The organism is Vitreimonas flagellata (assembly GCF_004634425.1).
Lineage (GTDB): Bacteria > Pseudomonadota > Alphaproteobacteria > Caulobacterales > Aquidulcibacteraceae > Vitreimonas > Vitreimonas flagellata.
Genome location: NZ_SBJL01000002.1, coordinates 57,672 through 284,140, shown reverse-complemented (window position 1 = coordinate 284,140; position 226,469 = coordinate 57,672). Strand labels below are relative to the sequence as shown.

Annotated in this window: 217 protein-coding genes, 1 tRNA gene and 1 pseudogene (2 of these 219 cut by a window edge); 123 read left to right on the top strand and 96 right to left on the bottom strand. The window is 62.9% G+C overall.

Annotation, left to right across the window (positions count from 1 at the left end; translation table 11 throughout):
• The 4 genes from EPJ54_RS09400 to EPJ54_RS09385 form a co-directional block, all read left to right on the top strand.
• A protein-coding gene (locus tag EPJ54_RS09400) for an alpha-2-macroglobulin family protein (RefSeq protein WP_135211460.1) crosses the window boundary here: on the top strand, positions 1–1,278 show its final stretch. 3,753 nt of this gene lie to the left of the window's left edge; 1,278 of the gene's 5,031 nt are visible here — the last part of the coding sequence; the start codon falls outside the window, past its left edge; it ends in the stop codon at positions 1,276–1,278.
• A gap of 32 nt (positions 1,279–1,310) precedes the next feature.
• A complete protein-coding gene (gene pbpC / locus EPJ54_RS09395; protein ID WP_239590843.1) occupies positions 1,311–3,377 on the top strand; it encodes a penicillin-binding protein 1C in 2,067 nt (688 codons plus the stop codon).
• A gap of 1,634 nt (positions 3,378–5,011) precedes the next feature.
• Positions 5,012–6,001, top strand: coding sequence for an IS1595 family transposase (locus EPJ54_RS09390; protein WP_135211458.1), 990 nt, complete (start codon positions 5,012–5,014; stop codon positions 5,999–6,001).
• Positions 6,002–6,162: 161 nt separating this feature from the next.
• Complete coding sequence (locus tag EPJ54_RS09385; protein ID WP_135211457.1) at positions 6,163–7,044, top strand: hypothetical protein; 882 nt, start codon at positions 6,163–6,165, stop codon at positions 7,042–7,044.
• A gap of 108 nt (positions 7,045–7,152) precedes the next feature.
• On the opposite strand, the gene EPJ54_RS09380 is transcribed toward EPJ54_RS09385, so the two are convergent.
• Positions 7,153–8,061, bottom strand: coding sequence for a hypothetical protein (locus EPJ54_RS09380; protein ID WP_135211456.1), 909 nt, complete (start codon positions 8,059–8,061; stop codon positions 7,153–7,155).
• Positions 8,062–8,199: 138 nt separating this feature from the next.
• Positions 8,200–9,105 (bottom strand): hypothetical protein, encoded by a 906-nt coding sequence (locus tag EPJ54_RS09375; protein WP_135211455.1) that lies wholly within the window; start codon positions 9,103–9,105, stop codon positions 8,200–8,202.
• Positions 9,106–9,287: 182 nt separating this feature from the next.
• On the opposite strand from EPJ54_RS09375, the gene EPJ54_RS09370 reads away from it, so the two are divergent.
• The 4 genes from EPJ54_RS09370 (at position 9,288) to EPJ54_RS09355 (ending at position 13,975) form a co-directional block, all read left to right on the top strand.
• Positions 9,288–9,998 carry a response regulator gene (locus EPJ54_RS09370; protein WP_135211454.1) on the top strand — a complete coding sequence of 237 codons (711 nt, stop codon included), beginning with the start codon at positions 9,288–9,290 and terminating at the stop codon, positions 9,996–9,998.
• Positions 9,998–11,878: an ATP-binding protein gene (locus EPJ54_RS09365; protein ID WP_135211453.1), complete on the top strand. Its 1,881-nt coding sequence runs from the start codon at positions 9,998–10,000 to the stop codon at positions 11,876–11,878. The genes EPJ54_RS09370 and EPJ54_RS09365 overlap by 1 nt, the downstream gene beginning before the upstream one ends.
• 38 nt (positions 11,879–11,916) lie before the next feature.
• On the top strand, positions 11,917–13,056 hold the full coding sequence (locus EPJ54_RS09360; protein ID WP_135212085.1) for an NAD(P)H-dependent flavin oxidoreductase: 1,140 nt from the start codon (positions 11,917–11,919) through the stop codon (positions 13,054–13,056).
• Between the two features lie 586 nt (positions 13,057–13,642).
• Positions 13,643–13,975 (top strand): GFA family protein, encoded by a 333-nt coding sequence (locus EPJ54_RS09355; RefSeq protein ID WP_135211452.1) that lies wholly within the window; start codon positions 13,643–13,645, stop codon positions 13,973–13,975.
• 23 nt (positions 13,976–13,998) lie between these two features.
• Here the strand turns inward: EPJ54_RS09355 and EPJ54_RS09350 are convergent, their stop codons facing one another.
• On the bottom strand, positions 13,999–14,691 hold the full coding sequence (locus tag EPJ54_RS09350) for a hypothetical protein (protein ID WP_135211451.1): 693 nt from the start codon (positions 14,689–14,691) through the stop codon (positions 13,999–14,001).
• 99 nt (positions 14,692–14,790) lie between these two features.
• Between EPJ54_RS09350 and EPJ54_RS09345 the strand changes: the two genes are divergently transcribed.
• From EPJ54_RS09345 to EPJ54_RS09335, 3 genes are read left to right on the top strand one after another with little or no spacing between them, the layout of a single operon-like run.
• On the top strand, positions 14,791–16,851 hold the full coding sequence (locus EPJ54_RS09345; RefSeq protein ID WP_135211450.1) for a S8 family serine peptidase: 2,061 nt from the start codon (positions 14,791–14,793) through the stop codon (positions 16,849–16,851).
• The gene (locus EPJ54_RS09340; protein ID WP_135211449.1) at positions 16,848–17,309 is read left to right on the top strand and encodes a hypothetical protein; all 462 of its coding nucleotides are present in this window, start codon (positions 16,848–16,850) and stop codon (positions 17,307–17,309) included. Before EPJ54_RS09345 ends, EPJ54_RS09340 begins: the two co-directional genes overlap by 4 nt.
• A 12-nt stretch (positions 17,310–17,321) precedes the next feature.
• Complete coding sequence (locus EPJ54_RS09335; RefSeq protein WP_135211448.1) at positions 17,322–18,221, top strand: alpha/beta fold hydrolase; 900 nt, start codon at positions 17,322–17,324, stop codon at positions 18,219–18,221.
• Between the two features lie 4 nt (positions 18,222–18,225).
• Here EPJ54_RS09335 and EPJ54_RS09330 read toward each other — a convergent pair whose 3' ends face one another.
• The 3 genes from EPJ54_RS09330 to EPJ54_RS09320 all read right to left on the bottom strand — a co-directional run bounded on the left by EPJ54_RS09330 (position 18,226) and on the right by EPJ54_RS09320 (position 20,496).
• Positions 18,226–18,990, bottom strand: coding sequence for a DUF2189 domain-containing protein (locus tag EPJ54_RS09330; protein WP_135211447.1), 765 nt, complete (start codon positions 18,988–18,990; stop codon positions 18,226–18,228).
• 94 nt (positions 18,991–19,084) lie between these two features.
• On the bottom strand, positions 19,085–19,369 hold the full coding sequence (locus tag EPJ54_RS09325) for a hypothetical protein (RefSeq protein ID WP_135211446.1): 285 nt from the start codon (positions 19,367–19,369) through the stop codon (positions 19,085–19,087).
• A 2-nt stretch (positions 19,370–19,371) separates the two neighbouring features.
• Positions 19,372–20,496, bottom strand: a complete 1,125-nt coding sequence (locus EPJ54_RS09320) for an iron-containing alcohol dehydrogenase (RefSeq protein WP_135211445.1) — start codon at positions 20,494–20,496, stop codon at positions 19,372–19,374.
• Between the two features lie 102 nt (positions 20,497–20,598).
• On the opposite strand from EPJ54_RS09320, the gene EPJ54_RS09315 reads away from it, so the two are divergent.
• Together EPJ54_RS09315 and EPJ54_RS09310 are read left to right on the top strand one after the other, a co-directional pair.
• Positions 20,599–22,410: an ABC transporter ATP-binding protein gene (locus EPJ54_RS09315; RefSeq protein WP_135211444.1), complete on the top strand. Its 1,812-nt coding sequence runs from the start codon at positions 20,599–20,601 to the stop codon at positions 22,408–22,410.
• Positions 22,411–22,483: 73 nt separating this feature from the next.
• A complete protein-coding gene (locus EPJ54_RS09310) occupies positions 22,484–24,406 on the top strand; it encodes a S9 family peptidase (RefSeq protein ID WP_135211443.1) in 1,923 nt (640 codons plus the stop codon).
• On the opposite strand, the gene EPJ54_RS09305 is transcribed toward EPJ54_RS09310, so the two are convergent.
• The 3 genes from EPJ54_RS09305 to EPJ54_RS09295 all read right to left on the bottom strand — a co-directional run bounded on the left by EPJ54_RS09305 (position 24,403) and on the right by EPJ54_RS09295 (position 27,494).
• A complete protein-coding gene (locus EPJ54_RS09305) occupies positions 24,403–24,849 on the bottom strand; it encodes a host attachment protein (RefSeq protein WP_135211442.1) in 447 nt (148 codons plus the stop codon). The two genes, EPJ54_RS09310 and EPJ54_RS09305, sit on opposite strands and share 4 nt — an antisense overlap.
• A gap of 76 nt (positions 24,850–24,925) precedes the next feature.
• Complete coding sequence (locus EPJ54_RS09300) at positions 24,926–26,152, bottom strand: threonine ammonia-lyase (protein ID WP_135211441.1); 1,227 nt, start codon at positions 26,150–26,152, stop codon at positions 24,926–24,928.
• Positions 26,153–26,225: 73 nt separating this feature from the next.
• On the bottom strand, positions 26,226–27,494 hold the full coding sequence (locus tag EPJ54_RS09295) for a trypsin-like serine peptidase (protein WP_135211440.1): 1,269 nt from the start codon (positions 27,492–27,494) through the stop codon (positions 26,226–26,228).
• A gap of 105 nt (positions 27,495–27,599) precedes the next feature.
• Between EPJ54_RS09295 and EPJ54_RS09290 the strand changes: the two genes are divergently transcribed.
• The 3 genes from EPJ54_RS09290 to argE are packed head-to-tail and all read left to right on the top strand — an operon-like array spanning position 27,600 to position 29,960.
• The gene (locus tag EPJ54_RS09290; protein ID WP_135211439.1) at positions 27,600–28,265 is read left to right on the top strand and encodes a glutathione S-transferase family protein; all 666 of its coding nucleotides are present in this window, start codon (positions 27,600–27,602) and stop codon (positions 28,263–28,265) included.
• The gene (locus tag EPJ54_RS09285; protein WP_135211438.1) at positions 28,262–28,810 is read left to right on the top strand and encodes an FKBP-type peptidyl-prolyl cis-trans isomerase; all 549 of its coding nucleotides are present in this window, start codon (positions 28,262–28,264) and stop codon (positions 28,808–28,810) included. Before EPJ54_RS09290 ends, EPJ54_RS09285 begins: the two co-directional genes overlap by 4 nt.
• A gap of 4 nt (positions 28,811–28,814) precedes the next feature.
• A complete protein-coding gene (gene argE / locus EPJ54_RS09280) occupies positions 28,815–29,960 on the top strand; it encodes an acetylornithine deacetylase (RefSeq protein ID WP_135211437.1) in 1,146 nt (381 codons plus the stop codon).
• Here the strand turns inward: argE and EPJ54_RS09275 are convergent.
• The 6 genes from EPJ54_RS09275 to EPJ54_RS09250 form a co-directional block, all read right to left on the bottom strand.
• Positions 29,950–30,762, bottom strand: coding sequence for a 3'(2'),5'-bisphosphate nucleotidase CysQ family protein (locus EPJ54_RS09275; RefSeq protein ID WP_135211436.1), 813 nt, complete (start codon positions 30,760–30,762; stop codon positions 29,950–29,952). The genes argE and EPJ54_RS09275 overlap by 11 nt on opposite strands.
• Before the next feature lie 27 nt (positions 30,763–30,789).
• Positions 30,790–32,802, bottom strand: a complete 2,013-nt coding sequence (locus tag EPJ54_RS09270) for an NAD(+) synthase (RefSeq protein WP_135211435.1) — start codon at positions 32,800–32,802, stop codon at positions 30,790–30,792.
• A 55-nt stretch (positions 32,803–32,857) separates the two neighbouring features.
• Positions 32,858–33,091, bottom strand: a complete 234-nt coding sequence (locus EPJ54_RS09265) for a hypothetical protein (RefSeq protein ID WP_135211434.1) — start codon at positions 33,089–33,091, stop codon at positions 32,858–32,860.
• A gap of 60 nt (positions 33,092–33,151) precedes the next feature.
• Positions 33,152–33,544: a YdbL family probable chaperone protein gene (locus EPJ54_RS09260; protein WP_135211433.1), complete on the bottom strand. Its 393-nt coding sequence runs from the start codon at positions 33,542–33,544 to the stop codon at positions 33,152–33,154.
• Positions 33,541–33,753 (bottom strand): YnbE family lipoprotein, encoded by a 213-nt coding sequence (locus tag EPJ54_RS09255; protein WP_135211432.1) that lies wholly within the window; start codon positions 33,751–33,753, stop codon positions 33,541–33,543. The genes EPJ54_RS09260 and EPJ54_RS09255 overlap by 4 nt, the downstream gene beginning before the upstream one ends.
• Before the next feature lie 61 nt (positions 33,754–33,814).
• Complete coding sequence (locus EPJ54_RS09250; protein WP_167755661.1) at positions 33,815–37,135, bottom strand: intermembrane phospholipid transport protein YdbH family protein; 3,321 nt, start codon at positions 37,133–37,135, stop codon at positions 33,815–33,817.
• Positions 37,136–37,445: 310 nt separating this feature from the next.
• Between EPJ54_RS09250 and EPJ54_RS09245 the strand changes: the two genes are divergently transcribed.
• Positions 37,446–38,789: a M23 family metallopeptidase gene (locus EPJ54_RS09245; protein WP_135211430.1), complete on the top strand. Its 1,344-nt coding sequence runs from the start codon at positions 37,446–37,448 to the stop codon at positions 38,787–38,789.
• Between the two features lie 120 nt (positions 38,790–38,909).
• Complete coding sequence (locus EPJ54_RS09240) at positions 38,910–39,560, top strand: response regulator (protein WP_135211429.1); 651 nt, start codon at positions 38,910–38,912, stop codon at positions 39,558–39,560.
• Here EPJ54_RS09240 and EPJ54_RS09235 read toward each other — a convergent pair.
• Genes EPJ54_RS09235 through EPJ54_RS09225 form a run of 3 tightly spaced genes read right to left on the bottom strand, consistent with a single transcriptional unit; the run spans position 39,557 to position 43,449 of the window.
• Entirely contained in the window at positions 39,557–41,293 is a 1,737-nt protein-coding gene (locus tag EPJ54_RS09235; protein ID WP_135211428.1) for an ATP-binding response regulator, read from the bottom strand. The genes EPJ54_RS09240 and EPJ54_RS09235 overlap by 4 nt on opposite strands.
• Entirely contained in the window at positions 41,283–43,040 is a 1,758-nt protein-coding gene (locus EPJ54_RS09230) for an ATP-binding protein (protein WP_167755660.1), read from the bottom strand. The genes EPJ54_RS09235 and EPJ54_RS09230 overlap by 11 nt, the downstream gene beginning before the upstream one ends.
• Positions 43,041–43,077: 37 nt before the next feature.
• On the bottom strand, positions 43,078–43,449 hold the full coding sequence (locus EPJ54_RS09225; RefSeq protein ID WP_135211426.1) for a response regulator: 372 nt from the start codon (positions 43,447–43,449) through the stop codon (positions 43,078–43,080).
• Positions 43,450–43,660: 211 nt separating this feature from the next.
• Here EPJ54_RS09225 and EPJ54_RS20045 point away from each other — a divergent pair, with 211 nt between their 5' ends.
• From EPJ54_RS20045 to EPJ54_RS09200, 5 genes are all read left to right on the top strand, one after another.
• Positions 43,661–43,999 (top strand): hypothetical protein, encoded by a 339-nt coding sequence (locus EPJ54_RS20045; RefSeq protein WP_239590841.1) that lies wholly within the window; start codon positions 43,661–43,663, stop codon positions 43,997–43,999.
• Positions 44,000–44,032: 33 nt separating this feature from the next.
• A complete protein-coding gene (locus EPJ54_RS09215; protein ID WP_135211425.1) occupies positions 44,033–44,503 on the top strand; it encodes a PaaI family thioesterase in 471 nt (156 codons plus the stop codon).
• A 169-nt stretch (positions 44,504–44,672) separates the two neighbouring features.
• Positions 44,673–46,040 carry an outer membrane beta-barrel protein gene (locus tag EPJ54_RS09210; protein WP_135211424.1) on the top strand — a complete coding sequence of 456 codons (1,368 nt, stop codon included), beginning with the start codon at positions 44,673–44,675 and terminating at the stop codon, positions 46,038–46,040.
• A gap of 145 nt (positions 46,041–46,185) precedes the next feature.
• Positions 46,186–46,527 (top strand): hypothetical protein, encoded by a 342-nt coding sequence (locus EPJ54_RS09205; protein WP_135211423.1) that lies wholly within the window; start codon positions 46,186–46,188, stop codon positions 46,525–46,527.
• Positions 46,524–47,900: an acetate and sugar kinases/Hsc70/actin family protein gene (locus EPJ54_RS09200; RefSeq protein WP_135211422.1), complete on the top strand. Its 1,377-nt coding sequence runs from the start codon at positions 46,524–46,526 to the stop codon at positions 47,898–47,900. Before EPJ54_RS09205 ends, EPJ54_RS09200 begins: the two co-directional genes overlap by 4 nt.
• On the opposite strand, the gene EPJ54_RS09195 is transcribed toward EPJ54_RS09200, so the two are convergent.
• Positions 47,863–48,804 carry a CpsD/CapB family tyrosine-protein kinase gene (locus EPJ54_RS09195; RefSeq protein WP_135211421.1) on the bottom strand — a complete coding sequence of 314 codons (942 nt, stop codon included), beginning with the start codon at positions 48,802–48,804 and terminating at the stop codon, positions 47,863–47,865. The genes EPJ54_RS09200 and EPJ54_RS09195 overlap by 38 nt on opposite strands.
• A 352-nt stretch (positions 48,805–49,156) precedes the next feature.
• Here EPJ54_RS09195 and EPJ54_RS09190 point away from each other — a divergent pair, with 352 nt between their 5' ends.
• Positions 49,157–50,002, top strand: coding sequence for a formyltetrahydrofolate deformylase (locus tag EPJ54_RS09190; RefSeq protein WP_135211420.1), 846 nt, complete (start codon positions 49,157–49,159; stop codon positions 50,000–50,002).
• Here EPJ54_RS09190 and EPJ54_RS09185 read toward each other — a convergent pair.
• The 3 genes from EPJ54_RS09185 to EPJ54_RS09175 form a co-directional block, all read right to left on the bottom strand.
• A complete protein-coding gene (locus EPJ54_RS09185; RefSeq protein ID WP_135211419.1) occupies positions 49,999–51,111 on the bottom strand; it encodes a glycosyltransferase in 1,113 nt (370 codons plus the stop codon). The two genes, EPJ54_RS09190 and EPJ54_RS09185, sit on opposite strands and share 4 nt — an antisense overlap.
• The gene (locus tag EPJ54_RS09180) at positions 51,108–52,385 is read right to left on the bottom strand and encodes a VpsF family polysaccharide biosynthesis protein (protein WP_135211418.1); all 1,278 of its coding nucleotides are present in this window, start codon (positions 52,383–52,385) and stop codon (positions 51,108–51,110) included. Before EPJ54_RS09180 ends, EPJ54_RS09185 begins: the two co-directional genes overlap by 4 nt.
• Before the next feature lie 81 nt (positions 52,386–52,466).
• Complete coding sequence (locus EPJ54_RS09175; RefSeq protein ID WP_135211417.1) at positions 52,467–53,177, bottom strand: hypothetical protein; 711 nt, start codon at positions 53,175–53,177, stop codon at positions 52,467–52,469.
• Between the two features lie 238 nt (positions 53,178–53,415).
• Here EPJ54_RS09175 and EPJ54_RS09170 point away from each other — a divergent pair, with 238 nt between their 5' ends.
• Together EPJ54_RS09170 and EPJ54_RS09165 are read left to right on the top strand one after the other, a co-directional pair.
• Positions 53,416–54,873 carry a glucosamine inositolphosphorylceramide transferase family protein gene (locus tag EPJ54_RS09170; protein WP_135211416.1) on the top strand — a complete coding sequence of 486 codons (1,458 nt, stop codon included), beginning with the start codon at positions 53,416–53,418 and terminating at the stop codon, positions 54,871–54,873.
• A complete protein-coding gene (locus EPJ54_RS09165) occupies positions 54,863–55,987 on the top strand; it encodes a glycosyltransferase family 4 protein (protein ID WP_135211415.1) in 1,125 nt (374 codons plus the stop codon). Before EPJ54_RS09170 ends, EPJ54_RS09165 begins: the two co-directional genes overlap by 11 nt.
• Here the strand turns inward: EPJ54_RS09165 and EPJ54_RS09160 are convergent.
• A complete protein-coding gene (locus EPJ54_RS09160) occupies positions 55,921–57,162 on the bottom strand; it encodes a glycosyltransferase family 4 protein (protein ID WP_239590840.1) in 1,242 nt (413 codons plus the stop codon). The two genes, EPJ54_RS09165 and EPJ54_RS09160, sit on opposite strands and share 67 nt — an antisense overlap.
• Positions 57,159–57,332 carry a hypothetical protein gene (locus tag EPJ54_RS20040; protein ID WP_239590839.1) on the bottom strand — a complete coding sequence of 58 codons (174 nt, stop codon included), beginning with the start codon at positions 57,330–57,332 and terminating at the stop codon, positions 57,159–57,161. Before EPJ54_RS20040 ends, EPJ54_RS09160 begins: the two co-directional genes overlap by 4 nt.
• Positions 57,333–57,588: 256 nt before the next feature.
• Here EPJ54_RS20040 and EPJ54_RS09155 point away from each other — a divergent pair, with 256 nt between their 5' ends.
• A complete protein-coding gene (locus EPJ54_RS09155; protein ID WP_239590838.1) occupies positions 57,589–58,263 on the top strand; it encodes a 4'-phosphopantetheinyl transferase family protein in 675 nt (224 codons plus the stop codon).
• Here the strand turns inward: EPJ54_RS09155 and EPJ54_RS09150 are convergent.
• On the bottom strand, positions 58,200–59,444 hold the full coding sequence (locus tag EPJ54_RS09150) for an alpha/beta hydrolase (RefSeq protein WP_135211412.1): 1,245 nt from the start codon (positions 59,442–59,444) through the stop codon (positions 58,200–58,202). The genes EPJ54_RS09155 and EPJ54_RS09150 overlap by 64 nt on opposite strands.
• Entirely contained in the window at positions 59,441–59,731 is a 291-nt protein-coding gene (locus tag EPJ54_RS09145) for an AMP-binding protein (RefSeq protein ID WP_167755659.1), read from the bottom strand. The genes EPJ54_RS09150 and EPJ54_RS09145 overlap by 4 nt, the downstream gene beginning before the upstream one ends.
• A gap of 429 nt (positions 59,732–60,160) precedes the next feature.
• On the opposite strand from EPJ54_RS09145, the gene EPJ54_RS09140 reads away from it, so the two are divergent.
• Both EPJ54_RS09140 and EPJ54_RS09135 read left to right on the top strand, forming a co-directional pair.
• Positions 60,161–61,477: a nucleotide sugar dehydrogenase gene (locus EPJ54_RS09140; protein ID WP_135211410.1), complete on the top strand. Its 1,317-nt coding sequence runs from the start codon at positions 60,161–60,163 to the stop codon at positions 61,475–61,477.
• A gap of 22 nt (positions 61,478–61,499) precedes the next feature.
• On the top strand, positions 61,500–62,750 hold the full coding sequence (locus tag EPJ54_RS09135; protein ID WP_135211409.1) for a glycoside hydrolase family 5 protein: 1,251 nt from the start codon (positions 61,500–61,502) through the stop codon (positions 62,748–62,750).
• Here EPJ54_RS09135 and EPJ54_RS09130 read toward each other — a convergent pair.
• The 3 genes from EPJ54_RS09130 to EPJ54_RS09120 are packed head-to-tail and all read right to left on the bottom strand — an operon-like array spanning position 62,747 to position 66,781.
• Positions 62,747–64,681, bottom strand: a complete 1,935-nt coding sequence (locus EPJ54_RS09130) for a heparinase II/III family protein (RefSeq protein WP_135211408.1) — start codon at positions 64,679–64,681, stop codon at positions 62,747–62,749. The genes EPJ54_RS09135 and EPJ54_RS09130 overlap by 4 nt on opposite strands.
• On the bottom strand, positions 64,678–65,961 hold the full coding sequence (locus tag EPJ54_RS09125; RefSeq protein WP_135211407.1) for an AMP-binding protein: 1,284 nt from the start codon (positions 65,959–65,961) through the stop codon (positions 64,678–64,680). The genes EPJ54_RS09130 and EPJ54_RS09125 overlap by 4 nt, the downstream gene beginning before the upstream one ends.
• A gap of 4 nt (positions 65,962–65,965) precedes the next feature.
• On the bottom strand, positions 65,966–66,781 hold the full coding sequence (locus tag EPJ54_RS09120) for a hypothetical protein (RefSeq protein ID WP_135211406.1): 816 nt from the start codon (positions 66,779–66,781) through the stop codon (positions 65,966–65,968).
• Between the two features lie 101 nt (positions 66,782–66,882).
• Between EPJ54_RS09120 and EPJ54_RS19825 the strand changes: the two genes are divergently transcribed.
• Entirely contained in the window at positions 66,883–67,050 is a 168-nt protein-coding gene (locus tag EPJ54_RS19825) for a hypothetical protein (RefSeq protein ID WP_167755658.1), read from the top strand.
• On the opposite strand, the gene EPJ54_RS09115 is transcribed toward EPJ54_RS19825, so the two are convergent.
• A complete protein-coding gene (locus tag EPJ54_RS09115; RefSeq protein WP_135211405.1) occupies positions 67,030–68,403 on the bottom strand; it encodes an O-antigen ligase family protein in 1,374 nt (457 codons plus the stop codon). The genes EPJ54_RS19825 and EPJ54_RS09115 overlap by 21 nt on opposite strands.
• A 159-nt stretch (positions 68,404–68,562) precedes the next feature.
• Here EPJ54_RS09115 and EPJ54_RS09110 point away from each other — a divergent pair, with 159 nt between their 5' ends.
• The 14 genes from EPJ54_RS09110 (at position 68,563) to EPJ54_RS09045 (ending at position 79,762) form a co-directional block, all read left to right on the top strand.
• A complete protein-coding gene (locus EPJ54_RS09110) occupies positions 68,563–69,126 on the top strand; it encodes a polysaccharide biosynthesis/export family protein (RefSeq protein ID WP_135211404.1) in 564 nt (187 codons plus the stop codon).
• A 72-nt stretch (positions 69,127–69,198) separates the two neighbouring features.
• A complete protein-coding gene (locus tag EPJ54_RS09105) occupies positions 69,199–69,702 on the top strand; it encodes a hypothetical protein (RefSeq protein WP_135211403.1) in 504 nt (167 codons plus the stop codon).
• A 255-nt stretch (positions 69,703–69,957) separates the two neighbouring features.
• Positions 69,958–72,117 (top strand): GumC family protein, encoded by a 2,160-nt coding sequence (locus EPJ54_RS09100; RefSeq protein ID WP_135211402.1) that lies wholly within the window; start codon positions 69,958–69,960, stop codon positions 72,115–72,117.
• A gap of 261 nt (positions 72,118–72,378) precedes the next feature.
• Positions 72,379–73,143 carry a sugar transferase gene (locus EPJ54_RS09095; RefSeq protein WP_167755657.1) on the top strand — a complete coding sequence of 255 codons (765 nt, stop codon included), beginning with the start codon at positions 72,379–72,381 and terminating at the stop codon, positions 73,141–73,143.
• A gap of 43 nt (positions 73,144–73,186) precedes the next feature.
• On the top strand, positions 73,187–73,960 hold the full coding sequence (locus EPJ54_RS09090; protein WP_135211400.1) for a metallophosphoesterase: 774 nt from the start codon (positions 73,187–73,189) through the stop codon (positions 73,958–73,960).
• Positions 73,961–74,044: 84 nt separating this feature from the next.
• Positions 74,045–74,350 carry an aa3-type cytochrome c oxidase subunit IV gene (locus EPJ54_RS09085; RefSeq protein WP_167755656.1) on the top strand — a complete coding sequence of 102 codons (306 nt, stop codon included), beginning with the start codon at positions 74,045–74,047 and terminating at the stop codon, positions 74,348–74,350.
• 4 nt (positions 74,351–74,354) lie between these two features.
• The gene (locus tag EPJ54_RS09080) at positions 74,355–75,491 is read left to right on the top strand and encodes a Re/Si-specific NAD(P)(+) transhydrogenase subunit alpha (protein ID WP_135211398.1); all 1,137 of its coding nucleotides are present in this window, start codon (positions 74,355–74,357) and stop codon (positions 75,489–75,491) included.
• Positions 75,488–75,838, top strand: coding sequence for a nuclear transport factor 2 family protein (locus EPJ54_RS09075; protein WP_135211397.1), 351 nt, complete (start codon positions 75,488–75,490; stop codon positions 75,836–75,838). Before EPJ54_RS09080 ends, EPJ54_RS09075 begins: the two co-directional genes overlap by 4 nt.
• Positions 75,839–75,862: 24 nt before the next feature.
• Positions 75,863–76,216, top strand: a complete 354-nt coding sequence (locus EPJ54_RS09070) for a hypothetical protein (RefSeq protein WP_135211396.1) — start codon at positions 75,863–75,865, stop codon at positions 76,214–76,216.
• Positions 76,217–76,218: 2 nt separating this feature from the next.
• A complete protein-coding gene (locus EPJ54_RS09065) occupies positions 76,219–76,521 on the top strand; it encodes a proton-translocating transhydrogenase family protein (RefSeq protein WP_135211395.1) in 303 nt (100 codons plus the stop codon).
• The gene (locus tag EPJ54_RS09060) at positions 76,521–77,297 is read left to right on the top strand and encodes a hypothetical protein (RefSeq protein ID WP_135211394.1); all 777 of its coding nucleotides are present in this window, start codon (positions 76,521–76,523) and stop codon (positions 77,295–77,297) included. Before EPJ54_RS09065 ends, EPJ54_RS09060 begins: the two co-directional genes overlap by 1 nt.
• Positions 77,294–77,908 (top strand): anti-sigma factor, encoded by a 615-nt coding sequence (locus EPJ54_RS09055; protein ID WP_135211393.1) that lies wholly within the window; start codon positions 77,294–77,296, stop codon positions 77,906–77,908. The genes EPJ54_RS09060 and EPJ54_RS09055 overlap by 4 nt, the downstream gene beginning before the upstream one ends.
• Before the next feature lie 12 nt (positions 77,909–77,920).
• Positions 77,921–79,324, top strand: coding sequence for an NAD(P)(+) transhydrogenase (Re/Si-specific) subunit beta (locus EPJ54_RS09050; protein ID WP_135211392.1), 1,404 nt, complete (start codon positions 77,921–77,923; stop codon positions 79,322–79,324).
• A gap of 3 nt (positions 79,325–79,327) precedes the next feature.
• Positions 79,328–79,762, top strand: coding sequence for a hypothetical protein (locus EPJ54_RS09045; RefSeq protein ID WP_135211391.1), 435 nt, complete (start codon positions 79,328–79,330; stop codon positions 79,760–79,762).
• A 131-nt stretch (positions 79,763–79,893) separates the two neighbouring features.
• On the opposite strand, the gene EPJ54_RS19820 is transcribed toward EPJ54_RS09045, so the two are convergent.
• Together EPJ54_RS19820 and EPJ54_RS09040 are read right to left on the bottom strand one after the other, a co-directional pair.
• Complete coding sequence (locus EPJ54_RS19820; RefSeq protein ID WP_167755655.1) at positions 79,894–80,049, bottom strand: hypothetical protein; 156 nt, start codon at positions 80,047–80,049, stop codon at positions 79,894–79,896.
• A pseudogene (locus EPJ54_RS09040) lies at positions 80,049–80,338 on the bottom strand (transposase); the annotation flags it as partial. The gene EPJ54_RS19820 and the pseudogene EPJ54_RS09040, both read right to left, overlap by 1 nt.
• 151 nt (positions 80,339–80,489) lie before the next feature.
• Here EPJ54_RS09040 and EPJ54_RS09035 point away from each other — a divergent pair.
• From EPJ54_RS09035 to EPJ54_RS09000, 8 genes are all read left to right on the top strand, one after another.
• Positions 80,490–81,491 (top strand): endonuclease/exonuclease/phosphatase family protein, encoded by a 1,002-nt coding sequence (locus tag EPJ54_RS09035; protein WP_135211390.1) that lies wholly within the window; start codon positions 80,490–80,492, stop codon positions 81,489–81,491.
• A 279-nt stretch (positions 81,492–81,770) separates the two neighbouring features.
• A complete protein-coding gene (locus tag EPJ54_RS09030) occupies positions 81,771–82,616 on the top strand; it encodes a CheR family methyltransferase (protein ID WP_167755654.1) in 846 nt (281 codons plus the stop codon).
• 3 nt (positions 82,617–82,619) lie between these two features.
• Complete coding sequence (locus tag EPJ54_RS09025) at positions 82,620–88,457, top strand: non-ribosomal peptide synthetase (RefSeq protein WP_135211388.1); 5,838 nt, start codon at positions 82,620–82,622, stop codon at positions 88,455–88,457.
• Between the two features lie 457 nt (positions 88,458–88,914).
• A complete protein-coding gene (locus EPJ54_RS09020; protein WP_135211387.1) occupies positions 88,915–89,715 on the top strand; it encodes a carboxylesterase family protein in 801 nt (266 codons plus the stop codon).
• Positions 89,716–89,796: 81 nt separating this feature from the next.
• Entirely contained in the window at positions 89,797–91,401 is a 1,605-nt protein-coding gene (locus EPJ54_RS09015; protein ID WP_135211386.1) for a lipopolysaccharide biosynthesis protein, read from the top strand.
• Between the two features lie 318 nt (positions 91,402–91,719).
• Entirely contained in the window at positions 91,720–92,508 is a 789-nt protein-coding gene (locus tag EPJ54_RS09010; protein ID WP_135211385.1) for an alpha/beta hydrolase, read from the top strand.
• Positions 92,509–92,573: 65 nt separating this feature from the next.
• Positions 92,574–93,305 (top strand): toll/interleukin-1 receptor domain-containing protein, encoded by a 732-nt coding sequence (locus EPJ54_RS09005; protein WP_135211384.1) that lies wholly within the window; start codon positions 92,574–92,576, stop codon positions 93,303–93,305.
• 1 nt (position 93,306) lies between these two features.
• Entirely contained in the window at positions 93,307–93,720 is a 414-nt protein-coding gene (locus EPJ54_RS09000) for a DUF1801 domain-containing protein (RefSeq protein WP_135211383.1), read from the top strand.
• A 55-nt stretch (positions 93,721–93,775) separates the two neighbouring features.
• Here EPJ54_RS09000 and EPJ54_RS08995 read toward each other — a convergent pair whose 3' ends face one another.
• From EPJ54_RS08995 to EPJ54_RS08980, 4 genes are read right to left on the bottom strand one after another with little or no spacing between them, the layout of a single operon-like run.
• Complete coding sequence (locus tag EPJ54_RS08995; protein WP_239590837.1) at positions 93,776–95,839, bottom strand: M13 family metallopeptidase; 2,064 nt, start codon at positions 95,837–95,839, stop codon at positions 93,776–93,778.
• A 24-nt stretch (positions 95,840–95,863) separates the two neighbouring features.
• On the bottom strand, positions 95,864–99,304 hold the full coding sequence (locus EPJ54_RS08990) for an efflux RND transporter permease subunit (RefSeq protein WP_135211382.1): 3,441 nt from the start codon (positions 99,302–99,304) through the stop codon (positions 95,864–95,866).
• Between the two features lie 51 nt (positions 99,305–99,355).
• The gene (locus EPJ54_RS08985) at positions 99,356–100,645 is read right to left on the bottom strand and encodes an efflux RND transporter periplasmic adaptor subunit (RefSeq protein ID WP_135211381.1); all 1,290 of its coding nucleotides are present in this window, start codon (positions 100,643–100,645) and stop codon (positions 99,356–99,358) included.
• Positions 100,642–102,066, bottom strand: coding sequence for an efflux transporter outer membrane subunit (locus EPJ54_RS08980; RefSeq protein WP_135211380.1), 1,425 nt, complete (start codon positions 102,064–102,066; stop codon positions 100,642–100,644). Before EPJ54_RS08980 ends, EPJ54_RS08985 begins: the two co-directional genes overlap by 4 nt.
• A 294-nt stretch (positions 102,067–102,360) precedes the next feature.
• Here EPJ54_RS08980 and EPJ54_RS08975 point away from each other — a divergent pair, with 294 nt between their 5' ends.
• From EPJ54_RS08975 to phoB, 4 genes are all read left to right on the top strand, one after another.
• Complete coding sequence (locus tag EPJ54_RS08975) at positions 102,361–103,695, top strand: ATP-binding protein (RefSeq protein ID WP_167755653.1); 1,335 nt, start codon at positions 102,361–102,363, stop codon at positions 103,693–103,695.
• 159 nt (positions 103,696–103,854) lie between these two features.
• On the top strand, positions 103,855–104,661 hold the full coding sequence (pstB, locus tag EPJ54_RS08970) for a phosphate ABC transporter ATP-binding protein PstB (protein WP_167755712.1): 807 nt from the start codon (positions 103,855–103,857) through the stop codon (positions 104,659–104,661).
• A gap of 71 nt (positions 104,662–104,732) precedes the next feature.
• Positions 104,733–105,425 (top strand): phosphate signaling complex protein PhoU, encoded by a 693-nt coding sequence (gene phoU, locus EPJ54_RS08965; RefSeq protein ID WP_135211378.1) that lies wholly within the window; start codon positions 104,733–104,735, stop codon positions 105,423–105,425.
• A 10-nt stretch (positions 105,426–105,435) separates the two neighbouring features.
• On the top strand, positions 105,436–106,134 hold the full coding sequence (gene phoB, locus EPJ54_RS08960) for a phosphate regulon transcriptional regulator PhoB (protein ID WP_135211377.1): 699 nt from the start codon (positions 105,436–105,438) through the stop codon (positions 106,132–106,134).
• On the opposite strand, the gene EPJ54_RS08955 is transcribed toward phoB, so the two are convergent.
• Genes EPJ54_RS08955 through EPJ54_RS08945 form a run of 3 tightly spaced genes read right to left on the bottom strand, consistent with a single transcriptional unit; the run spans position 106,131 to position 109,200 of the window.
• Positions 106,131–107,033, bottom strand: a complete 903-nt coding sequence (locus EPJ54_RS08955; RefSeq protein WP_135211376.1) for an Hsp33 family molecular chaperone HslO — start codon at positions 107,031–107,033, stop codon at positions 106,131–106,133. The genes phoB and EPJ54_RS08955 overlap by 4 nt on opposite strands.
• A 44-nt stretch (positions 107,034–107,077) precedes the next feature.
• Positions 107,078–108,010, bottom strand: coding sequence for an ornithine carbamoyltransferase (argF, locus tag EPJ54_RS08950; RefSeq protein WP_135211375.1), 933 nt, complete (start codon positions 108,008–108,010; stop codon positions 107,078–107,080).
• Positions 108,007–109,200: an aspartate aminotransferase family protein gene (locus EPJ54_RS08945; RefSeq protein WP_135211374.1), complete on the bottom strand. Its 1,194-nt coding sequence runs from the start codon at positions 109,198–109,200 to the stop codon at positions 108,007–108,009. The genes argF and EPJ54_RS08945 overlap by 4 nt, the downstream gene beginning before the upstream one ends.
• A gap of 81 nt (positions 109,201–109,281) precedes the next feature.
• Between EPJ54_RS08945 and EPJ54_RS08940 the strand changes: the two genes are divergently transcribed.
• Positions 109,282–110,292, top strand: coding sequence for an alpha/beta hydrolase-fold protein (locus EPJ54_RS08940; RefSeq protein WP_135211373.1), 1,011 nt, complete (start codon positions 109,282–109,284; stop codon positions 110,290–110,292).
• Here EPJ54_RS08940 and EPJ54_RS08935 read toward each other — a convergent pair.
• Positions 110,289–110,552, bottom strand: coding sequence for a hypothetical protein (locus tag EPJ54_RS08935; protein WP_135211372.1), 264 nt, complete (start codon positions 110,550–110,552; stop codon positions 110,289–110,291). The two genes, EPJ54_RS08940 and EPJ54_RS08935, sit on opposite strands and share 4 nt — an antisense overlap.
• 3 nt (positions 110,553–110,555) lie before the next feature.
• A complete protein-coding gene (locus EPJ54_RS08930) occupies positions 110,556–111,317 on the bottom strand; it encodes an ABC transporter permease (protein WP_239590836.1) in 762 nt (253 codons plus the stop codon).
• A 326-nt stretch (positions 111,318–111,643) separates the two neighbouring features.
• Here EPJ54_RS08930 and EPJ54_RS08925 point away from each other — a divergent pair, with 326 nt between their 5' ends.
• From EPJ54_RS08925 to arsB, 7 genes are all read left to right on the top strand, one after another.
• Positions 111,644–112,153 carry a GcrA family cell cycle regulator gene (locus EPJ54_RS08925; RefSeq protein WP_135211370.1) on the top strand — a complete coding sequence of 170 codons (510 nt, stop codon included), beginning with the start codon at positions 111,644–111,646 and terminating at the stop codon, positions 112,151–112,153.
• Between the two features lie 90 nt (positions 112,154–112,243).
• Positions 112,244–112,909 (top strand): spermine/spermidine synthase domain-containing protein, encoded by a 666-nt coding sequence (locus EPJ54_RS08920; RefSeq protein WP_135211369.1) that lies wholly within the window; start codon positions 112,244–112,246, stop codon positions 112,907–112,909.
• Positions 112,910–112,961: 52 nt separating this feature from the next.
• Positions 112,962–113,255: a putative quinol monooxygenase gene (locus tag EPJ54_RS08915; protein WP_135211368.1), complete on the top strand. Its 294-nt coding sequence runs from the start codon at positions 112,962–112,964 to the stop codon at positions 113,253–113,255.
• Between the two features lie 96 nt (positions 113,256–113,351).
• On the top strand, positions 113,352–113,687 hold the full coding sequence (locus EPJ54_RS08910) for an ArsR/SmtB family transcription factor (protein ID WP_135211367.1): 336 nt from the start codon (positions 113,352–113,354) through the stop codon (positions 113,685–113,687).
• Complete coding sequence (locus tag EPJ54_RS08905; RefSeq protein WP_135211366.1) at positions 113,684–114,148, top strand: ArsI/CadI family heavy metal resistance metalloenzyme; 465 nt, start codon at positions 113,684–113,686, stop codon at positions 114,146–114,148. The genes EPJ54_RS08910 and EPJ54_RS08905 overlap by 4 nt, the downstream gene beginning before the upstream one ends.
• The gene (locus EPJ54_RS08900) at positions 114,145–114,660 is read left to right on the top strand and encodes an arsenate reductase ArsC (protein ID WP_135211365.1); all 516 of its coding nucleotides are present in this window, start codon (positions 114,145–114,147) and stop codon (positions 114,658–114,660) included. Before EPJ54_RS08905 ends, EPJ54_RS08900 begins: the two co-directional genes overlap by 4 nt.
• Positions 114,661–114,665: 5 nt before the next feature.
• Positions 114,666–115,733: an ACR3 family arsenite efflux transporter gene (arsB, locus tag EPJ54_RS08895; RefSeq protein ID WP_135211364.1), complete on the top strand. Its 1,068-nt coding sequence runs from the start codon at positions 114,666–114,668 to the stop codon at positions 115,731–115,733.
• On the opposite strand, the gene EPJ54_RS08890 is transcribed toward arsB, so the two are convergent.
• Genes EPJ54_RS08890 through carB form a run of 3 tightly spaced genes read right to left on the bottom strand, consistent with a single transcriptional unit; the run spans position 115,696 to position 120,554 of the window.
• The gene (locus EPJ54_RS08890) at positions 115,696–116,703 is read right to left on the bottom strand and encodes a mitochondrial fission ELM1 family protein (RefSeq protein ID WP_135211363.1); all 1,008 of its coding nucleotides are present in this window, start codon (positions 116,701–116,703) and stop codon (positions 115,696–115,698) included. The two genes, arsB and EPJ54_RS08890, sit on opposite strands and share 38 nt — an antisense overlap.
• A 25-nt stretch (positions 116,704–116,728) precedes the next feature.
• On the bottom strand, positions 116,729–117,202 hold the full coding sequence (greA, locus tag EPJ54_RS08885; protein ID WP_135211362.1) for a transcription elongation factor GreA: 474 nt from the start codon (positions 117,200–117,202) through the stop codon (positions 116,729–116,731).
• A 58-nt stretch (positions 117,203–117,260) separates the two neighbouring features.
• Entirely contained in the window at positions 117,261–120,554 is a 3,294-nt protein-coding gene (carB, locus tag EPJ54_RS08880) for a carbamoyl-phosphate synthase large subunit (protein ID WP_135211361.1), read from the bottom strand.
• 171 nt (positions 120,555–120,725) lie between these two features.
• On the opposite strand from carB, the gene EPJ54_RS08875 reads away from it, so the two are divergent.
• Positions 120,726–121,703 carry a DUF805 domain-containing protein gene (locus EPJ54_RS08875; protein WP_135211360.1) on the top strand — a complete coding sequence of 326 codons (978 nt, stop codon included), beginning with the start codon at positions 120,726–120,728 and terminating at the stop codon, positions 121,701–121,703.
• 10 nt (positions 121,704–121,713) lie between these two features.
• Here EPJ54_RS08875 and EPJ54_RS08870 read toward each other — a convergent pair whose 3' ends face one another.
• Positions 121,714–121,896 (bottom strand): type II toxin-antitoxin system antitoxin, encoded by a 183-nt coding sequence (locus EPJ54_RS08870; protein ID WP_135211359.1) that lies wholly within the window; start codon positions 121,894–121,896, stop codon positions 121,714–121,716.
• 52 nt (positions 121,897–121,948) lie between these two features.
• On the bottom strand, positions 121,949–122,839 hold the full coding sequence (locus EPJ54_RS08865) for an SPFH domain-containing protein (RefSeq protein ID WP_135211358.1): 891 nt from the start codon (positions 122,837–122,839) through the stop codon (positions 121,949–121,951).
• Between the two features lie 156 nt (positions 122,840–122,995).
• On the opposite strand from EPJ54_RS08865, the gene EPJ54_RS08860 reads away from it, so the two are divergent.
• The gene (locus EPJ54_RS08860) at positions 122,996–124,807 is read left to right on the top strand and encodes a pilus assembly protein TadG-related protein (RefSeq protein ID WP_135211357.1); all 1,812 of its coding nucleotides are present in this window, start codon (positions 122,996–122,998) and stop codon (positions 124,805–124,807) included.
• Between the two features lie 9 nt (positions 124,808–124,816).
• On the opposite strand, the gene panD is transcribed toward EPJ54_RS08860, so the two are convergent.
• The 3 genes from panD to EPJ54_RS08845 form a co-directional block, all read right to left on the bottom strand.
• Positions 124,817–125,167, bottom strand: coding sequence for an aspartate 1-decarboxylase (gene panD, locus EPJ54_RS08855; protein WP_135211356.1), 351 nt, complete (start codon positions 125,165–125,167; stop codon positions 124,817–124,819).
• Positions 125,168–126,814 carry an energy transducer TonB gene (locus tag EPJ54_RS08850; protein ID WP_135211355.1) on the bottom strand — a complete coding sequence of 549 codons (1,647 nt, stop codon included), beginning with the start codon at positions 126,812–126,814 and terminating at the stop codon, positions 125,168–125,170.
• 94 nt (positions 126,815–126,908) lie between these two features.
• Complete coding sequence (locus tag EPJ54_RS08845; RefSeq protein WP_135211354.1) at positions 126,909–127,523, bottom strand: carbonic anhydrase; 615 nt, start codon at positions 127,521–127,523, stop codon at positions 126,909–126,911.
• 113 nt (positions 127,524–127,636) lie between these two features.
• On the opposite strand from EPJ54_RS08845, the gene EPJ54_RS08840 reads away from it, so the two are divergent.
• Together EPJ54_RS08840 and EPJ54_RS08835 are read left to right on the top strand one after the other, a co-directional pair.
• Entirely contained in the window at positions 127,637–128,812 is a 1,176-nt protein-coding gene (locus EPJ54_RS08840) for a hypothetical protein (RefSeq protein ID WP_135211353.1), read from the top strand.
• A gap of 54 nt (positions 128,813–128,866) precedes the next feature.
• A complete protein-coding gene (locus tag EPJ54_RS08835) occupies positions 128,867–129,355 on the top strand; it encodes a hypothetical protein (protein WP_135211352.1) in 489 nt (162 codons plus the stop codon).
• 4 nt (positions 129,356–129,359) lie between these two features.
• Here the strand turns inward: EPJ54_RS08835 and EPJ54_RS08830 are convergent, their stop codons facing one another.
• Entirely contained in the window at positions 129,360–129,989 is a 630-nt protein-coding gene (locus tag EPJ54_RS08830; protein ID WP_135211351.1) for a VOC family protein, read from the bottom strand.
• A 79-nt stretch (positions 129,990–130,068) separates the two neighbouring features.
• On the opposite strand from EPJ54_RS08830, the gene EPJ54_RS08825 reads away from it, so the two are divergent.
• Complete coding sequence (locus tag EPJ54_RS08825; RefSeq protein ID WP_135211350.1) at positions 130,069–130,533, top strand: DUF1203 domain-containing protein; 465 nt, start codon at positions 130,069–130,071, stop codon at positions 130,531–130,533.
• Here EPJ54_RS08825 and EPJ54_RS08820 read toward each other — a convergent pair.
• Positions 130,530–131,114: a TetR/AcrR family transcriptional regulator gene (locus EPJ54_RS08820; protein WP_135211349.1), complete on the bottom strand. Its 585-nt coding sequence runs from the start codon at positions 131,112–131,114 to the stop codon at positions 130,530–130,532. The genes EPJ54_RS08825 and EPJ54_RS08820 overlap by 4 nt on opposite strands.
• 106 nt (positions 131,115–131,220) lie before the next feature.
• On the opposite strand from EPJ54_RS08820, the gene EPJ54_RS08815 reads away from it, so the two are divergent.
• From EPJ54_RS08815 to EPJ54_RS08805, 3 genes are all read left to right on the top strand, one after another.
• Positions 131,221–131,529, top strand: coding sequence for a hypothetical protein (locus EPJ54_RS08815; RefSeq protein ID WP_135211348.1), 309 nt, complete (start codon positions 131,221–131,223; stop codon positions 131,527–131,529).
• A 130-nt stretch (positions 131,530–131,659) separates the two neighbouring features.
• Positions 131,660–132,271 (top strand): TIGR02466 family protein, encoded by a 612-nt coding sequence (locus EPJ54_RS08810; RefSeq protein WP_135211347.1) that lies wholly within the window; start codon positions 131,660–131,662, stop codon positions 132,269–132,271.
• A gap of 96 nt (positions 132,272–132,367) precedes the next feature.
• Entirely contained in the window at positions 132,368–132,781 is a 414-nt protein-coding gene (locus tag EPJ54_RS08805; RefSeq protein WP_135211346.1) for a hypothetical protein, read from the top strand.
• A 41-nt stretch (positions 132,782–132,822) separates the two neighbouring features.
• Here the strand turns inward: EPJ54_RS08805 and EPJ54_RS20235 are convergent, their stop codons facing one another.
• From EPJ54_RS20235 to dnaG, 3 genes are read right to left on the bottom strand one after another with little or no spacing between them, the layout of a single operon-like run.
• Positions 132,823–132,954: a hypothetical protein gene (locus tag EPJ54_RS20235; RefSeq protein ID WP_275574752.1), complete on the bottom strand. Its 132-nt coding sequence runs from the start codon at positions 132,952–132,954 to the stop codon at positions 132,823–132,825.
• Positions 132,955–132,962: 8 nt separating this feature from the next.
• Positions 132,963–135,020: an RNA polymerase sigma factor RpoD gene (gene rpoD / locus EPJ54_RS08800; RefSeq protein ID WP_135211345.1), complete on the bottom strand. Its 2,058-nt coding sequence runs from the start codon at positions 135,018–135,020 to the stop codon at positions 132,963–132,965.
• Positions 135,021–135,060: 40 nt separating this feature from the next.
• Complete coding sequence (gene dnaG / locus EPJ54_RS08795) at positions 135,061–137,010, bottom strand: DNA primase (protein WP_135211344.1); 1,950 nt, start codon at positions 137,008–137,010, stop codon at positions 135,061–135,063.
• A gap of 145 nt (positions 137,011–137,155) precedes the next feature.
• Between dnaG and EPJ54_RS08790 the strand changes: the two genes are divergently transcribed.
• Positions 137,156–137,410, top strand: coding sequence for a ribbon-helix-helix domain-containing protein (locus EPJ54_RS08790; RefSeq protein WP_135211343.1), 255 nt, complete (start codon positions 137,156–137,158; stop codon positions 137,408–137,410).
• Between the two features lie 4 nt (positions 137,411–137,414).
• A complete protein-coding gene (locus tag EPJ54_RS08785) occupies positions 137,415–137,735 on the top strand; it encodes a type II toxin-antitoxin system RelE/ParE family toxin (protein ID WP_135211342.1) in 321 nt (106 codons plus the stop codon).
• A 7-nt stretch (positions 137,736–137,742) separates the two neighbouring features.
• Here the strand turns inward: EPJ54_RS08785 and EPJ54_RS19815 are convergent, their stop codons facing one another.
• Positions 137,743–137,913: a hypothetical protein gene (locus EPJ54_RS19815; protein WP_167755633.1), complete on the bottom strand. Its 171-nt coding sequence runs from the start codon at positions 137,911–137,913 to the stop codon at positions 137,743–137,745.
• 150 nt (positions 137,914–138,063) lie between these two features.
• On the opposite strand from EPJ54_RS19815, the gene EPJ54_RS08780 reads away from it, so the two are divergent.
• Positions 138,064–138,792, top strand: coding sequence for an SIMPL domain-containing protein (locus EPJ54_RS08780; RefSeq protein ID WP_135211341.1), 729 nt, complete (start codon positions 138,064–138,066; stop codon positions 138,790–138,792).
• Positions 138,793–138,845: 53 nt separating this feature from the next.
• Here EPJ54_RS08780 and EPJ54_RS08775 read toward each other — a convergent pair whose 3' ends face one another.
• Complete coding sequence (locus tag EPJ54_RS08775; RefSeq protein ID WP_135211340.1) at positions 138,846–139,097, bottom strand: hypothetical protein; 252 nt, start codon at positions 139,095–139,097, stop codon at positions 138,846–138,848.
• Positions 139,098–139,283: 186 nt separating this feature from the next.
• Between EPJ54_RS08775 and EPJ54_RS08770 the strand changes: the two genes are divergently transcribed.
• Positions 139,284–139,748, top strand: a complete 465-nt coding sequence (locus EPJ54_RS08770) for an aminoacyl-tRNA deacylase (RefSeq protein WP_135212082.1) — start codon at positions 139,284–139,286, stop codon at positions 139,746–139,748.
• A gap of 91 nt (positions 139,749–139,839) precedes the next feature.
• On the top strand, positions 139,840–140,877 hold the full coding sequence (cysK, locus tag EPJ54_RS08765) for a cysteine synthase A (protein ID WP_135211339.1): 1,038 nt from the start codon (positions 139,840–139,842) through the stop codon (positions 140,875–140,877).
• A 38-nt stretch (positions 140,878–140,915) separates the two neighbouring features.
• On the opposite strand, the gene EPJ54_RS08760 is transcribed toward cysK, so the two are convergent.
• The 3 genes from EPJ54_RS08760 to carA all read right to left on the bottom strand — a co-directional run bounded on the left by EPJ54_RS08760 (position 140,916) and on the right by carA (position 144,292).
• Positions 140,916–141,827 (bottom strand): 2-hydroxyacid dehydrogenase, encoded by a 912-nt coding sequence (locus EPJ54_RS08760; protein ID WP_135211338.1) that lies wholly within the window; start codon positions 141,825–141,827, stop codon positions 140,916–140,918.
• 73 nt (positions 141,828–141,900) lie between these two features.
• On the bottom strand, positions 141,901–142,890 hold the full coding sequence (gene dusB, locus EPJ54_RS08755) for a tRNA dihydrouridine synthase DusB (RefSeq protein ID WP_420823037.1): 990 nt from the start codon (positions 142,888–142,890) through the stop codon (positions 141,901–141,903).
• Between the two features lie 220 nt (positions 142,891–143,110).
• Complete coding sequence (gene carA, locus EPJ54_RS08750; RefSeq protein ID WP_135211336.1) at positions 143,111–144,292, bottom strand: glutamine-hydrolyzing carbamoyl-phosphate synthase small subunit; 1,182 nt, start codon at positions 144,290–144,292, stop codon at positions 143,111–143,113.
• Positions 144,293–144,509: 217 nt separating this feature from the next.
• Here carA and EPJ54_RS08745 point away from each other — a divergent pair, with 217 nt between their 5' ends.
• Positions 144,510–146,621 (top strand): S9 family peptidase, encoded by a 2,112-nt coding sequence (locus tag EPJ54_RS08745; protein ID WP_167755652.1) that lies wholly within the window; start codon positions 144,510–144,512, stop codon positions 146,619–146,621.
• Between the two features lie 9 nt (positions 146,622–146,630).
• Here EPJ54_RS08745 and glpX read toward each other — a convergent pair whose 3' ends face one another.
• From glpX to EPJ54_RS19810, 3 genes are all read right to left on the bottom strand, one after another.
• The gene (gene glpX / locus EPJ54_RS08740) at positions 146,631–147,584 is read right to left on the bottom strand and encodes a class II fructose-bisphosphatase (protein ID WP_239590834.1); all 954 of its coding nucleotides are present in this window, start codon (positions 147,582–147,584) and stop codon (positions 146,631–146,633) included.
• A 68-nt stretch (positions 147,585–147,652) separates the two neighbouring features.
• Positions 147,653–148,153 (bottom strand): GAF domain-containing protein, encoded by a 501-nt coding sequence (locus tag EPJ54_RS08735; RefSeq protein WP_135211333.1) that lies wholly within the window; start codon positions 148,151–148,153, stop codon positions 147,653–147,655.
• Positions 148,153–148,317 carry a hypothetical protein gene (locus EPJ54_RS19810; protein WP_167755651.1) on the bottom strand — a complete coding sequence of 55 codons (165 nt, stop codon included), beginning with the start codon at positions 148,315–148,317 and terminating at the stop codon, positions 148,153–148,155. Before EPJ54_RS19810 ends, EPJ54_RS08735 begins: the two co-directional genes overlap by 1 nt.
• A 114-nt stretch (positions 148,318–148,431) precedes the next feature.
• On the opposite strand from EPJ54_RS19810, the gene EPJ54_RS08730 reads away from it, so the two are divergent.
• Both EPJ54_RS08730 and EPJ54_RS08725 read left to right on the top strand, forming a co-directional pair.
• Complete coding sequence (locus EPJ54_RS08730; RefSeq protein ID WP_135211332.1) at positions 148,432–149,451, top strand: DUF2804 domain-containing protein; 1,020 nt, start codon at positions 148,432–148,434, stop codon at positions 149,449–149,451.
• A gap of 346 nt (positions 149,452–149,797) precedes the next feature.
• Entirely contained in the window at positions 149,798–150,151 is a 354-nt protein-coding gene (locus EPJ54_RS08725; protein ID WP_135211331.1) for a hypothetical protein, read from the top strand.
• Here EPJ54_RS08725 and hutU read toward each other — a convergent pair.
• From hutU to hutI, 4 genes are read right to left on the bottom strand one after another with little or no spacing between them, the layout of a single operon-like run.
• A complete protein-coding gene (hutU, locus tag EPJ54_RS08720; RefSeq protein ID WP_135211330.1) occupies positions 150,141–151,808 on the bottom strand; it encodes a urocanate hydratase in 1,668 nt (555 codons plus the stop codon). The genes EPJ54_RS08725 and hutU overlap by 11 nt on opposite strands.
• A complete protein-coding gene (gene hutG / locus EPJ54_RS08715; RefSeq protein WP_135211329.1) occupies positions 151,805–152,629 on the bottom strand; it encodes an N-formylglutamate deformylase in 825 nt (274 codons plus the stop codon). The genes hutU and hutG overlap by 4 nt, the downstream gene beginning before the upstream one ends.
• Positions 152,626–154,170 carry a histidine ammonia-lyase gene (gene hutH, locus EPJ54_RS08710; RefSeq protein WP_135211328.1) on the bottom strand — a complete coding sequence of 515 codons (1,545 nt, stop codon included), beginning with the start codon at positions 154,168–154,170 and terminating at the stop codon, positions 152,626–152,628. The genes hutG and hutH overlap by 4 nt, the downstream gene beginning before the upstream one ends.
• A complete protein-coding gene (hutI, locus tag EPJ54_RS08705) occupies positions 154,155–155,354 on the bottom strand; it encodes an imidazolonepropionase (protein WP_135211327.1) in 1,200 nt (399 codons plus the stop codon). Before hutI ends, hutH begins: the two co-directional genes overlap by 16 nt.
• Positions 155,355–155,414: 60 nt before the next feature.
• On the opposite strand from hutI, the gene EPJ54_RS08700 reads away from it, so the two are divergent.
• On the top strand, positions 155,415–156,779 hold the full coding sequence (locus EPJ54_RS08700; protein WP_135211326.1) for a formimidoylglutamate deiminase: 1,365 nt from the start codon (positions 155,415–155,417) through the stop codon (positions 156,777–156,779).
• Positions 156,776–157,510, top strand: a complete 735-nt coding sequence (gene hutC, locus EPJ54_RS08695) for a histidine utilization repressor (RefSeq protein WP_135211325.1) — start codon at positions 156,776–156,778, stop codon at positions 157,508–157,510. Before EPJ54_RS08700 ends, hutC begins: the two co-directional genes overlap by 4 nt.
• Here hutC and EPJ54_RS08690 read toward each other — a convergent pair.
• A complete protein-coding gene (locus EPJ54_RS08690; RefSeq protein WP_135211324.1) occupies positions 157,507–158,286 on the bottom strand; it encodes a helix-turn-helix transcriptional regulator in 780 nt (259 codons plus the stop codon). The two genes, hutC and EPJ54_RS08690, sit on opposite strands and share 4 nt — an antisense overlap.
• A 132-nt stretch (positions 158,287–158,418) precedes the next feature.
• On the opposite strand from EPJ54_RS08690, the gene EPJ54_RS08685 reads away from it, so the two are divergent.
• Complete coding sequence (locus EPJ54_RS08685; RefSeq protein ID WP_135211323.1) at positions 158,419–159,603, top strand: acyl-CoA dehydrogenase family protein; 1,185 nt, start codon at positions 158,419–158,421, stop codon at positions 159,601–159,603.
• Between the two features lie 222 nt (positions 159,604–159,825).
• On the opposite strand, the gene EPJ54_RS08680 is transcribed toward EPJ54_RS08685, so the two are convergent.
• Together EPJ54_RS08680 and EPJ54_RS08675 are read right to left on the bottom strand one after the other, a co-directional pair.
• Positions 159,826–162,360 carry a TonB-dependent receptor gene (locus EPJ54_RS08680; protein WP_135211322.1) on the bottom strand — a complete coding sequence of 845 codons (2,535 nt, stop codon included), beginning with the start codon at positions 162,358–162,360 and terminating at the stop codon, positions 159,826–159,828.
• A gap of 138 nt (positions 162,361–162,498) precedes the next feature.
• Positions 162,499–163,452 carry an oxygenase MpaB family protein gene (locus EPJ54_RS08675; RefSeq protein WP_239590832.1) on the bottom strand — a complete coding sequence of 318 codons (954 nt, stop codon included), beginning with the start codon at positions 163,450–163,452 and terminating at the stop codon, positions 162,499–162,501.
• Between the two features lie 144 nt (positions 163,453–163,596).
• Here EPJ54_RS08675 and EPJ54_RS08670 point away from each other — a divergent pair, with 144 nt between their 5' ends.
• The 3 genes from EPJ54_RS08670 to EPJ54_RS08660 are packed head-to-tail and all read left to right on the top strand — an operon-like array spanning position 163,597 to position 166,284.
• Positions 163,597–164,592 (top strand): phosphotransferase family protein, encoded by a 996-nt coding sequence (locus EPJ54_RS08670; RefSeq protein ID WP_135211321.1) that lies wholly within the window; start codon positions 163,597–163,599, stop codon positions 164,590–164,592.
• Position 164,593: 1 nt separating this feature from the next.
• Positions 164,594–164,971, top strand: coding sequence for a DUF6285 domain-containing protein (locus tag EPJ54_RS08665; RefSeq protein ID WP_135211320.1), 378 nt, complete (start codon positions 164,594–164,596; stop codon positions 164,969–164,971).
• 23 nt (positions 164,972–164,994) lie between these two features.
• The gene (locus tag EPJ54_RS08660; protein WP_135211319.1) at positions 164,995–166,284 is read left to right on the top strand and encodes an acyl-CoA dehydrogenase family protein; all 1,290 of its coding nucleotides are present in this window, start codon (positions 164,995–164,997) and stop codon (positions 166,282–166,284) included.
• Positions 166,285–166,291: 7 nt separating this feature from the next.
• On the opposite strand, the gene EPJ54_RS08655 is transcribed toward EPJ54_RS08660, so the two are convergent.
• Entirely contained in the window at positions 166,292–168,031 is a 1,740-nt protein-coding gene (locus tag EPJ54_RS08655; protein ID WP_135211318.1) for an N-acyl-D-amino-acid deacylase family protein, read from the bottom strand.
• Between the two features lie 383 nt (positions 168,032–168,414).
• Positions 168,415–169,644, bottom strand: coding sequence for a DUF3422 domain-containing protein (locus tag EPJ54_RS08650; RefSeq protein ID WP_239590831.1), 1,230 nt, complete (start codon positions 169,642–169,644; stop codon positions 168,415–168,417).
• Between EPJ54_RS08650 and EPJ54_RS08645 the strand changes: the two genes are divergently transcribed.
• Positions 169,636–170,334, top strand: a complete 699-nt coding sequence (locus EPJ54_RS08645) for an MBL fold metallo-hydrolase (RefSeq protein ID WP_239590830.1) — start codon at positions 169,636–169,638, stop codon at positions 170,332–170,334. The genes EPJ54_RS08650 and EPJ54_RS08645 overlap by 9 nt on opposite strands.
• Positions 170,335–170,797: 463 nt before the next feature.
• Positions 170,798–171,271: a TspO/MBR family protein gene (locus EPJ54_RS08640; protein ID WP_135212080.1), complete on the top strand. Its 474-nt coding sequence runs from the start codon at positions 170,798–170,800 to the stop codon at positions 171,269–171,271.
• A gap of 152 nt (positions 171,272–171,423) precedes the next feature.
• Here the strand turns inward: EPJ54_RS08640 and EPJ54_RS08635 are convergent, their stop codons facing one another.
• From EPJ54_RS08635 to EPJ54_RS08610, 6 genes are all read right to left on the bottom strand, one after another.
• Positions 171,424–171,642, bottom strand: a complete 219-nt coding sequence (locus EPJ54_RS08635; protein WP_135211315.1) for a hypothetical protein — start codon at positions 171,640–171,642, stop codon at positions 171,424–171,426.
• Between the two features lie 14 nt (positions 171,643–171,656).
• Entirely contained in the window at positions 171,657–172,496 is an 840-nt protein-coding gene (locus EPJ54_RS08630) for a hypothetical protein (protein WP_135211314.1), read from the bottom strand.
• Positions 172,497–172,636: 140 nt separating this feature from the next.
• On the bottom strand, positions 172,637–174,262 hold the full coding sequence (gene groL, locus EPJ54_RS08625) for a chaperonin GroEL (RefSeq protein WP_135211313.1): 1,626 nt from the start codon (positions 174,260–174,262) through the stop codon (positions 172,637–172,639).
• Between the two features lie 29 nt (positions 174,263–174,291).
• The gene (gene groES, locus EPJ54_RS08620) at positions 174,292–174,609 is read right to left on the bottom strand and encodes a co-chaperone GroES (protein WP_135211312.1); all 318 of its coding nucleotides are present in this window, start codon (positions 174,607–174,609) and stop codon (positions 174,292–174,294) included.
• Positions 174,610–175,201: 592 nt separating this feature from the next.
• A tRNA-Ile gene (locus tag EPJ54_RS08615) sits at positions 175,202–175,274 on the bottom strand.
• A gap of 37 nt (positions 175,275–175,311) precedes the next feature.
• Positions 175,312–177,171, bottom strand: coding sequence for a toll/interleukin-1 receptor domain-containing protein (locus tag EPJ54_RS08610; RefSeq protein WP_135211311.1), 1,860 nt, complete (start codon positions 177,169–177,171; stop codon positions 175,312–175,314).
• Positions 177,172–177,296: 125 nt separating this feature from the next.
• Between EPJ54_RS08610 and EPJ54_RS08605 the strand changes: the two genes are divergently transcribed.
• Together EPJ54_RS08605 and EPJ54_RS08600 are read left to right on the top strand one after the other, a co-directional pair.
• Positions 177,297–177,611, top strand: a complete 315-nt coding sequence (locus tag EPJ54_RS08605) for an MliC family protein (protein ID WP_167755649.1) — start codon at positions 177,297–177,299, stop codon at positions 177,609–177,611.
• A 95-nt stretch (positions 177,612–177,706) separates the two neighbouring features.
• Complete coding sequence (locus EPJ54_RS08600) at positions 177,707–178,222, top strand: hypothetical protein (protein WP_135211309.1); 516 nt, start codon at positions 177,707–177,709, stop codon at positions 178,220–178,222.
• Positions 178,223–178,277: 55 nt separating this feature from the next.
• Here the strand turns inward: EPJ54_RS08600 and EPJ54_RS08595 are convergent, their stop codons facing one another.
• The gene (locus EPJ54_RS08595) at positions 178,278–178,769 is read right to left on the bottom strand and encodes a hemerythrin domain-containing protein (RefSeq protein WP_135211308.1); all 492 of its coding nucleotides are present in this window, start codon (positions 178,767–178,769) and stop codon (positions 178,278–178,280) included.
• A gap of 153 nt (positions 178,770–178,922) precedes the next feature.
• Between EPJ54_RS08595 and EPJ54_RS08590 the strand changes: the two genes are divergently transcribed.
• Complete coding sequence (locus tag EPJ54_RS08590; RefSeq protein ID WP_167755648.1) at positions 178,923–180,887, top strand: alpha/beta hydrolase family protein; 1,965 nt, start codon at positions 178,923–178,925, stop codon at positions 180,885–180,887.
• A 98-nt stretch (positions 180,888–180,985) separates the two neighbouring features.
• Positions 180,986–182,656 (top strand): energy-dependent translational throttle protein EttA, encoded by a 1,671-nt coding sequence (gene ettA / locus EPJ54_RS08585; protein ID WP_135211306.1) that lies wholly within the window; start codon positions 180,986–180,988, stop codon positions 182,654–182,656.
• A gap of 84 nt (positions 182,657–182,740) precedes the next feature.
• Here ettA and EPJ54_RS08580 read toward each other — a convergent pair whose 3' ends face one another.
• Positions 182,741–182,923 (bottom strand): hypothetical protein, encoded by a 183-nt coding sequence (locus tag EPJ54_RS08580; RefSeq protein WP_135211305.1) that lies wholly within the window; start codon positions 182,921–182,923, stop codon positions 182,741–182,743.
• Between the two features lie 38 nt (positions 182,924–182,961).
• Here EPJ54_RS08580 and EPJ54_RS20415 point away from each other — a divergent pair, with 38 nt between their 5' ends.
• Positions 182,962–183,144 carry a type II toxin-antitoxin system VapB family antitoxin gene (locus tag EPJ54_RS20415; RefSeq protein ID WP_420823039.1) on the top strand — a complete coding sequence of 61 codons (183 nt, stop codon included), beginning with the start codon at positions 182,962–182,964 and terminating at the stop codon, positions 183,142–183,144.
• Positions 183,145–183,150: 6 nt separating this feature from the next.
• Complete coding sequence (locus EPJ54_RS08570; RefSeq protein WP_135211304.1) at positions 183,151–183,525, top strand: type II toxin-antitoxin system VapC family toxin; 375 nt, start codon at positions 183,151–183,153, stop codon at positions 183,523–183,525.
• Here the strand turns inward: EPJ54_RS08570 and EPJ54_RS08565 are convergent.
• Together EPJ54_RS08565 and EPJ54_RS08560 are read right to left on the bottom strand one after the other, a co-directional pair.
• Positions 183,522–185,351, bottom strand: coding sequence for a DUF885 domain-containing protein (locus EPJ54_RS08565; protein ID WP_135211303.1), 1,830 nt, complete (start codon positions 185,349–185,351; stop codon positions 183,522–183,524). The genes EPJ54_RS08570 and EPJ54_RS08565 overlap by 4 nt on opposite strands.
• A gap of 84 nt (positions 185,352–185,435) precedes the next feature.
• A complete protein-coding gene (locus EPJ54_RS08560) occupies positions 185,436–186,611 on the bottom strand; it encodes a thiolase family protein (protein WP_135211302.1) in 1,176 nt (391 codons plus the stop codon).
• A 190-nt stretch (positions 186,612–186,801) separates the two neighbouring features.
• On the opposite strand from EPJ54_RS08560, the gene EPJ54_RS08555 reads away from it, so the two are divergent.
• The gene (locus EPJ54_RS08555; RefSeq protein ID WP_135211301.1) at positions 186,802–187,050 is read left to right on the top strand and encodes a DUF7662 domain-containing protein; all 249 of its coding nucleotides are present in this window, start codon (positions 186,802–186,804) and stop codon (positions 187,048–187,050) included.
• Positions 187,051–187,107: 57 nt separating this feature from the next.
• Here EPJ54_RS08555 and EPJ54_RS08550 read toward each other — a convergent pair whose 3' ends face one another.
• Positions 187,108–187,674: an outer membrane protein gene (locus EPJ54_RS08550; protein WP_135211300.1), complete on the bottom strand. Its 567-nt coding sequence runs from the start codon at positions 187,672–187,674 to the stop codon at positions 187,108–187,110.
• 158 nt (positions 187,675–187,832) lie between these two features.
• Here EPJ54_RS08550 and EPJ54_RS19805 point away from each other — a divergent pair, with 158 nt between their 5' ends.
• The 4 genes from EPJ54_RS19805 to EPJ54_RS08535 all read left to right on the top strand — a co-directional run bounded on the left by EPJ54_RS19805 (position 187,833) and on the right by EPJ54_RS08535 (position 191,363).
• Positions 187,833–187,973, top strand: a complete 141-nt coding sequence (locus EPJ54_RS19805) for a hypothetical protein (RefSeq protein WP_167755647.1) — start codon at positions 187,833–187,835, stop codon at positions 187,971–187,973.
• 88 nt (positions 187,974–188,061) lie between these two features.
• Positions 188,062–188,622, top strand: a complete 561-nt coding sequence (locus EPJ54_RS08545) for a hypothetical protein (protein WP_135211299.1) — start codon at positions 188,062–188,064, stop codon at positions 188,620–188,622.
• A gap of 79 nt (positions 188,623–188,701) precedes the next feature.
• Positions 188,702–190,768 (top strand): S46 family peptidase, encoded by a 2,067-nt coding sequence (locus EPJ54_RS08540; RefSeq protein ID WP_135211298.1) that lies wholly within the window; start codon positions 188,702–188,704, stop codon positions 190,766–190,768.
• 214 nt (positions 190,769–190,982) lie between these two features.
• On the top strand, positions 190,983–191,363 hold the full coding sequence (locus EPJ54_RS08535) for a hypothetical protein (protein WP_135211297.1): 381 nt from the start codon (positions 190,983–190,985) through the stop codon (positions 191,361–191,363).
• On the opposite strand, the gene EPJ54_RS08530 is transcribed toward EPJ54_RS08535, so the two are convergent.
• The 3 genes from EPJ54_RS08530 to EPJ54_RS08520 form a co-directional block, all read right to left on the bottom strand.
• Complete coding sequence (locus EPJ54_RS08530; RefSeq protein ID WP_135211296.1) at positions 191,344–192,294, bottom strand: alpha/beta hydrolase; 951 nt, start codon at positions 192,292–192,294, stop codon at positions 191,344–191,346. The genes EPJ54_RS08535 and EPJ54_RS08530 overlap by 20 nt on opposite strands.
• Positions 192,294–192,698, bottom strand: coding sequence for an EVE domain-containing protein (locus tag EPJ54_RS08525; protein ID WP_135211295.1), 405 nt, complete (start codon positions 192,696–192,698; stop codon positions 192,294–192,296). The genes EPJ54_RS08530 and EPJ54_RS08525 overlap by 1 nt, the downstream gene beginning before the upstream one ends.
• A 61-nt stretch (positions 192,699–192,759) precedes the next feature.
• Entirely contained in the window at positions 192,760–193,164 is a 405-nt protein-coding gene (locus EPJ54_RS08520; RefSeq protein WP_135211294.1) for a hypothetical protein, read from the bottom strand.
• A gap of 76 nt (positions 193,165–193,240) precedes the next feature.
• On the opposite strand from EPJ54_RS08520, the gene EPJ54_RS08515 reads away from it, so the two are divergent.
• Positions 193,241–194,215 (top strand): ABC transporter ATP-binding protein, encoded by a 975-nt coding sequence (locus EPJ54_RS08515; protein ID WP_239590829.1) that lies wholly within the window; start codon positions 193,241–193,243, stop codon positions 194,213–194,215.
• Positions 194,216–194,220: 5 nt separating this feature from the next.
• Positions 194,221–195,657 (top strand): ABC transporter permease, encoded by a 1,437-nt coding sequence (locus EPJ54_RS08510; protein WP_135211293.1) that lies wholly within the window; start codon positions 194,221–194,223, stop codon positions 195,655–195,657.
• On the opposite strand, the gene EPJ54_RS08505 is transcribed toward EPJ54_RS08510, so the two are convergent.
• A complete protein-coding gene (locus tag EPJ54_RS08505) occupies positions 195,654–196,205 on the bottom strand; it encodes a cupin domain-containing protein (RefSeq protein ID WP_239590828.1) in 552 nt (183 codons plus the stop codon). The genes EPJ54_RS08510 and EPJ54_RS08505 overlap by 4 nt on opposite strands.
• 1 nt (position 196,206) lies before the next feature.
• A complete protein-coding gene (apaG, locus tag EPJ54_RS08500; RefSeq protein ID WP_135211292.1) occupies positions 196,207–196,602 on the bottom strand; it encodes a Co2+/Mg2+ efflux protein ApaG in 396 nt (131 codons plus the stop codon).
• Positions 196,603–196,684: 82 nt separating this feature from the next.
• Between apaG and EPJ54_RS08495 the strand changes: the two genes are divergently transcribed.
• From EPJ54_RS08495 to EPJ54_RS08480, 4 genes are all read left to right on the top strand, one after another.
• The gene (locus EPJ54_RS08495) at positions 196,685–197,701 is read left to right on the top strand and encodes a 2'-deoxycytidine 5'-triphosphate deaminase (RefSeq protein WP_420823038.1); all 1,017 of its coding nucleotides are present in this window, start codon (positions 196,685–196,687) and stop codon (positions 197,699–197,701) included.
• A gap of 275 nt (positions 197,702–197,976) precedes the next feature.
• Entirely contained in the window at positions 197,977–198,885 is a 909-nt protein-coding gene (locus EPJ54_RS08490) for a hypothetical protein (RefSeq protein WP_135211290.1), read from the top strand.
• The gene (locus EPJ54_RS08485) at positions 198,882–199,097 is read left to right on the top strand and encodes a helix-turn-helix transcriptional regulator (RefSeq protein WP_135211289.1); all 216 of its coding nucleotides are present in this window, start codon (positions 198,882–198,884) and stop codon (positions 199,095–199,097) included. Before EPJ54_RS08490 ends, EPJ54_RS08485 begins: the two co-directional genes overlap by 4 nt.
• Before the next feature lie 32 nt (positions 199,098–199,129).
• Positions 199,130–200,011 (top strand): TraB/GumN family protein, encoded by an 882-nt coding sequence (locus EPJ54_RS08480; RefSeq protein ID WP_167755646.1) that lies wholly within the window; start codon positions 199,130–199,132, stop codon positions 200,009–200,011.
• Positions 200,012–200,061: 50 nt separating this feature from the next.
• Here EPJ54_RS08480 and EPJ54_RS08475 read toward each other — a convergent pair whose 3' ends face one another.
• The 3 genes from EPJ54_RS08475 to EPJ54_RS08465 all read right to left on the bottom strand — a co-directional run bounded on the left by EPJ54_RS08475 (position 200,062) and on the right by EPJ54_RS08465 (position 204,038).
• Complete coding sequence (locus EPJ54_RS08475; protein ID WP_135211287.1) at positions 200,062–201,834, bottom strand: bifunctional helix-turn-helix transcriptional regulator/alpha/beta hydrolase; 1,773 nt, start codon at positions 201,832–201,834, stop codon at positions 200,062–200,064.
• A gap of 78 nt (positions 201,835–201,912) precedes the next feature.
• Complete coding sequence (locus tag EPJ54_RS08470) at positions 201,913–203,304, bottom strand: sensor histidine kinase (RefSeq protein WP_167755645.1); 1,392 nt, start codon at positions 203,302–203,304, stop codon at positions 201,913–201,915.
• An 11-nt stretch (positions 203,305–203,315) separates the two neighbouring features.
• Complete coding sequence (locus EPJ54_RS08465; protein WP_135211285.1) at positions 203,316–204,038, bottom strand: response regulator; 723 nt, start codon at positions 204,036–204,038, stop codon at positions 203,316–203,318.
• Between the two features lie 174 nt (positions 204,039–204,212).
• Between EPJ54_RS08465 and EPJ54_RS08460 the strand changes: the two genes are divergently transcribed.
• The 6 genes from EPJ54_RS08460 (at position 204,213) to EPJ54_RS08435 (ending at position 210,592) form a co-directional block, all read left to right on the top strand.
• Positions 204,213–204,719, top strand: a complete 507-nt coding sequence (locus EPJ54_RS08460; protein ID WP_135211284.1) for an EF-hand domain-containing protein — start codon at positions 204,213–204,215, stop codon at positions 204,717–204,719.
• Positions 204,720–205,031: 312 nt separating this feature from the next.
• Positions 205,032–205,658: a hypothetical protein gene (locus EPJ54_RS08455; protein ID WP_135211283.1), complete on the top strand. Its 627-nt coding sequence runs from the start codon at positions 205,032–205,034 to the stop codon at positions 205,656–205,658.
• A 121-nt stretch (positions 205,659–205,779) separates the two neighbouring features.
• A complete protein-coding gene (locus EPJ54_RS08450; protein ID WP_135211282.1) occupies positions 205,780–207,333 on the top strand; it encodes an efflux RND transporter periplasmic adaptor subunit in 1,554 nt (517 codons plus the stop codon).
• Positions 207,333–208,046: an ABC transporter ATP-binding protein gene (locus EPJ54_RS08445; RefSeq protein ID WP_135211281.1), complete on the top strand. Its 714-nt coding sequence runs from the start codon at positions 207,333–207,335 to the stop codon at positions 208,044–208,046. Before EPJ54_RS08450 ends, EPJ54_RS08445 begins: the two co-directional genes overlap by 1 nt.
• Positions 208,030–209,268 (top strand): ABC transporter permease, encoded by a 1,239-nt coding sequence (locus tag EPJ54_RS08440; protein ID WP_135211280.1) that lies wholly within the window; start codon positions 208,030–208,032, stop codon positions 209,266–209,268. The genes EPJ54_RS08445 and EPJ54_RS08440 overlap by 17 nt, the downstream gene beginning before the upstream one ends.
• A gap of 52 nt (positions 209,269–209,320) precedes the next feature.
• The gene (locus tag EPJ54_RS08435) at positions 209,321–210,592 is read left to right on the top strand and encodes a TolC family outer membrane protein (protein ID WP_167755644.1); all 1,272 of its coding nucleotides are present in this window, start codon (positions 209,321–209,323) and stop codon (positions 210,590–210,592) included.
• Here EPJ54_RS08435 and EPJ54_RS08430 read toward each other — a convergent pair.
• Positions 210,589–212,133 (bottom strand): 2-isopropylmalate synthase, encoded by a 1,545-nt coding sequence (locus EPJ54_RS08430; RefSeq protein ID WP_135211278.1) that lies wholly within the window; start codon positions 212,131–212,133, stop codon positions 210,589–210,591. The genes EPJ54_RS08435 and EPJ54_RS08430 overlap by 4 nt on opposite strands.
• A 247-nt stretch (positions 212,134–212,380) precedes the next feature.
• Positions 212,381–212,833, bottom strand: a complete 453-nt coding sequence (locus EPJ54_RS08425; RefSeq protein ID WP_135212077.1) for a DUF983 domain-containing protein — start codon at positions 212,831–212,833, stop codon at positions 212,381–212,383.
• Between the two features lie 45 nt (positions 212,834–212,878).
• Here EPJ54_RS08425 and EPJ54_RS08420 point away from each other — a divergent pair, with 45 nt between their 5' ends.
• Together EPJ54_RS08420 and EPJ54_RS08415 are read left to right on the top strand one after the other, a co-directional pair.
• A complete protein-coding gene (locus EPJ54_RS08420) occupies positions 212,879–214,267 on the top strand; it encodes an aminotransferase-like domain-containing protein (RefSeq protein ID WP_135211277.1) in 1,389 nt (462 codons plus the stop codon).
• A 718-nt stretch (positions 214,268–214,985) separates the two neighbouring features.
• Entirely contained in the window at positions 214,986–216,143 is a 1,158-nt protein-coding gene (locus EPJ54_RS08415; protein ID WP_135211276.1) for a tyrosine-type recombinase/integrase, read from the top strand.
• 168 nt (positions 216,144–216,311) lie between these two features.
• Here EPJ54_RS08415 and EPJ54_RS08410 read toward each other — a convergent pair whose 3' ends face one another.
• Both EPJ54_RS08410 and EPJ54_RS08405 read right to left on the bottom strand, forming a co-directional pair.
• Positions 216,312–217,187 carry a S1/P1 nuclease gene (locus EPJ54_RS08410; RefSeq protein WP_167755643.1) on the bottom strand — a complete coding sequence of 292 codons (876 nt, stop codon included), beginning with the start codon at positions 217,185–217,187 and terminating at the stop codon, positions 216,312–216,314.
• 17 nt (positions 217,188–217,204) lie between these two features.
• Positions 217,205–217,888 carry an SOS response-associated peptidase gene (locus EPJ54_RS08405; protein WP_239590825.1) on the bottom strand — a complete coding sequence of 228 codons (684 nt, stop codon included), beginning with the start codon at positions 217,886–217,888 and terminating at the stop codon, positions 217,205–217,207.
• A gap of 115 nt (positions 217,889–218,003) precedes the next feature.
• Between EPJ54_RS08405 and EPJ54_RS08400 the strand changes: the two genes are divergently transcribed.
• Positions 218,004–218,291, top strand: a complete 288-nt coding sequence (locus EPJ54_RS08400) for a hypothetical protein (protein ID WP_135211273.1) — start codon at positions 218,004–218,006, stop codon at positions 218,289–218,291.
• A gap of 91 nt (positions 218,292–218,382) precedes the next feature.
• Positions 218,383–218,661, top strand: a complete 279-nt coding sequence (locus EPJ54_RS08395) for a hypothetical protein (protein ID WP_135211272.1) — start codon at positions 218,383–218,385, stop codon at positions 218,659–218,661.
• Between the two features lie 9 nt (positions 218,662–218,670).
• Here the strand turns inward: EPJ54_RS08395 and EPJ54_RS08390 are convergent, their stop codons facing one another.
• Positions 218,671–219,021, bottom strand: coding sequence for a hypothetical protein (locus EPJ54_RS08390; RefSeq protein ID WP_135211271.1), 351 nt, complete (start codon positions 219,019–219,021; stop codon positions 218,671–218,673).
• A 284-nt stretch (positions 219,022–219,305) separates the two neighbouring features.
• Between EPJ54_RS08390 and EPJ54_RS08385 the strand changes: the two genes are divergently transcribed.
• From EPJ54_RS08385 to EPJ54_RS08360, 8 genes are all read left to right on the top strand, one after another.
• The gene (locus EPJ54_RS08385) at positions 219,306–220,040 is read left to right on the top strand and encodes a LuxR family transcriptional regulator (RefSeq protein ID WP_135211270.1); all 735 of its coding nucleotides are present in this window, start codon (positions 219,306–219,308) and stop codon (positions 220,038–220,040) included.
• A 113-nt stretch (positions 220,041–220,153) separates the two neighbouring features.
• Positions 220,154–220,783 carry an acyl-homoserine-lactone synthase gene (locus EPJ54_RS08380; protein WP_135211269.1) on the top strand — a complete coding sequence of 210 codons (630 nt, stop codon included), beginning with the start codon at positions 220,154–220,156 and terminating at the stop codon, positions 220,781–220,783.
• Positions 220,784–220,792: 9 nt separating this feature from the next.
• Complete coding sequence (locus tag EPJ54_RS08375) at positions 220,793–221,704, top strand: phytanoyl-CoA dioxygenase family protein (RefSeq protein ID WP_135211268.1); 912 nt, start codon at positions 220,793–220,795, stop codon at positions 221,702–221,704.
• Entirely contained in the window at positions 221,694–222,308 is a 615-nt protein-coding gene (locus EPJ54_RS08370) for a GntR family transcriptional regulator (RefSeq protein ID WP_135211267.1), read from the top strand. The genes EPJ54_RS08375 and EPJ54_RS08370 overlap by 11 nt, the downstream gene beginning before the upstream one ends.
• 97 nt (positions 222,309–222,405) lie before the next feature.
• Positions 222,406–222,537 carry a hypothetical protein gene (locus tag EPJ54_RS20230; RefSeq protein ID WP_275574749.1) on the top strand — a complete coding sequence of 44 codons (132 nt, stop codon included), beginning with the start codon at positions 222,406–222,408 and terminating at the stop codon, positions 222,535–222,537.
• A gap of 54 nt (positions 222,538–222,591) precedes the next feature.
• Complete coding sequence (locus EPJ54_RS19800; RefSeq protein ID WP_167755642.1) at positions 222,592–222,732, top strand: hypothetical protein; 141 nt, start codon at positions 222,592–222,594, stop codon at positions 222,730–222,732.
• Complete coding sequence (locus EPJ54_RS08365; RefSeq protein ID WP_167755641.1) at positions 222,729–223,373, top strand: lasso peptide biosynthesis B2 protein; 645 nt, start codon at positions 222,729–222,731, stop codon at positions 223,371–223,373. Before EPJ54_RS19800 ends, EPJ54_RS08365 begins: the two co-directional genes overlap by 4 nt.
• Before the next feature lie 53 nt (positions 223,374–223,426).
• The gene (locus tag EPJ54_RS08360) at positions 223,427–225,229 is read left to right on the top strand and encodes an asparagine synthase-related protein (protein WP_167755640.1); all 1,803 of its coding nucleotides are present in this window, start codon (positions 223,427–223,429) and stop codon (positions 225,227–225,229) included.
• Here the strand turns inward: EPJ54_RS08360 and EPJ54_RS08355 are convergent.
• On the bottom strand, positions 225,141–226,469 hold the 3' portion of the coding sequence (locus EPJ54_RS08355; protein WP_167755639.1) for an Atxe2 family lasso peptide isopeptidase. It continues 603 nt past the right edge of the window; only the last 1,329 of its 1,932 coding nucleotides appear in the window; the start codon falls outside the window, past its right edge — the gene reads right to left on this strand; the stop codon is at positions 225,141–225,143. The two genes, EPJ54_RS08360 and EPJ54_RS08355, sit on opposite strands and share 89 nt — an antisense overlap.

Below are 226,469 nucleotides of genomic sequence, written 5' to 3'. Positions count from 1 at the left end.
CCGGATGGCTCGTTCGGCCTCTGGAGTTCGGGCGACGGTTACGCCAATCCGTGGATCGGCGTGTACGTCACCGACTTCCTGTCGCGTGCGCAACGCGCTGGTTACGCGATCCCGCGTCAGCCGATGAGCCAAGCTTATGGCGCGCTGCGTCGCATCGCGCGGCTGAACGACTTCGGCTCGGTGAATTACCAGTTCGAAGTCTATCGCTGGCCGGGCTCTAACGACACGACCGAGCTGTTGCGTTCGCGTGCGGCTGCCTATGCGCTCTACGTCTTGGCGAAAGCGGGTGAGGCTGACATCGGCCAGCTCCGCTATTTCCACGACAATAGATTGCGCAATGAGCCTTCGCCTTTGGCGCGGGCGCATATCGCGGCGGCGTTGGCGCACATGGGAGATCGCTCACGCTCACGCAACGCGTTCCGTATGGCGGAGCAGGCGCTCGGCTATCGCAATGTCGGCGATTGGTACCAAACGCCGCTGCGCGATCTCGCGGGCGTGCTCGCGTTGGCGGCGGAAGCGGGCGAGACCGAATTGGTCAATCGCTTGCGCCAACGCCTCGAACGCGACGCGCCTGAAGCGGGCCGCTTGATGACGCAAGAGCAAGTGCAATTGCTGCTGGCGGCGAATGCGTTGCTCGAACGCGCTGGGCCGGTGAACGTCACGCTCAACGGCCAAGCGCTCGCGGAACGCCGTGTCATGGCGGACGCACGTCGCCTCGCGACGGGTCTCGTGTTCGCGAACGCGGCGCGTGGGCCGGTGTGGCGCACGCTCTCGCTGACAGGCGTGCCGCTTGAGGCGCCGCCCGCGATGCAGGCGGGCTACACGCTGGACAAGCGCGTGTTCAATCTGGACGGAACGATCGCCAATCTCGACACGATCCGCCAAGGCGATCGGGTCGTCGTGGTGATCAGCGGCCAGCCGGAAGGCGCGCGTAACTATCCGACTGTGCTGGTCGATCTTCTGCCCGCGGGTCTGGAGATCGAAACCGTGCTCAATCCGTCGGATGGTCTGGGCGCCACAAACTATGATGGCTCGCGTCGCACCGGGCCGTTCTCGTGGGTCGGCGAGATCACCTATACGCAAGTCTCGGAAGCGCGGGATGATCGCTACGTGGCGTCGGCGAATTTGCGCGAGCAATTCCGCTACGCCTACATCGCGCGCGCAGTGTCGCCGGGCCGTTACACGCTGCCCGCGGCGCAAGTCGAAGACATGTATCGCCCCGGCGTGATGGCGCGCACCAGCACCAGCACGATCCGCATCGCGCCGCGAGGCGGCTGATGAACTCGCCCTCCGAACCAGGGAGGGCGAGGGTGCGCCGTGGCCCCCGCGCGCCGCTACCGCTCACGCAGAGCGGCAAGCGATGGGCGGGCGTGTTGCTCGCGTGCATGGTCACGCTGTTTGCGCTCGACCAGATTTTTCCGCCGCCGTTGGAGCGGGTGCGGGATGTGTCGCCCGTTGTGCTGGATCACAATGGCGAATGGCTGATGGCGTTTACGACGCGCCAAGGCACGTGGCGCCTCGAAGCGCGGCTCGATGAGATCGATCCGGAATTCCAACGCCGCCTGATCGCGATCGAGGACGAGCGCTTCTGGCTTCACCCCGGTTTCGATCCGATCGCGCTGACGCGCGCGAGCGTCTCTTACGTGCGCGCTGGTCGCGTCACGCAAGGCGGCTCGACCATCACGATGCAGCTTGCGCGCTTGTTGGAGCCGCGCCCGCGCACGATCCCGTCGAAGCTGATCGAGATCATTCGCGCGCTGCAGATCGAGCGGCGCTTGTCGAAGCGCGAAATCCTCGCCGCGTATCTGACCATGGCGCCCTATGGCGGCAATCTCGAAGGCGTGCGCGCGGCGAGCCGGGCCTATTTCCAGCGCGATCCGCAATGGCTCGACGATGCGGAGATGGCGCTGCTGGTCGCGCTGCCGCAAGCGCCGGAAGCGCGGCGGCCCGATCGCCACCCTGTCGCGGCGCGCGCGGCGCGGGATCGTGTGCTCGGCATGTTTGTCAGCATTGGCGCGATCAATGAACGCCGCGCGCAGGAAGGCCGCGAAACCGCGATCCCGCCGCGCGCGCCGTTCCCGTATTCCGCGCCGCATGCGGCGGAGGCGTTGGTGGCGGCCAATCGCGGCGAGGGCGTGATCCGTTCGTCGCTGAACGCGACTTTGCAACGTGATCTGGAATCTCTCGCGCGGCGGCGGGTGGTCGGCTTGGAGCGCGATACGCAGATCGCGATGCTGGCGGTGGAGCTAGATAGCCGCGCGGTGCGGGCGCGCATTGGCGGCGCGGGGCGCGAGCGGGCGGGCGGCTACATTGATATGACGCGCGCGATCCGTTCGCCCGGATCGGCGCTGAAGCCGTTTCTCTATGCGATCGCGTTCGATGAAGGCATCGCCGCGCCCGAGACTTTGGTGCGCGATGCGCCGCGGCGCTTCGGCGGCTATCTGCCGGAGAATTTCGATCGACGCTTCCACGGCGATGTCTCGCTCGAAGACGCGCTGCGTCATTCGCTCAATCTGCCGGCAGTCGCCACGCTGGAGCGGATCGGCGCGGGACGGTTTCATGCGTCGTTGACACGCGCGGGCGCGCATGTGCGCTTGCCGCGCCGCGCAGTTTCCGAACCTGGCTTGGCGCTGGCGCTCGGCGGCGTCGGCATGACGCTGGAAGACTTGGTGCAGCTCTATGCGGCGCTTGGCGATGAAGGCCGGGCGCGGCCTTTGGTGACGGACGAGGTCGGTGAATTCGCATTCACGCGCCGCTTCGTGCGCCCGGAAACGGCGGAGCGCGTGTTGGATATTCTAGCGACGTCGCCGCATCCGGCCGGGCGCATCCCCGCGCAAGTGGCGCAAGGCGCGCCGCAAGTCGCGTTCAAGACGGGTACATCTTACGGCTTCCGCGATGCGTGGGCGCTTGGCGTTTCGAATGGCTACGCGATTGGCGTGTGGGTCGGCCGGCCGGACGGTGCGCCGCGACCGGGCGCGACCGGGCGTTCGGAAGCCTTGCCGATTTTGTTCGAAGCGTTTGATCTGTTGGGCTTGCCGGCCGAGCCTGCGCCGCGTCAGCGCGAGCATGAGAACGTGGCGCCGGCTTTGACGCGGTTTGAGAATGGCGAGCGCGAGGCGCTGTCGATCCTGTTTCCGCCAGCGAACGCGGAAGTTCTCGTACTGGATTACGGCGCCGATGCGCGCGGGCTTTCGCTCTCGGCGCGCGGCGGGCGCGGGCCGCTCACCTGGTACGCCGAAGGCGCGCGCGTGGAGAGCGAACCGACAAGCGGCCGCGCGATCTGGCGCCCCGCAGCACCCGGCTTCTACGATGTGACTGTCGTCGATGCGGATGGCGAGCGCGCGCAGGTGCGCGTGCGGATCAGAGATCGCGGCTAAAACAATAGGCGCGGACCCCCTGGTGGGAAGTCCGCGCCTGGTTTCGATCGTCGCTGGTTTGGGGCAGGGGCGGGCGTTACGCGACGATCAAAGCTGCTTGGTTCAGAGTGGCGAGAGCTGCCGGCGCGAACAGCGCGAGAGCGGCGGCGATGCTGAAAAACTTGGTCATTGGTCGGCTCCCTTTTCACGTTCGCGGCGGCGTCGCCGTGTTTCGATGTGATGAAGGTAGTATGCCGGTGGGCTTGGCGATGTGACGGTGGTCACGGGTCGCTTATTGTTCGCGAAGGCTGCCTAGCTCATTCTCAAATACATGGACGGTGGGTTGTTGAGCTAAGTTGGGCGGCGGCGAATGGGCCATGCAAAGTTCAGCGTGTGCGCGTCAATGCCTCTGATCCAGATGAGATCGAGCGCGAGGTTGCGGCGATAGCTCTCTTAGCTGAGGACCCCGAGGGCCTGGATAGGCGGGCGCACGTTGTGGGCATTTGGGTCTCATACTCTGATTGGATCAGCGCGGAAGATCACTCGCACTTCTAAGCGCTCCAAAAGCAAAGGCGCGGACTCTGGGGAGTCCGCGCCTGAATGATCTTCGCATAGCAGGTTGGGCAGGTGGGGGTTATGCGAGGATCTGAGCGGCTTGTACGAGGGCGGCGACCGCGAGCGGGGCGAAGAGCGCGAACGCGGCGGTGAGGCTGTAAAGTTTCGTCATTGTCGTGTCTCTCTGAATTGGTTTTGAACTTCTGATCTTGAGATGCCGCGGCGATCGCTTTTGGATGCGGGCGCTCTCAAAATATTCAGGCGAACATTTGCGCGGCTTGCATCAGGGCGGCGGCGGCGGCCAGCGCGCAGATGGTGAAGGCGGCGGCGAAGCTGATCATTTTGGTCATCTCGGTTTCTCCGTAAGCGTTCTTGTCTTGTTGATTAAGAGATGCCGCTATGGAGGTTTTCGGATGCGGTCGCGCGAGAATTTTTCAAACAGAAATGCGCGCGAAAACTTGCGCCAATAAAGCAAAAACGCGGACCTTTGCGGGTCCGCGTCTTCGCGTGTTCGTCATGTGCGGGAGGATCACATCACGATCTGCGCCGCTTGCATCAGGACCGCAACAGCGATCGGTGCAAACAAAACAAAAGCGGCGGCGAAGCTGGCGATCTTGGTCATTTCGGTCTCTCTCAAAGCGTTTCGTTGTTCGATGATCAAGAGATGCCGCTGCTTGTTTGGTTGGATGCGCATTAAGCAAAAAACTTGAGCGCAGGACTCGTATGCGAAAATGCGAGGCGGTGCGTCGCGCTGAAACAAAAATGCCGGCTGGAAGCCGGCGGTCCGAAGGGCAAAATTTAAGGCGCGGACCTTGGGGGTCCGCGCCTTCCGTATGACCGTCGCAGGCGGGTTTGGGGGATCAGGCGACGATCAAAGCAGCTTGGGCAGCCGTGGCGAACGCGACCGGGGCGAAGAGGGCGGCGGCGGCGATGAGGCTGAAAAACTTGGTCATGTGAGGCTCCGAATTTCGTTCTGGCGTGTGTGCGCCGGTGTCTGATCTCTTGATGCACCCAAGCTAGGCTTTGGATGCAGAGGTGGCTGTGACCTTGGTCACAATATTGTATTTGACAAACCCACGCCCAATCCCTAGATTGAGGCCATGTCAAAGTCCGTTCTCGCCGCCGCTCACTTTCACGATGAAGCCGCCGCGTTCGCCTACCTTGAAGAGAAGCTTTGGCCGCAAGGCCCGGTCTGCCCAAAATGCGGCGGCGAAGGCTACGCGCTGAATGGCGTCAAGGATAAGAAGGGCCGCGAGCGTCTGGGCTTGAAGAAGTGCCGCGCCTGCCGCTCGCAATTCACGCTCCGCATTGGAACGATCTTTGAAGACAGCCACGCGCCGCTGCATCTGTGGCTGCAAGCCATCGCGCTCATGGCCGCGTCGAAGAAAGGCATCAGCTCAAACCAGCTTTCGCGCGTGCTTGGCGTCCAACTCAAAACCGCGTGGCACATGAGCCACCGTATCCGCTTGGCGATGGCGCCGGCCGGCCGGATGCCGCCGATGGGCGGCGCGGGCCGCGTGGTTGAGATTGACGAGACGTATCACGGCAAAGTCGCCAACCCGGCCGCGCTGCGTAAGGACGGCAAGGAATTCTCCAAGCGTGGCGGCAAGAAGCGCTCCGGCCCGGCGAACAAACGCGCCATCGTCGCTCTCATTGAGCGCGGCGGTTCGGCCCGCACCTTCCACGTTGCGGAAGCCAACACTGCGACCGTCGCCAAGATCGTGCGTGAGAATGTTGATCCGGAATCCCGCGTCCATACCGACGCATCGAGCCTCTATAAGTTCGTTGGCCGTGAGTTTGCCGAGCACGCCACTGTTGAGCACTCAATGGGCGAATACGTGCGCTTTGAAGAAAACGGCGCGGTCCACAACAATAGCTGCGAGAGCTATTTCAGCGTTTTCAAGCGCGGCATGAAGGGCGTTTATCAGCATTGCAGCGAGAAACACCTTCACCGATATCTCGCTGAGTTCGACTATCGCCACAACACCCGCGTAGCGCTCGGCATGGATGACAAGGCCCGCGCCGAAAAGCTGATTACTCAGGTGGTCGGTAAGCGCCTCACGTATCAAACAACTGATCGCCCCGCCTGATTGGCGCGATCAGTTCGCCAGGTGGCTGCGCTTTGCGCGCGGCGATCTAGCGCGCATCCAAGCGCGGTCCGCGATGTTGCGTCGCGTTCGACGACTCGCACGCTAGTTCTAGTAGTGCTCCTGAGTGCGAACCATGTTACCCTTTCGCGCAAGGAGTTTTCGTGGACGCGGTTGACGCACTCGGGCCGGAAAGATTGGAGCTTTACTTTGATGTAAAGGGGCCGATCGAACTTACCGACTTGACGCAAGCCTTTCGCGGGCTTGCGCGCGAGTATCGCCGTCACCTCGTCAATGTTGTGCGCCAACGCGGCGGCAAAATTCGCGACGGCGAAATTAAGCTCTACATTACGAAGGTGCGCTCCGGTTCAATCATTGCGGAGCTTGCGGGTGCATCACAGATACTCGGCGCCATCGTGTCAGCGATGGATTACACGATCATATTCCGCGATTTCGTGACGCTTGTGGAAGCGCAGATCACGGCTTTTCGGGCGGTCGGCGCGAGCGGAAAGGTTGACCATACCAAGCTAGGAATTTCCAAGGCGCAATGTGAGGCTTATGCGGATTTCTTGAAGGTCGTCGCGGAGTCGCGCGAGGGCAATCTAAGCCTTACCGCAGCAGAACACCTGGATCACTCTGAAGACCGCACAATCGTAGCGAGCTTCAAGTTTTCTGCAGACGAAGCGCTTGAAGCTCGTCGTGGCGCGCTCATCACGCTGTCTGCCTTGGAATATGCGGGCGATTCCGACCACAAACAGGTGTTGATGTATTTCCATCAGACGAACGTGGATGACCCCAAAGACTCGGGTCGGACTGGGGATCGCGCAATCATCAAGGCAATCAGCGACCGCGACTTACCTGTCTATTTCGCCTCAGAGATCGACCGCGAACGGATCAAGTCGCTTTGGGATGACGCCAAGTTCAACCCGTTCAAGGCTTCCTACCGCGTTGACGTAAACGTCGAAGTGGACCGCAACGACAAGCCGCGCTTCTATCGCGTCACGCACTTGCACGAAATTTTACCAGACGACTCAGGGGAGGCTTGACCATCATGGCCGCCAAGAAACCCCCAGCCAAAGGCGAGAAGCCTCAGAAAGAACGCTTCATAGAGGCGGCGAAAGAAGCTGGCGTGGACGGTGACGCGTTTGAGCGCGCTATGGGCGGGATAGTATCGCCTCGGTCTCCGTCGAGTTCTCAGAAAGCCGAGACGCCAGCGTCTCAAAAAACGAAACAGTAGCCGTCAAAATCGCGCGTGCCTCGCCCTCAGAGAATGGCGCGCGCGTGTGGGCGGCTTGTACGCGCCATCCATCCTTGAAGTGGCGAAACTGCGCTGCGGCTTGAGAGTAGAATTTCAGAAACTCTTCTTTGTCCGCCCCCTTGGGCATAGCCCGAACGGTATCGATCACCTTTTCGCATTTCAAAATGAGCGGGTGCCAATCCTCTTGATCGAGGTTCGGCGGGTTGTGACCCAAAGCGCGGGTCATGGTTTTCACGCCTATCTCGGCGGCCCTCATGCAGTGAAGAACGGCGCCCGTGAAACGCCCTAGTGCAAAGCAAGAACCAGCCTCGCGCAACTCCGCATATGCCGTGCTAAATGCTTGCCGTGCATCAGCGCTGAGAATGTCGTCGCTGTCAAAGAAGCCAACCCGATCGGCAGGGCAATAAAACAATAGTTTCGAGTCTAACTCCGCATACAGCGCGCGCTTGAGCAACTGATATTCACCGCCAGTCGTGGGCTGGTTCGCTACTATGGAGTCGCAAATCAGTTTGGCGCTCACGGTCATTTCTAACTTGCGACACGCTTCAGCTATTTCCGTCAGCGCAGAACTAACACGCGCGGAAACCTTGCGCGGCGGTGGCTCTGGGGGGTCTTCGCCCTCCGGGACAACGACCGCGAAGATTGCCGTGTCATCAAGGGCAAGCTCCCAATCGATCTCTTGCAGCTTCTCGCCAATCACGAGGAAGTCGCGTGCGTAGTGCTTCAGCATGGCCAGAACGCTCCACAGCCTGCCCGGCTGGAAGCGTTGGCGCGGAAATTCATCCGCTTCAGTCGGGGATTCCATCGGTGTGACCCTTGGTCTGAATCACACTCGGCTTGACCTACTTATAGTAGTGGGTTTGCCAAGTGCAATATCGTGACCTTGGTCACGCTCCAAAAAAGTGGCCGGGACGCCGGCTGAGAGCGCCCCGGCCAGGGGGCCCTAGCGCCGATGCGGCGGCGCCGGCGGCTCAGGGGCTTCCGGGGGCTCCGGAGCTTCTGGGGGTTCGGAGGCCTCGAACTGGACGCGGCCGTCGCCATTGGCGTCGCTGGCGGCGAAGAAGCGCAGCTGCTGGGCGCGGAATTCCTCGCGGCTGAGCGCGCCGTCGCCATTGGTGTCGGCCTCGCTGTTGTGCAGCGCCGCCATCATGAAGAGCGGCGGCATCGGCGGCAGCGGCGCGATCGCCGGCATCGCAGGCATGGGCGGCATCGGCGGAACGGGGACGACGAAATCGCCGTCGAGCAGCTCAGCCTCGTCGCCGTCGCCGCGAATGATCACGACGTGGCGCTCATGGTGATCGCCGGCGCGGGCGACGTGGCGCTCGATGATGCGGGCGTGGCGTTCGGCGTCACGCTCGGCGCGTTCAGCCGCGCGCTCAGCGGCGCGTTCGGCTTGTTCCGCGGCCCGTTCGGCTTGGGCTTCGGCGCGTTCGGCCATCGCTTCAGCGCGTTCGCGCGCTTCTTCCGCACGTTCCATCGCGTTTTCGATGCGCTCGCGCTCTTCGGCCGTGAGAGGCCGGGTGGTGCGGACGCCGTTTTCAATCACTGTGACGTCGCCATCGAGATCATCGATGCGCATTTCTACGCCATGCTCGCGGATATGGATGCGATCGCGGCGATCCGAGTCATCGAGACGGCCGTCATTGTTGCTGTCGAGCCGTGCGAACGTGGCGTCGGCGGCGGCCGCGGCTTCTTCGCGCGTCAGCCAGCCATCATTGTTGGCGTCGAACTGAATCGCTGCGCCATTGACCTCGTGACGGATATGGATGCGGCCGCGATCCGGATTGGCGGCGTACGCGGCGACGGTCAAAGCCGCCACGGCCACGCCCAAGGCCAGAGCCAATTTCATGGTGAATAACCCCTCTCATGCCCGAACGGGCGCTTTCGATGGGGCCACCATGAGGGCCTAGCGTTTCCTGCGTACGTCAGTGCTGAAACATTGGCGAAACATGGGCGAGCTATCTCCCGGCCATGCGTCGCTGCTGGGGCGGCGCCTGTTTTAAGGGTTTTGGCGCTATTACAATGCTCGCCATGACTGAAGCCGTCCAAGCGCCCTCTGTGCTGATCGTCGACGACGACCCGGAAATCCGCGCCGGTCTGGTCGAGGTGTTTCAGCGCGCGGGCTTTAGCGCGCATTCTGCCGGCGACGTGCCGTCGATGGAGAAGGCGCTCGCGGCCAAGGGCGCCGATCTCATCGTGCTCGATCTCATGATGCCGGGCGAAGATGGGCTCTCGGCCTGCAAGCGGCTTTCGGGCAAGGGCGGCCCGCCGATCATTATGCTTTCCGCTTTGGGCGATGATGCGGACCGCATCGTTGGTCTCGAGATCGGCGCTGACGATTATTTGCCAAAGCCCTGTAATCCGCGCGAACTCGTGGCGCGGGCGCGCGCTGTGCTGCGCCGTGGTCGCGACGCCGACCGCACGAGCGCGGACGCTGTGCGCTTTGCCGGCTTTCGTATGGACATCGCGCGGCGTGAGCTGATCGATCCCGATGATGTTGTGATCCCTTTGTCGGCTGGCGAGTTTCGTTTGTTGCGCGCGTTCGTGGAGCGGCCGCAGCGCGTGCTCTCGCGTGAGCAATTGCTGGATTTCGCGTTCGACAATGATGGCGATGTGTTCGACCGCGCCGTCGATGTGCAAGTGAGCCGTCTGCGGCGCAAGCTCGAACGACCGGGTGCGCCTGAAATTATCCGCACCGTACGGGGTGAGGGATATCTTTTTGCAGTGAAGCCGAGCGCCTGATGCGCGAAGCCCGCGGCCTTCCTATTGCAGCGTATCTCGGCGCACTGGTGGCGCTCGCGCTGGCGGCTGCGTTCGTGGCGACTTTGGCGATCGTTATCTTCCTGCCGCCGCGCCCGCCGGACGTGATGCGCGCCGACAAGATCACCGATCACTTCGAGGCGGGCTACGATTACATGCTCGCCGCAGGCCGTCCGATGAACGAGGACGGCGTCACCTGGGTGGTGCGCGACGAGCCGCCGCGCGAAACGCATTCCGTGCATGTGCGCCCGGCGACCGCGCAACTGGCGATCGCGCTCGAATTGCGCCCCGAACAAGTGCGGCTCTACGCCCAACACGTCGAACGCAATGAATCGATCGTGTTTCGCGTCGCAAATATGGACGAGCTGACGCGCGATGCGGAACTTGCGGCTGCTGAAGCTGAGCGCGTGCGCGCCGAGATGGAGAGCGCTGATTATCAGCACGAGCACGAAGCGGCGCAGGCCGAGCGACGTGTCGAGGCGGCCGAGCGCGAAGCGGAACGCCGCGCCGATGCGATCGAACGCGCAGTGGAGCGCGCGCAAGAAGCGGCCGAACGCGCTGCTGAAGCGCGCGCCGCGGCGGCGGAGCGTTTGGCCGAACACCGTGCCGAGGCGGCGGAGCGCATGGCCGAGCGTTTGGCGGCGGACGCGGAGCGTCGCGCGGAATTGGCCGAGCGTCGCGCTGACGCGATGGGCGAGCATGGCGATCACGTCGTGCATATCAACCCGCCAGACGTGCCGGACATTCCCGAAATCCGCGACGTCCTTGTCATCACGCCGCCGAATGTTGGTCCCGAGGTGTCGGCAGCGCCTGCGCCGCCGGTTGCGCCAGAAGCGCCGGTCGCGCCGCGCGGGCGCGCAAACACGCGTGCTTGGCCGACGACGCCGGCGCCGCCTTTGCCGCCGGCGCCGATTTTCGCGCCCGCGCCCGAAGGCGTGGTGTTGCTCTCTGGTTTCCAAGTCGGCGCTGAATTGCCGGACGGGCGCTGGTTGGTGATGACGCAAGGCCGCAACTGGGCCGAGATCGGCTGGGTGTTGCGCGCGGCTGGCGTGATCGGCGGTACGCTCTTGGTGTTGTCTCTGTTGGCGATGTTGTTCACGCGCCGGCTGACGCGGCCGATCCGGAATTTCTCTGAGGCCGTGCAAGCTGTCGGCGTCGATCCGCAAAGCGAGCCAGTAAAAGAAGAGGGCCCGCAAGAGCTGCGCGGCGCTGCTCGTGCGGTCAATACGATGCAGGCGCGCTTGCGCGCGTTGATCGCGGATCGCACCAAAACGCTCGCCGCGGTCGCGCACGATATGCGCACGCCCTTGATGCGATTGCGCTTGGCGGCCGAGCATGCGCTACCGGAGCAGCGCGAACGCATGGCCAAAGAGATTGGCGAAGTTGAAGCTTTGGTGGCGAGCTTCATTGCGTTCGCGCGCGACGATCCGGCCGAAGAGGCGCGCGTGCGGCTTGATCTGTCGTCACTGCTGGAGAGCATCGCCAGCGATCATTGCGAAGCGGGCCGCGACGTGACGTTCACGGGCGAGGATCGTCTCATCATCACGGGCCAATCGCTGGGCCTGAAGCGGCTCTTCGGCAACCTCGTTGAGAACGCGCTCAAGTACGGCGAGCGGGCGCGGATCAATCTCACGCGCGAAGAGACGCAAGTCGTGGTTGACGTCGCGGACGATGGTCCCGGCATACCGGCGGAGCAGCGCGAGAGTGTGTTCGAGCCGTTCGTGCGCTTGAACGAGGAAGGCACGCGCGGCGCAGGCCTCGGCTTGGCGGCGGCGCAATCGATCGCGCGTGCGCATGGCGGCGCGATTGTGATCCTTGACGCAGAGAGAGGCGCGCTGTTGCGCGTGACGCTGCCGCTTTGAGGGCTTAGGCTCTCCCAAAACAAGGGAGGGCCGCCATGATGCGTTCGCCGATTTGCGACATGCTCGGCATTGAATTTCCGCTGCTCGCGTTCTCGCATTGCCGCGATGTGGTCGCGGCTGTGTCACGCGCAGGCGGCATGGGCGTGTTTGGCGCGGCCGGCACGTCGCCGCAGCATTTGCGTGAGGAGCTCGACTGGATCGATGCGCATTGCGGCGGCAAGCCCTACGGCGTCGATCTCATCGTCCCGAACGAGTTCGAAGGCAAAGGCCAGAAGTTCGACGTCGATCAGATCGTCGCCGCCGTGCCGAAGACACACACGGATTTTGCCGCGAGCGTGTTGAGCAAGCATGGCGTCGATGCGGGCGATCTCGAAGAAGCGCGCCGTGGCGCGACGGGCTTTGCGCGCAATCTGCGCGAGGATGGCGCCGCGACCAGTCTGGATGTCGCGTTCGAATATCCGATCAAGCTGATCGCCAATGCGCTGGGCGTGCCGCCGAAGGCGATGCTGGAGAAGGGCAAGCAACACGGCGTCGCGGTGGCGGCGTTGGTTGGGGCGAAGGAGCATGCGATCGCGCAAGTGCAGGCGGGCGTCGATATTCTCGTCGTCGCCGGCGGTGAGGCGGGCGGCCATTGCGGCGATGTATCCACGATGGTGCTGGTGCCGGAAGTCGCCGACGCATTGGCGAAGATCGGCGCGAAGACGCCGATCCTCGCAGCGGGCGGCATCGTGACGGGCGCACAAATGGCGGCTTCGATGTGCATGGGCGCGGCCGGCGCGTGGTGCGGCTCGGTGTGGCTGACGACGACGGAGGCTGAGACCAATCCGATCGTGAAAGAAAAAATGATCGCAGCGTCCTCGCGCGACACAGTGCGCTCGCGCTCGCGCACCGGCAAACCTTCGCGGCAATTGCGCTCGCCGTGGACCGATGCGTGGGAAGCGGAGAATGCGCCGAAGCCGCTGCCGATGCCGCTGCAATCGCTCGTGTCAGAGCCGCCGTTGCGGCTCGTCGATAAACTCTCGCAGGGTAATCACGAGGGCGCGAAACAATTGGCGACCTATTGGGTGGGCCAGGGCGTCGGGCTCATGAACGAGACGATGAGCGCCGGCGCCGTGGTGCAGAAATTCAAGGAAGACTTCCTCGCCGCGTACGAACGGTTGGGCGGGTTTTTGGAATAATCCCTCCTCACGAAGTGGGGAGGGAAGCGCGCAGCATGTTTGCCCGCGTGAAGCGCGGCTTCACGGTTGAATTGTAGTACGAAGGGTCATGCGAGAGCATGATTTCAGCTCGTGTCCGTGCGCGTTGCTGCTCTGTCGAGTCTCTCGAAATTTTCGCGGCCGATGAGGTCCGCTACGCCTTGCGGTTCGCGGAGCGCGGGCGCTCGCCGGTGTGGCGTGGCGTGCAGGCGCGCGGCCAGGCGGCGCGCCTAAGGTGCTGGATTGTTGAAGACGCGCAGCAGGGCTTCGTAGCGTTCGGCGAGCAGCCAGGCGCTGTGGAAGCGGGCGGCCCTCGTATTCGGCCTCTATGACCATCTCAGCATGAGGCGCGAGAACGTATCGATCGGGAGTCGGCTCCACCATAACCTCCAGAGGACCCGAGGTGCTGTTGAAGAATGACTGTCTCTGGCTTGGCATATGCGCATCATAACATGAGCTGCTCATGTCCGCCCCGGAAGGCGTCCTCGCTCAGCCGATCTCAGTTGCTGACGCTGGTTTGTCGGTCGCACGTTACGGTAGCATGTCTGCTTAAGTGAAAGGTTAGCCAATGCTTGAGGGCTCGTGTGATTGCGGCGCGGTGCGATACGCCGTGGACGGCGCGCTGGAAGAGATGACAGAGTGCAATTGCGGCATCTGCCGCCGGTCCGGCGGACTCTGGGCCTATTACTCGCCGACGAAAGTCACGATGACTGGCCCCACCGATATCTACATGCGTGGCGACCGCATGTTGGAAATGCACCACTGCAAAACGTGCCGATGCCTCATGTGGTGGACGGCAGTGGACAAGAGCTATGACCGCATGGGTGTGAACGCACGCATGCTTCCGTTGGGCGCGTGGGATGAGACACCGGTTAAGAAGGTCGACGGCGCGAGTTGGTGACGAACGAGCAGACGCACAAACGCCTACTCGCTCCCGCGAAATCTTCCGTCGCCTTCTTCGGTAACCAGTACGACGCCCGGATTCTCAGGCGCGATGTCTTCGAAGAGGCCGATGTCTAGATCTTGTTGCGGCTCGGGGCCGCGCATGGGAGCGGCGACGCGTTCGGCGAGTTCGATGCGTTCGACGGGCGCGAGGCGGGCGGCGATGCCTGGCGCGTGCATCGGGCGCCAGAAGGTGATGCTCACGGCGAACTTGCCTTCGCGTTCGATGATCTCGGCGAGGCCGTTGCGCACGAAATCGCCCCAGCGCTTCATCAGCTGCTTGTGGTCGACATAGAGATTGGGCAGCGCTTCGCTGACGAGTTCGGCCGGCGCGCCCAAGAGATCGCGCGCTTGCTCGGGCGTGCGGGCGCGACCGAGCGGCTTTTTGACCGCGGCTTCGCCGGAGCGCGCGACAGGGGCGGGAGGCGCTGGGCGCCAATAGCGCATGACCACACGCCAGCCGTCGCGCCAGACGAGCTCGTACAATCCAGAGCCGTAAAGCTCGGGCACGGCGGCTTCTGCGTCGGCGGGTGTCTCGAAGACGTCGGGCAATTCCTCGACGGCGAGGAACACTGGACCGCCGGCGAGCGTGGTCGCCTCGTCCTCAGTGCGGGCGCGCGGCGCATCGGGTTGCCGCGCCGCCGCCAAATTCGCCGCTAAGGGGAAAATGCTCACGGAACTCTTTGTCCACGGGGCCGGTCCGACATCGCCTTGTCATCGGGGGAGGCCAGTTTAGAAGGTCTAGTTACCGGCAAAACGCGTGGGGAGCCAAGCATGTCGCATCGTCGCTGGAGTTTGGCTGCGTTGATCCTGGCGCCTGTATTGGCGCTGGGCGCGTGCGACCAGATCGGCCAAGTGATCGAAGATATGCGGGGCGGCTCGGAGCAAGCCGAAGGGCCGGGGCCGGCGCCGTTGGACGACGTGCCGCTCGAAGCGCGCGCGCTCGCAGGCTCGGTGCAGCCACAGGATCAGATCGCGGCGATGCTGGCGCCGGAGCCGGTACTGATAGCCCCTGGCGAAATTCTAGTCGGCGCGATGGTCGAACAGGAATTGTCGGAGACGGCGAGCGAGATGGGGCTCGCCAGCAATTTCGTGCGCTCATTGCGCGCGGGCGGCACGGAAGCTTTGGAGCAATTGCCGGAGAACGTGATCGCGCAAGTGCGCACGCGCGCGGAAGCCGAAGCGTCGGAGGCGGCGCGGACGGCGGCGCGCGATGTGCTCGGGCGCTTGGGCATTGATGGAGAGATCGTCGTGCGCCCGGGTGGCGTGGTGACGGTGAGCTTGGCGGGCTCGGGCGCTTCGCCGACCACGATGGGCATGGCGCAGCAAGGTGGTGAGGCGACCGTGGCGGAAGCGCCGCCAGCGGCGGTCGAGTGGAACGAGGCGGATCGTTGCCCGCGCATCGTCACGCAGGGCCAATTGGAGCAGGATTTGGCGTTGGCGACGCGCTGCGCGATCCAGCGTCTGACAGCGTCGCGCCAGTTTGAATATGTGGAACCGAACTACATCGCGTCGTCGGGCTTCACGCTGCCGCCGCGTCGCGATCAAACGCCGCCGCCGCCGAGCACGAGTCCGCGTCCGCAGCAGCCGAGCACGCCAGGTACGCAGCCGACGAGTCCTGCGCCAACGACGCCGACGCCAGCTGTTGTCGGCGGCGTGCCGAACGATCCGCTCTATGCGCTGCAATGGCATTATCGCACGCCTGGCGCAGGCGAAGGCCAATCGCCGGGCGGTGCGGGTTTCGTGCGTTTCTGGGAAGCGGCGCAGGTCGGCTCGCGCAATGTGCGTGTTGCGGTGTTGGATACGGGGCTCGATCTCTCGCACCCGGATATTCAAGGCTCGCCAAACATCGCGGCCGGCGTTGATCTCATCAACAACCCCGAGCGCGGCGGCGATAGCGACGGGATCGACGCGGACGCGAACGACGCCGGCGATCGCTGCGGTACGGCGACGGAAAATTCGTATCACGGGACCCATGTCGCCGGCACGATAGGCGCCGCGGCCACGAACGATCGGCGCGGCGTCGCGGGCGGCGCTTGGGACGTCACTGTGATCCCGGTGCGTGTGCTCGGCCGCTGCGGCGGCGAGCTGGCGGATATCGTCTCCGGCATTCGCTGGGCGGCGGGCATTGCGCCGGCGGTGAACGCGGCGGGCCAGCAGATCGTCAACCGCAACCCGGCCGACATCATCAATATGAGCTTGTCGATCCAAGCGCCGTGCCCGGCCTCGATGCAAGCGGCGATCGATGCGGCGGCGGCGCGGAATGTGGTTGTGGTCGTCGCTGCGGGAAACAAGGCCAACCAAGCGCGGCTCTACGCGCCGGCGAATTGCAACAATGTGGTTGTGGTCGGCGCCAATGATGCGCGTGGCGGCTTGTCGCTCTATTCGAACTTCGGGCCGGAGATCGATTTGCTCGCGCCAGGCGGCGATATGTTCTCCGACAGCGATGGCGACGGGCGCCCCGATGGCGTGCTCTCGACGCGGGCGACGGCGGCGGGTTGCTATGATCCGCTGAACTCGAACTCGACCGAGCGCTGCTATTATTCGTTCCTGCAAGGCACCTCGATGGCGGCGCCGCATGTGTCGGCGGCGTTGGCGCTGATCGCCGCGCAGACGGGGTTGCGAGGTCGGCAATTGGAAGATGTGCTGTTCACGCGCGCAATCGCGCCGCACGGCGCCAATTATGGCGAGATCGAATGCGCGCGCTCGCGTAACGCGACGCCGATCGCGACGGGTTCGCCGACGTGCGCGCGGCCGAGCGGGCGAGGCATGCTCGATCTTGCGCGCGCTGTGCAGGCGCCAGCTGCAGCAGGTGCGGGAGCTTCACCGCCATGAGTCTGGCCGCGCTGCGTCTCTGGGGCATGGCCGTGACGGGCGCGCTGATGGCGGTGCTGATCGTGGTGGCGTTGCAGCCGGAACGCGCGGCGCAGGCCGAGCCGCAAACCGTGTTCGAGATCGCACAAGCGCCGGCGCAGACTGCGCAGGTCGCGTTCATCGTGCGCTTCCAAGGTTCCGGCCCGATCGCGCGTGCGCAAGCGCAAGCGGCGCGTGGGCAAACGCAAGCGGCGCAGCGGCAGGTTGAGATTCAACTTGGACGTCAGAGCGCGTTCGCGGGGCTCTGCTTCGATCGCTTTACCGTCGGCGGCGCCGAGATCGTTTTGGTGACGTGCCAAGCCATTCCGGCGAATGAGCGCGCGCGTGTGCAGCAGCAATGGCTTGCGCGCTTGCAGGCGATGGGCGCGGTTGACTATGTCGACGCCAACGCCACGGCGACGCAAGGGCGCGCAGGTTAGGAGATGACAGGCATGGATTTCGGCGCGCCCGTCGCCATTGGCGGCTTCGAAGAACGCGTCATCGCGACCGTCGATGGCTTGGCGCTCTACGCGCGCGATTATCCGCCGCTGCTGCCGCAGACGGGCCTGCCGGTGATCTGCCTGCATGGGCTGACACGCAATTCACGCGACTTTGAAGTGATAGCGCCGCGTATCGCCGCGCTTGGCCGTCGCGTGATCGCCGCGGACATGCGCGGGCGTGGGCAGAGCGCGAACGATCCTGATCCAGCGCACTATGTGCCGGCGGTGTACGCGCAAGACGTGCTGAAGCTGATGGACGAGCTCTCGATCCCGAAAGCGGTGTTCATCGGCACGTCGATGGGCGGCCTGATCACGATGGTGCTGGCGACGATGGCGCCGGATCGGATCGCGGCGTCGGTGCTGAACGATGTCGGCCCGAAGCTGAACGCAGCGGGCTTGGCGCGGATTGCGGGCTATGTCGGCCATGTCGTGCCGGTGGCGGATTGGAACGCGGCGGCGGAAGCGGTTCGCGCGATCAATGGCTCGGCCTATCCTGAGCGCGCCGATGATGAAGCGTTTTGGCTTGCGTTCGCGCGCCGCACGCATCGTGCGCTCGATGATGGCCGCGTTGAGCTCGATTACGATCCGCACATCGCGCTCTCGTTCGTCGATTTCGACGAAGAGGCGCCGCCGACGGACTTGTCGCCGCTGTTTCAAGCGTTGGCCACCAAGCCTGTGCTCTCGGTACGCGGCGCGATCTCGGATTTGTTCGGCGAGGATGTGGTCGCGCACATGCGCGAACTCAAGCCGGATATGGATAGTGTGAACGTCGAAAGCATCGGCCACGCGCCGATGCTGGACGAGCCGGAAGCCTGGGACGCAGTGCTGGATTTCCTGGCGAAGGTGGAGTGAGCGCTTAGCGCTCTTCCACTAAATCGCGATACGCGCGCCAGCTGGCGAGGCCGAGCCAGGGGAAGATGACGACAAGCGCGATGAACCAGGTCGCGGCGCTGGCGATCAGGAGCGCGGTGATGATGAAGGCCCAGAGCAGCAGCGGCGCGAAATTCTGAGAGACGGAGCGCAGGCTGGTGAAGGTCGCGGCGAAGACGTTGGCGCGTTGATCAAGCAACATCGGTGCGGAAACGACGACCAGGCAATAGGTGAAGAAGGCGATCACGCCACCGATGAGGGCGCCGGCGATCAGCATGGAATGGCCTTCGCTGGTGTGGAGCGCGAAATCGACGAAGGCGTCCACGCTGGTGTGCAGACGGAAGGTGGAGAGGCCATAGACGATCTGTGCGATGCGGCCCCAGAACAGATAGATCAGCAGCAGCGCGAGCCCGAGATAGGCGACGTCCTGGCGGAGCGCGCCGCGGACGAACAACATTTGCGAGAGCGTCGGCTTTTCGCCCGCTTCCAGCGCGCGGCCCGCTTCGTAGAGCCCCATCGCCAGCATAGGCGCGACGAAGACGAAGCCGCAGCTGAGCGCGAGCGCCCAGAAGGCGGCGTTGGAATTGATCAGCGCCTTGGAGAGCATGAAGCTGATCGCAGCGATCAGCGCGCCGTAGAAGAGGCTGGGGCCGATGACCCGCATCATGTCGCCCCAGCCTTCGGCCAGCCAGCGCAATGGCGCGTCCAGGCCGACGCTTCGCACGCGCGGCGGCGTGTAGGCCTGCTCCATCTTGTTCTCCCTCACGCTCGCGTCTGCTGCGCGAGTCGCGCCTAGCGTTGAACGCAGGGTGCGGCGCGCATTGAGGCAGATCAATTGTGGAGGTTTACGAGGCCATCACCTCGTCAAAGCGCTCGGCCAATTCCAAAAAGCGATTGCCCCAGCCGCTGCTGAGGCTGACTTCTTGCATTGGGCCTGTCGGTGCGAAGAGGACGCGCATGGTGTGCGTGTCGGGCGGATTGCCGGCGCGGAGGTTGGCGAGCAGGCCGTCGATTTCTTCGAGGGCGGCGGTTTCATCCTCCCAACTCGACCAATCGAAATCGTTCTCCGCGCGCGCGAGCAGGGTGCGCACCTCGGAGAAGATGTCGATCAGCGCGGTAATGTCCGCCATTCTTAGAGCGCGCGTTTGAAGAGTTCGTCGTAGCTTTCGCCGTTGAACGGGATGGCGTTGCTGGCGGTGGCGAGGTCGGTGACGGCGTAGTCGCGCGTCGACGGCCAATGCGCTTCGGTGACACCCATCGCGCTCAAGCTCGGGGGCAGGCCGATGCGGGCGTTCAAGTCAGCGATGTATTGGGGCAGGTCGCCGTTGGGCCCAAGGCCTAGCGCGCGGCGCAGGCGGCCAAACTTTTCTTCCGCCGCGTTGCCGATCATGGCGAGCGAGTGCGGGAGGATCACGGCGTTGAGCGTGCCGTGGTGCAGCTTCAGTTCATGGATGCGGCCGAGCGCGTGGCTCAAGCCGTGCACGGCGCCGAGGCCCTTGGCGAAGGCGAGCGCGCCTTGGAACGAGCCCATCATCATGTGCCAACGCGCATCGCGATCGCCGCCATCTTTCACGGCGCGTTCGAGATATTTCGAGATGCGCTCGGCGCCGTCGACGCCAATCGCTTCCGCCGGGGGATGCACGACCGGCGTGAGCACCGCTTCGATGCAATGGGTCATCGCGTCCATGCCGGTCGCGGCCGTGAGGATCGGCGGCAGGCCGATGGTGAGTTCGGGATCGCAGACGGCGGCCTTTGGCACGAGGTGCGGCGAGACGAACGTCTCCTTGCGGCCATTGTCGAGAATGACGACGGCGCCGGGCGACACCTCAGAGCCGGTGCCGGCGGTGGTCGGGACGCAAACGAGCGGCGGGATGGCGGTGATAAAGCGCGAGCCGCGTTGGCTGCCGCCGAGGCGCTCGAACGGGCCCTCGTGCGTGAGCATCAGGCCCATCGCTTTGGCGAGGTCCATCGAGGAGCCGCCGCCGAAGGCGATGATGCCGTCCGCGCCGGCGGCTTTGTAGGCGTCAGCCGCGGCGCGCGAGGCGCTTTCGGTCGGGTTGGCGGGGGTGTCGGTGAATACGCCAGCGGGGGCGTCGCCCAGGGCTGTGAGCACTTTGTCGAGCAGGCCGTTGGCCTTGAGGCCGGGGTCGGTGACGACGAAGGGCCGTTTGACGCCGAAGCCGGCCAGAACCTTAGGTAATGCGGCCAGCGCGCCGAAATCGAAGGTGCACTGGGTGAGGTAATTCATAACGGCCATTTGCGTCGCTCCTGCCGCTTTCGATAGCGGGAACTGGGCGGCTTGTCGAAGGAGCCGCAAGGGAAGGTTGGACGGCGCGGCGACGCCCGCTAGACAGATTGCATGACTGAATCCGTGCTCGAGATTTCCGACCTTGTCGTCACCTTCGATACGCCGGACGGCGATGTGGAGGCGGTGAAAGGCGTTTCGTTCAAGATCGCCAAGGGCGAATGCCTCGGCATCGTCGGCGAAAGCGGCTCCGGCAAGAGCCAGACCTTCCTCTCCGCGTTCGGCCTGGCGGCGCAGAACGCCAAAGTATCGGGCTCGGTGAAGTTCCAGGGGCGCGAAGTGCTGGGCCTGCCGCGCAAGGATCTGGATGGGTTCCGCGGCCGCCACGTCGCTTTCGTGTTCCAAGATCCGCTGACGGCGCTCACGCCGCATCTGACCGTCGAGACGCAGATGAGCGAGGTGCTGGAGCACCATTTCAAAGTGAAGGGCGAGGCGGCGCGGCAGCGCGCGATCGAATGGCTGGAGCGCGTGCGCATTCCGGAAGCGGCGCGACGGCTCACGCAATATCCGCATGAGCTCTCGGGCGGCATGCGTCAGCGCGTGATGATCGCGATGGCGATGATGGCCGAGCCTGCGTTGTTGGTGGCGGACGAACCGACGACGGCATTGGACGCCACGGTGCAGGCGCAAGTGCTCGATCTGATCGAGGATTTGCGCAAGGACACAGGCGCTGCCGTGGCGCTGATCACGCACGACATGGGCGTGATCGCACGCATGGCGCAGCGCGTGGCGGTGATGCGGCGCGGCGAAGTGGTGGAGACTGGCGGCGTCGATGAGATTTATTCCGCGCCGAAGGCTGATTACACGCGCATGCTGCTGCAATCGGTGCCGCGCATCGATGGCGCGCGCGCTGTCGATCTGCCGGCGCCGGAAGCGGGCGCGCCGATTTTGAATGTCGACGATGTGCGCGTGACGTTCCCCGTGGAGGTGAAGGGTGGGCTCTTCGGCAAGAAGAAGTCCTTGCGCGCCGTTGACGGCGTAAGCTTTGCGCTGCGCGCGGGCGAGACGTTGGGCATTGTCGGCGAAAGCGGCTGCGGGAAATCCACGTTGGCGCGGGCGGTGGTGCAATTGCTGCCGCGCGACGCGGGCAGCGTGAGCTTCCTCGGACGCAATCTGGTGCCAAGCGAGCGCGAGACGATCCGCAAGGCGCGGCAAGATTTGCAGATGGTGTTCCAGGACCCGCTGGCGAGCCTCGATCCGCGCATGACCTTGGGCGCCTCGATCGCCGAGCCGTTGCTCTCTTTCGCGCCGGAGCTTGATCGCGCGCAACGCGAAGAGCGCGTGAAGACGATGATGCATCAGGTCGGCCTCGATCCTGAATTGATCAATCGCTATCCGCACGAATTGTCGGGTGGTCAGAACCAACGCGTCGGTGTGGCGCGGGCGATGATCATGAAGCCGAAGCTCGTCGTGTGCGACGAGGCGGTGTCGGCGCTTGATGTGTCGATCCAGGCGCAGATCTTGAAGCTGCTGGCCGATCTGCAGCGCGAGTTCCGCACGAGCTTTCTGTTCATCAGCCACGATCTCGCGGTGGTGCGCGAGATTTCGCACAACGTGCTGGTGCTCTATCTGGGGCGCGCGGTCGAGTACGGGCCGGCGGAAACGATCCTGCGCGATCCGCGCCATCCCTACACGCGTGCGTTGCTCGCGGCTGCGCCGACGCCGGATCCGGACGTGGCGCGCAACAAGCCGCGCGTGCGTTTGGTCGGCGATCTGCCAAGCCCGCTCGATACGCGCGCCAGCCTGCGCTTCTTGAAGTCGCGCGTGATCGATGATCCCGATGTGGTGCAATACCGCCCGCACTGGATCGAAGTCGCGCCCGGCCATTTCGTGGCGGAGCACGATCCGGTCAGCGCGGCCGCCTAGACATTGGTCGCAAGTGCGCTTGCGCGCGCCTCGGTAGCGGCTAGTTTTCTCCGGGCTTTAACGGGGGCGACTGATGCGCGTGCTTTTCTCGACCATTGCGGCGCTTGCCGCACTTGCGGTTCCGGCTGCGGCGCAGACGGCGCCACAGCGCGAGATGCGCGGCGCACTGCAGGTTGAGAATGTGCCGGAGACGCCGGCCGATGTTTCGGATCGCTTGCGCCAGTACGTCAACACGCGCGCGGCCGGCTTCGCGGACTGGCTGCCGGATGGCGGGGTGCTGATCGTGACGCGCTTTGGCGACACGGCGCAATTGCACCGCGTCGATGAGCCGATGGGCGCACGCACCCAGCTGACGTTCTACGAAGAGCGCGTGACGGGCGCGAGCGTGCGGCCAGGCGATGGGCAAATTCTGTTCACGCGCGATGTCGGCGGCGATGAAAATTATGCGGGCTTTCTGCTCGACAATTCGACCGGTCGCGCGCGGCAGATCACCCAAGCGGGTACGCGCAATGAGGGCTTCATCTGGAGCGATGACGGCGCACAGATCGCTTGGTCATACGTGCCGGCGGCGGAGCCGAATTACGATGTTTTTGTAAGCGGCCCGAGCGACGGCGCGCAGCCGCGGCGCGTGCTCGATGCGGAAGGCGCGGTCTATCCTGCTGATTTCAGCGCAGATGGGCGCAGGCTTTTGCTGCAGCGCTATATCTCGATCGCGGAAAGCCAGCTCTCGGTTGTCGACACGACGACCAATGAGGTGACGCGGCTGACGCCGGACATCAGTGTCTCGTACAATGGTGGTGAGTTCACGCCGGATGGGCGCGCAATCATCACGCTCTCGGACGAGGGTGCGCAATTTCATCGCTTGGTGCGGATTGATTTGGCGACCGGCGCGCGCACTGTGCTGACGCCGAATTTGAACTGGGGCGTTGAGAGTTTCGATCTCTCGCCGGATGGTCGCACGATTGCCTATGTGGTGAACGAAGCGGGGCAGTCGACGTTGCATTTGATGAATGTCGCCAACCAGCGCGCGTTGTCGGCGCCGCAATTGCCGCCGGGCATCGTGAGCGGTGTGACGTTCGATCATGAGAGTCGCCGCATTGGCTTTACGTTGAACAGCTCCACAGCGCCGGGCGATGTCTATAGCTGGGATTTGCGCGCGCGCCGGCTGACGCGTTGGACGCAGAGCGAAACCGGCGGCATTCCGCAAAGCACGTTCGTCGATCCTGAGCTGATTTCTTGGACGTCGTTCGACGGGCGCGAGATCTCGGGCTTTCTCTATCGGCCGCGTACGCCGGGTCCGCATCCGGTGATCATCAACATTCACGGCGGTCCGGAATCGCAATTCCGTCCGGGTTTTTCGTCCACCATCCAATATTGGGTCAATGAATTGGGTGTCGCCGTCATCGCGCCGAACGTGCGTGGCTCTTCGGGCTACGGTCGCGATTTCCTGGCGCTCGACAATGCTGAAAAGCGCGAGGATTCCGTGCGCGATATCGGCGCGTTGCTGGATTGGATCGGCGCGCAAAACACGCTCGATAAGGATCGGGTCGTTGTCTATGGCGGATCATACGGCGGGTACATGGTGTTGGCGTCGATGACGCACTACAATGATCGCTTGGCTGGCGCCGTTGATATCGTCGGCATTTCCAATTTTGCGACGTTCCTGGAGAACACCTCGGGGTATCGTCGTGATCTGCGCCGCGCCGAATATGGTGATGAGCGTGACCCGGAAATGCGTGCGGTGTTCGATCGAATTTCGCCGCTCAATCGCATCCATCTGGTCAACAAGCCGATCTTCGTCATCCACGGTTACAATGATCCGCGCGTGCCGGTGTCGGAGGCCGAGCAAGTTTATGCCGCCGTGCGCCGCAATGGCGGCGAGGCGTGGTTGATGATCGCGATGAATGAAGGCCACGGCTTCGCTCGGCGCGAAAATCAGGAGGCGCAGCGTGAGGCGGAGACCCTGTTCTTCAGGCGCGTGCTTGGCTTAGACTAACGCTCGCCGCGCAGGAGCTCTGTGAGGCGTTCACGGAGCTTCGGCGTGTCTTCGTCCAACAGGTCTTTTGACGCTTCGGCGCGAATGCGTTGCTTGGAATTGTCCGTGAGCTTGTTGCGGAGCAGGCCGAGCGCGCGCGGTGGCGCGGCGATGACGAGGTGGTCGAAGGCGTTTTGCTTTTCGGCGACGCCGATGCGCTCTGCGACGCGGGTCAGGAAATTCTCTTCTTCCGCCTCGTGTAGATCACGGCGTTCCATGCCGTGGCGGCCGGGGCCGACGCTATCGAAGCTTCGAGGCGGGCGATCTTGCGGGTTGTAGAGGTCCTCCTCGCCGATCTCCATTGACCACGGCTCCTGCAGCGCGGCGCCGCGTCGTTGTTCGACAAGCAAGCGGGCGCGGCGACCGTCGGCGACCAAGAACCAAGCTGTTCCGTCTTGCAGCATGAAAACCTCCTCTACTTGGCAACGCTGCCAGCAAAGGGCCGTTCCGCAATTGCGTCAGCTCAAGAGCGGGCGGCCTTCATAGGCAGCGGGCGTTGAAACCTTCGTCGTGCAGCGCGTCGATGATTTCGGCGGTGTGCTGCGCGTCGCGGGTTTCGATTTCGATGTCGAACTCGACGCCTTTGGCGGGCGCGGAGAGCGACATGCGATGGTGTTCGACTTGAAGAATATTGGCGCCGAGCTCGCCGATGATGCGCGAACTGGTGGCAAGCGTGCCGGGGCGATCGTCACCGACGAAGCGGATCACGGCGATGCGGCCTTCGCGCACGAGCGCGCGCTCCAAAACGGAAGCGAGCAGGCGCGTATCGATGTTGCCGCCGGACAGGATGAGGCCAATCTTCCGACCCTGAAAGAGTTCCGGGTGCTTGATCAGTGCGCCGAGGCCGCCTGCGCCAGCGCCTTCGGCAATGGTGCGCTCGCAATTGACGAAGAGCGAGATCGCGCGCTCGAAAAATTCCTCTTCAAGTACGATCACGTCGTCGATCAGGTTTTGCGCGATCGCGTAGGTGAGGTTGCCGACTTGTTTGACGGCGATGCCTTCCGCGATTGTCATGCCGCCCGACTTCGCGGTCTCGCCGCGCGTACGCGCGTCCCATGATGGATACATGGCGGCTTCCACCCCAATGATGCGGATCGAGGGCTTCAACGCTTTCGCCGCGACCGCCATGCCGGAGATCAAGCCGCCGCCGCCGATCGGAATGAGGAGCGTGTCGAGATCGGGCGCATCGGCGAGCATTTCGAGTGCGGCTGTGCCTTGGCCGGCGATGACGCCTGCGTCGTCGAACGGATGCACGAACACCAAATTTCGTTCGGCGCACAGTTTCAACGCGTGGGCGTAGGCGTCGTCGAAGGTTTCGCCTTCGATGACGACGGTGGCGCCGCGCGCGTTCGTCTGTTTGATTTTCACGTTCGGCGTGCCGCGCGGCATGACGATCGTGGTCGGGATGCCGAGTTGTGCGCCGTGTTGCGCCAGCGCTTGTGAATGATTGCCGGCCGACGCTGCAATGACGCCGCGCTTGCGCTCTTCGGCGTTCAGCTGCAGCAGGCGATTGAGCGCGCCGCGTTCTTTGAAGGCGCCAGTGACCTGCTGGTTCTCGTACTTGACCCAGATGTCGAGCCCCAGCGCTTTCGAAAGATTAGCCGAATAGATGGTCGGCGTATGCTGCACGCGGCCCTGAATTCGTTCTGCGGCTTCGCGGACGGATTGCAGTGTAACGGGCGGCGCGGCTGAATGTGTGTCTGGCATAAGCGGGCGCGACCCTATCGGGCCGCGCTTTAAGGTTCAATGTAGGCCTGCCCTTAAAGACAGGGCGTTTCCGCTATTTTCGCCCCGCCACGCGTTGGCCGACCGGTGTGCCGGTGCGGCCGGCGATGAAGTCCGGCGCGCGCGCGGCCCACGCTGAGGCGCTCACCGCGATGTAGATGAACGGGCCGCCGGGATTGGAGCGGAAATTGGAATCCGTGCCGATGACGTCATAGCCGCCGCGTGCGTTGCGGACGACGAAGGCGGAGCCTGAGTCACCGCGCGTGGTGTCGCATTCGTGCGCGAACGTATTGTCGGGGTTCACGGTCACCATGCGGCAGCGGAGATTGCCGGAGAGGTTTTCGCCCGTATCCCACGAATAGCCGGCTTGTTGCAGATCGGTGGCGAGCGCTGTGGCGCGGCCTTCGCCGGTGAGATTGCGTACGCCAGCGTGGCCGACGCGATCGCCGAGCGGCTGGTCAAGGCGCAGCAGCGCCCAATCCGTGCCGTCGATCTCGTCGCCGGAATTGAACAGGCGATAATTGAAGCGCGGGTCGATCAGATAGGCGGTGCTGTTCGCGGAGTGACGACCGTCGGCTGTCGTAAACACAGCCGCCGCGTTGAGGCCGCTTTGGCTGTGGATGCAGTGCGCGGCGGTGACGATGACGTTGGGCGCGATCAGAGTCGCTGTGCAGGTCTCGCCGCCGGCCATGCGCAATGCGCCCATGAAGCGCCACGGCGCTTCGTTCACCGGAACGAGCACGCGATCATCGCGGCCGAAGAAGTGATCGTTGATCGTGAGCGGACGATTGCGGCTGTGGCAATCGGCGCGATCGGTGCGCGGCTCGCACGCGCCGCTGCGGCCCTGGCCGGGTTCTTCGCACACGCCGTTGAAGGCGGTGTCGCAGCGATCGCTTTGGTTGCGCATCCAGGCGATGGCGCCGCAATCGGTGCGGTCTGTGCCTTGCACGCACGCGCCGGTGCCGAAGCCGGGTTCGTCGCATTCGCCGTCGCGCGCCCAGCGGCAGGAATCGTTTTCGCCTTGGCGCAGCGCGCGGCAATCGGAGACGTCGGTGCCGAGTGTGCATGCGCCGGTGCCGATGTCTGGTTCGTCGCATTCGTTGTCATTAGCCCAGCGACAGGAATCGTTGCCGGGGCCGGGCGCGCCGGTGCGCTTGCGGATTTGCTTGTCCTGCGCGCCGATCGGCGCTGCGGCTTCGGCGGTGAAGGCGCTGGCGCCGGTGAGGTTGAGACGGGACGCTGCGGGCGCGCCGTCCTGCGCGTTGACCGCGAAACTCACCACAACACAGGCGGCGATCGTCGCCGCAGCCGCCAAAAGACGCATTTTTCTCTCCGCCGCCCTCAAGCGCGAAACCTAGCCTGCGTCGCGGGGCGGGGAAAGCGGCGGACGCGCCTTGATCTCGCCCGCCGGCTCTGAAACAAGCGCGCCATGGCGACGCCCATTCTCCACATCGGCAACAAGAATTACTCGTCCTGGTCGATGCGCCCATGGCTGGCGCTGAAATGGGGCGGCATCGCCTTCGAGGAACACATCATTCCGCTGGGCGGCGAGGGCTATGGCCAATCCGCCATCAAGGAAGTGCGCGATGTCTCGCCCAGTGGGCGGGTTCCGGCGCTGCACGTGGACGGTGTGGTGATCCACGAAAGCTTGGCGATTTGCGAATGGGCGGCTGAACTGGCGCCGTCGTTGTGGCCGAAGGATTCACTGGTGCGTGCGCAGGCGCGCGCTCTGGCGTCGGAAATGCACGCAGGCTTCGGCGCGGTGCGGCGCGATATGTCGATGAATGTGCGCCGACGTTTGGCGGTGGAGCCAAGCTGGCCGGAAGATACGCGCACGGATCTGACGCAATTGTTCGCGACGTGGTCGCACGCGCTTGAGAAGTCCGGCGGGCCATTCCTGTTTGGCGAGCGCTCGATCGCGGACGCGATGTTCGCCCCGGTGGCGACGCGGTTGCGCACCTACAAGGTGACGATCCCGGCGCCCGTGCAAGCGTATTGCGATGCGATTTTTGCCGATGCCGCCTTCCAGGAATGGGAACGCGCGGCTGAAGCCGAGCCTTGGTCCATTCAGACAGCGGAAGAGCTCTATCGATGATGAAATATGTTTTGGCGGCTGTGGTGTTTGTGCTCGCGGCTTGCGGCAACGGAAGTGGTGTAATGGCTGAAATCGAACGCGCGGAAAAACAAGAAACCCAGGCCGCCGAGCAAGCGACTGCACGGGGCGCCGAATGGCTGACGGAAATTCGCGCGCAGCCCGGCGTTGAGGCGTTTCCATCTGGTCTGCTGATTGAACGACGTGCACGCGGCGCCAATCAATCGCTGCCGCGCCCGACCGTGAACGCCGCAGTGCTGGTGCATTACGAAGGTAAGCTGGCGGATGGCTCGGTGTTCGACTCTTCCTTCGAACGCGGTGAGCCCGCGCAGTTTCCGTTGCAGGCCGTGGTGCCGGGTTTCTCGGAAGCGATTTCGCAGATGCGCCCAGGCGATGAAATCGTCGCGACCTTCCCGATGGAATTGGGCTATGGTCCCGAAGGTCGCCCGCCGGTGATCCCGGCTGCGGCGCCGCTGCAATTCCGCATCGTGCTGCTCGCGTTCCAGGAGCCCGGCGGCCAAGTCGTGGAAGCGCCGGCGCCGCGTTAAGCGCGTGAGCGAGATCGCCTCGACCCTCGAAATCCTGACGCGACTGATCGCGTTCGATACGACTTCGCGCAATTCGAATTTGGAATTGATCGAATGGGTCGAGGATTTTCTCCGCGCGCGGGGCGTTGACTCGCGGCGCGTGGCGAATGCGGAGGGAACGAAGGCCAATCTTTATGCGCTGGTTGGGCCGGCGGTGGAGGGCGGTGTCGTGCTCTCCGGGCATACGGATGTTGTGCCTGTCGATGGGCAACCGTGGTCAAGCGATCCGTGGGTGCTGACGGAGCGCGAGGGCAAGCTCTATGGGCGCGGCGTCGCGGATATGAAGAGCTTTGTCGCGCTGGCGTTGGCGCACGTGGATGAAGCTTTGGCCGCACCATTGAAGCGGCCGCTGATCTTGGCGTTTTCGTATGACGAAGAGATCGGCTGCCTCGGTGCGCCGAGCATGATCGGCGAGATCGTGCGCGAAACGCCGAAGCCGTCCGCCGTGATTGTGGGCGAGCCGACATCGATGAGAGTGGTGTCAGGCCACAAAGGCATTCGCACCTTCATCGTCGAAGTGATCGGGCGCGAGGCGCATTCGAGCTTGCCGGATCATGGCGTCTCGGCCGTAAGCGAAGCGCTGAAGCTGATGGCGCTCGTTGAGCAGATGGCGCGTGAGGCGAAGGGGCGTCGCCATGCGCATTTCTCGCCAGCGACGATGACGATCGGCCGCGTCGATGGCGGTACAGCGGTGAATATTCTGGCGCGGCGTTGCGAGTTCATCTGGGATTTGCGTACGGGTGACGCGGCGAGCGCCGATGCGATCGAAGCGCGCTTCTTCGCCGAAGCCGAAAAGCTCGATGCGGAGATCAAGCAACGCGCGCCGGAAGGCGGCGTGAAGATCACGCGCCGCTCGCGGACGCCGGGATTGGAGCTTGATCTCGGCAGCGAAGCGGAAGCCCTAGCGCGGGCGCTGACAGGCGACAACGATACGCAAGCTGCCGCGTATGCGGCGGAGGCGGGGCTGTTTCAGCGCGCGGGTTTGCCGGCGGTAATTTGCGGGCCGGGCTCGATCGAGCAAGCGCATCAGCCGGACGAATGGATCGAGATCGCGCAGGTCGAAGAAGGCGCTGCGTTTATGCGGCGGCTGATTGGGAAGCTCAGCGCTTGAGCGCGTTGAGCGCCGCGGCTTTCGCGTCGTCGCCCGAATACGCAACGAAGCCGTGCACGAGGAAGTCGCCAGGGTTCGTACCGTAGCGCAAGGGCGAGCCATCGAGGCGGATGATACCGCCGCCTGCCGCGCTCAACACGGCGTGGCCGGCGGCTGCGTCCCATTCGCTGACATTGCCGAAGCGGGGATAGAGATCGGCGGCGCCCTCAGCGACGCGGCAGAATTTAATCGATGAGCTGGCGTGTACGAGCGCGCCGGCGTTGAGGCTGGCGCGAAAATCTTCGGTCTGGTTATTGCGGCCCGATTGTTCGGAGGCGACGAGGCGCCATTGTGCGGGGCGCGGCGCCGTGGCGATGGGTGTGAGTGGTGTGTTGAGTTTGGCCGTTGCGATATCGCACTGGGCTTTGACGGCGCGGCCGGGTTCTCCCGCGTAAAGTTCGCCGGTGGCGGGCGCATAGACAACGCCAACGACTGCTTCTGTGTTCTCGATCAGCGCGATGTTGACGGTGAATTCGTCGCCGCCTTTGGCGAAACCGCGCGTGCCGTCGAGCGGATCGACGCAGAAAAAACGCGCGCCGTATGCGGGGATGCGGCCGTCAGCGACGGCTTCTTCGCCAATCATCGGCACGCCGAGTGCAAGTTTCGCCAGACCCGCTTCGATGATCGCTTCGGCGCGTTGATCGGCGATGGTGACGATGGAGCCGTCGAGCTTGGTTTGCGTGTCGAAGCCCGAGGCGCGCACCGCCATGATCTCGCGGCCAGCGGCGAGCGCGAGTTCGATCAGGTCTTCAAGCTTCGGCATGGTCGCGATCAAGCATGCGCGCGGAGGCTAGTCCAGCTTGTCGGGACTGTTGGCGTGCAGTTCGTTGAGCCATGTCGTCGCGGCGGCGTCGCTGGGCGCACGCCAATCGCCGCGCGGCGAGAGTGCGCCGCCGGAGACGATCTTCGGCCCGTTCGGCACGGCGGAGCGTTTGTATTGGTTGGCGAAGAAGCGCTTGAGGAAGAGTTCGAGCCAGCTCTTCAGCGTGGCGTAATCGTATTTCTCGCGCCACGCGCTCCAGGCGAGGAAGAGGATTTTGCTGGGCGCGAGGCCGTAGCGCGTGAGCCAATAGAGATTGAAGTCTTGCAGCTCATACGGGCCGACGACGGCTTGCGTGCTTTGGGGCGCGGCGCCCGGAATGAGTTCGGGGCTGATCTCGGTGTTCAGCACGTCGATCAAAGTCTTCGAAACCGCGGCGTCGAAGAGTTTTGAGTCGGCGACCCAGCGGATCAGATATTGGATCAACGTCTTCGGCGCGCCGCCATTGACGTTGTAATGACTCATGTGATCGCCGACACCGTAGGTGCACCAGCCGAGCGCGAGTTCGGAGAGATCGCCCGTGCCGACGACGAAGCCGCCTTCCTTGTTGGCGAGGCGGAAGAGGTAGTCGGTGCGCAAGCCCGCTTGCACGTTCTCGTAAGCGACATCGTACACCGGCTCGCCGCGTGCGGCGGGGTGATCGAGATCTTCGAGCATACGCTGTGCGAGCGGTCCGATGGAGACTTCGCGCGCGTCGATACCGAGCGCGTTCATCAGCGCCCACGCGCTTTGCTTGGTTTCGTCGCTCGTCGCGAAACCCGGCATGGTGACGCCAACAATGTTCTTGCGCGGCAGGCCGAGCAGATCGAACGCGCGGGCGATGACGATCAGCGCGTGCGTGGAATCGAGACCACCGGAGACGCCGATAACCACGCGCTTGGTGTTCGTCGCTTCAATGCGCTTGGCGAGGCCCGCGACTTGGATGTTGTAGGCTTCGAAGCAATCGCGATCGCGCTTTGCGAGGTCGTCCGGCACGAAGGGTAGGCGATCGAGCTTGCGCTTTAGTGGCAACGCACCTTTTGGCAGCTCTTGCTCAAAGCGGATGCGTGACCACAGATAAAGCTCGTCGCGCAGACGCGCGGCAGCGTCACGGAAGGCGCCGACGCGAATGCGTTCTTGCGCGATGCGGCCGACGTCGATGTCGGCGATGACGAGCTTCGGATCGCGCGAGAAGCGTTCGCCTTCGGCGATCTTTTCGCCCATCTCGTAGGCGATGATCTGGCCGTCCCAGGCGAGGTCGGTGGTGCTTTCGCCGTTGCCGGACGCGGCGAAGACGTAGGCGGCGATGGCGCGGCGCGATTGGCTGTCGCACAGTACAGCGCGGTCTTCTGCTTTGCCGATGGTGATGTTCGACGCGGACAGATTGAAGAGGATGTTGGCGCCGGCGAGCGCGCCTTTGCTGGAGGGCGGCGTCGGCGCCCAGAAATCTTCGCAGATTTCGACGTGGAAGGTGAAATCGGGATTGTCCGCGTGAAAGAAGATTTGGTTGGCGCCGAAATTCGTGCCGCCGTCGAGGAAGGCGATGGCATGGACGTGGCGATCGGGCGCTACGCCGAAATAGCGCTTCTCGTAGAATTCGCGATAGTTCGGCAGGAAGGATTTCGGCACGATGCCGATGATCTCGCCGCGATGGATCAGCACCGCGCAATTATAGAGCGCGCCACGCAGGCGAATTGGCGCGCCAACGATCAGGATCGGGAAAAGCTTTTCGCTTTCGGCTTTCAGTTTCGCGAGTGCGGCTTCGACGCCGTTGAGTAATGAATCCTGCAACAGCAGATCGTCGATCGCGTAGCCGGTGAGCGAGAGCTCCGGCGTCAGCAGAATGGCGGCTCCTTCGGCATCCGCTTCGCGCCAGAATTTCAGGATGGCTTCCGCGTTCGCGGCGGGATCGGCGGGCGCGACGATGGGCGCGCAGGCGGCGACGCGCACGAAGCCGTGCGTGTAGAGGTTTTTGAAGCTGTCGGCGGCGGAGGGGCGGGCCATTTGGTCCTGTGTATCAGATTATGCTCAGGATGACCATAAAGGCGATGGCGCCGGTCTAGTCCCTGTCGTCGTCCAGCTCGAGCTCGACGCGGTCGTCATAGCCTTGGCGCGCGGAGTGAAACACGAGCGCCATTAAGCCTCCGCCAACGGCGAGCGATAAAACCGTGCCGATGGTTAACGCGATCCAGCCGTGCACGCTCATGTAGGAGGCGTCCCAGTCTGACAACACGCCGAACATCAATGCGGCCAGGATGCCGCCGAGCGAGAGCGTGAGCAGGAAGACTTTCATGCAAAAGATATGGGCGCACGCTTGCGCGTGCGCCAGCCATCTTGCTTGCGCGATTGCGGCTTAGTTGCCGCAGAAGCTCGGCATCGCGACAGGCGTGGACGCCGTGCGTTGGCGCCATTGGCCGGCTTCGTCGCGATAGCGTTCGCCCATTGCGATGCGGCGCTCAAACACTTCGCAGGCGACGGCCGCGGCCATCTCGTTGACCGAGACGCTGCGTTCGGCGGCGCGGCGTGTGTAGAGCTGGCGGCGCTGGATGTTGTTTTGCTCAACGCGGCCGCGCAGATCGGCGCTGATCGCGGCGCCAGGCACAAAGCCCAGATAGCCGTCGGCTTGTTCGCCGATCAGGCCTTGGGTGCGCGCTTGCAGCAGCGGATCGCCGGCTTGGCCCAGAGCGGGCGTGGCCAGAGTCAAGGCGCCGATCAGCAGGGCGGCGGTTGCGAAAGCGCGGATCATGGCGTTGTGCCTCCGAACAGACCTGAATTTTCCTCGAGCAATTCCGCCGCGTCGCGCTCAAGGCGCACGATCACTTCCTGGCGGATATTGACGTTGAGATTGATTTCGATCGGCTCGTCGGGCGCCTGGATCTGCACAGGTATGCAGCCGGCCGCGAGCACCGCCGCGCCAAGCGCGGGAAGCAAAGCGGATCGCAGGTGAGCTCTCATGCTTCGAAACTCCTGGATGCTTCGTAATGCGAGCCAGCTGAACCAGCCCTGAAGCCGCGCTTTAATCGGTTCCCGGGGCGCCCGGGTCAACCTCTTCTGGTGGCGCGGGTTCCTCTTCCTGCTCCTCGGCTTGCCGGATGAGCGACCCCGGATCAGCGATTGAGGCGGCGGTTTGCGCGAGGCGGCGGAAGGGCGCGGTGACGGTGACGTTGAAGTCGAACGGTACGCCGCGCACGGTGACGCGGCCGAGGCCGGGGATAGGCGCCACTTCGCCGAGATCGACCGGCTCGCCCGAATTGCGTCCGCTGAAGGTGATCGAGGAGATCACATCGCCATTCAGATCGCCGTCGAGCGTGAGGCCTAGGTCGTCATAACGGAAGCTGCGCAGCGCGTCGAAGGCGAGCTTCGACGGGCCAGTCGCAGCGTCGCCGGCATTGCCGGTGTACGAGATGACGCCGCCGCCGGGCGCTGCGCGCAGCACGCCGCCTTCGACGAACGCGCTGACGCGCGTGAGGCGCAATGGGAACGAGCCTTCGATGCGGCCGGTGGCTTGCAGATCGGGGACATTGAGCGCGGTGACGAGTTCGGTGGCGTCGACGTCCCTGAGCGTGAGTTCAAAGCGCGTCTCTTCAGAACCTAACGTGACGCGTGTGGGCGCCATCGCGAGCGTGCCGGCGGCGAAATCGAACTCGGCTTGTTCGATGGCGACCAGTTGCTCGGGCAGCAATTGGAAGCGTACGCGGCCGTTGCGCACTGCGACGCCCGGATTGAGCAGGCCGACGCGGAGGAATTGGCCAGGCGGCGTGGTCAGTGTGAAAAGATCGTCGAAATAGATTTCGCCATTGACGTCGTTGACGACTGGGATCGTGGCGGTGGCGAGCGAGACGTTCTCAAGTTTCGCACGGCCGACGCCGACAATGGCGTCGCGCGTCCAATCGATATCGGCGGTGACAATAGCGTCGCCGGTCACGCTCTCGACCATGCCGCGCGCTTGCTCGGTGATGTCGTAAGGCTGCAGCGAGGGGCCGAAGCTGATGCGCTCAGCATTGATGCGCGCCGCCCCGACGCCCTGATCCACATCGTGCTGCGCTTCGAAGCGCGCGAGTTGTTGACGGCTGGCGTCGAGCACGATGGCGCCCTGGGCATTGATCTGGCCGTCGGCAAGAACAGCGTTCATGTCGGCGAGGCGCAGCGGATTGAACAGCGCGCGGTCGTTCTCCGTCGGCGGCGCGTTGGCCGTGAGCAAAGCTTCACCAGCGGCGACGCGGATGACGGGCTTGTCGTTCTCGGGCGCCGCGCTCCAGCCGCCGGCGATGGTGCTGAGCGTGCCGGGCAGCGCCGGATCGGTAAGCACGCCTTCGGCGAATTCGCCCTCCATGCGCCAGCTATCGGCGATGTGGGCATTGGCGGTGAGGCTCGCCATCACCAAAGCCAGCGTGCGGTCTTCGGCCATTTCGATGGTGAGGCGCGGGCTGTTGGCGGTGAGCGCCAGTGTCATGTCGCCCGTGCGCCCGCTGAAGCGGCCGACGACATTGCCGGCGGTGACGCGTGCGGGTTGCGCGGCTTCGCCAGCCATGCGGCCGTTGAGTGCGAGGCTGCGAATGCTGAAGCCGCCGGAGAGATTGCCGTTGGTGTCGGCCGCAATCAGCGCGCCATTGAGCGCGCAGAGCGCGAATTCGCCATTGGCGAAGGAAAGGCCGGCGGCGTCGAGCCCGCCCATGCGCGTGGGCAAGCAGCCATTGCTCGGCAGCACGCGCCAACCATCGCCCCAAGCTATGGTGACATTGAGGTTCGGCGTAAGCTCGCGCACTTCGCCGTCGCCAAGTGGGCCAGTGATCTGGACGGGGCCGCGCAGTTCGACGCTGCCGCCGCCGCCTTGCCCGCTGGCGATGGTGATGCCGATTTCTTCCGCGGCGATGCTGGCGTTCTCCGCACGCCAATTCGCGAGCGTAAGCGTGCCGTCGGCTTCGAACGGCGCTTCGGGCGACCAGGTGATGGTGTCGAGCAACAGCGCCGCATTGGGTGCGCCGCCACCGCTGAGTTGAAGTTCAACGGCGCCGCTGAGCGTGGGGCCGGGCCATTGCAACAAGAGCGCCGGTGCATCTTGGCGCAGCGATGCGAGACGCGCACTGAGGCCGCTTGCAGCGCGCGCTTCGATGGGTGCTGCGATGACGAAGCGCGGATTGCCGGCGTCGGAGCTGATCGTGAGCGGCGCGGTGAACGTGAACGCATCGACGGCGCGATCGAGCGCGGCTTCGGCGGAGGCGAAGGTCGGGCCGAGCGGCGAGCCGCCAAGATTGGGAAAGGCGTCGCGAATGCCTTGCTGCGCATCGTTGCTCAAACGCGCTTGTTGCAGGCGAAGGCGCGCTTCGCCGCCATAAGTGATCTCGTTTGCAATGTCGAAGGTGAGTGTGCCGGCGAGGTCAGACTCGTTGGAAACGATTCCGAAGGCGTCGAGCCCGTCAGCGACCACAGTCCAGCGCGCCGTGCCGCTTGGGCCGTCTCCGTCCGCGCGAAGATCGAGGCGGGTTTGCGCGAGTGCGTTAGCGTCGACGCGCAGCGATGCAGCTGTCGCGCCGGTCTGCACATTCCATTGCGCGAACTCGAGTGCGTCGTCGCGCATGGCGCTGTGCAGGCTGAGCGCGCCGGTGAGGGTTTCGCCAGCGAATGTATCGGTGTTCAACGCGCCAGCACGCCAGGCGCCTTCCACGTTGATGCGCGCCAGGTCGAGCGGGGCGCGGCCAAGCGCGCGCAGCGACACGTTCTGCGCGCGCGCGTCGGCCCATGTGAGATCCGAAAGCGCGGCGTTCAGCCGGAACGCGATAGTCTCATCACGCGAGACAATGACGAGTTCAGCAGCGCCGCGCGTCAGCGCGTAATTGCCCTGTGATTGTGTGGTGTCGGCGATGCGCGCCGCAGCGGTGAAGTCTTCGCCAATTGTGCCACTCGATTCAAACGTGGCGTTGAGCGCGCCGAAGGGGGCTTCGATCTCGGCCGCGCCATCAATGATTTCGAGCGCGAGGCGCGGGATGGAAGGGCGGCGCGCGGGGCCGCTGTCGGCTTCGAAGCGATCAAGTGCGCCGGCCGAGACGTGGCCTTGTTGATCGAGGCGCAGACGCACGTGAGGCTGCACAATGCGTACGGACAGTAGGCGCGGCATGAGCCCGCGCCATTCCCAGCGGGCTTCAATTTCGGTGATTTCGACATCTGGCGCGTCAGCCGCGCCAATACGGAACTCGCTTAGCGTGATCCGCTCCAAATCGAGATTAACAACCTGTAAGTCCGCCTCTGTCCCACGCTCGGACAGGGCTTGCCCGATCATGAATTCCGCCAGCGGCATACGCACGAACCACACGCCGGCGGCGACCAAAGCGGTGCTCACCCCCAGCGCGAGCAGCGCTGTGGCCCAACCGATCAATAATCGGCGTGGGGGCGGCGAATCTTCCGGGGGCTCTGGCAGCGCCTGGTCTTGACTCGCAACGGCCTGGTTAGACCTATGTGCCATATATCCTTGCTTGGCTTGGTCCTTGCTGGGTCTGACTACCTTACTGGCGCATTCCTGAGGCAATGGAATGACGCCAATTGGGTTTCCGGCGAGATAACCAAAATGCTGAAATCGCTTGTTTGGTGAGCGTTTTTTGGCAGGCCGGGGGTGGAGCAGAGGTTTGAGAGCAGAATTCGCTCAGCGCCTAATGAAGGCTCGTAAAGGTTTCACCGGCTATGCCGTCATGGCGGGCGCGGCGATCCTGGGCCTGGGCCTTGCCTGGAACGCGGGGCTGTTTTCGGGTGCGTCCGAAGCGCGCGCGGCTGAAAATGCGGCCATTCGTGAAGAAGCGGCGCGGCGCGCCGAGCATTTGGCGTTTACAGAGGTTTACCTTGCGCATGAAGCGCGCGAAGTGCGTGTCGGCAGCGGTGAGACGCTGGCCAGCGTGCTGACGCGCGCGGGCGCCACGCGGTCGGAAGTCAATGCGGCGTTGGCCTCTATCGCCGACGTTTACAATCCGCGCCGTTTGCGGCCGGGCCAAGAGATCAGTCTGTTCTTCGATCGCCGCACGGGCGATGCGCGTTTGACGGGCATTGCGTTCCGTTCGGAACCTGGCGCGTCGGTGACGGCGAACCGCACCAATGCGGGTGGCTTTGAAGCCCGCGAAGTTTTGATGCCGCTGACGTTTGAAATTGCGCGCATTGCAGCGCCGGTTGAAACCACGCTCTACGGCACGGCGATGCAATTGGGCGCGACGGATCGCGAAGTTGCAGCACTCGCGGATGCGTTTGCCTATGACGTCGACTTCCAGCGCGACGTGCAGCCCGGTGACAATTTCGAACTCGTTTTCGAGCGTTTCTATGATGACGAAGGCAACACGGTGCGCACCGGCGAACTCTTGTTCGTTGGTCTTGAGACGCGCCGTGGCCGTCGTGATTTCTATCAATTCCTCGCGCCAGGCGACACACGCCCCGATTGGTATGATCCGGAAGGCCGGAGTGCGCGGCGCTTCCTGATGAAGACGCCGATCAACGGCGCGCGGCTCTCGTCGGGTTTCGGCATGCGCCGCCATCCGATCTTGGGCTATTCGCGCTTGCATCGCGGCACGGATTTCGCCGCGCCGATCGGTACGCCGATCCTGGCGGCTGGCGACGGCACGGTGGTGCGCGCGGGGCCGTTCAGTTCTTACGGAAACTACGTGCGCATTCGTCACGCCAACGGCTACGAGACGGCGTACGCGCATATGTCGCGCTTCGCGCGCGGTATGCGGGCGGGCGCACGCGTTCAGCAGGGGCAGGTGATCGGGTATGTCGGCAATACCGGCCGCTCGACCGGGCCGCACCTGCACTACGAGGTCATGCACCGCGGCCGCCAAGTCAATCCGATGACTTTGCGCGTCGCTAATGGTCGGAACTTGGAGGGCCGTTCGCTGGAACTGTTCATGATCGAGCGCGAGCGCATCGATACCTTGCGCCACGTGCGTGACGCGGAGGTGACGCAAGTGTCAGCGTCTGCACCGACGCCCGCGACAGGATCGCCAGCGTCCCCGTGACGTAATGCGCGCAACTGTTGCGCGTACGTGCACAACTTCTTTGTTGAGCGCCGCGGGAATCCGGCGCAATGTCTGTGGTGACAGGAGGTCGCGGCGGGGGCCGCACAACGAGTGGTGCGCATGGGGATTCGAGCTCTAGTTGCTGACGATCACGAGCTGTTCCGCAGCGGTCTGAAGCAATTGCTGATCGACACGCTGGACGCGGACGAGGTTCGTGAGGCGGAGACGCTCGACCAGGCTCTGGAGATGCTGACCAGCGATGGCGCCGGCGATCTCGTGCTTTTGGACTTGCGCATGCCCGGAATGTCGGGTGTGGAGGCGCTGTCGGCGCTGCGCGATGGCTTTCCGGATGCAAAGGTCGCCGTCGTTTCGGCCTGGGAGGATCGCGGCGACATCCTCGCGGCGCTCGGCGCGGGCGTGCACGGCTACATTCCGAAATCGCTGCCGTCGGCGGAGATCGCGGCTGCGATCCGCTCGATCCTCGATGGCCGGATTTATGTGCCGCAATCGATTGGCCGGCGCGAGCAGGGTGCAAAGCCGGATGGTGCGGCGGCGTCGCTGCAGCCGAACTCTGGCGCGTTTGGTCAGGACAAGCTGACCGGGCGCCAGAAAGAGGTGCTGACCGAGCTGCTGAAGGGCCAGGCCAGCAAGGAGATCGCGCGCACGCTCGATATCGCCGAAGGCACGGTGAAAATTCATTTGGCGGCGATCTATCGCGCGCTCGGCGTGCGCACGCGCGCTGAAGCGATCGCGAAACTCAAATCACACTAAGTCGTGTTCGCGAGTTGCGTTGACGCTAGGGCGCTCAACGCATCCGCGTCGATCGGCTTGATCAGCCAGCCGAAGCCCGAGGCCCGCAATTGTGTGAGCGTGTCCGGGTCGGTATCGCCCGTGATCATGATGGCGGGCGGCGGCGGATCGAAGCGCGCGCGCACGCGGCGGGTGATGTCGAGTCCCTGCAATGCGCCGTCGATGCGTAGATCCATCACCAGCAAATCGGCGCGGAAGCCCGTTTGCAGCGCGAGATTAATCTCCGCTTCGTTGGCGCAGGCCTGAACCATCGCGCCTAGATCACGCAATGTGCCGGCCACTGCTTCACGGGCGAGCATGTCATCGTCGAGCAGCAAGACGTTGGCGCCGGCCACGCCGCGGCTAGCGACTTCACCGTTTTGGGTCGCGGCCCCGTTGGCGCGGCGTGCGCGCAGGGTGAAGCGCGCGCCGTGGCCGGGCGCCGAATCCAAACGCAGCGGCATGTTGAGCAAGTTGGAGATGCGCCGCACGATGGCGAGGCCAAGCCCTAGGCCGTCGCCCTTGCTGCGTTCGAGGCGTACGAATTCCTCGAACATGCGCTCTTGGTCTTCGCGGGCAATGCCAGGACCGTTGTCGATGACGCTGATGTCGACGGCTTGGCCGGACGTGGCGATCTCGATGCGCGCCGCGCCGCCGCCGTGCTTCATGGCGTTGACGACAAGATTGGAGAGCGCGCGCTCGAACAATGTCTCATCGGTTTCGATGCTGAGCGTTGTCGGCGCCGCTTCGATTGTGCGGCCGGGATGTTCGGCGATAATGCGGTCGATAATGGGCTGCAGCGGTGTCGGCGCGAATTCGGGTGTGATGGCGCCGGATTGCACGCGCGCCAAGTCGAGCAAGGTTCCGAACATGCCGACCATGGATTGGGTGGCGCGTTCCATCTTCGTAAGGATATCGCGCGCTTCGGTCGTTTCGACGCGGCGCTCCAGAGCCGTGAGATAAAGCGTCAGCGCATGCAGCGGCTGGCGCATGTCGTGGCTGGCGACGGCGAGAAAGCGGGTCTTCGCGGCATCGGCTTCCGCGGCGGCGGCGCGGGCGGCCTCGGCGGCGTCTCGCGCCAAACGCCAGCGCGCGCGCTCGCCGCGGACAGCCAGCGCGCCAAGAGCCGCTGCGACAAGGGCGAGCACGCCAAGCGCAATCGTGGTGGCGTCGAGGCGTTCGCGTGATCTGCGCTCTTCCTCGCGGGCGGCGTCGTTGATGGCGTTGGCGCGGGTGAGAAGCCGCGTGATTTCGGTGCGCAATTCGGCGCGAAAGCTGGTGGAGCGGACAGCAATCTCGGCCGGGCGGAGATTGGGTTGAGGCGAAAGGTCGGCCTCGATCAACGCCGCGATGCGGGCGCTCGTGGCTTCGAGTTCCGGGTCGATCGCGGCCTGCTGTTGCAACAATTCGATCTGTGCGCGCACGTCGGCGGCGGCGGCGTCGGCTTGCAAGCGCACATCTGTTGAATTGTAGGTCTCCTGCAACAAGCGCGCGGCTTTGACGTCCGTCAGGCTCTGCATGATCGCCAACGTGTCGCTGCGCATGTTGCGCGAGATGGCGACGGTTTCGATCGTACGTTGGTGCAGGTGTCGCTGCTGGCCAAATTCGGCGAGAACCGCGAACACGAGCAGCGCCACGAGCGCGATCGCGCCCATGAGCAAGAATTCCGCACGCGAGCGGCGCGGGCCGAGCGCATCGAGACGATCAGGCTGCACGGACTTGCGCCGCCGCCGCTTCGCTGAGGGATTGTGCGTCCACTGGTTTGATCAACCACGCGTAACCGGAGGCGCGCAGCATGGCCAAGGTCTCGGGGCCAGTGTCGCCAGTGACGACAATCACGCGCGGCGGTGACGCGAGCTTGGCGCGCGCGCGTGTGGCGATATCGATGCCTTGGAGGAGGCCGTCGATGCGCAAATCCATGACGAGCAGATCGGGCGCTGCGCCTTGCGCGAGCAGGGCGGTCAGATCGGCTTCATTGCCGCCGGCGCCAACCTCGGCGCCGATGTCGCGCAATGCGCCGGCGATGGCTTCGCGCGCCAGCGGATCGTCGTCGATCACGATGATGTTGGCGCCCGTCAGCGTCACTTCACCGTGAGCTATGCTCGGGGCGACGCCGCCATTCGCGGCCACGAGCGGCACACGCAGGATGAAGCGGGCGCCGCGGCCCGGCGCGGATATCAGGCGCACAGGCATGCCAAGCAGATCGGCGATGCGCTTGACGATGGCGAGCCCAAGGCCGAGTCCCTCGGCGCCAGCGCGGCCATCGAGGCGGACGAATTCTTCGAAGATGCGTTCTTGATCTTCGATCGGGATGCCCGGACCGTCGTCGGCGACGTCGACTTCGACGAAACTCGCGAAGGCGCGCGCCTCGATGTGCGCCTTGCCGCCGCCGTGCTTCATCGCATTGGCGACGAGATTGGCGAGAACGCGCTCAAGCAGCTTGGCGTCGGTGCGGACAATGGCTTGCGTCGCCGCCGCATCGACTTTGCCGCCAGGATGTTCGGCCATGATGCGGTCGAACACCTCTTGCAGGCGCACTTCGCCGATTTCCGGCTGTACGACGCCGGCTTGCACGCGTGCGAGATCGAGCAGCATGGCGAACATGCCGACCATGGATTGCGTTGCGCGATCCATCTTTTGCAAAATATCGCGCGCCTCGGCGCCTTCGACGCGGCGCTCGAGCGCGCTGAGATAGAGTGTCAGCGCGTGTAAGGGCTGGCGCATGTCGTGGCTGGCCACAGCGAGGAAGCGCGTCTTGGCCAGATCGGATTCCTGCGCTTTGGCACGCGCGGCTTCGACGGCTTCATGCGCGAGGCGCCATTGCGTGCGTTCGCGACGCAACGCGAGGATGGCGAGGCCAGATGTTGCGAGCGAGAGCAGGCCCAGCATCATGGTGATGAAATCGAGGCGCTGATGGGCGCGGTCTTCGGCGACGCGAGACTCATCGATGCGGCCGTTGAGCAAAACCTGCAACGCGTCGCTCTGCACGCGGAATTGCGTGTAGATGTCCTCTTCTGGTCGGCTGTGCGAGATCGCGCCTGGGCGCGAGGCAACTTCCGCGTCGAGAATATTGAGCCTGCGCTCGACGAGATTCTCCATTTGCGTAAGGCTCTCGCGAACGCCTGTGTCGTCACCTGCGAGCACGAAGGCGTTGCGCAGACGCGTGCGCGCGACTTCTTTGGCGCGCTCGTAGTCCTCGAGCAGCGCGCGATTGCGGGTGGCGATGAAGCGCGCGGCTAACGCTTCGGCGTCGCTCTGGCCGCGTGCGGCGCCGGCGATTTCGGCGCGCACGGCGCGCACCATGGCGACGACTTCGTATTCGTTGGCGTTCAGACGTGCGCCGCTGAGCAGGAGCGAGCCCAGAACAACGATCAGCACCGAGACAGCGGCGATGGCCGCGGCCAAGATGAACTCGGCCCGGATCGTCGTCTTGTTTGAATCGACGCTGGGTGATTCCGCCATTGTCCCTAGTGTTACCGCCCTGGCGCACGGCACCAAGTTATTCCGCGCCCTCCAGCCAAGCGACGATCGCATCGGCGCGGGCGGGCTTCTGCATCATGGCGAAACCGGCATTACGCGCGGCGATGTCGGAGCGCGCGCGCAGGGTGCCGGAGAGCACGAGGACGCGGGCTTGCCGTGCTGTGGACACGAGGTCAGATGCGATGGCCACGCCATTTGGACCGTCGCCTAAGTCATAATCGGCGATAATGAAGTGAAGCTCGTCGGCGCGCTCGCCCAGGACGTCATCGACGTGGGTGGCGTGCGCCGCGTGCGCGACTTCGGCGCCCCAATCCTGGAGCACCAATGTCAGCGCTTCCGCCGACACAGGGTCGTCTTCGAGAACTAGAACGAACGGCTTGTTGCGAACCATTTGCGCGGAGAAAACCACGCCAACATAATGTTGGGCAGGCGAAAAATGGTCATAGACCTCAGGGCATAGGTCTAAAGAAATACCGTAATGGCGCCCCCGGTGGCGCCCCGCGTACTAGGCCTTCGACCACGACTTCTGTGTAATATTCGCGTGCGCAGAATTTTGTCATCTTTACCGCAGCTAGAGTTTTGTCTGCCTGCGAGAAACAATTGTGACGAATGCCAACGCCTTTCAATTCGCTAACGACGAGTCCAACGAGGAATGGGTCAGCACGGGCGGCGGCGGTCGTGAGCCATCCGATTATTGCTCGCGCGAAGGCGCGGTGGCCCTGAAAGCCAAAATCGAGGCCTATTGGCGCGAGCGCGGCCAGGACGTGATGATCGCGCTCCACAATGTCGGCTTCCACCCGGCTATCCGCGCCGCACGCTACGATGTGCGCAGCGACATGGTTAACGGCATGCCGCGCAAGCGCAGCGCCGGCGCCGCGGCCCCGAAGGAAACCTTCGTGGAAGAATTCGACGTCAACGACGACGATCTGTCGTTCGAATAGAGATCGGCGCGCCGGCCCTGTATAAGCCGGCGCATGTCAGACGATCTCGCGCCTCCCGCAGCACTTGAAGCCCCCGAGGGCTATGTCGCCCTCGACTTTCGCCGCGGCTTTGTTGGCCAAATCGGCCCTTTGCACCGACGCGTGGTGGATGGCGTGGCGACGATGGGGTTCCGCGTCGAAGAGCGCCATACCAATGGCATGAAGAACGCCCACGGCGGCATGCTCATGAGTTTTGCCGACATGGCCTGGGGACAGATTGTTTCGGTTGAGACATCGTCCTATTGGGTCACGGTGCGGCTGACCGTGGATTTCCTCTCCAGCGCCCATATTGGCGAATGGATCGAGGGCGGCAGCGAGCTGATCGAGGCCAAGGAAGACCTTTTCCTGGTGCGGGGGCGGGTTTGGTCGGGCGATCGGACGTTGATGACTGGGACCGGCGTCTTCAAGCCGATCCAGCGCCGCGATCCGCGGCCGGGTGAGAAAGCCTACGCGGCGACAGCGTAAGCTTCTGGTAAGATTAACAAAAATATCGATTTTTCGGCTCGGTTGGCGTCGTTTGCGCACGCTCGCTTAACCCGAACAGTGCTCCCTTGCCACGGTAGCGAAGGAAATTCGCGCCCTGGTGGCGGGGTTCCCCTGGCGCGCGTATGATCCCAACAGGGGAGGCGTAGAAATGACATCCTCGAAGTCGCCGGCGGGGCCGGCCGATCCAACATTCCCGCCGCACGCGCAACGCGTTGCAACGGCGCGCATTTTGCACAATCGCTCCAAGCCTAACCGCCGCTCGCGTTTGCTCGCGACGTTGGCGTCACTTGGGGGGACTTTGGTGCGCGTTCATCCGGCTCTTTCGATGTTTGCGGCGTCGCTGATCGCGTTCGCGCCTGTTCACGCGCTTGCGCAGGACCAGGCCGCCAGCACCTCGGTGCGCGACCGGCCACGTGAAGAATACGATCCGCTCGGGGTACGTTTCGGCGCGTTTAACCTCAACGCCTCTATCAATCTGGGCGCTGAAAGCAATGACAACCTCTTCGCCGAGGAAGTTGGGCCGGACGAAGACATCATCTTCTCAGTGTCGCCGAATGCGACGCTGCGTTCGAATTGGTCGCGCCACGCAATCGAGGTGGACGCGGGCGCGCGCTTCGAAAGCCATGAGGATTTCTCAAGCGAAGACGTCGACACGGGTTACGCGCGCCTGATGGGCCGCCTCGATGTCGGCTCGCGTTCGAACGTTCGCCTGGACGCTGGCCTCGCGCACGAGCGTGAATCGCGTGCGGATTCGGATGCGCCGACCGTCGGCGATCCGGTCGAATACGATCGTTCGGATTTGTCGCTCACGGCCGAGCACCGCTTTAGCCGCTTCACCCTCACGGGCGCGGTGGCGCAGCGCGACTATAGCTTCGATGGCCCCGTGCAGAGCGTGCGCGACAACGATCAGACGAGCTTCCGCGCCCGCGTGGACGCTGAGCTGACGCCGCGTTTGGGTCTCGTCCTGCAAGCCACGACGGATGAGCGCGATTATGAAAACACGCCGAGCCTGAGCTCGGAAGGCACGACGCTGCTCGCTGGCGTGAGCGTGAATTTCACCGACCTCTTGGTGGGGGAAATCACGGCCGGCCAGTTCGAGCGTGATTATGACGGCGGCGCGACGGCCGACGGCTTGGCTCTCGCGGCCAATCTGGAATGGTACCCGACTGGCTTGACGACGGTGACATTCAACGCGCGCCAAAACGCGGAAGACGTCGTCGGCGCCACGAGTGCGACGCCGTTCACGGAAAGCCAATACGGCATCCGCGTCGATCACGAATTGCTGCGCAACGTCATCCTCACGGCCGGCGCCCAAGCGGGCACGCGTGAATATGAAGATCCGATCGATCGCGAAGACGAAGTGGTCGGCGTTGAGATCGGCGCCGATTATTTGATGAACCGTCGTGTCGCTCTGCGCGCGCGTTACAATTTCGACGACGTGCAATCGAGCGGCGCCGATCGGTATCGCGACTTCGAGGTGAATGCGTTCACGCTCGGCGTGAGCTTCCGCCTCTAAGTTTGAGGCGGGCGCATGCTGGGCTGGACGTACGCGTTTAAGCTTGGACTTTGAGTGTATGCCCGCCGCTAAGGCCAAAAAGGCCAAGACGACAAAGCCAAAGAAAAAAAGCGCCGCGCGGAAACGCGCGGCGTCTGGCGTTCAATTGAATGATGCGTTGGCCGCCGCCGCCTGGGTCGAAGCCGATCGCGCTTTGGCCGAAGCGTTGGCGCTGTGTGACGAGGCGCTGCAGACTGAAGGCGCGGCGCACGGTTTGGCGTTGGAAATGCTTGGACAAGCGCTCACGACAGCTGCGCGCAAGAGGGGCTTCTCGCGGCTTGGCGAGCTAGGCGGGCGTGAAGCGTTCGATCCGGATCGTCACGAATTCATCAAACCACCCAAGAAGACGCCCAAATCTGTGCGCATCGTGGCGCGTGGCGTGACGCGGGGCGGCGAGATGCTGACCAAGGCGCGCGTCGGACCTGTGGGGCGGGCGAAAGCAAGATGAGCGAATGGACGCTCTGCATCGATTTCGGGACGGCGTTCTCGAAGGCCGCGGCGGCGCCGCGCGATGCTTGGGCGCGCTTTGATCCGCGCTTTGTGCGCCCGCTGATGCTGGGCGGTGTGCAGGAGACGGGCAACGCGTTCCTGCTCGAGAGCGCCGTGTTCGTGGATGACCACCGCATTCTGTTCGGCCGCGCCGCGATGGCGCGGGCGGATAGTTTGGCGCAGCACAAGCGGATGGCGCTGCGTTCGTTCAAGACTTTGCTAGGCGTCAGTGATTTGGATCGTGCGCTGAACACCAACGCGCCAACGTCGATCGATCCGCACCGCATGTTTCAGATGCGCGACCTTGTCGTGCTCTATCTCGCGTACTTGCTGGCGGCGGTGGACGCGGCGGCGGCGTATGACGAGCTGGTCTCGAAAGCGTCCGGCGTCGAATGGCGCTACGCGGCGCCGGCTTGGCGCAGCGGTGATAGCGCCGGCATGCACCCGGCCATCGTGCGCCTGTTCGGCGAAGCCGATGCGTTCCGCACAGCTTTGGGCGACGACATGCTTGAGCCGGCCGGCGTACCGATCGAAACCGTGCAGGCCTTGTTGCCGAAGGCGATGGCCAAGCCCGAAGCGTTCGAGATGGGGCTTATCTTCGAGGCGACAGCCGCGGCCGCGTTTAGCTCGATTGGTCTGCAAGACAGCGCTTCGCACATGATCGTGCTCGACATGGGCGCGGGCACGACGGATGTGGCCGCACTCGTGCGCTCAGGTTCGAAATTGTCGGAGCTGGATAGCGCGCGGCTGACGCTGAAGCAGGCCGGTGATTTTATTGATCGGGCGCTCGCCAACGTCGTCCTCGACATGAGCAAGTGGGCGAAGACGCAATCGCAGAAAACAGAGCTGTGGGACGCGCTGATGCGTAACATGCGCGACATCAAGGAAAGCGTGTTCGCGGACGGTTCGGCTACATTGCGCCACGAAGGCCGCGTGATTCGCGTGAGCTTGAAGGACCTTGAGCGCAGTCGCGACTTCAAGACGTTTCAAAAAAGTCTGCAGGATGCATACGAGCACGGTTTGCTTGCTGTGTGCGATAGCGCGATGGCGCATGGCGCGCCGCAGATCCAGGCGATCGCCGTGGGTGGCGGCGCCGCAGCGCCCTTCATTCAGAGCCTGATCCGCGCCAAGCCGCCGCGCAAAGTGCGCGTGCCGGTGAAGCCGCGTCCGGCGACGCCGGACTGGGCGCATTCGCGTAATTTCCACGGCAACCTTGCGCCGGTGTTTCCACAATTGGCGATCGCGATTGGTGGTGCGTTGGCGCCGCCGGAAATGCTGGCGGCGATCGGCGGCTTTAGTCCGCCCGCAGGCGCCCGAAACGGTAACCGCTAGGCACGCGGTTCACATATACGCCGGCGCCGCCATGGCGCACGCGAAGCGCGCGCATGGTTTCACGGATCGCCGCGCGCGGCGTGTGATCCCATGCGGCGACGACGACGTTCTTATCCGCAAGGCGCGCCACCATCGGTCCGTCAGCTGTGCCGGCTGGCGGGCAATCGAGGATGACGATGTCGTAGGCGGCGCGGGCGCGTTGCAGCATCTGCTCGAAGCCACGCGTTCCGGCGAGACCGCGCCAGGCTGAGCGCGGACGCGCGGCGGGGATGAACTGAAGGCCGGTCTCTTCTTCCTCGCTGATGAAGCTTTGCCAGTCTTCTGGATTTTCGGACGCTTCGAGGACGCCTTCGGTTGGCTCGGGGCCAAGCGCCTTGGTGAGCGCGCGCTGGCGCAGATCGCAATCGATCAGCAGCACGCGCTTGTCTTGCTGGGTGGCGCTGATCGCGGCGCACATGGCGGCGGTGGTCGCGCCTTCGCCGGCGGCGGGCGCGATGAAGGCGACAACGCCGCGTGGCGGCAGCGAATGCTGCAGGTCGCGGAAGGCGGTCGCGAATGGCGAGGCGGGCTGGAACGCGAGCAGGCCGAGCGGTGAACGCCGATCCGGCGGCAGTTGGCGCAGATCCAGGCTCGTCACTTCAGGCGCTGCGCCAAGCATCGCATAGCGGCGCTTCTTGCCGCTGAAGTCCGTGACGCCAATGGCGTCGCGCCAAGCTTCGCGCGCGAAAGCGGTAACGATTGCAACCAGAAGTGCGACGCCCAACCAGGCGAGCGCGATCGGCAGCCATGGCAAAAGGGGTGTGAGCAAGCTGTGGATAAATGCCGCTGGAATGAACAATGACGTCAGCGCCAAGAACAGCGGCAATTGCCGGCGCTGCGCGCGCTTGAACTGGCGCCACGCCATGTTTGGAGCGCGCGCCACCCTACGTTGCGCCGGGCGCGACTCTACGCGCCGCGTTTGGGCAGCGTAATCGCGTACCGTAGGTTTGATCCGGCATCGTGCGAACGGAATCCGCTTAGGTTTTGCAAGCGCTTGTTATCATCAGCCCCAGAGCGCGCGAACGCACTGAGTCGCGAGTTTTGCAGTAGAGATGCAAGCCGGCAATGCACATTTTTGTTCCAACGTAGTGAACATCGCCTTGACCCTCACGCTTGGCGATGGCGCATGGCAGTGAGATTGCAGCGCTGCATTGTGGAGCGGGAAATCGCGCGCGCGTCAGGGGAATGATGTGCGCGAAGGGAGTAAGTGCGTACCAATGCAATATGTGCTGACAGCGTCGTGCCAAGACAGGACAGGCATTGTCGCGGCCGTGACGACGCTCTTGGCGGCGCAAGAATGCTTTATTGTCCGCACGCGCTCCTTCGGCGACCCCGACACCGGGCGCTTTTTCCTGCGCATCGAATTTCACCCCACGGGCTCATTTTCGTTGGAGGCTTTTGAGCGCGATTTCGGCGAGGTCGCGGCGCGGCTGGAGATGGATTGGCGCTGCCTGCCGAAGGATCGCAAGCTGAAGACGCTGATCATGGTCTCGAAATTCGACCATTGCGCCAACGCACTGCTCTACGCCGCCCGCGTTGGTGAATTGCCGATCGAGCCAGTGGCGATCGTGTCGAACCATTATGATCTCGCAGCACCCCTCGCGCACTGGAACACGCCATTCCATCTGGCGCCGGTGACGCCGACAACGAAGGCGGACGCCGAAGCCAAGATGTTCGCGCTTATGGAAAGCACCGGCGCCGAGCTCGTGGTGCTTGCGCGCTACATGCAGGTGCTGAGCGAAGATGCGAGCCAGCGTCTCTCAGGGCGCTGCATCAACATCCACCATTCCTTCTTGCCGAGCTTCAAGGGCGCCAAGCCCTATCACCAGGCGCATGCGCGCGGTGTGAAGACGATTGGCGCGACGGCGCACTACGTGACGGGCGATCTCGATGAAGGGCCGATCATCGCGCAGGTGACCGAGCCGGTGGATCATAATTTTAGCGTGCAGGATTTGGTGACACTCGGCCGCCACTTGGAATCTTCGGCGCTGGTGCGCGCGGTGAAGGCGCACGCCGAGCGGCGCGTGTTCATCAATGGCGTGAAGACGGTGGTGTTGTCCTAAGCGGCGGCTTGATGCTGGGGCGCGATATCAAGCGCGGCGAGGAACGCATCGGCGGCGGCGGCGACAGAGAAATCCTGTGCGCGCGCACGGAGTGCATCCTTATCGTGTGTCGCGTCGAGCGCTTCGCGCATGGCTTTGGCCATCGCCATCGCATCGCCTACAGGAACAAGTGCGCCGTAACGGCCGTCCGCAAGCACTTCGCGCGGCGCCGTTGGGCAATCGGTCGCGACGATCGGCAGGCCGAGCGCCATGGCTTCAACAATGGCGATACCAAAGGATTCCGTGATCGAACTTGAAACGAAAAGGTCGCCTTTCGCCAGGAGATTAGCGGGGTTTTCGACTTGGCCGGCGAAGATGACTTTGTCGCCGAGGCCAAAGCCGGTGGCGGCGGCTTCGAGTGCCGTGCGCTCTTCGCCATCGCCGATCAGCAGCAACGTGCCGGCGCTGCGGCGTGAGAAATATTGGAAGGCGCGCATCAGCGTCTTGAAATCTTTGGCGGCGTTCAAGCGACCGAGCGAAACGATGCATGGGCCCTTGATGCGTGCGATAAAGGCTTGCTCTGAGGGCGTGAGCGGACCGGTCTTCGGCGGCGGCACTGCGTTGTAAACGTGCGCCGCGTTGATCGCATTGGGCGCGCACAGTGCGACGGCGTCTTCAGCGGCGCCCTTCGAGACGCCGATGATCTTGTCGCACGCAGGATAAAGCGCGCGGATAAGTCTGGTTTCGACCTTGCCGCGTACGCCGCGCGCTGCGCGCATGCTGGAAAGCACGGCGTGCTCCCAACCAATCAGCGGCGTGCGGATCAGGCCCACGCGCTTCATCAGTGCGGCGGTCAGAATGTTGTGCGTCATTACCGCGATCAATAGATCGGGCGCTTCTTCCTTGATGGCTTTCGCGAGAGCGGGGCCGGCTAAGGCTGTGCGTGGCGCGTCGAGATAACGGACCGGGCCGACTTCCGCGAAGGCGTCGTCCAACGGACCGCCGCGGCGATCGACGATGAAACGCACATCATAGCCGCGTCGCTTCAGTTCCTGTGTAAGCCACAGCGTCGACTTCTCGGCGCCACCCACCGCAAGGTAGGGCATATAGAAGGCAAGGCGCGCACTCATGTTTGCGGACGAAAATCTTGTGGGCGGGGCCCGAGTTCGGTGGGGCGCCGGATCTCGCGCGCCTTCACCTGCACTTGCGCCTTCAACGGCAGTGCACAGATCAGAGCGAGCACGAAACTGAGCGCAGGCGCTTTCACGTTGAGCACGTTGTTGGTGTTGGCGGCGAGCAAGAACGCCAGCGCGCCGAGCAAAGCGCCGTGACGCATCAGAGCGCTTTTGAGAATGGTGTAATGGATCGCGCCAAACAGGATGATCATGACGATCAGCCCGAATTGGAAGATCATCATCACGATCGGACTCTCAATGGCGGTATTCTGCAGGAATGCACGGCTCAACATGGTGAGCTTATTGATGTCGCTCCCCAGGAAAAGCTCTTGGGGTGTGAGATATTGAAGCACGCCGAAAATGTCGATGCGCGTCATCGTGCTCTTGTCGACGAGCTTATCTTGGAAGCGGTACAGCAACGTGTCGGCCAGGCCTGACATGAGCACGATGGGCGCGATCACGAGCACTGCGAGCACGCCGACCATCACCAGACCCGCCTGCTCAGGACTGCGTTTCGTCTCCGCGCGCATCATCGTCACGAAGGCGAAGAGGTAAAATAATGTGGCGATCAACGTGGACGCGCGTGCGCCGCTGACAAATACGCCAAGCAGGAAGAATGTCATCAGGCCAATGCGGACCACAAAGGGCGCACGCAAAGCCGGTGTGAACATCATGATGGTGAGCGTCATAAGGCCATTGTCGAGCGGATGGCCCATGAATGCGGTGGGGCGGAAGGTCTCCTCGCGCTTGAGGAACGGCATGAGGCGGTTCTGCGTGAGGAATTCGAAGATCGACACGGTCGTGTTCACCGCCATCAGGGCGACCATCGTCACGATCACGCGTTGGCGCAACTCCGGCGCCATGCGGGTCACCAGCCAACCGGCGAGCGCGCCGCAAATGATCGAGTCGATCAGATAGCCGACGGCTTGCGTGCGGCCTTGCGCGATACTGGTGAGTGCGGCGAAGGCGGCGGCGGCGCAGATGATCAAGAGCGGCGCATGTTTGCGCATATCGATCAGCGCGCGCGCTTCCGAGCGCATGATCTCCCAGATCGCGCAAAGCACGATCAGATACGTGCCTGGATGGATCTTGAAGGCGATGAAGCCGCTGGACGCGGTGTAGGGAATGAAGAGGTCGAGAAAGGGCGGCGGCAGGAAGACGCGCACGGCCAAGGCCGCGCAGAAAAACAGCGCGAATTCCGAGTCATAGGGGCGGGAATTAACCCTCACGAAATGCCTCCGCCGGGCGTGCTCGCACCCTGGCCACAAGCTGCGCCTAATGCAACTAGCAGGCCCTTAAGGCGCTGGATATTAGGCGACTTCGGCGGTCGGCGGCGCGCTGTTTTTGTTGGCCGCAGCGACTGGCCAATTGTCCCGCCAGGCTAGGATCGACATCGGCACGCCAAGAGGTCGCTCGATGGCAAAATTCGCGACCGGGAACAGGGTGCGCATGTCGTTGAGCCCGAGTGGATTGTAGAAGCGCATGCGCTCCATGGCGTCGTTGATGTCCGTGGATTTGGCGCCGGAGCCCAGGCGCGAGCGCGTCAGCAACGCCGCTTGCACGCTGCGCGGGTAAATCGCGAAGAATGGGGCGAGCGGGGTCGGGAAATGTGGATCAACTGGCGAGTTCTTGTTGGGAACCTGAATGAAGTAGGGCTTGCCACTGTCGCAAATCTTGGCGGCGAGGTGCGCTTGCGCCTGGCGGGAGTCCAAATGCTCCAGGAAGCTGTTGGAAAAGATCAGATCGAATGAGGCGAGATATTTTGTGGTGACGTCATTGGCGTCGAAAACGCGGTTAACGATCTGCGATCCTTGATTTCCAAAGCCGGCGGCCGTGGTGTCGATATGGTGGTTGTTGATCAGGGTGATGTGGAGTTGGTCTTCCGGTTTCAGCCCCCAGCCGCGCCAAAACGGCACGGTGCCGCCAAGATCGACAATGCGCAGGGGCCGTTGCGCGGGCAGAAATTCGGCAAAACGGGCGCGGCGCTGCGCGCGTGTCCAGACCCGGAGTTTTTGAAGCATTGAGGTCTCCGATTACTGGAGGTCTGGAAATAAACTGGGCGTAATATTTCGCCCGAGATGAGAATTCAGCAATCGATCCTGTGAGTAACGCTCTGTTAATCATGAAATACAACTCAATTATTGTGAACTTTTCTCAGTAGGGGATCGGGGTGACCTAGGCCCGGCATTTGCAGGAAATTTCTCCTGTCTGGGGTAGTGTGCCGGCGCGCTGGGGTGCGCCGCTGGTGAGGGTGGTTCGATGAAGGTCGCGATCGTGGTTGCGCCCGCCAGATATTGGCGATGGCAGCGCCTGCTCGCGGAGCGTCTGGGCGCGCAGCATGCGGTTTCGGTGTTTGCAGCGGGCGGCGCGCGTGGGTTGCCGCCGATGTTGCGCGCGCTGCTGGCGATGGAGCGGCGCGTGTTCAAGGCGCCGGCGGATGTGACGCTGGAGCCTGCGCCGGCAGAGGCGACGACGCTTGAGGGCTTCGATCTGGTGATCAATCTGAGCGGCGGCCCGGCGCGACCGGGTGCGTTGCGTTTGTTGTACGATGGTGGGGCCGACGAAGCGTTCTTGTGGGGGCGCTTGTTGCGCAAACAGCCGCCGATGATCGCGGTGGCGCGCGACGGCGAAACTGTGGCCGCGTCTTATGCGGCGATTGAAGATGATCTGGTTTTGGCGCGTGGATTACGCTTCGCGTTCGCGCGCGCGGCGCTGTTGATCGAACGCGCGGTGGAGATCGTGGAAGGCGTGCGCCACAAGGCGCCGCTGCCGCACCCGGCGCCGCATGCGCCGCAGCCTTACAAGGACGCGCTGATCGCGCCGTTTGCTTTTGCGCGCGTGGTTGCTGTCGCGCGGGCGCTTTCACGCAAGCGCGGGCATTGGGTAACGGCGTGGCGACGTGGCGGCGGGCCGTTTGCGATCGCAAGCGCCGACGGCGCCTTCGTAGCCGACCCATTTGTGGTGTCGCGCGGCGGCGAGGATTTTTTGTTCGCCGAAGCTTTGGTCGATGGCGGGCCGAAGGGGCGCATTGTTGTGGCGCGTTTGCCGGCGCAGACGCAGGGCGTCGTGTTCGAGCACGTGCTGACTGAAGCGCACCATCTCTCGTACCCGCACGTGTTTGAGCATGACGGTGAGATGTTCATGATGCCGGAGACGGCGCAGGCGGGAAAATTAAGCATCTATCGCGCCGTCGATTTTCCGACGCGTTGGGAAAAACATTGCGATGTCATCGATGACGCGCGCGTGGTGGACGCCACAATTGTTCAACGCGCCGATCGTTTCTATTTGTTCTGTACGCTCGTGCCGCCGAGTGGGTCATCATGGGATGAGCTCTCGATTTTTCATGGACCGAGCGTGTTTGGTCCGTGGACGCCGCATGCGCTGAATCCCGTCAAGTCGGACGCGCGTGGCTCGCGCATGGGCGGCCGGTTCCGGGTCGTCGGCGATCGCCTGTTGCGGCCGGCGCAGGATTGCAGCACCGGCTATGGCGCGAAGCTCGCTTGGTATGAAGTGACAACACTTACGCCGGACACATTCACCGAGCGCCGCATCGGCGCATGGGATCCGAAAGTGTTTGGCGATTTCACTGGGCTTCACACCTACGACGCGCTTGGCGATGTCGAAGTATTGGATATCAAAATGGATCGGCCGCGGCGCGCGCGGCCACGCCCGCTTATTGTTGGCGGCGATGAGATAAAGGTTCCCGATGCGCACTGATCAGCGCAAGCCACGTGTGTTGTGTGTGGTGCCGCGTGGGCTTGAAGGCCGCGGCGGCATTGAGCGCGCGTTTCGCTATATTTCGCAGCATGACGATGCGCCGGCGGACTTCACGTTTCTGGCCACGCGCGGCGACGGCTCGCGTATGGGCTCATTGCTGATTTTCGCCAACGCGATTGCGCGCTTCACATGGATTGCGGCCACGAGGCAGGCGGATATCGCGCACATCAATCTGTCGCTGCGCGCGAGCGCTTATCGCAAAGCGTTGCTGTGGGGCATCGCCAAGGTGTTCAGGCTGCCGGTGATCTTCCATTATCACGGCGGCGGCTTTGATCGGCGCGTGCATGAGAAGAAACTTTGGATCGATGTCACCAAGTACATTCTGCGCCGCGCAGAGGGCGTGATCGCGCTGGGTGAGCGCTGGCGGCAGGTGTTCGTGGAAGAGGTCGGCGTGCCGGCCGAGCGGACGATCGTGATTTACAACGCGGTGCCTGATTTTGCCGCTGGACGCGATCTCGCGCGTCCGTCCGAGCGGCCGCTGACGATTTTCTTCGCAGGTGAGATCGGTGAGCGCAAAGGCGTCGATGTGTTGGCGGGCGCACTGGCGAAGATCGGCGTGAGCCAGGATTGGCGCTGCACGATTGCTGGCAACGGCGATGTCGCGCCGTTTGCGCGAACGCTGGCCGACGCGGGTGTCGCCGATCGCGTGAGCTTTCCGGGCTGGATTGGCATGGATGACATCCATGCGGGCATGCTGAACGCGGATATCTGCGCGCTGCCGTCGCGTAGCGAAGCCTTGCCGATTTCGCTGATCGAAGGTGCTGCCGCAGGCGCGGCGATGGTGTGCACGGGCGTCGGCGCGTCGGCCGAGATCAATGAGACCGGATTGACCGGCTACGTGCTGCCGATTGAAGCGGATGCGTTCGCACAGGCGTTCAGCGAATTGGCGGCCGATCGCGGCAAGCTGGCGACGATGCAGAAGGCCGCACGCGCGCGCTATCTCGAACGCTTCACGTTCGCGCGCATGCTGGAGCGCTTGGGCGAAGCTTACGCGCTGGTGCTCGACGCTAAGGCCGCATCGCGTGCTGGTGCGCGGCCGAGAGCGGCGGCGTAAGCGGCAAGCAGTTTCGGCTCCTGGTGCTCCCAGCAGAGATCTGACTCGAAGCGCTTGCGGCCGTACTCGCCGAGCTGCTTCGCCAGCGTGGGATCATCGAGCAATTGCTCGATTTTGTCGGCGAAATCCTGCACGTCGTTCGGCTTCGCGTAGAGCGACGCTTCTTGCGCGGAGAAACGGCCTTCCGTGCATTCGAATTGCACGATCGGCTTCGCCATGGCCATGTATTCGACGATCTTGTTCATCGTCGATTTATCGTTGAGTTCGCTTGGGCGATCGGGATTGACCAGCACCGTCGAGCGGCCAAGCCAATCCTTCAAGTCCGCATCGGAGACGCGGCCGGTGAAGCGGACGTGGTTTGAGAGATTGAGTGACGCGGCTTGGGCTTCAAGATCGCGACGCGCGCTGCCGTCGCCGACCAGCACGAAGCGCACATCGTCACGCTTCTTGGTGTAAACGATGTGGTGCGCGGCTTCGAGCAACAGGTCCAAGCCCTCTTGCGCGCCCATGACGCCGACATAGCCGACCAGTTTCTCCGCCTCGCCCGAGCTTGCCGCGCGGTCGATCCAGGCGCGGCGTGGCGCGCTGCGAACCACGTACACATTTTCCGGCTTCATCTTGCCACGCGAAACCGCGACCCGCTTGTAGCTTTCGTTCGTGGCGATCGACACGTTCGACATCGCAAAGGTCAGCCGTTCGAACAGCACCATGAGCGAGCGCAGAAAGGGGCGCGGCTTATCGTATTTGGAATCGAGCAATTCCGGGCAGAGATCATGATGATCGAAGATGAAGCGGCAGCCGAAGAGCTTGAAGGGGGCTGCTACCAAGAAGAGCAAGTCCGGGGGGTTGCAGGCATGGATCACATCAATGCCGCGCGCAAACGCCACGCGCAGCGCCAGCACGAAGCTTGAGATCAACGCAACCGGGTATTCGAAGAGATAGCCGGCAAAGCCTGAGGCTTCGATCGGCAAGGAATAGCGATAGACGTAAATGCCATCGATGCGCTCGAAGCCTTTGTCATAGCCTTTGCCTTTCGGGCAGATGACGTTGACCTCGTAGCCTGCCGCATGCAGCGAGTTCGCTTCCATCCACACGCGACGGTCAAACGGCACGGGCAGGTTCTCGACCAGGATCAGGACGCGGCCGAGCGGTTTGGATTGGGTGTCGTTGCTCACTTCAGTCTCGTATAGAAGCCGCGGCTGGTGGATCGACCGAACGTCGGGTGCGCGCGGCTCAGGGGCGGAATGTCCCAGGAATCGATGATCGCGTAGCCTATGACGCGGCGGCGCACGGCGTGGGCGACGCGGTTGATTACGCCTCTCGAATTGGCGCCGATGTCGGCCATGAATTCTCGAACCTGGTTCCAGTTTGGATACGCGCTCGGTGCAAGTTTCGCACCGGAGGCGCTCGGCTGGCCTATAACAGAGGCGCCGCGCGCCGCCCACAAGTGGGGCGGTTAACGCCGCGTTTTTTTGCGTCGTATGCGGCGCAATTGATGCATGGTTGACTTGGCGCCGCGGGCCGCCGCACCCTGAAGGCGCATGTGGGGCGGCTGCGCTCGCTCTTCTCCGCGGCGCAACCACGTATGAAAGGGGGCGCTGGTGGCGTCGCTGATTAAGATCTACGTCTGGCCGCTCGATCCTACGACGCCCGCGCCGGCGGCGGAGCTTGCGACCTTGTCGGAGAAGGAAACGGCCCGCATGGCGCGCTTTGTGTTCGACAAGGATCGCTTTCGCTTCGGGCAATCGCATGCGCGGATGCGTGCGCTGCTCGGCGCGCATCTCGGTGTCGGGCCGAGTGATCTGAGCTTCGGTGAAAACGCGCATGGCAAGCCGTTGCTCGCCGGCGGCCCGTTTTTCAACCTCAGCCATTCGCACAATCTTGCCGCGCTCGCGATCAGCGACGATCTCGACCTCGGGCTCGACGTGGAGCATGTGCGCGCGATCGAAGGGCCGCAGATTGCCCGACGTTTCTTCTCGCCGCAGGAATGCGCTGCGCTCAATGCCTATGCGGGGCCGGAGTATGAGAACGCGTTCTATCGCTGCTGGACGCGCAAGGAAGCATACGTGAAAGCGCAAGGCGAAGGCCTCGGCATTCCGCTGGATTCGTTTGACGTGACTATCGATGCGGATACGCCGCCGCGTTTGTTGCGTATTGATGGCGATGACGCGGCCGCGTGGCAGATGTGTGCGTTTGATCCTGCGCCGAATTATCAGGGCGCGGTGGCGTTGCGCACGGCCGAGGCGATCTCGTTTGAGGTGATCACCTCTGCGTAAGGCGGCGATGCGCGGTCCAAGAGAGATGTCCGGGCGTCGTGCAGGTAGCGATTGAAGAAGTGCAACGTGTAGTAAAGGCGGATCGCTCGCGCGCGTCCCGGTGAGAGCATGAGCCATTTGCGGGCATTGCTTTGGTCGCCGTACTCATCCGTGAACGCTTCATGCAGGGCGCCGCGCACAAGGAATGCGTAGGTGTCATCGTGCGCCGCCGCGCGCTCGGCCTCAAGCAACGCCATCTCCCGCGCGAACGCGAACTCGTGGCGGCGGCTGGAGGCGTCGCGCCGTGCGGAGGGCAGCTCGAAATCGGCGAGTAGGGTGAGATAGGGTGCGGCTGGCGGTTGCGCGGCGGCTTGGCCGAAGCGGCTGCCGTCGAGATTGACTATAGCGCGAAAGCGCGGGTCCATGGTCGCGGCTTGCGCCGCTGTCGCGCCGCCGAATGAGAAGCCCAAGAAGCCGACGCGATTGAAATCGATGCGTTCGCGCCACCTCGCCGGGATGCAGGCTTGCAGCGCGTCGAGCGCGGCGATGGCCTTTTGCGCTTCGAGCGCGACGCGGCGATCCGTGTTCGCGCGCGTTTGCGCGACGGCCTCGGCGCTGGAGAGATCAATCGTGGAGGTGCGGATACGCTCGTCTTCGGCGTTCGCGTACGGCGCATCTTTGGCAATGTCGTCGATGCTCACGACAATATAGCCGGCGCTCGCGAGTGCGGCGCGGAAGTCCGCGTTCTCCGCGCGCGCATTGCCCCAACCGGGGGCGTAGAGAATGATGCGGAGGGGTTGGGCGGGGCGAATGGGGCCGAGTTCGGGCGAAAGCGGCTCGCTAAACGCTTCGGCGCACGTGTTGGCTGAAGCAGGGCCGATGCCAGGGCGGCTGATGTCGACGCGAATGCCGCCATCAAGTTCGACGCTGCAATGCACGATCGGATCGAGCTGCATGCGCGCCGGCCCGGTGAATTCCCTGGTAACTTCGCTCAGATGCACGGCGCCGCGCCAAGCGGGCATAATGGTGAGCACTATGAGCGCGCCGAGTGCGATCGAGCTCCAGGTGTGCAGCGGCCCGGGCGGCGCCATGTGCGCGGGCGAGAGCCAGAGATAGGCAAGCGCGAGGAGCGCCAGCACAACAAGAGAGAGCGGCCAATATCGCGCGATCAGACGGCAGGCGTATCCGATCGTATCGATCAAGAGGCGCTCCCGCTAACCCGGCAAGCACCAAGGCGGCTGCCACAATGGGGCACGAGTACACCTTTCGGCTGGCCGGTGGTGCCAGGGGTGTAAATCAGAGAGGCGACGTCTTCCGGGCCCAACTGATGCGCAACGAAATCGGCGTCGCCCGCTTCGTCGTTCAGCAACAACGTGCTGGCGGCGGGGAAGCTGAACTGCAGCGTGTTCAGCGCGTCCGCCTGCGCGAAGAGCGCCTTCTGCACCGCGTCGTTCAGCATGAAGGCCAAGCGTGTTTCAGCAAGGCTCACAGCGCGCTCGTTCTTAGCGATTGACACGAAAGCACGCCGGGCGGACAGACCGCGTGGGCGCCAGTTCCTGTCGGAATTTTGGTTCGTTTTCCGTCCGGTACGTACCCGGATAGGCGTGTGCATTGCAACAAAACTCGCGCCAGACTGGACGAAATGGGACGGTAGGCAGCGACCTTCCGGGCCGATGTCACCTCTATGCAATACCTGGGCTCCCCGGAGCCCCCGATTGGGAGCAGTGGCGCCAAGCTGATCTGTATCGATTCAGCACGTTCGTTAGCGATGTTGGTGAGCGCGCCTCAACCGCGTGGGCTGGCGGACTTCTTGCATTACCCACAGAGAAATGGCCGCTGTCTCAGCGTCGCCGACAAAAAACCTTGCCTTGTCGCTGCGCACCGAGTTTGCGAGGCGGCGGGGACAATTGGAGTTTCTATGAAGGTCGCAATTATCGGCATCGGATATGTGGGCGCCGTGTCGGCCGCGTGCTTGGCGCGCGATGGCCACGAAGTAATCGCCGTCGATGTGAACCCCACCAAGGTAAAGGCGATCTTGAGCGGCCAGGCGCCAATCATCGAGCCGAACTTGCCGGAAGTGACAGCCGAAGCCGTCGCCGCGGGGCGCTTGCGCGCGACCGAAGATGTGGCGACGGCCGTCGCCGAGACGGATATGTGTCTCATCTGCGTCGGCACGCCGTCGACGCAAGCGGGCAGCCTTGAACTCAATTATGTGCTGCGCGTGGCTGAGCAGATCGGCGCGGCGCTCAAGAAGCGTAAAGGCCATTATTCGGTGGTGGTGCGCTCGACCATTCTGCCGGGCACGATGGATGGCATGGTGATCCCAGCTCTCGAAGCCGCGTCGGGCATGAAAGCCGGCAAGGGCTTCGGCATCGGCTATTATCCAGAGTTTTTGCGCGAGGGCAGCGCGATCAAGGATTACGACGATCCAGGTCTGATCGTGTTCGGCGCGCGCGATGACGCGACGTTCGAACGTCTGAGTTCATTACAAGAGAGCACAAGCGACCGTGTCCAGCGCGTGGAGATGCGCACCGCCGAAGGCATCAAGTATTTCTGCAACGCCTGGCACGCGCTGAAGATCAGCTTCGCCAACGAAGTCGGCAACATCTGCAAGGCTCACGGAGTCAACGGCGTGGAAGTTATGGAAGCTTTGGTTTCCGACACGCGCCTGAACGTGTCGAAGGCCTATATGCGGCCGGGCTTCGCCTATGGCGGTTCGTGCTTGCCGAAGGATCTACGCGCTTTGCGATATGCGGCGCGCCAGCTCAACGTGCCGACGCCGGTGCTGGATGGCACGGGGCTCGCTAATGATGTTCAGATCGACCAAGCGTTTCAGCTTGTCACGCGCGTGAAGAACGTGAACCGCCGCGTGAGTTTTCTGGGCGTGAGTTTTAAGCCGGACACGGACGATTTGCGCGAAAGCCCACACGTGGTGTTGGCGGAGCGTTTGCTCGGCAAGGGTTATGACATCGCAATTTACGATGCGAACGTACGTATGTCACGGCTGACCGGCGCGAACCTCGCCTACATTCTTGATCTTCTGCCACACATCTCGCGCATGCTGCGCGAAGATCTGGATCAGGTGCTGGCGTTCTCGGACACAATCATCGTTGGCCATTCCAAATTGCTGAAGGGCGTCGATCCCGCAAAGCTGGAAGGCAAAACGATCATCGATCTCGCGGGTCTGCCGCTGGAATGGCGTGAGCGCAAAGATTATTACGGAATTTGCTGGTAAGGCCTGCTAGACGAGTGGGACGATGACAGATGATGCGCCCTATTCCCCTTCGACGATGACGCGCCGTGGCGCCGGGCTTGGTTTGCTGGGCGTCGCCGCTGCTTGTTCGCAACCTGCGTCAGCGCAGATTGCGCGCACAAATCCGCTTGCACTGCGCCGTGGTATCGGCGTGCACCACATGCTAAATTGGGCTGAGTTCGATCGCAGCGGCTATCGCTGGCCGCCGTTCACGCGCGCCGACTATCAAAGCTCCGACGAAGAGATGGCGAACCTGCGGCGCGTCGGGTTCGACTTTGTGCGGCTGACGGTTGGGCCGGATATCTTCATGGCGAGCGAAGGCGCGCGATCTGCTGATTTGGCGCGGATTCTACGCGATCGGGTGACGCGGTTTCGTGCGGCCGGCTTGAACGTCATTGTCGATCTACATCCGACCTCTCGCAATCCGATGTACACGCCGGAGCGGCTCTGGGACGGCGCGGGCGCGTTGGTGTTTCGCCGCTATGTCGAGATCGTGGGCGAGGTGGCGGGCGTCATCGCGGATTTGGATGGGGTTGCATTCGAATTGATGAACGAGCCGCAGGCTTATGGCGTTGGCGCGGCGCATCGCTGGCAGGAGATGAGTCAGCGTCTCGTCAATAGTGCGCGCGCGCAAGCGCCGGATTTGCCGCTGATCGTATCGGGCGGCTTCGGTGGTGGTCACTTGGGCTTGGTGAATCTCCAGCCGGTGGACGATCCGCGCATCATCTATACGTTCCACTATTATGCGCCGCTCACCTTCACGCATCAGGGCGCGATCGATGATGCGAGCCACATCAGCAATCTGCCGTGGCCGGCGTCCGAGAGTTCGCTGCGCAACGAATTGCGCGCGACGACACAGCGCATCAATGCGGTACTGCCGGCCAATCAACGTGCGCGCGCGATCGAGACGGCGCGCAACGAATTGCGTGAGTATTTCGAAAACGATCACGGCGAAGCGACGATCACGCAAGCGTTTGGCAATGTGGCGCGTTGGGCCGATCAGCACGGCATTCCACGTGGCGCGATCCTACTGGGCGAGTTCGGCGTGGTGCGCTTCCATCGCCAATATCAAGGCGCACAGGAGCGGCACCGTACGCACTGGCTTCGGGCCGTGCGCGCCGAAGCGGAGCGTTTAGGCTTTGGTTGGTCGGTCTGGACCTATCGCGGCGACGGCGGCATGGCGTTGGTGGATGAAGAGGATGTGCTGAGCTTCGATCAACCCTCACTGCGCGCGTTGGGGCTGAACGCGGGCTAGAGGACTTCGATCATCGTCGTCAGCACGGCGCCGGCGTTTGCCGCTTCGCCGCGCGCGACAAGGCGTTGCGCGCTGGCGAGTTTGCCGAAGCCGGGTGAGACTTCGACAGTGTTAAGTTCGGCTTTCCCGGCGTTCGCAAGCTGCACGCTGATCCGCAGCCGTGCGCCTTTGGGCGTTGTGACGAGCGCGTGGTCGTCGAACATCTCAATTTTGGTGTCTTGATGAAACGTGTAGCCGGTCGACCAGGGTTTCGGCGCTGGGAGTGCGCCTTCGAGGCTGTCCCTGATCGTGATGCGCGCCCCGTCAACCTGCACGCTCCGCACGTGCTTCACGCCATGCGAGGCGACATAGCCGTCATGTTCGGCGCTGAAGTTCGGTGCGGGCGAACGAAGCTTGGTTTTCGCGTGCTGCGACCAATTGAAGGGGCCAGCGATGCGGCTTTGGTTTTGGCCATCGAGGCAGAGCGTATTGTGCGCAAGCGTGCTGCGGAAGCGATCGCGAGCGTGATTGCGCGTGTGGTAGAGATAGGTGCCGGCGTCTATGATCACCGGCTCGTCGCCAACGTGTAGCCACACCGCAAGCGCGTCGGCGTGGCCGTGCGCGGCGATGGAGAGGAAGCCCAGCGGGCCGTGATCGATCGCGAACATCGCGTCGCCGTGCGTGGTGGGAATGCGCCAGACGCTGTAGCCGCCGTCCGCGAAGGTGCGCCGACCTTTCGGCGCAAGGGAGGCTGGCGCGGGCGCTGACGTGAACGCATCAAACAGAGTCGGCGCTTGTGGCGGTGGCGCGCTTTCGCCGTCGCCGAGCCAGCGTGAAACCGTTGCGCAGATCGCGCCAGGGTAGAGATAATCGTGCTTCGGGCCGAGTGCTACGACGCGACCTTCATCGTCGTCGCAAATCGCCGGCGTGCGGCCGGCATCATCCATCATCCAGCGGAGATGGCGCGCGGCATCGCGGAGGCGCGTTTTGTAAGCGCTGGAACGCGCATCGCCGTTTGCTTCGCCGCACATCGCCGCCAGTGCGAACCATTCGAGCGAGTACGCGGCGTAGGTCGGCGATTGCTCAGCGCCGACACCGTCGGCGTGGAACTGCTTCAGGACTTCGCTTTCAAGTTCGTGCGCTTCGTGGGCACGACGCGATGCGCCGCGCAGCGTGGATGCGCACGTGTAGGCGATGTAGAGCGCTGCAAGCTCGGCGATGCGGTGATTGTTTGCCGACGAGAAGAGTGACGGATAGCGCGCGAGCATCCACACGTGTGCCGCCAAGAATTGGCGCAGGCGTGGCGCGAAACTTGGCGGCGCGATATCGGCGATCAACGTGTTGACGAAGAGCCCGACGATCACGCGTGTCGCGAACTCGATGCCGTTCGTCCAATTCACGCCGTCATAGGGCGGGTTGAACTCCATCCAGCCATCGAGCACGTCCGCGATCTCGGCCGCGAGCACGCGATCCTGGTCGCGATGCGCCGCGACCGCGAGCGGCATCAAGAACTGAAGGCGATTGATTTCCCAAACGAATTTGACGTCGCCGAAATCTTCCGCGTGACGATAGGCGCTCTTCGACGCGCGCTGCCCACGACCTGGCCAATGCTTGCCGGAGGCTGGATCGAGCGACCACACATCGCTGCGCCACCATTTGCTCTCCCCTGGCTTCGGCCATTGCGCGGAGAGAAAGGAGATGTCGCCGTTCAACGTCGCACGCGCATCGCGCTCGACGGCTTCGGTGAGATGCTTGGTGCAATCTTCGACGCGCAAGCCCGGAAGCGGCGCGATTGCGCCGTCGAACTTGAAGCGATCCCAATTCCAATTGGTGCGGCTGTCGGCGAATTGCTTGCCGCGCTCGATGAAGCGGTGCGCGACTTCCGGCGGCGACATACTGGCGAGGCGGCGCATGTACCATGCGAGGCGTCCGCCCTTGGATGATGTGCTCACGCAGCCGGCTTCCACTCGTGAATGACGAAGGGCTGCTTTCCTGCCGCAGATTTGCGGAACGCGTCAACGAACTCGACATCGATATCCACGATCGGTCCGATCTTGGTGCGCGCGGTCGCTAGAATCTGTGCGGCAAGCGCGTCGCAGCGATCGTGTTCCGAGCGCACGAGGATGCGCACTTTGCCGGGGCCGGTCTGCACGATCTGCAGACCTTCGATCTGATCGAATGGACGCGGAATGTGGTTGAGGCCAAGGAACACTTCGCCGCTAGGCCCATACACAACATCGCTCGCACGGCCGCTCACGCCGGCGAACGAAGCTTCGCCGCGTGCGATCGCCTCGAGATCGTCGCTGGCGCCCAGCACGATCTGGTCGCCCGTGCGATATCGCAGGAGGAATTGCGCGCGGTTGTGATAGTTCGAACCGACGATCTCAACGGCGCCGGCGGCATCGCGCTGGAGTTCGACTTTGCCGTAGCCGGCGTGGAAGAAGTACTGGCCGGGCTCTGTGGAATAGGCGAACGCCACGCGCTCGGCCTGGCCGTAATAATCGATCACTTGCGCGCCAAACACCTCCGCCAGCTTCGCGCGCGCTTGCGGCGGCAATTCTTCCGACGATGTCAGCACCAGCTTGAAGCGCAGCGGTCGCTTGGCGCGGGCGGAGAGCGTCGCGAGTGCGACCGCCATCGACGGGTAGGCGTAGAGCACGTCCGGCGCGAAGGCTTCGAGCAAGTCGGCGTAGGCCGGGAACGTCTCGTCGTCCAAATGGTGCGCGGAGAGCGTGGCGATGCGGCGATCGGCGCTGATCTTCCAGAACGGCGGCGCGCGATCTTCCGGCGGCTTGATCGTATCGGCGCGCAGCACCGCGACTTTGGCCGTTGCGAAGCTCAAGCCGGCCCTGGCAACGAGCCAATCGATCACAGCCTGTTCGAACATCACCAACGAAACCGAGCGCGCCACTTCGAGTGAAGCGCCCGAGGTGCCGGAGGTGCGGCCGCTGGAGACGGGAAGCAAAGTCTTGGCGCGATAGTGCGCGGGGTTGGCGCGGACTTCAGCCTTTGTGAGCAAGGGTGCAGCCGAAAGCGCAGCGAGATCGGCATAGGTCGGTGCGCCTCGTGCGGCGGCGACGAGGGCGGCTTCGAGTTTGCGATCTTCTTCGGCGCGGGCGTCCACGCTCAGCGTTTCATAGCGTCGCAAGAAAGCGCGCGCGGTTTGATAATAAGGTGGCGCGCGGCGGGCCAATTGTTGGATCGGTGAGATCTTTTTGATCAGCCCAAGCATGATCTCACTCGTATGGCCGGGTGTAGGGCGAGATTCCAGCCTCGTGTGCGCGGCGCAGACGTTCGGCCGATTGCCATTGCTGCACCAAGAGCACCTGGTACACGGCGTCCGCCGGCAGATAATCCATACACGCGCGCAACGCTTCCGGCGTCACCGGCACGCGCGTCAGCGCGAGCAGGCGGGGGTCTTCAGCGCCGCCGACGAGGCCGAGTTGATGGCCCATTTGCAGGCGGGCGCAATAGGTGGCGAGCGGCGCCATTTCTTGTGCGCGCCACGAATAGGCCAAGCAATCTTCGGCGTCGCAGAGGCCGTTGCGTTGGCCGGCGAGATCGTAGGCGGCAAGACGCGCCCACGGGGCAGGCTGGATCGGCGCGCGCGATAGCGTGCGTTCTGCATTGAGAACAGCGCGGTCGCGGAAGTCGGTGTTCTCAGGCATTTGTGCGGCGAGCGCAGCGTAGGTCCACGAGACGGCTTCTTGCGCGCCAGCGTGCCATCCGCCGGGGCGCGCCCAATTGCTCTCGATCGAATTGGCCGCAAGCAAAAGCGCCGACGTGCGGGCTGGGCCTTCGTCTTGTGCGAGTGCGCTGTGCGCTGCGGCGAGCGCGGTGTTTGTCGAATAGGCGGCTTCGAACACCAGGGCGCCGCCGGCGGCCATGCCTAATGCTGCAACGCAGAAGACGGCGCGCAGCACGCGGCCATAGGCTTTCGCCAGCACTGAAGCTGACATCACGCGGCGACGGCGCGGACCGGCTGGGCGTGCTTGGAGGATGTCATTTTCGTTAGATGACCCACCGGCGCTGTATTTTCGCGACGAGGTCATGGGCGACTCGTGGAACTGTTGTCGCGGTAACGAGTTGGAAACTGCATTTGGAACCGTGCTGTTAATGTTTTGCCTGAATTGTAGCGTTCGTTCTTATGATCATGACGCGCACTCAACGCTCGCCCCTTGAGGCCATTGTCCCGCCGCCAGCGGTGCAGACGCGCGAACCCGCACGCGGCGTGCCGGTATATGTGTCGGTGTTGGCGGCCATTGGCGTGAGCTTGCTCCTGTGGGCGGGCATTTTCGGCCTAATTTCGCTGATCTTTTGAGCCGTTGCGCTTAGCGGCGCCGTTCGCGAACGCACCCAAGCAGAACATGATCAATGCCGCGATCGCTGGCGTCTGCAGCCCGAAATCGACGACACCATGAATGAGCGCGAGCGTCGCTGCGGCGAAGGCGGCGCCCGCCCATTCCGAGCCAGAGCTCTTGGTGGCGGCTGAAATGCCCGCGCGCAGCATTGTGGGCGCCAGCATCAAACTCAGCAGCACAAAGCCAATGATCCCCACTTCTTCGAGGGCTTGCACATAGATGTTGTGCACAGAGCCCACGTCGCCGGCGTCGCGCCACGTGGCGATGGTGAGATAGTGGGCGTTGAGTTCGTGGAAGGTGTTCAGCCCGTGGCCGAGCAGCGGGCGTTGCAGGAAGATCTGCCAATGCATCTCAAGCAAGGTGGCCCGCACGCCGGCGTCCGCTCCGACCTGCAAGAGCCGCGAAAACAACATCTGGCCGCCGGAGACGATCAGCACGACAGCGAGGATCGCCACGGCAAAGATCGCGCCGCGTGAAAGCTGGGCGGCCCCGGCTGTGCGGCGCCAGGGCGCCCAGACGAGCACGCCAAAAATCACAAACGCCGCGGCCGTCGCCAGAATCCCGGCGCGTGATCCCGTCAGCACCAAACAAGCGAGCGTCAGCGCCAGCACCACGAAGGTGAACGGCGCGGTGAGCGGCAACAACAGCGGACGCAATTGCGCCGGCTGCGCGAGCACGTAATCGCTGGGCTTGCGCGTTGCGCGTACAAGCCGCGCCGCCAAAAGCAGTGCGAAAACGCCCAATGTTGTGGCGGCGGCGTTGGCGCTGCCGAATTGGGCTTCGAGGCGCGTATCGACGCCGGTGAGCAGCCAATAGAGCGAGAGCACGCCGAAGAGCGCCGCGAAGATGAGCACAAGCGTGGAAAGCACGCGGCGATCCTCGCGCGTGTGAATGGTGAGTGCGCCGAGCGCGAAGGCGGCCAGCGGCGCGAATAGCGCAGCGACGCCTTCAAGCGTGCGATAGGGCGAGATCGAGATGGCGCCATGGTCAAAACCGAATTGGCGCCAGAAGGGGTGCCAGTAGTCGCGGAGCGGTGCGAAGTCGTCAGTGGCGATCCAGGCTGTGGCGGTTGTGTAGGTGATGAAGCAAACGGCGGCGAGGATCGGCAGCCAGTACCGATTGACGAGCGCGATCAGCGCTTCAGCGCGTGCGTTGGCGGCGACCAGGATCAGCGCGGCCGAGAGCAGGACAGCCAACAGCGCCGCGTTCGCCGCCGATTGCGCGCCGCCCAGGCACAAGCCGGCCGTGATCAAGCCGAGCGCCACCATGGCGCCAAGCCGACCGATCACGTCATGGGACGTTCGCGCCGTCATTCAAAGCTCCAGACACATCCTTGTTGGGGTGCATGCAAGCACCTGGCCATGCGTAAGGCGTGGAAAACCGCGCTTGGCCCTCCCGGTGGCGTCGCACTTGCTTGTATAAGCCCCAGCAGCCGGCGGCTTGGGCCGTTTCGGCGCTTCAGGAGTATTGGAATGGCTCTGGATGGCACGCGTCGCCTGTTCTTGTTCGGCCTGCTTTCGGGCGGGGCCAGCGCTTGTGCTTCGACGATCCCGACAGGGGATTCCGGCGTCGAGGTCAGCGAATATCGTCTGGGTTCGGGCGACCAGCTCCGCATCACGGTGTTCGGCGAGGCTGAACTCACCGGCCAATATCTGATTAATCCGCAGGGCGAGATTGCTTTCCCGCTGATCGGCAATGTCCAAGCGCGGGACAAGACCATCGCTGAGTTGACCACCGCCATTCGTACAGCCCTCGAGCAGGGCTTCGTCCGCCAACCCAACGTCGCAGTCGAAGTGCTGACGTACCGACCGTTTTTTATCCTGGGAGAGGTACGCACGCCGGGCACTTACCCCTATTCGGCGAATTTGACGGTCTATAACGCCGTTGCGACAGCCCAAGGCTTCACCTATCGCGCCGATCGCCGTCGCGTGTTCATCAAGCATGCTTGGGAAGACCAGGAGCGGGTCTATCCGTTGACCACGACCACACCCGTGCAGCCAGGTGACACTGTTCGCATCGGCGAGCGTTTGTTCTGATTTTTTAGGCGAATTGTCTTGAGTGACTCCACCTCTAGCCTTAAGGATTTGGCAACCAATGAGGTGGGTGTCATGCGCAGGATTGCGTTTGTGGGCGTGCTTGCGACCGGCATTGCGGCTTCGGCGTGGTTTGCTGCGCAGCCTCTGGCTGATCCGCATCGCACAGCGCCGACGCAAGCCGCCAATCCCAATTTGGCGCACCCCAATGCGACCTACATGACCGAAATCGGCTCCACGCTTGAAGTGGCCATGATCCAGCCTTCGCAGGGCGAGTTGGCTGCAGCGCTTGAACATGCGTTGCTGGGCGAGGAATGCCCGAGCGAAGACGAGGCTATGGTTAAGATCATTAACGCGACCTCGGGCGTCGATCATGAGATCGCCGCGGCCGCAGTGGAGCAAGTTTCGGCGCGCGCGCACGGCTGCGCATCGATTGATGTCGCGCTTGGCCGTTCGCGCGGCGTGGCGCAACAAGCAAAGGCGCCTGAAGCGCCGCAGCCGCCCGTGAACGAACCGGCCTTCTTTGGCACGGGCGCTCCCGTCGGTGGTGAAGGCGGCCCTGGCTATCGTCAGGGCTAACCGGCGTTAGCCATCGCGGGGCGCGGTGGCGGGCGACGGCTCAAAATGGAGGAATGCCCCTAGCAGTCGCAGGCGTGCGGCTGGCGTTCGTGTCCGGGCGGAGGCGGTTGAGGCGGGATGGACGCCTGATCAGCAGAGTAACCCGGCTCGGTCCCCTGTCACGCGAGGTTGTGGCCGGGAATTTGCTTTGGAGGATGGGCCGTCGGCCAAAGCAATCGCTGTGAGGGACGTCTCGCGGCTTTCTGGGTGCATAGAATGAATTTGATAGCCATCCGCCAGCCAGTCGATGAACTGGAGACCGTTTCGGCCCCCGAGCCGAAAGGCGGCGGGCAGGGCATGTCCCTGATCAAATGGGTTCTTGCCTTCTTGGTGCGCCGTTGGATGCTGATCGGCGCCGTCGCCGGCGTCATAGCCTCGATCGCCTTTGTTGCGCAGATGATGCAGCCGCCGAAATACGCTGCCTCGTCCATCCTCCTGATCAATCCGGGCCAGGACCGCGTTCTGTCTCAGGACCAGATGGTCACCGGCAACGACATGCTGCCGGCCTCGGCCATCGTTGAATCGCACATCGAAGTGCTGACCTCGCCGATGATGATGGGGCGCTTGGTGGATTCACTCGGCTTGGCGACGCCGCCGGCTGGGACCGACACCACCACCGATCCGTTGGAAATCGCCCAGCGCCGCCAGTCCGTGATCAATTCTGTTTCGGGCGCAATTCGCGTGCAACGTCTCGGCGCGAGCTACACGGTGAGCATCACCGCCGAAACGGAGAACCCGCAATTGTCGGCCGACGTGGCCAACAGTTTGGCGGAACTTTATCTCGCCTACCAACTCGAAAGCCGTTTCCAGACGGCCGAGCGCGCCAATTCGTGGCTGTCGCAACGTCTCGCGGAATTGCGTGACGACGTGCAGCGCAAGGAAGCCGAAGCTGAACGCTATCGCGCCGATACCGGCCTGCTCTCGACGCAAGGCGTGCTGTTCACTGAACAACAAACCACAGAGATCCAAGGCAGCGTGCTGCAAGCGCGCGCCGATCTGGCCGAAAAGGAAGCGCAATACCGCCAATTGCAGCAGGTGATCCAAAGCGGCGGCAGCGTCGATTCGATCGCCGGCGTGCTGAACTCGCAAGTGATTGCGCAATTGCGCGCCCGTGAAGCGGATATCGCGCGTCGTCAGGCCGACGCGGAATCCCGTTACGGCGAGTTGCATCCGACGGTTCAAAACGTGCGCGCCGAGCGCGAGGACATCCGCAACCAGATCAATGCGGAGGCGCAGCGCGTTGCCGCCGGTATGCGCAACGAAGTTGAAATCGCGCGCGCCCGCGTCGCCACGTTGCAGGGCAATCTGGGTGACGTGCGCGGGCAACTCGCGGGCAATTCGGACTCAATGGTCCGCTTGCGCGAACTTGAGCGCGAAGCGGCGGCTGCGCGTACCGTTTATGAAAGCTTCCTGCAGCGTTTCCACGAGATCAGCGATCAAGGGAACATTCGTACGACGACGACGCAGCTTGTGTCGGCGGCGACGATCCCAACACGTAAAAGCTCGCCGAGCCTGCGTTTGGCGCTGCTCGTTTCGATCGCCGCTGGCTTGGCTCTCGGCTTGGCGGTGGGTGTGCTTGCTGAAGCGCTCGATGAAGGCTTCCGCACCGCCGACGAAGTGGAACAGAAGCTCGGCGTCGCCGTACTCTCATCCGTGCCGAAATTGCGCCGCAAGGATTTGGCCTCGTTGCCGGAGAGTGCGCAGCATCCCGCGGGCTATCTCGTTGAACGCCAGATGTCGGCGTTCACCGAGAGCCTGCGTGTGGCGCGTACGTCGATCGTGTACGGGAACACCAACACGAAGAACCAAGTTGTCGCGGTCACGTCGGCGTTGCCGAACGAAGGCAAGACCACCGTCGCGCTTTGCTTGGCTCGGGCTTCAGCTTTGTCGCAACAAAAAGTTCTCATCATCGATTGCGATTTGCGTCGCCGCTCGCTGAAGGAAGTGCTGCATTTCGAGCCGCAAGACGGTCTGCTTCAGGTCCTCAATGGTGAGGCGGACTGGCGCAATGTCGTGTTCCTCGACGAGCCGAGCGGCATGCACGTTCTGCCGCTGCGCGAGTCACGCTTCATTCCGGACGACGTGTTTGGTTCCGGCGAGTTCGCCAATTTGCTCGCGGAATTGCGTAACCATTACGATCTGATCTTGCTGGATTGCGCACCGGTGCTGGCGGTCGCGGAAACGCGCGTTATCGCCTCCCTTGCGGATTCAACCGTGATCGTCGCACGTTGGGAAAAGACGCCGGTGCATGCAATCCGCGCGACGCTGCAGCAATTGTCGACGACGCGCGACAACGTGCTGGGCATGATCTTGAACAACGTCGACACGCGCGTGCCGGGCTACGCTTATCACATGGGTTCGTACTACGAAGCGTGACGCGAAAATGTCGCGCTTGATCCACAGTTTTCGGAGCGCTGGCGCGCGCAGAATACGCGCGTCTCTGCTATCGAAAGGCACGAAACCAAGACCGCGCTTCAAAGCTGTGGCGGATTTAGCGAGCCGCACGAAAATAGCGAAAAACAGGCCTCCAAACACAATTGTTGGCTTGCATTACGTGCAAAGATTTCGTTGTGGTAATGCAAATCCGCTCGGCGTGTCTCAGAAGCGATGACAAGTCTGCTGCGGTGGGGAATTCGGATGCTGGATCAAGTGAGCGCAGGCGTGGGGACGCCCAGTCGGCAGCGGAGTGCTGTTCGCGCGACCGCCGAGACTGTCAACGAAACTGACACGTTGGCGAGCGCGGTCATCATCGAAACCGATCCGGAGCTCTGGCGTCGCCGCTCGCGTCTGGCGCGCACGGAACCCGTCGGTGGCGCGCTGAAGCGGGCGTTCGATATCTGCGCCGCAGGTGTAGGGATCATTATCCTCGCGCCGCTGCTGGCCGCTATTTGGTTGGTGGTGCGCATGGAGCGCAACGGCGCGGACGCCGTATTTAAGCAGCAGCGCGGCGGCTTCGACGGCAGGCCGTTTCAAATTTACAAGTTCCGCACGATGATTTGCGCCGAGAACGGCAAGGATGTGAAGCAAGTCCAAGCTGGCGATGACCGGATCACGCCGCTTGGTCGTTTCCTGCGCCGTATGAGCTGGGACGAGCTGCCGCAACTCTTCAACGTGCTTAAGGGCGATATGTCGATCGTCGGTCCGCGCCCGCACGCGTTGGAGCACGATCGTTCGTTTGCCGAAATCGACGCCACGTACCCGCAGCGCTTCGCCGCCCGACCCGGCATCACCGGCTTGGCGCAAGTGTCCGGCTGCCGTGGCCCGACGGAGACGGTCGATAAGGTTATCGCCCGCACTGGCTTCGACGTTGAGTACACGCGAACCTGGTCGCTCTGGGCTGACTTGAAAATCCTTGGCCGCACCGCGCTGCTCGTGGTGAAGCGCGACCCGGGCGCGATCTGACCTCAGCGTTTGTCAGTGCCCCGGTCCTTGCATAAGCACAGGCATGGGCTTTTTCGGGTTATTCGAGCGCGCCAAACCCGCGCTCTTCCCTGACGGACGGGTGGGCTTCGCCGTGGGCGACATCCACGGCCGCGCCGATTTGCTCGCCAAATTACTCAATCTGTTCGAGGCGCGCGCCGAGCAGGAGGTGCGCGAGGGCGGGGCGCCGGTCCTGGTGTTCCTGGGCGATTACGTGGACCGCGGCCCGGACAGCGCCCGCGTGCTCGACCTGCTGATCAGCCGCCGGCCCCATACCTATGAACGCCACTTTCTGCTTGGCAATCACGAACGGGCGATGCTCGGCTTTTTGGAGTCGCCGCTTTCTCATCGCGGCTGGCTGGTGCATGGCGGTACGGACACGCTCCAATCCTACGGCATCGCCCCGCCATCCCCGATGCACGCCACGGCCGACGAGTGTGAGGCCGCCGCCGCCGCATTAAAGGCGGCGCTCCCGCCTGAACATCTCAGCTTTCTGCAAGGGCTTGAGCGCTATGCCGAATTTGGCGGCTACGCGTTCGTCCATGCTGGGGTGAGGGCCGGCCGATCGTTGGCCAAGCAAAAGGACGGCGACCTGCTCTGGATCCGCGAGCGCTTCCTCAACAGCAAGCGCCGCTTTTCGCATCGCGTCGTGCATGGGCACACGCCGGCCGATGCGCCATTCGCGGACGAACGCCGTGTCGGAATTGATACCGGGGCCTACGCCACCGGCGTCCTGACCGCCGCGCGGTTCGAGGGCGAGGCCGTTGAATTCCTTTCCGTGACCGATCGGTCGCGCTGATTTGCGCAGGGGACGGGGCTATTGTGACCGCCTGCGGCGCGGTTTACACCCGCCGGTCAAAGGTTCTGCGAGGAGATGTTGGAAATGGCGGCAGGCGGCCACGCGCGCGGTGAGATGGACATCCACGACCAGCGCGACACGTTTCATGGCTTTTTGGTCGCGTCCATTTGGGGCTGCGGCCTTATCGCCCAATCGGTAGCGCTGCTGACGCTAGCGTTCGCCATCAACATGGGTTGGTGGCCGGGCTTGTTTGCATTCGTCGGCATCGGCGTCGCGCTTGGCCTCTTCTTCCGCATGTCTGGTGTCTATTGGGCCGTACAGATCGCGCTCTTTGTGCTCCTCGGCGTTGGCGGTCTTATTGTTCCGGCGCTTGCCGGTTTGATGGGTTGATCCGTTGAAGATCGCCTTTCTCAAGGAAAGCGCGGCCGGAGAAACGCGCGTCGCAGCCACGCCGGAAACGGTGAAGAAGATCGTAGGCCTCGGCCACAGCGTCACGGTGCAAACCGGCGCCGGTGTCGCCGCCAGCGCGCCGGACGATCAGTTCAAAGCCGCAGGCGCGGAAATCGTCGCCGATGGCGGAATCGGCAGCGCCGACCTTGTCGTGAAAGTGCGACGTCCGACCGATGCCGAAATCGGCGCTATGAAGGCGGGCGCGGGTTTCGTCTCGCTGCTTGAGCCTTACGGCGATCGCGGCGTGGTTGAAGCTTTGGCGAAAGCCAAGATCGATGCGCTGGCGATGGAATTCATTCCGCGCATCAGCCGCGCGCAATCGATGGACGCGCTAAGTTCGCAAGCAAACCTTGCCGGCTATCGCGCCATGATCGAGGCCGCCGCACTCTACGGTCGCGCCATGCCGATGATGATGACCGCCGCCGGCACGGTAGCTGCGGCGAAGACGTTCATCATGGGCGTTGGCGTTGCTGGTTTGCAGGCGATCGCAACGGCGCGCCGTTTGGGCGGCGTTGTCAGCGCGACGGACGTGCGTCCGGCGACGAAAGAACAGGTCGCTTCGCTCGGCGCGAAATTCGTCGCGGTCGAAGATGAAGAATTCAAGCAGGCCGAAACCGCCGCGGGCTACGCGAAAGCAATGAGCGCGGAATATCAGGCCAAGCAGGCTGAACTCGTCGCACAGCACATCGCCAAGCAGGACATCGTCATCACCACGGCTTTGATCCCTGGTCGCCCGGCGCCGGTGCTCGTCACCGAGGCGATGGCGAAATCCATGCGTCCGGGTTCGGTGATCATCGATCTCGCGGTGGCGCAAGGCGGCAATTGCCCGCTCTCGAAGCCAGACGAACTGGTCGAAGTGAACGGTGTGAAGATCATGGGCTTCACCAATCTGCCGGCGCGTCTGCCGGCGGATTCCTCGGCGCTTTACGCCAAGAACTTCCTCGCGCTTCTGCCGCTGCTCGCGGACAAAGAGAGCAAGACGTTCGCCCCGGCGTGGGACGACGAGATCATCAAAGGCGCGATGCTGTCGAAGGGCGGCGCGCTCGTTCATCCGCACTTTGCGCCAGCGAGCGCGGCATGAATGATTCCGAGTTCGCGGAGCGGTACTACGCTGCTTGGAACGCGCGCGATCTCGAAGCGATCCTCGCGCTCTATGCGGACGACATCGAATTCTCGTCGCCGTACATCGCAGCGCTTGGTTTTTCGCCGGACGGCGTGGTGCACGGCAAGCCAATGTTGCGTGCGTATTTCGAACGCGCGCTGGATCGGGCGCCGGCACTGACCTTCACGCCGGAAGCGCTGATGATTGGCGCGCGCGGACACACGCTCATCTATCGCAACCACCGCGGAGAACGCGCGGCGGAAACCCACGAAATGGATTTGCTCGGCTTGGTCATCCGCGCCGACGCCACCTACGAGACTGCATAACAACAAAGAGCAGGAGGAAGCGCCATGGCCGGAAACGGACGCAAGCTCGCTTCAGCGGCCTTGTTGGGCGCTTTGGTGTTCGCGAGCCCCGTCAAAGCGCAGGATGGCGCGGCGAGCTTCGCGCAGGATTTGACGAATTGCGCGGGGGCCGTCGCCGCACACGCGGGCATTGACGTGCTTGCTTATCCGCGCGGCGCAAGCGGCGAATGGGCCGATGTGTTGGGCGGCATCATCGAGGCGATGAATCGAGAAGAGGGCGTGCAAGGCATGACGGGCCGCTATGCGGCGAGTGCTGCGCGCGCCTATTGGGCTGAACAACCGCGCGAAGCGCGGGAGGCTGCGGCGAACACGTGTCGCGCGCGGTTTGGGAGAGGGTAAGCATGGTCGATCCATTCGTTTTCTATCTGGCCATTTTCGTGCTGGCGATTTTCGTTGGTTATTACGTCGTGTGGTCGGTGACGCCGGCGCTGCACACGCCGCTGATGGCCGTCACCAACGCGATTTCGTCGGTGATCATTGTCGGCGCGCTGATCGCCGCTGCCGCAAGCGCGCAAGCGGACGGCGGCTGGATCGCCAAAGGCGCCGGCGGCCTCGCGGCAGCGCTTGCCGCGGTGAACATCTTCGGCGGCTTCCTTGTCACCCAGCGCATGCTGGCGATGTACAAGAAGAAGGAAAAAAAGTGATGCGCCGATCGGCGCTCGCACGACCTCTCGCTATCGCGTCGACGCTTTGCGCCGTCGTGACGGCGTTGCTCGTGGCGTTCGCGCCGACAATGGCGAGTGCGCAGCGCGTGCTGACGCGCGAAGCGGGCTCGGTGGGTATGAGCTACGCACCCTGGGATGGCGCAATTGAACCACGCATCGTGCGGCCCGGTGATGAGACCTGGGTTGAGACGCTGATCATCCATGACGCCGTGCGGCTGGAGAGGGACGTGCCGGCGCGTGTGCGGCCAAGTGCGCTTGCAGCGCAAGCGGGAACGGTGCTGTACGGCTATCAATTGCTGCGCGGTGCGGCCTATTGCGTGCCGTTTGACCTATCCAACGACCACGTGCGTGCGGTCCAATGCTTCCGCGACTTCAACGACGACGGCATTTTTGACGGCGCCTATGTCGCTGAATCTTATAATCGGGACGCGCGCGCGTTTCCGCGGCACGTCTATGCGCTCATCGGTCAGCGCGGCGCAATCAACTACACGCGCCTGAATGTAAACGAGGCGCCCAGCTTTCCGGCGCGCGTGGTGTTCGTGCGCATGAGCGGTGACACGCCTAGGCTGCGGCTGGAAACGGACCGCGATATCGGCACGCTCGAACAAGACTGCGAAATCATCGAGCCCGAAGTCTGCAATTGGGCGGGTGCGGTGTTCCGCTTCAAGCCGCAGGCAAACGGCGTCGTCGAAATTCAACGGCTGCACGCTAACCCCGATCGCGCATTCTCGATCACCATGAGAGATGCGCGATGACCTCCGCTGATTGGCGCGCCCTGCTTGAAGCGTATCTCGACGGACGCCTGTCCGCCGAGGCCTTCATGCGTCGCTTTATCGACGCGTGGCGCGCCAGCGATGGCCGTGTCCCCGGCGCGATTGCCGGGATGCAGGCGACGGTCGAGGCGTTTGAAGCGGAAGTCGCCGATGTGCGTGAGGAGGGCATCGTCAACGAAGACGAGCTCCGACAAGCCGTGCAGCGTGCGCTTTACAATCTCGCTGACGAGCCAAGCGTCACGCCGCAGACCTTCGATCGCACGCGGGCGCGCGAAGAGATGCGGCGGATGCAGATCCAGGTGCGTGGCTGCGCCGGGATTGGCTGCCTGATCGCGCTCGTGTGGGTGGCGCTGTGTATTCTGCAGATCACCTTCGTGAGCGATTGGATTCAGCACAGCTTCGGCTGGAGCGCGTGGCCTTCGGCGGTCGTCGGCTTCTTCCTCGCTTTCGTGCCGATCGTCGGCAATTTGCTGGCGTTCCTCGCCGCAACCGAATTACGCGACTGGCCGACATGGCTGGCCGCTGTGGTTTTCTTCGCCGCACCTGCGGCGACTTTAATTTCGGGCTGGTCGCGCTGGCGGCGTCCTGGATGACATGGGGCTGAAATGAACGCTGATCTCGCCGCACTCCTGTATCTCGTTTCCGGGGTGCTTTTCATTCTCGCGCTGCGTGGGCTTTCGAGCCCCGAGACGAGCCGTCAGGGCAACAATTTCGGCATGCTCGGCATGGCGATCGCCGTCGTCACGACGCTGCTCTTGGTCGATCTCGATACGACGACGATGCTGATCATCGGCGGCGCCATTGTGATTGGCGGCGGCATCGGCGCTTTGATCGCGCGCTCGATCAAGATGACGGAGATGCCGCAACTCGTGGCGGCGTTCCACTCGCTCGTGGGCCTGGCGGCCGTCGCGGTGGCCGCGGCGGCTTTCTATGCGCCGGACAGCTTCCACATCGCCACGGCGGACGGCGGCATCAAAATGAGTTCGCTCATCGAGCTCGCGCTCGGCACCGCGATCGGCGCCATCACCTTCACCGGTTCGGTTATCGCGTTCGCGAAGCTCAACGGCAATATGAGCGGCGCGCCGATCATGCTGCCCGCGCGCCATCTGATCAACATCGCCATTGCCATCGCCATCGTCGCGCTGGTGGTTCTGACGATTCAGGATGGGGGCCGCACCGAATGGCACTATTGGGCCATCGTTGGCCTCTCCCTGCTGATTGGTGTGCTGCTCATCATCCCGATCGGCGGCGCCGACATGCCTGTCGTCGTCTCGATGCTTAATTCGTATTCTGGTTGGGCGGCTGCAGCGCTTGGCTTCACGTTGGAGAACGTGGCGCTCATCATCACCGGCGCTCTGGTCGGTTCATCGGGCGCCATCCTCAGCTACATCATGTGCAAAGGCATGAACCGCAGCTTCATCAGCGTCATCCTCGGCGGCTTCGGCACGGCCGATGGCGGCGCTGCGGCGGGACACGTTGAAACGCGCCCGGTGAAACAGGGCAGCGCCGACGATGCGGCTTTCATCATGAAGAACGCATCCAAGGTGATCATCGTGCCGGGTTACGGCATGGCGGTGGCGCAAGCGCAGCACAGCGTGCGCGAATTGGCCGATATGCTGAAGAAGGAAGGCGTGGAGGTGAAATACGCCATTCACCCGGTCGCCGGCCGCATGCCGGGCCACATGAACGTGCTCTTGGCCGAAGCCAACGTGCCGTACGATGAAGTGTTCGAACTCGAAGACATCAACAACGAGTTCAGCCAAGCCGACGTCGCTTACGTGATCGGCGCCAACGACGTGACCAATCCGTCGGCGAAAACCGATCCGCAATCGCCGATTTTCGGCATGCCGATCCTCGACGTGGAAAAGGCCAAGACCGTGCTCTTCATCAAGCGCGGCATGGGCTCAGGCTATGCCGGCGTCGAAAACGAACTCTTCTTCCGCGACAACACGATGATGCTGTTCGGCGACGCAAAGAAGATGACGGACGAGATCGTGAAGGGGCTCTAGGGATTGCAACTCGTTGTCTTGCGCTCGCCACACCCATTGGAGAAATGCCGGCGTAGGCTGAAAGACAACATCTCTGGATGGCCGATTGGCGGCCATGCGACGCTTTCCGTGCGCTATGGATTCAATTCGTGGCGCAACCATCTCTATATGCACCTCCAGAGTGAGGTTGATGGTACGTCGGTGCGTTGTCGCGCCTATCTGTCTCGCATCATGATCGCGTTTCATGTGCTGTTTGCAGCGAGTATCATCTGGCAATTCGCGAGTGTCGGTTGGGTTGTCATTGTCGCGCAATTGATCCTCTCAAGTGCGTTCTGGTCGGTATGGATTGTTGGGGGACTCTACTTATCGCGCCGGGAGCCTGCCGAGCTGCGCCAGATCATTTGCGACGTCCTTGATGCGAACGCCATCACGCCGCTTCCAACATTGCCGCCGCCTTGATACTGCGAGGCGCCCAGTGAGCGGGCGGCTACACAAGAAGCCGCCCCGCACACCGAACTTGTCGCGACGAACTTCGCTGAGACGGCTGTGCGCATCGCGACGGAGGACGGCGAAAGCATTGTTGCTTGGTATCAATCGCCTGCCGAAGGGCAGTCGATCTTTCTCTTCTTCGATGGGGCGGCCGCAGATTTGGGACGGGCGCTGGCGGCGTATCGCGGAAGGCGGCGCGGGCTTTCTTGCTGTTTATTGTCGCGGCTATCTCGGTTCTCGTCGATGAAGGCGATCATCGAGCTCCGCCAGGGCAAAATACGCCGACGCCTTCTTCAGGATTTCATTGGCCTGGCGCAGCTCGCGGTTTTGCCGCTCCGCGCTTTCATGCGCTCGCACTCGTCGGTCGTGAGGCCCGGGCGTAGACCCTGGTCCCGCTCGGCGAACTCAGTCATGTAGCGTCTGCGGCACGCAACCGATCTTGGCCGCGATCGATTCAATCGCCGCCCATTTCGAACTATGCTCCTTTCGGACGGCGCGCTCACGCACCTCCGGCGAATAGTTCGGTCTTGTCTTGGACTTGCTCATTGCTCCACCTTCTCAAGAAAGGGAGCCTCCGGCAAATCCGGTGCGGTTCACCGGTTTGTTTGCGTTTCGCAATCTCGGAGACAATATGACGCTCGGTAGACCCGCCTTCAAACCAGATAGAGCATGGGCATCAGCCTTAAGGTGGCGAGTGATGATCGGTTCGATTATTGCGGTCGTGCGTACCAACGGTCCAGCGGTTCTAGGGCGAGCTACGCTGTTGCTTGCGCTTGCCGCCTGGGGTGGAGCCATATCGCCTTTTTTAGACGGACTGAATCACTTCGCGCCCATTTGGCTCGCCGTCAGTCTAGCCGGAGTGTTGGCCTGTTGGTTGGCGGGTTCTCGCGGTTGGGCTGTCTACTGCGCGATCGCCACACTCGCTCAAGCGGTGATCATCGCTCCTGAATTCATGCGCACAAATGCGCCTTTGGCGGCGACCCCAACCGCGGAACGAACGGTGCGTATCGTATGGCTTAACACATGGCTGGGCTCGCGGCCTTCTGAAGACGTGCTGCATTATCTAGAAACGAGCGAAGCGGACTTCCTTTTGGTGTCGGAAATGCACGACGAGGGGCAAGCGTCGTTTCGACGCCTGCGCGCCACCTATCCGACAGTAATCCGCTGTGAGGACGGGCGCGCATGCAATACCATCATCTTCGCTAAACGTGAGGCTCTTTCCGTACAAACCCAAACCGGCCTTCGCGCGACTGCTGGCGATTTTGACATTGACGGCGCGCAGCTTCGCCTGATCGCGGCGCACGTCGCGCGCCCTAATCCGCCTGGCAGACAGCAACGCGAATTAGACGCACTCCTTGACGTGATAGGCAGTGACCAAGCCTCCGTCATTCTGGCAGGCGACTTCAATTCAACGCCGTGGTCATTCACGCTTCGCCGCTTTGATGGCGCGAGTGAACTGCAGCGGCATACGCGCGCGTTGCCTACCTGGCCCGCTCAGGAGTGGACGCGGTTGAGGCTGCCTGCGCTCACGCCTTTTCTTCCGATTGATCATGTCTATTCGGGCGCCCACTGGCGGTTAGTGTCGGTGCGGCGCGGGCCAAGAACTTCATCCGATCATTTTCCGCTAGAGGCGACGTTTCAATCGAGGCGCAGTGAGCAAACCTCCGCTGTTGGAAACCGGCGAGAGCGTGCTGAGTAAGCGGGTGGGACGCGAGCGGATCGACTGAGCCCGTTAACGAGCCTATTTGGGCCGCACCACGAAGGGTGGATGCCATGAGTTACGCCGTCGGCCCTAGCGATCTAACGCTGTGCGTGAACGCTGCTCCTAACCGGCGAGACGTTTTCGGCGTTGAGATGCCGCCCACCAATCTTAGGGCGCCGCCGTTGGCGGACGAGCTTGGCGCCTATATTGCTCATGGTCAGGGGTCACGAATGGCGGCAAGAATTTGGTGCAGGAAGCGGAGGCGGAGGGTTAACGATGTCTGAGGCGGTCGATGACAGGATCTCCGCGTTGAAGCAGACCCGCCTGTGGACGGAGATACGCAAGCTCAAACACGACCTGATCATCCGGTTCGCGAAGCGCGAAAATCGAGTGTACACGCAATTCTACCGTTTTCCGCATCAGTTGCGCGCACTGGTCGAGCGGGTCGTACCCGCACTTAGGCCGCATGGGGTGGGCGCCGAGCCCCTGAAAATCCTGGTATTCGCCTGCTGCAGCGGCGAGGAAGCGTTTTCGCTATCCTATGTGCTGCGCAGGCACTTTCCGGAGTTGCGCTACAGCATACGCGGCTACGACATTGTAGGCGATGTGATCGAAAAGGCTAAGGCCGGGCTCTTTACGCTCGAGGAGGCCAGCTGGGGTCCATTCGTAACCGACGAGCTCTTAGGCGAGATGTTCGAACCCGCGGGCGAGGGGCTCCTGCGCATAAAGGCGGAGATCAGGGAGCCAATCACCTTTGCCGAGGGCAACCTGCTCGACCGGCAGTTCATGGAGTCATTGGGCCAGGCTGATATGGTGTTCGCTCAGAATGTCCTGTTCCACCTGCCGCGCTCTCAGGCGCGTGAGGCCTTCAGGAACATTCATCATGTGCTGACTGCTGGAGGCGCGCTGTTCATCAACGGGGTGGATACCGACATGCGGGCGCAGATGACCAAGCAGCTTGGCTTGGAGCCGTTGGAATACCTGGTCGAAGAGATTCACAACGATGCGCGCGTCGATCGCGGGAACGCCTGGGCCGGCTCGTATGTGGGACGCAAGCCCTTCACGCGTAGCGGGCGCGACTGGCTGCGCCGACAGGCAACCATCTTTTACAAAGCAAGGTAGCTCATGAGTTTGAGGCCTCTTGATCTCGCCGAACCGGCCGCGTCGATGAACATTGAGCAATCGATCGCCAAGTGTTTCGAGCAGCAGGTCGATCGCGCACCGCATAACTTGGCGGTCAGCGATGAGAAGCTTTCTCTGACGTATGAGGAGCTGAATCGCCTCGCCAATCGACTGGCCCATGTGTTGCTATCGGGGTCCGCCGAGCGGGTGGTTGTGTGCATCGAGAACGGTTCATCGTGCGTCGCCGCCATCTTGGGCGTGCTTAAGGCGGGGCACGCCTACGTTCCTGTTGATCCTGCTTTTCCGGAAAGCCGCAACGCTTACATCGTCGAAAACTCCCAAGCCACTGTCGTGGTCACCAATTCGCGCAATCTGGAGATGGCGGAGAATCTTTCTGCGGGCAAAGCGCGCGTGGTCAATATCGACACGTTGCCGGCGGGGCCGGATAGCAATCCCGATATTGATATTTCTCCGGACGCGCTCGCCTACATCATCTACACTTCCGGTTCGACCGGCAAACCCAAGGGGGTAATGCAGAGTCAGCGCAACACGTTGCATGGTGCGATGCGACGGAGCCGATTGCAGCATGTCACCTCCGCAGACCGGATGACGCTGTTCTATTCCTGCAGCGTCATGGGATCGGTTTACTGCATTTTCGGCGCGCTGCTGAATGGGGCGGGGCTGTTCCCTTACGACTTCCGCGAACGCGGCGTGGATGCACTCGGCGAATGGCTCGCGGGAAATCGCATCACGATCTACCACTCGGTCGCATCCGTCTTCCGTCAGTTCGCCGCCACCTATCCACGCGGATCGGCTTCGTTTTCCGTGAGACTGGTTATTTTTGGTGGAGAGCGTGTGCTGACCTCCGATGTGGAGTTAGCCCGTGACGTCTTTGGGCGCCAAGTCGAGTTTTATACTGGCCTTGGCTCAACCGAGACGGGCACCATTCGTTATTTTTACATCGGTCCAGAGACCGTGTGGGACGGCGCTACGGTTCCGATCGGCTACCCCGTTGAGGGGATGGAGATTGTGCTGCGGGGCGATGACGGCAAGCCAGTTGGCGTTGGCGAGATCGGTGAAATCACCGTGCGCAGTCCGTACCTGGCGCTGGGGTACTGGAACAATCCCGAGGCAACGGACAAGGCGTTTGAGGCCGCGACTGGCGACGCCGACGCATCCACTTATCGGACCGGCGACATGGGCGAACTGCGCGCCGACGGGCTGCTGCAGCATCGTGGGCGCAAGGATTTCCAGGTCAAGATCCGCGGTTTCCGCGTGGAGGTGGGAGAGGTTGAGACCGCGCTGCACGATCATCCTGGCGTAAGCGAGGCCTCAGTAATTGCCCGCGATGTTGACGGTGAAGAACACTTGGTCGCCTATCTGGTGACAGGGGAGGGCGCCAGAGACATCAGCGTTCGCACTTTGCGCCAGCACCTGCAACGGCGCGTGCCATACTACATGGTGCCGACGATCTACGTCAGGCTGGACGCCATGCCGCGGACGCCGAACAATAAGGTCGACCGGTTGGCGTTGCCTGCGCCTGTGATGGGCAATTCGCTCCCGGATGACGTGCCAGTGACCCCGGTCGATGATCTTGAGCGCGACTTGCTGGAAATCGCCGGCGAATTGTTGCGCGCCGCTAATATCGGCACCAACCATAACTTCTTCGACTTGGGTGGTCATTCATTGTCGGCCACCAGGCTTATTGCCCGTGTGCAACACCGCTTCGGTGTTCGGCTCGACATGCGCCAGGTAATTGAAGCGCCCGATTTCAAAGCGATTGCCGAGTTTATACGCCGCGCCGATTCCAGTTTGGCCAGTGCTATGCCCGGGCTGGCGCACGCGCCGCGTACAGGAAGCTTGCCCGTGAGCTTGGCGCAGCGCCGCATGTGGCTTGTCGATGTGCTGAGTAACAGCAATTCAGCCTACAACATCAGCAACACTGTGCGTCTTGATGGGCCGCTTGACGTGGCCGCGCTGGAGCGCGCGATTAACGAGATTGTCGCGCGGCATGAAGTGCTGCGCACATGTTTCCCGCAGGGCGAACGCGAGCCTCGGCAGGAGGTGCTCCCGGCGACGCCAATGCCGCTGGAAATAACCGATCTCAGCGACCTGCCGGCAGAAGCGCAGGAAGCATGCTGGCAGGCGCGAGCCAAACAATTGTTGCAACGCCAACATGATCTGGAGCGCGGGCCGCTGTTCCAGAGCGCCTTGCTGCGCTTGGGGCCTGAAAGCGCGATCCTTGTGTTGGTGTTCAACCACATTGTTTACGACAATGTCTGGTCCTCCGGCATTTTCTTCCGTGAACTTGGCGCGTTGTATTCCGCTTTCACGACCGGCCAGACGCAAATGCCTTTGGCGCCACTTGAGTACCAGTTTGCGGACTATGCCGTTTGGGAGCGCGAGCGAGCGAGCAAGGGCGATCTGAAACCCCAGCTTGCCTATTGGAAGCAGCAGCTGGCGGACTTACCAGAGCCGCTGCAGGTGCCGGGCGACCATTTGCGCCCCGACACGCCGTCGCTGAAAGGGGGGCAGGTCGCTTTCCAGGTACCCGCTGACCTGGCGAATGCCGTGGCGGATTTCGCGAGGGCGGAATCGGCGACAACCTTCATGGCGCTTATCGCTTGCTGGCAGATGTTGTTGCATCGATATTCGCAAAAGGACGACATCCTCGTCGGCACGCCCACCGGGCGACGGTATCTCGCTGAGACGGAGGACATGATTGGCCTCTTTATCAACAATCTCGTCTTGCGGGCACGTTTCGCCCCTGGCCTAACCTTCCGAGGTTTGCTGGCGCAGATGCGGACGGCGACGATAGACGCGTTCAGCAATGACGAGCTTCCATTTGAGGATCTTGTTGAGGCGCTCGAAGTCCCGCGCTCACGGGCAGGTTCGCCGCTCTTCCAACACCTCTTCATTCATCGCAACAATACCCACGGCCGCTGGGAAATCCCGGGACTGAAGCTCTCTCAGATTCCGCTGCATACGGGGGGCTCCAAGTACGACCTCACGCTGTCCATGCTTGAAGAAGACGCGCGCATGTCGGGAACGCTCGAGTACAGTAGCGACCTGTTTGAGCATGACACCGCCGAACGCATGACCGGCCACTATGTGGCGCTCATGAGCAGGGCGATCGAGAACCCCGACACGCCGCTGGCGATGCTCGACATGCTCGACGCGGTTGAGCGGGAAGCTTTGCTGCACAAGTGGAATCCGCCTGCCACGCCGTTCCCAGACCTACATCCGCACCAACTCGTGGAGCAGCAGGCTGCAGCCTCGCCGGATGCCCCCGCTGTGATCGGCGAGACCTATGCTTTGACCTACGCTAAGCTGAACGCGCGCGCCAATCGGCTGGCGGCGCGGCTGCGCAAAATGGGCGTTGGGCCAGGCGAACTCGTGGCCATTTGCATGGAGCGTTCCCCCGACCTTGTGGTCGCGTTGCTCGCGGTCATGAAGACAGGGGGGGCATACGTCCCGCTGGATCCCGCCTTCCCGGTCGATCGTCTCCATTACATGGTGGAAAATTCGCGTACGAAAGTCTGCATTTCCCAAGCCAGCGTGGTGGACCGCCTTGAAGCTGGCAAGGCGGAGATCGTCCTGCTCGAAGCAAACGATCCGAGCCTGGAAGATGGGGATGCCTCGGATCAGCCGCCGGCCGGCGGCCTCGATGATCTTGCCTATGTGATTTACACTTCCGGCTCTACCGGCCGGCCCAAAGGGGTGCAGGTTGTCCGCCGTGGTCTCGTGAATTTCCTGGAATCTATGCGGCGCGAACCCGGCATCGGACGCGGCGACGTGTTGCACAGCCTGACGACGATTTGCTTCGACATCGCTGCGCTCGAGCTTTTCTTGCCGCTCGTTTGCGGCGCGCAGGTTGTGGTCAAGTCCCAGAAGCTTGCCCTCGATCCCGAGCTGTTACTCGCCAGCATCCAGCAGACGGGAACCACGATCATGCAGGCCACACCCGTGACCTGGCGCATGTTGCTGGATCAGGGCTGGCGCGGCGACCCGCGGATAAAAGTGCTGTGCGGCGGCGAGGCGATGTCGCAGGAATTGGCGGACCAGCTTATTGCGACCGGGTGCGAGGTCTGGAACCTGTATGGACCTACTGAAACCACCATCTGGTCGTCGGTTCGCCGGGTACAGGCGAAGGAGGACGCCATAAATCTTGGCTATCCGATTGCGAATACATCGTTCTTGATTTGCAGCCCGGATTTGGCGCTGCAGCCCGTTGGTGTTCCGGGTGAGTTGCTGATTGGCGGCGACGGACTCGCCCGCGGCTATTTCGCCCTCGACGAGATGACCCGCGAGAAGTTCATCGACCATCCCTTCACGCCGGGAGAACGCCTGTACCGGACCGGCGACCTCGTCGTGCGGCGCGCAAGTGGCGATATCCGCTTCCTCGGGCGTATCGACAACCAGGTCAAACTACGAGGATTCCGCATAGAGCTGGGTGAGATCGAAACCCATCTTGAAGCTCATCCGACCGTCAAGCAATGCGTAGTGGCGGCGCGGGATGACAAGGGGAGCGAGAAACGTCTTGTAGCCTATCTGCTCGCCACTACGGGCGAGACGATTGATGCCGATGCGCTTCGTGCGTTCGCTCGTGAACGCATGCCTGAGTACATGATCCCATCGTCGTACGTGCAGCTTGAAACATTTCCGCTCACACCGAACGGCAAGGTGGACCGCAAGGCATTGCCCGATCCGGCCGATTTTCATGACTCGGAATCGGTAGGCGGCGATTATGTCGAGCCGGGAAACGAGACTGAATTTATCTTGGCGCAGATGTGGATGGAGATCCTCGGAATCGACAAGGTCAGCGTCATGGATTCCTTCCAGGATCTCGGTGGCACCTCACTGTCCGCAGCGAATCTTATGGTGCGGATAAGGACGGAGTTTGCCTATTCATTTTCGCCGGACGTTTTGTTGCAGGCGCCGACAATCCGGCGACTTGCTGAAGCCATCAACGAGCACTTCACCCCCGTAAACACCGTGTTCGTACCTCTGAGAGAAGCCGCGCCGGGCTCACCGGTCATGCTTCTGGTTCCCGGCGTTGGCGGGCACGTATTCTCGTTTCTGAATTTTGCCCGGGCGCTGCCTTTCGAAGCGACTGTCTATGCCCTCAAGCCGTTCGGCGTGGGCAACATCGACGAATTGCCAACGACGGTAGAGGCCATAGCGGCGAAATATATTGCTGAACTTGAGAAAATTTGTCCGGAAGGTCCATTCATCGTTAGCGGCTATTCTATCGGCGCGCGCCTGGCGTTCGAGATTGCGCGCCAGATGGAGAGCCTGAACAAGCCCTTGCTCGGATTTATATCGTTCGACATGCCTGCTCCGGGTTTTCCGTCGAAGCGGGGTCTTGCATCGAAAATCGTCGACTGGGTTCGGGACCTTCCTTCAATGCGCTGGAGCGAGATTGTGACTCGTGTCGCGAGGCTAACGCGTCCCGCCCATGAGCGTTACAAGGAGTGGGGCATCATTCCAGACTATGGCATGGAGAAGGTTATCCCGCGCCTGTTGCATGCAAATCGAATCTACCGACCCAATTACCGATTACGCGCTTCGCTTATTTTCATCAGGCGCCCATTGCCCGATCGAGCAACCTATGGTGACGGCCCGGAGGTCGTTCAACGAGGGTGGAACGAGTTTTCGGAGGGCGCGGTTGATGTCCGAATGATTGTGGCCCGTCACGCCGATCTGTTTCTGGGCGAAACGACAAAGGCGCTGGCGAAGATCGTTGGCGAGGCGTTGGGAAATGCGGTGGTGCGGACACAAGACGTGCAGGTGACTGCCCCTCCAGCGCGAAATTTGACGCTGATGGACGTCAACCGATAATTGCCGGTGCTCTGTTTTGATCGATCACGTCGTGAGCAATTTGTTGAGCAAAACCCTACCGCTTATCGCCAGGAATGGCGCCCTAGCTGAGCCGATTGAGGTGACTCCATAGAGTTCATCTCGAAATGGGCCGCACTCCGAATTGCCACCGGCCAGGTCGCAAAATTCGATCGTTTCAAGCCCTGCGCTTGCGCTTGCTCGATCGGGCCAGCGTGCGGCGCACGAACCCCGACGAGTGCGGCGCGGTCTGGCAATGGATCCAACTTGGCAAGCCACAGCAGAGCCCCGTCAGCGAGAGCTTCAATGTGATGAGCTTCTCAACGCTGCCGCACGCGTGCATCGCTCCCGCGGATTGACGACCGCCCACACGGAAAGCTCGGCGGACTGACGCGGATCAGCTGTGCCGCGCGATGGACAGACGACGAAGAGCTTGAACAACGCCCCTTGGGAGTGTTTGATGATTTCTTGTGGTGGCGGGATGAGAACGGGGGCACACGTCACGATCAAGAGAGAGAAGCCTCACTGGCAGCGTTCGCTCGCTTCGCGCATGGGCGCGGGCGTGTACACCGATCCCGTCTCTGGCAACATAATGCCTTGGCGGTTGTACGTCCCGCCCGCCGCCGGTGGCGGTTTAGAGCGATTGCCGATAGTGTTGGCGCTGCATGGCGGTGCTGGTCGTGGCGATGACAATCTCAGCCAGCTGGATGAGAGCGTGGACCATTTGCTCTCTGACGCCTGCCAGGGGCTTGAGCCGGTCTTGGTCCTGGCCCCACAGGCGGGCATACGCACTCATTGGGTGAACTATCCCAGCTTCGACCCGCCTTTCACCAATTTCGATCAGCGCGTGATCGCTGAGAGCAAGAATCTTCAGACCGCAATCCGCTTACTGCGAGACGTCTCCCACAAACATGACGCTGATCCGTCGCGTATCTATCTTACTGGGATGTCGATGGGCGGAGAGGGGAGCTGGGACGCCCTTACATATTACCCGGATCTGTTCGCTGCGGCGTTGATTTTGAACGGCGCGGGGGACCCACGCGCAATGGGCCGAGTCACGAAACTGCCAATTCGCTTTTATCATGGTCGTGCAGATAAAATCACGCCCGTAGCCAACAGCCGCGAACTGGCGGCGCGCTTACATGAACTTGGCGCGCTTGCGCGCTACACGGAATTGCGCTGGGCGGGACACGACATCAGGGATCGGGTCTATACGCGCGCGAACTTTGCGTGGCTGCTTCAGCAAAGGAGAACGGACTGACCGGTTCATCCATTCGCATTGCTCGTGCGTTGCGCCCTGCTCGTAAGGGCGCACTTATGTGTCGCATCCGCGGCGCCGCAATTGAGTTTTAAGAACGCGCGTTTCTATCTTCGCGACAATCATCCGGGCTACAATATGACCCCCCCTACCGACCGACTACCGCAAGCGGAGATAAACAGGCGCGCGCTCGACAGCGAGCACGTACTGGAGAACCTTGGCGCCAGGACGGTAAATGGCAGCGCGCTCGCATTGGGTGCGCAGCTCACGCGCATGGTGCTGCAGTTTTTGAGCACCTTTATTTTGGCGCGTCTGCTTGCTCCGGCTGATTTTGGGCTGCTGGCAATGGCCGGCACTGTCACGGCGTTTGTCGGGGCGTTCACGGATCTTGGTCTTCAGACCGCCACTGTTCAGCGCAAAGATATCGATCAAAACTTGGTAAGCGGCTTCCTTATTGTGGGCGTCGGCGTCGCGGCCGGTATGGCGCTGCTGCTGTTCGCCTTTGCGCCATTTTCTGTGTTGGTATTTGACGACGATCGCATTCCGCTGCTCCTCATGATCGTGGCGGCCAGCCTGCCGGTAGGCGCCCTCGGCGCGCAGCACTCGGCGTTACTTACACGACAGATGAGATGGCTCACGCTGCACTCGATCGGCCTTTTTTCCCAGCTTCTCGGGCTGATCGCCGCCGTCGCCCTCGCCGCGTGGACGGATATCGGGTATTGGGCTCTGGTCGTTCAGATATGGGTGAATGCCGGGGTCAGCAGTATGCTTGCCTGGTTGATGTGCCCATGGCGGCCAAGCCGGATCACGGATTGGGGAAGCGTCCGCGGTGCGCTCGGTTTCGGATTGAATTTGACCGGATTTGCTTTCGCGAACTACTTCCACCGTCAGCTCGACAATGTTTTGGTCGGATGGAAGGGGGGCGCAACCGAACTCGGCTACTATTCCCGGGCCTATAGTTTACTTCTTTTGCCGCTCAACCTAGTCAATGGTCCGCTGAGTTCTGCGCTGTTGCCAGCGCTAAGTCGCGTACAGAACGATCCTGTGCGCTGGCGTGAGGCCTACCTGACAGGCCTTAGCGCAGTTACGATTGTCTCAGCCGGCATTTCCGCCGTACTTTTTGGCGGATCGAAAGTCATCATTCCCTTGATCTTCGGGCCGGGCTGGGACGATGCGCGGCTGATTTTTTCTGCGCTCGCGCCCTGCATGCTGGCGACCACTCCGATGAACACCACGGCATGGATTTATATGTCGCTCGGGCGAACAGATCTCTTGTTGCGTTGGGCCCTGATAGCCTCGCCCACATACGCGGTAGCTTTCGTGATCGGACTCCCAGCTGGTGGATTTGGTGTTGCATTAGGCTACACGATCGCGGCGACCTTGCTGATGCTACCCTGTTTCTGGATGGCGACGCGTAGGACAACCATTTCGATGCGAGATGTCGTCGCTGTTTTGGCGCCGCCGACTGTTGTGGCGATCTTGCTTGGCCCCGCACTTGAGCAAGTTTGTGCGCGCGTGGGATTTGTTCCAGGCCTCGTAGCGATATTCGTCGCGGGCGTTTTGTACGCGGCGGCATCCGTAATAATGATTGTCTGGCTGCCACAATATGGTGGCTTAAAAGCCATGAGCAGCAAGACCCTCTCTCGTGTGCAGCACAAACTGGTCGCCTTGAGAGGCGGTGCGCGATGAGGCAGCATCGAACCGTGGTGTGATCCCCTCGTTATCTTCAACCCGCGCCATTTCCCAGGCGCGGCGGAAAAGATCGGCATGATCAGCATGACATCGTCGCATCATTTGATGCACCCGTCTCCAATTTCTTCGAGATGGGTAGGTCTTTCCGCGCGGTGGGGGACTCTATCTATCGCGCCGAGAGCCCGCCGAGCTGCGTCAGATTGTATGCCGCGTTCTGGATGCTGCGTCTGTCACACCGCTCCTGCGCCGTCTGAGTTCGTCGATCGTCGCCTGTGAATGGCGCCATGAAGTGGGCATTGCGATAGGGAGTTAGAGGTGCGCGGTTGGTTGCTGATTGTGATCGGAGCCACGCTGATCGTCGGCGCACTCTTGGCGCTGCTAGTCACCTACCCCAATTCCCTCGTCTATCATCCACACACAGAAGAGGTTGCGCCGAATTTTGCTGAAACGCAGGCGGTGCGGCTGGAGACTGAGGATGGTGAGCGCATCGCCGCTTGGTATCGCGCGCCCGCGGAAGGGCAGCCGATCTTTCTCTTCTTCGACGGCAATGGCGGGCGGCCGCAGATTTGGGAGGGGCGCTGGCGGCGCATCGCTGAAAGCGGCGCGGGTTTTCTCGCTGTCTATTATCGTGGCTATTCAGGCTCGACCGGGAGCCCCAGCGAACGCGGCCTGCGTCTCGATGCCCGCGCCGGCTATGATTGGCTGATCGCGCACGGCTACGCAGCCGATAACATCGTTATTCATGGCTTTTCGCTGGGCTCCGGCGTCGCCGTCCAACTCGCGGCTGAGCGACCGGCGCGGGCGCTCATCTTGGAAGCGCCGTTCACCGGCATCGACGATGTGGCGGCCTCGCATTTCTCTTTGGCGCGCTATCTGATCCGCGATAGCTGGCGATCGCGCGACTATATCGGTCGCGTCGACATGCCGGTGCTGATCGTGCATGGCGACGCTGATAGCGTGGTCCCGTTCACGCAGGGCGAGCACCTGTTTGCGTTGGCGAACGAGCCCAAGCAATTCGTGCGCATGCCGAACTCGGACCACGCCACTTTGGTGCGCGATGGCATTTACGACCACATCTGGCCGTTTCTCGCAGCCCATCCCTGACACGCATTTCACGTTCGCCGCGCGCGCTGCTCCGCTAAGTTCCGCGCGCTACGGGGAGTGCGCGCATGGCCGACGTTTTCATCTCTTACAAGAAGTCCGATGCGGATCGCGTGCGGCCGTTGGTGACGCATTTGCGTGATGCCGGGCTCGATGTTTGGTGGGATGAGGGCATTCAACCGTCGACGTCGTGGCGCGCGGAGATCGCCAAGCAGCTCGCGGCGGCAAAGTGCGTGGTCGCGGTGTGGACGAACGATAGCGTCGATCACGAGCAGGGCGCGTGGGTGATGGAAGAGGCGACGCACGGGCTTGCGCGCAAAGTGCTGGCGCCCGTGCGGCTCGATCTCGTGGCGCCGCCGCTTGGTTTTGGCGAAGTGCAATATGCCGATTTGGCGGCCTGGGGCGGCGGCGCGGACGATCCGCGCTTGCAGCACTTTCTCTCGGTAGTGCAGGCAATTGTGCGCGCGGAGCCGATGCCGGTGGCGCCGCGACCGATGCATTTCGAAGCGCCGGGCATCAAGCTGCAAGGCGTGACGATGCAGAACGTCAACATTCAGGTCGGCGAACGCGGGCGTAATGACGACGACGATGGCGAGGAAGAAGAGGCGCCTATGGCGACGCACACATCGAAACGTGACCGCACGAGCTTTTCCCCCTCGATGTTTCTCACGCGGGTGATCGGCGTGATCTTTCCTTTGGTCGGGATCATCATTTTCATCTTTGCGATGGGCGGTATGGCGTGCGACCAAGGCAACGCGCCCGGCGCGTTCTGCCGCGCGCTCGATGCGCTGAGGCAATGAGATGGCCGAACCCAAAACGCAGAAGACCAAAGCCTCCGTCGCGCAATTCATTGCCGCTGTCGAAGACGAGACGCGCCGCAAGGATGCGAAGACGGTCGACAAATTGATGCGCGAAATCAGCGGCGAAAAGCCGGCGATGTGGGGACCGTCGATCATCGGCTATGGCCAATGGGTGAACAACAATACTTTGGGCTCTGCGCCTTGGCCGAAGATCGGCTTCTCGCCGCGCAAGGCGAATATGGTGCTCTATGTTTTGTCGGAGTCCAAAGAATGCGCCGCGTTGCTGAAAAAGCTCGGCAAGCACAAGACCGGCAAAAGCTGTCTCTACATCAACAAGCTCGCCGATGTTGACGCGGGCGTGCTGCGTGACCTGGTGGCGCAGTCGTGGAAAGAGATGACCAAGAAGTACGGGTAAAGAAAAAGGGAGCGCCGCGAAGCGCTCCCTTCAATCGTTTCACGCTATCGCGCGCTTACCAGATCGTGACGCGATCTTCCGGCGCGAGATAGAGCGCATCGCCCGGCTGCACGTTGAACGCAGCGTACCACGCATCCATGTTCCGCACCGGACCGTTGGCGCGATACATGCCGGGCGAGTGCGGCCCGTTGATGACTTGGTTGCGCATGGCTTCGTCGCGCATCAGCGTGCGCCAGACTTGCGCCCAGCCGAGGAAGAAGCGCTGATCGCCCGTGACGCCGTCGAGCACCGGCGCTTCGGCGCCGCCGCGTGACAGCGTGTAGGCATGGTAAGCCACTTGCAGGCCGCCATTGTCGCCGATGTTTTCGCCGAGGGTCAGGCGGCCATTGAGGTTCAGGCCCGGGAGCGGTGTGAATTGCTCATATTGCGCGGCCAAACGGCTGGTGACCTCCTCGAAGCGGCGCACGTCTTCGGCGTTCCACCAATCGCGCAGCACGCCTTGCGCATCAGACTTCGCGCCTTGGTCGTCGAAGCCGTGGCCCATTTCGTGACCAATCACGCCGCCAATGGCGCCGTAATTCACGGCCGGATCTGCGTTGGGATCGAAGAACGGCGCTTGCAGGATCGCGGCAGGGAAGACGATCTCGTTGAACACCGGGTTGTAATAGGCGTTCACCGTTTGCGGCGTCATGAACCACTCGTCCTTGTCGGTCGGGCGGCCCAGGCGTTCGAGGTCGTGGTTCCAGTCGAAGATCGATTGGCGCTTGGCGTTGCCGAACGCATCGTTGGCGCGCACGTCGAGCGCGGAATAATCGCGCCAGCGATCCGGATATCCAATCTTGGGGCGGAACGTCGCGAGCTTTTCGCGCGCGGCGACTTTTGTTTCCGCTGACATCCACTGCAATTGGTCGATGCGCTGGCCGTATGCGGTGCGCATGTTCTCGACCAATTCGGTCATCTGTTGCTTGGCTTCCGGCGGGAAGTGGCGCTGCACATAGACCGCGCCAATGGCTTCACCGAGCGCGCCGTTGACGGCCTGCACGGCGCGCTTCCAGCGTTCGCGTTGCGCCGGTTGGCCGTTGAGCGTGCGGCCGAAGAAATCGAAGACTTCATCGTCGATGTTCTGCGGCAGAACCGGCGCGTTGTTTCGAATGAGATGGTAGGTGAGATACGAACGCCAAGTTGAGACCGGCGTTTGCATGAAGAGATTGGCGAGTGGGCCCATGGCCGAGAGCTCGCTGATCACGACTTCCTGCACGCCGCCGAGGCCGGCCGCGTCAAACGAGGCGTCCCACGGGAAGCTCGGCGCGATGGCGCGAATTTCAGCGCGAGTCTTCAGGTTGTAGGTGCGATCGCGGTTGCGGCGATCGGCGACGGGCCAATGATGCTCAGCGATGCGCGTTTCGAGCGCGAGAATGGCGCGCGCCTTGGCCGCGCCGCCGGTTTGACCAGCCAGCGTGAGCAGGCGTTCGATATGCGCGACGTAGGCAGTCCGGATGTTCGGAAACTCGCCGTCGGTGCGGCGATAATATTCGCGCTCTGGCAGGCCAAGGCCCGCGTGCGTCATGTTGCAGATGTAGCGGTCTGGGTTGCGCTCATCGAGGCCGACATAGACCGCGATCGGTGAATTGACCGCGATGCCCGGCGTCGAAATGAGGCGGATGGTTTGCTCGTGCGTGCGCAGCGCCGCGATCGCATCGATTTCCGACTGCAACGGCGCGAGGCCCGCGGCGTTGATCGCCTCTTGGTTCAAGAAGGAATTATAGAAATCCGCGATCTTCTGCTGGTTCGAGCCAGGTTGGCCGCCAGCCAAAGCGATCTCTTCGATGATCGTGCGTGCGTCGCGATCCGCCTTCTCGCGCAGGATATCGAATGTGCCCCAGCGTGTACGGTCCGACGGAATTTCCGTGCGCGCGACCCAGCCGCCATTGGCGTAGTGGAAAAAGTCGTTGCCTGGGCTCACGCTGAGATCGCGCGAGCTGAGATCAAAGCCCCAGGCGCCGATCGCGGCCGGCGCGCGCGCCGGCGTCGCGGTAGTCGCTTCCGTCGCGCCCGTGGCGCAGCCGGCAAGCAGAGCCAGCGACGACGCGCCCATCGCGCGACGAGTGAACATAATCATGTGTAGTACCCCTCCGAGGAAACCCTATTCGGCGGCGGCCAGTTTGCCGCGGCGCGAATAGAGGCGGGCATAGAAGCCGAACAGACCGCCGACGACCCGCTTGATATCGACCCCGATCATGTAGAAAGCGGGCGTCAGGATCAAGGTGGCGGGCATGCAAACCAACACGCCGAAGGCCAGCGAAAGCGCCATCGGCTTGAGGAATTGCACGATCGCGGCGTTCTCCAACAGCATCGGCGCCATGCCCACGAATTCCGTCACCGAGGTGAGGAAGATCTGACGGAAGCGCGAGACCGAAGCTTCGACAATGCCACGTTCGGCGCGCACGCGCATGATCTGGAACCCAGCTTGCTCGAGTTCGTCGGCGCGTTCCTTGTATTCGCCCGCGTCACTCTTGACCTTATCCACGCCGACGATCTCGACCGGACCACGTTGGAACCCGCTCTGCGCCGATTCCAGGATCATCTCCTCGTGTGGTTCGAGATCGGGCGCGATAGCGAGGTATTCAAACACGTCGCCATTCGGGCCGACGATCTCGTGCAGTTCGACCGGCTCGCCGTCTTCATCCACGGGCGTGATGGCGCCGGGGCGCTTCAGACGTAGGGCGAAGAAGCCACGGATCTGGTTGCAGCGATCGACCAGCACGACGTTGTCGTTCACGACCACGCCGATGGCGGCGATCACGCCCAGCCACGAGAACAGTGCGAAGCTCGTGTCAAAGATCAAGTGACCGACCGTGGCGCCGACGATGGCGAACGGAATGACCGAGAGGATCATCGCCGGTTGGGCGTAAGAGCGGAACGTCACCGCGAGCAGGAAGTAGATGCCCGCGAACGCCATCAGCATCAAAGTGCCGAGCTGGGCGAAGAATTCCGCCTGGCCTTCAGCTTCACCGATCGCGCGACGCGACACTGTCGAGAAGCGCGCCTCGAACTCGGGGAAATAATCGTTGTCCAGCGTGCGCATGATCTCTTGGCGCGCTTCGGCGTTGACGAGATCGGCGGTGACAAGGATCGAGCTCATGCGCTGACGGCGGTCGAGGCCGGTGACGCCTGGCGCGAACTCCCACGTGGCGACGGAAGCCAGCGGCACTTCACGGCCGTCATTGGTGCGCAGACGGAACGCGCCCAAGCTTTCCAGCGTGCGGCGATCGTCGCGGGGATAGCGGACATAGACGCGCACGTCGTCGCCTTCGCGCGGCAGGCGCTGCACTTCTTCGCCGAAATACGCTTGGCGCACTTGGCGCGTGACGTCGCTCAAGGTGATGCCAAGTTGGTCGGCGCCCGGCAGCATCGTGAAGCGAAGCTCTTCGATGGCTGCATCTTGGCTGTCGCGCACTGAGCTCACGCCGGCGAATTGCAGCAGGCGCGCTTTCAGATCTTCGACGGCAGCTTCGAGGTCTTCCTTGTTCTCGCCCATGAGCGCGAGTTCGATGGCCGGCGAGCCGCCGCCCGACAGCGAGAAGCTGATCTGATCCGCGTCCGGCACTTCGCCGAGCAGCTCTTCGAGACGCTCCGTGACTTGGCGCGAGCGCAGATCGGGGCGCGTCTCGGGCGGCGTGAGGCCGACATAGGCGCGGATCGAATTGTCTTCGATCGATTGGCTCCACGACCGCACGACGCCGCGCGACATGGCGCCCGTGTTTGGATCTTCGACCGCGTTCTCGGTTGTCTCTGATTCCAGCGCACGGCGAGCGGCGTCGAGCTGATCAGCAACTTGCTCCATGCGGGAGAAGGGTGTGGTCTGCGGCAGCTCGATCGACACCTGCATGAAGTCGCCTTCGACTTCCGGCATGAAGGTTTGCTTCACGCGACCCGACGCCATGAGGCCAATGGCCAGAATGGTAATGACGAGAAAGGCCGACCAGGTGAGGTAGCGCAGCTTCACAGCGCCCGTCACGAAGGGCTTGTGAATCGTTTGCGCGACCCAGATCACCGAATGCGCGCAGCGTTGCTGCAGGCGCATCAATTGGCTGCCGATGCCCGTGCCTTGCGGGTCGGGCTTTTTCACGTGCGCCAAGTGCGCCGGCAGGATGATCAAGCTTTCGATCAGCGAGAACACCAAAGTCGACATGACGACGATCGAGATCGCGCGTGTGAATTGCTGGACGTCGCCGCTCAGCAGCATCATCGGGCTGAACGCGATCATGGTCACGAACACGGAGGCGACCAGCGGCTTCAGCACCATTTGGGTGGCGAGGATCGACGCATCGGCGCCGGTATGGCCGCGCTCGGCCCTCTCGTAGATGGATTCACCGACGATAATGGCGTCATCGACCATGATGCCCAGCACGAGCAGGAAGCCGAACACGCTCATGAAATTCAGCGACACGCCGACATAGGGCAGGATGAAGAACGAGCCGGCGAAGGCCGTCATCACGCCGAGCGTCGCCCAGAACGCGACCTTCGGATGCAGCGTCAGCAACAGCAGCACGAAGATCAGGAAGAAGCCTTGGGCGGCGTTCGAGAAGAGGATGCCGAGCAGCGAGTTATAATCTTCGCTTTCGTTATAAATGGTCGTGATTTCGAGACCGGCCGGCAGTTCGGCGCGCATCTCGGTGAGCGCCTCTTGGACCGCGTCGTTGGTTTCCCAAATGTTGAAGGTGTCGGCCGTTTGCAGGGCGATGATGGCGGACGGGTCGCCATTCATGCGGGAATAGAGATTCACATCCTGGAAGCCGTCATTGACGGTCGCGACATCGCCGATGCGCACCGTGCCGCCATCTGGCGTTTGCCGAATGATCACGTTCTCGAAGTCGAGTTCTGAGTCCGCGAGATTGCGCGCCTGCAGCTGGAAATTGCCGTCTTCGGTGCGGACCGCGCCTGCGCCAGCGTTGAGCGAACTCGAACGCACGGCGCGCGCCACTTCGTCGAAGGTGAGGCCGTAGGCTTGCAGCGATGCTTCGGAGACTTCGATCGACACCTCGGGCGTGCGCACGCCGGTGACGATCGTGTTGGCGCCGCCGGGGAGCAACGACATGCGATCTCGCAAGCGCTCGGCCGTATCGCGCAATGTGCGTTCGTCAGTCGCGCCGTGGACACCGAGAATGATCGACCAATTACGACCGACTTCGCGCGCGACTTGGATTGGCTCCATGCCTGCAGGCAGACCCGCGATAGATTCCACGCGTGAGCGGACTTCTTCGGTGATGGCGTCAACATCCGAACCCGGATCGACGGCGATGCGCACCCAACCGAAGCCTTCTCCGGCGCGTGAGCGCACCCAATTGACGTTGTTGAGGTCGGCCGTGGCCTCCTCAACACGCACAATGACCTGCTGCTCCATGTCCTCCGGGCTGGCGCCCGGCCACACGGCTTGAATGAACACGCCGTCGCCGCGGCCAGCGGGGAAGAATTCCTTCTCCATCTTCTGGAAGGAGAGGAAGCCTGCCACGACGCAGAACAGCATCAGCAGATTGCCGGCGACGGGGTTGCGCCCCCACCAGGCGACGAGGCCCTTCAGCATAGGTCGTTCCTTTGCGGCTCCGCCGTCAGCGACGGAGCAAGTTCGGTTCGCTTACTCGCGAATTGGCAATTGCTCTTGGCCGGCGGCCGGCGCTTCGCTTTCGCCCGCGCGGTCGATTGGCGTAACCGCCATGCCTTCACGCGGCGAGGTCAACACGGAAACGACGACTCGCTCGCCATCCGCGACGCCCTCACGGAAAAGCACTTCGTCCGCCGTGGTTTGCGCGGCGCGCACCTGGCGGATGTCGATCGTGTTTTCCGGCGTGACGACATAGACGTATTCGTTGCGCTTCAGCGCGCTGCGCGGCGCGGCCACCATGGTTTCGCGGCTCGAACCTTCGAGGCGCGCGGAGACGAACATGCCCGGCGCCAGCGGCGCTGCATGGCGCGCATTAAACGGATCGCGCACTTCGACGACGCCATAGACGAGGCGCGTACGCGCATCGATGGATGCTTCGGTGCGCACGAGGCGGCCTTCCCAGCTGCGTTCACGACCGCCGGTGGCGCTCGTGACGTGCGCGACTGGGCCTGGATTGGCGGCGGTGGCGGTGAAGCCGACCGGAATGCGCATCGACGCCAAATCAGCGTCGGTGAGGGGGACGCGGACTTCCACCGCGTCGGTGGCGAACATCACGGCGACAGGCGAACCCGGGCCGACATAATCGCCGACATTGACGCGACGCTCGCGCATGCGGCCCGTGAAGGGCGCGCGGATGCTGGCGCGGTTGAGATCGAGTTCGGCCGAACGCAGCGCGGCTTGTGCGGCGGCGAGGCCGGCGCGCGCTTGCGCCAATTGCGGCTCACGCACGGCGAGCGGCGGCGCCTCGCCACGGCCAAGCGCTTGCCAATCTTGGCGGGCGAGTTCGGCTTCGGCTTCTTCACGCACCAAAGCCTCTTGCGCTTGCGCGACCTGCGCGCGCGCGCGCACGACCGCGAGTTCGTAATCGGCGCTATCGATGCGCGCGAGCACTTCGCCTTCGCGGAAGGCGCCGCCATCCACGAACGCTGGGCTCACCCATACGAGGCGGCCGGCGACTTGGGCTGCGAGCGTGGCTTCCGTGCGCGGGCGCACTTCGCCTTGCACGCCGATCGAGATTGTCGTCGGGCGCGCGTGCGCCACGGCGAATTGGATCGCCGGTGCGTGCGGGGCGTCGCCTTTTTCTTCGGGCTTGGGCGCTGTGATCATCATCAGCGCGAGCGCTGCGCCGCCGCCGACAATAACGACCAGCGGGGCTGCAAACACAGCCATGCGTTTGGCGGTGGAGAGCAAGCTTGCGCGTGGGGTCGCCACGTCATCGTCCGAACCCGAGTGCGCCTGCATATTCAGATCCATCATGTTCATGGCGTGATTTCCCGGTCTTCGTCGATGCCGCCCGTGCGGGCGCCGCCGCCGAGGGCGACGTGATAGGCAATGCGGTTGGAAACGCGATCGGCGCGTGCGGAGATAAGGCCGCGCTCGGCGTCGATGCGGCGTGTGTAAGCGTCGATCAGGTCGAACAACGTGGCGACGCCACGTGAATATTCGCGTTCGGCCAATTCTTGCGCGGCGCGCGCTTCGTCGGCGGCGATGGAGAATTGGCGTTCGCGCGTCTCAAGACTCGTGTCGGCGCTGATCGTGCCTTCGACCTCGCGCCAGGCGGCGATCGAGGTGCGCACGTAGCCAGCGGCGGCGGCGCGGCGATCGGCGACGCTGGCGCGCGATTCAGAAAGGAGCGCGCCGCCATTGAAGATCGGCATGGTGATGCCGCCGATCAGGTTCGACACCATGTTGGCGCTGTCGTCGATGTCGTTGATGCCTTCGCCCGTGCTGCCGGCGTTGGCGCGCAATGTGAGGCGCGGCAGCAGAGCGGCGCGCGCTTCGTGGATGCGGAAGCCGGCCGCGCGCATGCGGTTCTCGGAAGCGAGAACGTCGGGGCGACGCTCCAGCAGATCGGCGGGCGCACCAGCGGGGGCGATCGAAGCGAGCTGGGGCAGGTCGCCCTGCGCGCGCAGCGTACCATCCGGGTAGCGACCCATAATTTCTTGCAAGCGGCGCGACGCGATCAATAGGCCATCTTGTGCGCCAGCTTCGGCGGCGCGGGCAGAAGCGACTTGGCTGCGCGCTGTGCGTAGATTGAGCGATGAGGCGATGCCGGCGTCATAGCGGCGTTGCGTGAGATCGAGCGCGCGTTCGCGCGTTTGCAAATCTTCTTGCGCCAGCGCCAGCAATTGCTGCGCTTCGATCAGACTGACCCAAGCTTGCGCGGATTGACCAGCGATCGAGAGGCGCGCGCCGTAGAGATCTTCTTCGGCGGCGTCGGCGGTGAGATCGGACGCCATCGCGCGCGCGGTGAGGCGTCCCCAGAGATCGATCTCCCAAGAGGCGACGACGCTTGAGGTCATGAACTCGGTGCGCACGCGCGAGTTCGAACCGGCGATCGGCTCTTCGGTACGTGTGCCGTCCACGCCGACGCTGAGGCTCGGCAACAGATTGCCGCCGAACGCGCCGCGCGCGCGCCAACGGGCGGCGCGGTACTGCGCTTCAACGACTTGAAGGTCTGGGCTGCCGGCGAGCGCTTCGCGCGCCAGCGTCGACATCTCCTGCGAGTTGAGATCGTCCAGCCAAGTCACTGCGGGCGAGGCGGCGAGCTCGGCCGCGCGTTCGGCGCCGATGGCGTCTGCCGCCACGTAAGAGTCCGGCTCGGGCGGGAGGTTGCGGCCCGCGCACGAACCGGCCGCGGCCAACATGCCGAGCCCGATCAGGAGGCGCGCACCGTAATTCATTCTTTCCCTCGCAGCTGCCGGCTCTAGTCCCGGCCCTCTCGAAAGTCAATAAAAGAATATTGAAATTCGATAAGGTTTGTCGCCTTTCGGCGAGTTCACTTCCCCGTTCTCCGTCTAGGATGCCGGCCGCCTCCATTTTGGATGCGCTCGCCCGTGCGGCGCGACGAACGGGCGGATTCGTACGGCGAATGACGGGCCCTCCTGCCTCAATGACGTTCGAGATGGGCGGTTTCCGACAGGACGGACGCTTGCGTAGGGGCGCCGGCGCGGCCTAAGCCGGCCTAAGTCATGGTCATGGAAAGACTCACGCCATCGCGCTTGCGATGGGACCGAGCGCCGGCCTCGGCCTGGGCCGCTGGCGCGTTGGCGATTTTGCTGGTGCTGCTGGCGCTGGCGACCAACACGCCGGCGGCGCTGCTGATCCTGCTGGCGGTGGGGATCGCGTTCTGGGCCGGTCGCGAAGCGCGCCGCTTCATCATTGGCCCCGTCAGTGCTGATGATTCAATCGAACTCGTCGGCCTTGCCGAACTCGCGCCGCTGTTGGAGGCGCTGCCTGATCCGGCGCTCTTGATTGACGCCAGCATGCGCATCGTCAGCTCAAACGCAGCGGCGCGCCGACAGATGCAGTTCGAGGCGCGCGGGCAGTTTCTGACTTCAATTTTGCGCCACCCAGATGTGCTCGAAGCTGTGCAAGCGGCCGTGCACGACGGCGCCACGCGCGCGGTCGAATACGAACAGGCTTCGCAAGCGGGGCGCCATACACGCTGCTACGTAGCGCCAGTGAATTGGGGACCAGATCGCGCGGCGATGCTGGTTTTTCACGATCAGACCGCAAGAATCAGCACCGAGCGCATGCGCGCGGATTTCCTCGCCAATGCGAGCCACGAATTGCGCACGCCGCTCGCGTCGCTCTCTCTGCTGATCGAAACCATCGCCGGCCCCGCGCGTGACAACGCCGAGGATCGCGATCGCTTCTTAAAGATGATGCAGGTGCAGGCTGACCGCATGCGCCGGCTGATCGATGATCTGCTTTCGCTCTCGCGCATCGAACTCGATGAGCACGTGCCGCCATCTGATCGCGCCGATCTGGTCGTGGTCGGCCACGAGGTCGTGGACATGCTGAGCGGGGTGGCGCGCGAGCGTGGTGTTGAGCTGAAGCTCGACGCGCCGAGCACGCCGATCAAAGTGGTCGGCGAGCGCTTCCAGTTGACGCAAGTCGCGCAAAACCTGATCGACAACGCGATCAAATACACGCCAGAAGGCGGAATCGTGCGGATTGAGCTAGGCGTGAGCGGCGATCGTGAAGAGACGATCGCGCGGGCCGGCAAGCAATGGGATGAGGCCGGCCGGGTGGCGATGCTGACCCCGGCCTCTGTCGCCAACCGCTCGTACGCCTATATACGGGTGGAGGATGCTGGACCTGGCATCGCGATGCGGTTCTTGCCGCGCTTGGCCGAGCGCTTCTTCCGCGTCGAGCGGGAACTCGGCAACGAGCGCGGCGGCACTGGGCTCGGCCTCGCCATCGTTAAGCATATCGTCAACCGCCATCGCGGCGGGTTCTTGGTGGAAAGTCAGCCTGGGCGGGGCTCCGCGTTCGCCGCCTACGTGGAATTGGCAGGGGAGGACTGAGTCCTTGCATGGCCGTTTCACATCAGTGTCACGAAACCCGCCTAAGAGCGGGGCGCAAACGGGATGGATGAGTCCACGGTCCGGCAGGACCGCGCCTAGGGGTCTGACATGGAAGAGTTTTCGGCCGCCAATGCTGAGCGAGGCCAGATGCCGCCCAGCATGATGACGACCCCGACCGTGAAGGCTTCAGCCGGTTCGCTGGTTGGCGCGGCGACCAAGGTCAGCGCCCGCGACGTGCGCGTCTTCTACGGTGAGAAGCAGGCGCTGTTCGACGTCTCGCTCGACATTCCGGATCGCTCGGTCACGGCCTTCATCGGCCCGTCGGGCTGCGGCAAGACAACCTTCCTGCGCTGCATCAACCGGATGAACGACACGATCGATGGTTGCCGGGTCGAAGGCACGCTGCAGATCGAAGGCAAGGACGCCTACGGCAAGAACGTCGACCCGGTCGTGCTGCGCACGCGCGTCGGCATGGTGTTCCAGAAGCCGAACCCGTTCCCGAAATCGATCTACGAAAACGTGGCCTACGGCCCGCGCATCCACAACATGGCCAAGTCGAAGGCCGACATGGATGTGATCGTTGAAAAATCGCTGCGTCGCGCCGGCCTCTGGGAAGAGGTGAAGGATCGCTTGGCCCAGCCAGGCACCGGTCTCTCGGGCGGTCAGCAACAACGTCTCGTCATCGCGCGCACGGTTGCTGTGAACCCGGACGTGATCTTGATGGACGAGCCGTGCTCCGCGCTCGATCCGATCGCCACCGCGAAGATCGAAGAACTGATCGACGAGATGCGCGAGAATTATTGCATCATCATCGTCACGCACTCGATGGCGCAGGCCGCACGCGTGTCGCAGAAGACGGCCTTCTTCCACCTGGGCAAGCTGGTCGAAACCGGTCCGACCGAGGAGATTTTCACCAACCCGCGTGACTCGCGCACGCAGGATTACATCACCGGCCGGTTCGGTTAAGTCCGATGGCGGCGCCCAAGGCATCCAAGGGCGCTGCAGCGCCCGCACTGGCACGTCGAGTAAAGAGCAGCATGGCTGAGCATACTGTCAAAGCATTCACTGAAGAGCTCGACGCGCTGACCCAGGAGGTCGCGCGCATGGGTGGTTTGGCTGAAGCCGCCGTGAACGACAGCTTGGCTGCTGTTGTTCGCCGTGACACCGAATTGGCGCAGCTCGTGATGCAGCGCGACGCGCGCATCGATGCAGCGCAGCGCGAAGTCGAAAAGCGCGCGATCAAATTGTTCGCGCTACGCCAACCGATGGCCAGCGATCTGCGCGTCGTGCTGACAGCGTGGCGATGCGCCGGTGAGCTTGAGCGCGTCGGCGATCTCGCCAAGAACATCGCCAAGCGCGCTTTGGTGTTGAACCAATCCGAGCCGATCCAATTGGTTCGCAGCGTCGATCGCATGGGTAAGATCGCGGCCGATCATTTGAAGCAAGTGCTCGACGCCTACGCCAACAAGGACGTGCAGTCCGCGATCGGCGTCTGGAACAACGACGACAATATCGATGCGCACTACAATTCGCTCTTCCGCGAATTGCTCACATATATGATCGAAGACCCGCGGACGATCTCATCGTGCGCGCACTTGCTCTTCATCGCCAAAAACATTGAGCGCATCGGCGACCACGGCACCAATATCGCCGAATACATTCACTTCTTGGTCACTGGGGAAGAGATCGCGACGCAACGGCCGCGGGCCGAGGCGGAGACCGGCGATTAAGAGGCGCTGAATGGCTAAGGCTCCCCACGTTTTGGTCGTCGAGGACGAAGAAGCCCTCGCGCAATTGTTGAAGTACAATCTCGAGAAGGAAGGCTATCGCGTTTCCGTCGCCATGGATGGCGAGGAAGCTTTGGTGATCGCCGACGAGAGCAATCCTGATCTCGTTGTGCTCGATTGGATGCTGCCGAAGGCGCCGGGCATCGAAGTGTGCCGCCGTCTACGCGCGCGCCAGGAAACGCGCAACACCCCGATCGTGATGCTCACAGCGCGTGGCGAAGAGAGCGATCGCGTACGCGGCCTCGACATGGGCGCCGATGATTATATCACCAAGCCATTCGCGATGGGCGAGTTGCTTGCGCGCTTGCGCGCCGTGATGCGCCGCATTCGGCCGGGCTTGGCCGACGACAAAGTCACCTGCGGCGACATCATCATAGATCGCGTGGCGCACCGCGTGAAACGCGGGCAGCGCGAAGTGCATCTGGGTCCGACGGAATTCCGCATCCTCGACCACTTGATGCAGCATCCAGGCCGCGTGTTCAGTCGCGAACAATTGCTTGATGCGGTGTGGGGTTCGGACGTGTACGTCGAGGCCCGCACCGTTGACGTGCATATCGGCCGCTTGCGCAAGGCGCTGATGGTCGGTGAAGAGCACGACCCGATTCGCACCGTGCGCAGCGCAGGCTACGCGCTGGACATCGAAGCGGCTTAAGCGCCGACGGCTTTCGGATCGATCAAATACTCACGGGCGCAGAATTGGCAGCGCGCGTGCAATTGGCCGTCTGGCTCTATCAAGTGTTGCAACTCGTCCTTCGCGAACGTGCGCATCAAAGCCGTCAGCCGCTCCTCGTTGCAGGTGCATCGATCATCAAGCGGCGATGGATCCTCCATGCGCACGCCTTCCTCGTGGAAGAGGCGATAGAGTAAGCGATCAGTCAGCAGAGCGGGATCGATAAGCTCTTCGTCCTTCACAGTGCCGAAAAGCATCGAAGCGCGGCTCCAATCCTCACGCGTGTCGCCACGCGCATCATCGCTGGCGACGCGTTGGATAAGGATGCCGCCGGCGCGCCATGTGTTTTGACCATCCGCGCGCATGAGTTCGCCGACCGCGAGGCGAATGCCCGTATCGACTTGCTCCGACGTGCGGAAGTAATTCTCAGCGCAGCTCGCAAGCGTATCGCCGTTCAACGCAACGATGCCCTGGTACGGCGCAACGCCCGGTCCACGATCGAGCGTGAGGATGAGCGAGCCCGCGCCCAGCAATTCGGCGGGTGGAACGCGGTTGGCCTTCACTAGCTGTTCCGCAGCGCCCTCGGTCAAACGCGCATAGCCGCGCAAGCCGCCGCTCGAATGCTCGGCCACAAGCAACGGCACCAAGCCTTCGCCTTGGGCCTGCACCACCAAGCGACCCTCGATCTTCAACAACGAGCCAATTAACGCCGCCAACGTCAGTGCCTCGCCTAACAGCAGCGCGACTGGGCGCGGATAATCATGGCGGCACAGGATCGGATCGAGCGCGCCCGCCGCAATGCGCACAATGCGCCCGCGCACAGGCGCGTTATCCAGGCTGAAGCTGGCGATGAGATCGTCGGTGAGCGGTGCTTCGGTCATGAACGGCGAGAGATGGGGCTTCGCGCCACTTTAAGCAATCGCTCTTACAGCTTGCCCAAGCACCACATCAGCACAGCCTTCTGCGCGTGGATGCGGTTCTCGGCTTCGTCCCAGGCGCCGGATTGCGGGCCGTCGAGCACGGAATTCGTCACTTCCTCGCCCCGATGCGCCGGTAGGCAATGCAGGAACAGCGCGTCCTTCGCAGCGTGCGCCATCATCTCGTCGTTCACGGCGTAGGGCGGGAAGGCGGCCATGCGCGCGTCTTTATCCGTGTCGCCCATCGACACCCATGTATCGGTGACGACCACATCCGCGCCTGCGATCGCCGCTTTCGCGTCTGTCGTTACACTCACATCCGCGCCGGCCGCTTTCGCCGCCGCTACTTCTTGCGAACGCGCGGCGTAATTCGCGGGCGTCGCAATGCGGAGTTTGAAGTTCAGCTTCTCCGCCGCGTGAATGAACGAGGTGCAGACATTGTTGCCGTCGCCCAGCCAGGCGATCGTCTTGCCGGCGATGTCGCCCTGCGTTTCCTCGATCGTCATGATGTCGGCGATGATCTGGCAAGGGTGCGAGAGATCGGTCAGGCCATTGATCACCGGCACGTCGCTGGCTTCGGCGAAATCCAGAACGTCCTGGTGATTGTTGGCGCGGATCATCACCGCATCAACCATGCGCGACAGCACGCGCGCCGTATCTTGCACGGTTTCGCCACGGCCAAGCTGCGTGTCGTTGGCGCTCAGGATGATCGCCTTGCCGCCGAGCTGAATCATGCCGATCTCGAAGGAGACGCGCGTGCGCGTCGAGTTTTTCTGGAAGATCATCGCCAGCGCATGGCCATCGAGCGGGGCATCTTCGTCCGGCTTGGCTTTCGGCCAATCCAGGCGTGCGGCTTTGCGTGCGTGCGCTTCATCCACGATCGCGCGCAGATCTTCGCTCGAGAGCGCGGAAATGTCGAGGAAGTGGCGGACGTCGCTCATCCGTTCGATTGCGTCGCGTAAGCGGTGAGCACCGCGTCGATCGCATCCACGGCTTCGCGGATTTGCGTTTCGTCGATGATGAGCGGCGGCGCCAAGCGCAGCACGTTGTCACCGGCGACGCCGACCAGCACTTTGCGATCGCGCAACTTGCCCTGAATGTCCTTCGGATTGATCGTCAGCTTCACGCCGCGCAGCAAGCCCTTGCCGCGCACATCGACGACCAGATCCGGGTGGCGATCCTTCAAACCTTCGAGCGCTTGGCCGAGATGGTTGGCCATCAAATTCACGTGCTCGAGCAGCGCTGGCTTCGAGAGTTCGTCGTAGCACGCATTGCCGACAGCCATCGCCAACGGGTTGCCGCCGAATGTGGTGCCGTGGACGCCGACGACCATGCCTTTCGCTGCTTCCTTGGTCGCCAGAAACGCGCCCATTGGGAAGCCGCCGCCGACACCTTTAGCAACCGCCATGATGTCCGGCGTCACGCCTGACCATTCATGCGCCCACATCTTGCCGGTGCGACCAGCGCCCGATTGAACTTCGTCAAAGATGATCAGGAAGCCGGTCTCGTCGGCGAGCTTGCGCAAGCCGCGCAGAAATTCGTGCGGCACTTCGCGCACGCCGCCTTCGCCTTGCACCGGCTCGATGATCACAGCGGCCGTCGTCGGGCCGACGAGCTTCTTCACTTCGTCGAGATCGCCGTACGGCGCTTGGATGAAGCCGGGCAGGCGCGGGCCGAAGCCTTCGAGGTACGACGGATTGCCCGACGCATTCACCGCCGCATACGAGCGACCGTGGAACGAGCCTTGAAAGCCGATAATGTCGATGCGCTCAGGATGGCCGTTGGCGGTGTGATATTTGCGCGCCGTCTTCAGCGCGCCTTCGATCGCCTCGGTGCCCGAGTTGGTGAAGAACACGACGTCGGCGAAGCTGTCGCGCGTGTATTTCGCGGCGAGCTCTTCTTGGCCCTTCACCTTGAACATGTTCGAGGTGTGCCAGAGCTTGTTGGCTTGATCGGTCAACGCCTTAACCAGAACGGGCGGCGCATGGCCCAGCGCGTTCACCGCGATGCCGGCGATGCAATCCAAATATCGCTCGCCCTTATCGTCCCAAATCCAGCAGCCTTCACCGCGCTCGAAGTTTTGCTGCGGCGGCGAATAGACGGGAAGAATATGGCTTTCTGCGGCGCTCATTTTGGCTCTCAGAATTTGGGGAAGGCGCGGTTTTGAGCCGCGCCGCTTGCAAGGTCAACCCAGGCGTATCATCAACAATCGATGAGGCGAGATCATTCTCTACCGCGCGGCGAACTGCACCGCCTGCGTCACCAATCCGTCGTGCTGGAAGGCAACCCGCTGGGCGATCCGACCGACCGCGAATTGCACGTCTGGACGCCGCCCGGCTGGAGCGCGACCGAGCATCTGCCGATCATCGTCGATCTGACCGGCTATTGGGGCTGCGGCCTTGGCCACACCAATTGGAAGCCGGGCGGGGAGAACGTGCCGGAGCGGCTGGATCGGCTGGCGCATGAGGGCATGGCGCGCGCCGTGGTGGCGTTTCCGGATTGCTTCACGAAGCTCTACGGCAACCAATATCTGAACAGCGCCGGCTCCGGCCGCTACGCCGATTATGTCTGCGATGAAATCGTGCCGACCGTGGAAGTCCAATTCAATTGCGGCGGGCTAGGCCGCCGCGGCGTGTTCGGCAAATCCTCGGGCGGCTATGGCGCGGCCTGGCACGGGCTCAATCGTTCGGATTTCTGGAGCGCGATCGCAATCAATAGCGGCGACATGGGCTTCGACGCGCTCTTCATTCCGACGCTCTATGACGACGTCGATGCGCTCAGAAAGTTCGATTACTCGATCGAGAAATGGGTGCGCCACGTCGAGAGCCAGCCGAAGCTCAAAGACAAGGATCGCATGATCCTGATGGATCTCGCGCAAAGCGCTTTCTACGATCCCGACACCACGCAATTCCGCAACATGCGCCTACCGATGGACCCGCGCACCGGCGAACTCATTCCCGAGCGCTGGAACAATTGGATGAAGCACGATCCGGTCGTGATGTTCGACACGCTCGGCGAAAATCTGCGCAAGCTAAAGCTCATCTACATGGATTGCGGCTGGTCCGACCAATTCCGCATCCATTTCGGCATGCGCCGCTTCGCAGCGAAACTGAAAGCCGCCGGCATCGCCCATATCTACGAAGAATTCGACGACGACCACACCGACGTCGATTATCGCATGGACGTGTTCTTGCCGCTGCTGGCGAAAACGCTGAGCGCTTAACGCCGTTTGTGAAACGCGAGACCCAACGCGGAAACCACGCTCGCGAATACAAACCAGACGATGACGAGAAATAGCATCGCGTCCGTGTCGTCATCGCCGGTGTGGTCGATCCAGTAGAATTTAAGCGCCAGCCACAGCCAAATCATCAGCGCGAGAGGCGCCCCAGCGGCGAACGCCACGCCGCGCCATCCAAAACGCTGCGCCACAAAGAACAGCGCTGCCGCGATCGCCAATCCGAAAAGCGGCAGCGCAAAGCTCATTGCTCAACTCCGCAACCGATACCCGCTCTTCAGCATCGCCCAGCACGCCCAGCAGAGTGCAGCCGCAATGCCCAGCGACCAGAGCGCGCCTGTCACCAACGGTGCATCGTGATGGCCGATGAAGCCATAGCGGAAGCCGTCGATCAGGAAGAACACCGGGTTGAAGTGTGCGAACGTCTTGAACGGCTCGGGTAGCACGTCCGTCGAGTAGAACGTGCCGGAGAGGAATGTCAGCGGCACGACGATGAAATTCGTTACCGCTGCGATGTGATCGAACTTGTCCGACCAGATGCCGCCGATCAGGCCAATGGCGCCGAACATCACAGCAGCCACGACGCCGTAATAGATCGCCACCAGCGGATGCGCTGGCACGACGTTCGCCAGCCACGCAATCGCGATCAGGCTCACCGCGCCCACGAGGATGCCGCGCGCCGCAGCGCCGACAATAAACGCGATGGTTAGCTCCAGCGCCGAAAGCGGCGGCATCAGGAAGTCCACCGAATTGCCCTGCACCTTGGCGATCACGATCGACGACGACGAATTCTGAAACGCGTTCGACAGGATCGACATCATGACCAGGCCCGCCGCCAGGCCATCCGCGTAAGCGCGCTCAGAGCCCGGCCAATTGCCGTCCCGCAGCACCAGGCCAAACACCATCATGAAGAGAAGGGTCTGGATCAAAGGCGCGAACACAGTCTGCGCGCCCACTTTGAGGAAGCGCTTAATCTCGCGCGCCACGAGAGTTTGCAGCCCCAACCAATTCACAGATCCGTAGCGGCGGGAGCTCAACGGAGCTGTGGAGACCTGGGTGTCCATACCGAGAACGCGCCTTTCATAGATTCTTAATGAGTCTGAGTGCTCGTTAACCATGAGCAAAGGGCCAAGTGGCCGTTTGTATTGGAAATAGTGAGTCGGGGCTTGTGCATCAGCCCTGGGAGAAGCCGGTTGTGATTCCGTTAGTAACTTGGGGATAACACTAGTCCTAGTATATCCCCATATGTTGCAGACCTATTAGTTGACACTTTAGCGAAATGAGCGAATTTAGCCGCCACCCAAGTGAGAGCTTGGGCCATGGGCAAAGGGGCTTGAACATGGGTTGGAATGAAGAGCGCGTAGCGCTTCTACGCAAGCTGTGGGCAGAGGGGCTGTCCGCAAGCCAAATCGCTAAACAACTGGGCGGGGTCACCCGCAACGCCGTGATCGGTAAAGTGCACCGCCTTGGTTTGGCGGGCCGCGCGACACCGTCCCGCCCGGCGAAACGGCCGGTGCGTGCGGCTCGTCCGCGCGTGATCAGCCCGACTGCGCCGCGCCTGCGGCCGCCGTCGAGCCACCTGCCGACGGTCGTTATTCCGGATCTTGAGCCGATGAAGCTCGAGGATGGCAAGGCCGCCTCCGTGCTGACGCTCAACGAGAGCATGTGCAAATACCCAATTGGCGACCCGACCGACGTGAACTTCGCGTTCTGCGGCCGTGGCTCCAGTGGTGGCCCGTACTGCGCTGACCATGCGCGTCTGGCCTACCAGCCGAGCCAAGCCAAGAAGCGTCGCGCCGCGGGCGCGCCGGACGAGCTTCGCCGGATGATGCGCCTCTCTGCGATGTAAGTAGCTCAAAGCTGCACTTGAACGCCGCGATCGCAAGGTCGCGGCGTTTTTGTGTGGGCAATTGCCGGCGCCGCTAAGCTAGAAGGCGGCATGAAACCGCGCGAACTTCTCGGCACGGCCATCGTGCCCGGCGGCGAAGAGCTTCGCCTCTATCGTCGCGACGGCGATTTCATGATCGTGCTCGGCGGCAATGAGCTGATGAGCAGCCGCATGAGCGGCTCCGAAGAGGCGCTTGCTTTGATGACGTGCGAGCGTCTGCACGGGCGCGCGGCTCCGCATCTGTTGATCGGCGGTTACGGCATGGGCTTCACGTTGCGCGCCGCCCTAGGCGCTCTCGGCCCGAAAGCGCGCATCACGGTGGCGGAGCTTGTGCCCGAAATCCTCGATTGGGCGCGCGGCCCGATGGCCGCGCTCACCGCAAACGGCCTCGACGATCCGCGCGTCTCGTTGATCGTCGATGACGTCGCCTACGCCATCCGCGCCAGATCCAAAAGCTATGACGCCATCCTGCTCGACATCGACAACGGCCCCGAGGGCCTCACGCGCGCGGAGAACGATAGGCTCTATTCCGCGGGCGGGCTCGCCGCTGCGAAAGCCGCGCTGAAGCCCGGCGGCATTCTCGCCATCTGGTCAGCCGGGCCCGACACGAGCTTTACGCGCCGGCTTCGTCATGTCGGCTTCAAAGTCGAAGAGGACGAGGTGCGCGCCCGCGCAGGCAAAGGCGCACGCCACGTCATCTGGTTCGCGACCGCTTGATCATGCGCGCGCGCTGGCCGAAGCTTGCGCGCAAGACAAAGGGAGAAGCTCAATGATCGGTGTTATCGCGACCATGAAAGTGAAGCCGGATCAAACCGCGCCGTTTGAAGCGGCGATGCGCGAACTCGTGGCCGCCACACGCGCCAACGAGCCGGGCGTCACCACCTATCATTTCTGCCGCTCACAAAAAGAGCCGACCACCTACGTCGTCATGGAAATGTACGCCGACCAGGCCACACTCGACTCCCATATGGCCTCCGAATGGTTCCGCAACGCCGGCCCAAAGCTGATGCCGTGCCTGGCCGAGCGGCCCGTGCTCGAAAAATTTGATCCGCTGGAACCGTAAGGGCGCACCTCTCAATCATCTCACATTCGCCTGAACGCATGCGCTGACAGAGATCGCTTGCGCGACCAATAATTCGATGATACTGGAAATATCGAAATGAAAACTGATGACGCCGTCTCTGCGCTGGGTGCGCTTGCCAATGAGCATCGGCTCGCCGTGTTTCGCTTACTTGTGCAGGCGGGGCCGGAGGGGCGTGCGGCCGGCGTGATCGCCGAGAAGCTCGATCTGCCGGCGTCGTCACTTTCGTTTCACCTCGCGCATCTGACGCGTGCGGGGCTGATCCTGCAGCGGCGTGAGAGCCGTTCGCTGATCTATTCGGCTGACTTTGTCGCGATGAACGACCTTGTCGGCTTTCTCACTGAAAATTGCTGCGGCGGCGCGTCGTGCGCCCCGGCTGCGCAAGCCGCATCCAAGAAGAGGAGAGCGTCATGAAGCGCCTACACGTGCATGTTGGGGTGAACGATCTCGATCAATCGATCCAATTCTATTCGCATTTGTTCGCCGCCGAGCCGACGGTGAAAAAATCGGATTACGCCAAGTGGATGCTCGACGATCCGCGCGTGAATTTCGCGATCTCGTATCGTCCGGACGCGGGCGGCGTGCGCCACCTTGGCATCCAGGTGGAGAACCAGGGCGAGTTGCAAGAAGTGTATGCCCGCTTGAAGCAGGCTGATGGGCCGACTTTGGAAGAAGGCGAGACGACGTGTTGCTACGCCAAGTCCGAGAAGACTTGGATCGCTGACCCGCAAGGCGTCACCTGGGAGACATTCCTGACGACCGGTGAGGCAACGACTTACGGAGGCGGAGCCGAAGGCGCTGCGCCTGAATCACATGCAGCGACCAAACCACCTTCGCCGTGTTGCGCGCCGCGCCAGATGGAGAGCGCGGGATGAGTGCCAAAGCGCACCGGCCGTACAATGTGCTCTTCCTCTGCACCGGTAATTCCGCGCGTTCGATCATGGCGGAAGCGATTTTGCAGCGTATGGGCGCGGGCAAGTTCAACGCCTTCTCGGCTGGCTCACAGCCGAAAGGCGCCGTGAACCCGCACGCGCTGCATTTGCTGGAGCGCTTCAATTATAAGATCGATCAGTTTCGCTCGAAATCCTGGGACGAGTTCGCGCAAGCTGGCGCGCCGCCGCTCGATTTCGTCTTCACCGTTTGCGACAATGCGGCCGGCGAAGTGTGTCCGATCTGGCCCGGTCAGCCGATGAGCGCGCATTGGGGCGTGCCTGATCCGCCCGCGGTGGAAGGCTCTGAAGCGGAAGTCGCGGCGGCGTTTCTCGATGCGTACGGGCGCCTCAGCAATCGCATCGAGATTTTCGTGAACTTGCCGATCGCGAGCCTCGATCGCATGACGCTGCAAAAGCGGATCAACGACATCGGCAAGTCACAAGACGATGCATAGAAGCGATGTCGATATTTGAGCGCTATCTCACGCTCTGGGTTGGCTGCTGCATGGCGGCGGGCATCGCGCTTGGCCAGCTTTTTCCGCAACCTTTTGCGCAACTCGCGGCGCTTGAAGTGGCGCGTGTGAATATACCGGTGGCTGGTCTTATCTGGCTGATGATTATCCCGATGTTGGCGAAAATCGATTTCGCTGCGTTGCGTGAAGTTGGAAAATACTGGCGCGGCATCGGCGTCACGCTCTTTGTCAACTGGGCGGTGAAGCCGTTCTCGATGGCGCTGTTGGGTTGGCTCTTCATCGGCCATATTTTTCGTGACTATCTGCCTGCGGATCAGGTCAATTCCTACATCGCGGGGCTGATCATCCTGGCGGCCGCGCCATGCACGGCAATGGTCTTTGTCTGGTCCAATCTCACCAAGGGCGAACCGCACTTCACGCTGAGCCAAGTGGCGCTCAACGATGCGATAATGATCGTGGCCTTCGCGCCGATCGTTGCGTTGCTGCTCGGGCTTTCCGCAATCACCGTGCCCTGGGAGACCTTGGCGCTCTCAGTGGCGCTTTATATTTTGGCGCCAGTGATTATAGGCCAAGTGCTGCGTCGTCTCGCTTTGCGATCGGGTGGCGAGCCTGCGCTTTCACGGCTCTTGGCCATTCTTCAGCCGTTGTCGCTAATGGCGCTCTTGGCCACGTTGGTGCTGCTGTTCGCCTTTCAAGGTGAACAAATCATCGCGCAGCCTTTGATTATCGCACTTCTTGCGGCGCCGATCCTCATACAGGTCTATTTCAATTCCGGTCTCGCTTATCTGCTCAATCGCTGGAGCGGTGAGGCGCATTGCGTTGCGGGGCCATCGGCGTTGATAGGCGCTAGCAATTTTTTCGAACTGGCAGTCGCTGCCGCGATTAGCCTTTTCGGTCTCAACTCGGGCGCTGCGCTTGCTACAATCGTCGGTGTGCTTGTGGAAGTGCCTGTGATGTTGTCGGTCGTTTACATCGTGAACCGCAGCAAGACTTGGTACGAACGCGGTTCGCGCAAAGCTACCGCGCAGCGCCTTGGCGGGCGGCCCAGGCGGTGAGCACGGCGGCGGCGACGCGGTCGGTTTCCAAGAGCGGCGGGTAGGACCAGCTTTCGAGTACGCCGGTGAAGCGTCGCGAACAGCCGCGGCGCGCGAGACTGCGATGGAAGCCATCCAGTTTGCCGCCGCTGCCATCGACGTCGAGTACGTGGATCGGCTTTGCAGTCGCGGCCGCTTCGGTCGCCATGTTCACGCTGTCGGCGGTGACGAAGATGTGGTCGGCCGAACCCAGCATCGCGAAATACGGGTTCACGCCTTCGGTTTCGTAGAATACGGCGCAATGCGGTGCGAGATAGGTGCGGAATTGCATGCGCGCGGCATCGCCGGTGCGACGCGAGAGCGTCACCATCAACGAGCCGCCGGTTTCGCGCTGCACTTTGACGAGCGCGTCAGAAATTTCGCGCGCGCGTTTGGCGGAGATGTTCTGACGTTTCGACTTGCCGCCGATCAAAACTGCAAAGCGCGGGCCGGGCAATTCATCGAGGGATTGCGGATAGTCGAGCACAGCTTGATCGAGCCGATCGGGCGTCACGCGATGGCACGCGCCAACTGTGGAGAGCACATTCGCGCCTTCGAGCTGATCGTGCACGGGCGGGGCGACCACATCGAACTCGCGCGGGTTCACACGCGGATCTTGCAGCTGCACCACGAAGGTTTTGCCGTTCGACCATTGCTTCACACCGAGTGCGAACGGGATCGAAGCGCGGCCGCAGCCGACGAAGATATCGGGCCAGGGCGGATCGATAGGATCTGCGCCGACTGAAAGCGCATGGCGCGGCGCCGGGACGAAGCCGGGGGGAAACCACGACCAGGGCGTGCGCAGGCCGATGCGTTTGGTTGTGATGAGCGTCGGCGCGCGGCGCGCAATGGCTTCCGCGAGGCCCAGCGCCTGGTTCTCGATCCCGGCGCGGCCATCGGTGACGACCCAAATCTTGATGGGCTCGGCGGGCTGGAAGCCGACGCTTCTCATCGGTCCAGCTCCGCCCGATCCAGGCTCAGAGGTACTTCACCTTGACGATCTCGTACGACTTGGCGCCGCCTGGGGCCATGACCTCGATGACGTCGCCCTCTTCCTTGCCGATGAGCGCACGCGCGATCGGGGAGGTGACCGAGATTTTGCCTTGGCTCACGTCGGACTCGTCTTCGCCGACGATCTTGTACTTTGATTTCGCACCAGAATCTTCGTCGATCAGGTTCACGGTCGCGCCGAACTTGATCTGTTTGCCGGACAGCTTCGACACATCGATGATCTGCGAGCGGGCGATCTTGTCCTCGATTTCGGCCACGCGCGTCTCGATGAACGCCTGGCGATCTTTCGCGGCGTGGTATTCGGCGTTCTCTGAAAGGTCGCCGTGGGCGCGCGCTTCCGCGATCGCCTGGATCACCGAGGGGCGCTCTTCCGTCTTAAGACGCTTCAGCTCTGCGTCGAGGGCAGCATAACCCTCGGCGGTCATTGGAATTTTTTCCATGGGTGTGTGTATTTAGTCCGTCTAGGAAAGGGAAATTTGTATCCGCTCCGGCCCCACGTCAAGCATAGGCCTGGAGCGCTCGAACGCCTAGGGGCGCGCCCGTCTTCAAGAGCCGGATGGCCTGGATCGAGGCACGGGCGCCCGACACAGTCGTATAATAGGGAATGTTCTGCGTCAGGGCAGTACGGCGGATCGAATAGCTGTCCCGGTAGGATTGGGCGCCTTCGGTTGTGTTGAAGACAAGCTGCACGCCGCCATTCTTCATGACATCGACGATGTGCGGACGGCCCTCGGCCACTTTATTCACGCGCTCGATGTCCAGGCCCTCGGCTTTGAGGCGATCGGCGGTGCCGCCGGTGGCCAGCACGCGAAAGCCGAGCGCGATCAGGTCGCGCGCGACCGGGACGATCGCCGGCTTGTCGCTGTCCTTCACCGAGATGAACACCGCGCCTTCGGTTGGCAGCACCGTGCCCGACGCAATCTGGCTCTTGGCGAAGGCGGCGGCGAAATTGGCGTCGAGACCCATGACTTCGCCGGTCGAACGCATTTCTGGGCCGAGCACGGGATCGACGCCGGGGAAGCGCGCGAACGGGAAGACGGCTTCCTTCACCGCGACATGGCCCTTGGATGGGCGATCAAGCTTGAGCTCGCTGAGCTTCACGCCGGCCATCACCTTTGCGGCGGCGGCGGCGATCGGGCGATTGATGGCCTTGGCCACAAACGGCGCGGTGCGCGAGGCGCGCGGGTTGGCTTCGAGAATGAAGATTTCGCCGTCCTTGATCGCGAACTGAATGTTGATCAGGCCGCGCACATCAAGTGCGAGCGCGAGTTTCTTGGTCTCTTCTTCGATCTGGTCGACGATTTTCTTATCCAGCGAATAGGGCGGCAGCGCGCAGGCGCTATCGCCCGAGTGCACGCCCGCTTCTTCGATGTGCTCCATCACACCCGCGACGAACACTTCTTCGCCGTCGCAGATGGCGTCGACATCGACTTCGATCGCGTCGCGCAGATAGCGATCCACGAGCAACGGACGCTTATCGCTGACGACGAGTTCGCTCGGGCCGCCGAGGGCGCGCGAGATTTGCGCGACATAGCCTTCGAGCTCTTCCTCCGTGTGCACGATGCGCATGGCGAGCCCGCCGAGCACGTAAGATGGACGCAACATTACCGGATAGCCGATCTTGCCGGCGGCGGCGCGCGCGGCGTCGAGCGAGCCAGCGATGGTGTTTTCCGGTTGCTTTAGGCCGATCTTGCGCAACAGGGCCTGGAAGCGATCGCGGTCTTCGGCCAGGTCAATCGCATCGACGCTGGTGCCAAGGATCGGCGCGCCTTCGTCGGCGAGCGGCTGCGCGAGCTTCAGCGGCGTTTGCCCGCCGAATTGCACGATCAAGCCTTCGACCGTGCCGCGCGTTTTTTCCGTGTCGACGATTTCCAGCACGTCTTCGGTAGTGAGCGGTTCGAAATAAAGGCGGTCGGACGTGTCGTAATCCGTGCTCACTGTTTCCGGGTTGCAATTGACCATGATCGATTCAACGCCGATCTCGGCGCACGCGAATGCGGCGTGGCAGCAGCAATAATCGAACTCGATGCCTTGTCCGATGCGGTTCGGACCGCCGCCGAGAATGATGATCTTGTTGCGATCGCTCGGATCAGCTTCACAATCGGGCGCGGCTTGTTCGCCTTTGAGATTGAAGGCGCCGATCTCGTAGGTGGAATACATGTACGGCGTCGTCGCGCGGAATTCGGCGGCGCAGCTGTCGATGCGCTTGAATTGCGGACGCACACCCAGCTTGCGACGCGCGGCGCGGACGTCGCGTTCGCGCTGGCCGGTGAGCTTGGCGAGACGCGCGTCGGAGAAGCCTTGCGCTTTGAGCGCGCGGAAACTCACGGCGTCTTTCGGCAGACCGTTGGCGCGGATATCGGCTTCCTTCGCGATGATTTCGGCGATTTGGCGCACGAACCACGGATCGAAATGCGACGCCGCGCAAATTTCTTCAACGCTCAAACCGCGGCGCAGCGCTTCGGCGCACACCAGCAAACGATCCGCTTTCGGCGTGACCAAGCGCGCACGCACGGCCGCGCGGCCATTGTCTTCGTCGCTCGCGCCTTCGATCTGAATTTCGTCCAGGCCAACCAAGCCGGTGTCGAGCGAACGCAGCGCTTTTTGCAAGCTCTCTTGGAAGGTGCGGCCGACGGCCATCGCTTCACCGACGCTCTTCATGCTCGTCGTCAGCGTCGTGTCGCTGCCGGCAAAGCGCTCAAACGCGAAGCGCGGAATTTTGGTGACGACGTAATCGATCGTCGGCTCGAACGAGGCGGGCATCGCGCCGCCGGTGATGTCGTTGGCGATTTCGTCCAGCGTGTAGCCGATGGCGCACTTGGCCGCGACCTTGGCGATCGGAAAGCCGGTGGCCTTCGACGCAAGCGCCGATGAGCGCGACACGCGCGGGTTCATCTCGATGACGACCATGCGCCCATCGCGTGGGTTCACCGCGAATTGAACATTAGAACCGCCGGTTTCGACGCCGATCTCACGCAACACCGCGATCGAAGCGTTGCGCATGCGTTGGTATTCGCGATCGGTCAGCGTGAGCGCCGGCGCGACGGTGATCGAGTCCCCGGTGTGTACGCCCATCGGATCGATATTTTCGATCGAGCAGACGATGATGCAATTGTCCGCCTTATCGCGGACGACTTCCATCTCGTACTCTTTCCAGCCGATGATCGACTCTTCGACCAGAATTTCGCTGATCGGCGAGGCCGCCAAGCCACGCTCGACGATTTCCTTGAACTCCTCCAGATTGTAAGCGACGCCGCCGCCCAAACCGCCAAGCGTCAGCGACGGGCGAATGATTGACGGCAGCTGCACGTGCTCAAGTGCGGCGAGCGCTTCGTCCATCGTGTTGCAAAGGCGCGAGCGCGGACTCTCGAGCCCGATCTTGTCCATCGCATCGCGGAATTTCATCCGGTGCTCGGCCTTCTCGATCACGTCGGCATTGGCGCCGATCATCTCGACGCCGTGCTTCTTCAAGACGCCGGTGCGCTCCAGCGTCAGCGCGCAATTGAGCGCGGTCTGGCCGCCCATCGTCGGCAGGATCGCGTCCGGCTTTTCCTTCTCGATGATCTTTTCGACCATCTCCGGCGTGATCGGCTCGATATAGGTGGCGTGCGCCAGGCCCGGATCGGTCATGATCGTGGCCGGGTTCGAATTGACGAGGATGACGCGATAGCCCTCGGCCTTCAGCACCTTCACCGCTTGCACGCCGGAATAATCGAACTCGCACGCCTGGCCGATAATGATCGGCCCCGCGCCGATGATCAGGATCGAGGAGATGTCGGTACGTTTTGGCATGCGTCTCCGCCCGCGTTTGCGGCGTCAGAATCGATCCAGAAAGGGGATCGCGCGCTCTTAACGGCATGGGCCGGGCGCGGCAAGCCTAACGCCTGAAAACCACGATTCTGATTGCAACCTAACCGGGCGATAACTGCAATCGGGTATGCAGCGCCGAGCTGGGAGCTTTCTATGTTTCGTGGTGTCGCCGGCGGGATCGCCGTTCTCGCGGGCGACATTGTCGCCTTGCTTGAGATTTGGCTGTGGTTCGGCAGCCCACAAATCAGGCCCCTCGAGGCGCTGATCCTTTTGGTGTTGTGGCTGCCGGCAATCACGACGGTGCTCATTCTCGGCCTCGTCGGATTGGAGGCGGTGGTAAAGCGTGCCCCGCCGAGCGGTCGCAGCGGCGTTTTTATGGGGGGCGGCGCGATTGCGATCCCACTCGCGGCGGCCCTCATGTCATTGCTGACCAACATACCGACATCGGTTCTGGATGCGACCGGTGCGCCGGCCGGTCCCGCCGCGTTGATGGTCGCCGCCGGGTTTGTCGCGCCATCGCTGGTGATGTGCGCACTCTACGTGCTCATCACGGCGTTCGAGCCCGACAAGTCGCGCCCAGACGTGACGCCGGCGCCTGCGCCTGCGCCTGAAGCACCACCGCCGCGCGCGCCCGTCCTGAACCTCAATCTGAGCCTTCCGTCCTCCACGGCGAGCGAACCGCTCGACAGCGGCCGGATCATGGATGTGCTGACGAGCCCGCATCATCGCATCGGGCAGCGACACTTCCTGGCTGTGATGGGCGTGTTGGCGATCGCGTCGCAGGTTTGGTTTCCACTGCCGTTCATCCTCGGCGGCTTTTTGCGACTTGAGCAGGACGTCCGCATCGCGTTCGCTCTGTTTGGCTGGTTTGTGCTGTTCCGGGGTGCGTTCTGCGCGATCGCCAATCGGCTGCATGATCTGGGTCTCAGTGCGGTTTGGGCGACGACGCCAATGCTCGCCGCGTTGGCGTGGCTTTTGATCGAAGGCGAGCCGCGTTTGGGCTGGACGCCCCAAACAGCCCTGTTTCACTGGGTGATCGCGACGGCGATTTGCTTTGCGATCGCGGCGGCGATCTTGCTTTTGCGCAAGGGCGAGCCTTGGTCCAATCAATATGGATTAGAGCAGGTCTAGCGCCGCCGCGTTAGTTTTGGCCGTTTTCATCGCCTTTTGCGTCAAGCTTCACGCCGCGCGCGCGCAACGCTTCGCGTAGCAGAAACTCGATTTCCGCGTTCACGCTGCGCAATTCAGCGCCCGCCAGGCGCGCGATGGCGTCGTGGAGTGCGGGATCGAGCCGCAGGGCAAAGGCTTTTCTCTCGGTGGGCACAGGATGCTCCCATCCGCGCCCCGGCAAGGCCAGGGCGCGGAAATCCTACGCTTTACTGATAGAGCGAGCCGGCGTTGACGACCGGCTGCGCGTCGCGGTCGCCGCAGAGCACGACCAGCAGGTTGGACACCATCGTGGCGCGGCGTTCGTCGTCGAGGCGGACGATGTCGCGTTCGCTCAATTGCTCCAGCGCGTGCTGCACCATCTCGACCGCGCCTTGGACGATGAAGCGGCGCGCCGCGAGCACAGCTTCGGCCTGCTGGCGACGCAGCATGGCGGAGGCGATTTCCGGCGCGTAGGCGAGGTGGCTGAGCTTGGTTTCGTCAATCACGACGCCGGCGACGGACACGCGTTCTTGCAGCTTTTCGCGCAATAGGCTCGAGACCTGATCCGCATCGCCGCGCAGCGTCGGCTCGTCGTGTTCGGCGTGGTCGTAAGAAAAGTGCGAGGCGATTTCGCGGACGGCCGTTTCAATCTGGATATCAACGAAGGTCTGGTAATCATCGACGTCGAACAGCGCCTGCGCCGTATCGGTGACGCGCCAGACGACGACGGCGGCGATCTCGATCGGGTTGCCGCGCTTGTCGTTCACCTTGAGCTTTTCGCCGGTGACGTTGCGCACGCGCAGGCTGACCTTCTTGCGCGTGTACCAGGGCAGCATCCAACGCAGGCCGGGTGTGCGGTCGGTGCCCTTGTAATTGCCGAAGAGGGTGATGGCCGCGCCCTCGTTGGGCTGGAGCGTGTAGAAGCCGCAGATCTGGAGCAGGAAGATCGTCGCCAGGACGACCACGCCGAGGGTGGTGAAGCCACTCTCGTACTGAACCAATTCAATAATCATCCAGATCAGGGCGACCAGGACGACCAAAGTGGCCAGCAGCATCAGGCCGCCGTTGGACGTGTTGGCCTTGCGTTCTTGTGTGTGACTCAGCGCGTTCGCGGTCATGACATACCCTCTCATGCCATCAAAGTGATATCATATTAATAGCAAAAAGTTCCGAGACGCAACCTAAATCGACGCGTTCACCAAGTTCCCAAATCGGCCATTAACGCCACTCGCGTACTGTCGGCATCCTTCAAAGGTCCGTTTTTGAGGCCAAAAATGTTTGGGCGGTTGGTGAAAAACTTGGGGCTGCGCCGGTTTGCGGGCGCGCGTCAGGGCAACGTCGCGATGCTGTGGGCCCTCATGGGCTCGGTGCTGGTGGGCTTGGTCGGCCTCACGGTCGATTTCACGCGCGCCCAGGCGCTGCGCGTGCAGATGCAGAACGCCGCCGACGGCGCCGCTCTGGTCGCTGAGCGAAGCTCAAACCTGGACCTAACCGAGCGCGAAAACCGCGCCCGGGCGTTCTTTGACGCCGAGATGGGCACACTTGGCCTCGAAGCCGAATTTCACGTTTTCGAAATGGACGATGGCGGCCACCGCGTGACCGCGCGCCTGCCGATGCCGCTCTCGCTGGCGGCGATCATCCGCAACGAAGATTGGTACATCCGCGTTCAATCGGAGGCGCAGGCGAGCGCTAGCCCGCCGATCGAAGTCGCGCTCGTACTCGACAACACGGGCTCGATGTCGAACGACATGCAGGCGCTGCGCGACGCCGCCGAGGATTTGGCGGACTTCCTGCTGGGCATCGACGGCGACACAGTGAGCGTGGCGTTGGTGCCCTTCGTGGCGCAAGTGAACGTCGGCGCGGCCTATCGCAATTCGGGTTGGATCGACACGACGGGCGCTGCGCCGTTCAACGGCGAATTGCTCGAAGATCGTCAAATCTACTTCCAACGCATCAACAATTGCGCATCGAGCCCAGTCCCATCGACGACCTTTGCGGGCTCTTCGATTCCAATAGTCTGGGGCGATTGCACGACCGCCACGATCAGCGGCAGCTCGCGCCAAGGGCGCTGGGCCTATGCGCCAGCGAACATCAATTACTTCGATCTGTTCGATCAACTCGCCACGATCAATTCCAGCTACGGCTGGGGCGGCTGCGTGGAAGCGCGCCCGGGGCCGCACCATGCTCTAGACACGGTGCCGAACCCCGCGCAGCCAGAGACCATGTTCTCGCCCTATTTCTGGGTCGATCAATACGGCAATCAGAGCACGACGGGTTCATCGAATTCCTATCTGACGGACTCGCTGGGTGCGACCGCGAGCTGGAGCAGCAGCAACAATATCTGGGCGACCGCGACGCAAAGCGGCAACACCGTGCAAACCGGTCGCGAGCTTTCGCCATGGAAGTATCGCTCGGGCGTCAGCCACACGATGACGACCTCCGCGCCAAACGCGCGTGGCCCGAACCGCGGCTGCCCGACGCCCATCGTGCCGCTCACGACGAGCCGCACGACGGTGATCAACGCCATTCAAGCCATGCAGCACTGGAATGGCGGCGGCACCAACCAGGCCGAAGGTTTGGCGTGGGGCTGGCGCGTGCTCTCGCCGACCGCACCCTTCACGGAAGGCCGCCCGTATGACGATGAGGATGACCCGGTGCGCAAAGTGCTGGTGTTGATGACAGACGGTGAAAACACCAATCTGACCAATAGCAGCACCAACGAAACCTCTGGTAACGGCCAAGCGCTCCAATCCGACTATTCGGCCTTCAGCCACCTCGGCCAGTGGACGACCTCCGGCTTCCGTAGCTCGTTGCCGAGTGGCTTCAATCGCAACGCGATCACAAGCAGCAGCAGCTATGTGAGCTACATCAATAGCGCACAGGAATCCTTGTGCACGGCGATCAAGGCGACGGGCATCGAAATCTACACGATCCAATTCCGCGACACGAACGACGACAACGAAACGCGCTTGCGCAATTGCGCAACGGATGCCGACCACTTCTATCAGGCGGCCAACGCGGCCGAATTGCAGGCGGCGTTCGACGCCATCGGCTCGGGCATCGGCGATCTGCGGATCACGCGCTAGGCGCGTGGTCTAGCCGATCACCTCGTTGTGCTCGTTTAAGAGTACGACGGACGGCTTGTAATTGCGCGCTTCTTCGGCCGGCATCTGGCAATAGGCGATCACGATGATGGGGTCGCCCAATTGCGCTAGGCGCGCCGCTGCGCCATTGATGCCGAACATGCGCGAGCCGCGCGGCGCCTCGATCGCATAAGTCGTGAAGCGCGCGCCATTATTGATGTTCAGCACATCCACTTGCTCGTTCGGCAGGATGCCCGAGCGCTCAAGCAGATCGGCGTCGATCGAGATCGAGCCTTCGTAGTGGAGGTCGCATTGCGTCACGCGTGCGCGATGCAGCTTTGCCTTCAGCAATGTCAGGATCATTTATTGCGGCGCCTGGAAATTGACGGCGATGCGGGTGCTGGCGCCAACGGCGCTCGCGCCATCCGAGAGCGTTGGCCGCACGCGGTAGGAACTCACTGTCGAGAGCGCCGCTTGACCAAAGCCCAGGCCTGGAGGGGTCTCTGAAACGATCGTGCACGCAAGCGTTAGGTTGCTTTGCACCTGGCAGCTCAATTGAACGCGCCCGCCCACGCCGCGCCGGGAGGCGGCTGAGGGATAAAGCTCCGCAATGCGGTTTGCGCTCGGGCGCTGCGTGAACACGACGGTCCCGGGTGGGCGGGTGGGCGTCACGGCCGGCGGCGGAGTCGTAGACGCAGGCGTTGTCGCTGGGGCTGTGACGGGCGGCGAGAGTGTGACGGCATTGTTTGGGGCCGTTGAACCCGGCGGATTTGAATTGCTTGCTGACAGCGACACCGGCCCGCCGGAATTGGACGCGAAATTCGTGGTCGGCGTGGGCACGGGCTCAGAGGCCGCGGCTTCACGCTCCCGCTCGCGCTGGCGTTCCCGCTCGCGGGTCTGCTCGCGATCCGGCGCGGCCGCTGTGGGGCGCGCGGGCGCCGCGCGATTGTCCTGCGCTTCTGAGAACGACGTGCCATTGTCCGCCGTGTCGTAGCTGCTCTCCGCGTCCGGCGGTGCGCCAACGTCTGAGGTGCTGGTATTGTCTTCGACCGCCGCGCGCGGCGCGTCGTTGTTCAAGCCGCCGCCAAAATAGAGGCCGCCGGCGAGCGCCGCGCCGCCAAGCAAAGCGACGAGGATGAAGGCGCGCAGCGCGCCGCCCTGATTGCGCGGCGGGTCGCGCAGATCGTCGCGATCATAATGTCGTTCTGGCGGGGGCGCGGTCCGGCGTGGAGCTTCCGCATAACGCGGTGCGGGCGGTGGCGGCGGCTCGCGACGCGGCGGAGGCGGCGTGGGATCGACGCGGCGCGGCGGCGGATCTAGGCGCGCTGACGGCCGCGGCGCTGGGCGTGGCGGCGGTTGTGGCGCTGGAGCGGCTTTCGCCGAGGTAAGCTGCTTTAAGCGCAGCTCAGCCACTTCCGAGAAGGTGCCCGTCGCGCCGTAGCGCGCCAGATAATCCATGAAAACCGAAGGATCGCGGCTGTCGCGGATCGCGCGCCAATGTTCGGCTTCGCCACCCAGCGGATCGGCGGATGGTTGCGGCGCAAGACGTTGTGGCGGAGGCGGTGGCGCTGGGCGCGGGGCCAAGCGCGGCGGCTCGTCGAAGGCTTGCGTTTGCGGTGCTGCCGCGCCTGCACCAACCGAGGCGCGTGCGGCGTTGACCATGCGGTCGACCGCGAAAAACAGCGGATCAAGCGACGGATCGTTCGGATCGCCGCTCCAGCGCGAGAGATCGAAAGCGGGCGAGGAGCCTATGCTCGACGGCGGCGGTGGTTCGATCAGGCTGGCGACGACGGCTTTGTCGGCGTTGATGACGCGCTGTGCGGCGTCGAGAAATGGGCGCGAGCGGATAGAAGCTTGAGACCAGACGATAACGCCCGCGCCGCTGGACCGCAGCGCACCGTCATTGCTCGGAGCGCCGCCGATCGTGAAGCCGGCAGCCTCGAACATGTCCGCAAGCGCCTTAGCTTGCGGCTCATCTTCACGCACACAAACAATGAGTACGTCCGCCATGACGTCTCCCGCGGCGCCCCCTCAGTAAGACGCCCTTAGCACGGAACATCCCGATGCAATACTGGAGATGGCCCGCGATTACGGTGAAATCGCGTCAAACTACTGGGTTGAACGCGCCAGTTGCGGGATCGAGGACTTCCAGGCCGCCATCGGCGACGCCATAGCGGGCGCCGGCCAGTTTTAGGCCGCGCTCGCGGATCGCATCCGCCACAAACGGGAAGGTCGCCAAATTCTCCAAGGTGACCCGAATCGACTCGTATTCCAGCGCCGTCGGCGGGTGTTCGTGGTGGGCTTCCTCGACGCGCGCCTTGGCGGTGTCGAGCAGGCTGATCCAGGCGTCCAAGAAGGATTGAGGGTTGCGTGGCCGCTTATCGAGCGCGGCGAGCACGCCGCCGCACTGCGCATGGCCAAGCACGAGGATGGTCTCGACCTTCAAGGCGAGCACCGCGAACTCGATCGCCGCGCTGACGCCGTGATAGGAGCCCGGCGCGTTTTCGAACGGCGGCGCAAGGTTGGCGACGTTGCGCACCACAAAGAGTTCGCCGGGGCCGGCGTTGAAGATCGTCGCTGGATCGACGCGACTGTCGGCGCAGGCGATCACCAGCGTTTTAGGAGACTGGCCGCGTTCGGCCAATTCACGGTGGAGGGAGCGAAGTTCCGGCCAGCGCTTCTCGCGATAGATGCGATAGCCTTCGATCAGGTGTTCCATAAAGCGCTTTGAAGCGAAGCTGAGGGCAAAGCGCAAGTTCTGAAGCTCGGCAGCTTGGGGAACTTACTTGGCGCCCGCGCGCAGGTGGGCATGCTCACGCCTTGGAGGGGAATATGAAGCGGATTTTGTCTGCGCTGGCGGCGTGTGCGCTGGCGGCCTCGTGCGCCACGGCGCCGTCGATACCGTCGCAGCGCGAACGGCTGACGCGTCAGATTGCCGATGATGCGGTGGCGTTCAATGAAGCTTATGCGCAAGCCGTGTCGGCGCAAATCCTGCTCAATGTGCTGCGCTCGCGCGATCGCATGCCGCGCTATTATCTCGCGATGACGGGCATCTCGGATAGTCCGTCGTGGAATTACAGTCAGAGCGTTGGCATCGGCTCGATTCCGCTGGGCGAAGGCGGGTCGCCTTGGGGCTTCGGTAGTGCTGAAGCGTCGCGCGAAACGGCGCGGCGGCCGAGCTACGCAGTGCAACCGTTCGATGCGCAAACGCTCACGCGCACGGCCTTTGAACCGACTGAACCTTATGTGTTCGCGCATTATTGGCGCAGCGGTTGGCCGCGCGATCTGTTGATGCTGGTGATGGTCGAGGCGATCGAGAAAACGGACGCGGAAGGCCGCGTGCAGGTGTTCACCAACGAAGCCAACACGATTTTCGAGGACTGCGCGCCGCAGATCGATACGCTCGGATGCGCCTACGTGCGCGAGATGCGTGAGTTCATGATCTCGACCAGCGCGCGCGCGCCGGAGAGCAGTTTCGGTGCGCAGGGCCGTGCGCTGTGCGGGATTGTCGAGGCGTATGCGCCGACAACGCCCGTGCGTCACCAAGCGCCTGCGCCGGGCGTAGATTGCGATCCGGTGTTTCCTATCGGTTCAACTTTGGTGCGGCTGCGGCTGCGCTCGCTGGACGACATGGTCTATTATGTCGGCGAGCTCATGCGTGCCGGCGCCATGAATGCGCGTGCGGGCGAGGCGATCGAGGCGCAAGTTAGTGTGCGCGCTGCGGGCTTGCGCGGCGGCGGGCGTGGTGTGCCGTTGTTCCGCATCTTGCCGCGTGGCGCCGCCGAGAATGGCATATACGCCGCCGAGGTCGAATATGGCGGTGCGCGCTATGTGGCGGGGCCCGCGATCGGTCGCTCCTGTGGCGACGAGACAAGCGATGGCGTTTGCCGCGACGTAGCGGACGAGGGCGATCGCTCATCCTCCGTATTGTCGCTGATCGCCGAGATCCTAGCGCTGAACCAATCGCCAGACTCGATCCGCGCGCCGAGCCGTCTGATCGCGGAATAGGTTGAGCCGACGCGACGAAGATGTGATCTTCCTGGTTCTGACACGGAGAAGTTGATGCGTGGCACCATTCTCGGCGTTCATGATGGGCGTGGCGTTCTGCTTGCGGATGAGCGTCGCCTAGAGTTTCCGATGACGGAATGGCGCTCGGCAGCGCCGCCTGTGGCCGGGCAGATCGTCGATTTCGTGGAAGAGAATGGCGAGGCGCGGGCGGTGTTTGCCGTGCCAGGCGCCTTTGCCGCTGGCGGTGCGGCGCGTTCTTATTCCGGCTCGTTCGTGCTTGGTGCGATCGGTGTGGGTTGCTTGTTGCTGGGCTTCGTCATCCCGCTCTTGCCGACCATCGCCGCGTTCGTGCTGGGCTGCATTGGGGCCTCGCAAGCGCAGGCCGAGCATGATGACACGGCGCTGCTACTGTCGCGCATCTCCTGGATTGGGGCCGTCGTGCTGCTGGCCGTCGGCATTTTGGCGATGCTGGCTGTGCTTGCGTTCGTAGGCGCCATTGGCTTTGCGGCCGTGTTCGAAGGTCTCGGGCCCGAGCACTGGTAAGGCGCTAGAATTCCAACTCGGTTTCGCGACTCTCAGCGAAGGCGCGGATGGCGTCTTCGTGCGCCGCGAAGATATCAGGCCATTGTTCTTCGAGCATCGCGAGCAAATCGTAGAGATCGTACGGGCCGAGTGAGGTTTTGTAATCGCCGTATCGATCCTGCAGTTCGCGCCAAGTTTCCTCACCGCCGCTATTCTTCACTAAGGCCCATTTCGCGCCGTCGCGAATGACGAGGTGGAGGTTGCGCGTAAGTTCGGGCTTGTTGATGCGCCAAGGCGGGTTGCGGCGATTTTCGCCGGCGTTGAACAGGCAAATCTGATTGCCCGCCGGATCACGCAGCCACGCTTCGTACCAGAGCCAAGATTGCATGATCGGTTCGCGCTCGATCGCGACGCCCGCATGTTTCAAGCGGCGGATTTCGAAGTCGACGTCATTGCACTCGAAATAGAGATGCGGCGCGTTTTCGCGCGGGATCGCGCCGTCAGTGACGTGCAGCGAAAACGTCGCCTCGCCGCGCGGCAATTCGAAACGCGCATAGTGCGGGCTTTGCACGATGAGTTTGAGACCGAGCAATTCGTAGAACGCGATCGACTGGGCGAGGTCGGTCGCCGCGGCGGTGATCTGGTTGAGACGCATGGCGTCACCCTAACACAATGTCCGTTTGCGGCCAGCGCGCGGTCATCTCTCGCGTCATAAGCGGTGCAGGAGATTTGACATGAACTTTCGCATTGCTGGCCTCGATCCCGCACCCTTCGCGCATCTGCATGTGCTGTCTGACGACGAGCTTGGTGCGCGTGGTATTGTACGCGTCCGCATTGAGGCTAAGAACAGCGCGCCGTGCCGGATCAGTTTGGATGATGCGGACATTGGCGAGCATGTGCTGTTGATCAATCACGCGCACCAGCCGGCGGATACGCCCTATAAACAGCAGGGGCCGATCTTTGTGCGTGAGACGCGCGCGCGGGCCGATGTGGCGAACATTGTGCCCCCGGCCTTAGCGCGGCGGACGATTTCGCTTCGCGGGTTCAACGCGACGCATATGATGATCGAGGCAGATTTGGTGGAAGGCGCAGACGCCGCGACCTTGATTGAGCGCTTCTTCGCTAACGAACACGTCGCCTACATCCAGGCGCATTATGCGCGGCGCGGCTGTTTCGCCGCGACGATTACGCGCGCTTAGTGCGTGCGCAGCGCGTTGGCGAGCGCCTTGATGGCGCGTGCGGCGTTCGCATGCGGCGCCGACGAGCCCTGTGCTTTGGAGACGATAAACGCGCCTTCCATCGCCGTGAGGAAGGCGGATGCGAACACCGCCGCATCCTTCGCGCTCATGCCGCCGCATTGTTGCGCCGCTAGCGCCATTTCGCGTTCCCAGGAGGTGAAGGCTTCTTTCACGGCGGCTTGCAGCTTCACGTTTTCAGCGCTGAAACCGGAGGCAATCGCCGCCATCGGGCACGATGCTTCGTACTCGCGATCCCGGACTTCCTTGGCCGTCGCCTTGAAGACCTGGTCGATGTAGCGATCGAGACTGGGGCTCGATTCGCGCAATTGCTTGAAGCGTTCGCACACATGCGCGCCGACGCGGGCGACCACTTCGGCGCCGATCTGTTCTTTGCCGCCTGGGAAATGGAAATAGAGCGAGCCGCGCGGGGCGCCCGAACGCTGCAGCAATTCCGCAACACCGACGCCCTCGTATCCGCGGGCGCGGAAGAGCTCGACAGCGGCTTCGATCAAATCTTCGCGAGCAGAGGAAGGTTTTGCCATGTCATGACCTCTTTAACACTTGTATGACGACCGGTCTAGTGATAACCAGCAAATAGACCGGTCGTCATAGTAGCGGCCGGCGCCAGTCTCTTCCCCGGAGGGTGTAATGAAGAAGTTTTTTGGTGCCGCGGCGCTCGCCGCTTTCTTGATCGTTCCTGGCGTGGCTTCGGCCGACGCCGCCAGCGACCGCTCGGCCGCGATCCGCGCCTGCCGTGCGGAAGTCTCCGCCCAGACCGGCGTCGCCATTGACGACGTCCGCCTCGATCAGGCCCGCGTGCGCGGCACGACCGTCCGCGTCGACCTCGACGTCTGGCGCGACGGCCAGCTGCAGAACGTCCGTTGCGACGCCAGCCGCGACGCTGAGCCGACGATCATCGCGATCTCGCCGGCGCTGCAAACCGCGTCCGCCCAGTAATAGCCTGCCCAACTTGGTCTATCGCCTCCCGCGTGGACCTTTTGCCTGCTCCCCCGTGCGAACGGGGGAGCTTTTTATTGGGCGAAGCTGGTGGACCGGGACGGGGCGGGGCGCTTAAAGCTCCGCTGCCATGGCTGAAATCAAAAATCTATTCGTCACCAAGCTCTATCGCGCAGCGCTTGAAGATGCGCGCACGCTGAATGCTGATTTGCTCAAATCATGCCGCGCCATCGCGGCCGACGACGAGGCGGGGCAGGCGTGGAGCAAAGGGAAGGGCTACAAGGGCTATACCTCCTACGCCTCGCTCGACGATTTGCCGAAGCGCGATCCGAGTATAGGCGCGCTCAAACAGGTGTTGGATAAACACGTCGCGAAATTCGCGCGCGAACTGCATCTTGATCTCGCTGGCAAGAAGCTGAAGCTCGATTCCATTTGGATCAATGTGCTTGAGCCGGGTGGCGTGCATTCGGGGCACATTCATCCGCACTCGGTGGTAAGCGGCACCTATTATGTCGATACGCCGGCGGGCGCTTCGGCGTTGAAGCTGGAAGATCCGCGCCACGCGATGATGATGGCAGCGCCGCCGCGCTTGGAAGACGCGCCGGAGGAAGATCGCACGTTCGTGTACGTGACGCCCAAGGCTGGCGACGTGCTGATGTGGGAGAGCTATCTCCGGCATGAAGTCGTGGCGAACGCGGCGCGTAAATCGCGCGTCAGCATTAGTTTCAATTATTCTTGGTAACGGAACTCGCGGGTTTGTGACTGGCGTCACGGCGACCACGTTCCCGGTTCCACACGTTGTCCCTCACGACATTGCTTCGTTCTGAGGGAGACTTCCATGTTCCGTACGATTTTGGCCGCGTGCGTTGCGGCTTCGGCTTTGACGATAGCGCCGGCAATGGCGGAAACGCCTGCGCGTTGCGAGGCGACGTCGTTCAGAATTTATTTTGGCCAAGACCAAACCACGCTCGATGACACGACGCTGCAGATGCTTGACATCGCTGAGCGTAACATGGCCGATTGCGAGTACACGGAGTTGCGTGTCGTGATGGACGGCGCCAATCCGCAATCGCGTGCGCGCGGCGCCGCGATCATGGCGGCACTCGATGAAGAAGCCTGGGATGTCGCCCGTGTTGAACAACGCGCGCCGACGCAACGCATCTCGCAGGCGCCGGAATTTGCGCAAGTGGTGATGTCGCCGACGCCGCTGAATGTTGGCGAGCCGCTGCGCGACCCGAACGCGGGCGTTTAACGGTTAGCTTTTCTTCTCCCCCTCGCGGGGGAGAAGGGAAGTTAGTTGTAATCGTCCGCATGGAGTGCGTGCAGGACGCGGTGGAGGATTGGTGCGAGCACCAATCCTGAGGCGATGACGATCAGGCGACGCGCGAAGTCAGTGCGATCAGGTGGCGTCCAACTGGCCGTCACGGCGCATCCTAGTTATCCAAGAAGCTCCGCAGCTTCCGTGACCGGCTCGGGTGCTTCAGTTTGCGCAAAGCCTTCGCCTCAATCTGGCGGATGCGTTCGCGCGTTACGCTGAATTGCTGGCCGACTTCTTCGAGCGTGTGGTCGGTGTTCATGCCGATGCCGAAGCGCATGCGCAGCACGCGTTCTTCGCGTGGCGTGAGCGAGGCGAGCACGCGCGTCGTGGTTTCGCGCAGATTGCTCTGGATCGCGGCGTCGACCGGCAGGATCGCGTTCTTGTCCTCGATGAAATCGCCGAGGTGTGAATCCTCTTCGTCGCCGATTGGCGTCTCAAGGCTGATCGGCTCCTTGGCGATCTTCATCACCTTGCGGACCTTCTCGAGCGGCAGGCCCAGCTTTTCGGCGAGCTCTTCCGGCGTCGGCTCGCGGCCGATTTCGTGCAGCATCTGACGGGATGTGCGGACAAGCTTGTTGATCGTCTCGATCATGTGCACCGGGATGCGGATGGTGCGCGCTTGGTCGGCGATCGAGCGGGTGATGGCTTGGCGAATCCACCACGTCGCATACGTGCTGAACTTGTAGCCGCGGCGATACTCGAACTTATCGACGGCCTTCATCAGACCGATATTGCCTTCCTGGATGAGATCCAGGAATTGCAGGCCGCGGTTGGTGTATTTCTTGGCGATGGAGATGACGAGGCGGAGGTTCGCTTCGACCATTTCCTTCTTGGCTTGGCGCGCTTCGCGCTCGCCCTTTTGCACGGCGTGAACGATGCGGCGATATTCGTCGATCGGCACGCCGGTTTCTTGGGCGAGCACGCCGATTTCGCTGCGGATGTCGGCGATGTCGTCGGCTTCTTGCGCGACGAACTTGCCCCAGGCTTTCGATTTGACGGCGACCTTCTCGGTCCATTTCGGATCGAGTTCGCTGCCTTGGTAGGCTTCGAGGAATTGGCCGCGCGGCACGCCGTTTGAATCGGCGAGGCGCATCAGCTTGCCTTCAAGCTGAATGAGCTTCCGATTGATGGCGTAGAGCTGCTCGACCAGGCTTTCGATACGCGCGTTGTTCAGCTTGAGCTTCTTCAGCTCTTCGATGATCGTGTTCTGCGCGGTCTCGTAGGCTTCGTTCTTGGCGCCGGGCAGGGCCTTGCCTTGCAGCCTGAGTTCGATGCGCTTTTCCTGCAGCTTGCGGAATTGTCCGAACGCTTCGGCGATGGCGTCGAGCGTCGACATCACGCCTTCTTTGAGTTCGGCTTCCATCGCCGACATCGAGATGGCTTGTTCGTCGTCGAACTCGCCGTCAGCGTCGGCTTCAGCGGCGGCTTCGCCTGGGTCTTTCTCTTCGCCGTCCTCGCCAGCGGCGGGCGCGGGCTTCGGCGCGGAGCGGGCGGCAAGCGCTTCGGCTTTCTTGCGCTCGATTTCGGCGATTTCGATTTTGGCTTGCTCGGGATCGACCAGGCCGTCGGCGTTCACGCCGGGCGCCGATTGCGGGACGATGCCCATCTCGGCGCCGTACGTGGCTTCAAGATCGATGATGTCGCGCAGCAGAATTTTTTGCTCACGCAATTCGTCGCGCCACACCATGATGGCTTCGAACGTGAGCGGGCTTTCGCACAGACCCCGGATCATCGCGTCACGGCCGGCTTCGATGCGCTTGGCGATGGCGATTTCGCCTTCGCGGCTGAGCAGCTCGACGCTGCCCATTTCGCGCAGATACATGCGCACCGGATCGTCGGTGCGGTCAGCGTCTTCGCGCGTATTGGTGACAGCGGGCTTGGCGGCTTCGTCGCGCGTGGCGACGGCCTTCGTGCCTTCTTCCTCGGCGGCTTCGCCCTCTTCCTCATTATCGACGACATTGATGCCCATCTCATTGAGCTGGGACATCACATCTTCGATTTGCTCGGAGGAGAATTCTTCCGACGGCAGGACCTTATTGAGCTCTTCGTGCGTGACGAAGCCGCGCGTCTTGGCGGCTTTGATCATCTTCTTCACGGCGGCGTCGGAGAGGTCGAGGATCGGGCCGTCCGGCGCTTCCTTTTCTTCCGTCGCGGTCTCTTCGGTCTTGCTCATCAGAACTCGGCTCTATCAATTCGAAATAGGTTCGGGGCGGTCAGGCGACCAGCCCGTCGGCGTCGTCGTTTTCAGCGGCAGCGTCTTCTTGTTTTGCTTCGCGGGCGCGAGCCTCGATTAAACGAGCCTCGCGGCTCAGCGCCTGGAAGCGAACGAACGCGTCGTCGTCGCCCTCGGCGGCTGCCGCCTGCAACTCAGACAATTCCTCCCTGATCGCCGGCAGCACCACTTGGCGTGTCACTAAGGCAAGCCACTCACTCGGGTTCGCGTCGGGGCCGGTATTCGGCTCAGCCTTGCGACCGGGGGGCTTCTCTTCGTGCTTCCAACGCTCAATGCGGGCTGCGGCGCGCTCCTGACCCGATCGGGTCAAATGGAGGCTAAGGGCGGCGCGGTCAATGGAGAGCGCGTCATTTTCGGCATGGGCGGCCTCATCTGCGAGCGCCAAGAGGGCGTCGCGGATGGCTTCGAGGTCCGGATCGTGGATTTCCAGGCGCTCGATCCAGTCAGCGTATTTGGAAAGCACCTCCGGCTGGTCGATGGCGGCCCGGAGCAGGCCCTCGGCGGCGGGGCGGGCGCGTTCGGCGTTGGCGATGGCTTTGAGTTCGGCCGTGGCGGGAGCCGGGGGCATCTGGCCGCGTTTGTAGGGGCCTTGGCCTTGCTGGCCTGGCGGACGAGGCGCGTAAGGCACGAAGGGCGGGCGCTGGGCGCGCAGATGGGCGTTCGCGCGGCTCATCAGCTCGGAGAAATAGAGCCGCTGCGTGTCGCGGTCGGCGATCTTGCCGATGGCGTCTTTGAGCCCGGCTTGGAACGCGGCGCGCGCTTCCGGCGTGCTGAGCTCGCGCTTGTTCTTTTCGCGCTCGAACAAAGTGTCGACGGCGGGCGAGGCGTTGTCGATCAGCTGCTTCAACGCATCGGCGCCGCCGCTGCGGAAGATGTCGTCGGGGTCTTGGCCGGCGGGCGCATGCGCGAAGCGCAGCGTGTGCGCGGGCGAGAGATAGGGCAGCGCCAGATCAAGCGCGCGTTCGGCGGCGCGTTGGCCAGCGCTGTCGCCGTCGAGACAGATCACAGGCTCGCTGCCGGAGCGCCAAAGCAATTGCAGCTGATCTTCGGTGAGCGCGGTGCCGCAGGGCGCCACAGCGGCGATGCCGGCGCGCTCGAGCGCGATGACGTCGAGATAGCCTTCGCCGACAACGAGGCCTTCGGCTTTGGTTTTCGCCAGCAATTCGCGCGCTTGCTTCAAGCGATAGAGCACGCGGCTCTTCGAGTAGAGCGCGGTTTCGGGCGAGTTGATGTATTTGGCCTTGGCGTCCTTCGCGAGCGCGCGACCGCCAAAACCGATGATTTTTCCTGCGGGATCGGTGATTTCGAAGGTCACGCGGCCGCGGAACGTATCGATGGCGCGCTTGCCCTCTTCGCCTTCGCGCGCAACGCCGGCAGCCACGATCTCTTCTTGCGTGAAGCCTTCGGCTTTCAGCTTGTCGAGCGCCCAGGTCCATTCGTCGGGCGCGAAGCCAATGCCAAAGCGATCCCATTCGGCCGGACCAAGACCGCGGCCCTGCAAATATTTGCGCGCGTCGGCGCCGCCGCTGGAGCGCAGCGCATCGGCGTAGAGTTTCGCGGTGCGCGCGGTGATCTGATAGAGCCGCTTCCTGCGATCATTGTCGCCGCGATCTTCGTAATCGTCCTTCGGCATCTCCATGCCGGCGCGTTCAGCCATTTGCGCGACGGCTTCCGGGAAGGAGACGCCTTCGAGCTTCATGGCGAGCGTGAAGAGATCGCCTTTCTCGCCGCAGCCAAAGCAATTGAAGATGCCTTTCTGATCCAAGACGTGGAACGAGGGGCTCTTCTCTTGGTGGAACGGGCAGCAGGCCCAATAATCGCCGGCGCTTGGTCGCGATTTTTGCTTGTGCCAGCTCAGACGCCGCCCGGCGTAATCCGCGATAGATACGCGGTCGCGCACTTGGCGCAGGAAGGCGTCTGAGAACCGCAAATCATCAACCGGGCTGAAAAGCCGAGTTTACGTGATTCGGTTACTTGAAACTGGCGTCCGCTGCGGTTGCGGAATGATCGGCCGTCTTGTTGTGTATTCATTTTTGATTATATTGAAGACGAGCCTTGCGCCCAGGGAGCTCACTATGTCTCGAACCACGACCATGACGGTCCGCCTGAGCGGCGCTCTCAGCGATTTCGTGGCCGAGAACGTGGCCGAGAACGGCGCCTATGAGAACGTCAGCGAATATATTCGCGACCTCATCCGCCGCGATAAGGAGCGGGCGGAGAAGGAAGCGTTTGAGCGGTTGAAGGCCGAGCTTGCTCACGCGTTTGCTGCTCCGGAGGATTCTTACAAACACTTGGGCGCGGCCGAGGTGATTGCGCGCAACCGGAGCTAACGCGATGGCCGTATTCCGCGTTCAGGAAGCGGCCTCGCACCGTCTCGATGAAATCTATCGCTACACGCGAGATCGTTGGGGTGTCGAACAGGCGGATCGCTACGTCACCGGGCTTTTCGCGGCTGTCGGGCAAATCGACACGCACGAAATTCTGTCAAAGCCAATCCCCGCCGAGTTCAGCGTAGACGGGTATTTCTTCCGGTATGAGCGGCATTTTCTGTATTGGCGTCGTTTATCTGACGGCGACGTTGGTATTGTAACGATCCTGCACGAACGCATGCATCAGATGGACCGCTTCCGCGAGGTTTCCGGCGGGGAGACTTGAACGTCGCCTAATATTTCGCTGGCGGGTCGCTGGCGGGGAAGCTTTCGTCGGAGGCTTCGTCGACCTCGGTCCAGCGCTCAGGCGGCGGGTTTTCCATCGCGTCGGGGCCGGCGTCGCGGACCTTTTTCGGCTTTGGCGGCGGGGTGGGCTTTTTCGGGGGCTGGATTTGTTTTTCCATGACCTCATCTCCTGTCGGGAGTGAACGCGCCAATCGGAACAAAGGTTCACATTTCCGCTAGGCGTCGAAAAAACCTGACCTCGCCGTAATTCGGGCGCCGCGCGCGCGTGGAAGAAAGCGAACCAGAGGGGATCTGGAGAGGAGAATGACATGCGTCTCATCAAAGCCGCTGCGGCGTTCGCCATAATGGCGACGGTCGCGGTTCCACAGGGTGCTGTCGCGCAGACGACCCCCGCCGAAAGCGCGCAGCACGGCACGCTGCTGAGCGTCAGCGCCGAGGGCACGTCAGAGGCGCGGCCGGATTTGGCGACGCTGAATGTTGGCGTCACCACCGAAGGCCAAACCGCGCAAGCCGCACTGCAAGAGAATTCACGCCGGATGGCGGCGCTCACGCAAGCGCTGCGCCGCGCGGGCGTGGCCGAGCGGGACATTCAAACGTCGAACGTGTCGGTCTATCCGCAACAGCAATATCGCGAAGGCGAGCCGCCGCTGATCACGGGTTATCAAGCCAACAACACAGTCACGGCGAAGGTGCGCAATATTGAAAACACCGGTCGCGTGATCGACGCCGCAGTCGCTGCCGGCGGCAACAACATCAATGGCGTGTCGTTCTCGCACGCTAACCCGGAAGCGCAGCTCGACATCGCGCGCCGTGATGCGATCGCGGAAGCGCGTCGTCGTGCGGAATTGTACGCCAGCGCGCTGAATATGCGCGTCGTCCGTGTTGTCGCTGTAAGCGAAGGCGGGGGCTATTCACCGCCGATGCCGTTTGCGATGTCGGCTCGTATGGACGCCTCGCCGGCCGCACCCCCGCCGCCGATCGCGCCTGGCGAAATCGAAACGCGCGTGAGCGTCAACGTGACGTTCGAACTGCGCTAAGTTGGCGACATCGCCAAAGAGAAAGGGCGGTCCGTTGGGGCCGCCCTTTTGCTTTATGGGGTTTCAGGAGCCGGAGCCGGCGCGTCCGCCGTCGGCGGCGATTGCGGCGCCGGCATTGGCGGGAGATCGATTTCAGGCGGATTGACCTTCACGTCCGGCACATTGATTTCCAGCTGCGCGGTTTCTTGGCGCTGAAGGCCGCCATTGTAGGCGACGACGCCCACGGCGATCAGCGCGACCAGAAATATGCCAGCCAGAAACGCGACCCACGGCGAGGAACCGCCGCCGCTTTCTCTTTCAGCCATTGCTCACTCTCCTCTCGATGATGTGCAGAAAGAACCGATGGCGGGGGCGCTAGTTCCGCCTGTGCTTGGCGATTGGCGCGGAACTCGTTCGGGATTAGGATCGTCACATTGGCGCGAGGCCCTGTGCTGCGCCCCACACGACGCACCGCGCATCCTCGCGCTTCCTCATTGAATAAGGAGGCGATGATGTCGATTTCGCCGCGGCTACGCTCGTATCTCGACCGCAGAGGATGCCGATTTGAGGAAATCCCGCACGCGCGCGCCAAGAGCGCGGCGCAGGCGGCGCATGTGGCGCACATTGACGATGATCTGATGGCCAAGGCTGTGCTGGTGCGCGTCGGCGACGATTATATGCTCGCTGTTGTGCCGGCGTCGCGCCAAGTCCGCTTCGATCGCTTGCAGCATTGGTTGGGGCGGCCGGTGCGGCTGGCGATGGAAGAGGAGAGCGCGTCGCTGTTCGCCGATTGCGATTTGGGCGCCATTCCGCCAATCGGTGAGGCGTTCAACCTCGAAACCGTGATGGATGAAAGTCTGCTCGACGCCGACGACATCTATTTCGAGGGCGGCGATCACAAGACCTTGGTGCATCTGTCGGCCGGCGATTGGCGCAAGCTGATGCGTGATCAGCCATGCGGCGCGTTCAGCGCGTGAGGCGTAGCGTCAGTCTGTAACCGAAGACACTCGCGCGGCGGCGCGCGAGGCGGTAAAGGGTGCGTCTCGGATTTTACCAGGAGGCGCGCGCATGGCCCGCTACAATTCTATTCTCGAAACCGTTGGCCGTACGCCGGTGGTGAAGCTCAATCGCATCGCGCCGGCGGGCGTGAACCTTTACGTGAAGGTCGAGGCGTTCAATCCGCTGGGCTCGGTGAAGGATCGCTTGGCGCTTGGCGTGATCGAAGCGGCGGAGCGCTCGGGCGAATTGAAGCCGGGCATGACGGTGGTGGAAGCGACGAGCGGCAACACCGGCATTGGCTTGGCCATGGTGTGCGCGGCGAAGGGCTATCCGCTGGTCGTGACGATGGCGGAAAGTTTCTCTGTTGAGCGCCGCAAGCTGATGCGGTTCCTCGGCGCCAAAGTGGTGACGACGCCGGCGGCGTTGCGCGGCACCGGCATGGTGCAGAAAGCGATGGAGCTCGCCAAGACGCACGGCTGGTATTGGACGCGCCAGTTCGAAAACGAAGCCAATCCGGAAATGCACGTGAAGACGACGGCGCGCGAGATCGTCGATGATTTCCGTGATGTGAAGCTCGATTATTGGGTGACGGGCTATGGCACGGGGGGCACGCTGAACGGCGTGGCGCGCGTGCTCAATAAGGAATTGCCCGACACAAAGATTATCGTTTGCGAGCCTGCGGACGCACCGCTGCTCTCCAGCGGCCTGCCGCAGGAGCGCAACGCGGATGGCACGCCGGCCGCAGGCCACCCCGCCTTCAAGCCGCACCCGATGCAAGGATGGACGCCGGACTTTATTCCGAAGATCACCGGCGATGTCGATCTCTCGCGCGTCCACAAGGTGGTCCAGATTGCGAATGCGGACGCCATGCGCTGTTCGCAAGACCTCGCCGCGAAGGAGGGGATTTTCGTCGGCATCACGTCCGGCGCCAATCTCGCTGGCGCGCTGGAAATCGCGAAGACGGCGCCCGCCGGCGCCAATATTCTCGCGATGATGGCTGATACCGGCGAACGCTATCTCTCCACGCCGCTCTTCGCCGATATCGGCGCGGACATGAGCGAGGAAGAGATGGGCATTTTCAACTCGACGCCGTACGGGCGGGCTTAGGTGATCTGCGGAGCGCGCAAACGCGCGCTCCGTTTCTCTTAGTGCTCCACCGGCGAGAGCAGCGCTTCGCCCGCATAGAACCGGCGCAGGTTTTCCAGCACGTTTTGCGAGCCTTCCCAGAGGGCTTCGCGGGTGCCGCCGCCGAGGTGCGGCGTGAGCGTTGTGTTGGGCACGTCGGCCCAGCGTGACGCCGGCGTCGGTTCTTCCACGAATACGTCGAGGCCAGCGCCGCCGAGTGCGCCGCTTTTGAGTGCCGCGATCGTTGCGTCTTCATCGATAACGGTGCCGCGCGAGATGTTGATCAACACGCCATCGCTGCCGAGCGCCTTGATCACGTCAGCATTGACCAGATTGGCCGTGCTCTTATCGCCGCGCGCAGCGACGATCAGCACTTCCGCCCAATCGGCGAGTTTCATCAAATCAGGTTCGTAAGCGTGTTTGATCGCCGGCTTGGCGCGCGGGCCGTACCATTTGATGTCGAGCCCAAACGCTTCGGCGCGCACGGCGATGGCTTCGCCGATGGCGCCCATGCCGACGATGCCGAGTTTGCGCCCGCGCAAGCGCTTCTGCGGCGGCACGGCAAGCGGCGGCGTCCATTTGCCCTCGCGCAACACGCGTTCGCCTTCGGTAAAGAAACGCAGCCGCGCGATCATCAGGCCGATGGCGACGTCGGCGACGTCTTCGTGATTGATGTGGCGCCCGTGCGTGACGGCGATGCCGCGCGCGCGGCAATAGTCGAGATCAAGCCCATCCACGCCGACGCCGAAGCACACGATGCATTTGAGCTCCGGCAGCGCGTCGATCATCGCATTGGTGAGGCCCAGATGGCCGATCACGACGGCGGCGCGGATGTCTGTGCGATCCGTCGGCCAGCGGACGATGTCGTACTCCGCCAAGCGCATTTCGAAGAGGCCGAGCGGGGGGTGAACGAGAAGCGGGGTTTTGGTCATGGCGCGTTTATGGAGCGCCGGCGCCTCGCGGGCAATCGCTGGACTTGGCAAGCGAGGGCGCCGGCGGTGCAGATTAGGCCGCAACCAATTCCGGTTCGCGTTCGAAGAGCGCGATCAGCTCGTCGCGGACGCGGACGGGATCGGTCAGCGTGCAGATGGCTTTGCGTTGCGCGCGTGCGCTTGCGCCGAGGACGGCGTCGATGCTCCAGGCGATGTGTTTGCGCGCGATGCGGAGGCCTAGGCCTTCGTCGTAGAAGGTAAGCGTGTCTTCGTAGAGTGCGAGCAGCGAGGCGAGCAGGATTTCGCGTGCGGGCGCCTCGACTTCGCCGCCGTGCTTGAGCGCGTGTTCGATTGAAGCCGGCAGCCAAGGTTTGCCTTGCGCGGCGCGGCCGATCATCACGCCAGCGGCGCCTGAAAGTTCGAGTGCGTGGCGTGCGTCGGCGGCGTTGTTGATGTCGCCATTGGCGATCACGGGAATGGTGACGGCGTTCACGACGGGCGCGATCGCGGCCCAGTCGGCAACACCCGTATAGAATTGCTGGCGCGTGCGGCCGTGGATCGTGATCATGCGCACGCCTGCGCTTTCGGCGCGTTTGGCGATTTCGGGCGCGTTGAGATTGGCGTGATCCCAACCGAGGCGCATTTTCAGCGTAACGGGAAGCTTGGTGGCGGAGACCGTCGCTTCGATCAGCTTCAGCGCCATATCGGGATCGCGCATCAGGGCCGAGCCGCAGAGACCGGAGGTCACGCTCTTCGACGGGCAACCCATATTGATGTCGATGACATCGGCGCCGGCCTCTTCGGCAAGGCGCGCGCCTTCGGCCATCCAATGCGCTTCGCGGCCGGCGAGTTGGATGACGAGCGGCGCAATCGTACCAAAGCCAGCGGCGCGGCGCGCCATGTCGACGCGATCGCGCGCAAGCTGCTCGGACGCCACCATCTCCGACACACAATAGCGCCCGCCAAAGGCTTTCACTTGGCGGCGGAATGGGATGTCTGTCACGCCCGCCATTGGCGCGAGGGAGACGAGGGGGGCGGTGAAGGAAGGGGACCCCAAGATCAAAGTCGCTGCTGAGTGCGCCAAACGCGATACAAGAAATACCCGACCGCGAAAATCACACGGGGAATTGCTCCCCAAACAAAGTCGGTGAAGGCGCCGCCGCGAATTAGGACCATGAGTCCAGCGAAGCCAACGAATGTTGGTAGCAACCACCAACTTTGGGCGAGTGCATATTTGAGATGGTGAGGCCGAACCGTCTTCATGTGTCCGACACAGCTCTTCCTCAAGCCGCCTTGCCGCTCTTCTTCATCAGCTTGGCGAAGTGTTCGAAGAGGTAGTGGCTGTCTTGCGGGCCGGGGCTCGCTTCCGGGTGATATTGCACTGAGAAGACTGGCTTGCCTTCCAACGCGATGCCGCAATTGGAGCCGTCGAACAGCGAGACGTGGGTTTCCTTCACGCCTTTGGGCAGCGTGTCGCGATCGATGGCGAAGCCGTGGTTCATCGACACGATCTCGACCTTGCCGGTGCTCTTGTCTTGCACTGGATGGTTCGCGCCGTGATGGCCTTGCGGCATTTTTAAAGTCTTGGCGCCGAGCGCGAGGCCAAGCATTTGGTGGCCCAAGCACACGCCCATCACCGGCAAGCCGCTATCGACGAGCTTCTTGATCTCGGGCGCGGCGTAGACGCCGGTCGCCGCCGGATCGCCAGGGCCGTTTGACAGCAGGATGCCGTCCGGCTTGTGCGCGAGCGCTTCTTCAGCCGTTGCGGTCGCGGGCAGCACGATCGTCTTCGCGCCGATCTCGCCGAGCGCGCGCAGAATGTTGCGCTTCACGCCGTAATCCATGACGACGACAGTGAATTTCGGCTTCTGCACTTCAGGCACGCCGAGCGGCCATTGCCAGAGGCTTTCATTGACGACGTAGCTTTGCGCGGTCGTCACTTCCTTCGCGAGATCGAGACCGTCGAGGCCGTGCCAGGCTTGCGCGCGCCTATGCAACGCTTGGAGATCGAACTTGCCGTCGGGGGCGTGCGCGATGACGGCGTTTGGCATGCCGTGCTCGCGAATGCGGCGCGTGAGTGCGCGCGTATCGAGACCGGCGAGCCCGATGATGTTGCGCTTCTTCAGCCAGGAATTGAGATCGTCTTCCGAACGCCAGTTCGAGGGCGCTGTCGGGCTGGTGCGCAACACAGCGCCGCGTGCAGCAGCCGCAGCGGCCGGCGAAGACGTCTCGGTGTCTTGGACGTTGGCGCCGACATTGCCGATGTGCGGGAAGGTGAAGGCGACGATCTGGGCCGCGTAGGACGGGTCGGTCAGGATCTCCTGATAGCCGGTCATGGCGGTATTGAAGCAGACCTCGCCGTCGGCGGCGCCTTCAGCCCCTAGGCCCTGGCCCAAAAATACGGTTCCATCGGCGAGCACGAGTGCGCCGGTATGGGCGGCGGGGGATTGAGTCGAATTTGTCAAAGCGGCAGTGGAATAGGGTGCGCCGGCCGGGGTGTCAAAGCGTGCTCTTCAGTCTCCTATCTGGGGAAGAAGGCCCCCGGGCCGCAGCCATCGCCCCATCCCTGCCGTAAAGATGAACTTCCTGTCAGCCATGTGAGTTGGACGGTGGATGACGGCCCTGTAAGGTTTGGGTGTGGGGACGAGAGCGACCAGATTTTGGGCCGGGGCCATCGCCGCCTTGGGGCTCGCTTTCGCCGTCGCGGCCTGTGGCCGGGACGGTGTGCGCGCGCCTACGCCTGAGATCGCGCAGCCTTCGATCTCCCGCGCTGATCTTTTCGGTGATCCCGTGCGCACGGGCGGCCAGCTTTCGCCGCGCGGCGACATGGTCGCGTTCTTGGCGCCGCGCGACGGGGTGATGAACCTCTGGGTTCTTTCCGTTGACGCAATGGATCAGGCCCGCCCGGTGACCGACGATCGCGTGCGCGGCATTCGCTCGTTTGCCTGGGCCGCCGATGGCGCGACCTTGCTCTATCTGCAGGACGAGCGCGGCGACGAAAATTTCCAGCTCTATTCGGTGGACGTCGCGGGCGGCGCGCCGCGGGCGCTGACGCAGGCGGGTGCGCGCGCGGAGATCCTTGGCGTCAGCGCCAACGATCCGGGCGGCGTGGTGATTGCGCTGAACCAGCGCAATGCCGTGTGGGCCGACGTGGTGCGGGTCGATGTGCGCTCGGGTGAGCGCTCGGTGCTGCTGCGCAATACGGGGCCCCGCGGGTTCGCGCGTTTCGTGCTCGACCGCGAGAACCGCGTGCGCCTCGGCGTGCGGCCGTTGGAAGATGGCAGCGCTGAATTGGTGCGCTTCGACGAACGCGGCCGCGCGACGGCTTTGTTTCCAATCCCGCTCGAAGATACGATGTCGGCGATTCCGATCGCCTTCGAAGCCGATGGCCGCAATTTCCTGATGCTGGATTCCACCGGCCGCGATCGCACGGCGCTCGTACGCGTCGATGCGGAAACGGGCGTGAAGACGGTGATCGGCGAAAGCGCGCGCGCTGATGTCGTCGATGTATGGCTCAATCCGGCGAACAACGCGGCTGAGGCGTTCGCGACGGAGTATTTGCGGCGGGAATGGCGCTCGCTCAATCCCGAGACGCAAGCGGACATCGAATTTCTCGACCGCAATCTTGCCGGCGATTTTTCGATCGTTTCGCGCAGCGCCGACAATGGACGCTGGATTGTCGTTGAAGAAGGCCCGGCGATAGCGGCGCGCTCGCATCTCTACGATCGCAACGGGCGCCGACTGACTTTGCTCTTCCGGCATCGGCCCGCGCTCGATCAGGCGCCGCTGCAACCGATGACGCCGGTCGAGATCGAAGCGCGCGATGGTTTGACGCTCGTATCTTATCTCACCTTGCCGATTGGCTCGGACGCCAATGGCGATGCGCGCCCGGAAGAGCCGCAGCCGCTTGTGGTGGCGGTGCATGATGGGCCGTGGTCGCGCGATTCCTATGGCTTCAATGCGCTGCACCAATGGCTCGCCAATCGCGGCTATGCGGTGCTGAGCGTGAACTTCCGCGGCTCCAATGGCTTTGGCAAAGCCTTCCTCAATGCGGGCAATCGCGAATGGGGCGGGCGGATGCAGGAAGACTTGCTCGACGCTGTGCAATGGGCGGTCGCAAACGGCGTGGCGCAGCCAGATCGCGTGGCAATCGTTGGTGCGGGCTTTGGCGGCTACACGGCGCTCTCAGGTCTTGCGGGCGCGCCAGATCAGTTCCGTTGCGGCGCAAGCTATGGCGCGCAACCGAATTTGCTGTCGCTGCTGGATCGTGCGCCAGCGTCCGCGCGTGACGAATTGTACGCGCGCATTGGCGATCCACGTACGCCAGAGGGGCGCCAGCTCTTGCGCGATCGCTCGCCGTATTTCCGCGCCACGCAAATTCGCACGCCGTTCCTGCTGGCGCTCGGCGCGCGCGATCCGCGGACGCCGCGTGCGGAAAGCGATCAGCTTGCGCTCGCGATCCGTCCGCGTGGCGCACTGACCTATTTGTCATTCCCCGAAGAGGGCCGCGATCTGGTGCGCCAGCAAAACCGGCTCTCGTATCTGGCCGTGCTTGAGCACTTCTTGGGCGATTGCTTGGGCGGGCGCGTAGAGCCGGTGGGCGCCTCGTTCGAGGGCGCAGCGATCCATGTGTTCGACGGCGCCGTGAACGTACCGGGCCTGTCGGCGTTTGCCCGCCGTGTTGCGCCGCCTGTGGTGCAGGAAGCGCCGGCGGATGCTGAACCGGGCGACGGCGCAGGCGGTGCGCTGGATGTGTTCGTGCCCGGTGAATCGCCGGGCGAGACCCAGAACTAGGCGACGCGCTTAAGCGTCCGGCCAGATCGAGCGCACGCGGCTTTTGCGCTTGTTGAAGCTGTCCCAGACGAGTGTATCGACGTGCGCGTTGTGATGTTCGAAATGCACTGCGTCGAACATTGAGCCGTGCGTGACGCCGGACGCCGCGAACACCACATCGCCGGGCACCATGTCGTCGAGCGTGAGCTTTGCATGCACGTCGCGGCCCATTGACCGCGCGCGTTCGGCTTCTTGCTCAGTCTCCGGCATGAGGCGCGCTTGCATTTGGCCGCCGGCGCAACGGATCGCCGCGGCGGCGAGCACGCCTTCCGGCGCGCCGCCTGAGCCGAAATAGATGTCGATGCCTGAACGGAATGCTTCAGTCGTCCAGAATACGCCGGCGACGTCGCCGTCCGGGATCAAGCGAATGCCGACGCCGGCTTTGCGCAGCTCTTCGATGATGTGCGCATGACGTGGACGATCGAGCAGGCACGCGCGAATTTCGCTGAGCGGCACGTCCTTGGCTTTGGCGAGGCGCGTGACGTTTTCGGTGGGCGAGAGATCAAGATCGATCAGCCCTGGCGCGTAGCCGGGGCCGATGGCGAGCTTATCCATATACATATCCGGCGCATGCAATAGTCCGCCCTCGAGCGCGAGCGCGACGACCGTCATCGCGTTCGGCGCGTCCGAGGCGCAGAGCTTGGTGCCCTCGAGCGGATCGACGGCGATGTCGGTCTTTATGCCGCCGGCGCCGAGCTCCTCGCCGATATAGAGCATCGGCGCTTCGTCGATCTCGCCTTCGCCGATCACGACCTTGCCGCTGAACGGCGCGGTCTGAAACGAGCGGCGCATGGCGTCGACGGCCGCTTGGTCGGCGTCGTTCTTGCGGCCAAAGCCGCTGAGCTTGGCGCTGGCGATCGCGGCCGCCTCAGTGGCGGTTTGTGCGATCTGACTCAGGATCAAGCCGTTTGTATTGATGGTCAAAGGAGGCCCCGGAAGCTGAATTTTGGCGGCTGTCATAGGCCGCGTCGGGCTTCGGGCCAACCGGGCTTTTACGGCGTCGTCAGCAGATCGGCGCAGATGGCCTCTAAGCCGGCTTGGTCGATCGCGTCGAAGGCGCTGAATTGGGTGGAGTCGACGTCGAGCACGCCGGCCAGCGCGCCGGATGGATCAAATACCGGAACCACGATCTCAGAATTCGAGCGGCTGTCGCAGGCGATGTGGCCGGGGAAAGCGTGGACGTCGGGGACGAGAATTGTTTCGCGCTTGGCGGCCGCCGCGCCGCAGACACCTTTGCCGAAGGGGATGCGCAGGCAGCCGAGCGTGCCTTGGTAGGGGCCGACGACGAGTTCATCGCCCTTGGCTTCATCGACCAGATAAAAGCCGGTCCAGAAGAAGCGATCGGGGAAAGCGTTGGCGAGCAGCGATGCGGCGGTAGCGTAACGCGCGGTGCGGCTGGGCTCGCCCGCGATTACGGCGGCGATTTCCGCGCGCAGAGCCGCGTAGGCTTCCGCCTTATCGGTCGGCAGCGGGGCGCGGGCGGGTTCGGCCATTAATTGCGGTTCGACTTGCGGTGCTGCATTGCGCCCGACGCTTTGAACGCCGTCATCTTTTCCGTGTTGGTCATTTGCTTGCCGCGTGGCTTCGAGATGGCGCGACCAGCAAGAACCGAAACGCCGACAATCGCGGCGACCGAAACGAGAATGAACCAAAGCATGCCGTGTCTCCGGGCTTCATACGTAAGGAACGCCGCCGCGCTTGGCCAGTGCCCTAAGGGCGCAGGTTGACACTCTGTCCCGCCCACAGAGATTGGCGGCAAACGGGGGGAAGCATGCAGCACCGCATGGGCAAGGGCGATCTGCTGGACGCGCAAGGCCGGCTGATTGAACGTGGCTGGGCCAGCGAAGAGGCGCGCCGATACCGGCGCAGCGCGATCAAGGCGGGGCCGCTGAAGATCAAGGAATGGGATTATTATTGCGTCCTGAACGACGCGTACGGCCTCGCGCTGACGATGGCCGACAACGATTATCTGGGCTTCGTCTCCGGCACGTGGCTCGATTTTCGCGCAGCCACCGCAACAACGGCCGAAGCGCTCATTCCGTTTCCGATGGGTAAAATGAAGCTGCCGGAGAGTGCGGACGCTGGCGATGTCGTGTTTAGTTCGGGCGGCGTAAGGCTCGCGTATCGCCACGCGCCCGGCGGACGCACGATCTCGATCGATGCGCCGGGCTTCGATAAGGGGCGTGGCTTGAAGGGCGAGATCTTCCTCGCGCAGCCGGCGATGGATCGCATGGTGATCGCAACGCCATTCGCGAATGCGCCGCGCGCCTTCTACTACAATCAGAAGATCAATTGCCTGCGCGCGGGCGGCGAGGTGATCGTTGGCGGTGAGCGTTTCGTGTTCGCGCCCGAGAGTTCGATGGGCGTGCTTGATTGGGGCCGCGGTGTCTGGACGTATGACAACACGTGGTATTGGGGCTCCGCCTCCGGCGTGGTCGATGGCCGCGCCTTTGGCTTTAACATCGGCTACGGCTTTGGCGATACCTCAGCGGCGAGCGAGAACATGGTGTTCGTCGATGGTCGCGCGCACAAGCTCGATCAAGTCATCTTCCATTTGCCGGACGGCAAACTCGATGCATCGCCTTGGCGTTTCTCCAGCAATGACGGACGCTTCGAGATGAGATTCGCGCCGATCGTTGATCGCGCCTCGCATGCGAAGGTAGGCCCGATCGAGTCCGATCAGCATCAGGTGTTTGGCCGCTTTAGCGGGACGGTGGTGCTGGACGACGGCGCCAAGCTTGAGGTGCGCGATCTGATCGGGTTCGCGGAGAAGGTGCGCAATCGCTGGTGAACCTGCCCGTTTGGGCAGCGTTGCCGGCCGGGCACACTTGGGCGTTTTGCGTGATCGGGCGGCTTGCGCGGCCTTAGGCGCTGTGTCACTACGCTAAAACATAAGGGTGCGGATCATGGGCCTGAATGGTCTCAATAAACGTGTGGAGCTTGCGGCGATCGACGCCGGCGCCCGCACGCGCGCCCAGAACGTATCGATTATCGTAAGCATTATTCTTCCGACCCAAGCGGGGGGAAGGCGCGCGCTTTAAGCCACGCCGATCGGTTCGTAAGACCCGAAACCCCGCTCGAAGGAGCGGGGTTTTTTGTTGTGCGCGCCGGTCGGCTTTCATCCAGGGAGCAGACCAATGTTAGCCAGTGCAGAGACCTACCATCGCCATCGCGATCCCAGTTCCCGCGCCACGCGCGGCGGCGCGGAAGCCTTCGTGCGCGCTTTGCGGCGCACGAAATTGCAGGACGTTTGCCAGCGTATCGAAGTGTTGTTGCATGCAGCGGATCAATACGGCGCGCTCGTGGAAGCCGAAGACGCGCTGCGGGCGCTATGGGGCGAGGCGATGCCGCATTGTGAAGTGATCTGGACGCGTGGTCGCGACGCGTCCGGGCAAACGCGCATGTCGTTTGCGGCGTACGATCATTCGGGCGCGGCGCTGTTGCGCACATCGTGCACGTTGCCGAGCGTGGAGCTCAGCCTCAGCGCTTGAGGCTTGGCAGATCGAGCTTGTGTTTTTGCGCGCTGGCGATGGCGATATCGTAGCCGGCGTCCGCATGGCGCATGACGCCGCTCGCGGGATCGTTCCACAACACGCGGCCGATGCGTTCGGCGGCGGCTTCAGTGCCGTCGCAGACGATGACCATGCCGGCGTGTTGCGAAAAGCCCATGCCGACGCCGCCGCCATGATGCAACGACACCCAAGTCGCGCCTGATGCGCAATTCAAAAGCGCGTTGAGCAGCGGCCAGTCGGACACGGCGTCCGAGCCGTCTTGCATGGCTTCGGTTTCGCGATTGGGCGAGGCGACGGAGCCTGAGTCCAAATGATCGCGCCCGATCACGATCGGCGCTTTCAGTTCGCCCTTGGCGACCATCTCGTTGAAGGCGAGCCCTAAGCGGTGGCGATCGCCCAAGCCCACCCAGCAGATGCGCGCCGGCAGACCTTGGAATTTGATCCGCGCCTTCGCCATGTCGAGCCAATTGTGGAGGTGGCGATTGTCCGGCAGCAGGCGCTTCACCATTTCGTCGGTGCGATAAATGTCATCCGGATCGCCGGAGAGTGCGGCCCAACGGAAGGGGCCCACGCCTTGGCAGAAGAGCGGGCGAATATAGGCTGGCACGAAGCCCGGAATGTCGAACGCGTTGGCGACGCCTTCTTCCTTGGCCATTTGGCGAATGTTGTTGCCGTAATCGACGGTCGGCACGCCGCGCTTTTGGAATTCGAGCATCGCTTGCACGTGCTCCGCCATTGAAGCGCGCGCGGCTGCTTCGACTTTGCGCGGATCGGATTTGCGCGCGTCTTCCCATTCCGCGAGTGTCCAGCCTTTCGGCAGATAGCCGTTGATGGGATCGTGCGCCGAGGTTTGATCCGTCAACAGGTCAGGCTTCACACCACGGCGCAGCAATTCCGGCAGCACTTCAGCAGCGTTGCCAAGTAGGCCGACAGAGATTGGGCGGCGCTCTTTGCAGCTTTGCTCGATCTTGGCGAGCGCGTCGTCAATGTCAGCTGCGACCACATCGAGATAGCCGGTGCGCAGGCGCATATCGATGCGCGACGGTTGGCACTCGATCGCCAAGCACGATGCGCCGGCGAACACGGACGCGAGTGGTTGCGCGCCGCCCATGCCGCCGAGGCCTGCTGTGAGCAGCCAGCGGCCGGAGAGATCGCCGCCATAATGGCGACGGCTCATCTCCACGAACGTCTCGTACGTGCCCTGAACGATGCCCTGCGCGCCGATATAGATCCACGAGCCGGCCGTCATCTGGCCGTACATCATCAAGCCCTTGCGATCGAGCTCATGGAAATGATCCCAAGTCGCCCAGCGCGGCACGAGATTGGAATTTGCGAGCAACACGCGCGGCGCGTCCGCATGTGTGCGGAAGACGCCGACTGGCTTGCCGGACTGGATCAGCAGCGTTTCGTTATCTTCGAGGCGCTTCAATGTGGCGACGATCTGGTCGAAGCTCTCCCAATTGCGCGCAGCGCGGCCGATGCCGCCATAGACGACCAGATCCTCTGGACGCTCGGCGACGTCCGGGTCGAGATTGTTCATCAGCATCCGCATCGGCGCTTCGGTCAGCCAGGATTTCGCGGAGATTTCGCTGCCGCGCGGCGCACGAATGACGCGCGTGTTGTCGTGACGGCTCATGGCTTTTCCTCTTGAGCGAAGGCGATGCAGGCTTGGAGTACGTTGGTGAGCGCCGCTTGCATGGGCGCGGCGCGTGCGGTGTCGAATGGTGTGGGCCAATTGGCGGCAGTGAAAGGCTCGGCCGGCTCATCCATGTAGCCGCGGCAGGCGAGCTCCATCTGGATCGCGTGGACGTTGCGCGCGGGCTCGCCGTAATGGCGCGTGGTCCAGCCGCCGCGGAAGCGGCCGTTGACCACGCTGGAGAATGTGGTGTCCGCGCAGGCGGCGGCGACCGCATCGCTCAATGCTTGCGCGCAGGTCGCGCCATTGTTGGTGCCGATGTTGAAATTGGGCAGCGCGCCGTCGAACAGGCGCGGCGCGTGCGAGCGGATCGAGTGCGCGTCGTACAGCACGACGCGGCCGTGCGTATTGCGCAGGCGCTCGATCTGGATGCGGAGCACGGCGTGATAGGGATCGAACCACGCGGCGCGGCGGTGTGCGATCTCGGCCGCGTCCGGCTCTTGGCCGGGCTGATAGAGCGGTTCGCCGTCGAAGGTGTCGGTGGGGCAGAGCGCGGTCGTGGCTTGGCCGGGATAGAGCGAGGCGCCGGAGGGATCGCGGTTGAGATCGATCACGGTGCGCGAAATCGTGGTGCGGATGATCGTGGCGCCGAGATCGACGGCGAAGGCGTAAAGCTGATCGATCCACCAATCCGCATCCTTGCGCGCGCGCCAGGGATCGATCAGGCGCGGTTCGATCGAGGGTGGAATCTCCGCGCCGACATGCGGCATCGCGACGATCAGCGGCGCGTGGCCTTCGTGGACATGCAGCCACTCGCTCATGTTGCGACGCCTGGCAGCACGACGTTTGCAGCGCGGATCACGTCGCCCGCGCGCACAATCGCAGCGCTCGCTTGCATCAGCGGGCGAAAGTGCGGGTCATCTTCAAGTGTTGGCGCGTCCTTGCGAATACGCGCGCGGACGCGTTCGAGTATCGGGCTCGATGTCAGCGGCGCGTGGAAGTCGCAGCCTTGCGCTGCCGCTAGCAATTCGATGGCGATGATCTCATCCACGTTCGCCGCCATGCCCAGCAAACGGCGCGCGCCATGCGCGGCCATCGAGACGTGATCTTCCTGGTTCGCGGACGTTGGGATGGAATCCACGCTCGCGGGGTAAGCGCGCTGCTTGTTCTCCGAAACGAGCGCAGCGGCCGTCACTTGCGGGATCATAAAGCCGGAGTTCAGGCCTGGGCGAGGCGTCAGGAACGCCGGCAAACCTGAGAGCGCGGGATCGACAAGCATGGCGATGCGGCGCTCGGCGATCGAGCCGATCTCGCAGACCGCAATCGCGATCATGTCGGCGGCGAAGGCTACGGGCTCGGCGTGGAAATTGCCGCCGGAGAGCGCTTCGTCGGTATCGGCGAAGATCAGCGGATTGTCCGAGACGCCGCGCGCTTCGATCTCAAGTGTGACCGCGGCTTGGCGCAGCATGTCGAGTACGGCGCCCATCACCTGCGGCTGACAGCGCAGGCAATACGGGTCCTGCACGCGCTCGTCGCCTGCCAAGTGCGATGCGCGGATAGCGGAGTTTGACATCAGCATGCGCAATGCTTCGGCCGTTTCGATCTGTCCGCGATGGCCGCGCAAAGCGTGTATGCGTGGATCGAACGGTGTGTCGGAGCCTTTCGCGGCCTCCGTCGACAACGCGCCGGTGACGAGCGCTGATTTATAAAGGCGCTCGGCTTCGAACAGGCCAGCGAGTGCGTAGGCGGTTGAGAATTGCGTGCCGTTGAGCAGCGCTAGGCCTTCCTTCGGCGCAAGTTCCAGCGGCTTCAGTCCGGCTTCGGCGAGTGCTGCGGCGGCGGGCTTCACGCCGCCATCCGTGATGATTTCGCCGACGCCGATCATGGCGCAGGCCATGTGCGAGAGTGGGGCGAGATCGCCGGACGCGCCGACAGAGCCTTGCGCCGGAATGAGCGGATAAAGCCGCTTTGCGAGCATGGCTTCCATCAAAGCGATGGTTTGGGATCGCACGCCCGACGCGCCTTGACCAAGACTGTTGAGCTTCAGCGCCATCATCAGACGCACGATCTGCGCCGGCATCGGCTCGCCAACGCCTGCCGCGTGGGAGAGCACGATGTTGCGCTGGAGTTGCGCCAAGTCGCTATCGGCGATGCGAACGCCAGCGAGTTTACCGAAACCGGTATTGATGCCGTAAATCGGCTCGCCGCGCGCGAGGATGCGATCGATCGCGGTCGCGCTCGCTTCGATCGCCGGCTTCATCGAAGCATCGAGGCGCGCGCTGGCGCCATGATGGATGGCGCGCCAATCGGCGAGGCTCGCCTTTGTGGGATGAAGGATGATGTCGGTCATTGGCCGCCCCAAACGCGTGCGTGCAATGGATTGAAACCCATTCGGTAAACCAGTTCCGCCGGCCGCTCGATGTCCCAGATCGCGAGGTCGCAGCGTTTGCCGGCGCTGAGTGTGCCGATGTCTGCGCTGCGACCGAGCGCTTGCGCCGCGTGACGCGTGACGCCCAGCACGCATTCTTCCGGCGTGAGGCGGAAGAGCGTCGCGCCCATATTCAGCGCCAGCAGCAGCGACGTGAGCGGCGAGGTGCCGGGATTGTAATCCGTCGCCAGCGCCATCGGCACGCCCGCGTCGCGAAGGGCTGCGATCGGCGGCAGATGTGTGTCGCGCAGAAAGTAGAAGGCGCCCGGCAGCATGACGGCGACCATGCCGGCGCGTTTCATGGCGGCGATGCCGGCGGCGTCGAGATATTCGAGGTGGTCGGCGGAGAGTGCGCCGTAGCGCGCGGCGAGCGCTGCGCCGTTCTGGTTGGAAAGTTGTTCAGCGTGCAGCTTCACCGGCAAGCCGCAGCCGCGCGCGGCGCGGAATACACGCTCCGTCTGTGCGGATGTGAAGGCTATGTTCTCGCAGAATGCGTCGACGGCGTCCGCCACGCCCACCGCTGCTGGAATAATGTTGGCGCAGATTTCGTCGATATAGCCGTCCGCGTCGCCCGCGAATTCCGGCGGCAGGGCGTGTGCGGCGAGCAAAGTGGGCGAGACGTTGATGCGGCGCTTTTCGCTGAGGCGGCGCGCGGCGTTCAATTGCTTCAGTTCGTGCTCGCGCGAGAGACCGTAACCGGACTTGATCTCGATTGTGGTGACGCCTTCAGCGATCAGCGCATCGAGACGCGGCAGGGCGTCGGCGACCAATTCATCCTCGCTTGCGGCGCGCGTGGCGCTGACGGTCGAGATAATGCCGCCGCCAGCGCGGGCGATTTCCTCGTAGCTCGCGCCGTTCAAGCGCAGCTCGAACTCGTGCGCGCGATCGCCGGCGTGGATGAGGTGCGTATGGCAGTCGATCAGGCCGGGTGTGATCCAGCGGCCGGCGCAGGGGATGCTTTCAATCGGATTGAGTGCGGGCGCTTCGCTGGCGGGGCCGGCGTAGAGAATGCGATCGCCTTGGGCCGCCACCATGCCGTCTTCGATCACGCCAAGACCGGATAGGTCTTCACGCATCGTCGCCAGGCGGGCGTCGCGCCAAACTCGATCGCAGTGCATGCGCCCTTCCCTTCGCCCGGAATATGTCTATACATAAAGACGAAGCGGCGAGGTTGTCCAGTGAGCAATGACGGCACGAGCCTTTGGTTCGCGGAAGCTCTGTTGGAAACGGGTTGGGCGCAGGGCGTGCGGCTCAAGCTGCGCGACGGCGCGATTGCCGATATCGAAACGAACCTAGCGCGCGCTTCGGGCGAACAGGGCGGCGCGGTGGCGCTGCCGGGGCTCGTCAATGTGCACAGTCACGCCTTTCAGCGCGCGATGGCGGGGCTGACGGAGCGACGCGGGCCGAGCGCGGATGATTTCTGGTCGTGGCGCGAGCTGATGTACCGTTTCCTCGATCGCGGCGGCGCCGATGAGATCGAGGCGATTACCGCGCTTGCGTTTGCGGAAATGCTTGAAGGCGGCTTCACGCGTGTCGCAGAGTTTCATTATCTGCATAACGATGAGCGTGGTGACGCGTACGCGGATCCCGCGGAGATATCAGCGCACATCGTCAATGCCGCGCGCGACACAGGCATCGCGCTGACTATGCTACCGGTATTTTACGCGCATGCGAATTTTGGCGGCAAGCCGTTTGTGAGCGGGCAGCGCCGCTTCATCTCCAACGTTGATGGCTTCGCCAAGATGGTGGATGCGTGCGAACGTCTGGTGCGCGATTTGCCGGACGCCAATGTCGGCGTGGCGCCGCATTCGCTGCGCGCGGTGACACCGGAGCAATTGCGCGATCTCGTCGCCATCGCGGGCGATCGGCTGATCCATATTCACGTCGCTGAGCAGAGGCGCGAGGTCGATGATTGTGTGGCGTGGTCGGGCAAGCGGCCCGTCGAATGGCTGATGGAGAACGCGCCCGTCGATCAGCGTTGGTGCTTGATCCACGCGACGCACGTGACGCCGGAAGAAACACGCGCGATGGCGCAAAGCGGCGCTGTGGTAGGCCTGTGCCCGATCACGGAAGCCAATTTGGGCGACGGCGTGTTTCCCGCTGTCGAGTATCTCGAAGCTGGCGGCGCGTTCGGGATCGGTACGGATTCCAACGTGCTGATCGACGCTGGCGAAGAATTGCGCACGATGGAATACGCGCAGCGTCTGACGCGCAGAAAGCGTTCTGTGTTGGCGCAAGCCGAGGGGAGCACAGGCGGCGAGCTTTTCCGTCGTGCGCTCGCGGGTGGTCAGCGCGCGACGCAGGGTGGAGGCGGCCTGAAGATCGGTGTGCCGGCGGATATCGTTGGCCTCGATGGTGAGTCATCGTTGCTCGCGCATCGCGGTGGCGACGCGCATCTGGATTCATGGGTGTTCGCGGGCGGCAAACGCTTGGTGAAAGACGTTTGGCGTCGCGGCCGTAAGGTCGTGCGGGACGGGCGTCACATTGCGCGCGAGGCGATCGAGCAGCGTTACACGCAGGCGCTAGGGCGCATCCTCGCGTGAGCCGCGCGCCGACTTCCGACACGTTACATGCGCGCATTCGCTCGAACATCGAGCGGAAAATTCTCTCTGGCGCTTGGAAGCCGGGGGATCGGATCCCGTTCGAGCATGAGCTGATGGAGAAATACCAATGCTCGCGCATGACCGTGAACAAGGCGATCGCGGAATTGGTGAGCGCGGGGCTTGTGGTGCGCCGCCGCCGCGCCGGCTCGTTCGTGGCGCCGCCGCCGGTGCATTTGTCGATCCTGGATATTCCAGACATCCAGGCAGAGATCCGCCAGCGTGGGCAGGACTATTCGTACAAGCTGATCGCACGCGCCGTGCGCAAGCCAGCGCGCGGCAATGCTGATGAGCAGGCGTTGGCTGATGGGGGGGCGCTGCTTGTGGTCGAGTGCTTGCACAGCGCCAACAAGCGGCCGTTTGCGTTGGAGCGGCGGCTGATTGCGCTGAAAGCGGTGCCGCACGCGGCGGAAGCGGATTTCGCGCACGTATCGCCGGGCGCCTGGTTGCTGGATCACGTGCCATGGACACAGGCCGAGCATCGTGTGTCGGCGGTGAATGCGGATGATGCAGTGTCCGACGCACTTGTTATCGATCCGCACGCCGCATGCTTGCGGCTTGAGCGGCGCACCTGGCGCAACGGCGTGGCGATCACGCATGTGGTGCAGACGTTCGCGGGTGAATCCTATCACCTCGCGGGCTCGTTCACGCCGACGCGCGCAAAGCGGCGTTAAGAACGCGACGGGCCCATGCCGACATAGCCGAGCGTGGCGGCGCGATAGATCGCTTGTGAGCGGCCGACGACATCGAGTTTGCGCGCGGCGTTGGTCATGTGGAAGCGTACGGTGGGCGCCGAGATGCCCATGATTATGCTGATCTCGGAATCGGTTTTGCCGGCAGCGCCCCATTTCAGGCACTGAATTTCACGGCGCGTCAGCAGCGGGGGTGAGATGGCTGCGCTGCGTACGGTGCGTTCGTGGTCGGCGCCGATGAAGTGCATGGCGAGCGCCTGTAGGTGCGCGATGTGTTCTCGGAAAACCGGCTCTATCGCGAAGTCGGCGTCCGCCGTGGCCCAAACGACGGCGCCGATGACGCCGCCCGGCAGATAAGTGGGGGAGATGATGGCCGCGCCGACACTGAAGCGTTCGGCCGGGCCTTGGCCGTTGAGCGCGTCGAGCACGTGCGTTTGTCGCCAGGTCGCGAGCCGACCGTGGCTGTAGAACATGGGCTCTGAGCAGATGCGCACGGCGTGAATGAAATAGGAGCGCAGCGCAAAGCCACGATCTTCCCAATAGCGCAGATCAGGATCGACCCATTTGAAAAGCGCGCCTGCATAGGGCCGGCCGTTTGAATCGCGAATGGGCGCGGGGCTGCCGATGTCCGCACTTGCTGCAACGCAAGGCAAACCAATCTCGCGACCTTTGCTTTCGACAAGCGCAGCTAACCGATCGATTTCAAGCGCGATCGGGTCCGGCTTCGCGTCCCTGTCGGTTCCGCTAGCTTGTGGCATCAGGCTAAAATCCGGAACGTCTTCAAGTGGCTGGAGCTCGCCCAAAAGTGACTCATCCGTCGTCTTCAACGAAAGCATGACTAAGGCTGGATTCACAGCGTAAAAGTCTGTCAGCCGAATGGCGGAGCGCACATGCACCTTGAGTTGGAAGAGTCCGAGCGCGCGTTTCGCGACGAGGTCCGCGCCTTCCTTAAGGACAATCTCACGCCGGACTTGATCGCGGGCGGGCGTTCGGCGACGAGCGTGTTCTGCGATCCGAAATTTTCGCTGCCCTGGCAACGCATCCTGAACGCGCGCGGGTGGGCCGCGCCCAGCTGGCCGAAGCAATTCGGCGGGCCCGGCTGGAGCGAGATGCAGCAATACATTTACGCGGAGGAGTGTGCGCTCGCGGGCGCGCCGAACCTGGCGCCGATGGGGCTGCGCATGGTTGGCCCATGCATCATGCATCACGGCACGCCGGAGCAGCGCGCGTATTATTTGCCGCGTATCCTCTCGGGCGAAGATTATTGGTGTCAGGGCTATTCCGAGCCGGGCGCGGGCTCCGATCTCGCCAATCTGCGCACGCGCGCGGACTCTGATGGCGATCATTACGTCATCAACGGCTCCAAGATTTGGACCACGCACGCGCATTTCGCGAACATGATGTTTGGCCTCGTGCGCACCGATTTCGACGCCAAAGCGCAGAAGGGCATCACCTTCCTGCTGATCGATATGAAGGCGCCGGGCGTGACCATTCGCCCGATCATCAATCTGGCCGGTGAGCACGAGCTCAACGAAGTGTTCTTCGACAATGTGCGCGTGCCGAAGGCCAATCGCATTGGCGCGGAGAATGACGGCTGGACGGTCGCCAAGTATTTGCTTGAGTTCGAGCGCGGCGGCAGCTTTGCGCCAGCGCTGCGGGCGCGGTTGAAGCGCATCCGGTCGGCGGCGCGCGAAGAGACGGCGGACGGCCGGCCTTTGTTGGAGAATTTCGCGTTCGAGGAACGCCTGGCCAGCGCTGAGATCAAGGTCGAAGCGATCCAGATTACGGAGCATCGCGTGGCGAGCGCGCTGAGCTCTGGGCAAAATCCGGGGCCGCTCTCGTCCATGCTGAAAACGCAAGGCACCGAGATGCTGCAACGGATCGAGGAATTGGGCCTTGATCTGGCGGCGCACTATCTGCCCGCCCGTCGGCACATGAATGGCTTCGGCGCCAATGAGCCCGCGTTCGGTTCGGATGCGGCGGCGCGCTATTACAATAGCCGCGCTGCCTCGATCTATGGCGGCTCGAACGAGATCCAGCGCAACATCATGGCGCGCTTGGTGCTCGGGCTTTAAGCGCGCGGCGACATGCGACGATTAAAGTCTGGGCCGTCGGAGCTCCCGCCGGCACGGCGCTTTAGCTAGCGACGAACGCTGGTGCTTGTTCAATCGGGCGGAATGCCGGCGAGGGCGCCGGCGGTCCGGACTTTTCCTTCAACAGAAGCGCGCGCGTACAAAGAAAAGCCGCCGCCTGCGGAGCAGACGGCGGCGAAGGTCGCGCTCTGGGAGAACGCGGGCTTAATAATTGAACGTCAGCGACGCGCCGTAGGTGGGCGCCATGCCCGGGAAGCGCACCACGACGTTCGCGTTCGATGCGACCGACGTCCAATAATAGGTATCGGTGATGTTGCGGCCCCACAGCTGCAGCGCCCAGCGATCGTCCAGCGCGTGCACGCCGACGCTGGCGTTGAGCACGCCGTACGAATCGATCGCGAACGTGGGCGCGTCGCCGAGGTCTGCCGCGGATTCATCCTGCCAACGGCCGTTGATCGCGGCTTGGAAGCCGAGCGAGTCGGTGAGTTCACGCTCGTAAAGCACCGTGCCGCTCACTTGCCATTCGGCGCTGTAAGGGAAGGCCACGTCGTCATAGAGACGCGGCAAACCGTCGGGGCCCGTGCCGCTGTAATTAATCACCGAAGTGTCGAGATACGTGGCCGAACCGATCAAAGTCAGATTGCCGCTCGGGCGCCAGGTCAGATCCATATCGACGCCGTACGCGCGCGATTCCGGTACGTTCTGCAGGCGCGCGAGCGCGGTGTAGATCGGATCGGAGAAGTAGGTGCTGATCTGCTTGTCTTCGTAATCGTAATAGAAGGCCGACACGTTGAATTGCACGGCGCCATCGAAGAGGCCGAGCTTGGCGCCGACTTCGTACGCCAGCAGCGATTCCTGCGTAGCAGGCGCCTGCTGCGTCGACGTGCTGGCCGCGTTCACCGGCGTGACGCCGGCTTTGTAGCCTTGCGACAAGGATGCGTAGAGCAGCGTGTTCGAATTGGCTTGCCAATCGAGGCCCACGCGCCAGGAGACGTTGTCTTCCTCTAGCGTGTGTTGGACCTGTCCGAACTGACCGGTGGTTGGGTTGAACGTGTTGCACTGGTTCATGGTGATCGGCGTCGGCGTCGGCAGCGCGTAGATCACCGTGTAGAGATAGCGGTTCACGGCGTTGACGTTCGCCAACATGCTGCCGTTGAAGTCCGCTGAGCAGCCTTCATACGAATGCTCGTCCTCTGTGTAGCGTACGGCGGTCGTGAGCGAGAGATCGTTGCTCAAGGCCCATTCCGCGTTTGCAAACACGCTACGGGTTTGCGCTTCCATGCTCGCCAAGTCGCGATAGGTGCGGAACGCTAGCGACATATCGAGAGGCGTGTAGGCGCCGGGGCTGTAGAAGCCCGGCAGCGGGTTGATCGTGCCAGGCGGGTTGTAGGTCAGCGGCTCGATGCCGGCGAGGATCAGCTGGCCGACCGTGCGAATGCGGGCGACGTTGTAATTCTGGCCGAGCAGGGTGCGATTGTTGTCCTGGATTTCGTCCGCGCCGTAATAGGCGCCGAGCAGCCAACGCACGCGCTCGGTTTCGCCTTCGATGCGCAACTCTTGCGAGAAGGTTTCGACTTCACCGTCGAGTTGTTGCAGCAGGATTTCGTAAGGCGCGCCGCTCCAATCCGAGAGCGCGCTGCGCTCAAGGTGATTGTAGCCGGTGAGCGACACCAGACGCATGGCGTTGGGCAGCTCCCAGGTCAGGCGCAACGCGCCGGCCCAGAAGAAATTGTCCTCGGCCAGATCGCCAGAAAGGCCGGCGCCCGCGCCGATATTGGCGCTGCGCACGGATTCTGGCGCCCAATCGGCTTGCGTGGAATCGGTCGGGAAATTGTTCTGGATGTAGCTGACGAGGCCCGGCGCGGCGGCGGGATTGTACAACCCGCCGGCGTTGAAGAGCGCTGCCGCAGGATTGAGCGTCGGGTTGGTCGCCGGCGTGAAGCCGATGCCTTGGCCGACGATGGTGTCGGAGCGATTCTCCCAGGCCGAGAGCGTGAACTCGGCGAGGAAATCTTGTGTGACGTCCCATTCGAAGCGCGCGCGACCGCCGAGGCGGTGAACCTCGCCCTGGGTTTCGTCGCGCGTATTGCTCTCTTGCCAACCCTCATCGCTGTCTTCCGAGCGGAAGGCGACGCGAAAGCGGAAGGTGTCGCTCAGGGGCGCGCTGAAATAACCCTCCAGGTTGTGCGTTTGATAATTGCCGAACTCGGCCGTGAGCGAGGCTTCGATCTCGTCGGTCGGGCGGTTGGTGATGAAATCGACGAGGCCAGCGGTGGTGTTGCGGCCGTAGAGCGTGCCCTGCGGGCCCTTCAGGACTTCAACGCGCTGAATGTCGAAGATCGGACCCGTCATCATGAATGGGAATGGGTAGGCGACTTCATCGACATAGGAGCCGACGGTTGACGTCGCCGACAGATTGATCGTGTTGAAGCCGATGCCGCGCAGCGTGTAGATCGGCACGCCTTGATAGGATTGTTGAACCGAGAAGCTTGGCGCCACCGATGAGAGGTCACGCACGTCCGTGACGTGCAATTGATCAAGCTGCTCGCCGCTGAAGGCTTGGATGCCCATGCCGACGCTGTTGGCGGTTTCTTCGCGACGGTTCGCGGTCACAACGATTTCGTTGCTGTCAGCGACCAGCGGATCCGAATCTTGTGCGATCGCGACCGGTGCGCTGAAGAGTGCAGCAGCTGACGTTCCCACGCACAGAATCGTGCGCAGCATAGGCGTGCGGTTCATATTCCCTCCCACTGCGGCTTTTTTTGAGAGTTTCCCCGCCGCGACTGTACGGGGATGCTCAGCGACGCGAGGGTCCGGAACAAGCTGTTGGAATTGATAGGCCACGTGCGCGCCTATGATTCATACGTGCGCAGAACGCTATTCCGCTGCGATAGCGGACGGGGCGGCAGGCGGACTCCATTGTGCAAGCAAACGCGCTTGCGCCGCGCGACTGCGATAAAGAAAGTCCGCGGGGAGACCGAGACGCAGCGATGCTTGCGCGGGCGGGGCATCTTTGATCGCGACGTGATCCGCCAATGCGCCCATCGCGCGAAGCACAGTCTTCGAAATCGGGTCGAGATCGTACTCGCCGCCAAGCTCAAGTCGTTCGCGTACGATGGGCGGCAGTAAAGAGACGGAAGCCTTAGCCATCATCTTGCGAATGCTGGTGGGCAATCCGATCGCGCCAGGGCCGGATTGCACGATCTGCAGGAATTCGCCGACGATCGGGTGCGGTTCGAAGCGTGGGGCGAGCTTATCCATCATCGCCATGAAATCGGAATCGGAGCCGATCTCGGCTTTGACGCCATAGAGACGAGCGACCGGCGCGCCTTCGGCATAGAAGCGGCGCTTCTCCTCCTCGCTAAGCGGACTAACAAATCGATCATACGCGTTGAGGAAGCCGTAGCCTGCCGTTGCGCTAACCCAGTCAAGCAATTCGACATCGAGCGCTTTGTAATGTTCGCCGTTGGGCGTCTTTCCCTCGACGCGGGAATGCATGTTCGTCACGCCCTGGATCACGCGCCGCGCGGCTTCCTTCGGCGCATAGACGCCTACCATCGCGGCCATGCCGGTCCGTTGCGAACGGCCGATCGGGTCGACTTTGTAAATCGAGTGGTCCCAAACGCCGGAGCGGATGCGTGCGTCGGCGAACTCAAGCAACACCGCGGCGACGCCGCCAATGCCGAGCGCGACAGGGTTCTTGAAAACACGCCATTGCATCGAGTCTGGCGCGACCATCGCCGGCGCGCCCGGCGGATTGGCGAAATCGACCTTCCAGCCGAGATACGAGTCCATGTGCAGGCCCGCGCGCTTCATCGTGTCGTTTGCCATGCAGCCAAGATAGCACGATTTGGCGCTCAACCCATGCCCTGGCGCCTGTGAGAAATGATAGGCGCGACCACCGAACGCTGTTCCGCCACGGCATGGCGTTGCGTGCGCTTGCGGGGGCAAACCAAACGGCGGAATGTGGCCCCCATGAGCGCGCCTTCTCTCGATCGTGACGCATTGGCGGCCTTGGCGCCGAAGCTGGCGCCGGGCGCCACGGGCGTTGCCGAGGTGCGCCAATTGTCGGGCGGGGCGAGCCAGGAATTGTGGCTCGTGGCGTTGGATGCGCCAGGCGGGCCGATGCGCACCGTGTTGCGCCGCAAACCGCCGCAGCGCGCTGCGAGCGAGTTGGCGATCGCGATCGAAACCGAAGCGCTGTTGATTGCGCTTGCGCATGATGCCGGCGTGCCGTCGCCGCGTGTGCTGCACACGCTCACACGGCAAGATGGCTTAGGCGCCGGCTTCTTCATGAGCTTTGTTGACGGCGAAGCTTTGGGCGGTCGGATCGTGCGCGACGAGGCGTTCGCTGCCGTGCGGCCCAAGCTCGCGCGGCAATGCGGAGAAATACTGGCGCGGATTCACACGTTGTCCCGTGAGCGCGTGACTGAGCTGCCGGTGAAAGATACGGTGCGTGTGATCGATGAATTGGAGCAAGCCTACCGCGCCGAAGATTGGCCGCGGCCGGTGTTTTCGCTCGCGTTCCGCTGGCTGCGCCAGAACATGCCGGCGCCCGCAGAAACCACGATCGTGCATGGCGATTTTCGCAATGGCAATTTGCTGATGGGTCCCGAGGGCGTGCGCGCGGTGCTCGACTGGGAATTGGCGCATGCGGGCGATCCGATGGAAGATTTGGGTTGGATCTGCGTGAACTCGTGGCGGTTCGGCATGATCGACAAGCCGGTCGGCGGTTTTGGCGCGCGCGAGGATTTGTTTGCTGGTTATGAAGCGGTGAGCGGCGCCAAAGTGGACGCCGCGCGTGTGCGCTTCTGGGAGATAGTCGGCACGCTGCGGTGGGGCGTGATTTGCACGATGTCGGGCGTGCTGCTGCGCGGCGAGGGGCCGTTTACAGTGGAGCGGCCGATGATTGCGCGGCGCGCGTCGGAAACCGAACTCGATCTCTTGAATCTGTTGGAAGGCGTCGCCTGAGATGCAGGATCATCCCTCCGCCATCGCCGTGCTCGACATCGCCATCGCGCATCTGCGTGACAATACGCTGCCTGATCTGAAAGGTCGCGCCGCCTTCGATATGCGCGTGACGCTGAACGCGCTGCAATTGGTGCGACGCACGCTCGTGCTGACGCCGGAAAGTGATGCGGCCGAGCGCACACGATTGGAAGCATTGCTTGGCGAAGCCGGTGATCTCGACAGCCTCAACCGCGCGCTGTGCTCACGCATTGAAGCGGGTGAGCTGGATTTGGCGTCGCCGGGGCTCATCGCGCATCTGCGCGCCACGGCGCTCGAAAAACTGGCCGTCGATCAGCCGAGCTATTCGGCCTATCGCCGCGCCACGGAAGCAAAAGACTGAACTAAAGATTGGGGAGTATCGCGATGGATTTTGATCTGCCGCCGGAGCTGATCGCGTATTTGGCGGAACTTGACCGCTTCATCGAAGCCGAGATCAAGCCGCTCGAAAACGAGAACGACAATATCAAATATTTCGACCATCGCCGCGAGTACGAGCGCACCGATTGGGAAAAGGGCGGGCTGCCCAAGCACGAATGGGAGGCGCTGCTCGCTGAAGCGCGCCGCCGTGCGGATAAGGCTGGGCATTTGCGTTTCGCATGGCCGAAGGAGCTTGGCGGCAAGGATGGATCGCAGCTTTGGCTGGCCGTGATCCGCGAACATCTCGCGGCCAAGGGCCTCGGGCTCCACAACGATCTGCAGAACGAGCACTCGATCGTCAGCAACAACCCATTCGTGGTGATGTTCAAGGAATTCGCGACGCCCGCGCAATATGCGCGCGATTCAGAGAAATTGCTCAACCATAAAATGATCACGGCGTTCGGTCTCACCGAACCCAATCACGGCTCCGACGCCACGCACATGGAAACCCGCGCCGTGCCGCACGAGAAAGACGGCAAGAAGGGCTGGCGGATCAATGGCGAGAAGATGTGGACGACGGGGATGCATGTCGCCACCCACATCCTCACCTTCGCCCGCACCAGCGGCAACGACGGCGATGCTAAAGGCATCACCACGTTCATCGTGCCAGCCGATGCGCCTGGCGTGAAGGTCGAAGAATATCTCTGGACCTTCAACATGCCGACCGATCACCCGCGCGTGTCGCTCACGGACGTGTGGGTGCCGGAGGATGCGTATTGGGGCCAGATTGGCGGCGGGCTTCGTCTCGGCCAAAGCTTCGTGCACCAGAACCGCATCCGCCAAGCCGCGTCATCTTTGGGCGCAGCGGTCTATTGCATCGAAGAGAGCGTGAAGTACGCGCGCCACCGCAAGCCGTTCGGACATGCGCTCTCCGAGAACCAAGCGATACAATGGCCGCTCATTGAACTCGCGACGCAAGCCGAGATGCTGCGCCTGTTGATCCGCAAGACGGCGTGGGAAATGGATCGCATGCCGCACAAGCAGATCGAACACGAACTCTCCGACAAAGTTTCAATGTGCAATTATTGGGCGAACAGGCTCTGCTGCGACGCGGCCGACCGCGCCATGCAAGTGCATGGCGGCATCGGTTATTCGCGGCACAAGCCGTTCGAGCACATCTATCGCCACCACCGCCGCTATCGCATCACCGAAGGCTCCGAAGAGATCCAGATGCGCAAAGTCGGCGCCTTCCTGTTCGGCTACATGGGCCCGCGCAAAGCGGGTTTCGCGAGCTAGGCTCGCGTTACTCCGCTGCGACCTTCATCGGCGCCGTTTGCGGTCCGCGAATGAGCTTGCCCGGATGCACGCCCAGATATTCGCCGTCGCGGAAGGTGATCTCGCCGGACTTGATCGTGGCGACATAGCCTTCCGCCTTCTGCAGCAGGCGTTTGCCGCCTGCCGGCAGATCGAACGCAAGCCACGGCTTGCCGAGCTTTATCTTGTCGAAGTCGATCACGTTGATGTCGGCCAGATAGCCAGGCGCGATTAGCCCGCGATCTGAAAGTCCATAGAGCCGCGCCGTGTCGCGGCATTGGCGCTTCACCGCATTCTCAAGCGTTATGCGTTGGCCCGCGCGATCGCGCACCCAATGCTGCAACATGAAGGTCGGCGAGGCTGCGTCGCAGATCGTGCCGCAATGCGCGCCGCCGTCGGAGAGCGAGTTCACCGTGTCGTCGGAGACTTGCAGCGCTTCGAGGAAGTTCAAATTCCCGTCGGCATAATTCAAGATCGGGAAATAGATGAAGCCCTTGCCCTCGTCCTGCATCAGCAGATCGTACGCGTATTCCGCCGGGGACTTGCCCACCGCTTCTGCGCGCGCGGCGATCGTCTCGGCTTGTGTCGGCTCATAATTGAAATCGGGCCCCATCTCGTATTGCAGTGACCAGCCGCCCGAGATCACCATCATCAGGCCGACGAGATCACTTTCCGGGAAGACGTTTTCTTCCGTCAGCATGCGTTGCTTGAACGCTGGGTCTTTCAAATGCGCGAGCTGTTCGGCCCACGGCTTGTCCACGATCTCAGTCCATGCCGGACGGAATCGGAACGGATGCACTGTGCCTTGCCAAGCCATGACGATGCCGTTCCCACGCAACGCAATCTGCGCAACGATATTGGCGCCCTTGGCGTTCTGCGCGCGCATCTCTGAGATCTGTTCGTCGAGCGGCAGCTCCTTGGCGATCGATTGCAGCGCGGCGAAGGTGACGGGAAGTCCCGTCTCGCGGCTCAGATCGCCCATCCACTCGAACTCGTTCCACTCGCGCTTCAGGTCCGACGCCATTTCGAACACGCCATAACCGACGCGGCCCATGGCGCGGCCAATGCCGATCAGCTCTTCCTTCGTTGCTGTCGTGCCCGGCACAAGTTCGCCATCGATCGAGCGGTGCAGGATCGTGCGCGACGTCGAGAAGCCCAAGGCGCCTGCGCGCAGACCTTCTTCCACGATCTGCGACATGCGCGCGATCTCATGCTCGGTCGGATCAAGATTGCGCGCGCCGCGCTCATCCATCACGTAGGCGCGCACCGCGCCGTGCGGAACATGCGTGCCGATATCAATCGTGCGCGGCAGGCGCTCCAATTCGTCGAGGTATTCGGGGAAGCTTTCCCAATTCCACGTCAGGCCCTCGGCCAGCGCCGTGCCTGGAATATCTTCCACGCCTTCCATCAAGCCGATCAGCCAATCGTGCTTGTCGGGCTTCGCCGGTGCGAAGCCGACGCCGCAATTGCCCATTACCACGGTGGTGACACCGTGCCAGGACGAGGGGGCCATCTCCTGATCCCAGGTGGCTTGGCCGTCATAATGCGTGTGGATATCGACCCAGCCTGGCGCCACGATCTTGCCGGTTGCATCGATCTCTTGTTTGCCGCGCGGCAGGTTGGGCCCAATCGCTGTGATCAAGCCGCCATCGACAGCCACGTCAGCAACAAATCGCGGCGCGCCCGTCCCATCGACGACCGTCCCGTTGCGGATGACCAGATCATGCATCGCGCCTCTCCTGTTTTGTATGGGAGAGAGTAGAGACCCCATCGGCGGAGATGCGCAATGTTGTCGGTGCGGAAAGCGCACCGTGTTCGCAGGTGCGACAAGTCGACGAAATTGGTGGGCCCGACAGAACGGATGAGCAGGGCTGACGCCTTCAAGGTGGCAGCCTGTCAAACTGCTCTCGCGGGTGCTCCAACAATTCCAATGGGTTATCGGGGCGCTGTCCAACCTAACTGGGGTTTCTCAGCATGGTGGTCCAATTCCGCACAAACCGACGATCGGCATCATGGAAGGGCGACGGCGCGAAGAGTTTCGAAACCATCACACGACTAATCATCGTGCCTGGATTCATGAGAGTGTTCGCATGGAGCGCCCTTTAGAGGCCTCTACATACGCTCTCGGAAGTGTTTCAGCGTCAACCAAACAATGGCGACGGTGATGATCGCCAACGCCATTTTATGGATATCGCTGCTGGCGATGCCGGCCCAATGGTTGAGCGGTGTGGTCACCGCCATCGCCAATGAATATGCGTAATAGGCAATGGCGGCCACGGAAAAGCCTTCAACTGCGCGCTGCAGGCGCAATTGGGCTTTTGCGTTTTCATTCATCGACGTGAGTTGCAGCTGGTTCTGTTTGGCCATCTCGATATCAACGCGCGTGCGCAAGAGACTTGCCGTGCGTTCGACTCGCGCCGCCAGAGTTGTGAGCCGCGACTGCGTCGTGGCGCAGGTATCCATTGCTGGAACAAAGCGTCGTTCTATGAATGTGGACACGCGCTGCAATCCCTCGATCCGCTCTTCGCGCAATTCCCTCAAGCGTTGCTCGACAATACGCCGGTACGCATTCGCTGCGCCGAATCGAAACGCCGTGCCTTGCGCAATGCGCTCAATGTCGCGTGCGGCGTCGACTAAATTGTCCAAAGTTTCTGCTTCGGACTTTTGAGTGTCCGCAATCGCCTCGCCAACGCGCCGTTCCAGTTCATCGATCTCTCGTTGAAATTGCTTGGCGAGCGGCAGGGCGAACAGCGCGGCCATGCGGTACACTTCGATTTCGAGCAGTCGCCGAATTGCGCGACCGGCACGAAACTGATTCATGTCGCGCTGCATGAAATGAATGCGCGTCCAACCATCCTCACCGAGTCGGAAGTTGGTCCAGACGCCAGCGCGTCCGCCCGAGAGCAGGGATCCGACATGTTCATTTTCAGCACTCTCTTGTCCAAGCGAGCGGCCAAGGTCTTCGGGCTGCGGCGCTTCGGTGTTGACGAACACTGCGGCGGCGACAAATCGCTTGCCTGGCGCGTTGGCGAGGACGGATGATGCTTGGATTGGCGCCAACGGATCGAAGTTTCCACTCTGAGCCAAGGTCCAGGTCGAGAACTCGCCATGACGCTCCCACTTCAAAACGCCGCTGGGCGTATTGACCAAGAGGTGATCGGCAGTGGGATTGAGCGCCCCCAGTCCAAGCGCCAGAGCGGTCGCTTCGGCGTAGGCGCGAGAGGCTTTACCGCCGTCGTCGTGAAGCCTGGCGTCATGCAGAATGAGGGCCGGCGCCGTAACGGGCACAGTGGGACGCGTATGGGCTTCGCCCGCCAATTGGGAACGCAGCTCGTGATCCAACGCACTTCTCCGCTTGCGAACGGCTATGTCCGCCGCCCACATGCGCGCCTACCACTGTTGTGGCCGTTGCTCATCAACCCACGTCTGCGCGAGCAAGACACGGCGCGCCGCCAAATCGAAGCGCTCAGCTTTCACGCGCGCGACATCCGCCACATCGTGCTCACCCATCTCGATTTTGACCATGCCGGCGGCCTGGAAGATTTCCCAGACGCCCGCGTCCACGTCCTCGCCGCTGAACACGAAGCAGCGAAAGCGCGAAGCGGCTTCGTCGCGCACCAACGCTACCGCGCGCGCCAATGGGACGAGGTGCGAGACTGGCGGTTCTACGAACCGGGCGGAGAGGGCTGGCGCGGCTTCGATGCCGTGCGCGATCTCGATGGCCTGCCGCCCGAAATCCTGATGCTACCGCTACGCGGCCACACACTTGGCCACGCGGGTGTCGCGATCCAGAGCGAACGGAGCTGGCTCCTCCACGCGGGCGACGCCTATCTGCACAGCGCCGAAATGTCCCCATGTCCCTCATGTCCACCCGGTCTCGCGCTCTATGAGCGCATTATGGATTCCGATCATCGCGCGCGCGTGGATAACCAAGCACGCCTTCGCACGCTGAAACACGATGAGCCAACCATCAAAGTTTTCTGCTCACACGATGTCAGCGAGTTCGCCGCGCTCAGCGCTGCGCCGAGCTAGGCGCCGAGGCCCGGGATGCGCTGGGCGCGACTGAACGGCGCGTCGTCCGCGGGCCACGGTTCTGTACGGTGGGTGCAACGTCGCCTTGTGGGATGTCTCGCCTTTGAGCCTGGGCGCAGACTGACGCGAGTGTTGAACGTGCGCAGGCGCTTACTGCAGCAAGCCCGTCATTCGCAGACCTTGGCTCAATAGTGCGAGGTCTTCGGCGCAGTGGAAGGGTGGCCAAGCATCGAGCGTGGTAAGGCTCAAGCTTGGCGCCAGGCGCTGAATTTCTGCAACTGCGCCTCGCGCATCCGCCAGGCGCCCGGTGTGCGCACAACTGGCGGCAATGGTTGCGGCCGGAAGGGGAAGTGCGTGTCGCGGAACGCCCTATCGAGACGCAACGCGCCGCGTGGACTTCGGGGAATGTCCTTTCTAGGTTGTTTCGTGTGCGGCCGCGCCGCGCAGAAGGTTCGTGACCGCCATGATATCGTCCTCGATAAGTGCGCTGGCGATCTTTTTCGTCGCGAGTTTTGCTGCTGCGTCAACAGGCGCGGTATTCCGCCCCGGCGCTTGGTACGCCAGCCTACGTAAGCCGAAATGGACGCCGCCGAATTGGGCGTTTCCTGTTGTCTGGTCCGTGCTTTTTTGCGCGATTGCGGTGTCAGGATGGTTGGTGTGGGAAGCTGCGGGTCTAGCGGCTTGGCCGGCTCTGGCCTTGTTTGGGGCGCACTTGGTTGTCAACGCCGCCTGGTCCTTTCTGTTCTTTGGACTGAAGCGCCTTGATCTAGCTATGGTCGAGGTCGTTTGCCTGTGGCTCGCAATCGCTGCGTTGATTGCAGTCTTCGCACCGATCAGCGCGACAGCGGCAGTATTACTCGTGCCCTACTTGGCTTGGGTGAGTGTCGCGGCGATGCTGAACCTTCGTCTTCTGCAGCTCAACGGCTCACGCGGCTAGTTTTGCACGCGATCGCCAAGGCGTGGGCGGCCGTACTGGCGCGTATGCCGCGGATTGGGAGTTCGGGCTGGAAGCTTTGGCCGCGTTGGTCGGTGAAACGCAATGAAGAGCATGCGCTACAGCCAGTGCGTGCGGCGCATGCTCTTCGCGCATTATTTGTTCGCCTGCGTCTCCGCGGTCGGCGCAGTGGCGGCTTCAGGCTTCTTCACTGCGGATTCCGTTTGCGTTTCACCCTGGGTGGGCGCCGTGCTGGTGGCGGGAGGCGACGCAGACTCCGTCTTCACGGCTTCGTTGGTCGGCTGCGTCTGCGCTAGAGCTGGGCTCGCTATGAGCGCGACGGAACCGGCGAGTGCGAGGGCAATGGTGCGCATGTGTTTCTCCTTTCTTACGCTGCGCGGACAAAAGTCGGGGTTTGACGCGGCGCGGTGCTGAGCACCGCAGCTTGGCGCAGTGCGCCGGCGCCAGGATCGGGTTGTGGTGTTGTGCGCCACACATTGGTGGGCGCGAGATCGGGGTAGGACACCATCAGCGTCGCCCCGTGACCGCTGAGCACGCAGGCGTCGCCATTGGCTGGCGCGAAAACACTTTGTCCTCGCGCAATCGGCGCGCCGTCGATACACGCGCCTGGTGTGAGCGCGGTCAAGACGTGACACGTCTCACCGTCCGGTTCGAGCACGCTGCGCTCCGGAAGCGTCCAAAGCTCGACGCTGAGTGCGGCATCGCGCATCCAGACTTGTCGAGCGCTTGTATTGCGATGCGCGAGAATTCGGCGCAGCGGATTTGCCGGAGGCGGGCTGTTCTCAAGCAGGAATTGTGGACGAACCTCACACGCTGCGACGCCCGCGTCGAAGCCAAGCCGTGTTGCGCCTTCGATGCGAAACAGATCGCCGCGCCTGCAGCGCACGCGTCGGGCGCGTTTGCCTTCGCTGAGTAGAAGCGCCCTGTCGAGTGGACTCTCAATGATGCGCCAGAACCCGAGACGTCCGTCGAGGTTGAGTGCGTCAGTCGGCTCATCCGTAAGCACCAGTCGCACTGACGGCGGCGCGCGCCCGAGATCGCCAAGCATCTCTTCCGGAGCGTTTTGGATCAGCGCGCCAAGCGACGAGCCGGTGGAGGTAGGGTTCGCGGCTTGACAGCTCCTGATTTCGCCAATGCGCGCCGAAGGGCGCGGCAGGCCTGCGCACCAATCGCCAAGTTCATCGCGACCCCAGCGGCGCGGCAACATGCGGGGAGTCAGAAAGATCGGTTCTCTTGCCATGGTGAAACGACCTCGTCCTGCGTATGTCTCTCTTTCTCCTTCTCGGATTACTGAAGCCGAAGCCGCCATGTGCGTCCCCCAGCGCACATGGCGGTCGGCGCGAGGCGTCAGAAGTCCAGATCGGCGCCAGAGGGCGTGGGCGCGCTCCGGTCCTTCTTGGGCGCTTCCGCAATGGACGCCTCGGTGGTGATGATCAAGCCGGCGACCGACGCCGCGTTCTGCAATGCAGAGCGCACGACCTTCGCTGGATCGATGACGCCCTCCTTGAAGAGGTCGCCGTACGTTTCAGTCTGCGCGTTGAATCCGATGTGCGGCTCTTTCTCGGCCAGCAATTTGCTGATCACGATTGAGCTTTCCACGCCGGCATTTTCCGCGATCTGGCGAACGGGCGCTTCGAGCGCGCGTTTGACGATCTGCACGCCGATCGCTTGATCCTCGTTGTCCACGCTCACGTTGAGGCGAGAAGCGGCGCGGAGCAGGGCAGTGCCGCCGCCGGCGACAATGCCTTCTTCAACCGCGGCTCGGGTCGCATGGAGCGCATCATCGACGCGGTCCTTGCGTTCCTTCACCTCAACCTCAGTGGCGCCGCCAACTTTGACGACAGCGACGCCGCCGGCGAGTTTGGCCAGGCGCTCTTGCAGCTTCTCGCGATCATAGTCGGAGGTTGTGTCCTCAATCTGCGATTTGATCTGCGCGACGCGCGCGGTGATCGCGTCCTTCTTGCCGAAGCCATCGACGATCGTGGTGTTGTCCTTCTCGATCCGCACCTTCTTGGCGCGGCCGAGTTGCTCGATCATCACGTTTTCCAGCTTGATGCCGAGGTCTTCGCTGATGACTTGGCCGCCCGTGAGGATGGCGATGTCTTCCAGCATGGCCTTGCGGCGATCGCCGAAGCCCGGCGCCTTCACGGCGGCAACCTTCAGGCCGCCGCGCAGCTTGTTGACGACGAGCGTCGCGAGCGCTTCGCCTTCGACGTCTTCCGCAATGATGAGCAATGGCTTGCCCGTTTGCAGCACTTGCTCCAGCAACGGGATCAACGGCGCAAGCGAGGTGAGCTTCTTTTCGTGCAACAGCACGTAAGGCTCATCCAACACCGTTTCCATCTTGTCGGCGTTCGTGATGAAATAGGGCGACACGTAGCCCCGATCGAACTGCATGCCCTCGACGACCTCCAATTCACTTTCCAGCGATTTGGCTTCCTCGACGGTGATCACGCCTTCCTTGCCAACCTTCTCCATCGCGCGCGCCAGCATATCGCCGATGTCGCGGTCGCCATTGGCGGAGATCGTGCCGATCTGTGCGATCTCGGCATTGGTCGAGATCTTTTTGGCTTGCTTTTCGATATCGGCCACCACCGCCGCCGCGGCTTTATCGATGCCGCGCTTCAAGTCCATTGGGTTGCGACCCGACGACACCGCCTTCATGCCTTCGCGCACGATCGCCTGCGCAAGTACGGTCGCGGTCGTGGTGCCGTCGCCTGCGCCATCGGCGGTCTTTGAGGCAACCTCTCGGACAAGCTGAGCGCCGAGATTCTGGAACTTGTCTGCGAGTTCGATTTCCTTGGCGACAGTGACGCCGTCTTTCGTGGTGCGCGGCGCGCCGAAAGACTTTTCAATAATGACGTTTCGACCCTTGGGGCCGAGCGTCACCTTCACTGCATCCGCCAGAATGTCGACGCCTTCCAACATGCGCGCACGCGCATCGGCGCCGAAGTGTACAAGCTTCGCTGCCATGTTCGTCCTCTGAATGTTGAAACTTTGGATTACGCGGCCCGGAGATTTGCCTTGGTCGCGCCTTCGATCACGCCGAGGATGTCGCTTTCCTTCATGATCAGAAGGTCTTCGCCATCGATCCGCACCTCGGTGCCCGACCATTTGCCGAACAAGATCCGGTCGCCGGGTTTTACCTCAAGGGCGACGACTTTTCCGTCGTCGCCGCGGGCGCCGGGGCCAACGGCAATGATCTCGCCCTGTTGAGGCTTTTCCTTCGCGGTGTCGGGAATAATGATGCCGCCGCGTGTCTTCGCATCCTCCTCAACGCGGCGCACGAGCACGCGATCGCCAAGGGGTTTGAACTGCATGAGCGTCGATCTCCTCTTCTGCGTTGCAAACGGGAAGAGGGCCCGGCCCAAGGGCTTCTTGAATGGAAGCAACATCTGCCTGCCTCTCCGATCGTTTCATCGAACAGGCAGCCGCGGCATTTCGCATGCGTCGCCGCGACTGCCAAATGACGAGGCCGGATTTGGGAGCGCCTCTGTTTAGCGCAAGAGGGCGGGAGAGAATTTTTTGGGGTCTTCCATGACGAGCCTTGGATCAGCTATCTTTGCCCAAGGAGCAGGGCGCGACTTCTTGACGACATCGCGGGAACCGCATTTTAGGTCCGAGACCTTCGGCAATTGGTTTCGTGATGCCTACGATGCGGCAGGACGGTTTGAGAAAAACGACGGCGGTCTGGCTCGCGGAGGCAGGCTGCACGACAAAGCAAATCCAAACCATCACCGGTCACGCCACAATACGCGACGTTGAACGCTGCACGACGTCCGCCGCCCAGCAGCGCTTGGCGCGCCAGGCTATGGTGAAGCTTCAAGAACGAGCCGCTAAAACGGCAAAAGCGTCAAACCTGTCAAACCGACAATTGCGGTCCAGAAAAATCAAGCGCTTAGACAAGGTGAGTGGGCCCGGCAGGACTCGAACCTGCAACCAGACCGTTATGAGCGGCCGGCTCTAACCATTGAGCTACAGGCCCCAATGCCGGCCGCATGTGCGGGCCGGCGGGGCGTCCGTCAAGTCTCGCCGTCGCCGCGTGCGTAGCCGACGATGGCGGCGCGGACGAAATCGTCGAAATTGATGCTGTCGAGGCTGTCCGGGTGCTTGGCCCAGGGCGGACCGTCGAGCATCTGCACGGTGATGTCCGGCTTCTTGGTGCGGCGGCGGCGTGAGAGCGCGTGGCTGGCTTCTTTCTCGACCCATTCCGAGGCGGCGGCGGATTTCGACCAGCAGAGATGGAAGAGATCGGCGCGCTCGATTTCCTTGCGCAGGCGCGGGCTCCATTCCTCGCCGGATTTGAGCGACGTGCGATCCCAAAAATGTTCAACGCCCGCGGAAGCATAAGCCGTTGCGATGGCGGAGACGGTTTCGCGGTCCTTGCTCGAATAGGAGAGGAAGACGCGCTTGTGGCGTTTCAGGCGCACTTTGTCGCCGATACCTTGCGGCTTCTTATCGGCGCCGATGACCGGCCGTGTGAAGGCGAGCACGCCGATTTGTGCGTCATCCACGAACACGCGCGCGAGTACGACGATCTGCTTCACGTCCGCATCAGCTTCGATCGAGAAATTGAAATCGATCGGATCGCCGCGCCAGGTGCGACGCTGCACGGCGCCGTCGCACGCAGCGCCGCGCACTTCGAGCGAGACGCCAACTTTTGCGCCAAGCGCGACATCGCCGATGCTCATGCCTTGCGGTGCGGGCTCGGTGCGCGGATCGATTTGGCGCGCGGCTTTGATGACGGCTTTCAAATCTTTCGGTTGGTGGATCGCGATGCGCACGAGCTCCGGCGTACCGCGACGCACTTTCTTGGGTGCAAACGCCGTGGCGTCGGCGGGGGCGGTTTGGGCGGGCCTTTGGTAGTCGATTGCGCGTTCGCGCGATGGTGGTGCGCTGCGCTTTGCGGCGGGCGCGGGGGCGCCGACTGATGGCGCGGGAGCCTGCGGCGGCGGGGCTTCGACGGGTTCTGGCGGCGCCGAATAATGCGGCGGCGCTGCAGCGACGGGCGCTTCGGTCGCGGGTTCGGGCGCTGGCGGCGCTTCGTCAGCGGCCGGCGCAGGCGCGCCGCCGACCATGAGGTCTTCGTTGGCCGCAGGTGGCGCGCCAAACGCCTCATCTTCTAGCGTTGGCGCTTCCGGCGCGCTCAGGCCCTCGTCTAATTTTTCTTCCGACACCGGAGGTGCATTGCGCGCTTCGGGCGCGCTTGCTTCCAAGTCTTCAGCGGAATCTTCTGGAGGTGGTGGGAGCGCGTCTGAGTCAGGCGCCTCCGCCTCGATTTGCTGCTCTTGTTGATGTTGCTGCGTGAGTTGCTCTGCCGCCGGCTCTTCGACTGGCAGGGGTTCGTGCTGTGCTTCCGGCTCGGACGGAGGCGTTGGCGCAGCTTCGAACTCCGGCTCGTGCGCCGGTTCCCTCGGCGGCGCGGGCGGCGTTTCTTCCACTGTGCTTTCGATCGGCGCCGATTCTACTGGCGGGGGCTCTGGCGCTTGCGGCGGAAGTGGCGCTGCGTGCGGTGTTTCTTCGGTTGTCGCTTGGCGGCGACTGACGAGCGCTGTCGCGCGTTCGTGCGCGAGTTGGAACGCCATGATCGGCCAGGCTTCGGGCAAGAAGCCAAACGCGGCGCGCGCTTCTGGTTCAACGACGATCAGCTGCGCGCCGCCGAGGCGGGTAGCGAGCGTGTGCAGGAGCGCGACGAAGTCCGCTTGTTGCGCCGCTGCATTAGAGAGAATGATGCCGACATTCGCCGCACCGGTGAGCGCCGCGGCCGTGGCCTCGTGATCGCCCAAGGTCGCAGCGCCGATCACATCGAGGCCGAAGCCGTCGCCAAGATCGTAGGCGGCGTTGCGGTCAGCCTCCGCCACAATCAAGAAGCCGTTGGACATGCATTCCCCCTGCGCGAGTGGCGAACTTAGTGTGCGTGTGCTCAGCCGAGCAAGCCAAAGCGCCTTCTACGCTTTTGCGTGGGCGCCAAATGACGTAGAAGGTGCTGACGATGGGAGTTTCTCGCATGCGCGCCGCCTTACTTATTGCCGCTTTCGCCTTAGCGGCGTGCCAGACCCCGTGCCCGGCGCCGGATACGGGCCCGGTCACGCGACAATTCCGTTGCGAGGACGGATCGGAATTGAACGTGATGTTCACCCGCTCGCCCGATGTCGCGCGGGTTTCACAAGAGGGCTACACGACAGTCGAGCTTCCGGCTCGGATCATTGGCGCGGGCTATCGCTATTCTGACAACGGCATTGAATTGCGCGGCCGCATGAACGAGACCTATTGGAGCCGCCCGGGCGCGGCCGAAACGGTTTGTCGCGCCGTCGCACAATAGGGTGTGCGGCCACATTTAAGCTGCTAAGCTGGCGGACGAGCCAATTGTGTTGCGCGGCCTGGAGGGGCGGCCGCGACATGAACGGAGATTTATGTATGCGTACGAAGATAATGGCCGCGGTGTTTGCGGGCGCGATGATGCTGGCGTCGTGTGAAACCACAGGTGGTTATGGCGGCGGCTACGGCAATAGCGGCGGCCGCACGCAACTTTCACAATGCACGCGCAATGCTCTGATCGGCGCCGGCATCGGCGCTGTCGTCGGCGCAACGCAAGGTCCGCGCGAAAACCGCGCCGAGAATGCAGCACTCGGCGCGGCCGTCGTCGGCGCCGGCACCTATGGCGTGTGCAGGTATCTCAGCGCGCGTGAGCAGCAGCGCGTCGAGAACGCCTATTATCAATCGCTCAATAGCGGCCAGGGCGTGAACGATTCTTGGCAGTCGGACCAAGGTTCGCCGCGCTCGCTCACCGTGAGCGCGCCGCAAGCTGCGCCTGGTTATGGCGGCGAGTGCCGTCGTGTCAGCGCAACGGTCAACGACCCGCAATACGGCAATCAACAATTGCCTCCAGAAACCTTCTGCCGCTCGCCGAGCGGCGCCTGGGCGCCCGCGTAACGCGATCGGCGTGAGATGAAGGGGCCGGTGTTCTTCACCGGCCCTTTTTTTGCGCTCAGATCCGCGCCATCAATTCATCCTTGCGCGCCTGCAATTGCGCGCCGAGCTCATCGAGGTCGAGATCGGCTTTCTTCGCTTTGGCGAACATGCCGTCGCGTTGCTCTTCTTCCTTGACATGGTGCTTGATCATTTCTGACAGCACCTTCACGCGCGCGTCCCAATGATCGTCGCCGGGTTTGCCGGCTTCGATTTCTTCGATCAGTTTCTTTGCGCCATCGTGCTCGATGTCGGCTTCGTCCATCATGTCGTCTTCGATGCCGGCCGCACGGCAGGCCGGGTAGAAAATCTCTTCCTCGATCTGCGTATGCACTTTGAGCGCCGTACAAATCTGGCGCGCCAGCTTGCCCTTCTTGGCGCCGCTATTGGTTTCCTCGAATTCCTCGAACCAGCCTTCGACCTCGCGGTGATCGTTCTTGAGCAATGTGATTGCGTCCGGCGCCGCTTCGGTCTTTGCGGCGTTAGCCTTTGCGCTTTGGGGTGTCGGCATTTTGGTGATGTCCTCCTTGTCCGACAACCCGGATCAAAATCCCTAGTTCCCTCAAAACTATCCGGATCAAAATCCCTAGTTCCCTCAAAACTATGCCGCTCGTGCTTGATTTCAGCGTAAGGTTGCACTCCAATGAGCGGCTGGAGGGGATCCATGAGAATTCTTGCGGCGATCGCGTTCTGGCTGCTGGCGTTGCCTGCGGCGGCGCAGACTATTCCTGTGGAGGCCTTTGGACGCCTCCCGGCAGTGGCGGACGTGGCGCTTTCGCCAGACGGCCGGCGCGTGGCGATTGCCTCAAGCAACGTCGCGGGCGAAGGCTCCGTCATCATCGTCGATTTGGAGAACGCCGCGCAGCGCCAGACTTACGGCGTTGGCGGCGACATGAAGCTGCGCGGCATCGGCTGGGCCGACAATGAGCGTGTCACCTACGTGGTGTCGCAGGCCTTCCACGCAAATTCTGTGTTGCCCGATGGCTTTCGTTGGCGCGGCGGCTCGCCCGGCCGTGTGGAATATATGCGCAACGGCGTGATCAATTTGAACACTGGGCGCGCCGTCATTCTCAGCACCAACCCGGAGAACGCGTGGGCGGATTACGGCTCGCAATTGATCGCGCCGATCTCCTCCGATCCTGGTTACGGGCGCATGATCGGACGCGCCGCGAATGAGAGTGCGCACATCGTGCTCTTCCGCGTTGCGCTGGACTCGGGCCGCGTCGCGCAAGACGCGCCGAATGGATTTAACGCGGATACGGTTGATTATCTTGTCGATCATCGCGGCGACGCGATCGCACGTTTCGACAGCAATCGCGTCAGCAATCGTTGGCGCGTTTTCACGTACGAGAACGAGCAGCCCAGACTGCTGTTTGAGGGCGTGTCTGAATATGGTCAGCCCGTGAGCTTGCCGGGGGAGCTGCCTGACGGCCGGCTTGTCGCATTGGACACCAATGAAGCCGGTTTTTACACGCTATACGCCATTGATCGTGCGGATGGCGAAGCGCGCGTCTTGTTTGAGCGGCCGAATGCTGAAGTCGATGGCGCCATCCTCGATCCGTGGTCGCGCCAAGTTGTCGGCGCCACCTGGACTCAAACTGAATCGCAGCAGCACTATTTCGAGCCCGCCCTGCAACAAGTGCACGAGAGCTTGCCCACTCTGATTCCGGACAGTGTCGCGGGCATCGTCTCATGGTCGCAGGATCGGCGACGCTTCTTGATCTATGCCGAGCGCGGGCTCGATGGCGGCGCCTACTACATTTATGACGTCGGCGGCCAAGTGCGCATGCTGGCGGCGCGCTATCCTGAACTCGCGCGCGTCAACAGCGGTCAACGGCAATCGATCACCTATCGCGCGCGCGACGGGCACTCGATTCCGGCCTATCTGACCCTGCCCGCGAACGTCGATCCTCAAAATCTGCCTGTTGTCGTGCTCGTGCACGGTGGCCCGCACGCACGGGACACCATGGATTTCGATTGGTGGGCGACATTCCTCGCTTCGCGCGGATACGCGGTGTTGCAACCGAATTTTCGCGGCTCAAGCGGTTACGGTCAGGCCTACGAAGACGCTGGTCGTCGCCAATGGGGGCGGTTGATGCAGACCGACGTTGAGGATGGGGCTGCCGCCTTGGTGCGCGCGGGCATTGGCGACGCCAACCGCATGTGCATTGTCGGCGGCTCCTATGGCGGCTACGCAGCGCTGGCTGGTGCAACCTTGACGCCCACGCGCTATCGTTGCGCCGTCTCCGTGGCCGGTGTCTCCGACCTCAACCAAATGCTGGACGATATCACACGGCGGTTCCGCTCGGGCGCGTCTGTCATTGATTGGTGGACCGATTCTATCGGCGATCGCGTGGAGGACCGCGAGAGCATCCGCGCGGTGTCGCCCATCAATTTGGTGGATCAAGTGCAAGCGCCGATCCTGTTGATCCACGGCACCGATGATACGGTTGTTCCGATCGATCATTCGAGACGCATGGATCGGGCGTTGCGTGCGGCGGGCAAGAACGTGCGGTTCGTGGAATTACGCGGCGACGACCACTGGCTGTCTGACGCGCCAACACGCATCCAAATGCTGCGCGAGATCGAGACCTTCTTGGCGCAAAATCTGGCGCCAGCGGCGCCATAGGCGGCGCCTTGGCGGTAAAAGCCCGCGCCAGTCGTCTCGACGGCTGGCGCGGGCGTCGCTATATCCCGCGCTCCCATTTCCCACAGGAACGCGAATCCATGGCGCAGCAGCCGGCGCAGTACATTTTCTCGATGCAGGGCCTGACCAAGGCCTATCCGGGCGGCAAGAAGGTGTTCGAGAACATCTGGCTGTCGTTCTTCCCGGACGCGAAGATCGGCGTCGTCGGCGTCAACGGCTCGGGTAAGTCCACGCTGCTGAAAATCATGGCCGGCATGGACAAGGATTTCACTGGCGAAGCCAAGCCCTTGGCCGGCACCAAGATGGGCTATCTCGAGCAGGAGCCGCAGCTCGATCCGAAGCTCAACGTGCGTGAGAATGTCGAGAGCTGGTGCGAAGAAAAAAAGCTCGTCACCCGCTTCAACGAAGTGAGCATGGAAGTCGGCGAGAATTACACCGACGAACTCATGGAAGAGATGACCAAGCTCCAAGAGCAGATCGATGCGTCGGACGCGTGGGACATTGATTCCAAAATCGACATGGCGATGGATGCGCTGCGCTGTCCGCCGGACGATAGCGGCGTGGAAAAGCTCTCAGGCGGTGAACGCCGCCGTGTTGCGCTCTGCCGCTTGTTGTTGGCAAAGCCTGACATGCTGCTGCTCGACGAACCGACCAACCATTTGGACGCCGAAAGCGTCGCGTGGCTGCAGCATCACTTGGAAGCGTTTCCGGGCTGCGTGATCCTTGTCACGCACGATCGCTACTTCCTCGATCAAGTGACGAAGTGGACGCTCGAACTCGATCGCGGCAAGGGCAATCCGTACGAGGGCAATTATTCGGCCTGGCTCGAAGCCAAGGCCAAGCGCGCCGAGCAAGAGCAAAGCGAAAGCGCGGAACGCAAGAAGGCGTTGGCGCGCGAATTGGAATGGGTGCGCCAATCGCCGAAGGCCCGCCAAGCCAAGTCGAAAGCGCGCCTCACGCGCTACGAGGAAATGGCGGCCGAGGCCGAGCGCGAAAAGCAAACCTTCGCGACCATCCAAATTCCGCCAGGTCCGCGCCTGGGCCAGAACGTCATTCAGTTCGACGGGCTGAAGAAGGGCTTTGGCGATAAGCTCTTGATCGACGGGCTCACCTTCAAACTTCCGCCGGGCGGCATCGTCGGCATCATCGGCCCCAACGGCGCCGGCAAATCGACGCTCTTCCGCATGATCACCGGCCAGGAAAAACCGGACGAGGGCACGATCACGATTGGCGAAAGCGTGAAGCTCGGCTTCGTCGATCAATCGCGCGATGCGCTCGATGACAAGAAGACGATCTGGGAGGAAATCTCAGGCGGCCTCGATATTCTCACCATCAATGGCCGCGATGTGCCGTCGCGCGCTTACGTGTCGAGCTTCAATTTCAAAGGTTCGGATCAGCAGAAGAAGGTCGGGCTGCTCTCGGGCGGTGAACGCAATCGCGTCCACCTCGCCAAGACATTGCTCACCGGCGCCAACGTGCTGCTGCTCGACGAACCGACCAACGACCTCGACGTCGAAACGCTGCAATCGCTCGAAGCCGCGCTCGAAGATTTCGCCGGCTGCGCCGTCGTCATCAGCCACGATCGCTGGTTCTTGAACCGCTTGGCCACGCACATTCTAGCCTTCGAAGGCGATAGCCACGTTGAGTGGTTCGAAGGCGATTTCGACAGCTACGAAGCGGACAAGATGCGGAGACTCGGTGTGACGGAAATTATTCCGAGCCGGGTGAAGTTTCAGAAGTTTGGGCGTTAGTCGTCGGCGGACTTGCTGAGCAGGCGCTGGCGCAGCGTGTCGCGCGCGGCGTTCACAGCGCCGGCAGCGCCCGATGTGGCAGCGCTAAAGCGTTGAGTTTGCGTTGGCGAGCAATTGCAACAACTCCGGGCTTGCCTTGGCGCTGATGTGGGCGTTCGTGCGTTTGTACTTTATGCGCCCAAGCAGGTCGCGCTCGAACTCTTGTTCGAGTCCGTAGGATACGATTACGCCCCAAAGCCTTGCTGAGCTGTCTGGTGTATCGGCCATATCCGCCTCGTTTTTAACGCTGTCTAGCGCAACGGCCGATCGGCCGACTTGCCAACTTCGCGAATGTCGATGCCTTCGCCCCAACCCAAATAGCTCGAATTGCCGCCGCCAGCGGCGTGGCGCTGAAAGCGCTGATCGAGCGGGAGAGCGCGCGCCGGCTTGCGCGCCTGGGTGGCAGCGATCCCAAGGCCAAAGCGCCGCCGCGTCGCCGGCCAGGTTAAGCACGTATGATCCTGGTCGATACTTCGGTCTGGATCGACCATCTGCGCGCCGCCGACCCGCAACTGGCAGGGCTGCTTAATCGCAACGAAGTGCTGACACATCCTTCCGTGATTGGTGAGATCGCACTTGGCAGCGTCGCAAAGCGCGCCGAAGTGCTGCGCTATCTCAACAATCTGCCGACCGGCGTGAGCGCAACGCACGCTGAGGTCATGGTCTTAATCGAACGTCACAAGCTTGCCAACACCGGCCTTGGCTATGTGGACGCAGGATTGCTTGCCTGTGCCGCGCTCACACCTGGCGCAGCACTTTGGTCGCGCGACAAGAACCTCCGCGCGGCGGCAGTCCGTTATGGCATGGCGCCGAAGATCGCGCTGCCTTAGCGCGCCCCCGCCACATACGCAGCGATCACGCGCCCCAGCACCGTCATCGGCACGTTGCCGCCGGTGACGACGGCGTCGTTGAACGCTTTGAAATCGTAGTGTTCGCCCAACGCGCTTTGCGCGCCGGTGCGGAGGCGGTTGATCGTGGAATGGCCGACTTTGTAGCCGCAGGCTTGGCCGGGCCATGTGCAATAGCGATCGACTTCGCCGCGCACGTCTTCCGGATTGGAGCCGTTCTCGCGCGCGAAAAATTCGACGCCTTGCTCACGCGTCCAACGCTTCGAGCCCGCGTGCAAACCAGTATCGACCACCAAGCGGCACGCGCGGAACGCGAGCGATTGTAGATAGCCGAGGCGCCCGACGGGGAAATCCTCGTACACACCCAATTCGTCCGCGATCTGTTGCGCGTAAAGCGCCCAGCCTTCGCTGTAGGCGTTGAAGCCGAGCAGCGAGCGAATGAGCGGCTGGCGGAACGTGTATTCGCCTTGCCAGACGTGGCCGGGGATCGCCTCGTGATAGGTGAGGTCGGCCAGATCGAATTTCGTGTGCAGCGATGTCGAGCGCAGATTGATCCAGAAATGGCCGGGCTCGCTGCCGTCGATCGTGCCGGCGCCGCCATAGGCGCCCGGCGCGCCAGCTTCCACGTCCGGCGAAATGCGCACGACTTCAAGATAGCCGCGCACCAGCGTGTTGAACGCGCGCGGCAGGCGCGTGCGAATGTCGGCGATGCGTTCTTCGATGAAGGCCATGATCTCGGCGCGGCCGGGATCGCCTTCAGCGAATTGGTAGCGCGGATCGGCGCCGAGGGCGGTCATGCGCGCGCCGACGCTGCCTTCAGTATAGCCGATTGAGCGCAGGATCGGGTCCATCTGCGCATGCAGCGAACGCAATTCGTCAAGGCCCATTTCGTGGACCTCTTCTGGCGTCATCGCCGTCGTCGTGCCCGCGCGCAGCGCCCACGCATAATATTCCTCGCCCTGCGGCAAATCCCAAACGCCGGCATTGCCGTTGGCTTGCGGCTGCAACGCTTCCAGCGCCGCGATCTGGCGATCCAGCGCCGGCGCGATGCGGCTTTGCGCGATGCGCGCCGCGTCCGTCGCGTAGGCGCTGGAGAGATTGGCGCTGGCCGCGCGTGTGGCGAGCGACGTCACCACGCCCCACTGCGTAATGGGCGCAGCACGGCTGGTGCGCAATTGCTGTAGCGTCTTGTCGAGCAGGAAGTTCGGCAGCACGACGCCACGGCCGCCATCGGCGCGCACGCGTGCGGTCTCGCCGTCGAGCTGACGCGCATAGGCTTCCATGCGTTCGAGATACGCGTCCGCGTCGTCCGCCGTGTTGATCGAATGGCTGGAGTCGAGGAACGAGGGGATTTCGACGAACGCGCCGACGTTCTGCGCCACCGCGTAAGGCGTATTGCGATAGGACCAATTGCTGTTCAGCACAGCCACATCGCCATACGGAAATTCGAAGCCCTCGGACGCCAGTTCAAACGCGGTGCGCACGACATCAATGTCGAGTTTCTTCTCTGCGCTGAGCGCATCCATATCGATGCGCCGCAATTGGCCGAGTGTTGCGCGCACATGACCCTTGATCATGCGCTGGCCGGCGGCGGAGCGATTGTCGAGGCGCGACCGCAACCGCGCGCGGCCATCCTTGTCGACGCCCGCGCCCGTGGCGCTGGTGGGATAATCGCTCAGCAATTGCTCGGTGATGCGGCCAAGCAGGCGATCGGCGGCGGCGTCGCCCGTTTGCGCTTCGGCGGGCAGGGCGGCGAGCGCGAGCGTGGCGGCGCCGCCTTGCAATAAAGCGCGGCGATTGAACGTCATGGATGATCCCCCGAAAACGTGTGCGTGATCAAACGGCCGCCGCAGCGCGGGTCAAGGGGTAAGCGATGGAACGGTGCGTGTGGACTACCGTTCCAGCAGCGCCGCCGTCGCCATGCCGCCTGCGGTGCAGACGCCGATGATGGCGCGTTTGGCGTTGCGACGGCCGAGCTCCATCAGCGTGGAGCCCAGATAGCGAATGCCGCTCATGCCGTACGGGTGGCCGAGCGCGATCGCGCCGCCATTCACATTGGTGCGCTCCCACGGCGTGTTGAGTTGGCGCTGATTGTAGAGCGTTGTGACCGCGTACGCTTCGTGTAATTCCCAGAGATCGACGTCAGCGGCGTTCACGGCGTTCTGCTTCATGAGCCTCTGAATCGCGGGCGTGATGGCGATGCTCATTTCTTCGGGATGCACTGAGCCCAGCGCGTAGCCGCGCCAATAGCCCAAGATCGGCAAGCCGCGTTGCGCGGCGAGGTCTGCGTCCATCATCACGACCGCCGCCGCGCCATCTGAGAGTTGCGAGGCATTGCCCGCCGTTGTCGTGCCGCCATCATACACCGGCTTGAGCGACGCGAGTTTCTCAAGCGTGGTGTCAGGGCGGGGGCCTTCGTCGTGATCGAGTGTCACGTCCACGATCTTGCTCTCGCCGCTCGCCCTATCCGTCACTTTCGTCTTCGTGGTGATCGGCACTATCTCTTGCGCGTACACGCCCTTGGCGTTCGCGGCGGCGACGCGCCCCTGACTCATCACCACGTATTCATCGAGATCGTTGCGACTGATCTTGTATTTCTCGGCGACGAAATCCGCCGTCTGGTTCATGGTCCACCACACAGCGGGCATGACTTGTTGGAGCGGCTCGTAGAAGAAGCCGTTGAAGTTCAAATTGAACTGCACCAGCGAAATGCTCTCCACGCCGCCGGCAAGCCCGCAGGCAATCTCACCACGCGCGATTGCGTTGGCCACGAAAGACGCCGCACTCAGGCCAGAGCCGCAATAGCGGTTCACCGTGATGCCCGGCACGCCGACGCCAAAGCCTGCATGAAGTGCGGCATTGCGCGCGACATTGTGGCCAGTGGCGCCTTCCGGCAGGCCGCAGCCCAGCACGACATCTTCGATCTCGCCCGCTTCGATCTTCGCCCGTGCGACGGCTTCTTTCATGACATGTGCCGCCAGTGGGATGCCGTGCGTCTGGTTCAGCGCGCCGCGTTGCGCTTTCGCGATCCCGGTGCGGCAATAGCTGACGATGGCGACGTCTTTCATGGGCGAACTCCTCTGGTTCTTTATCTGGGCTGGTCCTTGCGACTTCGCAATCATCCCGAAGGATGAGCGCCGCCGACTGCAAGACTCGTTGCGCACCCCCTGTGCATAAGTGGCAAATCAGTTCATCGTTTGCTCCCGTTGGCATCGTTGCGTCACCGATACGCGCGATGCGCTGCGGGAGAGGAAGGACATGCGCAAGTACGCGGCGCTGCAATCTCATCTCAGTCGGCGCAATGGTCGCCCTGAGATGCTTACCTTCGAAGATATCGAGAACATCATCGGCGCACCGTTGCCGCAGAGCGCGGTGAAGCACCGGTCGTTCTGGGCCAATGACAATCAGGACCACCACACCCACGCGCGCTCCTGGATGCGCGCCGGCTATCGCGTGGCCTACGTTGATCGCGACCAGAAAGTGATCCGGTTCGAACGGACGCGCTGACAGAAAAAGCCCCGCGACTTTCATCGCGGGGCTTTGTGTTTGCGCCGACCCTACAGGTCAGTTCAGATTCATGCGTGCGCCCAAGGCCCAATTGTGCCCGTTGTGCTCCCATTCGTCGCCGTCGCCCGAGGCGTCTTCGAATAGGTCTTGGTAGCGATATTCGCCAAAGATCGAGAAGCGGTCGCCCAGGGGCACGCGCACGCCGCCGATCAATTGATAGGCGGCTTGTGCGTCACCCTCTGATTCATCCGACGAATTTTCATAGGTAACCCACGCGAGGCCCAACCCGCCGCCCACGTAAGGGGTGAAGCCGCCAAGCGAGAAATTGCGCGTCGCGTTCGCCATCAAGCGATACTCGTGCGTGTTGTTCGGATTGCAGCAGGAATATTCCATTTCGTCGTAGGAAAACTCGCCCTCCACGTCCCAATTGGTCCACATCGACGTGCCGACCGACACGGCGGCGTTCCAGCCGTCGTCCACGTCGTAGTCACCGCCGTTCCAGCTCAGCGAGTCCTGCGTTGTAAGGCCCGCGCTGCCTTCGACGTACATTTGTGCTTGTGCAGGTGCGAACGCCGCGCCCGCCATCAAGGCCGCCAAGCTCGCGATTCCAAGAAGCTTTTTCATTGGTCCATCCCCTTAAGCGCGCCAGCGCGCGCGGGTCTCTCGCGGTGCGAACTGTACGCCGATGCAATGGTGGCGCGAGATGCATTCCAACGCGCGTGTTCGTTCTTGTGGAGACGGTGCGCGGTTGCAACAGTGCGTAAAATGACCGGGAGGCGAAATTGCGAAAACTGATCCTGGCGCTGGCGTCCCTGGTGGTGCTGGCGGGCTGCATGTCGACCTTGCAGGGCGCTTACGACGAGCGCCGCGAGCAGGAGTGCGAGCAAGAGAATTACGGCCGCGACCGGATCAATTGCCGGTAGCCGCATCTATTTGACCGGAGGGATGCATCTCTTCCAGTAAGGGCGCGCCAGCGTATGCTTGGCCGCGGGTGGCGACGGGAGATTGCGAATGCGTTGGTTGGTTGCGGTTCTGGCGTTGGGCTTGGCGGCCTGTGACGTTTCCACGGACGTCTCTTCGGGTTCGGAAACGGCGTCCTCCGACACGTACACGATCGAGATCCGCGCAGATGAGATGGTGCAGACCTATCTCATCACCACGCCAGACGGCCGCACGGTCGGCGCGCGCGCGGCGGAGGGCGCGTCCGCGCTCTTGGACGGCACACGCGCGCAAGCGCTCGCCGCCGAGGCGCCGCCGCAGAACGAAGAATTGCCGCAACGCGTCGCGATCCGCTTGCCGGGCTTTGAGATGACCGTCGCCGGCGAGGACGAGGGCGCAGAAGGCGACAGCGGCCAAGTGCGGATTTCCGTCGGCGGCGGCGATGGTCAGCACGTCACGGTGAACGCTGATGAAGGCGGGCCGGGCGAAGCCGATGATCGCGCCTATGTCCGCATTACTGGCGCGGATGCTGATGCTGTCCGCGATTTCATTGCGGAGCAGGAAGAATTGTCCGCCGAGGTGAAGCAGCAATTGCTGACGGAACTCGCGCTGACGCCTGTAGCTGAGAACTAAGTTCCAAACGCCGCCGCGCGCTTGATCGAGCACGCGGCTTTGCGTTCTGTTCTCGCCAACACGAATCGTTGGGGGCGAGATGCGCCAGAATTTGCGCGCGGCCACGGCCGTTTTTGGAATCCTCGGTTTGGCTGCCGCACCCAGCACGCAAGCCGAAGAGGGCATGTGGACATTCGACAATTTTCCCAGCGCGCGCATGCAAAGCGAGTTCGGCTGGGCGCCGGACCAAGCGTGGCTTGATCGCGCGATGGCGGGCACGGCGCGTTTGCCCGGCTGCTCCGCCTCGAACGTGAGCGCGAACGGTTTGATGCTCACGAACCACCATTGCGTGATTTCGTGCGTCACCGCGCTCTCCACAGCCGACAGCAATTTCATCACGTACGGCTTCGGCGCGCGCAGTCGCGAGGAAGAGCGCCAATGCCCGAACATGAGCGTGCAGGTGCTGCAGGGCATTAGCGATGTTACCGAGCGGATCAGCGCAGCGACTGCGGGGGCCGCGGCTGAAGGCTTCGCGCAGGCGCGTGACGCAGAGATCGCGCGCATTCAAGCGGAGTGCACGCAAGGGGCGCAACGCTGCGAAGTCGTCGCGCTCTATCAGGGCGGACGCTACGCGCTACATCGCTTTAAGCGCTACGATGACGTGCGCCTGGTGTTCGCACCCGAGCACGGCATGGCGGCGTTTGGCGGCGATACGGACAATTTCAACTTCCCACGCTACGCGCTCGATTTCTCATTCTTGCGTCTCTACGAAAACAATCGCCCCGCCGCGACGCCGAACCATCTGACGATGGATTTCGGGCCGCTGGAGGACGGCGAAGTCGTGCTGATCGCCGGCAATCCGGGCGGCACCTCGCGGCGGCGCACCAGTGCTGAGTTGGCGTTTGAGCGCGATTTCAATTTGCCGTGGCAGATTGCGTCGCTCGCGGAAATTCGCACGCGCGTCGCGGCCTACGCGGCTGAAGGGCCTGATCAATCGCGCATCGCTGCGAGCACGCTGCAATCGGTCGCCAACGCGCACACCGTGCTCGCTGGTCGCCGTCAGGCGCTGGCGGATGCCGCAAGCTTCGCGCGCATCAGTGCGGCCGAGCAAGATTTGCAACAGCGTGTGCGCCGCAACCGCGCCGCGCAGCGCGAAGTGGGCGACGCCTGGGGCGAGATCGCACGCGCTCAAGCAACCTATCGCGCGATGTTCTATCAATACCAATATCTCGAAGCCCGCGCCGGCGAACGCTCGCTTCTGTTCGGCTGGGCGCGCGACATTGTGCGTGGCGCGGCAGAGCGCGAGAAGCCGGATGCGGAGCGCATGCTGCGCTTCACCGACGCGCGCATCGCCAACGTGACACAGAGCATCAACAGCAATCGCCCCGTGACGCCCGAGTTTGAAGAAATTCATCTGGAGTTCTGGCTCTCGCAACTGCGCACACAACTCGCGGCGAATGATCCCGTGGCGCGCCGCGTGCTTGGCGGCGAAACGTCAGAAGCGCTGGCGCGGCGCTTGTCGCAATCGCGCTTGGCCGATCCCGCGTATCGGCGCCAATTGTGGGAGGGGGGCGCGGCCGCTGTTGCGGCGTCGGATGATCCGATGATCGTGTTCGTCCGCGCTTGGGATGGGGATGCGCGTGGCGTGCGCGAGCGTTATGTGACCCAAGTCGAGGGCCCCGTCGCGCGGGCGCACGAGCGCATTGCGCGGGCGCGCTTTCGTGCTTTTGGCTTGGAGCAATATCCTGACGCGACGTTTAGTCCGCGTGTGTCTTACGGTCGGGTCGAAGGCTGGACGGAACCCGGCGGCGCCGCCGTGCCGGCCTTCACGCGGGCGGGCGGGCTTTTTGAGCGTGCGACCGGGCAAGCGCCGTTCGTGCTCAGTCAGCGTTGGATTGACGCGAGGTCGCGGCTCGACGCCAACACGATTTACAATGTCTCGACCAGCACCGACGTCACCGGCGGCAATTCGGGCAGCCCGCTGCTGGACCGCGAAGGTCGCGTCGTGGGCGCGGTGTTCGATGGCAATATGCACTCGCTCGGCGGCGAGTATTTCTACGACGGCGCGCTCAATCGCTCGGTGACGGTCTCTTCCAGCGCCATTCGCATGGCCCTGGGCGACGTCTATGGCATGCGCGCCTTGCTTTCTGAGCTTGGCGGCGAATAGGATGAGAGCACGAGCGGCTTCATTGGGGTGACGTTCGCCCGTGCTCTCGGGCCTTGGCGCGAGATGTTGAGGGATTGGCGGTGCAATCGGGATGCGCCGCCAAATTCTCACGCTTCAGCCAACTTCTGATTTGCAGAAGACTTCACGCCGCTGTGATGTTCAATTCGCGTGAGACGAACGCACACCGCTGCGCGTCTAACGAGGAGAGGCGCGGATGAGTGCGCGGAATATCCAATACGCAATCGCTGCCGTGTTTTTCATTCTGGGCGGCTGGTGTTTGATCGCGCCGCAGAGCGTGATCGATTTGACCATCCGGCCGGACTATCGACCGGACGACGCTATCGCACCGTTGCTGATCGGTTGTTTTGGCGCGCAAGCTTGCATCGCCGGATTGTTTGCCGCGTTCTCGATCTTCACGCGTGCGACGTTCCTAGCTTACGGGATCGGCGTGCTGCCGTTCTTCGGCTTCAACATCTATTTCTATTTTGTCGAGCCGGTGTTCAACGAACTCATCCTGCTCGACGCCGCTGGCAACGCGATCTTCGTCGTGCTCTGCTTCCTCGGCTATCGCCAACTCAGCCAAGCGCCGCGTTGATGAACGCCGCCTGCTTTTGCAGCGACGCGAAGGTCTGCGCGCAGGGAAAGGCGATGAAGCCGTGGCAGGCGCCCGGATAAACATCCAGCTCGGCCTTGTTGCCGGCGACGACCCAGCGATTGTGCATGAAGAGCGTGTCGTCCAGCAGCGCGTCGCGCGTGCCGATGGTGAAGAGCGCCGGGCAAAGGCCGCGCAGATCGGCGTAGAGCGGCGAGAGATGCGGCGCGCGGCGCTCTTCTGGGCCGAGGCCGGGCAGGAACGCTTCGCCGAATTTCTCGATATCGATCGTGCGCAGTATGAGGCGTTCGCCGCCGAAAGCCCGCGCGCTTGGCGTGAGGCCAAGGTCGAAGACGCCGAACACGAGGTTCGCCGCGTGAAATGGCGTCAGGCCGTGTTTGTCGCGCAGGCGCAATAGCGTGAGCGCCGAGAGATGCGCGCCCGCACTTTCGCCTCCAATCACCAGCTTGTCGCCGAAATCGCCGAGATGCTTCACCGCCCAGAGTGCGGCCGCTTCGCAATCGTCTGGCCCCGCCGGGTACGGATTTTCCGGGGCTAAGCGATACTCGACGCTGATGGCGGTGAGTTGCGCGTTGTCGGCGAAATGTTCGAGCAGGCGGTCCTGCTGATCGGCTGCACCAAGCACGTGGCCGCCGCCGTGAATATGCAGATACACGCCCCGCGAGGTTTCAGGCGCCACCACACGCAATTTGATCTTGCCGGCCGGGGCGTCGATCTCGATCCAGCGTGCGCGATCAGATTTCGCCGCCGCGGGAAACGCGCCTTCGCCGCGCGCGCGGGCGTCACGCACTTTCTGCGCGCCGACATCCCACCATTCGGCCATGCCGCTCATGGCGGCGACGATGCCTTCGTTGAGGCTACGGGTTTCTGGCGGGATTGAGCTTTCCGCAAACAATGCCGGATCGAGTTTCATCACTTCAGCCCCGCCATCTTGCGCACCTTTTTCCACTCATCCGCCGTGACCGGCTGCACCGAAAGGCGCGAGTTTTTCGCCAGCACCATGTCCGGCAATTCCGCTTTGATCTTCGCCAAGGTCACGGGCGTCTTCACCGGCTCGATAGCCTTGAACTCGACGCACACGAACGTGCCGGCTTTATCTGTCGGATCGGGGTAGGCCTCTTTGACCACCTCACTCACGCCAACGATCTCCTTGCCTTCGTTGGAATGATAGAAGAAGGCCTTGTCGCCTTTCTTCATGGCGTTCAGGTGCGTCTTGGCTTGGTGATTGCGCACGCCTGTCCAGGCGTCGGCGCCTTTCTTCACATGCTGATCCCAGGACCACGTGTCCGGTTCGCTCTTGATCAACCAATAGGCCATGTACGCTCCGCGATTTCGCGAAGCGGAATGTAACGGCGCGAAGCGCCGAGGCTAGCGCTTTCTAGCTGGGCGCTGGACGTCCCAAGCGCGCGCCGAAAAAGCCAGCGAGCGGAACGCACACCACCGACGCGATGAGCATCCACATGGGATGCGGAATGAAAGCGAGATTGAGCGCCGTTGCCGCAAAGAGCAGGGCGCCGACGAGCCAGCCGGCCCACACGCGTCCGGCGACTTTGGCCGCGACGAATGCGCCAAGGCCGGCCGCGATTGTCCACGCCAGCGGCAAGCCGAGCAAAGCTGGCAGCGGCGCCGTCTCAAGATAGGCGCGCACAGCCCCCGGGTTGGTGACGTTCAGCTCTTCGGGCGGCGGCCAGAGCTGGTGGTTGAGCAATTCGCCGCCGAAGACGACGCCGACGCCGATCGCTAGCCCCAAAACAATCCCAAAGATGATCTTGAGTATAGCCAAGCGCGCCTCCCGAATTCGCGCGAGAGGATTGTACCGTCACGGCGCAGCGTCAATGGTGCGCGAATGGCGACCCGGCTTGATCTTGGAGGCCCAGCCCCCGTACACCTCAGCCCGCATGAATGCCGCGCTTGAAGCAGAAGGCCTGGTCAAGCGCTACGGCGCGCGTACCGCGGTCCAAGATATTTCGTTCAGCGTCCCGCAAGGGGCGATCTATGGCGTGCTCGGGCCGAACGGCGCGGGCAAATCGTCGACATTGCGGATGCTGGTCGGCGTGTTGCGCCCGACCGCGGGCAAGATCACGCTGATGGGCGGCCCGATCTCGCGGCAGACCTTGCAGCGTGTCGGCTATCTGCCGGAAGAGCGCGGGCTCTATCGTTCGATGAGCGCGCGGGGCGCGATTGCGTATCTGGCCCGCCTCAAGGGTACGCCAGCCAGCGTCGCCTATAAGCGCGCCGATGCGCTGCTCGAAGCCCATGGCCTCGGCAAGGTGCGGCGCAAGAAAATCAAGACGCTGTCCAAAGGCATGGCGCAGAAAGTTCAAGTGCTCGCTTCGATAGCGCACGAGCCGGACTTCATCATTTTCGACGAACCCTTCTCCGGCCTCGATCCGGTGAATCAGCGCGTGCTCGAAGAAACCATTCGCGCACAAGCGGCGGCGGGACGCACGATCCTCTTCTCCACGCACGTGATGGAGCACGCTGAGCGCCTGTGCGATCGCATTTTGCTGATCGCACATGGGCAGAAGGCTTTCGAGGGCACGGTGCCGGAAGCTCTGGCGCTGGCGCCGAGCGTGGCGATGTTGGAGACGGACGGCGATTTCGACCTCGCGGAGGTGCTTGGTCCGCGTGGCTTCAACATCGAGTTCGACGGCGAAGAGCACGGCAACAAACGCTGGCGCGCGCGGCTGGAGAACGGCAAGGGTTCGCGCCAATTGCTAGCCGCGTGCGTGGAAGCCGGCGCGCCGCTTTCGCTGTTTGAGCCGGCGCGGGCGAGCTTGCACGAAGCGTTCGTCGCGCTCGTCGGCGACAAAGCCATGCCGGCGGCGGAGTAGGGCGCATGTCTCAGATCCTTCTCGTCGCCCGCCGCGACTACCTCGCTTACGTTGGCGCCTGGGGCTTTTGGCTCTCACTGATCACGGCGCCGCTGATCATCGCGGTGCTGATGTTTGCGCCGATCTTCCTGGCGCGAGCCGAGCCGCCGCGCGTGCTGACGATCTTGGCCGAGCGTGTCGAAGATTTCGGCGCTGTGACGCGGGCATTCGACACGATGGCCTATGACGATGCGCGCCGTGAGGTCAGCGCTTACGTCCAAGCGACGACGCCTGCCATCGCGGTCGAAGCGATGGCTGCGTTCGACGGCGCGCCCAATCGTGCCGCGAGCATTCAAGCGGCGAGACACATCGTGTCCATGCGCGAACCGCGAGCGTTGGCGGCGTTCCCAAGCCCATCGCCACGCTACATCCTTGTCGATCCGCCTGCCGCCAATATCGAAGCGCTGCGCTCGTATCTCGATGGCGCGCAAGCGCTCGGCGACGGCCGCAAACTCTACGGCGCGCTCAATCTGCGCCGTGTCGATGGCGCGCCGCGCATTGAATATTGGAGCGTGAACCTTAGCCACGACGAGCCGTCCAACATCGCACGCCGCGCGTTACGGCTCGAGATGCAGCGCGAGGCGCTGGCCGCGCAAGGCGTCGATCCACGCGAGGCCGAACGCTTGCAAGGGCTTGATCCCAGCGTCACGCAACTCGATCCGCGCCCGAGTGCGGGCGGCACAGGCGAGGTGACGCTGCGCCAACGCGCGCCGAGCTTTGCGGCTTTGGCGCTGGCGTTTGTGCTCTGGAGCGTCGTCTTCTCGGTGGCGAATATGTTGCTCACCGGCGTGATCGAGGAGAAGTCCAACAAGATTCTCGACACGCTGCTCACCAGCGTGACGCCGCTGCAAATGCTGATCGGCAAGCTCCTGGGCGTCGCTGGTGTCAGCGCCACGCTCTTCCTGTTTTGGGGCGCGCTAGGCGGCACGCTGCTTTCGATGGCTGCGACCAGCATGGCGGATTCCTTCGTCGGCCAGATCGCGGCAGCCTTCATCGAGCCGCGCTTGATCGCCGCTTTCGCGATCGGTTTCGTCGCGGGCTATCTCATGTACGGCGCGATTTTCCTGGCGCTGGGTTCGCTGTGTGAATCAATTCAAGAGGCGCAGACTTTGCTAGGCCCCGTAGCGCTGGTGCTCGCCATGCCGATGATGCTGATCACGCCGGCGCTGGATAACCCGAACGCGCCCATCATCGAGATGGCGTCCTGGGTGCCTATTTTCACGCCGTTCCTGTTGCTGATCCGCGCGCCGGCCGGGCTGCCGTGGATCGAGATCGCCGGCATGGGCGCGATGATGTTTGGCGCGGTGATCGTGATCTTGCTGCTCGCCGCGCAAATCTTCCGCGCTGGCGTCGTCAACCAGCTTAGCGTGTCGACGCTGTTCGGGCGTAAGGCAAAGGGCTAAGCCAATTCGCGGTCGATCAAAACGGCAAGCAATAGCGCTGGGCCGTTGTGGGCGGTCCAGGCGTGGCTTGTGCCGCGCTGGATGACGACTTGGCCGGGCTTTAGTCGCGCTTCGCTGTCATCGAGGATGAGCGAGGCTTCGCCGCTGATCAGGCAGATGATGTCGATTGAATCCGTTTGGTGCATCGCCGGATGGCGATCCTGGTCGCGCAAATGGTCGCCGGCGCCAAATTGTGTGAAGCGTTCGCGCGCGGCGGCTTTGATCAGTTCCGGCGGCGCACCGGGCGGTGTCGGCTCGATCACGAACCAGCGCACTTTTGCTTTGCCTTTGTCGGGCGAAAGGATCGGCGTGCGCTCGCCGCGGTCTGTGGCGTCTTTCGCGTTGAGCGTTTCGCCAAGCGCTTCGTGCCAAATCTCGTAGAGCCCGCCCAGACCCGGCGCGCCGATCTCGCTGGAAGGCGGACCGTCGACAATCACGAGGGATCGCCCGTCTGCGCCTTCGCCCGTGATTACGCGTCGCATCGCATCTTCGAAGGCGGGATGGCTCATCTCAATTCACCATTTTTGTGTTGTGTGGAGAGTCCAAAGCAAAGAGCGGCACGGCGATATCGAAACTGCCGCCGTCGCCAATCCGTGTCATCGAATAGGCGCCCATCATCACGCCGGACGGCGCGCCGAGCGGCGCCGCGCTCGTGTAGCGAAAGCGTTCGCCAGGACGCAGCGTCGGCTGCTTGCCGACCACGCCTTCGCCGCGCACTTCTTGTGTGTGGCCGTTCTCATCCGTGATGCGCCAAAAGCGCGAGATGAGCCGCACGGTATCTTCCGAGCGGTTTTCGATTTCGATCGTGTAGGCCCAGACGTAGCGGTTTTCCTCTGGCTTGGATTCATCCGCCAAAAATTGCGGCTCGACCCGCACCACCAAACCCGATGTTTCTTGTTCGTACATGGGGGCTGTTCTAGCCGAGGCGGCGGCGCTGGACAAAGGGCGCTGGGCGGGCCAGCTAGGGCGTCCGCTAGGGCAATCGAGGATTATCGTGGCCAATACGCACGGGGTTCTATCCGATACCGAAATAAAAAAGGCGATCAGCCAAGGCTGGATCGCGGCGGACGCGCCATTCCTGCACGACCAAATCCAGCCGGCGAGCCTCGATCTGCGCTTGGGCGAAACCGCCTACCGGCTGCGCGCGAGCTTTCTGCCGGGCGCCGGCGCCAAAGTGCAAGATCGCCTCGATGGCGAATTGGTCATGCACAAGATCGATTTGACGCAGGGCGCGGTGTTGGAAACGGGCTGCGTCTATCTTGTACAAGTTCAAGAAGAACTCGCGCTGCCCGCGCACATTCATGGCGCCGCCAATCCGAAAAGCTCGACGGGCCGCGTCGATGTGTTCACGCGCCTCATCACCGATGGCGCGCAATCGTTCGACTATATTCCGATGGGCTATCAAGGGCCGATGTGGGCGGAGATTTCGCCGTGCACATTTTCCGTGTTGGTGCGCACGGGCGCACGGCTGAGTCAGGTGCGTCTGCGGCGGGGGCCGCCGCATCCCAAGCGTGAGATCGATTTCACCATGGATCTTTCGCTGAAGGGGCCAGTCGGTTTCCGCGGCAAGCGCCACGCAGGCGTGATCGATGTCGACCGCATCGGCGGTTACGATCCGCGCGATTTTTGGGAGCCGATGGAGGCGCGCCGCGGCCGGCTCGTGCTTGATCCCGGTGAATTCTATATTTTTGCGTCGAAGGAAAATGTGCTGATCCCGGTGGATGAAGCGGCGGAGATGGCGCCCATTCGGCCGGAACTCGGCGAGTTTCGGGCGCACTATGCGGGCTTCTTCGATCCGGGCTTCGGCATCGCGCCGCACGAGGGCCGCGCCGTGCTGGAAGTGCGATCGCGCGACGTGCCCTTCATCGTCGAGGATGGCCAACCGGTCGGCAAACTTGTCTTTGAACCGCTCTCGGGGCCGGTTGAGCGGCTCTACGGTGAGGCAGGGTCGAATTATCAGGGCCAGGGCCTGAAGCTCTCCAAGCACTTTGCCCCCTGGCGCTGAGTGGAAAAACGTAAAGCAGATTAGCCACTTAGACAAAAAGGTGCGTCTTTTGGGAAAAGAATCGCGTCTTTTTGGAAAACATACTTGACATCTCGCTGCCGAGCATGACAAATACCCTTGTCACTTTGACAAAGGGGTTTGCCATGAAAGTTCAATTCGCCACCAAGTTCGCCAACCTAGTCCTTGCCGCGGTGCTGCTCGCGCCCGTCGCGTTCGCGGTGCTGCAGCAGGCGTCGCTGGTGCTCGCCTAAGTCCGCGTTGTTCGGAGAAACACGATGAGTTCGTCCACCCCAACCGCGCCACGACAGAACACGTACGGCGTTGTCACACTTGGCTTATTGGCTGCGGCGATGGTCGCCACGGGTGCGCCCGATGCGGAGACCGCGGCCTGGGTCGCGGAACGCGGCGTGCCGACCGCGCTAGCGGTACCCGCCATGTACGTGATCCCGATCTTGGCGATCGTCGCTGCGTTGCTGATCGCCCGGGCGCTCGGACGCGGGCGTCCGTTCTGGCTGCGCTGGACGCTCTACGGCGTGCTTGGCGCCGCCGGCGGCTTCGTCATGGGCTTGTGTCTTGAACTCTTCGCCGGTGTGCCTGGCCTCATCACCGCGCTTGTCGGACCGATGGCCGAAGCAACCATGCTTGATATGTGCCTATGGGTGATCGGCACGATGTGTATCGTGCTGGGCCTCATGATCGGCGGCATAGCGCTGTTCGGGCGCAACGCGGTTGCTGCCTTGCAGGTCGAAGAGACCACCGAGATTGATTTCGAGGATTTGCGCCGCGCCGAGCGCCGGGTGTTCGCGTGGAGCAGCGCGGGGATGTTCGCGCTGGGTGTTGCGTGCTGCGCGCTTGCGGTGATGCGTCAGGCGGAAGCGAGTGCGCTCATCGGCCCGCTGGTGTTCGCGGTTGCCGCGGCGGTGCTCAATGTCGTCTCCAGCTATGTGCTGTGGCGCGGCTTTGACGAAATGCAACGGCGGCATGTTGTGGATGGCTATTCGGTCTCCGCGATTGTCCTGACCGTGGGGTCGTTTGTGTGGGCTCTGCTTGAGCCGCTTGGCTACGCGCCGCCGCTTTCGGCGACGGGTGTCTTTCTTGCGCTGATCTTCGTGCAATTGTTGGCGACGTCCTACGTCGCATCCGCTGCCGTCGGTCAGATAAACGCGGCGGGGAAGCCCGCATGAAAAATCGCCTGAGAGTGCTCCGTGCCGAGCGCGAATGGAGCCAGGCCGATCTCGCCGAAAAGCTCGGCGCATCGCGCCAAACCATTAACGCGATCGAGACAGGCAGGTACGACCCGTCGTTGCCGCTGGCCTTCAAGATCGCGCGTCTATTCGGACTGCATATCGAAGAGATCTTCATTGATGACGAGGGCGTCGCCGAAGCCGCCCGATGAGTCATCCAAGTTCAACACTAAGGAGGGGTAACATGTTTAAGCAAGCAATTCTGGCCTTCACCGCGTTTATGGCAATGTCGTCGCCAGCCGACGCACAGCAATCAATCAATCCGCCGCTCTACGTGGTGCGTGACGCGGACAGCACCATGTATCTCTATGGCACGGTTCACATTCGTCCACGCGGCGCCGATTGGGGCAATGACCGCGTGCGCGCCGCGATCACGGAGTCGCAAGAAGTCTGGACCGAGATTGAGATTTCGCCCGCGGCGGACGCGCAAGCGCAACAATTGGCGATGCAATTGGGCGCCGCCGCGCCGGGCCGACCGCTCTCGAGTTGGCTGAGCGCCGAGGAAAACGCCCAACTTGCCGCGGCGCTGACGGGCATGGGCATTCCGGCGGCTGCGCTTGAAGGCCAAGAGCCGTGGATCGCGGCGCTGACGCTCTCGGTCGTGCCGATGATGCAGGCGGGCTTTGATCCAACGTCGGGTGTTGATCGTCAGGTCGACGTGTTTGCGGAGACAGGCGGCAAGACCATGCGCAGCTTCGAAACGATCGAACAGCAATTGGGCTTCTTCGACAACATGGCGCCCGAGGCACAACGCGAGATGCTGCGCGAAGCCATCGTGCAGGCGCCAGCAGCGGCCGCGATGATCACGCAACTTTCGAATGCGTGGGAAACCGGCGACGAAGCGGCGCTCACCACGCTGGTGATCGAAGAGACGCGGGCGCAGTATCCGGAACTCTACGATTTGATCTTTGTGCAGCGCAACAACGCGTGGATGCAGGTGATCGCAAACGAGCTGAATGGTTCGGGCGTGGACTTTGTAGCTGTTGGCGCCGGTCACTTGTTGGGCGCCGAGGGACTGGTCGCGCAATTGCGGGCGCGGGGCTACACGGTTGAGCGTGTGAACTAATCGACAAAAGGAGCATGATTTGGGGCGCGTGGAGCAATCCGCGCGCTCCTTCATTTGAGTGCTGCTAGGACCGCGTGCGGATGGCTGAGATGCACGAAGCGGCCGGCCTCAGCGATTGTCTCGAACCGCGCGCCCGGTAGGCGCGGACGCCAATAGCCGAGCATGTCATCGACATGGTGCAGGGGATCGTGTGCGCCAAGGAGCACGGTCCAATTCGAAGCATCAACGAGTGCTGGCGCGTCGATGCCGTCTGCATATGCGCGCTGCTCGGCGATGAAGCCAGAGAGACGACCGGTCGCGAACAGCATCACGGCGCGATGATAGTCCGCCAATTCACGCTCGTCTTCGAATACAGCCAAATCCGGTGGGCTTGAGCGCATCGAGGCGCGCATCAATTGGGTGACGCGCTTCGGCGTCGCCTGCGCGCTGATGATGCGCGCAAATTTCTCGATGAAGTGCGGGCGCCGCCATACGGCGTGCTTGGCGGCGCCCAGAACGCCTTCCCGCTTCGATTGTGCGTCAATCACGGTATCCGGATTGAGCGCGATCACTCGGCCGCAGGCCTCAGGATAGAGATGCGCGAACGCAAGTGCAGCGTGTGCGCCACCGCGTGCGACGATGTCGATGCGGGGGAGGTCGAGCAGGTCGCACAGGCGCTTCATGTCGTGCGCGGCGGTGCGAAAGGGATCGGGATCGTCCTCGCGCATATCGCTGAGACCGAAGCCCGGCCGGTCGATCGCGAGCGGGCGATAACCGGCGGCTTGTAGCGCGCGCACGAGACTGCGTGCGGGATGCCGCGTGGTGGCGCTCGAATGCACGATCAGCACGGGATTGCCGCTGGGCGGGCCGAAATCGCTGAGCGCGATGCGCCCGCCGTCGACACGCGAGATGAGGCGTAGCGGCTCGCCATGCACCGCATCGCTCCAAACGATGTTTGCAGGCGCCTGCGGCAGCAGGGATGCGGCGAACGCCTCGGCCGCGACGCGGCTCACTTGCGGCGCTGAGGAGACGCCAAGCGCGATGAACACACGCTCGAACACATCTTTGGCCACGGACTCCGAAAGCCCCGCGGCCGCTGCCGCTTCGCTGCGTGTGTGGCCTTCGGAAAGCAGAAGCGCCAATTCGGCTTCGCGCGCCGATAATCCAAAAATATCGCGCAAGGCTCGGGCCGCGCCGTCACGATCGGCGGGGAGATAGCCAGCTTGTTGCGTCAGGAGCGATACGAGTTCGCTTTGCCGCGCGGCGCCCGCTTTGCGCAGGCACGCCGCGATCGCGTCGCGTGCGGACGCGTAGCTCATGCCGCAGGCGCCAGCCGCGCGCGGCAATGTGCCGTGACGCACAAGTGCCGCCGCGACGCGCGCTTCGCGCTCGGTCATACCATGTGCGCGCGCCGCACTGAGCAGAATGTCCCCATCGTGTGCGAGTGAAATCGCGACGACGACGACCTGACCAGCTTCAACGCGGCGGCCCTCGACATAAGCTTCGCCATCGCGTGCAGGCAGATAGACCAACACCAGCGGTTGGCCGTTGATGTCGGATGCGGCCGTGGAACGTGGTGCGCCAGAACTGCGCGTGGTCGCGACTATAGCGGGGTCGATCGCATCGGCCGGCGCCCAATCAGCAAAATGCGCATCGCACCACAGGTGCGCGCCATTGGCGCCGACGATCGCGACCGCAATCATTGAACGCGCCAACAACGGCCATGCTTGTGTTTCGGCGACCGTGTCCGCGAGATCGTAAGTCGCCGCGCGACCGGGATTGGCGATCCAAGCGTCCACGATGGAATCCGCTGTGGGCGGCCGGGGTGGGTCTTGGGTCGTCATGGTCGAACCGCGATGCCATAGCGGGCGCGGCTTGTCAGTGTCGTAGATGAATGGCGCGCAAAGTTCCGTGTGGGGACCTTAGGCGGGCAGCATCAATTTGGCGCTGAAGCCGCCGCCAGCGCGATTTTCGAGCACGAGACTGCCGCCATGCGCCTCGGCGATGGCTTGCGCGATCGCAAGGCCTAGGCCCGCACCGTTCGGGGCGCCGCTGCGCGCGGAATCGGCGCGGAAAAAGGGCGCGGAGAGCTTCTCCAACTGATCCGCCGCCACGCCAGGACCGTTGTCGCTTACCTCAACCACGACATGCGCGCCATCGCGATAGACGCGCATGACACCGCCGCCCGCATATTTGGCCGCGTTCTCGGCCAGGTTGCGCGCGGCGCGCGCGATTTCACTGGGGCGGCATTCGGCCATCACCGCATCCGGCGCCTCAGCGCTGATGTTGATGCCGATGTCCTGCAATTCGCCACATAACGTGCGCGCGATCTCGGCCAGATCGACGTTCATACGCGCTTCTTCGCTGGCGCCCGCGCGGGCGAGCGAGAGCGCTTGCTCGGTGAGCGTTTCCATCTCGGCGACAGAGGCGAGTAGCCGCTGGCGTTCGCTTTCATCCTCAATCAATTCAGCGCGTAGCCGTATCGCGGTGATCGGCGTGCGCAGGTCGTGGCTCAACGCCCAAAGCATTTGGCGCTGGCGATTGAGTTGGTGACCCAGGCGTTCAGCCATCGCGTTAAAGGCGGTAGAGGCGCGACGCACGTCATCGGGGCCGCTCACAGGGGCGGTGACATTGGCCTGGCCGGAGCCGAGTGCACGCGCTGCTGCGGCGAGGTCCGCCAGTGGGCGCCCGATTTGGCGCGAGACGAGGGCCGCGCCAACGCCGACCACGATCACGGAGACGATTGCCGCCGCGAGCACGCTGAGCGGCGCGGGACGCGGGCCGGGCAGGTGGGCGCGCACATTGAGCCAAGAGCCTTCCGAGAGCTGCACAGCGAGGCGCACCTCGGTGGCCTTCACGCGCGGCGCATCGGGCGGCGGCTCACGCTCGAAGCCGGCCTCTCGGCGTGGACGGTCAGGCGGCGGACCGTCGTCGTTGCGCATACGGAAGCGTCGTGAGGTGCTTTCGACGATCAGCGTCTGCGCCCAGACTTGCGTATCCGGCAAACGCTCAGCCACGCCGCGCGCGATGCGTGCGCCCGTGCCGCCGCCAATGCCGCCGCTCACGTCCGGCGTCTCCGCGACCTCGTAGCGGATCGCGTAGTCGCGGATGGTGTCCACCAGCACACGCCGCTCAGGGATGCTCGCTTCGCGCAAACGCTCGGCGGTGAACGCAACGCGCTCGATCACGCCGGTCTCGGCCGCACGCCGCAGCGCGGCGCCGCGCTCGTTGGCGTAGATGCCGAAGGCGATGCCGTACGACAGCAGCACGGCGACGATGGTGACGAGCACCATGCGACCGGTCAGCGTATTCAACGGATTGAACTTCACGCCTTTTCGACCGGCGCCGTGAACACGTAGCCGCCGCCCCAAACGGTCTTGATCAGCTTCGGGGTGCGAGCGTCCGCTTCGATCTTGCGGCGCAAACGGGAGACTTGCGTATCAACGGCGCGATCGAACACATCGGAGCCGCGGTCAAATGCGAGGTCGAGCAATTGATCGCGCGTCAGCACCACTTTCGGGCGCTGCAAGAACGTCAGTAGCAAACGATACTCGCCGGTGCTGAGCTCATGCGTGTTGCCATCGACGTCGACGAGTTCGCGCTCGGCGATCTTCAATGTCCATTTGTCAAAGCGCATGGCCTCGCCCGTCGGCGCCTCGACATTCGGGGGCAGTGAGTGCGTGCGACGCAGAACGGCGTCCATGCGCGCCATGAGTTCGCGTGGGTTGAACGGTTTCACCACGTAATCGTCGGCGCCGACTTCCAAGCCGATGATGCGATCGAGGTCCTCAGCGCGGGCCGAGAGCAGGATCACTGGAATGTGATTGGTCTCGCGGATATGGCGACAGAGCGAGAGGCCATCCTCGCCCGGCATCATGATGTCCAGGATAACGAGATCGATCCGGTTTTCCTTGATCGCCTTGCGCGCAGCTTCGGCGCTTTCGACAGCGGTCGCGCGCCGGCCGTTCTTTTTCAGGAACTGCGCCAGGGATTCGCGGATCTCGCGATGGTCGTCCACGACCAGGATATGTGGGTCCTCGGGGGCCATGGGAGTTGATGTGCGCTCGGTTTTGGCAAAAATCTACCAGGCGCCCTTGCCGGACTTGTGCCAAACCTTGGCGCCGCGCGAGGGTGGACACATTTAGGCAAGAACAAAGCCCGCGCCGCCACATGGCCGCCTTGGTCGGCAGTGCAGATGCGGCGCTTCATTAGGGGACAATGCATGCGTTTGAAGACATTGGCGATGAGTGCGGGCGCGGCCTTGGCGCTGACGGCGTGCGCAAGCGGCGGCTCCAGCTCTGGCCCGACGCGCGAGCCGATCCGGGCGCTGATGTCCGCCGATGCGTTGATGTTCGTGAGCTTCGATGCCGATGGCGATCTCGCGGTGAGCGCCGCTGAGATTGAGGCCGGCATCGGCCGCGAATTTGCGCGCGCTGACGCGAATAGTGACGGCTCGATTGCGCCGATCGAGTTTCAGAATTGGTCCAACCAAGTGCTCGGCGGCACGCAAATGGGCCCATATCGCTTGGATTTCGACCGCAACGTCGATAACACGATCACGCGCGAAGAATTCGAAGCTGAAGTGCGTGGCCGCGTGAGTGATTACGATGAAGATCAAAGCGGCACGCTCGCCCGGCGCGAATTCGTGCGTCTGATCGGGCAGGCGCGCCCGCCTGCCGAACGCCGGCCTGAGCAACAGCCCGGCGCGATGACGCGGCCGAACGGCTGACACGTTTTGGCGCCAGTGCGTGGCGTTCGCGTAAAACCTTAAACTGAGGAACGCGCTAGGTTTGGATCACTCAAGAGCGCTCGCCTCCCGCGGCGGTCTTGGGTCCGGAGGCGCCGTTACACCCTCCCCCCAGAGCGGCGTCTCTATGAGACAGCGGCCGGCGCTAGCCCCCCAGCGCCGGCCGTTTTTCTTTTGGTTCCCCCGACAAACTTTGTCGCAGGCGCGACCAACGCGCGAAACAGCCGCGTTTTAGAACAACAGGGAGAGGGAATGCTTGGCCGGCTCCGGTCGGCCTGAAGGAGAAGTACCCATATGCGTAAGATCTTGTTCGCCGCCGCTGGCTTCGCGGCGCTGGCAGGCGCCGCCGGTTTTGCGATGGCGCAGGATGGCGGCCCGCCCGAGCGCGGTCCGCGCGGCGTGTTCGCGCTCGACGCCAACAATGACGGCACGCTAACGCGCCAGGAATTCGATGCGGGCCGCGCGGCGGAATTCACCCGCCTTGATGCAAACCGTGACGGCCAGCTGGCCCGCGAAGAAATGCGCGCAGGCCGCGAGCACCGCGGCGGTCGTCATGGTCGCGGCGGCGGCATGCATCAGCTGACACGCGCGGACGCCAACAATGACGGCAATATCACGCGCGACGAATTCCTCGCGCGGCCGCTCGAGCACTTCAATCGCCTCGACGCGAACCGCGACGGCGTGATCCAGGCGTCGGAGCGTCCGCAACGGCCAGAACGTGGCGAGCGTCCCGAGCGTGGCGCGCGCGGCGATCGCCCGGAACGCCAGAACTTTGATGCGAACAATGATCGCCAATTCTCACGTGCCGAGTTCGACGCGATGGGCGCGTCCATGTTCCAGCGTCTCGACGCCAACAGCGACGGCCGCGTGACGCAAGAAGAGGCGCAGGCCGCCCGTCCGCCCCACCGCGGTCGTGGCTAGAGCCGGCGGACGCGGCCGGGCGAAAGGCTCACGCCCGGCCGCGTCATTTTTCGTTTGTAAGACGTCGTAAAAGGGGAGGCGCCTTGCCCGGGCGGCAGGGGTCGCCAGATCAGAGGTCAGCATGTTCGCGGACTTGAAGCAGAAGGTTCAAGAGCTCTGGGCTAGGCGCCCTGGCTTCTTGCGGGGGCGGTCGCTTTGGGTCGTCGGCGGCGTCGTGGTCGCGGCGCTGCTCGCCTGGAATGTGTTTGGCGGCAAGAGCGACGAAGATCCTTATCGCACGGCCGAAGTGAGCACAGGCGCTATCACGCGCGTTGTTAGCGCAACCGGTACGTTGCAGCCGCTTGTCTCGGCAAACGTGGGCGCAACAGTGTCGGGGCCGATTACGGAAGTGCTGGTCGATTTCAACAGTCAGGTGCGCGAAGGCCAAGTGCTGGCGCGGCTTGACCCGACGCCGTTTCAGCAACGCATCGTGCAAGCGCAAGCGACCTTGGCGCAGCAGCAAGCGCAACTCGCGGTCGCGGAATCTGACTATCAGCGTTACGTGCTGCTCCAGCAGCGCGGCTTCGCTTCAGAACAATTGATGTCGCAACAGCGTGCAGCGCGGGATACGGCGCGCGCGGCTGTGGCGCAGGCGCAAGCGCAAGTGGCGACAGCGCGCACGGATTTGGATCGCAGCGTGATCCGCTCGCCGATCGATGGCGTTGTGGTGGATCGGCAAGTGAACGTGGGCCAGCCGGTGGCGTCGAGCCTGCAAGCGGCGACGCTGTTCGTGATCGCGCAGGATTTGTCGCGACTTCAGGCCAACATCACCGTGGATGAAGCCGACATTGGCGATGTGCGTGAAGGGCAGAGCGTGCGCTTCACGGTGGATGCGTTTCCGGATCGCGAGTTCGAAGGCCGTGTGAGCCAAGTGCGCCAGCAGGGCGTCGCTGAATCTGGCGTGGTGAGCTACACAGTGGTGGTCGAAGCCGACAATCCGGGGCGTCAATTGTTGCCGGGGATGACCGCGAACGCCGAGATCGTGCTGGAGCAGCGCGAGAATGTGTTGCGCGTGCCGAACACGGCGCTGCGTTTCCGTCCGGCTGATCCGGACCTGGTCGCGCAAGGCCAAGCTCTGATGGGCGGCGGCCAGGGGCAACGTCGTGGCGCGGGCGGTGAAGCGCAGGCGCAACAGCCTGGCTCTGGCGGTGGTCGCGGTGAAGGCGGTGGTCAGGGCCGTGGCGGGCGCGGCGTGACGCAAATTGCGGAAACGCTGCAGCTCAACGACCAACAACGCGCGGCGGCGCAAACGGCGTTCGAGAACGCGATGGCGTCGATGCCGCGCGGCGAAGGCGGTGGCGATCGGCGGGCGGCGATGCGGCGCATCCGCGATCAAGTGATCCGCGAGATCGAACCAACGCTTTCGGCCGAGCAGCAACAATTGCTGGCGCAGATGCGCGCAGGCGGCGGGCCGCGCCAGGAGGTGAGCCGACAGGCCGTCGTTTGGGTATTGCGCAACAATCAGCCGACACCGGTCCTGGTCGAGATTGGCGTCGCCGACAATTCCAACACTGTGCTGCACAGCGGTTTGAACGCAGGTGATGAAGTCATCATCGGTGGCGGGCCGCAGGCGGAGGTCCGTCAACAAGGCGGCATGGGTGGCCCAGGCGGCGGCGTCCGCATCCGGGGCACGTGATGAGCGCGCTGATCGAAGCTCGCGATTTGGTGAAGCTCTATCGCATGGGCGACGAGACCGTGCATGCGCTGGACCGTGTGAACTTCATCATCGCGCGTGGCGAGTATTGCGCCATCGTGGGCCCTTCAGGCTCAGGCAAGTCGACTTTGATGAACATCATCGGCGGCCTCGATACGCCGACCAGCGGCCGCATCGCGATCGCCGGCAACGACATCGGCGCGATGAGCGACGACGATCTGGCTGTCTTCCGCAACCAGACCATCGGTTTCGTGTTTCAGAGCTTCAATCTGCTGCCGCGGCTGACGGCGTTGGAGAACGTCGAGCTGCCCATGATCTATGGCGGCATAGTACCGAAGGAGCGCCGCGAGCGCGCGGCGGAATTGCTGACGCGGGTGGGCCTGGGCGCACGCATGGGCCACAAGCCGACGCAGCTCTCCGGCGGTCAGCAACAACGTGTCGCGATCGCGCGGGCGCTGGCGGGTAGGCCGTCGCTGATTCTGGCCGACGAACCCACCGGCGCGCTCGATACCAATACCGGCATCGAAATCATGGCGCTGTTTCGCGAACTGAACAGTGAAGGCGCGACGATCGTGATCGTGACGCACGACCATGAGGTCGCGGCGCAAACCAAGCGGACGATCGAGATGCGCGACGGCCATATCGTCTCGGATTCAGTCAACGGGCAGGAGGCGCGCCATGATGCGCACGTCTGACCTTATCGCCAGTGCTGGCCGCGCGCTCCGTTCTAATCCGTTGCGCTCGGCGCTGACGGCGCTCGGTGTGATCATCGGCGTGGCGTCGGTCGTGGCGATGGTCGCGCTCGGCTCTGGCGCGCAGGCGCAAGTGGAGCGCTCGATCGCAAGCCTTGGTTCGAACCTTCTGATCGTCGTGCCTGGCGCGCAGCGCAGCGGCGGCGGCGTGCGTGCACAAGCCGGCGGCGGTATGGGCTGGGATACGCTCACCATCGATGACGCGGCTGCAATCGCGCAACTCGAAGGCGTCGCGGTGGTGGCGCCCTCGCAGCGCGCGCGCACGCAAGTGATCGCCAACGGTCTAAACTGGAATCCCCAAGTCGAGGGCGTCACACCCAGCTATCTCGAAGCGCGTGATTGGGAGATTTCGTCGGGCCGGATGTTCGACGAGTCAGAAGAACGCCAAGCCCGTCGCGTCGTCGTGCTTGGCGCGACGGTGGCGAACGAACTCTTCCCGAACCTTGATCCAGTCGGCCAGACGGTGCGTATGAATGGCGGTGCGTTCGAAGTGATCGGCGTTCTGGAATCGAAGGGGCAATCCGGCTTCGGCGCCGACCAGGACGATATCGTTCTGGCGCCTTTGACAACGGTGAAGCGGCGTATCTCCGGCCGCCGCGGGCGCGGTGATAGCGTCAGTCAGATTTCGGTGAAGGCGCAGAATGAGGACGTGCTCAGCGCGCTGCAGGAAGATGTCGAGACACTTTTGCGACAGCGCCACCGTACGCGCGAAGGCGAAGACGATTTCACCGTGCAGAATTTGAGCTCAATCACCGAGACGGCGGCGCAGACGACGCAGGTTTTCACCTACCTTCTTGGGGGAATTTCGGCGGTGTCGCTGCTCGTCGGTGGGATCGGGATCATGAACATCATGCTCGTCAGCGTAACTGAACGGACACGTGAGATCGGCTTGCGGAAAGCGCTTGGCGCCCGTCAAGGAGACATCCTGCGCCAGTTCGGGCTAGAAGCCGTGACGCTTTCCGTGGCGGGTGGGATTATTGGTCTCATATTGGGCGTGGCCGGCGCCTGGTTAATGACCTCTTTGTTTACACTGCCCTTGGTAATCTCCCCCTTGAATGCGGGCTTGGCGATCGCTTTTTCGGGATTGGTTGGTGTTCTGTTTGGCGCCTACCCGGCATGGCGCGCAGCGCAGCTCGATCCGATCGAAGCGCTGCGTCGGGAATGATGAGGAAGAACTTCTCATGCGGACTTTGATGGTTTCCCTCTTGGCGCTGAGCATGGCGACCGGACCGGCGGCGGCGGATACGCTGACGGAAGCGATGGTTGCGGCTTCGGAATCAAATCCGACGCTGGCGGCGCAACGCCAACGCCTGAACGCTACTCGTGAAGCATTGCCGCAAGCTTGGGCGGCGGCGCTGCCTCAGATTTCGGTTTCTGGCTCGGCGAGTGCGAGCGATCGCGATTCCGATAATCCGGCGCTTGAAGGCGACCGCACTGAAACCTGGTCAAGCTCGGCGAACGTCTCGCAACTTTTGTTCGGCTCGGGCCGGGTCGTTGCCTCGACGCGCGCGGCGCGGGCTCAGATAGCGGGCGCCGTGGCGGACTACGAATTGGCCTCGCAAACGCTGCTGCTCGACGTGACGCGCGCTTATGCCGATGTTCGCCAAGCGCAAGCCGTGGTCGCGGCGCGTGAAACGACGGTGTCGAACCTCACGCGCTTGTTCGAATACGCGCAGGCGCAATTCGATGCGGGCGTGGTGACGCGCACAGACGTTGCACAATCGCAAGCGCGTTTGGCGCAGGCGCGCACGCAATTGGTGCAAGCACAGGGCGCGATGGCTGCAGCCGTGCAAGCCTACCAACGTTTAGTTGGCCGTCCGCCATCCAATCTCACGCCGCCCGCGACCACGCCGGGTCTGCCGAGCGATCTGCAAACGGCGCTTGATCTCTCGGTCGATAATTCGCCGGTGCTGATCAGCGCGATGGCTGACACCCGCTTGGCTGATGCGAACGTCGATGCGGCTGCCGCGCAGGGGCGCATGAACGTGACGTTGGAAGCGGGCAGCTCGATTGGCGCAGATTTCGATGACGATGACTCGGAATCGACCACCGACAGCGTCGGCGTCCGCGTCTCGATCCCGATCTTCCAAGGCGGCGCGATCCGCTCGCGTACGCGCGCGCAACGTGCGTTGCGCTCGGCGTCGAACCTCGATCTCGCCGCCGCCCAACGCGGCGTGCAGGAGAGTGTCACCAACGCGTGGACGGGTCTTGCCTCAGCCCGCGCCGCGGTGGATTCCGCGCGCGAGCAAGTGCAAGCCGCCGAGCTTGCTTACGAAGGCGTGACGCTGGAGCAGGAGACGGGCCTACGCTCAACAGTCGAAGTGCTCGATCAGGAAGCAGATCTGCTGGCTGCGCGCATCGCGCTGGCGCAGGCTGAGCGCGATCTGGTCGTCGCGGAGCGTCAGATGCTGGCGTCCGTCGGTATCCTTTCGATCCCGTCGCAAAGCGGCGGGATCATCGAGGACCAGGACGGGCTGCGCGGCCGCTAAGCTGCGCTGTGCTGTGCTGAAATCCGCGCGCTGCCGAGCGCATTCAGCCGATTGAGCGCGGCCACATAAGCCCGCGCGCTCGCCACCAACGTATCCGCATCCGACGCGCGCGCTGACGCGGAACGCCCGTCAGCGGAGAGCCGCACACTCACGATCGCTTGCGCGTCCGTGCCTTCAGTGACGGCGTGCACTTGATAGAGCTCAAGATCCGCCTCGTGGGGTGCGGCTTCCTTGATGGCGTTGAAGATCGCATCGACTGGGCCGTTGCCGCGGGCGGTCTTCCAGACGGGTTCGCCATTGATGGTGAGATCGATCTCCGCTGTCTGAGGACCTTCAGTGCCGGCGACAACGCGTAGGCGCGAGACTTGGATCGCGTCATCGCCGTGAGCGATCTGATCGTCCACCAACGCGACGATGTCCTCATCGAACACATGGCGCTTGCGGTCGCACAATTCCTTGAAGCGCTGGAAGGCGTCGTTCAACGCATTGTCCGCGAGCGTGTAGCCCAGCTCTTCGAGCTTCTTCTTGAACGCGTGCCGCCCCGAGAGCTTGCCCATCACCAAGCTCGTAGCGCCCTGGCCCACGTCTTCCGGACGCATGATCTCATACGTTTCGGTGTGCTTCAGCATGCCGTCTTGGTGGATGCCGCTTTCGTGGCTGAACGCGTTCTTGCCGACGATGGCTTTGTTGAACTGCACTGGGAAGCCGGTCACGCGCGCCACGGTTTGGCTGACGCGCATCAGCTGCGGGCTATCGATATTGGTTTGATAGGGCAGGTCGGCGCCGCGCACGCGGAACGCCATAACGATTTCTTCGAGTGCTGCGTTACCGGCGCGCTCGCCGAGGCCATTGACCGCGCACTCGATCTGACGCGCGCCGCCTTGCACGGCCGCGATCGAATTGGCGACGGCGAGGCCCAAATCATTATGGCAATGCGCCGAGAAGATCGCCTTGTCAGCGCCCGGCACGCTTTGGATCAAATCGCGGAAGAGGTCGCGATACTCGTCCGGGAATGAATAGCCGACCGTGTCGGGAATATTGATCGTCGTGGCGCCGGCGCGGATCGCGGCTTCGACGCAGCGCTTCAAGAAATCGCGCTCGGTGCGCGTCGCGTCCTCGGCGCTCCATTCCACGTCATCGGTGAATTTGCGCGCGAGCGTCACCGAGGCCGTAACGGCGTCGAGTACTTGGTGTGCTTCCATGTTCAGCTTGTGCTTGCGATGGATCGGCGAGGTCGAGATGAAGGTGTGGATGCGGAAGCGCTTGGCGCTTTTGATCGCTTCGGCGCAGCGCTCGATGTCCTTCGGGCCAGCGCGCGAGAGGCCGCAGAGCACAGCGTTTTCCAAAACCGCGCCGACGGCGCGGACGGATTCGAAATCGCCATTGGAAGCTGCGGGAAAGCCCGCTTCGATCACATCGACGCCCATCGCGTCGAGCTGGCGGGCGATCTCGATTTTGTCGGCCATCGTCATGGCCGCGCCGGGCGATTGTTCGCCGTCGCGCATGGTGGTGTCGAAGATGCGTACGTGGTCGTGTGTCATGGCCCTGGCCTTGGGAATTTGAGTGCGGTCGGAAGCTTTGATCCCCAGGGCAGGCCGCGAATGCAGCCGGTCTTACGCCCTGGGGCCGCTAAGGCTCAGGAGGCAAAGGCTTGCTGGAAGCAGGGGGCGAAAGCCGCTCATGCGGCAGTTTCTACCTGAATGAGCGTCGTGGGGCAATATTATTGCCGAATTTTCGCACTGGCCTCGAAGTATGGGGCGAATTTGCCCACGATCGGCTCAAGACTGCCTAGCGTTTGCGCTTGGCGTAGCGCCGGCGGCAATCCTCGCACTGGCAGGGCTCCGACGAGACAGGACCTGCCAGCACGCCTTCGCCGGCCTTGTAGAAATATTGCGAGTTCACCAGCCAGCCCTTGATCGGCACGAGCAGCGCGATCGAGGACCAGAGCACGACGACGCCGACGACCAGTAGGAGCAGCCAATCGGGCATGTGCAAGAAGGCCTGCAGGATGAAGAGCAGGCCCACAGCCAGGAAGCTCGTGATCGACATCACAAAGAAGGCGGGGCCATCGGCGGGGTCGGCGAACGAGAAATCCAGTCCGCACTTGTCGCATTTGGGCGCGAGCGTCAGCAGGCCGAGAAATAGCTTGCCCTCGCCGCAGCGCGGGCAGCGGCCGCGAATGCCGGTGTAAGCTGGCGAGCGCGGGTCAAGTTTGACCAGGGGGAGCTTCAACACATCCATACAATCGCCTCTTGCGAATTGCATACAATTTCATAAAGTGTATGCATGTCCAACCTAAAAGCCAATGTGTCGCCGCGCCGCACGGCAAGCGCCCGCGATGGCTGGATCGCGCGGCTGAAGGCGCAGCCGGGCGAGGGGCCAAAATATCTCTCGATCGCCCAGGGTTTGGCGGCGGCCGTGGAAGCGGGCGAACTCGCGCCAGGCGATCGATTGCCGCCACAGCGACGTGTGGCGGAGGCGTTGGGCTGCGATCTCACCACGGTGACGCGCGCTTATGCGCAAGCGCGCGAGATGGGGCTGCTCGATGGCGAAGTGGGGCGCGGCACGTTTGTGCGCGGCGCGGCTTCGCCCACGGGGCCAATTATCGATCTCAGCATGAATTTGCCGCCGCCTGCTGGCGACGAAAGCTTGCGCGACCTGATTGGGCGCGGCCTCGCGGCGACTTTGAAGAACAACGATCCGGCGGCCTTGATGAATTATCGCTCCGGCATGGGTTCGCTGCGCGACAAGCGCGCCGCCGCTGCGTGGTTGCAGCCCTTGCTTGGCGATGTTGATCCCGCGTGCATTTGCGTCGCGCCCGGCGCGCAGGCGGCGCTGGCAGCGTTGTTGCCCATGCTCTCGCGCGCCGGCGACACGGTGCTGGCGGAGCCCTTCACTTATCCCGGCTTCCTCGCCATCGCGCGCTTGCTTGGCGTAAGCGTAGCGGCGCTGCAATTCGATGACGAAGGGCCGTTGCCGGACGCGCTGGAGGTGCAATGCAAAAGCACGCGGCCGAAGGCGATCTATCTCAATCCCACGCTGCAAAATCCGACGACGCGTACGATTGCCGCAGCGCGGCGCGACGCCATTATCGCGATTGCGCGCAAGCATGATCTCACCATCGTCGAAGACGACGCTTACGGTCGGTTCGCGCCGAACGTGACGCCGCTCGCGCGCTTGGCGCCGGAGCGGGTGATCTATGTGAGCACGCTCGCGAAATGTCTCTCGCCCGGCCTGCGCACGGCGTTTGTGGTCGCGCCGCCGGCGCTTTGCGTGCGAGTCAGCGAAGCGCTACGCGCGGCGTTTCTCATGCCCGTGCCGCTGCTCTCGGACATGGCTGTGCATTGGATCGAGAGTGGCGTGGCGCAGCGCCTGTTCAATGCAATCGCCGCCGAGAGTGCTGCCCGCATGAAGCTCGCCCGCAAAATATTGCCCGCGCGCGCACGCGGCGGGGCAGGCGGCTTTCATCTCTGGATGTCGCTGCCACCCGGATCGAGCGCGCAAGCTTATGCAGCGGCGGCGCGCGCGCAGGGCGTGGTGGTTGTCGCATCGCAAGACTTCGCCGCCGAAGCAGATACAGAACCGAGCGTCCGCATCTCCCTAGGCGCCCCGCCCGACCGCGAAACCCTTGCACGTGGCCTCAACGCGCTGGCGGACTTGGAGAAAGACGCTTGACTGGCGGCGCGCGCGCTATGATCAGCCCGGCCGCGTGAATTCCAGCGCCTGGCTGGCGCGCTTCTCCCGCTGCGGAGGGCGATGTGACTCCGTCGATCGGCGTTGATTTTGGCGCCACGAATACGGGTCGCGACCACCATTAATGCGCAGGGCCAACCAGAAGCCTTTCGCTTTGCGCATGGCGATGAGGCGTTCGACGCCTTCCGCTCTGTGCTTTGCTTTTGGGAAACGCGTGACGATGAGGTGCGGCGCACCAATGTTGAGGTCGGCCCGTGGGCAATCGAGTAATTTCTCGAACTGGCGGGCGAGTGCCGCTTCATCCAATCGTTCAAGACGATTCGAAACCGGCGACCAATTGGTCTCGATCGTGTACGGGTTGGCGCTGATCGCGCAAAAACAAGATATTAGTCGTTGGGCTGCGTAAGGGCTGGAGCGGGCGGGGGGAATCGAACCCCCGACATTCAGCTTGGGGATCGTTCCAGAGTGATATTCACAACTTGCCGCGCATCGTCATAGCTTGCGGATTCCCTTGTAAATCAAGCGTTTTGCTTGTCGCGCGATTTTTCGCGCTGTAGCGTGTTTTCACGCGCGGTGCCGACCAGGTGCCGACCACAAAGGACGTGAGAGCTGCAATGCCTATCGCCTCACTCACAAAACGTGGTGTGGCTTCGCTTCCGACCGTTTCGAAGCGAACGATATTTTATGACCGGGATATCGGATTTCGCCGGCGTCAAAGCGTGCGCAAACGTCGTCGTCTTCATGGCTCGTTGAGTATCGCGTGGGCGGCGGCCGTTCGGCACGCAAGCGGTGCATTGTGATTGGTGACCTGACCAAGCTTGATCCCGATCAGGCGCGCCGCGAGGCAAAGGCTGTGCTTGCGCGCGTGCAATTGGGCGCCGATCCGGCCGCCGAAAGAGAGCGAACAAGAAGGGCCGAGTGCGTCGGTGATCTCGTCGAGAGTTACATCCGCGATCATGTCGCCGTGAAGCGCAAGGCGACAACGGCTCGAAATCTTCGAAGCCTTGCGAAACGACATCTGCCTGCGCCGATCGCGAGCCGCAAGGTGGACGCCCTGCATCGTGCGGACGTTTCAAGGATGCATGCGCGCATTGGTGAAAAGCAGCCCGAGATCGCCAACCGGACGCTTCAAATGCTGCGGGCTGCCTACAATTGGGGGATCAGGCACGGCTTGCTCGAAGACGAGTTCCGCAATCCATGCACCTTCATTGAGCCGTTTAGAGAACGAGGACGCGAACGCTACCTGACGTCAGAGGAATTTGCTCGTCTGGGTGATGCTTTGCGGCTCGCCGAGACAAGTGGTCTGCCCTGGGACCCCGATCCTGCTAAGAATGTGAAACACGCGCCTAAACCCGACAATCGCTTGGTGGTCTGCGACGCTTGGTCGATCGCAGCGATCCGATTGCTGATCTTTACGGGCTGCCGCATGCGCGAAATTCTGAACCTGCGATGGCGGGAAGTGGATCTTGAACGCGGGATATTGCTGCTTCCGGACTCCAAGACTGGCCGCAAGACTGTGATCCTGGCTTCGACCGCGATTGAAGTGTTGCGCACTTTGGAGCGCGTTGGGGATTATGTGATCCTTGGCGCCGATCCGAAGGCGCCACGCGCTGATCTCAACCGTCCGTGGGCGCGGATACGTAAGTACGCCAAGATTGAAGACGTGCGCTTGCATGATTTGAGACACACGTTTGCGAGTATTGGCGCAGGAAGCGGTCTCGGTCTGCCGATCATTGGCAAGCTTTTGGGACACGCGAGTGTGGCGACCACACAGCGCTACGCGCATCTTGCTGATGATCCGCTTCGGCGCGGCGCCGACGTCATCGCGGCGCGAATAAAGTTGGCGTTGGAGGGGTAGCGCGCGCTTGAGTGCGAATCCGCGCTGTGGCCATTTTCATTTTTCCCGATTTTTTCCCGATCAGTTTCTGTGAGCATGCGAGCTCGCCGTCGCGCCTTCCTAACGCTGCTCAAATTGTGTCAGGGGCTTTAGCAATATCGGCCACCATACTGCCGAGGCGCTCGCAGTTCACTGCAGCGCGCGGTTCAGCACCATCGCGAGGCGCACCGAGGCCTTGGCCAATTGCTCGCGGATGATGGGCGCGGCCGCGCGGACGTAACGCTGGTCGACGTCTACGGGCAGTTCAGGCGCTTGCCCGCAGCGCAACGGTTCGGGCCAGCGCGCATAGATGAATTCAACCGCGACTCTATGGGATTCAGCCGCCCACGCTCGCGCGTCTTCTTGCGCATAGGCGCCGGCGTGCTCCGCGATGTCCATCTCGATGGCGGGGCGCGCGGTGTCGCCTGGACCGTACGCCGACCGCAGAAGCACGCTGTCCCAGATTCCGTGGAGCGTGTTCGGTCGCGAGGAGCCGTCTTCGGTCCGGTATGTCGCCTGGCCTTCAAAGATCACCCGCACGTCGTTACCGCCGCGATCGCCATTGTCCGATGCGTGCAAGGGTTGATGGATGTCGCCGATGAAGTGGACCAAGCGAGCAAGGGCGCGCACGCGTTGTTGGTCGCTCGCTCGGCCATCGCGCAAGGTCCGCTCAGCGCGCTCAATCGCGCGGGTGGCGCAATTGCCGTTCGGGCAATCGAAAGGCGGCGCGGTCTCGCAGACAGGGATGTTGTCATAGTGCCAGGGCGATTGATTGGCGTAAGCGCGAATGCCGCGCACGCAATCGGACCAGGTGGATAGCGTTTCAACTGAATCGATGGTGCAGCCGGGGCTTGGATCGGCTGCATCCGCAGCGATCAGGCGATCGACCTCCGCGCGCGCCGTCGGTGTCAGACGTTCATAGGCGATCCGGGCAATGAGGCGATGACCTTCGCCGCCCCAAGCGTGCGCCTCATCCGTCGTCGTGGCCATCACAAGCGCCACGATCACAAAGATCCATTTCAGCATCGATGATTCACCCGCACTCACTTGATGTAGGCGCCGCCGTAGGCGCTGGCCTCGTCCGCGTCGAGCACTTCGAGCGCGTCGTTCGCGACCGGCCGTGCCTGGATATCCGCGACGGCCTCCGCCGGCGCCGACAACCATTCCTGTTGCGCCTCAGGTCCGATCAACACGACCGGCATCGCCTTCGCGTGGATAGGACGCACGATGTCGTTCGGCTCCGTGGTCAGAAAGCTGAACAGGAGATGCTTGCCTTCGTTCGGCTCTTTTTTCGAGCCGTAATCGCCTGTCCACGAACGCCAGATTCCAGCAAACATCAGCATGCTGCGGTCGGGCGGCGCAAACCATCGGATCTGCTTTGCGCCCTTGGGCGATGCATCGTCGTATTCGCTAAAGGCGGTGAACGGCACGAGACATCGATGCGCGGGACCGAGGACCGGTCGCCAATGCGGACTGGCGACGTTGCGGATGTTCGTCACCGGCGCGCCGCCGGTGCTCGCAGGACCAGGAAGCCCCCAACGCATGCGCGTCCATCCAAGCGAGCCATCTTCGCGCTTGCCGATCACTGGCGCCACGCTCTTCGGAAAGACTTCGAGCACCGCGTTGCCGAGCAACGGATTGATGTGCGTCTCGCTCCACTCGTCGAAGCCCCAATATTCGCGCTCCAATCCGGCTTTGCGAACCTCGGACGCATAACGATTGCACACGCGCGCTCTCCTGCCGCGTGATGATAGGCGCTTCTCCCCAAGCGCGCGCCACCTTCGCATTGACTCCGGAACAAAGCAAGAACATTATTGCTTGCCTGGAACGATGGAGAGGGCATTGGACGAGGCAGGCTTTGATCAGCGCGTCTTTGATGAAGACGAGGAGGCGCAGGTGAAGGTGGCGCTGGAGCAGGCGTATCTGATGCGCCCCATGCGCAGCGCTTGGCGCTACGATCCAAAGGACGCGCCGAACGGCAAGCCCATGTGCGCACACGAGGTCAATTCCATTCGTTTGATCATCGCCCAACGCGACGACGACGAATGGTGGCTCATCACGCGCGACGGCGAATTGCAGCCCCTCGAGGGCATCGCCATGTGGGCGCCGCTCGAATCCGCGCTCGGATGAAAAGTGGTTTGGTACAGTTCGCGCGAGCGCGGCGCGCTTGGGCCTGGACACCTCGCTCGGCATTTCGGTCTCTTGCACCAGATGCAATCACATGGCGCGCATCCGGCTCGATGTTGCGCTGCGTTTGTGGGGCGAGCGCAGCTTCTACCTGGATATCACCCGCGACTTGCGCTGCTCGCGCTGCGGCGCGCGCGCGGCATCCACGCAAACCATCGCTGATCCCAGGCCACCTTGGGTCATCGCCCAAGATCCGGACGCCGGATTCTTGATGGGACCAAAATATCCGATCATCGACCCGAAACTCGCGCCGGCAAGCGTCCAGGTGCGGCAGAAGGGGTGGACCGGCTCAATGCCACTGATCCTCGATTAGCCTGGTCGCTCAGCGTCCAAGCATGGGCGGCAGTTTCGGCTTGGGCGTTTTCGTCGGCGCGCGGCTCCGCATCAACTGCTTACGAATGTCGAGATGGAACTCCATCGCCTTTAGCTGTTCGCGCCAATTGGAAGAAAATGCGAGCACGTTGCGCGCGCGTGTTTCGGCTAGTCCAAGTCGCTGCAATTCGCGCGCGCGGGTTTTCAAGGCGCGCGTGATGTGCGGATCGCGATCGGGCGCCCGGATGCGAGCGATGCGAAGCGCGCCGTCCTTATCGATCTGTGGTTCGAGCAGGGTGTCCAGCCGAGTCGGGCGATGGGCGCGCGCTTCCTTTTCGGCGCCGCATGCGCTGGCAGGCACAAGGCTACGGAAGCAAACGCAGACCTTTGTCCGCGCAGCATAAAGTTTGGGACGCCTCGCCGAGGCGAGCGTGAGCGCCCCTGGCCACAGGGCCCGCACGCGGGCGCGTTTCAATCGTCGCGTGTAGGTTGTGCACTCCGGATGCCTCCGGGGCGTGAGCGGTCAAACCACCGAAAATATTCTAGAAAATTTCCGGATAAGGTTCTCAAAAGTGTTGCAAACGCCCGAACTTCCGTTTGAGGTAACGGCAACTACAGGTTGGAGGATAAAGATCGGAGGCGGGCGTGAACCGGGGAAAGCTCAATTGGGGTTTCGCGGAGATGTGCGATCGTGCGCAATCCCTGGGCGAACTCGAAGAGATATTCTTGGACGAGATACGGCGTCTCGGGTTCATCTACGCTGCGTGCGCCAGCCACGTCGATCCTCTCAGGCCCCCGGAAGGGGCGGTCATGATCCTCGATTATCCGCGCGCATGGGTGGAGCATTTCAGCCAGGAAGGTCTGGCGCGTCGCGATCCCGTCTATCTCACCGCGCGCGTACAGAGCGCGCCGTTCTGGTGGTCGGATAAGAAGTTCAGGCGCGGTCTCGCGCCAGACCAGATCGCGATACTGAATGAGGCCGCCGAAGCGGGGTTGCGTGATGGCTTCACCATTCCACTGCATGCGCATGATGCGCTGCCTGCATCGTGCTCGCTCATCCTGGGGCCAGACGACATAGACCCGCTCGCGCCCGCCCAGGCGCAATGGTGCGCGACTTTCACGCATGAGGCCGCGCGAAGATTGCTGGTGAAAATGCGCGAGCCACGTAAGCGCACGCTGACTACGCGCGAGCGCGAAGTCGTCGAATACGTCGCCCGGGGCAAGACCGATATCGAGATCGGCATCATCCTCAATCTGTCGCACCATACGGTGCACAATGTGGTGCGCCGGGTCATGCAAAAGATGGGTGTGATCAATCGCACGCAAATGTTTGCGCGCGTGCTTCGTCAAAGAGAAATCATGCTGGAGGACGTGACATGAGGCCGGGCGCACGCGCGGCCGGATCTCGTCAATAGGCACGAACGTGCCTCTTTCGCTGAACCGGGCAACGCGCAATTGGCATGCGCGTCTGAGCCAAGCGGGAGAGCGAGCCAATGATCCATATCGTGAATGCCGAAAACCGGCGCCAGTTTTTCCACGCACTGAAGCAGATGCACCTTCAGCGCAAGAAGGTGTTCATCGACCAGATGGGCTGGCGGCTCGAGCATATCGCCGGCGTTGAGATTGATTGCTACGATGCCGAGGACGTCGTCTATCTGCTCGAAGCGGATAATCCGCGTGCGCCGGTGACCGGGTCGGCGCGTCTGTTGCCGACGGATCGTCCCCATCTGCTGGGAGAAGTGTTTGCCTGCCTCTGCGACGAGGCGGCGCCGTCAGGTCCGACTGTCTGGGAAGCGACGCGGTTTTGTCCGGCGCCAGATATGCCGAAAGGCGCGGCGCGGCATGCGCTGCTGAACCGCATCATTGGCGCCATCATCGAAACGGGTCTTCTGTTTGGCATAGAGCGCGTCACGTTCGTTGCCAGCGAAACGCTGGCGCCCCTCGCAGAGCAGGCAGGCTGGAGCGTCCGGCCCCTGGGCCCGCCCAAAAAAATCGGCCGCGAGCGGCTGCGCGCCTACGTCGCCGAAATCGATAGCGAAGGGCTGAAACGGGTGCGCGCGCGGCTCGGCTCAAGCGGACCGCTGACGCGCTTTACCCCCGGCCAAACCGTGCAAGCGGCGTAGGGGGAGATCATGCACGTCCAAACGAACGTGACGCCGTTTCCAAACCAGCGCGATGCTGAACTCGCGCACGACATCGCAAATCTGGAGCGCGATGGATATCTGATCCTCGCCAACGAATTGACGCCGGCGCAGACCGATCGCCTGGCCGTGGAGTTGGACCCATGGATCGCCGCGACGCCGCGGTGTGTGGGCGATTTCTACGGTTGGAATACGACGCGCGTCGCGGGGTTGCTCTCCAAAGCGCCGATGGTGCAGCACCTGGCGCTCAACCCGCGTATTCTGGCGATTGCCAACGCACTGATGGCGCCACATTGCGACAGCATCCAACTCAATCTGACGCAGGCGACGCGCGTGCATCCCGGCGAGCGTCTGCAGGCGCCGCATCGCGACGAAGAAATGTGGCCGGCCGAAAAGCACGGTGCGCATTGGCTCTTGAACGTCATGTGGGCGGTCGACGACTTCACTGAAGAGAACGGGGCGACACGGCTGTGGCCAGGCTCGCATCATGCGCAACTGCCCCGCGACGCCGATGTCCGCAATTCGATTGCCGCGGAAATGCCGCGTGGGTCCGCCTTGCTTTTCCTTGGCTCGCTCACCCACATGGCCGGTCAAAATCAGAGCACGCATGCGCGCACGGGCGTCATCGTCTCCTACTGCCTCGGGTGGCTCAAGACATACGAAAACCAATTCCTCGCCTATCCGCGCGATGTCGCGCGCTGTTTTCCCGAACAGCTGCAGCGCCTCATCGGCTATCAGATGCACCGTCCCAACCTCGGGGGCTGGGAAGGGCAAGACCCGATCGCCTATCTTGAGGATGAGCGCTCGCCACAGCCGCACAAGGATGCCCTGACGCCCGAGATCGCCGCCGAGCTCAGATCGCTTTACGACGACGGCAATGCGCGTGTGAAGGATGGCGGCTGATCAGAAGGCCAATGAGCGCGCCTATGTCGGTCTGAAGGCGGCGATCTTGTCAGGCGATCTTCGGTTGCGCCAGCGGCTCGACATCGAGAAGCTTGCGCAGCGCTTCGAAGTGAGCGCAACGCCTGTGCGTCAGGCCTTGGCCATCCTTGCTTTCGAGCGGCTGGTTTCGGTGCATTCCTCACGCATCTATCACGTCGCGTTCTGGTCGGAGGCTGAGCTTCATCATCTTTATGCGTGGCGTGGCGATCTCGCGCGATTGGCGCTTCAGACCTATCAACCGAGCCCCTTTGTCCAGCCTGACGAAGATCCGCGGGACTATGTGGCGTCCTATGCGAGGGTGATGGCGCACATTGAAGTGAGCGCCAATCCAGAACTCCATCGCTGTACGCGGGGGGTGGACGATCGGTTACATGCGGCCCTGCGCGTGGAGATCGAAGTTCTCCAGGACGCGGCCAAGGAAATGCGTGCGCTTTTGGCTTTGTTGCGTCACGGGGGCCCGCCGCTCAGGGCAGCGCTGCGGAGATTCTTTCGCAGGCGCGCAGACGCGAGTGCGCGCATTCGCGCCCTGGCGCATGCGCGCGCGCTGCCTCGCAACGGCGATTAGCCGATTCCAGAAGAAATATTCACCGAGATATCCCGCCAAATCGCACGCGTTTGGTCATGCTCGTTCTGTCGACACTATGTCGGCAAGGAGAACGAAAATGCGTGAAGACACCAAGACCTTTGAGCAAGACGCGATCGTCGATCTCGGCGCGGCGACGGAAGTCACGCAGGGCACGTTCCTGCGTCAGGAAACGGAAGCCGTGGTGATCAAGGATCATTACGAGCCGTAATCGCCGGTGCGTCCGAAAGGGCGCACGTCCTTCCCCAAAAAATGGAGCTGCAACATGCGTGGAGAAAACATGCCGCGGACCGCGCCCGAACCGGCCATCGTCGAACTCGGAGCGATCACCGAACGCACCTTGGGCGATCTCATGCCCAACGCGTGGGAGAGCCCGGTGCTCAAAGACCTCTACGACCCACAATGAGCGCAGACGGCGGCGCGCCGCATGGCGCGCTGCCGGATCGCGCGTCTCCCGTGCATCCGGCGGCGCATGTACGCCATGTCACCATCGGCAAAGATACAATTGTGCTGGATTTGCGTAGAGACCGATATCTCTCGGCGCCGGCGGACCTGTTCGAGGCGCTGTGCGCAGGGCGGATCGCGCCGCACGAGGCCCCTTTAGGGCAGCAATTGATCGCGCAAGGCCTGCTCACGACGGATGACGTACAGGCCGCTCCCGACGCAACGGGGCCGATCGTTATCGGGCTACACTTCGTGGCGTCGTGCTTGTGGGCGCAACAGCGCGTGAGGACGCGCCGCCTCGATCTGGCGCTTGAAGACCTCTCCACGATGCGAGTGAAGACGCCAGACGACGCGAGCGCTCGCGCGGATCGCGTCGAATGCTTCCGGGAGATGCGGCCCTGGTATCCCAAGCGACCAGTTTGCCTGTTCGATTCTCTAGCGCTCATGCACTTCCTGTTGAGCGCAGGGCATCGCGCCGAACTCGTGCTGGGCGTACGCACCGAACCATTTGCGGCGCATGCGTGGGTGGAGGCCGATGAGCGCATCCTGAATGACGAGCCGCTCTATTGCGCGTCGTTCACTGAAATCCTGCGGGCGCCATAATGCATCGCATTGTCGGCTTACGGTGGCGGCCCGGAGATTATGAGAGCCGACAAGTGGCCGAAGCTTCGGCGCGTCGGTTGCTTGCTGGAGCGGGCTGGAAGGAAGTTTGTAGCACGCGGGGTTTTCGCCTCTTCATCACTGAGGGCGCGCGAGATCTCGATCCGATCGTGCTGCCAAACGGTGCTGGCTTAATCCTGGGCGCGTTGTTTGAGACCGAAGCGGGCTTACATCGTCGCAAAGGTGCGCCCGAGCCCCAGGAGGTCAGCCGATGGTGTGAGAGCAATGCGTCCGCGCTCGCCTCCGCCTGTTGGGGCAATTACCTGGCCATCGTCGTGGACGCCGCCAGAGACCGCATTCTGGTTGCGCGCGATCCGACCGGTGGGCGCCCGTGTTACGTGGCCAATCTTGAACACCACGTGCGGATCATTTTCACCGACTTGTCGGACTTCGCGACGATGTGCCCGTTGCCGGATATCGATGAGACCTTCATCGGCTGGTTTCTGACCCAACCCAGACTGGTCTCTGACCGGACCGGACTGCACGGCGTTCGCGAGGTGCTGGCGGGTGAATGTTTGGCGATCGAGGTGGATGGCGCACAGGCGCACCTGATGTGGCGCCCGCCCCAACGTGCGCGCGACCTGATGATTGCGCCCGTCGCGGACATCGCGCGCGAACTGCGCGCGTGCGTGCGCAGCGCCGTCGCAGCGTACGCATCGCTCGAGCGGCCGGTGCTGCATCGGCTGTCGGGCGGATTGGATTCCAGTATTGCTTTATCCGCCTTGGCGGCGACCGAGGCGCATGGGCGCTTGCGCTGCGTCAACGAGTTTACGGCCGATCTCGGTGAGGGCGATGAACGGTCAGCCGCGCGCGCGACGGCGAGCCGGTACGGCGTCGATTTGATCGAGATGCCCTATCGTCCATCCGATCTGGACTATCAGCGTCTCATGGACGTGCCGCTCTCGGCAAAGCCCGCGATCACGCAGCTGAGCTTTGCTGATCGGCAATTGATCAGCCACATCGATCCCGCTTGGGCGACACTCGTCACCTCCGGGCAGGGCGGTGATCAGGTTTTCTTTCGTTCGAACGCGCTCTGCACGGTGGCGGACGCGGTGCGGGATGGCTTGAGCGTACGTGCAGTGCTGGTGAGCGCGCTCAATGCAGCACGCGTCTCTCGCCGGTCGATATGGCCCGCGCTCCGCATGGGCGTGGAATTCGGCTTGCTCCGTCGCCCCGATACCTATGTCCGCGAAATCCTGCACGGGATCGTTGGACGCCAGGACGCCGCGCGCGTGGATGAGGTGGTCGCCGAAGCCATGGCGGACCCTTGGGTGCGTGAAGGGCTCAAGCTCGGTCCTGGCGCTGGCATGCGCGCGCTGCACTTGGCGGATCTTCAATATTACCATGCGCCCTCAGTGATAACGCATCACGCGATCCCCGCGCCGGTTCTTACAGCGCAGCCGATCATAGAATTCTGCTGGCGCGTCCCGACCTATCGCACGACCGAAGGCGGTCGCGACCGCGCCATCGCACGCATGGCGTTCGCGGACGATTTGCCGCCAAGCGCGGTCGCGCGGCAGCGCAAAGGCGACACGACGCGGTTCTTTGCACAAGTGGCGCAACTCAATGGCGAGTTCATTCGCGACCTGCTGATCGACGGCGAATTGACGAAGATGGGCTTGTTCGATCCCAAGCGGCTCAACGAAAAGCCCGCGAGCGCGGTGCTCGACTTCTCTCAGGAGCTCGTCGCGGAAATTTGGCTTCGGCGCATCAAGGCTGCGCGGCGTGCGTTTGTCGAAGCGCGCGCCAGCGCGCGTAGCGATCGGGATCGCGCGGATCGGGCGTCTCCCGATCCATGAGCCAAAAGTCGATCCAATCCATTGCACGCGCCTGCGCCATGGCGAGCTGACTTGGACGCCATTTGGTGTGATAGGCGCCTGGATAGATGAACACCTCGATCGGCGCAGTCCCGCGCTGATGGGCGTAAAAGGGCAAGCCGCTCAGCGCTTCGGACTGTGATAAATTCATCAGCAGCGGCGTCCTGATAGGTTCCGCGTAAAAGCGCGGCGCGTTGTGACGCCACCACGGATTCATCTCCCCGATGCCTGGATCGAACGGACCCCAATCCAAGGACTCGCGATAATCCTCGCTCCAGAGCCACCAGGTGACGGGGTCCGTCGGCGGCGTGCTGCTGACAGCGGCGGCGAAGCGGCGCTGGCGCAGCGCCCAAAACAACGTCTCCGCGCCATCGCTCATGCCGGTGATGGCGATGCGGTCTTCATCGACCAAGCCGCGTTGCGCGACTTGTCTGATCAAACCTTCAAGCGAGTCGATTTTGATCCGCTCCTCACCGTCGCCGAGCAATTGACGCCGATCGTACTCAAGGCGGGTGACTCGTTCCTCGAGTCCCCGAGCTTCAGGACGCTCCACGCTCATGACCACATAGCCGCGCGCGGCGAGAGGAAAGATGGGAAATTCCCCACCTGTGCCGCCGCGCAGAAAGCCACGCGAGCGATATTGGACGATGACCATCGGATAGGCGCGGCCCGGTGCGTATGCTTCCGGATAGACGAGGTGGGCGTAGGATTCATTGCCGTCCGCGTCGCGAAACGCGATGCGTTCGATCTGCGGCAGGCGCATGCGCGCCCATTGCGGGTTGGGCTGGTAGATCGTGGTCATCGCGCCAGTCGAGAGTACAATCGCCACGACGTGGCGCGGCTCCGCCGGACTTTCCCGGAGGCAAAAGAGGTGCGTCGTATTGCCGACGCAGCCCAGCAATCTCTCGTCTGCGACGCGAAGAAGGCGCAAAGCTTGCGAACGCGGTGTCCAGAGATAGGTCGCCGTGTCGCCATCGGCCACGGCTTCGCCGCGCGTAAACCAGATCATATCTCCCACGCGCCCGGTCTCACGAATGCGTCCGCTGCATTGTTCGGCTGCGCATCGCACCTCTTGACCATCGACAGGCGCGTAGAGGGCCTGCGCCGGACGATAAGCGGCGCTTGCGGGGTCCAAGGCGCCGATCCGAGGGGCGTCAGCGGCTGCGCGCGCGAAGGCCTCGTCGGCGCCCGTCCTTGCGGCGCGCAATCGGCCAGAGCGCAC

Coding starts and splice junctions, on each gene's coding strand:
- EPJ54_RS19810 (WP_167755651.1), bottom strand. CDS start 148,317: ATGCTTTGGTTCATTCTCGTTTCGGTCGCCGCGATTGTCGGCGTTTCG.
- EPJ54_RS19820 (WP_167755655.1), bottom strand. CDS start 80,049: ATGATCGCCTTCATCGACGAGAACCGAGATAGCCGCGACAATAAACAG.
- EPJ54_RS09330 (WP_135211447.1), bottom strand. CDS start 18,990: ATGGAGCAGGCCTACACGCCGCCGCGCGTGCGAAGCGTCGGCCTGGAC.
- EPJ54_RS09000 (WP_135211383.1), top strand. CDS start 93,307: ATGGCCGAACCCAAAACGCAGAAGACCAAAGCCTCCGTCGCGCAATTC.
- EPJ54_RS08580 (WP_135211305.1), bottom strand. CDS start 182,923: ATGGCCGATACACCAGACAGCTCAGCAAGGCTTTGGGGCGTAATCGTA.
- EPJ54_RS08540 (WP_135211298.1), top strand. CDS start 188,702: ATGCGCCAGAATTTGCGCGCGGCCACGGCCGTTTTTGGAATCCTCGGT.
- EPJ54_RS09315 (WP_135211444.1), top strand. CDS start 20,599: ATGACTGAATCCGTGCTCGAGATTTCCGACCTTGTCGTCACCTTCGAT.
- EPJ54_RS08600 (WP_135211309.1), top strand. CDS start 177,707: ATGCGTACGAAGATAATGGCCGCGGTGTTTGCGGGCGCGATGATGCTG.
- EPJ54_RS08995 (WP_239590837.1), bottom strand. CDS start 95,839: ATGATTATGTTCACTCGTCGCGCGATGGGCGCGTCGTCGCTGGCTCTG.
- EPJ54_RS08660 (WP_135211319.1), top strand. CDS start 164,995: ATGGATTTTGATCTGCCGCCGGAGCTGATCGCGTATTTGGCGGAACTT.
- EPJ54_RS09120 (WP_135211406.1), bottom strand. CDS start 66,781: ATGACCTCGTCGCGAAAATACAGCGCCGGTGGGTCATCTAACGAAAAT.
- EPJ54_RS09030 (WP_167755654.1), top strand. CDS start 81,771: ATGTCTGAGGCGGTCGATGACAGGATCTCCGCGTTGAAGCAGACCCGC.
- EPJ54_RS08550 (WP_135211300.1), bottom strand. CDS start 187,674: ATGAAAAAGCTTCTTGGAATCGCGAGCTTGGCGGCCTTGATGGCGGGC.
- EPJ54_RS09135 (WP_135211409.1), top strand. CDS start 61,500: ATGACAGATGATGCGCCCTATTCCCCTTCGACGATGACGCGCCGTGGC.
- cysK (WP_135211339.1), top strand. CDS start 139,840: ATGGCCCGCTACAATTCTATTCTCGAAACCGTTGGCCGTACGCCGGTG.
- EPJ54_RS08725 (WP_135211331.1), top strand. CDS start 149,798: ATGTTAGCCAGTGCAGAGACCTACCATCGCCATCGCGATCCCAGTTCC.
- EPJ54_RS08680 (WP_135211322.1), bottom strand. CDS start 162,360: ATGAACCGCACGCCTATGCTGCGCACGATTCTGTGCGTGGGAACGTCA.
- EPJ54_RS09070 (WP_135211396.1), top strand. CDS start 75,863: ATGGCCGGAAACGGACGCAAGCTCGCTTCAGCGGCCTTGTTGGGCGCT.
- EPJ54_RS08850 (WP_135211355.1), bottom strand. CDS start 126,814: ATGGCGGACGTACTCATTGTTTGTGTGCGTGAAGATGAGCCGCAAGCT.
- EPJ54_RS09265 (WP_135211434.1), bottom strand. CDS start 33,091: ATGAAAGTCTTCCTGCTCACGCTCTCGCTCGGCGGCATCCTGGCCGCA.
- EPJ54_RS08555 (WP_135211301.1), top strand. CDS start 186,802: ATGCGCAAGTACGCGGCGCTGCAATCTCATCTCAGTCGGCGCAATGGT.
- EPJ54_RS08365 (WP_167755641.1), top strand. CDS start 222,729: ATGAGCGCAGACGGCGGCGCGCCGCATGGCGCGCTGCCGGATCGCGCG.
- EPJ54_RS09115 (WP_135211405.1), bottom strand. CDS start 68,403: ATGACGGCGCGAACGTCCCATGACGTGATCGGTCGGCTTGGCGCCATG.
- EPJ54_RS08690 (WP_135211324.1), bottom strand. CDS start 158,286: ATGCCACAAGCTAGCGGAACCGACAGGGACGCGAAGCCGGACCCGATC.
- EPJ54_RS09245 (WP_135211430.1), top strand. CDS start 37,446: ATGAAGGCTCGTAAAGGTTTCACCGGCTATGCCGTCATGGCGGGCGCG.
- EPJ54_RS09275 (WP_135211436.1), bottom strand. CDS start 30,762: ATGCCGAAGCTTGAAGACCTGATCGAACTCGCGCTCGCCGCTGGCCGC.
- EPJ54_RS08375 (WP_135211268.1), top strand. CDS start 220,793: ATGCACGTCCAAACGAACGTGACGCCGTTTCCAAACCAGCGCGATGCT.
- EPJ54_RS09215 (WP_135211425.1), top strand. CDS start 44,033: ATGTCAGACGATCTCGCGCCTCCCGCAGCACTTGAAGCCCCCGAGGGC.
- EPJ54_RS08570 (WP_135211304.1), top strand. CDS start 183,151: ATGATCCTGGTCGATACTTCGGTCTGGATCGACCATCTGCGCGCCGCC.
- EPJ54_RS08635 (WP_135211315.1), bottom strand. CDS start 171,642: ATGCGCACCATTGCCCTCGCACTCGCCGGTTCCGTCGCGCTCATAGCG.
- EPJ54_RS09380 (WP_135211456.1), bottom strand. CDS start 8,061: ATGGAATCCCCGACTGAAGCGGATGAATTTCCGCGCCAACGCTTCCAG.
- EPJ54_RS09375 (WP_135211455.1), bottom strand. CDS start 9,105: ATGAAATTGGCTCTGGCCTTGGGCGTGGCCGTGGCGGCTTTGACCGTC.
- EPJ54_RS09165 (WP_135211415.1), top strand. CDS start 54,863: ATGCGCACTGATCAGCGCAAGCCACGTGTGTTGTGTGTGGTGCCGCGT.
- EPJ54_RS08760 (WP_135211338.1), bottom strand. CDS start 141,827: ATGACCAAAACCCCGCTTCTCGTTCACCCCCCGCTCGGCCTCTTCGAA.
- EPJ54_RS09105 (WP_135211403.1), top strand. CDS start 69,199: ATGCGCAGGATTGCGTTTGTGGGCGTGCTTGCGACCGGCATTGCGGCT.
- EPJ54_RS08410 (WP_167755643.1), bottom strand. CDS start 217,187: ATGCTGAAATGGATCTTTGTGATCGTGGCGCTTGTGATGGCCACGACG.
- EPJ54_RS08990 (WP_135211382.1), bottom strand. CDS start 99,304: ATGCTGAAGGGCCTCGTCGCCTGGTGGGGGCGCAACCCCGTCGCCGGC.
- EPJ54_RS09200 (WP_135211422.1), top strand. CDS start 46,524: ATGAGCGAATGGACGCTCTGCATCGATTTCGGGACGGCGTTCTCGAAG.
- EPJ54_RS09240 (WP_135211429.1), top strand. CDS start 38,910: ATGGGGATTCGAGCTCTAGTTGCTGACGATCACGAGCTGTTCCGCAGC.
- groL (WP_135211313.1), bottom strand. CDS start 174,262: ATGGCAGCGAAGCTTGTACACTTCGGCGCCGATGCGCGTGCGCGCATG.
- EPJ54_RS08915 (WP_135211368.1), top strand. CDS start 112,962: ATGATCGGTGTTATCGCGACCATGAAAGTGAAGCCGGATCAAACCGCG.
- EPJ54_RS08525 (WP_135211295.1), bottom strand. CDS start 192,698: ATGGCCTATTGGTTGATCAAGAGCGAACCGGACACGTGGTCCTGGGAT.
- EPJ54_RS08530 (WP_135211296.1), bottom strand. CDS start 192,294: ATGAAACTCGATCCGGCATTGTTTGCGGAAAGCTCAATCCCGCCAGAA.
- EPJ54_RS08920 (WP_135211369.1), top strand. CDS start 112,244: ATGAAACCGCGCGAACTTCTCGGCACGGCCATCGTGCCCGGCGGCGAA.
- EPJ54_RS08805 (WP_135211346.1), top strand. CDS start 132,368: ATGTTCCGTACGATTTTGGCCGCGTGCGTTGCGGCTTCGGCTTTGACG.
- EPJ54_RS08450 (WP_135211282.1), top strand. CDS start 205,780: ATGTTCGCGGACTTGAAGCAGAAGGTTCAAGAGCTCTGGGCTAGGCGC.
- EPJ54_RS09310 (WP_135211443.1), top strand. CDS start 22,484: ATGCGCGTGCTTTTCTCGACCATTGCGGCGCTTGCCGCACTTGCGGTT.
- EPJ54_RS08820 (WP_135211349.1), bottom strand. CDS start 131,114: ATGGCAAAACCTTCCTCTGCTCGCGAAGATTTGATCGAAGCCGCTGTC.
- EPJ54_RS09090 (WP_135211400.1), top strand. CDS start 73,187: ATGGGCTTTTTCGGGTTATTCGAGCGCGCCAAACCCGCGCTCTTCCCT.
- EPJ54_RS08830 (WP_135211351.1), bottom strand. CDS start 129,989: ATGCGTCTCAACCAGATCACCGCCGCGGCGACCGACCTCGCCCAGTCG.
- EPJ54_RS08655 (WP_135211318.1), bottom strand. CDS start 168,031: ATGCATGATCTGGTCATCCGCAACGGGACGGTCGTCGATGGGACGGGC.
- EPJ54_RS09095 (WP_167755657.1), top strand. CDS start 72,379: ATGCTGGATCAAGTGAGCGCAGGCGTGGGGACGCCCAGTCGGCAGCGG.
- EPJ54_RS09390 (WP_135211458.1), top strand. CDS start 5,012: ATGTCAAAGTCCGTTCTCGCCGCCGCTCACTTTCACGATGAAGCCGCC.
- EPJ54_RS09325 (WP_135211446.1), bottom strand. CDS start 19,369: ATGGCGGACATTACCGCGCTGATCGACATCTTCTCCGAGGTGCGCACC.
- hutG (WP_135211329.1), bottom strand. CDS start 152,629: ATGAGCGAGTGGCTGCATGTCCACGAAGGCCACGCGCCGCTGATCGTC.
- argF (WP_135211375.1), bottom strand. CDS start 108,010: ATGAGCGACGTCCGCCACTTCCTCGACATTTCCGCGCTCTCGAGCGAA.
- EPJ54_RS08425 (WP_135212077.1), bottom strand. CDS start 212,833: ATGGATGTGTTGAAGCTCCCCCTGGTCAAACTTGACCCGCGCTCGCCA.
- EPJ54_RS09270 (WP_135211435.1), bottom strand. CDS start 32,802: ATGGCCCGCCCCTCCGCCGCCGACAGCTTCAAAAACCTCTACACGCAC.
- EPJ54_RS09060 (WP_135211394.1), top strand. CDS start 76,521: ATGCGCCGATCGGCGCTCGCACGACCTCTCGCTATCGCGTCGACGCTT.
- EPJ54_RS08825 (WP_135211350.1), top strand. CDS start 130,069: ATGAACTTTCGCATTGCTGGCCTCGATCCCGCACCCTTCGCGCATCTG.
- EPJ54_RS08590 (WP_167755648.1), top strand. CDS start 178,923: ATGAGAATTCTTGCGGCGATCGCGTTCTGGCTGCTGGCGTTGCCTGCG.
- EPJ54_RS09140 (WP_135211410.1), top strand. CDS start 60,161: ATGAAGGTCGCAATTATCGGCATCGGATATGTGGGCGCCGTGTCGGCC.
- EPJ54_RS19800 (WP_167755642.1), top strand. CDS start 222,592: ATGCGTGGAGAAAACATGCCGCGGACCGCGCCCGAACCGGCCATCGTC.
- EPJ54_RS08490 (WP_135211290.1), top strand. CDS start 197,977: ATGAGTTCGTCCACCCCAACCGCGCCACGACAGAACACGTACGGCGTT.
- EPJ54_RS09230 (WP_167755660.1), bottom strand. CDS start 43,040: ATGGCGGAATCACCCAGCGTCGATTCAAACAAGACGACGATCCGGGCC.
- EPJ54_RS09335 (WP_135211448.1), top strand. CDS start 17,322: ATGGATTTCGGCGCGCCCGTCGCCATTGGCGGCTTCGAAGAACGCGTC.
- pstB (WP_167755712.1), top strand. CDS start 103,855: ATGATGACGACCCCGACCGTGAAGGCTTCAGCCGGTTCGCTGGTTGGC.
- ettA (WP_135211306.1), top strand. CDS start 180,986: ATGGCGCAGCAGCCGGCGCAGTACATTTTCTCGATGCAGGGCCTGACC.
- hutU (WP_135211330.1), bottom strand. CDS start 151,808: ATGAGCCGTCACGACAACACGCGCGTCATTCGTGCGCCGCGCGGCAGC.
- EPJ54_RS09370 (WP_135211454.1), top strand. CDS start 9,288: ATGACTGAAGCCGTCCAAGCGCCCTCTGTGCTGATCGTCGACGACGAC.
- EPJ54_RS09225 (WP_135211426.1), bottom strand. CDS start 43,449: ATGGTTCGCAACAAGCCGTTCGTTCTAGTTCTCGAAGACGACCCTGTG.
- EPJ54_RS08980 (WP_135211380.1), bottom strand. CDS start 102,066: ATGAATTACGGTGCGCGCCTCCTGATCGGGCTCGGCATGTTGGCCGCG.
- EPJ54_RS08810 (WP_135211347.1), top strand. CDS start 131,660: ATGGCTGAAATCAAAAATCTATTCGTCACCAAGCTCTATCGCGCAGCG.
- EPJ54_RS08905 (WP_135211366.1), top strand. CDS start 113,684: ATGAAGCGCCTACACGTGCATGTTGGGGTGAACGATCTCGATCAATCG.
- EPJ54_RS08945 (WP_135211374.1), bottom strand. CDS start 109,200: ATGAGCGCCGCAGAAAGCCATATTCTTCCCGTCTATTCGCCGCCGCAG.
- EPJ54_RS08865 (WP_135211358.1), bottom strand. CDS start 122,839: ATGACCGCGAACGCGCTGAGTCACACACAAGAACGCAAGGCCAACACG.
- EPJ54_RS09290 (WP_135211439.1), top strand. CDS start 27,600: ATGGCGACGCCCATTCTCCACATCGGCAACAAGAATTACTCGTCCTGG.
- EPJ54_RS19825 (WP_167755658.1), top strand. CDS start 66,883: ATGACGCGCACTCAACGCTCGCCCCTTGAGGCCATTGTCCCGCCGCCA.
- EPJ54_RS09195 (WP_135211421.1), bottom strand. CDS start 48,804: ATGGCGTGGCGCCAGTTCAAGCGCGCGCAGCGCCGGCAATTGCCGCTG.
- EPJ54_RS08675 (WP_239590832.1), bottom strand. CDS start 163,452: ATGGCAAACGACACGATGAAGCGCGCGGGCCTGCACATGGACTCGTAT.
- EPJ54_RS09125 (WP_135211407.1), bottom strand. CDS start 65,961: ATGCTTGGGCTGATCAAAAAGATCTCACCGATCCAACAATTGGCCCGC.
- EPJ54_RS08860 (WP_135211357.1), top strand. CDS start 122,996: ATGTTTGGGCGGTTGGTGAAAAACTTGGGGCTGCGCCGGTTTGCGGGC.
- EPJ54_RS08435 (WP_167755644.1), top strand. CDS start 209,321: ATGGCGACCGGACCGGCGGCGGCGGATACGCTGACGGAAGCGATGGTT.
- EPJ54_RS09340 (WP_135211449.1), top strand. CDS start 16,848: ATGAGTCTGGCCGCGCTGCGTCTCTGGGGCATGGCCGTGACGGGCGCG.
- EPJ54_RS08835 (WP_135211352.1), top strand. CDS start 128,867: ATGCGTGGCACCATTCTCGGCGTTCATGATGGGCGTGGCGTTCTGCTT.
- EPJ54_RS09020 (WP_135211387.1), top strand. CDS start 88,915: ATGATTTCTTGTGGTGGCGGGATGAGAACGGGGGCACACGTCACGATC.
- EPJ54_RS08955 (WP_135211376.1), bottom strand. CDS start 107,033: ATGACCGAAGCACCGCTCACCGACGATCTCATCGCCAGCTTCAGCCTG.
- EPJ54_RS08975 (WP_167755653.1), top strand. CDS start 102,361: ATGGAAAGACTCACGCCATCGCGCTTGCGATGGGACCGAGCGCCGGCC.
- EPJ54_RS20040 (WP_239590839.1), bottom strand. CDS start 57,332: ATGGCCGACATCGGCGCCAATTCGAGAGGCGTAATCAACCGCGTCGCC.
- EPJ54_RS09100 (WP_135211402.1), top strand. CDS start 69,958: ATGAATTTGATAGCCATCCGCCAGCCAGTCGATGAACTGGAGACCGTT.
- EPJ54_RS08545 (WP_135211299.1), top strand. CDS start 188,062: ATGCGTTGGTTGGTTGCGGTTCTGGCGTTGGGCTTGGCGGCCTGTGAC.
- EPJ54_RS08940 (WP_135211373.1), top strand. CDS start 109,282: ATGAGGCGAGATCATTCTCTACCGCGCGGCGAACTGCACCGCCTGCGT.
- EPJ54_RS09065 (WP_135211395.1), top strand. CDS start 76,219: ATGGTCGATCCATTCGTTTTCTATCTGGCCATTTTCGTGCTGGCGATT.
- EPJ54_RS09300 (WP_135211441.1), bottom strand. CDS start 26,152: ATGCCAGACACACATTCAGCCGCGCCGCCCGTTACACTGCAATCCGTC.
- EPJ54_RS08775 (WP_135211340.1), bottom strand. CDS start 139,097: ATGGCTGAAAGAGAAAGCGGCGGCGGTTCCTCGCCGTGGGTCGCGTTT.
- EPJ54_RS08440 (WP_135211280.1), top strand. CDS start 208,030: ATGATGCGCACGTCTGACCTTATCGCCAGTGCTGGCCGCGCGCTCCGT.
- EPJ54_RS08510 (WP_135211293.1), top strand. CDS start 194,221: ATGTCTCAGATCCTTCTCGTCGCCCGCCGCGACTACCTCGCTTACGTT.
- EPJ54_RS08430 (WP_135211278.1), bottom strand. CDS start 212,133: ATGACACACGACCACGTACGCATCTTCGACACCACCATGCGCGACGGC.
- EPJ54_RS08935 (WP_135211372.1), bottom strand. CDS start 110,552: ATGAGCTTTGCGCTGCCGCTTTTCGGATTGGCGATCGCGGCAGCGCTG.
- EPJ54_RS09260 (WP_135211433.1), bottom strand. CDS start 33,544: ATGATCCGCGCTTTCGCAACCGCCGCCCTGCTGATCGGCGCCTTGACT.
- EPJ54_RS08845 (WP_135211354.1), bottom strand. CDS start 127,523: ATGGAACACCTGATCGAAGGCTATCGCATCTATCGCGAGAAGCGCTGG.
- EPJ54_RS09175 (WP_135211417.1), bottom strand. CDS start 53,177: ATGCTTCAAAAACTCCGGGTCTGGACACGCGCGCAGCGCCGCGCCCGT.
- EPJ54_RS08560 (WP_135211302.1), bottom strand. CDS start 186,611: ATGAAAGACGTCGCCATCGTCAGCTATTGCCGCACCGGGATCGCGAAA.
- EPJ54_RS08460 (WP_135211284.1), top strand. CDS start 204,213: ATGCGTTTGAAGACATTGGCGATGAGTGCGGGCGCGGCCTTGGCGCTG.
- rpoD (WP_135211345.1), bottom strand. CDS start 135,020: ATGAGCAAGACCGAAGAGACCGCGACGGAAGAAAAGGAAGCGCCGGAC.
- EPJ54_RS08605 (WP_167755649.1), top strand. CDS start 177,297: ATGCGCGCCGCCTTACTTATTGCCGCTTTCGCCTTAGCGGCGTGCCAG.
- EPJ54_RS08380 (WP_135211269.1), top strand. CDS start 220,154: ATGATCCATATCGTGAATGCCGAAAACCGGCGCCAGTTTTTCCACGCA.
- EPJ54_RS08780 (WP_135211341.1), top strand. CDS start 138,064: ATGCGTCTCATCAAAGCCGCTGCGGCGTTCGCCATAATGGCGACGGTC.
- EPJ54_RS08475 (WP_135211287.1), bottom strand. CDS start 201,834: ATGACGACCCAAGACCCACCCCGGCCGCCCACAGCGGATTCCATCGTG.
- carB (WP_135211361.1), bottom strand. CDS start 120,554: ATGCCAAAACGTACCGACATCTCCTCGATCCTGATCATCGGCGCGGGG.
- EPJ54_RS09295 (WP_135211440.1), bottom strand. CDS start 27,494: ATGCGTCTTTTGGCGGCTGCGGCGACGATCGCCGCCTGTGTTGTGGTG.
- EPJ54_RS08485 (WP_135211289.1), top strand. CDS start 198,882: ATGAAAAATCGCCTGAGAGTGCTCCGTGCCGAGCGCGAATGGAGCCAG.
- EPJ54_RS09285 (WP_135211438.1), top strand. CDS start 28,262: ATGATGAAATATGTTTTGGCGGCTGTGGTGTTTGTGCTCGCGGCTTGC.
- EPJ54_RS08925 (WP_135211370.1), top strand. CDS start 111,644: ATGGGTTGGAATGAAGAGCGCGTAGCGCTTCTACGCAAGCTGTGGGCA.
- EPJ54_RS08465 (WP_135211285.1), bottom strand. CDS start 204,038: ATGGCCCCCGAGGACCCACATATCCTGGTCGTGGACGACCATCGCGAG.
- arsB (WP_135211364.1), top strand. CDS start 114,666: ATGTCGATATTTGAGCGCTATCTCACGCTCTGGGTTGGCTGCTGCATG.
- EPJ54_RS08370 (WP_135211267.1), top strand. CDS start 221,694: ATGGCGGCTGATCAGAAGGCCAATGAGCGCGCCTATGTCGGTCTGAAG.
- EPJ54_RS08630 (WP_135211314.1), bottom strand. CDS start 172,496: ATGTTGCCGCGCCGCTGGGGTCGCGATGAACTTGGCGATTGGTGCGCA.
- EPJ54_RS08535 (WP_135211297.1), top strand. CDS start 190,983: ATGAGTGCGCGGAATATCCAATACGCAATCGCTGCCGTGTTTTTCATT.
- EPJ54_RS09055 (WP_135211393.1), top strand. CDS start 77,294: ATGACCTCCGCTGATTGGCGCGCCCTGCTTGAAGCGTATCTCGACGGA.
- EPJ54_RS08565 (WP_135211303.1), bottom strand. CDS start 185,351: ATGACGTTCAATCGCCGCGCTTTATTGCAAGGCGGCGCCGCCACGCTC.
- EPJ54_RS09360 (WP_135212085.1), top strand. CDS start 11,917: ATGCGTTCGCCGATTTGCGACATGCTCGGCATTGAATTTCCGCTGCTC.
- EPJ54_RS08985 (WP_135211381.1), bottom strand. CDS start 100,645: ATGAACATGATGGATCTGAATATGCAGGCGCACTCGGGTTCGGACGAT.
- EPJ54_RS08505 (WP_239590828.1), bottom strand. CDS start 196,205: ATGAGCCATCCCGCCTTCGAAGATGCGATGCGACGCGTAATCACGGGC.
- EPJ54_RS08910 (WP_135211367.1), top strand. CDS start 113,352: ATGAAAACTGATGACGCCGTCTCTGCGCTGGGTGCGCTTGCCAATGAG.
- EPJ54_RS08670 (WP_135211321.1), top strand. CDS start 163,597: ATGAGCGCGCCTTCTCTCGATCGTGACGCATTGGCGGCCTTGGCGCCG.
- EPJ54_RS19815 (WP_167755633.1), bottom strand. CDS start 137,913: ATGGAAAAACAAATCCAGCCCCCGAAAAAGCCCACCCCGCCGCCAAAG.
- EPJ54_RS08395 (WP_135211272.1), top strand. CDS start 218,383: ATGGCGCGCATCCGGCTCGATGTTGCGCTGCGTTTGTGGGGCGAGCGC.
- groES (WP_135211312.1), bottom strand. CDS start 174,609: ATGCAGTTCAAACCCCTTGGCGATCGCGTGCTCGTGCGCCGCGTTGAG.
- EPJ54_RS09320 (WP_135211445.1), bottom strand. CDS start 20,496: ATGGCCGTTATGAATTACCTCACCCAGTGCACCTTCGATTTCGGCGCG.
- EPJ54_RS09110 (WP_135211404.1), top strand. CDS start 68,563: ATGGCTCTGGATGGCACGCGTCGCCTGTTCTTGTTCGGCCTGCTTTCG.
- EPJ54_RS08875 (WP_135211360.1), top strand. CDS start 120,726: ATGTTTCGTGGTGTCGCCGGCGGGATCGCCGTTCTCGCGGGCGACATT.
- EPJ54_RS08665 (WP_135211320.1), top strand. CDS start 164,594: ATGCAGGATCATCCCTCCGCCATCGCCGTGCTCGACATCGCCATCGCG.
- EPJ54_RS09305 (WP_135211442.1), bottom strand. CDS start 24,849: ATGCTGCAAGACGGAACAGCTTGGTTCTTGGTCGCCGACGGTCGCCGC.
- EPJ54_RS09050 (WP_135211392.1), top strand. CDS start 77,921: ATGAACGCTGATCTCGCCGCACTCCTGTATCTCGTTTCCGGGGTGCTT.
- EPJ54_RS08770 (WP_135212082.1), top strand. CDS start 139,284: ATGTCGATTTCGCCGCGGCTACGCTCGTATCTCGACCGCAGAGGATGC.
- hutI (WP_135211327.1), bottom strand. CDS start 155,354: ATGCACTGCGATCGAGTTTGGCGCGACGCCCGCCTGGCGACGATGCGT.
- EPJ54_RS08685 (WP_135211323.1), top strand. CDS start 158,419: ATGCACCTTGAGTTGGAAGAGTCCGAGCGCGCGTTTCGCGACGAGGTC.
- EPJ54_RS08455 (WP_135211283.1), top strand. CDS start 205,032: ATGCGTAAGATCTTGTTCGCCGCCGCTGGCTTCGCGGCGCTGGCAGGC.
- EPJ54_RS08840 (WP_135211353.1), top strand. CDS start 127,637: ATGAAGCGGATTTTGTCTGCGCTGGCGGCGTGTGCGCTGGCGGCCTCG.
- greA (WP_135211362.1), bottom strand. CDS start 117,202: ATGGAAAAAATTCCAATGACCGCCGAGGGTTATGCTGCCCTCGACGCA.
- EPJ54_RS08785 (WP_135211342.1), top strand. CDS start 137,415: ATGGCCGTATTCCGCGTTCAGGAAGCGGCCTCGCACCGTCTCGATGAA.
- EPJ54_RS09355 (WP_135211452.1), top strand. CDS start 13,643: ATGCTTGAGGGCTCGTGTGATTGCGGCGCGGTGCGATACGCCGTGGAC.
- EPJ54_RS09210 (WP_135211424.1), top strand. CDS start 44,673: ATGACATCCTCGAAGTCGCCGGCGGGGCCGGCCGATCCAACATTCCCG.
- apaG (WP_135211292.1), bottom strand. CDS start 196,602: ATGTACGAACAAGAAACATCGGGTTTGGTGGTGCGGGTCGAGCCGCAA.
- EPJ54_RS08445 (WP_135211281.1), top strand. CDS start 207,333: ATGAGCGCGCTGATCGAAGCTCGCGATTTGGTGAAGCTCTATCGCATG.
- phoU (WP_135211378.1), top strand. CDS start 104,733: ATGGCTGAGCATACTGTCAAAGCATTCACTGAAGAGCTCGACGCGCTG.
- EPJ54_RS09085 (WP_167755656.1), top strand. CDS start 74,045: ATGGCGGCAGGCGGCCACGCGCGCGGTGAGATGGACATCCACGACCAG.
- EPJ54_RS08420 (WP_135211277.1), top strand. CDS start 212,879: ATGTCCAACCTAAAAGCCAATGTGTCGCCGCGCCGCACGGCAAGCGCC.
- EPJ54_RS09365 (WP_135211453.1), top strand. CDS start 9,998: ATGCGCGAAGCCCGCGGCCTTCCTATTGCAGCGTATCTCGGCGCACTG.
- EPJ54_RS09035 (WP_135211390.1), top strand. CDS start 80,490: ATGATCGGTTCGATTATTGCGGTCGTGCGTACCAACGGTCCAGCGGTT.
- EPJ54_RS08815 (WP_135211348.1), top strand. CDS start 131,221: ATGAAGAAGTTTTTTGGTGCCGCGGCGCTCGCCGCTTTCTTGATCGTT.
- EPJ54_RS08730 (WP_135211332.1), top strand. CDS start 148,432: ATGCAGCACCGCATGGGCAAGGGCGATCTGCTGGACGCGCAAGGCCGG.
- EPJ54_RS09170 (WP_135211416.1), top strand. CDS start 53,416: ATGAAGGTCGCGATCGTGGTTGCGCCCGCCAGATATTGGCGATGGCAG.
- EPJ54_RS08735 (WP_135211333.1), bottom strand. CDS start 148,153: ATGGCCGAACCCGCCCGCGCCCCGCTGCCGACCGATAAGGCGGAAGCC.
- EPJ54_RS08480 (WP_167755646.1), top strand. CDS start 199,130: ATGTTTAAGCAAGCAATTCTGGCCTTCACCGCGTTTATGGCAATGTCG.
- EPJ54_RS08790 (WP_135211343.1), top strand. CDS start 137,156: ATGTCTCGAACCACGACCATGACGGTCCGCCTGAGCGGCGCTCTCAGC.
- EPJ54_RS09005 (WP_135211384.1), top strand. CDS start 92,574: ATGGCCGACGTTTTCATCTCTTACAAGAAGTCCGATGCGGATCGCGTG.
- EPJ54_RS09345 (WP_135211450.1), top strand. CDS start 14,791: ATGTCGCATCGTCGCTGGAGTTTGGCTGCGTTGATCCTGGCGCCTGTA.
- EPJ54_RS08595 (WP_135211308.1), bottom strand. CDS start 178,769: ATGCCGACACCCCAAAGCGCAAAGGCTAACGCCGCAAAGACCGAAGCG.
- phoB (WP_135211377.1), top strand. CDS start 105,436: ATGGCTAAGGCTCCCCACGTTTTGGTCGTCGAGGACGAAGAAGCCCTC.
- EPJ54_RS08640 (WP_135212080.1), top strand. CDS start 170,798: ATGATATCGTCCTCGATAAGTGCGCTGGCGATCTTTTTCGTCGCGAGT.
- EPJ54_RS09185 (WP_135211419.1), bottom strand. CDS start 51,111: ATGAGTGCGCGCCTTGCCTTCTATATGCCCTACCTTGCGGTGGGTGGC.
- EPJ54_RS09025 (WP_135211388.1), top strand. CDS start 82,620: ATGAGTTTGAGGCCTCTTGATCTCGCCGAACCGGCCGCGTCGATGAAC.
- EPJ54_RS20230 (WP_275574749.1), top strand. CDS start 222,406: ATGCGTGAAGACACCAAGACCTTTGAGCAAGACGCGATCGTCGATCTC.
- EPJ54_RS08610 (WP_135211311.1), bottom strand. CDS start 177,171: ATGTCCAACGGCTTCTTGATTGTGGCGGAGGCTGACCGCAACGCCGCC.
- EPJ54_RS08890 (WP_135211363.1), bottom strand. CDS start 116,703: ATGAGAAGCGTCGGCTTCCAGCCCGCCGAGCCCATCAAGATTTGGGTC.
- panD (WP_135211356.1), bottom strand. CDS start 125,167: ATGATCCTGACATTGCTGAAGGCAAAGCTGCATCGCGCACGCGTGACG.
- EPJ54_RS08900 (WP_135211365.1), top strand. CDS start 114,145: ATGAGTGCCAAAGCGCACCGGCCGTACAATGTGCTCTTCCTCTGCACC.
- EPJ54_RS09255 (WP_135211432.1), bottom strand. CDS start 33,753: ATGAGAGCTCACCTGCGATCCGCTTTGCTTCCCGCGCTTGGCGCGGCG.
- EPJ54_RS09190 (WP_135211420.1), top strand. CDS start 49,157: ATGCAATATGTGCTGACAGCGTCGTGCCAAGACAGGACAGGCATTGTC.
- EPJ54_RS09075 (WP_135211397.1), top strand. CDS start 75,488: ATGAATGATTCCGAGTTCGCGGAGCGGTACTACGCTGCTTGGAACGCG.